This window comes from Rhodobacter lacus (assembly GCF_042683065.1).
In the GTDB taxonomy this organism is placed as follows: Bacteria; Pseudomonadota; Alphaproteobacteria; order Rhodobacterales; family Rhodobacteraceae; genus Rhodobacter; species Rhodobacter lacus.
In genome coordinates this window covers 200,909-424,907 of the sequence record NZ_JBHUIX010000011.1, presented here as the reverse complement: position 1 = coordinate 424,907, position 223,999 = coordinate 200,909, and the positions used below count along the sequence as shown (strand labels likewise).

Annotated in this window: 208 protein-coding genes, 2 tRNA genes and 1 pseudogene (2 of these 211 cut by a window edge); 120 read left to right on the top strand and 91 right to left on the bottom strand. The window is 65.6% G+C overall.

Going from position 1 to position 223,999, the window contains the following annotated elements:
* A protein-coding gene (locus ACFSM0_RS11595; RefSeq protein WP_377390483.1) for an ABC transporter permease crosses the window boundary here: on the bottom strand, positions 1-277 show its 5' portion. Its footprint begins 731 nt before the window's first position; the window shows 277 of its 1,008 coding nt (coding positions 1-277); it begins with the start codon at positions 275-277; its stop codon lies off the left edge, out of view.
* Between the two features lie 269 nt (positions 278-546).
* Between ACFSM0_RS11595 and ACFSM0_RS11590 the strand changes: the two genes are divergently transcribed.
* From ACFSM0_RS11590 to ACFSM0_RS11550, 9 genes are all read left to right on the top strand, one after another.
* Positions 547-2,391, top strand: a complete 1,845-nt coding sequence (locus ACFSM0_RS11590; RefSeq protein ID WP_377390586.1) for an ABC transporter ATP-binding protein — start codon at positions 547-549, stop codon at positions 2,389-2,391.
* Positions 2,392-2,963: 572 nt separating this feature from the next.
* Positions 2,964-3,377 (top strand): MarR family winged helix-turn-helix transcriptional regulator, encoded by a 414-nt coding sequence (locus tag ACFSM0_RS11585; protein ID WP_377390481.1) that lies wholly within the window; start codon positions 2,964-2,966, stop codon positions 3,375-3,377.
* Positions 3,370-5,022 carry an MFS transporter gene (locus tag ACFSM0_RS11580; protein ID WP_377390479.1) on the top strand — a complete coding sequence of 551 codons (1,653 nt, stop codon included), beginning with the start codon at positions 3,370-3,372 and terminating at the stop codon, positions 5,020-5,022. The genes ACFSM0_RS11585 and ACFSM0_RS11580 overlap by 8 nt, the downstream gene beginning before the upstream one ends.
* Positions 5,023-5,079: 57 nt before the next feature.
* Complete coding sequence (locus tag ACFSM0_RS11575; RefSeq protein ID WP_377390477.1) at positions 5,080-6,198, top strand: HlyD family secretion protein; 1,119 nt, start codon at positions 5,080-5,082, stop codon at positions 6,196-6,198.
* Between the two features lie 223 nt (positions 6,199-6,421).
* On the top strand, positions 6,422-7,417 hold the full coding sequence (locus ACFSM0_RS11570; protein WP_377390475.1) for an NAD-dependent epimerase/dehydratase family protein: 996 nt from the start codon (positions 6,422-6,424) through the stop codon (positions 7,415-7,417).
* 107 nt (positions 7,418-7,524) lie between these two features.
* On the top strand, positions 7,525-7,755 hold the full coding sequence (locus tag ACFSM0_RS11565) for a tautomerase family protein (RefSeq protein ID WP_377390473.1): 231 nt from the start codon (positions 7,525-7,527) through the stop codon (positions 7,753-7,755).
* Positions 7,756-8,087: 332 nt separating this feature from the next.
* The gene (locus ACFSM0_RS11560) at positions 8,088-8,510 is read left to right on the top strand and encodes a GtrA family protein (RefSeq protein ID WP_377390471.1); all 423 of its coding nucleotides are present in this window, start codon (positions 8,088-8,090) and stop codon (positions 8,508-8,510) included.
* 1 nt (position 8,511) lies between these two features.
* Complete coding sequence (locus ACFSM0_RS11555; protein WP_377390469.1) at positions 8,512-9,843, top strand: FAD-binding oxidoreductase; 1,332 nt, start codon at positions 8,512-8,514, stop codon at positions 9,841-9,843.
* Positions 9,840-10,577, top strand: a complete 738-nt coding sequence (locus ACFSM0_RS11550; protein ID WP_377390467.1) for an SDR family oxidoreductase — start codon at positions 9,840-9,842, stop codon at positions 10,575-10,577. Before ACFSM0_RS11555 ends, ACFSM0_RS11550 begins: the two co-directional genes overlap by 4 nt.
* Positions 10,578-10,681: 104 nt before the next feature.
* On the opposite strand, the gene ACFSM0_RS11545 is transcribed toward ACFSM0_RS11550, so the two are convergent.
* The 7 genes from ACFSM0_RS11545 to ACFSM0_RS11515 all read right to left on the bottom strand — a co-directional run bounded on the left by ACFSM0_RS11545 (position 10,682) and on the right by ACFSM0_RS11515 (position 18,455).
* The gene (locus ACFSM0_RS11545) at positions 10,682-11,815 is read right to left on the bottom strand and encodes a Gfo/Idh/MocA family protein (RefSeq protein WP_377390465.1); all 1,134 of its coding nucleotides are present in this window, start codon (positions 11,813-11,815) and stop codon (positions 10,682-10,684) included.
* A gap of 10 nt (positions 11,816-11,825) precedes the next feature.
* Positions 11,826-12,878, bottom strand: a complete 1,053-nt coding sequence (locus tag ACFSM0_RS11540; protein ID WP_377390463.1) for a sugar phosphate isomerase/epimerase family protein — start codon at positions 12,876-12,878, stop codon at positions 11,826-11,828.
* Positions 12,875-13,915, bottom strand: coding sequence for a LacI family DNA-binding transcriptional regulator (locus tag ACFSM0_RS11535; RefSeq protein WP_377390461.1), 1,041 nt, complete (start codon positions 13,913-13,915; stop codon positions 12,875-12,877). Before ACFSM0_RS11535 ends, ACFSM0_RS11540 begins: the two co-directional genes overlap by 4 nt.
* A gap of 1 nt (position 13,916) precedes the next feature.
* Positions 13,917-14,915 carry an ABC transporter permease gene (locus tag ACFSM0_RS11530; RefSeq protein ID WP_377390459.1) on the bottom strand — a complete coding sequence of 333 codons (999 nt, stop codon included), beginning with the start codon at positions 14,913-14,915 and terminating at the stop codon, positions 13,917-13,919.
* A gap of 12 nt (positions 14,916-14,927) precedes the next feature.
* Complete coding sequence (locus ACFSM0_RS11525; protein WP_377390457.1) at positions 14,928-15,872, bottom strand: ABC transporter permease; 945 nt, start codon at positions 15,870-15,872, stop codon at positions 14,928-14,930.
* Complete coding sequence (locus ACFSM0_RS11520; RefSeq protein ID WP_377390455.1) at positions 15,872-17,365, bottom strand: sugar ABC transporter ATP-binding protein; 1,494 nt, start codon at positions 17,363-17,365, stop codon at positions 15,872-15,874. The genes ACFSM0_RS11525 and ACFSM0_RS11520 overlap by 1 nt, the downstream gene beginning before the upstream one ends.
* A 64-nt stretch (positions 17,366-17,429) precedes the next feature.
* Positions 17,430-18,455, bottom strand: coding sequence for an ABC transporter substrate-binding protein (locus ACFSM0_RS11515; protein ID WP_377390453.1), 1,026 nt, complete (start codon positions 18,453-18,455; stop codon positions 17,430-17,432).
* Positions 18,456-18,655: 200 nt separating this feature from the next.
* On the opposite strand from ACFSM0_RS11515, the pseudogene ACFSM0_RS11510 reads away from it, so the two are divergent.
* Positions 18,656-18,939, top strand: a pseudogene (locus ACFSM0_RS11510) (transposase); the annotation flags it as partial.
* A 143-nt stretch (positions 18,940-19,082) separates the two neighbouring features.
* Here ACFSM0_RS11510 and ACFSM0_RS11505 read toward each other — a convergent pair.
* On the bottom strand, positions 19,083-19,979 hold the full coding sequence (locus tag ACFSM0_RS11505; RefSeq protein ID WP_377390451.1) for a LysR family transcriptional regulator: 897 nt from the start codon (positions 19,977-19,979) through the stop codon (positions 19,083-19,085).
* 118 nt (positions 19,980-20,097) lie between these two features.
* Here ACFSM0_RS11505 and ACFSM0_RS11500 point away from each other — a divergent pair, with 118 nt between their 5' ends.
* Complete coding sequence (locus tag ACFSM0_RS11500) at positions 20,098-20,616, top strand: phenolic acid decarboxylase (protein WP_377390449.1); 519 nt, start codon at positions 20,098-20,100, stop codon at positions 20,614-20,616.
* Between the two features lie 364 nt (positions 20,617-20,980).
* Here the strand turns inward: ACFSM0_RS11500 and ACFSM0_RS11495 are convergent, their stop codons facing one another.
* From ACFSM0_RS11495 to dmeF, 7 genes are all read right to left on the bottom strand, one after another.
* On the bottom strand, positions 20,981-22,129 hold the full coding sequence (locus tag ACFSM0_RS11495) for a YaiO family outer membrane beta-barrel protein (protein WP_377390447.1): 1,149 nt from the start codon (positions 22,127-22,129) through the stop codon (positions 20,981-20,983).
* 1 nt (position 22,130) lies between these two features.
* Positions 22,131-23,693 carry a glycosyltransferase family 2 protein gene (locus tag ACFSM0_RS11490; protein ID WP_377390445.1) on the bottom strand — a complete coding sequence of 521 codons (1,563 nt, stop codon included), beginning with the start codon at positions 23,691-23,693 and terminating at the stop codon, positions 22,131-22,133.
* On the bottom strand, positions 23,690-24,769 hold the full coding sequence (locus tag ACFSM0_RS11485; protein ID WP_377390443.1) for a HEAT repeat domain-containing protein: 1,080 nt from the start codon (positions 24,767-24,769) through the stop codon (positions 23,690-23,692). Before ACFSM0_RS11485 ends, ACFSM0_RS11490 begins: the two co-directional genes overlap by 4 nt.
* Positions 24,770-24,823: 54 nt before the next feature.
* Positions 24,824-25,960: a response regulator transcription factor gene (locus ACFSM0_RS11480; RefSeq protein ID WP_377390441.1), complete on the bottom strand. Its 1,137-nt coding sequence runs from the start codon at positions 25,958-25,960 to the stop codon at positions 24,824-24,826.
* Positions 25,961-26,133: 173 nt separating this feature from the next.
* Positions 26,134-26,526, bottom strand: a complete 393-nt coding sequence (locus tag ACFSM0_RS11475; RefSeq protein WP_377390439.1) for a response regulator — start codon at positions 26,524-26,526, stop codon at positions 26,134-26,136.
* On the bottom strand, positions 26,466-29,576 hold the full coding sequence (locus tag ACFSM0_RS11470) for a PAS domain S-box protein (protein WP_377390437.1): 3,111 nt from the start codon (positions 29,574-29,576) through the stop codon (positions 26,466-26,468). The genes ACFSM0_RS11475 and ACFSM0_RS11470 overlap by 61 nt, the downstream gene beginning before the upstream one ends.
* 451 nt (positions 29,577-30,027) lie before the next feature.
* Positions 30,028-31,017, bottom strand: coding sequence for a CDF family Co(II)/Ni(II) efflux transporter DmeF (dmeF, locus tag ACFSM0_RS11465; RefSeq protein ID WP_377390435.1), 990 nt, complete (start codon positions 31,015-31,017; stop codon positions 30,028-30,030).
* A gap of 233 nt (positions 31,018-31,250) precedes the next feature.
* On the opposite strand from dmeF, the gene ACFSM0_RS11460 reads away from it, so the two are divergent.
* The 6 genes from ACFSM0_RS11460 (at position 31,251) to ACFSM0_RS11435 (ending at position 38,141) form a co-directional block, all read left to right on the top strand.
* Complete coding sequence (locus tag ACFSM0_RS11460; protein WP_377390433.1) at positions 31,251-31,718, top strand: hypothetical protein; 468 nt, start codon at positions 31,251-31,253, stop codon at positions 31,716-31,718.
* A gap of 327 nt (positions 31,719-32,045) precedes the next feature.
* On the top strand, positions 32,046-32,294 hold the full coding sequence (locus ACFSM0_RS11455; RefSeq protein ID WP_377390431.1) for a hypothetical protein: 249 nt from the start codon (positions 32,046-32,048) through the stop codon (positions 32,292-32,294).
* 113 nt (positions 32,295-32,407) lie between these two features.
* Positions 32,408-34,360, top strand: a complete 1,953-nt coding sequence (locus ACFSM0_RS11450) for an efflux RND transporter periplasmic adaptor subunit (RefSeq protein ID WP_377390429.1) — start codon at positions 32,408-32,410, stop codon at positions 34,358-34,360.
* The gene (locus tag ACFSM0_RS11445) at positions 34,357-37,539 is read left to right on the top strand and encodes an efflux RND transporter permease subunit (protein WP_377390427.1); all 3,183 of its coding nucleotides are present in this window, start codon (positions 34,357-34,359) and stop codon (positions 37,537-37,539) included. Before ACFSM0_RS11450 ends, ACFSM0_RS11445 begins: the two co-directional genes overlap by 4 nt.
* 26 nt (positions 37,540-37,565) lie before the next feature.
* Complete coding sequence (locus tag ACFSM0_RS11440; protein WP_377390425.1) at positions 37,566-37,901, top strand: copper-binding protein; 336 nt, start codon at positions 37,566-37,568, stop codon at positions 37,899-37,901.
* A 63-nt stretch (positions 37,902-37,964) separates the two neighbouring features.
* Complete coding sequence (locus ACFSM0_RS11435; RefSeq protein ID WP_377390423.1) at positions 37,965-38,141, top strand: hypothetical protein; 177 nt, start codon at positions 37,965-37,967, stop codon at positions 38,139-38,141.
* A 356-nt stretch (positions 38,142-38,497) separates the two neighbouring features.
* Here ACFSM0_RS11435 and ACFSM0_RS11430 read toward each other — a convergent pair.
* From ACFSM0_RS11430 to ACFSM0_RS11420, 3 genes are all read right to left on the bottom strand, one after another.
* A tRNA-Arg gene (locus ACFSM0_RS11430) sits at positions 38,498-38,574 on the bottom strand.
* Between the two features lie 93 nt (positions 38,575-38,667).
* Positions 38,668-39,126: a GNAT family N-acetyltransferase gene (locus ACFSM0_RS11425; protein WP_377390421.1), complete on the bottom strand. Its 459-nt coding sequence runs from the start codon at positions 39,124-39,126 to the stop codon at positions 38,668-38,670.
* A gap of 75 nt (positions 39,127-39,201) precedes the next feature.
* Positions 39,202-40,647: a hypothetical protein gene (locus ACFSM0_RS11420; RefSeq protein WP_377390419.1), complete on the bottom strand. Its 1,446-nt coding sequence runs from the start codon at positions 40,645-40,647 to the stop codon at positions 39,202-39,204.
* Between the two features lie 211 nt (positions 40,648-40,858).
* On the opposite strand from ACFSM0_RS11420, the gene ACFSM0_RS11415 reads away from it, so the two are divergent.
* Both ACFSM0_RS11415 and ACFSM0_RS11410 read left to right on the top strand, forming a co-directional pair.
* Positions 40,859-41,365 (top strand): DUF1269 domain-containing protein, encoded by a 507-nt coding sequence (locus ACFSM0_RS11415; protein ID WP_377390417.1) that lies wholly within the window; start codon positions 40,859-40,861, stop codon positions 41,363-41,365.
* A 176-nt stretch (positions 41,366-41,541) separates the two neighbouring features.
* Positions 41,542-43,635 (top strand): mechanosensitive ion channel family protein, encoded by a 2,094-nt coding sequence (locus ACFSM0_RS11410; RefSeq protein WP_377390415.1) that lies wholly within the window; start codon positions 41,542-41,544, stop codon positions 43,633-43,635.
* Positions 43,636-44,050: 415 nt separating this feature from the next.
* Here ACFSM0_RS11410 and ACFSM0_RS11405 read toward each other — a convergent pair whose 3' ends face one another.
* Genes ACFSM0_RS11405 through ACFSM0_RS11390 form a run of 4 tightly spaced genes read right to left on the bottom strand, consistent with a single transcriptional unit; the run spans position 44,051 to position 51,726 of the window.
* Positions 44,051-47,572, bottom strand: a complete 3,522-nt coding sequence (locus tag ACFSM0_RS11405; RefSeq protein ID WP_377390413.1) for a hypothetical protein — start codon at positions 47,570-47,572, stop codon at positions 44,051-44,053.
* Positions 47,569-48,417, bottom strand: coding sequence for a prenyltransferase/squalene oxidase repeat-containing protein (locus tag ACFSM0_RS11400; RefSeq protein WP_377390412.1), 849 nt, complete (start codon positions 48,415-48,417; stop codon positions 47,569-47,571). The genes ACFSM0_RS11405 and ACFSM0_RS11400 overlap by 4 nt, the downstream gene beginning before the upstream one ends.
* Before the next feature lie 5 nt (positions 48,418-48,422).
* Positions 48,423-49,379, bottom strand: a complete 957-nt coding sequence (locus ACFSM0_RS11395; RefSeq protein ID WP_377390410.1) for a hypothetical protein — start codon at positions 49,377-49,379, stop codon at positions 48,423-48,425.
* Between the two features lie 13 nt (positions 49,380-49,392).
* Positions 49,393-51,726, bottom strand: a complete 2,334-nt coding sequence (locus tag ACFSM0_RS11390) for a hypothetical protein (protein WP_377390408.1) — start codon at positions 51,724-51,726, stop codon at positions 49,393-49,395.
* Between the two features lie 537 nt (positions 51,727-52,263).
* Here ACFSM0_RS11390 and ACFSM0_RS11385 point away from each other — a divergent pair.
* Positions 52,264-52,713, top strand: a complete 450-nt coding sequence (locus ACFSM0_RS11385) for a YaiI/YqxD family protein (RefSeq protein ID WP_377390584.1) — start codon at positions 52,264-52,266, stop codon at positions 52,711-52,713.
* A 38-nt stretch (positions 52,714-52,751) separates the two neighbouring features.
* On the opposite strand, the gene ACFSM0_RS11380 is transcribed toward ACFSM0_RS11385, so the two are convergent.
* A complete protein-coding gene (locus ACFSM0_RS11380) occupies positions 52,752-53,654 on the bottom strand; it encodes a LysR family transcriptional regulator (protein WP_377390406.1) in 903 nt (300 codons plus the stop codon).
* A 151-nt stretch (positions 53,655-53,805) separates the two neighbouring features.
* On the opposite strand from ACFSM0_RS11380, the gene ACFSM0_RS11375 reads away from it, so the two are divergent.
* Together ACFSM0_RS11375 and ygiD are read left to right on the top strand one after the other, a co-directional pair.
* Positions 53,806-54,219, top strand: coding sequence for a DoxX family protein (locus tag ACFSM0_RS11375; protein WP_377390404.1), 414 nt, complete (start codon positions 53,806-53,808; stop codon positions 54,217-54,219).
* 89 nt (positions 54,220-54,308) lie between these two features.
* Complete coding sequence (ygiD, locus tag ACFSM0_RS11370) at positions 54,309-55,148, top strand: 4,5-DOPA-extradiol-dioxygenase (RefSeq protein WP_377390402.1); 840 nt, start codon at positions 54,309-54,311, stop codon at positions 55,146-55,148.
* Positions 55,149-55,217: 69 nt separating this feature from the next.
* Here ygiD and rnd read toward each other — a convergent pair whose 3' ends face one another.
* From rnd to purM, 3 genes are all read right to left on the bottom strand, one after another.
* Positions 55,218-56,372, bottom strand: a complete 1,155-nt coding sequence (gene rnd, locus ACFSM0_RS11365; protein ID WP_377390400.1) for a ribonuclease D — start codon at positions 56,370-56,372, stop codon at positions 55,218-55,220.
* 99 nt (positions 56,373-56,471) lie between these two features.
* Complete coding sequence (purN, locus tag ACFSM0_RS11360; protein ID WP_377390398.1) at positions 56,472-57,059, bottom strand: phosphoribosylglycinamide formyltransferase; 588 nt, start codon at positions 57,057-57,059, stop codon at positions 56,472-56,474.
* A complete protein-coding gene (purM, locus tag ACFSM0_RS11355; protein WP_377390397.1) occupies positions 57,056-58,102 on the bottom strand; it encodes a phosphoribosylformylglycinamidine cyclo-ligase in 1,047 nt (348 codons plus the stop codon). Before purM ends, purN begins: the two co-directional genes overlap by 4 nt.
* Positions 58,103-58,250: 148 nt before the next feature.
* Between purM and ACFSM0_RS11350 the strand changes: the two genes are divergently transcribed.
* Positions 58,251-58,326: transfer RNA gene (locus ACFSM0_RS11350), tRNA-Ile, on the top strand.
* Positions 58,327-58,833: 507 nt separating this feature from the next.
* Here the strand turns inward: ACFSM0_RS11350 and ACFSM0_RS11345 are convergent.
* Positions 58,834-61,098 (bottom strand): adenosylcobalamin-dependent ribonucleoside-diphosphate reductase, encoded by a 2,265-nt coding sequence (locus ACFSM0_RS11345; protein ID WP_377390396.1) that lies wholly within the window; start codon positions 61,096-61,098, stop codon positions 58,834-58,836.
* 178 nt (positions 61,099-61,276) lie between these two features.
* On the opposite strand from ACFSM0_RS11345, the gene ACFSM0_RS11340 reads away from it, so the two are divergent.
* Positions 61,277-61,690: a DUF1489 family protein gene (locus ACFSM0_RS11340; RefSeq protein ID WP_377390394.1), complete on the top strand. Its 414-nt coding sequence runs from the start codon at positions 61,277-61,279 to the stop codon at positions 61,688-61,690.
* On the opposite strand, the gene ACFSM0_RS11335 is transcribed toward ACFSM0_RS11340, so the two are convergent.
* From ACFSM0_RS11335 to ACFSM0_RS11320, 4 genes are read right to left on the bottom strand one after another with little or no spacing between them, the layout of a single operon-like run.
* The gene (locus ACFSM0_RS11335; RefSeq protein WP_377390392.1) at positions 61,687-63,780 is read right to left on the bottom strand and encodes a hypothetical protein; all 2,094 of its coding nucleotides are present in this window, start codon (positions 63,778-63,780) and stop codon (positions 61,687-61,689) included. The two genes, ACFSM0_RS11340 and ACFSM0_RS11335, sit on opposite strands and share 4 nt — an antisense overlap.
* Positions 63,777-66,518 (bottom strand): DUF4159 domain-containing protein, encoded by a 2,742-nt coding sequence (locus ACFSM0_RS11330; RefSeq protein WP_377390390.1) that lies wholly within the window; start codon positions 66,516-66,518, stop codon positions 63,777-63,779. Before ACFSM0_RS11330 ends, ACFSM0_RS11335 begins: the two co-directional genes overlap by 4 nt.
* The gene (locus ACFSM0_RS11325; protein WP_377390582.1) at positions 66,515-67,387 is read right to left on the bottom strand and encodes a DUF58 domain-containing protein; all 873 of its coding nucleotides are present in this window, start codon (positions 67,385-67,387) and stop codon (positions 66,515-66,517) included. Before ACFSM0_RS11325 ends, ACFSM0_RS11330 begins: the two co-directional genes overlap by 4 nt.
* Before the next feature lie 32 nt (positions 67,388-67,419).
* On the bottom strand, positions 67,420-68,433 hold the full coding sequence (locus ACFSM0_RS11320; protein WP_377390388.1) for an AAA family ATPase: 1,014 nt from the start codon (positions 68,431-68,433) through the stop codon (positions 67,420-67,422).
* A gap of 70 nt (positions 68,434-68,503) precedes the next feature.
* Here ACFSM0_RS11320 and ACFSM0_RS11315 point away from each other — a divergent pair, with 70 nt between their 5' ends.
* Both ACFSM0_RS11315 and ACFSM0_RS11310 read left to right on the top strand, forming a co-directional pair.
* Positions 68,504-69,091 carry a DUF1285 domain-containing protein gene (locus ACFSM0_RS11315; RefSeq protein WP_377390386.1) on the top strand — a complete coding sequence of 196 codons (588 nt, stop codon included), beginning with the start codon at positions 68,504-68,506 and terminating at the stop codon, positions 69,089-69,091.
* Positions 69,092-69,829, top strand: a complete 738-nt coding sequence (locus tag ACFSM0_RS11310; protein ID WP_377390384.1) for a TIM barrel protein — start codon at positions 69,092-69,094, stop codon at positions 69,827-69,829.
* Positions 69,830-69,860: 31 nt separating this feature from the next.
* On the opposite strand, the gene ACFSM0_RS11305 is transcribed toward ACFSM0_RS11310, so the two are convergent.
* On the bottom strand, positions 69,861-70,460 hold the full coding sequence (locus ACFSM0_RS11305) for a response regulator transcription factor (RefSeq protein WP_377390382.1): 600 nt from the start codon (positions 70,458-70,460) through the stop codon (positions 69,861-69,863).
* Positions 70,457-72,436 (bottom strand): PAS domain S-box protein, encoded by a 1,980-nt coding sequence (locus tag ACFSM0_RS11300; RefSeq protein ID WP_377390380.1) that lies wholly within the window; start codon positions 72,434-72,436, stop codon positions 70,457-70,459. The genes ACFSM0_RS11305 and ACFSM0_RS11300 overlap by 4 nt, the downstream gene beginning before the upstream one ends.
* A 112-nt stretch (positions 72,437-72,548) precedes the next feature.
* Between ACFSM0_RS11300 and ACFSM0_RS11295 the strand changes: the two genes are divergently transcribed.
* From ACFSM0_RS11295 to ACFSM0_RS11260, 8 genes are all read left to right on the top strand, one after another.
* Complete coding sequence (locus ACFSM0_RS11295; RefSeq protein ID WP_377390378.1) at positions 72,549-73,550, top strand: TRAP transporter substrate-binding protein; 1,002 nt, start codon at positions 72,549-72,551, stop codon at positions 73,548-73,550.
* 59 nt (positions 73,551-73,609) lie between these two features.
* The gene (locus tag ACFSM0_RS11290) at positions 73,610-74,293 is read left to right on the top strand and encodes a TRAP transporter small permease (RefSeq protein WP_377390376.1); all 684 of its coding nucleotides are present in this window, start codon (positions 73,610-73,612) and stop codon (positions 74,291-74,293) included.
* Position 74,294: 1 nt separating this feature from the next.
* Positions 74,295-75,617, top strand: a complete 1,323-nt coding sequence (locus tag ACFSM0_RS11285; RefSeq protein WP_377390374.1) for a TRAP transporter large permease — start codon at positions 74,295-74,297, stop codon at positions 75,615-75,617.
* 301 nt (positions 75,618-75,918) lie between these two features.
* Positions 75,919-76,896 carry an NAD(P)H-binding protein gene (locus ACFSM0_RS11280; RefSeq protein WP_377390372.1) on the top strand — a complete coding sequence of 326 codons (978 nt, stop codon included), beginning with the start codon at positions 75,919-75,921 and terminating at the stop codon, positions 76,894-76,896.
* A gap of 93 nt (positions 76,897-76,989) precedes the next feature.
* Complete coding sequence (gene msrB, locus ACFSM0_RS11275; protein ID WP_377390370.1) at positions 76,990-77,466, top strand: peptide-methionine (R)-S-oxide reductase MsrB; 477 nt, start codon at positions 76,990-76,992, stop codon at positions 77,464-77,466.
* A 1-nt stretch (position 77,467) separates the two neighbouring features.
* Positions 77,468-79,306 (top strand): cytochrome c biogenesis protein DipZ, encoded by a 1,839-nt coding sequence (locus tag ACFSM0_RS11270; RefSeq protein ID WP_377390368.1) that lies wholly within the window; start codon positions 77,468-77,470, stop codon positions 79,304-79,306.
* Positions 79,307-79,315: 9 nt separating this feature from the next.
* Positions 79,316-79,984: a peptide-methionine (S)-S-oxide reductase MsrA gene (msrA, locus tag ACFSM0_RS11265; RefSeq protein WP_377390366.1), complete on the top strand. Its 669-nt coding sequence runs from the start codon at positions 79,316-79,318 to the stop codon at positions 79,982-79,984.
* 95 nt (positions 79,985-80,079) lie between these two features.
* Complete coding sequence (locus tag ACFSM0_RS11260; protein ID WP_377390364.1) at positions 80,080-81,543, top strand: cytochrome P450; 1,464 nt, start codon at positions 80,080-80,082, stop codon at positions 81,541-81,543.
* A 3-nt stretch (positions 81,544-81,546) separates the two neighbouring features.
* On the opposite strand, the gene ACFSM0_RS11255 is transcribed toward ACFSM0_RS11260, so the two are convergent.
* Positions 81,547-82,296 carry a Crp/Fnr family transcriptional regulator gene (locus tag ACFSM0_RS11255; protein WP_377390362.1) on the bottom strand — a complete coding sequence of 250 codons (750 nt, stop codon included), beginning with the start codon at positions 82,294-82,296 and terminating at the stop codon, positions 81,547-81,549.
* 184 nt (positions 82,297-82,480) lie between these two features.
* Between ACFSM0_RS11255 and ACFSM0_RS11250 the strand changes: the two genes are divergently transcribed.
* The gene (locus ACFSM0_RS11250; RefSeq protein ID WP_377390580.1) at positions 82,481-83,887 is read left to right on the top strand and encodes a cytochrome P450; all 1,407 of its coding nucleotides are present in this window, start codon (positions 82,481-82,483) and stop codon (positions 83,885-83,887) included.
* On the opposite strand, the gene cydC is transcribed toward ACFSM0_RS11250, so the two are convergent.
* Both cydC and ACFSM0_RS11240 read right to left on the bottom strand, forming a co-directional pair.
* Positions 83,884-85,548 carry a thiol reductant ABC exporter subunit CydC gene (gene cydC, locus ACFSM0_RS11245; protein WP_377390360.1) on the bottom strand — a complete coding sequence of 555 codons (1,665 nt, stop codon included), beginning with the start codon at positions 85,546-85,548 and terminating at the stop codon, positions 83,884-83,886. The genes ACFSM0_RS11250 and cydC overlap by 4 nt on opposite strands.
* Entirely contained in the window at positions 85,545-87,233 is a 1,689-nt protein-coding gene (locus ACFSM0_RS11240; RefSeq protein ID WP_377390358.1) for an ATP-binding cassette domain-containing protein, read from the bottom strand. The genes cydC and ACFSM0_RS11240 overlap by 4 nt, the downstream gene beginning before the upstream one ends.
* A 146-nt stretch (positions 87,234-87,379) precedes the next feature.
* On the opposite strand from ACFSM0_RS11240, the gene ACFSM0_RS11235 reads away from it, so the two are divergent.
* The 6 genes from ACFSM0_RS11235 to ACFSM0_RS11210 all read left to right on the top strand — a co-directional run bounded on the left by ACFSM0_RS11235 (position 87,380) and on the right by ACFSM0_RS11210 (position 92,045).
* Positions 87,380-88,087, top strand: coding sequence for an energy-coupling factor ABC transporter ATP-binding protein (locus ACFSM0_RS11235; RefSeq protein ID WP_377390356.1), 708 nt, complete (start codon positions 87,380-87,382; stop codon positions 88,085-88,087).
* Positions 88,081-88,713: an energy-coupling factor transporter transmembrane component T family protein gene (locus tag ACFSM0_RS11230; RefSeq protein ID WP_377390354.1), complete on the top strand. Its 633-nt coding sequence runs from the start codon at positions 88,081-88,083 to the stop codon at positions 88,711-88,713. Before ACFSM0_RS11235 ends, ACFSM0_RS11230 begins: the two co-directional genes overlap by 7 nt.
* Positions 88,703-89,275, top strand: a complete 573-nt coding sequence (locus ACFSM0_RS11225) for a biotin transporter BioY (protein ID WP_377390352.1) — start codon at positions 88,703-88,705, stop codon at positions 89,273-89,275. The genes ACFSM0_RS11230 and ACFSM0_RS11225 overlap by 11 nt, the downstream gene beginning before the upstream one ends.
* A 180-nt stretch (positions 89,276-89,455) precedes the next feature.
* The gene (locus tag ACFSM0_RS11220; protein ID WP_377390350.1) at positions 89,456-90,259 is read left to right on the top strand and encodes a UDP-2,3-diacylglucosamine diphosphatase; all 804 of its coding nucleotides are present in this window, start codon (positions 89,456-89,458) and stop codon (positions 90,257-90,259) included.
* Positions 90,256-91,374: a ceramide glucosyltransferase gene (locus ACFSM0_RS11215; RefSeq protein ID WP_377390348.1), complete on the top strand. Its 1,119-nt coding sequence runs from the start codon at positions 90,256-90,258 to the stop codon at positions 91,372-91,374. Before ACFSM0_RS11220 ends, ACFSM0_RS11215 begins: the two co-directional genes overlap by 4 nt.
* A complete protein-coding gene (locus tag ACFSM0_RS11210; RefSeq protein ID WP_377390346.1) occupies positions 91,371-92,045 on the top strand; it encodes a glycosyltransferase in 675 nt (224 codons plus the stop codon). The genes ACFSM0_RS11215 and ACFSM0_RS11210 overlap by 4 nt, the downstream gene beginning before the upstream one ends.
* A 2-nt stretch (positions 92,046-92,047) precedes the next feature.
* Here the strand turns inward: ACFSM0_RS11210 and ACFSM0_RS11205 are convergent, their stop codons facing one another.
* The 3 genes from ACFSM0_RS11205 to ACFSM0_RS11195 form a co-directional block, all read right to left on the bottom strand.
* Complete coding sequence (locus ACFSM0_RS11205; RefSeq protein WP_377390344.1) at positions 92,048-93,292, bottom strand: ROK family transcriptional regulator; 1,245 nt, start codon at positions 93,290-93,292, stop codon at positions 92,048-92,050.
* 147 nt (positions 93,293-93,439) lie between these two features.
* Positions 93,440-94,732 (bottom strand): crotonyl-CoA carboxylase/reductase, encoded by a 1,293-nt coding sequence (gene ccrA / locus ACFSM0_RS11200; RefSeq protein ID WP_377390342.1) that lies wholly within the window; start codon positions 94,730-94,732, stop codon positions 93,440-93,442.
* A gap of 172 nt (positions 94,733-94,904) precedes the next feature.
* Entirely contained in the window at positions 94,905-95,195 is a 291-nt protein-coding gene (locus ACFSM0_RS11195; RefSeq protein ID WP_377390340.1) for a hypothetical protein, read from the bottom strand.
* Positions 95,196-95,470: 275 nt separating this feature from the next.
* On the opposite strand from ACFSM0_RS11195, the gene ACFSM0_RS11190 reads away from it, so the two are divergent.
* The 3 genes from ACFSM0_RS11190 to ACFSM0_RS11180 all read left to right on the top strand — a co-directional run bounded on the left by ACFSM0_RS11190 (position 95,471) and on the right by ACFSM0_RS11180 (position 99,413).
* Complete coding sequence (locus tag ACFSM0_RS11190) at positions 95,471-97,456, top strand: methylmalonyl-CoA mutase family protein (RefSeq protein ID WP_377390338.1); 1,986 nt, start codon at positions 95,471-95,473, stop codon at positions 97,454-97,456.
* Between the two features lie 106 nt (positions 97,457-97,562).
* A complete protein-coding gene (locus ACFSM0_RS11185) occupies positions 97,563-99,107 on the top strand; it encodes an ATP-dependent DNA helicase (RefSeq protein ID WP_377390336.1) in 1,545 nt (514 codons plus the stop codon).
* Positions 99,108-99,176: 69 nt separating this feature from the next.
* Positions 99,177-99,413, top strand: a complete 237-nt coding sequence (locus ACFSM0_RS11180) for an Lrp/AsnC ligand binding domain-containing protein (RefSeq protein WP_377390334.1) — start codon at positions 99,177-99,179, stop codon at positions 99,411-99,413.
* 10 nt (positions 99,414-99,423) lie between these two features.
* Here the strand turns inward: ACFSM0_RS11180 and ACFSM0_RS11175 are convergent, their stop codons facing one another.
* From ACFSM0_RS11175 to ACFSM0_RS11120, 12 genes are all read right to left on the bottom strand, one after another.
* Entirely contained in the window at positions 99,424-100,185 is a 762-nt protein-coding gene (locus tag ACFSM0_RS11175; protein ID WP_377390332.1) for a TIGR02186 family protein, read from the bottom strand.
* Positions 100,182-101,102, bottom strand: coding sequence for a sulfite exporter TauE/SafE family protein (locus tag ACFSM0_RS11170; RefSeq protein ID WP_377390330.1), 921 nt, complete (start codon positions 101,100-101,102; stop codon positions 100,182-100,184). Before ACFSM0_RS11170 ends, ACFSM0_RS11175 begins: the two co-directional genes overlap by 4 nt.
* 72 nt (positions 101,103-101,174) lie before the next feature.
* The gene (locus tag ACFSM0_RS11165) at positions 101,175-101,975 is read right to left on the bottom strand and encodes a purine-nucleoside phosphorylase (RefSeq protein WP_377390328.1); all 801 of its coding nucleotides are present in this window, start codon (positions 101,973-101,975) and stop codon (positions 101,175-101,177) included.
* Positions 101,959-102,927 (bottom strand): ABC transporter permease, encoded by a 969-nt coding sequence (locus ACFSM0_RS11160; protein WP_377390326.1) that lies wholly within the window; start codon positions 102,925-102,927, stop codon positions 101,959-101,961. The genes ACFSM0_RS11165 and ACFSM0_RS11160 overlap by 17 nt, the downstream gene beginning before the upstream one ends.
* Positions 102,927-104,015, bottom strand: a complete 1,089-nt coding sequence (locus ACFSM0_RS11155) for an ABC transporter permease (protein ID WP_097068451.1) — start codon at positions 104,013-104,015, stop codon at positions 102,927-102,929. The genes ACFSM0_RS11160 and ACFSM0_RS11155 overlap by 1 nt, the downstream gene beginning before the upstream one ends.
* Complete coding sequence (locus tag ACFSM0_RS11150; RefSeq protein WP_377390578.1) at positions 104,015-105,565, bottom strand: ABC transporter ATP-binding protein; 1,551 nt, start codon at positions 105,563-105,565, stop codon at positions 104,015-104,017. Before ACFSM0_RS11150 ends, ACFSM0_RS11155 begins: the two co-directional genes overlap by 1 nt.
* Positions 105,566-105,615: 50 nt before the next feature.
* Positions 105,616-106,605, bottom strand: coding sequence for a BMP family lipoprotein (locus tag ACFSM0_RS11145; protein ID WP_377390323.1), 990 nt, complete (start codon positions 106,603-106,605; stop codon positions 105,616-105,618).
* A gap of 154 nt (positions 106,606-106,759) precedes the next feature.
* Positions 106,760-107,170 (bottom strand): GNAT family N-acetyltransferase, encoded by a 411-nt coding sequence (locus ACFSM0_RS11140; protein WP_377390321.1) that lies wholly within the window; start codon positions 107,168-107,170, stop codon positions 106,760-106,762.
* The gene (tsaB, locus tag ACFSM0_RS11135) at positions 107,170-107,784 is read right to left on the bottom strand and encodes a tRNA (adenosine(37)-N6)-threonylcarbamoyltransferase complex dimerization subunit type 1 TsaB (RefSeq protein ID WP_377390319.1); all 615 of its coding nucleotides are present in this window, start codon (positions 107,782-107,784) and stop codon (positions 107,170-107,172) included. Before tsaB ends, ACFSM0_RS11140 begins: the two co-directional genes overlap by 1 nt.
* Positions 107,774-108,340 carry a NifU family protein gene (locus ACFSM0_RS11130; RefSeq protein ID WP_377390317.1) on the bottom strand — a complete coding sequence of 189 codons (567 nt, stop codon included), beginning with the start codon at positions 108,338-108,340 and terminating at the stop codon, positions 107,774-107,776. Before ACFSM0_RS11130 ends, tsaB begins: the two co-directional genes overlap by 11 nt.
* A 112-nt stretch (positions 108,341-108,452) precedes the next feature.
* The gene (locus tag ACFSM0_RS11125; RefSeq protein ID WP_377390315.1) at positions 108,453-108,908 is read right to left on the bottom strand and encodes a universal stress protein; all 456 of its coding nucleotides are present in this window, start codon (positions 108,906-108,908) and stop codon (positions 108,453-108,455) included.
* Positions 108,909-109,001: 93 nt separating this feature from the next.
* Positions 109,002-109,868 (bottom strand): branched-chain amino acid aminotransferase, encoded by an 867-nt coding sequence (locus ACFSM0_RS11120; protein ID WP_377390313.1) that lies wholly within the window; start codon positions 109,866-109,868, stop codon positions 109,002-109,004.
* Between the two features lie 167 nt (positions 109,869-110,035).
* Between ACFSM0_RS11120 and ACFSM0_RS11115 the strand changes: the two genes are divergently transcribed.
* From ACFSM0_RS11115 to ACFSM0_RS11105, 3 genes are all read left to right on the top strand, one after another.
* Positions 110,036-110,944: an NAD-dependent epimerase/dehydratase family protein gene (locus ACFSM0_RS11115; RefSeq protein ID WP_377390311.1), complete on the top strand. Its 909-nt coding sequence runs from the start codon at positions 110,036-110,038 to the stop codon at positions 110,942-110,944.
* A 4-nt stretch (positions 110,945-110,948) separates the two neighbouring features.
* Entirely contained in the window at positions 110,949-111,560 is a 612-nt protein-coding gene (locus ACFSM0_RS11110; protein ID WP_377390309.1) for a sugar transferase, read from the top strand.
* 252 nt (positions 111,561-111,812) lie between these two features.
* Positions 111,813-113,687 carry a polysaccharide biosynthesis protein gene (locus ACFSM0_RS11105; protein WP_377390307.1) on the top strand — a complete coding sequence of 625 codons (1,875 nt, stop codon included), beginning with the start codon at positions 111,813-111,815 and terminating at the stop codon, positions 113,685-113,687.
* Here the strand turns inward: ACFSM0_RS11105 and truA are convergent, their stop codons facing one another.
* Positions 113,688-114,455 (bottom strand): tRNA pseudouridine(38-40) synthase TruA, encoded by a 768-nt coding sequence (gene truA, locus ACFSM0_RS11100; protein WP_377390305.1) that lies wholly within the window; start codon positions 114,453-114,455, stop codon positions 113,688-113,690.
* Between the two features lie 131 nt (positions 114,456-114,586).
* Between truA and ACFSM0_RS11095 the strand changes: the two genes are divergently transcribed.
* Both ACFSM0_RS11095 and ACFSM0_RS11090 read left to right on the top strand, forming a co-directional pair.
* On the top strand, positions 114,587-115,990 hold the full coding sequence (locus ACFSM0_RS11095; RefSeq protein WP_377390303.1) for a YcjX family GTP-binding protein: 1,404 nt from the start codon (positions 114,587-114,589) through the stop codon (positions 115,988-115,990).
* On the top strand, positions 115,987-116,988 hold the full coding sequence (locus tag ACFSM0_RS11090; protein WP_377390301.1) for a YcjF family protein: 1,002 nt from the start codon (positions 115,987-115,989) through the stop codon (positions 116,986-116,988). The genes ACFSM0_RS11095 and ACFSM0_RS11090 overlap by 4 nt, the downstream gene beginning before the upstream one ends.
* Here the strand turns inward: ACFSM0_RS11090 and ACFSM0_RS11085 are convergent.
* The 4 genes from ACFSM0_RS11085 to ruvC all read right to left on the bottom strand — a co-directional run bounded on the left by ACFSM0_RS11085 (position 116,985) and on the right by ruvC (position 119,770).
* Positions 116,985-117,395, bottom strand: a complete 411-nt coding sequence (locus tag ACFSM0_RS11085) for a group III truncated hemoglobin (protein ID WP_377390299.1) — start codon at positions 117,393-117,395, stop codon at positions 116,985-116,987. The two genes, ACFSM0_RS11090 and ACFSM0_RS11085, sit on opposite strands and share 4 nt — an antisense overlap.
* Before the next feature lie 36 nt (positions 117,396-117,431).
* On the bottom strand, positions 117,432-118,478 hold the full coding sequence (ruvB, locus tag ACFSM0_RS11080; protein ID WP_377390297.1) for a Holliday junction branch migration DNA helicase RuvB: 1,047 nt from the start codon (positions 118,476-118,478) through the stop codon (positions 117,432-117,434).
* Between the two features lie 69 nt (positions 118,479-118,547).
* A complete protein-coding gene (gene ruvA / locus ACFSM0_RS11075; protein ID WP_377390295.1) occupies positions 118,548-119,222 on the bottom strand; it encodes a Holliday junction branch migration protein RuvA in 675 nt (224 codons plus the stop codon).
* Positions 119,219-119,770 (bottom strand): crossover junction endodeoxyribonuclease RuvC, encoded by a 552-nt coding sequence (ruvC, locus tag ACFSM0_RS11070; RefSeq protein WP_377390293.1) that lies wholly within the window; start codon positions 119,768-119,770, stop codon positions 119,219-119,221. Before ruvC ends, ruvA begins: the two co-directional genes overlap by 4 nt.
* A 340-nt stretch (positions 119,771-120,110) precedes the next feature.
* On the opposite strand from ruvC, the gene ACFSM0_RS11065 reads away from it, so the two are divergent.
* Positions 120,111-120,299, top strand: coding sequence for a DUF1127 domain-containing protein (locus tag ACFSM0_RS11065; protein WP_097068434.1), 189 nt, complete (start codon positions 120,111-120,113; stop codon positions 120,297-120,299).
* Between the two features lie 82 nt (positions 120,300-120,381).
* Here the strand turns inward: ACFSM0_RS11065 and ACFSM0_RS11060 are convergent, their stop codons facing one another.
* The 3 genes from ACFSM0_RS11060 to ACFSM0_RS11050 all read right to left on the bottom strand — a co-directional run bounded on the left by ACFSM0_RS11060 (position 120,382) and on the right by ACFSM0_RS11050 (position 123,953).
* Positions 120,382-120,729, bottom strand: coding sequence for a hypothetical protein (locus ACFSM0_RS11060; RefSeq protein WP_377390291.1), 348 nt, complete (start codon positions 120,727-120,729; stop codon positions 120,382-120,384).
* 98 nt (positions 120,730-120,827) lie between these two features.
* Positions 120,828-121,700, bottom strand: a complete 873-nt coding sequence (locus tag ACFSM0_RS11055; RefSeq protein ID WP_377390289.1) for a 50S ribosomal protein L11 methyltransferase — start codon at positions 121,698-121,700, stop codon at positions 120,828-120,830.
* Positions 121,701-121,763: 63 nt separating this feature from the next.
* A complete protein-coding gene (locus tag ACFSM0_RS11050; RefSeq protein ID WP_377390287.1) occupies positions 121,764-123,953 on the bottom strand; it encodes a primosomal protein N' in 2,190 nt (729 codons plus the stop codon).
* A gap of 179 nt (positions 123,954-124,132) precedes the next feature.
* Here ACFSM0_RS11050 and fsa point away from each other — a divergent pair, with 179 nt between their 5' ends.
* From fsa to ACFSM0_RS11020, 6 genes are all read left to right on the top strand, one after another.
* The gene (fsa, locus tag ACFSM0_RS11045) at positions 124,133-124,786 is read left to right on the top strand and encodes a fructose-6-phosphate aldolase (RefSeq protein WP_097068430.1); all 654 of its coding nucleotides are present in this window, start codon (positions 124,133-124,135) and stop codon (positions 124,784-124,786) included.
* Positions 124,787-124,913: 127 nt separating this feature from the next.
* Positions 124,914-125,618, top strand: coding sequence for a DUF484 family protein (locus ACFSM0_RS11040; RefSeq protein WP_377390285.1), 705 nt, complete (start codon positions 124,914-124,916; stop codon positions 125,616-125,618).
* 1 nt (position 125,619) lies between these two features.
* Positions 125,620-126,543: a tyrosine recombinase XerC gene (locus ACFSM0_RS11035; RefSeq protein ID WP_377390283.1), complete on the top strand. Its 924-nt coding sequence runs from the start codon at positions 125,620-125,622 to the stop codon at positions 126,541-126,543.
* Between the two features lie 116 nt (positions 126,544-126,659).
* Positions 126,660-127,541, top strand: a complete 882-nt coding sequence (locus tag ACFSM0_RS11030; protein ID WP_377390281.1) for an EF-hand domain-containing protein — start codon at positions 126,660-126,662, stop codon at positions 127,539-127,541.
* A gap of 176 nt (positions 127,542-127,717) precedes the next feature.
* Complete coding sequence (locus ACFSM0_RS11025; RefSeq protein WP_377390279.1) at positions 127,718-128,092, top strand: hypothetical protein; 375 nt, start codon at positions 127,718-127,720, stop codon at positions 128,090-128,092.
* A gap of 61 nt (positions 128,093-128,153) precedes the next feature.
* Positions 128,154-128,852, top strand: coding sequence for a CDP-alcohol phosphatidyltransferase family protein (locus tag ACFSM0_RS11020; protein WP_377390277.1), 699 nt, complete (start codon positions 128,154-128,156; stop codon positions 128,850-128,852).
* Here the strand turns inward: ACFSM0_RS11020 and ACFSM0_RS11015 are convergent.
* The 3 genes from ACFSM0_RS11015 to ACFSM0_RS11005 all read right to left on the bottom strand — a co-directional run bounded on the left by ACFSM0_RS11015 (position 128,849) and on the right by ACFSM0_RS11005 (position 133,031).
* Positions 128,849-129,688 carry an EamA family transporter gene (locus tag ACFSM0_RS11015; protein WP_377390275.1) on the bottom strand — a complete coding sequence of 280 codons (840 nt, stop codon included), beginning with the start codon at positions 129,686-129,688 and terminating at the stop codon, positions 128,849-128,851. The two genes, ACFSM0_RS11020 and ACFSM0_RS11015, sit on opposite strands and share 4 nt — an antisense overlap.
* A gap of 139 nt (positions 129,689-129,827) precedes the next feature.
* Entirely contained in the window at positions 129,828-132,758 is a 2,931-nt protein-coding gene (gene ileS / locus ACFSM0_RS11010; RefSeq protein WP_377390273.1) for an isoleucine--tRNA ligase, read from the bottom strand.
* A 75-nt stretch (positions 132,759-132,833) separates the two neighbouring features.
* Entirely contained in the window at positions 132,834-133,031 is a 198-nt protein-coding gene (locus ACFSM0_RS11005; protein WP_377390271.1) for a hypothetical protein, read from the bottom strand.
* On the opposite strand from ACFSM0_RS11005, the gene glpD reads away from it, so the two are divergent.
* From glpD to ACFSM0_RS10925, 16 genes are all read left to right on the top strand, one after another.
* A complete protein-coding gene (glpD, locus tag ACFSM0_RS11000) occupies positions 133,030-134,586 on the top strand; it encodes a glycerol-3-phosphate dehydrogenase (RefSeq protein ID WP_377390269.1) in 1,557 nt (518 codons plus the stop codon). The genes ACFSM0_RS11005 and glpD overlap by 2 nt on opposite strands.
* 12 nt (positions 134,587-134,598) lie before the next feature.
* Positions 134,599-136,083 carry a glycerol kinase GlpK gene (glpK, locus tag ACFSM0_RS10995; protein WP_377390267.1) on the top strand — a complete coding sequence of 495 codons (1,485 nt, stop codon included), beginning with the start codon at positions 134,599-134,601 and terminating at the stop codon, positions 136,081-136,083.
* Between the two features lie 85 nt (positions 136,084-136,168).
* Complete coding sequence (locus ACFSM0_RS10990; RefSeq protein WP_377390265.1) at positions 136,169-136,819, top strand: hypothetical protein; 651 nt, start codon at positions 136,169-136,171, stop codon at positions 136,817-136,819.
* Positions 136,819-137,220: a tol-pal system-associated acyl-CoA thioesterase gene (ybgC, locus tag ACFSM0_RS10985; RefSeq protein ID WP_377390263.1), complete on the top strand. Its 402-nt coding sequence runs from the start codon at positions 136,819-136,821 to the stop codon at positions 137,218-137,220. Before ACFSM0_RS10990 ends, ybgC begins: the two co-directional genes overlap by 1 nt.
* 111 nt (positions 137,221-137,331) lie before the next feature.
* A complete protein-coding gene (gene tolQ, locus ACFSM0_RS10980) occupies positions 137,332-138,027 on the top strand; it encodes a protein TolQ (RefSeq protein ID WP_377390261.1) in 696 nt (231 codons plus the stop codon).
* Positions 138,028-138,030: 3 nt separating this feature from the next.
* The gene (locus ACFSM0_RS10975; protein ID WP_377390259.1) at positions 138,031-138,516 is read left to right on the top strand and encodes an ExbD/TolR family protein; all 486 of its coding nucleotides are present in this window, start codon (positions 138,031-138,033) and stop codon (positions 138,514-138,516) included.
* Positions 138,517-138,523: 7 nt separating this feature from the next.
* Positions 138,524-139,765, top strand: a complete 1,242-nt coding sequence (locus ACFSM0_RS10970; protein WP_377390257.1) for a cell envelope biogenesis protein TolA — start codon at positions 138,524-138,526, stop codon at positions 139,763-139,765.
* A gap of 98 nt (positions 139,766-139,863) precedes the next feature.
* Positions 139,864-141,177 (top strand): Tol-Pal system beta propeller repeat protein TolB, encoded by a 1,314-nt coding sequence (tolB, locus tag ACFSM0_RS10965; RefSeq protein ID WP_377390256.1) that lies wholly within the window; start codon positions 139,864-139,866, stop codon positions 141,175-141,177.
* 65 nt (positions 141,178-141,242) lie between these two features.
* Positions 141,243-141,761 carry a peptidoglycan-associated lipoprotein Pal gene (gene pal, locus ACFSM0_RS10960; RefSeq protein ID WP_377390254.1) on the top strand — a complete coding sequence of 173 codons (519 nt, stop codon included), beginning with the start codon at positions 141,243-141,245 and terminating at the stop codon, positions 141,759-141,761.
* A 16-nt stretch (positions 141,762-141,777) separates the two neighbouring features.
* Positions 141,778-142,599 carry a tol-pal system protein YbgF gene (gene ybgF / locus ACFSM0_RS10955; protein WP_377390252.1) on the top strand — a complete coding sequence of 274 codons (822 nt, stop codon included), beginning with the start codon at positions 141,778-141,780 and terminating at the stop codon, positions 142,597-142,599.
* Positions 142,596-143,936, top strand: coding sequence for a tRNA lysidine(34) synthetase TilS (tilS, locus tag ACFSM0_RS10950; RefSeq protein ID WP_377390250.1), 1,341 nt, complete (start codon positions 142,596-142,598; stop codon positions 143,934-143,936). Before ybgF ends, tilS begins: the two co-directional genes overlap by 4 nt.
* Before the next feature lie 81 nt (positions 143,937-144,017).
* Positions 144,018-145,919, top strand: a complete 1,902-nt coding sequence (gene ftsH, locus ACFSM0_RS10945; RefSeq protein WP_377390248.1) for an ATP-dependent zinc metalloprotease FtsH — start codon at positions 144,018-144,020, stop codon at positions 145,917-145,919.
* A gap of 184 nt (positions 145,920-146,103) precedes the next feature.
* Positions 146,104-147,771: a formate--tetrahydrofolate ligase gene (locus ACFSM0_RS10940; RefSeq protein WP_377390245.1), complete on the top strand. Its 1,668-nt coding sequence runs from the start codon at positions 146,104-146,106 to the stop codon at positions 147,769-147,771.
* A 78-nt stretch (positions 147,772-147,849) separates the two neighbouring features.
* Complete coding sequence (locus ACFSM0_RS10935; RefSeq protein WP_377390243.1) at positions 147,850-148,149, top strand: chorismate mutase; 300 nt, start codon at positions 147,850-147,852, stop codon at positions 148,147-148,149.
* Positions 148,150-148,162: 13 nt separating this feature from the next.
* Positions 148,163-149,053, top strand: a complete 891-nt coding sequence (folD, locus tag ACFSM0_RS10930) for a bifunctional methylenetetrahydrofolate dehydrogenase/methenyltetrahydrofolate cyclohydrolase FolD (protein WP_377390242.1) — start codon at positions 148,163-148,165, stop codon at positions 149,051-149,053.
* Positions 149,054-149,331: 278 nt separating this feature from the next.
* A complete protein-coding gene (locus ACFSM0_RS10925; protein WP_377390240.1) occupies positions 149,332-150,084 on the top strand; it encodes a LytTR family transcriptional regulator DNA-binding domain-containing protein in 753 nt (250 codons plus the stop codon).
* A gap of 15 nt (positions 150,085-150,099) precedes the next feature.
* Here ACFSM0_RS10925 and ACFSM0_RS10920 read toward each other — a convergent pair whose 3' ends face one another.
* Complete coding sequence (locus ACFSM0_RS10920) at positions 150,100-151,410, bottom strand: ATPase (protein WP_377390238.1); 1,311 nt, start codon at positions 151,408-151,410, stop codon at positions 150,100-150,102.
* A 103-nt stretch (positions 151,411-151,513) separates the two neighbouring features.
* On the opposite strand from ACFSM0_RS10920, the gene ACFSM0_RS10915 reads away from it, so the two are divergent.
* Positions 151,514-153,163, top strand: coding sequence for a hypothetical protein (locus ACFSM0_RS10915; protein ID WP_377390236.1), 1,650 nt, complete (start codon positions 151,514-151,516; stop codon positions 153,161-153,163).
* A gap of 11 nt (positions 153,164-153,174) precedes the next feature.
* On the opposite strand, the gene ACFSM0_RS10910 is transcribed toward ACFSM0_RS10915, so the two are convergent.
* Entirely contained in the window at positions 153,175-154,176 is a 1,002-nt protein-coding gene (locus ACFSM0_RS10910; RefSeq protein ID WP_377390235.1) for a polyprenyl synthetase family protein, read from the bottom strand.
* A gap of 61 nt (positions 154,177-154,237) precedes the next feature.
* On the opposite strand from ACFSM0_RS10910, the gene ACFSM0_RS10905 reads away from it, so the two are divergent.
* The 3 genes from ACFSM0_RS10905 to ACFSM0_RS10895 all read left to right on the top strand — a co-directional run bounded on the left by ACFSM0_RS10905 (position 154,238) and on the right by ACFSM0_RS10895 (position 155,516).
* Positions 154,238-154,450, top strand: a complete 213-nt coding sequence (locus ACFSM0_RS10905; RefSeq protein WP_377390234.1) for a putative signal transducing protein — start codon at positions 154,238-154,240, stop codon at positions 154,448-154,450.
* Positions 154,450-155,211, top strand: a complete 762-nt coding sequence (locus tag ACFSM0_RS10900) for a tRNA1(Val) (adenine(37)-N6)-methyltransferase (RefSeq protein WP_377390233.1) — start codon at positions 154,450-154,452, stop codon at positions 155,209-155,211. Before ACFSM0_RS10905 ends, ACFSM0_RS10900 begins: the two co-directional genes overlap by 1 nt.
* Before the next feature lie 131 nt (positions 155,212-155,342).
* Positions 155,343-155,516, top strand: a complete 174-nt coding sequence (locus tag ACFSM0_RS10895; RefSeq protein ID WP_097068499.1) for a YdcH family protein — start codon at positions 155,343-155,345, stop codon at positions 155,514-155,516.
* Positions 155,517-155,576: 60 nt separating this feature from the next.
* Here the strand turns inward: ACFSM0_RS10895 and yddG are convergent, their stop codons facing one another.
* The 4 genes from yddG to ACFSM0_RS10875 all read right to left on the bottom strand — a co-directional run bounded on the left by yddG (position 155,577) and on the right by ACFSM0_RS10875 (position 159,550).
* A complete protein-coding gene (gene yddG / locus ACFSM0_RS10890) occupies positions 155,577-156,440 on the bottom strand; it encodes an aromatic amino acid exporter YddG (protein ID WP_377390230.1) in 864 nt (287 codons plus the stop codon).
* Between the two features lie 63 nt (positions 156,441-156,503).
* Entirely contained in the window at positions 156,504-157,226 is a 723-nt protein-coding gene (gene phbB, locus ACFSM0_RS10885; RefSeq protein ID WP_377390228.1) for a beta-ketoacyl-ACP reductase, read from the bottom strand.
* 117 nt (positions 157,227-157,343) lie between these two features.
* On the bottom strand, positions 157,344-158,519 hold the full coding sequence (locus ACFSM0_RS10880; protein ID WP_377390226.1) for an acetyl-CoA C-acetyltransferase: 1,176 nt from the start codon (positions 158,517-158,519) through the stop codon (positions 157,344-157,346).
* 188 nt (positions 158,520-158,707) lie between these two features.
* Entirely contained in the window at positions 158,708-159,550 is an 843-nt protein-coding gene (locus ACFSM0_RS10875; RefSeq protein WP_377390224.1) for an EAL domain-containing protein, read from the bottom strand.
* 187 nt (positions 159,551-159,737) lie between these two features.
* Here ACFSM0_RS10875 and ACFSM0_RS10870 point away from each other — a divergent pair, with 187 nt between their 5' ends.
* Positions 159,738-160,973 (top strand): PAS domain-containing protein, encoded by a 1,236-nt coding sequence (locus ACFSM0_RS10870; protein ID WP_377390222.1) that lies wholly within the window; start codon positions 159,738-159,740, stop codon positions 160,971-160,973.
* Positions 160,974-160,982: 9 nt separating this feature from the next.
* Here the strand turns inward: ACFSM0_RS10870 and ACFSM0_RS10865 are convergent, their stop codons facing one another.
* Positions 160,983-161,534, bottom strand: coding sequence for a TlpA family protein disulfide reductase (locus tag ACFSM0_RS10865; protein WP_377390220.1), 552 nt, complete (start codon positions 161,532-161,534; stop codon positions 160,983-160,985).
* Positions 161,535-161,559: 25 nt separating this feature from the next.
* Here ACFSM0_RS10865 and argH point away from each other — a divergent pair, with 25 nt between their 5' ends.
* The 5 genes from argH (at position 161,560) to ACFSM0_RS10840 (ending at position 167,245) form a co-directional block, all read left to right on the top strand.
* Entirely contained in the window at positions 161,560-162,957 is a 1,398-nt protein-coding gene (gene argH / locus ACFSM0_RS10860) for an argininosuccinate lyase (RefSeq protein WP_377390218.1), read from the top strand.
* An 11-nt stretch (positions 162,958-162,968) separates the two neighbouring features.
* A complete protein-coding gene (locus tag ACFSM0_RS10855; protein ID WP_377390216.1) occupies positions 162,969-163,115 on the top strand; it encodes a hypothetical protein in 147 nt (48 codons plus the stop codon).
* 2 nt (positions 163,116-163,117) lie between these two features.
* Positions 163,118-163,330: a hypothetical protein gene (locus ACFSM0_RS10850; protein WP_377390214.1), complete on the top strand. Its 213-nt coding sequence runs from the start codon at positions 163,118-163,120 to the stop codon at positions 163,328-163,330.
* 75 nt (positions 163,331-163,405) lie between these two features.
* Complete coding sequence (gene lysA, locus ACFSM0_RS10845; RefSeq protein ID WP_377390212.1) at positions 163,406-164,671, top strand: diaminopimelate decarboxylase; 1,266 nt, start codon at positions 163,406-163,408, stop codon at positions 164,669-164,671.
* A 27-nt stretch (positions 164,672-164,698) separates the two neighbouring features.
* Complete coding sequence (locus ACFSM0_RS10840; protein WP_377390210.1) at positions 164,699-167,245, top strand: DUF4175 domain-containing protein; 2,547 nt, start codon at positions 164,699-164,701, stop codon at positions 167,243-167,245.
* A gap of 27 nt (positions 167,246-167,272) precedes the next feature.
* Here ACFSM0_RS10840 and ACFSM0_RS10835 read toward each other — a convergent pair whose 3' ends face one another.
* Positions 167,273-168,643 carry a zinc-ribbon domain-containing protein gene (locus ACFSM0_RS10835; protein ID WP_377390208.1) on the bottom strand — a complete coding sequence of 457 codons (1,371 nt, stop codon included), beginning with the start codon at positions 168,641-168,643 and terminating at the stop codon, positions 167,273-167,275.
* A gap of 135 nt (positions 168,644-168,778) precedes the next feature.
* On the opposite strand from ACFSM0_RS10835, the gene ACFSM0_RS10830 reads away from it, so the two are divergent.
* From ACFSM0_RS10830 to ACFSM0_RS10820, 3 genes are read left to right on the top strand one after another with little or no spacing between them, the layout of a single operon-like run.
* Positions 168,779-169,450 carry a cell division ATP-binding protein FtsE gene (locus ACFSM0_RS10830; protein WP_377390206.1) on the top strand — a complete coding sequence of 224 codons (672 nt, stop codon included), beginning with the start codon at positions 168,779-168,781 and terminating at the stop codon, positions 169,448-169,450.
* Positions 169,450-170,340: a cell division protein FtsX gene (locus ACFSM0_RS10825; protein WP_377390204.1), complete on the top strand. Its 891-nt coding sequence runs from the start codon at positions 169,450-169,452 to the stop codon at positions 170,338-170,340. Before ACFSM0_RS10830 ends, ACFSM0_RS10825 begins: the two co-directional genes overlap by 1 nt.
* Positions 170,337-171,071 (top strand): lysophospholipid acyltransferase family protein, encoded by a 735-nt coding sequence (locus tag ACFSM0_RS10820; RefSeq protein WP_377390202.1) that lies wholly within the window; start codon positions 170,337-170,339, stop codon positions 171,069-171,071. The genes ACFSM0_RS10825 and ACFSM0_RS10820 overlap by 4 nt, the downstream gene beginning before the upstream one ends.
* A 30-nt stretch (positions 171,072-171,101) precedes the next feature.
* On the opposite strand, the gene ACFSM0_RS10815 is transcribed toward ACFSM0_RS10820, so the two are convergent.
* Together ACFSM0_RS10815 and ACFSM0_RS10810 are read right to left on the bottom strand one after the other, a co-directional pair.
* Complete coding sequence (locus ACFSM0_RS10815) at positions 171,102-172,064, bottom strand: acetyl-CoA carboxylase carboxyltransferase subunit alpha (protein ID WP_377390200.1); 963 nt, start codon at positions 172,062-172,064, stop codon at positions 171,102-171,104.
* A 226-nt stretch (positions 172,065-172,290) separates the two neighbouring features.
* Complete coding sequence (locus tag ACFSM0_RS10810; RefSeq protein WP_377390198.1) at positions 172,291-173,247, bottom strand: L-malyl-CoA/beta-methylmalyl-CoA lyase; 957 nt, start codon at positions 173,245-173,247, stop codon at positions 172,291-172,293.
* A gap of 280 nt (positions 173,248-173,527) precedes the next feature.
* On the opposite strand from ACFSM0_RS10810, the gene dgcN reads away from it, so the two are divergent.
* From dgcN to ACFSM0_RS10795, 3 genes are all read left to right on the top strand, one after another.
* Entirely contained in the window at positions 173,528-174,529 is a 1,002-nt protein-coding gene (gene dgcN / locus ACFSM0_RS10805) for an N-acetyltransferase DgcN (RefSeq protein WP_377390576.1), read from the top strand.
* A 63-nt stretch (positions 174,530-174,592) separates the two neighbouring features.
* Positions 174,593-175,555 (top strand): N-acetyl-D-Glu racemase DgcA, encoded by a 963-nt coding sequence (gene dgcA / locus ACFSM0_RS10800; protein WP_377390196.1) that lies wholly within the window; start codon positions 174,593-174,595, stop codon positions 175,553-175,555.
* Positions 175,556-175,568: 13 nt separating this feature from the next.
* On the top strand, positions 175,569-176,429 hold the full coding sequence (locus ACFSM0_RS10795) for a D-amino-acid transaminase (RefSeq protein ID WP_377390194.1): 861 nt from the start codon (positions 175,569-175,571) through the stop codon (positions 176,427-176,429).
* Positions 176,430-176,487: 58 nt separating this feature from the next.
* Here ACFSM0_RS10795 and ACFSM0_RS10790 read toward each other — a convergent pair whose 3' ends face one another.
* From ACFSM0_RS10790 to ACFSM0_RS10780, 3 genes are all read right to left on the bottom strand, one after another.
* A complete protein-coding gene (locus ACFSM0_RS10790; RefSeq protein ID WP_377390192.1) occupies positions 176,488-176,940 on the bottom strand; it encodes a hypothetical protein in 453 nt (150 codons plus the stop codon).
* Positions 176,941-177,123: 183 nt separating this feature from the next.
* Positions 177,124-178,977 (bottom strand): calcium-binding protein, encoded by a 1,854-nt coding sequence (locus ACFSM0_RS10785; protein ID WP_377390190.1) that lies wholly within the window; start codon positions 178,975-178,977, stop codon positions 177,124-177,126.
* Positions 178,978-179,123: 146 nt separating this feature from the next.
* A complete protein-coding gene (locus ACFSM0_RS10780; protein WP_377390188.1) occupies positions 179,124-179,879 on the bottom strand; it encodes an N-formylglutamate amidohydrolase in 756 nt (251 codons plus the stop codon).
* 133 nt (positions 179,880-180,012) lie between these two features.
* On the opposite strand from ACFSM0_RS10780, the gene pyk reads away from it, so the two are divergent.
* The 8 genes from pyk (at position 180,013) to ACFSM0_RS10740 (ending at position 188,436) form a co-directional block, all read left to right on the top strand.
* Positions 180,013-181,458, top strand: a complete 1,446-nt coding sequence (pyk, locus tag ACFSM0_RS10775) for a pyruvate kinase (RefSeq protein WP_377390186.1) — start codon at positions 180,013-180,015, stop codon at positions 181,456-181,458.
* 55 nt (positions 181,459-181,513) lie between these two features.
* Positions 181,514-181,744, top strand: a complete 231-nt coding sequence (locus ACFSM0_RS10770; protein ID WP_377390184.1) for a hypothetical protein — start codon at positions 181,514-181,516, stop codon at positions 181,742-181,744.
* A gap of 153 nt (positions 181,745-181,897) precedes the next feature.
* A complete protein-coding gene (gene rpmI / locus ACFSM0_RS10765) occupies positions 181,898-182,098 on the top strand; it encodes a 50S ribosomal protein L35 (protein ID WP_097068479.1) in 201 nt (66 codons plus the stop codon).
* A gap of 16 nt (positions 182,099-182,114) precedes the next feature.
* The gene (gene rplT, locus ACFSM0_RS10760) at positions 182,115-182,480 is read left to right on the top strand and encodes a 50S ribosomal protein L20 (RefSeq protein WP_377390182.1); all 366 of its coding nucleotides are present in this window, start codon (positions 182,115-182,117) and stop codon (positions 182,478-182,480) included.
* 123 nt (positions 182,481-182,603) lie between these two features.
* A complete protein-coding gene (pheS, locus tag ACFSM0_RS10755; protein ID WP_377390180.1) occupies positions 182,604-183,686 on the top strand; it encodes a phenylalanine--tRNA ligase subunit alpha in 1,083 nt (360 codons plus the stop codon).
* Positions 183,683-184,318, top strand: coding sequence for a hypothetical protein (locus ACFSM0_RS10750; RefSeq protein WP_377390178.1), 636 nt, complete (start codon positions 183,683-183,685; stop codon positions 184,316-184,318). Before pheS ends, ACFSM0_RS10750 begins: the two co-directional genes overlap by 4 nt.
* Positions 184,315-186,735: a phenylalanine--tRNA ligase subunit beta gene (gene pheT / locus ACFSM0_RS10745; protein ID WP_377390176.1), complete on the top strand. Its 2,421-nt coding sequence runs from the start codon at positions 184,315-184,317 to the stop codon at positions 186,733-186,735. Before ACFSM0_RS10750 ends, pheT begins: the two co-directional genes overlap by 4 nt.
* A gap of 87 nt (positions 186,736-186,822) precedes the next feature.
* Entirely contained in the window at positions 186,823-188,436 is a 1,614-nt protein-coding gene (locus ACFSM0_RS10740; RefSeq protein ID WP_377390175.1) for a GMC family oxidoreductase, read from the top strand.
* A 4-nt stretch (positions 188,437-188,440) separates the two neighbouring features.
* Here the strand turns inward: ACFSM0_RS10740 and ACFSM0_RS10735 are convergent, their stop codons facing one another.
* The 3 genes from ACFSM0_RS10735 to ACFSM0_RS10725 all read right to left on the bottom strand — a co-directional run bounded on the left by ACFSM0_RS10735 (position 188,441) and on the right by ACFSM0_RS10725 (position 190,537).
* Positions 188,441-189,169, bottom strand: a complete 729-nt coding sequence (locus ACFSM0_RS10735) for a rhomboid family intramembrane serine protease (protein ID WP_377390173.1) — start codon at positions 189,167-189,169, stop codon at positions 188,441-188,443.
* 42 nt (positions 189,170-189,211) lie between these two features.
* Positions 189,212-189,631 (bottom strand): META domain-containing protein, encoded by a 420-nt coding sequence (locus ACFSM0_RS10730; protein ID WP_377390171.1) that lies wholly within the window; start codon positions 189,629-189,631, stop codon positions 189,212-189,214.
* A gap of 69 nt (positions 189,632-189,700) precedes the next feature.
* Positions 189,701-190,537, bottom strand: a complete 837-nt coding sequence (locus ACFSM0_RS10725; RefSeq protein ID WP_377390169.1) for a MerR family transcriptional regulator — start codon at positions 190,535-190,537, stop codon at positions 189,701-189,703.
* 113 nt (positions 190,538-190,650) lie between these two features.
* Between ACFSM0_RS10725 and ACFSM0_RS10720 the strand changes: the two genes are divergently transcribed.
* From ACFSM0_RS10720 to ACFSM0_RS10705, 4 genes are all read left to right on the top strand, one after another.
* A complete protein-coding gene (locus ACFSM0_RS10720; RefSeq protein WP_377390167.1) occupies positions 190,651-191,934 on the top strand; it encodes a 4-aminobutyrate--2-oxoglutarate transaminase in 1,284 nt (427 codons plus the stop codon).
* Positions 191,935-191,937: 3 nt separating this feature from the next.
* Positions 191,938-192,402 (top strand): Lrp/AsnC family transcriptional regulator, encoded by a 465-nt coding sequence (locus ACFSM0_RS10715; RefSeq protein WP_377390165.1) that lies wholly within the window; start codon positions 191,938-191,940, stop codon positions 192,400-192,402.
* 151 nt (positions 192,403-192,553) lie between these two features.
* Positions 192,554-193,207, top strand: a complete 654-nt coding sequence (locus ACFSM0_RS10710) for a GcrA family cell cycle regulator (RefSeq protein ID WP_377390163.1) — start codon at positions 192,554-192,556, stop codon at positions 193,205-193,207.
* 104 nt (positions 193,208-193,311) lie between these two features.
* Complete coding sequence (locus ACFSM0_RS10705) at positions 193,312-193,455, top strand: hypothetical protein (RefSeq protein WP_377390162.1); 144 nt, start codon at positions 193,312-193,314, stop codon at positions 193,453-193,455.
* 67 nt (positions 193,456-193,522) lie between these two features.
* Here the strand turns inward: ACFSM0_RS10705 and ACFSM0_RS10700 are convergent, their stop codons facing one another.
* Complete coding sequence (locus ACFSM0_RS10700) at positions 193,523-194,800, bottom strand: OmpP1/FadL family transporter (protein WP_377390160.1); 1,278 nt, start codon at positions 194,798-194,800, stop codon at positions 193,523-193,525.
* A 204-nt stretch (positions 194,801-195,004) separates the two neighbouring features.
* Between ACFSM0_RS10700 and rimO the strand changes: the two genes are divergently transcribed.
* Together rimO and ACFSM0_RS10690 are read left to right on the top strand one after the other, a co-directional pair.
* Complete coding sequence (rimO, locus tag ACFSM0_RS10695) at positions 195,005-196,399, top strand: 30S ribosomal protein S12 methylthiotransferase RimO (RefSeq protein ID WP_377390158.1); 1,395 nt, start codon at positions 195,005-195,007, stop codon at positions 196,397-196,399.
* A 179-nt stretch (positions 196,400-196,578) separates the two neighbouring features.
* Positions 196,579-196,785, top strand: coding sequence for a cold-shock protein (locus ACFSM0_RS10690; protein ID WP_377390156.1), 207 nt, complete (start codon positions 196,579-196,581; stop codon positions 196,783-196,785).
* A gap of 73 nt (positions 196,786-196,858) precedes the next feature.
* Here ACFSM0_RS10690 and ACFSM0_RS10685 read toward each other — a convergent pair whose 3' ends face one another.
* On the bottom strand, positions 196,859-197,620 hold the full coding sequence (locus tag ACFSM0_RS10685; RefSeq protein ID WP_377390154.1) for a zinc ribbon domain-containing protein: 762 nt from the start codon (positions 197,618-197,620) through the stop codon (positions 196,859-196,861).
* Positions 197,621-197,742: 122 nt separating this feature from the next.
* Between ACFSM0_RS10685 and ettA the strand changes: the two genes are divergently transcribed.
* The 8 genes from ettA to ACFSM0_RS10645 all read left to right on the top strand — a co-directional run bounded on the left by ettA (position 197,743) and on the right by ACFSM0_RS10645 (position 204,346).
* Positions 197,743-199,398 (top strand): energy-dependent translational throttle protein EttA, encoded by a 1,656-nt coding sequence (gene ettA, locus ACFSM0_RS10680; protein ID WP_377390152.1) that lies wholly within the window; start codon positions 197,743-197,745, stop codon positions 199,396-199,398.
* 4 nt (positions 199,399-199,402) lie between these two features.
* Positions 199,403-200,206, top strand: coding sequence for a DUF3800 domain-containing protein (locus tag ACFSM0_RS10675; protein ID WP_377390150.1), 804 nt, complete (start codon positions 199,403-199,405; stop codon positions 200,204-200,206).
* A gap of 118 nt (positions 200,207-200,324) precedes the next feature.
* Positions 200,325-200,651 carry a divalent-cation tolerance protein CutA gene (gene cutA, locus ACFSM0_RS10670; RefSeq protein ID WP_377390148.1) on the top strand — a complete coding sequence of 109 codons (327 nt, stop codon included), beginning with the start codon at positions 200,325-200,327 and terminating at the stop codon, positions 200,649-200,651.
* A 272-nt stretch (positions 200,652-200,923) separates the two neighbouring features.
* Positions 200,924-201,298, top strand: a complete 375-nt coding sequence (gene rplS / locus ACFSM0_RS10665; protein WP_377390146.1) for a 50S ribosomal protein L19 — start codon at positions 200,924-200,926, stop codon at positions 201,296-201,298.
* Between the two features lie 11 nt (positions 201,299-201,309).
* Positions 201,310-201,531: a 50S ribosomal protein L31 gene (rpmE, locus tag ACFSM0_RS10660; protein ID WP_097070985.1), complete on the top strand. Its 222-nt coding sequence runs from the start codon at positions 201,310-201,312 to the stop codon at positions 201,529-201,531.
* A gap of 381 nt (positions 201,532-201,912) precedes the next feature.
* Entirely contained in the window at positions 201,913-202,623 is a 711-nt protein-coding gene (locus tag ACFSM0_RS10655; protein WP_377390144.1) for an acylneuraminate cytidylyltransferase family protein, read from the top strand.
* Positions 202,620-203,405: an SDR family NAD(P)-dependent oxidoreductase gene (locus ACFSM0_RS10650; RefSeq protein WP_377390142.1), complete on the top strand. Its 786-nt coding sequence runs from the start codon at positions 202,620-202,622 to the stop codon at positions 203,403-203,405. The genes ACFSM0_RS10655 and ACFSM0_RS10650 overlap by 4 nt, the downstream gene beginning before the upstream one ends.
* Complete coding sequence (locus ACFSM0_RS10645) at positions 203,399-204,346, top strand: Gfo/Idh/MocA family protein (RefSeq protein ID WP_377390140.1); 948 nt, start codon at positions 203,399-203,401, stop codon at positions 204,344-204,346. The genes ACFSM0_RS10650 and ACFSM0_RS10645 overlap by 7 nt, the downstream gene beginning before the upstream one ends.
* On the opposite strand, the gene ACFSM0_RS10640 is transcribed toward ACFSM0_RS10645, so the two are convergent.
* The 5 genes from ACFSM0_RS10640 to ACFSM0_RS10620 form a co-directional block, all read right to left on the bottom strand.
* Positions 204,347-205,660 carry a 3-deoxy-D-manno-octulosonic acid transferase gene (locus ACFSM0_RS10640; protein ID WP_377390138.1) on the bottom strand — a complete coding sequence of 438 codons (1,314 nt, stop codon included), beginning with the start codon at positions 205,658-205,660 and terminating at the stop codon, positions 204,347-204,349.
* The gene (locus tag ACFSM0_RS10635) at positions 205,651-206,922 is read right to left on the bottom strand and encodes a 3-deoxy-D-manno-octulosonic acid transferase (protein ID WP_377390136.1); all 1,272 of its coding nucleotides are present in this window, start codon (positions 206,920-206,922) and stop codon (positions 205,651-205,653) included. The genes ACFSM0_RS10640 and ACFSM0_RS10635 overlap by 10 nt, the downstream gene beginning before the upstream one ends.
* Entirely contained in the window at positions 206,915-208,048 is a 1,134-nt protein-coding gene (neuC, locus tag ACFSM0_RS10630) for a UDP-N-acetylglucosamine 2-epimerase (RefSeq protein ID WP_377390134.1), read from the bottom strand. Before neuC ends, ACFSM0_RS10635 begins: the two co-directional genes overlap by 8 nt.
* An 87-nt stretch (positions 208,049-208,135) precedes the next feature.
* A complete protein-coding gene (locus tag ACFSM0_RS10625) occupies positions 208,136-209,164 on the bottom strand; it encodes an N-acetylneuraminate synthase family protein (protein ID WP_377390132.1) in 1,029 nt (342 codons plus the stop codon).
* Positions 209,161-210,060, bottom strand: a complete 900-nt coding sequence (locus ACFSM0_RS10620; protein WP_377390130.1) for a lysophospholipid acyltransferase family protein — start codon at positions 210,058-210,060, stop codon at positions 209,161-209,163. Before ACFSM0_RS10620 ends, ACFSM0_RS10625 begins: the two co-directional genes overlap by 4 nt.
* Positions 210,061-210,219: 159 nt before the next feature.
* Between ACFSM0_RS10620 and ACFSM0_RS10615 the strand changes: the two genes are divergently transcribed.
* A complete protein-coding gene (locus ACFSM0_RS10615; protein ID WP_377390128.1) occupies positions 210,220-210,777 on the top strand; it encodes a DJ-1/PfpI family protein in 558 nt (185 codons plus the stop codon).
* 25 nt (positions 210,778-210,802) lie between these two features.
* On the top strand, positions 210,803-211,171 hold the full coding sequence (locus ACFSM0_RS10610; RefSeq protein WP_377390126.1) for a ribbon-helix-helix domain-containing protein: 369 nt from the start codon (positions 210,803-210,805) through the stop codon (positions 211,169-211,171).
* A 4-nt stretch (positions 211,172-211,175) separates the two neighbouring features.
* Here ACFSM0_RS10610 and ACFSM0_RS10605 read toward each other — a convergent pair whose 3' ends face one another.
* Positions 211,176-212,138 carry an L-threonylcarbamoyladenylate synthase gene (locus tag ACFSM0_RS10605; RefSeq protein WP_377390124.1) on the bottom strand — a complete coding sequence of 321 codons (963 nt, stop codon included), beginning with the start codon at positions 212,136-212,138 and terminating at the stop codon, positions 211,176-211,178.
* A gap of 127 nt (positions 212,139-212,265) precedes the next feature.
* Here ACFSM0_RS10605 and ACFSM0_RS10600 point away from each other — a divergent pair, with 127 nt between their 5' ends.
* The 3 genes from ACFSM0_RS10600 (at position 212,266) to ACFSM0_RS10590 (ending at position 215,768) form a co-directional block, all read left to right on the top strand.
* A complete protein-coding gene (locus ACFSM0_RS10600; protein WP_377390122.1) occupies positions 212,266-213,948 on the top strand; it encodes an acyl-CoA dehydrogenase in 1,683 nt (560 codons plus the stop codon).
* Positions 213,945-214,979 (top strand): MBL fold metallo-hydrolase, encoded by a 1,035-nt coding sequence (locus tag ACFSM0_RS10595; RefSeq protein ID WP_377390120.1) that lies wholly within the window; start codon positions 213,945-213,947, stop codon positions 214,977-214,979. Before ACFSM0_RS10600 ends, ACFSM0_RS10595 begins: the two co-directional genes overlap by 4 nt.
* Positions 214,980-215,132: 153 nt before the next feature.
* Positions 215,133-215,768 (top strand): hypothetical protein, encoded by a 636-nt coding sequence (locus tag ACFSM0_RS10590; RefSeq protein ID WP_377390118.1) that lies wholly within the window; start codon positions 215,133-215,135, stop codon positions 215,766-215,768.
* Between the two features lie 33 nt (positions 215,769-215,801).
* Here the strand turns inward: ACFSM0_RS10590 and ACFSM0_RS10585 are convergent, their stop codons facing one another.
* Together ACFSM0_RS10585 and ACFSM0_RS10580 are read right to left on the bottom strand one after the other, a co-directional pair.
* A complete protein-coding gene (locus tag ACFSM0_RS10585; protein WP_377390116.1) occupies positions 215,802-216,143 on the bottom strand; it encodes an AzlD domain-containing protein in 342 nt (113 codons plus the stop codon).
* On the bottom strand, positions 216,140-216,859 hold the full coding sequence (locus tag ACFSM0_RS10580; RefSeq protein WP_377390114.1) for an AzlC family ABC transporter permease: 720 nt from the start codon (positions 216,857-216,859) through the stop codon (positions 216,140-216,142). Before ACFSM0_RS10580 ends, ACFSM0_RS10585 begins: the two co-directional genes overlap by 4 nt.
* An 86-nt stretch (positions 216,860-216,945) precedes the next feature.
* Here ACFSM0_RS10580 and mobA point away from each other — a divergent pair, with 86 nt between their 5' ends.
* Together mobA and ACFSM0_RS10570 are read left to right on the top strand one after the other, a co-directional pair.
* Complete coding sequence (gene mobA, locus ACFSM0_RS10575; protein ID WP_377390112.1) at positions 216,946-217,533, top strand: molybdenum cofactor guanylyltransferase MobA; 588 nt, start codon at positions 216,946-216,948, stop codon at positions 217,531-217,533.
* A complete protein-coding gene (locus ACFSM0_RS10570) occupies positions 217,530-218,114 on the top strand; it encodes a GNAT family N-acetyltransferase (RefSeq protein WP_377390110.1) in 585 nt (194 codons plus the stop codon). The genes mobA and ACFSM0_RS10570 overlap by 4 nt, the downstream gene beginning before the upstream one ends.
* A 95-nt stretch (positions 218,115-218,209) precedes the next feature.
* Here the strand turns inward: ACFSM0_RS10570 and ACFSM0_RS10565 are convergent, their stop codons facing one another.
* Positions 218,210-219,250 carry a hypothetical protein gene (locus ACFSM0_RS10565; protein ID WP_377390108.1) on the bottom strand — a complete coding sequence of 347 codons (1,041 nt, stop codon included), beginning with the start codon at positions 219,248-219,250 and terminating at the stop codon, positions 218,210-218,212.
* A gap of 31 nt (positions 219,251-219,281) precedes the next feature.
* Positions 219,282-219,752, bottom strand: a complete 471-nt coding sequence (gene greA, locus ACFSM0_RS10560; RefSeq protein ID WP_377390106.1) for a transcription elongation factor GreA — start codon at positions 219,750-219,752, stop codon at positions 219,282-219,284.
* Positions 219,753-219,997: 245 nt separating this feature from the next.
* On the opposite strand from greA, the gene ACFSM0_RS10555 reads away from it, so the two are divergent.
* The 3 genes from ACFSM0_RS10555 to ACFSM0_RS10545 all read left to right on the top strand — a co-directional run.
* Entirely contained in the window at positions 219,998-221,644 is a 1,647-nt protein-coding gene (locus tag ACFSM0_RS10555) for an electron transfer flavoprotein-ubiquinone oxidoreductase (RefSeq protein WP_377390104.1), read from the top strand.
* Between the two features lie 109 nt (positions 221,645-221,753).
* Positions 221,754-223,499: a tetratricopeptide repeat protein gene (locus tag ACFSM0_RS10550; protein ID WP_377390102.1), complete on the top strand. Its 1,746-nt coding sequence runs from the start codon at positions 221,754-221,756 to the stop codon at positions 223,497-223,499.
* Positions 223,486-223,999, top strand: partial view of a 4-(cytidine 5'-diphospho)-2-C-methyl-D-erythritol kinase gene (locus ACFSM0_RS10545; RefSeq protein ID WP_377390100.1) — the 5' portion only. It continues 353 nt past the right edge of the window; only the first 514 of its 867 coding nucleotides appear in the window; its start codon is at positions 223,486-223,488; its stop codon lies beyond the right edge, outside the window. Before ACFSM0_RS10550 ends, ACFSM0_RS10545 begins: the two co-directional genes overlap by 14 nt.

Genomic DNA, 223,999 nt, shown 5'->3' with positions numbered 1-223,999 from the left:
GGCCGCCCTCAACCATCTGCGTGTCGAACAGCGTGTCGAGCACGTGCAGCGGTTCGACCCAGAAGAACTGCTTGAGCCACATGAGGTAGCGCATCCAGAGTGGGTCTCCGAGACCGAGCGCCTCGCGCATCTGCGCCTTGACGTCTTCGGGGATCGTCAGCGGCAATTGCGCCATCGGGTCGCCCGGCGCGAGCCCCAGCAGCATGAAGATGACCAGGCTGATCAGCAGCAGGGTCGGGATTGCGATGAGCAATCGTCTGATCGTGTAGTGAAGCATTTCTTCTCCGAAGGCGCCTCGATCGGACCGGTTGCAAAGCGCCGCAAGGCAGAGCCTGACGGCGCGGTTTCCCGGGGTCGCATCGGGGGCGCGTTCTGATTTCCCTGTCGTCTTATTATGTAATTTATCTTGCAAGTTCGCATCACGGAAGTCAAGATGTAACAAAACATACTAAACGCGTCCGGGCGGGAAATATGGGGCAACCGACTTTTGGCCGCCCCGTTCGGCCGGGACAGGGAGCCCAGATGTTCGACCAACCAGAGCCCTCAATGCCCGAGCAGCCGCTGATCTCGATCCGCCACCTCCAGATCGGCTTTCCGACTCATGCCGGGGAAATCCTTGGCGTGAAGGATGTCAGCTTTGACATCGCGCCGGGGGAATGCGTCTGCGTGGTCGGGGAATCCGGCTCCGGGAAATCCGTCTCCTCGCTGTCGTTGATGCGACTTGTGGAATTTGGCGGCGGGCGGATCCTTGGCGGCAACATGCTGTTTCGGCGTGCCAATGGCGAAATCAGCGATCTCGCCACGATTGACATGAAGAGCATGCGCAAGATCCGCGGCAACGAGATCGGTATGATCTTTCAGGAACCGATGACCGCGTTGAACCCGGTGTTCACGATCGGGCGTCAGTTGGTGGAGGCGATCCGCACGCATACCGATCTTTCGTCCGCGGCCGCCTCTGCGCGCGCGCTCGATTTGCTGCGCCAGATGCAACTCAGCGAGCCAGAGCGGCGAATGAAACAGTATCCGCATGAGCTTTCGGGCGGGATGCGCCAGCGTGTGGTGATTGCGATGGCGATGGCCTGCGAGCCGCGGCTCTTGATCTGCGACGAGCCGACGACGGCGCTTGATGTCACGATTCAGGCCGAGATTCTGGCGCTGATCGACCGCCTTAAACGCGAACATGGCACTGCGGTGATGTTTATCACGCATGACATGTCGGTGGTGGCGCAGATCGCCGACCGCGTGGTGGTGATGTATCGCGGCGAAAAGGTCGATGAGGGCCCGGTACAACAGATCTTCGCGGCGCCCCGGCACCCCTATACCAAAGCACTGCTCGCGGCGGTGCCGCGACTTGGCGAGATGCGCGGAAAGACCGCCCCCGAGCCGATGCCGGGGATCGAATATGGCGCCACCGAGGGCGCCACCGAGACACCGGTTCCCGCCCGTGCGCGCGACCAAGCGCCGGCGGTCGCACGCAAGGTGCTGCTTGATGTGAAGCACCTCACCACCCGCTTCCCGATGAAGAAGGGACTGACCCGCAAGACGGTGGCGAATGTTCATGCGGTTGAGGATGTGAGCTTTACCCTCAATGCCGGAGAGACGCTCAGCATCGTTGGCGAATCCGGCTGCGGCAAATCCACCTGCGGACGCTCGATTCTGCGGTTGGTCGAGCCGACGTCGGGGCAGGTCTGGCTGGGGGGGCGCGATGTGCTGATGCAGACCACGCCGGAACTGCATGAGATGCGGCGCAGCATGCAGATGATCTTTCAGGACCCCTATGCGAGCCTCAATCCGCAGCTCAAGCTGTTTGATCAGGTGGCCGAACCGCTGCGCAATTACGGCGTGCTTTCGGGGGCGGCGCTGCAGGCACGGGTCGAGGCGTTGTTCGAGCGCGCGCGCCTGCCCGCAGCCTTTGCTGGGCGTTATCCGCATGAGCTTTCTGGCGGCCAGCGCCAGCGGGTGGCAATCGCGCGGGCCCTGGCGCTCGACCCCAAGCTGATCATTGCCGATGAAGCGGTCTCGGCGCTTGACGTGTCGGTGCAGGCGCAGGTGTTGAACTTGCTGATGGAGTTACAGGAAGATCTCGGGATCGCCTTCCTGTTCATCAGCCATGACATGTCGGTCGTGGAGCGGATTAGCCACCGCGTTGCGGTGATGTATCTCGGCCGTATCGTCGAAATTGGCACGCGCGCCGAGATCTTCGAGAACCCGAGCCATCCCTACACCAAAGCGCTACTCGGGGCGGTGCCGATTGCAGACCCCGCACGGCGCTCGATTGGGGAGGCGCGTCACTATCTCCCGTTGCGCACGCCGATCCATCCGGTCGGGGCAGATGTGCCGATGTCGTCTTATGACGAGATCTCGCCGGGGCATCTGGTGTTGCGCAGCTAGGCGCGTGCCCGCCTTTGGCGCACCATGAGTTTGCCCAAGGCGGCGCAAACTTCTCTCCCGCGTAACCGCCCCCGGCGCGCGGTTTGAACGTGCGCTTGACGCGAGCGTTCTGCGCCGGTGCCCCGACCGCCCGTCAGTGGTGACGATCCCAGGATTCCGGGGCCATCTCCGTTGCCCGAGGCTGGCGCATTCTCCGCGCGGGATTATGCACAACAGCGTTGCTGCGAACTTCGGCCATAGTCCGGGCGCCTTCTTCCCAGCCCGCGCCCGGCATCCGCCGCCCTCTCCAGCCGGTTCCGCGCTGCCGCATATGCTTCGCAAAAGACTTTTACCGCCGCGTCGTCCAGCAAACGATACTTGCGCGCGTGCAAAGCCCCGCCGCGCGGCCGGATCACATACGAGAGAGCATGGCTGCACTGCGCGCATCCGCTCTTGCCGGCGCCGTGTCTCCCTCTATTTATGAGCACGAATATAATTAGTGCGCTACACAAATAGCGCGAAGACGGTACCGCCCCCTGATGCATGAGCCCACACATAAACCGAGCGCGGACTTCCTTGAGGCGCTGACTCGGTTGAGCCGCAAACTGCGCACCGCGTTCAACGCGCGGCTGCTCGAACATGGGCTCACCTATCCGCGCGGCCGCGCCCTTTTGCGCCTCGCGCAGCGGCCGGGCATGACACAGAGCGAGCTTGCCTGCGAACTTGAACTGGAAAAGCCCACGCTCGTGCGAATGCTGGACCGCATGGCCGAGATCGACCTGATCCGCCGCGAGCCCGACCCGAACGACCGGCGCGCGAATATCATTGTGCTGACCGATCACGGCAGGGTTCAGGCGCAGCTGGTCCAGAGGTTGGGGGCTGATCTGCGTAAGGATTTCTTTGCCTGTACCGATATAGAGTCCCTGCGCGCGGCGGTTGAGCTGATGGAAGCCGTGTCCGAGCGGATCGACCGGCAATCGAACGAGGGACGGGATCATCATGCCTGAGGCCGAGGCCAAGACCGCTCCGGCTGTGGCGCCGGACCAGCCTCCGGCGGCGGCACCCACCGGGTTGCTGAAACCGCCGCTTCTGGCGCTGTGCTACATGGGCACCTCGGTCATCATCGCCCTGACCCAGGGCCTCGGCATGAGCCTGATCTCGGCCAACGCCACCCAGATCTCCGGGGTGCTCGGAGCGACCAGCCAGGAGATGACCTGGCTGCTTGCCGCCTATCTCGCCCCGACCGCAAGCCTCACCCTCATGGTGTTCAAGCTCCGTGCCCAATACGGGCTGCGCAACTTTGCCGAAGTCGCGATCGCGGTGTTCGTGGCCGTGGCGGCGCTGCAACTGTTCTTTGCCGATACGCTGCAGTCGGCGCTGGTTTTGCGCTTTCTTGCCGGCGTCACCGCTGCGCCGCTCTCTTCGCTCGCCTTCCTCTACATGATGGACCCTCTGGCGCCCAAGCTGCGCCTGAGCCTGGGGGTGAGCGTGGCGCTCACCGCGCTGTTCATATCCACCCCCGTGGCCGGGCTGCTCTCGCCGATCCTGCTTGAGACGGGCAGCATGACCACAACCTACTTGCTGGAGATGGGGCTGGGCATGATCTGCTTCGGGCTCATCTACATGCTGCCATTGCCCTCGCCCCCGCGCGAAAAGGTGCTGCACTGGGTGGATCTCGTCTCCTATGGTTTCATCGCGACGGGGCTCGGCTCGCTGGCCGTGGTCGGCTATCTTGGCGTCAGCTATTGGTGGGTGGAAACGCCCTGGCTCGGCTGGGTGCTGGCGGGCGGCCTCCTCTGCGGCCTGATCAGCGTGCTGATGGAGCTCAACCGCAAGAATCCGTTCATCGACGTCCGCTGGCTGACATCGCCGGAAATGCTGCATTTCGCCGGTGTTCTTTTGCTGTTTCGCCTGATCCTTTCGGAGCAGAGCGCCGGCGCGGTCGGCTTCTTCCGGGCGATGGGGCTGCAGACAGAGCAGCTTTCGGGCTTCTACCTGGTGGTGTTGCTGTCGATGATCGTGGCCGGGGCCACCTCTGCGGTGATCATGCGGCCGGATCGCCACGCGCTGCTGCAGGGGATTGCGCTTGTCCTGCTCGCCATCGGCTCGATGATGTGTGCCAATGTCACCGTTCTGACCCGACCGGAACAGCTCTATGCCAGTCAGATCCTGATCGGCTTTTCCAGCGGGCTCTATCTGCCGCCGACCATGGCCAACGGGCTGATCGTCACGTTCCGCCGCGGCGCGCACAACTTGCTGAGCTTCGTGATCGTGTTCCTGACCACCCAGAGGATCGGGGCGATCATTGGCGCGGCGCTGTTCAACAGCCTCGTCACGCTGCGCGAGCAATACCATTCCCACGCGATCGTGCAGCGCCTGTCCTCGGTCGATCCGCTGGTGAGCGAGCGCCTGTCGCAATATGCGGGGCAGCTGCGTTCGACCATCACCGACCCCATCATCCGCTCTGCCGAGGGCGTCTCGCTTCTGGGCACGGCCGCAACCCGCCAGGCCAATGCGCTCGCCTATGGCGACGCCTTCTTCGTCTCGGGCTGCCTTGCCCTGGTGGCGCTCGCCGCGCTGCTGTTTCAAGAAGGCCGGAAGCGCTACAAAGCGCGCCGGCAGGCCGCCGTCGCAGCCCCGACCCCGGCCTGATCCTCCGCCAGCCCCCCGTTCCAACCCGCCCCCCCACCTGCTTCGCGAGTGCGTCAGATGTTCCAGTTCTTCCGTTCCCCCACGAATTATGTCGCGACCCTTGCCGGCATCGGAGGGGTGGTTCTTGTGCTCTTCGCCTTCGGGCTGCCGCCGTTCACCAGCGCGGCCCAGACCACCAATGACGCCTATGTGCGCGGCAAGGTGACCTTCCTCAGCCCGCAGATCGCCGGGCTCATCGACGCGGTTCCGGCGCAAGATTACCAGCGCGTCAAGAAGGGCGATCTGCTGGTCAAGATCGATGACCGGATCTTTCGCCAGAAGGTCGCGCAGGCGCAGGCCTCGCTTGAGGCCGCGCAGGCCTCGCTCGCCAACAACGCGCAAGATCGCGTGTCCGACGAGGCCACTCTCGCCTCGGCCCGGGCCAAGTACGACATCGCCAAGCAGGATCTCGCAACCCAGAAGGCCGCCTCGGAGCGGTTCTCCGCGCTGTTCGTGAAGGGCGTGGTCACCAAGACGACCGCCGACGATGCCCAGGTCGCCTATCTCGCGGCCCAGACATCGGAACAGTCGGCCGCGGCGGCGCTGAAGGTCGCCGAGCAGGATCTGGCCTCGAACGGAATCGAAAAACAGTCCTTGCTGGCGGCGGTCGACGGCGCGCAGGCGGCGCTGCGTCTGGCCGAGATCGACCTCGAGAATACCCGCATCACCGCACCCGAGGACGGCACCCTCGGCGAGGTTGCCGCCCGGGTCGGCCAATATGTCTCCGCGGGGACGCAGATCGGCACGCTGGTGCCGGATATCCGCTGGGTTTCTGCAGCCTTCAAGGAGACCCAGATCGCGGGGATGACCATCGGCCAGAAGGCCACCTTCACCGTTGACGCGCTCGACAATGTCGAACTGCATGGCACGATCGAGTGGTTCTCCCCGGCCACGGGCTCGGAATTTGCCGTTCTGAAATCCGACAATGCGACCGGGAACTTCACCAAGATCACCCAGCGCCTGCCGGTGCGAATCCGCATCGACCCGGATCAGCCGCTGGCTGGCCGTCTGGTTCCGGGCATGTCGGTCGTGGTGCGGATCGACACGGCCGGCCCCTCGTCTGTGAGCGCGGCGGAACTGCCCGCAAACACGATCAGCTTCGCGCCGATCTCCTCTGCGGCGGCGGCGACCCGGTGAGCACCGGCACCGGGGGGGGGAGCCTTCTGGTGCCCTGCGCTTTGGGGGGGGCATGCAGCTCGCCCCACGATGGGGTGTTCCGCGCCCCGCGCCCTCCCGCCATGGGCGTCGCGCAACGCCGCCATGCATGCATTGCGCCCGCCCGAATGCGGATTAGATGGGAGCGATAGCGCTATCGCCAAGCCATTGACTCGCCTGAGCGATATCCATTCACGAGGATACCATGCCCGCAATCGCCAACAATAAATTCGTCATCGTCGGGGGCGCGAGCCTGCTTGGCTCGAATATCGCGCGCCAGTTACTCTGCGCGGGGGCGGGCACGGTGGTCTTGCTCGACAACCTCTCTCTGGGCAGCCCCCATGCCATTGAGGATATGCTCGCCGATCCGCGCTGCACCTTTGTGCGCGGCGACATGCTGCGCCTCAACGAATTGCTTGACGCGTTCAAGGGCACGGCCGGGGTGTTCAACGTCGCGGGTTTCCTTGGCGGGCCGCTTCTGGCCAACCCCTGGATGGGGCTCGACGTGAACGTGCGCGGCTTCCAGAACGTTCTTGAGGCGGCGCGTGTGCAAGGCGTCGAAAAGGTGATTTTCAGCTCTTCGATGGGCGTTTATGGGCGCATCACCGCGCAGCCCTGCACCGAGGATGCGCCGTTTGACTGGAACGGCCTTGGCACCGGCCTTGCGCTTTATTCCGGCACCAAAATCGTGGGCGAGGGGCTGTGTCAGCATTATCACACGCAATACGGCCTCGGTTATGCGGCGCTGCGCTACTCGAACCTTTACGGCGAGAACCAGCACCGGCGCGCGATTGATGCCACCCGCATCGTCAATGCCTGGGAACGCATCCGGGCAGGAGAGCCGCCGGTGATCGAGGGCGATGGCACCAACGTCGCCGATTTCATCTATATCGGGGATGCCGCACGCGCCAACCTTGCCGCGATGGAGGCACATGAAAACGGCGCCTACAATATCACGAGCGGTGTCGATACCCCCTTCAACACGCTGATCGCGGCGCTGCTGAAAGCCTGCGGTTCGGATCTTGTGCCGCAGTACAGGGCCGATGCGGCGCGGATCGCCAACCCGGTCGTGACGCGCATTGGCGCCAGCAATGACAAGGCGCGCCGCGAGCTTGGCTGGGTGCCCGAAGTCGATATCGAGGAGGGGATGCGGCGCCTCGTGGCGTGGCTCGACAGGGAGCGCGCCACGGGCCGGATCTGACCTCGACCAAGGGGCCGCCGAACGCCCCTCGGGCGGTGCGACGGCCATCAACACGCCTGCGACGCCCCCGGCACCGCAGGCCAAACATGGACAAAACAGGAAAAACCATGCCGCATATCACCGTTAAACTCGCCACCGGGCGCACGGAGGACCAAAAGCACGACCTTGCCAAGCACCTTGCCGAAGCGCTGATGAACACGCTCGGGACTTCGGAAGACGCGATTTCGGTGGCCATCGAGGATGTGCCGCAGGCGGAGTGGTTCACGCAGGTCTACGACCCCGAGATCGCTCCGAACCTCGATCATCTTTACAAAAAACCGGGCTACAAACGCCCCTGAGGCGCCGCGGAGGGGCGCGGCGCGGGCGACCTTCCGCGCCCCTCACCAAGACGCGTGGCGGGAAACCGCGTTCCATAGGGAGAGATCCCTTGGCAGGCCGATCCGAACGGTCGTCGGGCTCCTCACACCGGGCGGGGCGATCTGAAAAGGGGCTGCGCCAAGGTCTTGCCGCGCAGGCGGGGCCTTTGGGGCCGCGCGTTCGCGCAATATGCGCCGTCACTTCGAGGCCGCCAAATCCGCGCAAAAGCACCTGCAACCGTGACATAGCCCGTCAAGGCACGTATTTGCGGTGCTTGCGGGGCCTCTTCCCGCACCATGCCGGGAGCCCCTCTTTGACCTTGTCGACGCTCGTGCTGCGCTACGCCGCCTTTGCGATGATCGCGACCCTGATCAACCTCGGGGCGCAGCGGGGCGTGCTACTCGTGGGGCAGGGCCCGGTCGGCTTGATCTGCGCGCTCGCCGTGGGAACGCTGGCCGGGCTTGTGGTGAAATACCTGCTCGACAAGCACTGGATCTTCGATGATCGCGCCACTTCACTGCGGGAGCACGGGCAGAAATTTTCACTTTACACGATGATGGGCCTCGTCACGACGGCCCTCTTTTGGGGCATGGAAGCGGGGTTCTGGGCGATCTGGCGCACCGAGGCGATGCGCGAGACCGGTGCCGTGATTGGCCTCGCGATAGGCTATGTGGTGAAGTACAATCTGGACCGACGCTTTGTCTTCAATCGCTCCAGCCTGCGGGAAACGGCCTGAAATGAGAACCGAACTTCAAGGTTGGGGGCGCTTTCCGACCCATCACTCCCACCTTGAGGCGCCACGCTCCGAAGACGAGATCCGCCGCAGTCTTGGCGCGGGGCGGGGCGTGGTGGCGCGGGGCAATGGCCGCTCCTATGGTGACAGCGCGCTCGGGCGCGTGGCCACGCTCTCGACCCGTCATTTCAACCGGATGATCGCCTTCGACCCGGAAACGGGGATCTTGATCCTTGAGGCAGGCGCGCTTCTGGGCGATGTGATCGCGGCGTTTCTGCCGCGGGGCTGGTTTCCGCTGGTCACGCCCGGCACCCGGCATGTGACGATCGGCGGCATGATTGCCTCCGATGTGCATGGCAAGAACCACCACAAGGATGGCGCGATGCGGGCCTCGGTGGCCTGGCTTGACCTGATGACCGCCGATGGCGCGGTGCTGCGATGCGCGCCAACCGAAAACGAGACCCTGTTTGATCTGACCTGCGGCGGGATGGGGTTGACGGGGGTGATCTTGCGCGCCGCGATCCGGCTGCGCCGTGTGGAAAGCGCCTGGATCGAGCAGCGCATGCTTCCGGCGGCGACCCTCGCGCAGGCGATCGCGATTTTCGAGGCGAACCACGAGGCGACCTATTCTGTCGCGTGGATTGATTGCTTGGCCAGCGGGCGCGCGCTTGGCCGTTCGCTGGTGATGCTCGGAGAACACGCCCGCCCGCAAGCGCTGCGCGATGACTATGCACTGCGCCCGCTCGACTGGCCGCGCAAACGCAAGCTGACGGTGCCGCTGGATTTCCCGTCCTGGGCGCTCAACCGCGTGACCTTGCGCGCCTTCAACGCGCTTTACTATCGCAAGGGGCTTGCCGCCGAAGGCCGCAGCATCGTTGACTGGGACAGCTATTTCTATCCGCTCGATGCGATCAACAACTGGAACCGGATCTACGGCGCCAAGGGCTTTGCGCAATATCAATGCGTGCTGCCGCTGGCCGCCTCCGAGGCGGGGCTGACCGAGTTGCTCGCAACCATCGCCGCCGCCGGAACCGGCTCCTTCCTTGCCGTGCTGAAACGCTTTGGCGCGCAGGAGAGCGCGTTTTCCTTCCCGATGGAGGGCTACACGCTCGCGCTCGATTTCCCGGTGCGCCGCAGCACGTTTGCGCTTCTGGACCGGCTCGATGCGATCACCCTTGCCCATGGCGGGCGCTTTTATCTTGCCAAGGATTCGCGCATGGAGGCGGCCACGCTGCACGCGGCCGATCCGCGCGCGGCACAATTTGCCGAATGGCGGCGCAGCCATGGCTGTGCGGCGGCGCTGCGCTCCCAGCAATCCGAAAGGTTGGATCTTTGACGAAAGCTCCCGTTCTCATTCTCGGTGCCCGGTCCGATATTGGTCTTGCCACTGCGCATGCCTTTGCTGCCGCGGGGCATCCCATCCAGCTTGCCGCGCGCCGTGCCGACACTCTGGAGCCCGACCGCGCCGATATTGCCCTGCGCTACAATGTCGAGGTGAGCACGCATGCCTTTGACGTGCTCGACACCGCGGGCCATGCCGCCTTTCTCGATGCGCTGCCCGCCCTGCCAGCGGTGGCCGTGATCGCCGTTGGCCTGATGACAGCGCAATCGGAAAACGAGCGCGACATGGAGCAGAGCGCGCTTGTGCTGCGCTCCAATTTCGAAGGGCCCGCGCTGATCATGGCGGCTTTGGCGAACCGGATGGCGGCGCGCGGTTCGGGCACGCTGGTGGGGATCTCGTCGGTGGCGGGCCTGCGCGGACGGGCCACGAATTATGTTTACGGCTCCGCCAAGGCGGGGTTCACCGCCTTTTTGTCAGGGTTGCGCAACCGTCTGGCCGGAAAGGGGGTGCATGTCGTCACCGTTCTGCCGGGCTTTGTGAACACCAAGATGACCGAGGGCATGGACCTTCCGGCGGCACTGACGGCGGAGCCCAAGGAGGTGGGCTTGGCCATCGTCAAGGCCGTCGCGACCGGGCGCAACGTGATCTATGTGCGGCCCGTCTGGCGCATGATCATGGCGGTCATCCGCGCGATCCCCGAGCCGATCTTCAAGAAAATGTCGCTCTGAGAGCGCTGGACACGGAGAGCCTTCGCCTCTTTGGCATTAAGGCTCCCGGGGCAGATCATGCCTGTGGCGGGTCAGGCCTGTGTGCCTGACCCTTTGGGGCCCGATCATGGCCGCAGCGGCACCCAGACCGCGCCCGCCTGCGCGGAAGTGAGGCAAGCCTCGACAAAGCGCAGCCCCGCCACGCCCTCGGGCGCGCCGGGCACAAGGGCGCCCTCGGTCTGGCCCGAAATGGCGCGGGCCGCATCGCGGTAAAGGTTGGCAAAGGCCTCCAGATAGCCTTCGGGATGCGCGGCGGGCACACGGCTGCCCGCAACGGCGGCTCCCGTCGCCCCGGCCCCATTGCGCCGCAGCATCTGCCGTGCCTCTCCGAGCCGGGTGAACCAAAGCTCTTCCGGGGCCTCCTGGCGCCATTCCAGCCCGCCCTTGTCGCCATAGACGCGCAGCGAAAGGTTGTTGCCATTGCCCGGCAACACCTGACTGGCGAGGATGGAGCCCTTGGCCCCCCCGGCATAGCGCATCAGGATCGCGGCATCATCATCAACGCGGCGGCCCTCCACAAAGGCGCTGAGTTCGGCAAGGAGTTCGTCCGGCTCGAGCCCGGTCACAAAAGCCGCGAGGTTGTAGGCATGGGTGCCCACATCCCCGATCGCCCCGCCAGCCCCCGCCTTTTTCGGATCGGTGCGCCAGACGGCCCCTTCCGCGCCGGTGCGCTCCACCGGGGCGGCAAGCCAGTCTTGCAGATATTCCGCCTCGACGCGCCGCAGCGTGCCGATCTCGCCCGCTGCAACCATCTCGCGCATCTGCCGGATCATCGGATAGCCGGTGTAGGTATGCGTCAGGAAGAACTGCTTTCCGCTTGCCTGCACGAGCGCGGCGAGTTCTTCGGCCTCTTCGAGCGTCACCGTCATCGGCTTTTCGCAGATCACATGCAGCCCCGCTTCCAGCGCCGCTTTCGCCACCGGAAAATGCAGGAAATTCGGCGTGACGATTGCCACCGCCTCGATGCCATCGGCGCGGGCAGCCTCGGCGGCCAGCATGTCGAGATAGCTGTCATAGGCGCGCTCGGGCGCAATGCCCAGCGTGGCTGCAAAGCGGCGCCCGCGTGCGGGCTCGGCATCAAGCGCCCCCGCCACCAGTTCGAAAGCGTCGTCGATGCGCATCGCAATGCGGTGCACCGCGCCGATGAAGGCCGTTTCACCGCCGCCGACCATGCCAATACGGATACGGGATTTGCTCATGGTCATGTCCTCAGTTCAGGCCCAGAAGGCGCCGGTTCGCGGCCTGATCAACGCCGCTTTGCGCAAAATCGTCAAACGCATGTTCGGTCACGCGAATGATGTGATCGCGGATGAAGGCCGCCCCCTCTGCCGCGCCCTGCTCGGGATGCTTGAGCGCGCATTCCCACTCCAGCACCGCCCAGCCATCGAAATCGTATTGCGCGAGCTTCGAGAAGATCGCCTTGAAATCGACCGAGCCATCGCCGAGCGAGCGGAACCGGCCGGGGCGGTCGACCCAGCCCTGATAGCCGCCGTAAACGCCCGAGCGCCCCGAGACCTGAAGCTCGGCATCCTTCACATGGAAGGCGCGGATGCGGTCGTGGTAGATGTCGATGAATTGCAGGTAATCGAGCGCCTGCAGCACGAAATGCGACGGGTCATAAAGGATGTTGGCGCGGGGGTGATCGCCCGTCGCCGCCAAAAACCGCTCGAACGTCACCCCGTCGTGCAGATCCTCGCCGGGATGGAGCTCGAAGCACAGATCCACCCCCGCCGCGTCAAAGGCATCAAGGATCGGGGTCCAGCGCCGGGCCAGCTCCTCGAAGGCGGTCTCGACAAGGCCCGCAGGCCGTTGCGGCCAAGGGTAGATATAGGGCCACGCCAATGCGCCGGAAAAACTCGCATGCGCGGACAGCCCGAGGTTTTTCGAGGCCTGCGCAGCAAGCTTGAGCTGTGCGCTCGCCCAAGCGGTGCGGGCTGCCGGATTGCCGCGCAGATGCGCGGGCGCAAAGCCGTCAAAGAGCGTGTCATAGGCCGGATGCACGGCAACGAGCTGGCCTTGCAGATGGGTCGAGAGCTCGGTGATTGCGAGCCCCTTCTCGGCCAGCCGCCCCGTCAGCTCATCGGCATAGCCCTGCGATTGCGCCGCCAGCTCCAGATCGAAAAGGCCTGCCGTGGTCGGCAGTTGCAGCCCCTTGTAGCCAAGACCGGCGGCCCAGTCCGCGAGCCCGTCGAGGCTGTCAAACGGGGCGCTCGTCCCTATGAATTGCGCCAAAAACAGGCCCGGTCCCTTGAGCGTTTTCATCTGTGTCCCCTTTCCTGCCGAGGATGTGTCCGCCCCAAGGGGCGGGTGGAGTTGCGCACGATCAACTCGGTCGGAAACACCCGGTCGGTTGGCGTGACAACGCCGGAAAGCCGCTCGATCATCATCGTCATGGCGGCAAAGCCGATGTCGCGGCGCGGTTGATGGATGGTGGTCAGCGCCGGGTCGACCATCGAGGCAATCAGCGTATCGTCGAACCCGACCACCGAGATGTCTTCGGGCACCCGCAGGCCGCGCTGGCGCAAGGCGGTGATCGCGCCAATCGCCATCTGGTCAGAGGCGGCAAAGATCGCGCTGAACGTGCCGCCGCGCGCGATCAGATCCGCGACCAGATCATGCCCCGCGCCAAGGCTGAAGTCGCCTGCCAGCACAAGACCGGGATCATCGCCGATTCCGGCGGCGGCAAGGGCGGCGCGATAGCCCTCCAGGCGGGCCTCGCCGAGGTATTCGTCCAGCGGCCCGGCAATATGGCAGATCTGCCGATGCCCGAGCGCGATCAGATGCTCCACCGCCGCGCGCGCGGCCGCCACATTGTCCACCTTGACGGTGGGCACGTCGATGGTGCGGATCGCTTCTGAGGCCACGACAATCGGCGGCAAGCGGGCGGGATCTTCGCCAAACCTGTCGGGCAACCGACCGATCATCAGGATCAGGCCATCGGCATGGCGCTCGCGCACCGCCTCGATGTAATGGCTGATGCGTTCGTCATCATCGCGGGCATCGCCCATCAGCACCTTGTAGCCCGCGTCAAAGGCCGCCTCTTCGACGCCCTTGTAAACATCCAGATAGAACGGGTTGGAGATGTCGCGCACGAGCAAGATCACGGTCTGGCTGGATTGGCGCCGCAACACCCGCGCACGATCATTGGGCACGAAACCAAGCGCCTCGACGGCCTCCATCACTTTTTGCCGGGTATCCTCGCGCACCTTGTCGGGATGCGCCAATGTGCGCGACACGGTCGCGGTCGAGACCCCGGCGCGCTGCGCCACATCGCGGATGTTTGGAGCGGCGCCCGCCACCTCAGACCCTCGGTGCCTGTTGGCGGCCATACATGGCGAGCAAAACCAGAAGCGTGGCGCCAAAGATGAATTGCCGCCCCCAGACCTCCAGATGCAGCGTTGTGAGCAGGCTTTGCAACAGCACGAGCGCAATCGCCCCCGCCACGGTGCCGATGTACCCGCCGCTGCCGCCCGCAAGCGACGTGCCGCCGATCACCACCGCGATGATCGAGGGCAGCATGTATTGATCCCCGACACTGATGAAGGAGTTGCCGGTGTAGCCGATCACCATCACCCCGGTCAGCCCGGCAAGCGCCCCCGAGAGGCCGAACACCAAAATCCGCACCGCCCGGACCGGCAGCCCGACAAGCCCGGCGGCCCGCTCATTCGCGCCGATGGCATAGATCGCGAAGCCAAGCGCGCTGCGCTTGAGCAAGATCACCATGGCAAGGCAAAGCGCCAGCCAGGCGAACAGCACCCCCGGCAGGCCAAACAGCGCAGGCTGGTTGATGAACTGCATCAGCGCGGGCGCGGCATTGCCCGAGGGGATGCCTTGCGAAAACACCACCAGCCCGCCCTGCACCACGGCCATCATGCCAAGCGTCATCACGATGGGCGGGATGCGGATCAGGGTCACGCCGATCCCGTTCACGCAGCCAAAGAGAAAGGTGACGGCAATCGCCGCGAGGATCGCGGGCAGGATCGCGGCATCGACGCCGTTCATCACATTGCCCGCCACCACCGCCCCGAACGAGATCAGCGCGCCGATCGAAAGGTCGATCCCCGCGCCACCGGCGAGGATCACAAGGTTCTGCCCCGCGGCGGCAATGCCCAGCAGGGCCGCGACCGTCAAAAGCCGCACGATCTGATCGCCGCGCGCGAATCCGGGGGACAAAAGCTCGCCAAGGCCGAGCATCACCGCGATCGCCACCAGCGCAAGCGTGAGCGGATCGCGCAGGAGTGCAACCGCCCGGCCTGCCGGGGAGGGGGCCGCCGTGTCAGAGGTCATACCATTGCTCATCTTGCACTCTCCTTACCGGCGCGCCAGAACCACACCGCCCGCCAGGGCGGCCAGAACGATCAGCCCCTGCACCAGCGTTTGATATTCATAGGGCAGCCCGGCGAAGTAGATGACGTTGCCGATCATGCCCAGAAGCAGGGCGCCCAGCATCGAGCCGATGGCCCCGCCAACTCCGCCCGAAAGCAGCGTGCCGCCGAGAGCCACCGCCGAGATCGACCCCATGCCGAGGCTTTGCCCCATCAGCGGGTCGCCCGTCGCGGTTTCTCCGGTCAGGCAGAGCGCGGCAAGCCCGGCAAAAACCGCGCTGAGCAAAAAGGCCTTGATGCGGATCCGGTTCAGCGCGAGCCCGCTCTGGAACGCGCCGCTGCGGTTTCCGCCAACCGCCTTGAGCCAGCTCTGGAACGGGCGGCGGGCCAGAAGCACCACAAAGAGCGTTGCGAGGATCAAGATCACCAGCACCGTCGGCACACCGAGAACATGGCCGCCATAGGTGCTCCAGTAGGCCTCGGGCACCTCAAGGCCGGCCTGCGGCAGCACCCAAAGCGCAAGCGCCGAAAAGATGATGCCGGTGCCGAAGGTTGTCACCATCGGCTGCAGCCGCACAAGCGCGATCAGGATGCCGTTCACCATGCCGCACAGAAGGGCCGTGCCCAGCCCGGCAAGCAGCCCCGCCGCAATCGCGCCGTGGCCGCCGCCAAGCGCGGCCATCACGCTCACCACCACCACATTGACCAGAGCCGCGATGGCGCCGACCGAAAGGTCGATGTCTCCGCCGAGGATCACATAGGTCTGCCCGATCGCGACCAGCACAAGCGGCAGGAAGGTCGTGAGGTTGGATTGCAGCACCGAAGGGTCAAAAAAGCCCGGTTGCACCAGCCCGTTGATCACGATCAGCAGGATCAGCGTTGCGGCGGCCAGAAGCCAGGCGGGGCGTTCTCGTGTCAGCAGATCACGCATCACGTCTCTCCGAAAGCGGCACGGGTGAGATGGAAGGAATCGAGCGTGGCGCCCGAGAGTTCGGTGACGACCGCGCCGCCGTTGAACACGGCGATCCGGTCGCAATTGTCCAGCAGTTCGGCTTCTTCCGAAGCATAGAGGATGATCCCCACCCCCTGATCCGCGAGCTCCCTGATCAGCGCGAACAGATCGGCTTTCGCGCCGAGGTCGATCCCCTTCGTCGGATCGTCGAGCAGGAGCAGGCGGGGTTGCGTGGCAAGCCAGCGGGCGATGAACACCTTTTGCTGGTTGCCCCCAGAAAGCGTGTTGATGCTGTCTGACAGGCGGGCGTATTTCGTTTTGAGGCTCGCGGCTTCTGCGGTGAGGCGCGGGGCAAGCACGCGGGGCGAAAGCCAGAGCTTGCGCTCGCGCATCACCAGCGCGGCGAGCAGGTTTTCATAGATCGAGCGGCCCTGCAGCACCGAATCCGAGACGCGGTCGCCAGAGACATAGCCCATGCCCTGCGCCATCGCATGCGCCGGGCGGCGCAAGCGGCAGGGCGAGCCGTTGAGGCGCAGCGTGCCCCCGCGCAGCGGCGAAATCCCGAACAGCCCGCGCAGGAGCGCCGACTGGCCTTGCCCCTGCAAACCGCCAAGCCCCAGAATTTCGCCGGGCGCGAGGCGCAGCGAGACGTTGTGGAACCGGTCTCCGGTGGCGTTGTCGAGCTCGAACAGGGGGGCAGAGAGGGGGGCGGTGCGCTGGCGCTTTTGCGGGCGGTGAATGTCTCCCACCATCATCCGCACGACCTCTTCCTGCGTTGTTTCCGCCACCGGCATCTGTGCCACGGTCTCGCCGTTGCGCATCACCGTGATCCGGTCGCACAATGCGAATACCTCGGCCAGACGGTGCGAGATGAAGACGGTCGAGAGACCCTCGGCGCGCTTTTCGCGCAGAAAATCGAAGAACACCGCAACTTGGCGGCTGTCGAGCGCGGCGGTCGCCTCGTCCATGATCACGATCCGCGGTTCCTTGGCATAGACCTTCAGGATCTCGACGATCTGCCGCTCGCCGGGTTGCAGCTCGCTCACCCGGGCCTCGGGGCGCAGCCCCGGACCGATGGCCGCGCCGAATCGCGCGATCAGGGCGAGGGTCTTTTGCCGCATCAGCTTGCGGTCAATCGCGCCCGTCGCCGTGCGCGGCTCGCGGCCAAGGAAGATATTTGCCTCGACCGAGAGTTGCGGGATCAGGCTGAGTTCCTGATAAAAGAGCGCAACACCGGCCTCTTCCGCCGCGCGGGGCGAGGCAAAGCTGACCGGTTGGCCATCAATCGAAAGAAGGCCGGAGCTGGGCGCATGGGTGCCGGCGATGATCTTCGACAAGGTGCTCTTGCCGCAGCCATTCGCGCCCAGAAGGGCATGGATCTCGCCTCGGGCAACACTGAGCCGCCCGCCGGTCAGCGCCCTGACCGCGCCGAATGTCTTGGTGAGGTCTTGCGCCTCGATGGCCGGTTTCATGACATGCCCCGGTTGGTGTCCGGATACCCGCCCCCTCAGGCGCGGGGACCCGGAACGTGTTGGTTCACTTGAAGAAAGCGGACGCGTCTTCCGGCGACAGCGTGGCCGTCACCGACCAGTAGCCCGGCTTGCCTTCGGCCTCGGCGAGTTTTTCCGTCAGGTTCTCGTTCGACACGAACGGGATCGGCAGATAGATCGCATTGCCGTAGGTGCCGCCGAAGATGCCGTCCTTGAACTCTTTGCCCTGAAGCTTCAGCACCGCCACGTTGAGCGCGCTCGCCATCACGCCGGGCGGGTTCACCGAGGCGCCCGAGGTCAGCCCCTCGTCATTCCAGACCGTCATGAAGTCCTTGCGGATCTCGCCGGTGGCGGCGATGTCATTTTTCTTGCCTGCGGCCATGATCGCGCGCCAGGCGCCCGCGGCCATGCCGTCTTGCACCCAGACGCCTTGCAGGTCGGGGTAGGTGGCCAGGAGGTTTTGCATCACCTGTTGCCCCTGCGCCTGATCCCAGTTCGCATTGGCCTCGTTGAGCACCTTGATGTCAGGGTAATCGGCGAACACCTCTTTGTAGCCCGCAACCCGCATCTCGTTGGCCGGGTGCCCGGCGACGCCGTTGATGGCGACGATATTGCCCTTGCCATGCAGCGTCTCGGCGAGCCATTTGGCCGATTGCATCGCCCATTCCTTGTGGTCGATCCCCACATAAATCGCATCTTTCGACGAGACCTCGGCATCGGTGGCAATCACCAGAATGCCCTTCGCCTTGGCTTGCGCGAAGATCGGGTTGAAGGCGGTCGGGCTGTTGGCATTGATGATGATCGCATCGACGCCCTGATTGACGAAGTTGCGCACCTGACCGATCTGGCCCTGCGCATCAACATTGGCGCTTTGCACCACCACCTCGACCGTGGTGCCGGCATCGGCCCATGCGGCCGCGGCGGCTTGCGCCTCTTCGATCATCTGGGTGCGCCATTCGCTGCCAACCCAACCGTTCGAAAGACCGATCTTGAACGTATCGGCGCTGACCGTGGTGGCCAGCGTCGTCAAAGCGGTCGCGGTCACCGCCGCGACGAACCATTTCGATTGCATTCTTCCTCCTTTTGCCCGGCCTTGCCGGGTCCTCGACGAAATCAACCGGGCCTTGCGCGCTGAACCGTCTCCCCCGAACGGTGTGGTGCCCTCCGACTGGATCAGGTCACCACTTTCAGACTCACGCAAAGCACCCTCATTCGATGCCAGCAGCGTGATGTAATCGGTTACATTTGTCAATTCCACAATGCGCGTCGCCGGGTGCACGGACGGTCTGGTTCGATTGCAAGATGACGTGGGAGGCCAAGCGGACCGGCCAACGGGGCCGTCAGCAAGCGGGGGCGCAGCCGCGATCCAGAACGGTCTGTCAATAAAGGCGCCGGTCGCCATGGCGTTCAGGCAAACGACACGCTTTGTCGAGAGCCTGCGGCGGTTGGTTGGCCTCTCCTAGCGGGGCCGGACTTCAGCGCGCTATCCCGGCGCCAGAAGACGCCGTTAACGCCCCAATCGTGGCGCCAAGGGGCCGCTGCACTTGCGGATCGAGGGCATCGCCGACTTTGCGCCGAGACCAGGATGCATGGCCTGAAGCTGTTGGCCAACGCCTGATGGTGCAGAACCCGACCGCCAAGGCGTCTCACTTCAGGTTCGTGTCGCCGTCATGAACGGCTTCACCGCGCCCTGCCGTGGTCAGGCCGGTGCCGGTTGAGGCTCAGAATCGTGCCGCGCTTGCAGCAAAGCGGCCAGCTCCGCAATGATGCCATCGTCCTCAGCGCCGCGACCAAGCTTCAGCCCAAAGGAGGTCGGGCGCGTCGCGCCGCGTGCAAGCGGGATCGGTTGCAACCGCCCCGCCTCAAGATCGGCGCGAATTTGGCCGGCCGGCAACCAGCCATAGCACAGACCGCGCCGCACCGCGCCGATTGCGGATTCGACCGTGTTCATGCGCCAAACCCGTCCGCGCCCCTGCCGCCCGCCCGGAGCGTCGATGCCGCGGATTTCCACGCAGGGATGGCGCGCCAGCGCTGCCGGACCTGGCGCCGGCCCGGCCGCCACCAGCGGATGATCCGCCGCAGCCACGGCAACCATATGGACCTCTCCCACCAGGTTGATATCGGGTGCGCCCGGGTCTGCGATCAGGATCGCAAGCTCGAAATCCTCGGGGTCGGCTTCCAGCACCGTCAGCCGCACGGTCTCTGTCAGATGAATCTCGGTGTCGGGGAAGCGCTGCACAAAATCCTCAAGCGCCGAAAACAGGCGTCCGCGCGGAAACAAGGTATCGACGAGCAACCGGATCTGCTCCCGCCCCCCCTGCGCAATCGTGTGACCCTGCCGTTCAATCCGCGCCAGATCATCGATCAGCGGCACAGCCTCCGAAAGCAGCATCGCCCCGGCAGGCGTGAGCACGGCGCGCCGCCCGCGCAGCTCCAGCAGATCGACGCCAAGCGCATCTTGCAACCGCGCAATCGCATAGCTGACCGAGGACTGGCTGCGATGGAGCCGCTGCGCCGCGGCCGCAAAGCTGCCCTCCTCGACCACGGTTCTCAGCACGGTCCATTGTTCAAGTGTTGACCGGGGCACTGGGGCCATCTGCACCTCTGCTGTCTCTATTTATCTGATTTATAGATCATGATGATCAGAAATGGAAACTTGTTGATCTAATTTTCAAAGGTATGTCTAGACCCAGAGAAACCCGAAAGGACATCCCATGTCGGACCTGTTTGAATCCACCAAGCCTGAAGAACTGACCAGCTTCGTCGGCAAACATCTGATCTACACCTATGACAACGGCTGGCAGTACGAGCTCTATGTAAAAAACGCCCGCACCATCGACTATCGGATCCATTCCGGGATGGTTGGCGGCCGCTGGGTGCGCGACCAAGAGGTTCATATCGTCCGGCTCGCGCCCGACGTTTTCAAAATCTCCTGGGATGAGCCGACCGGCACCGCGGTAAGCGTGGCCGTCAATCTGACCAGCCGGCAGCTGCACGGGGTCATCTTCTTCCCCGCCTGGATTGGCGAGACCCCCGAAAAGACCGTCTGTTTCCAAAACGAGCATCTCGACGAAATGAGGGCCTATCGCGATGCGGGCCCGACCTATCCGAGACTCGTGATCGACGAGTTCGCCACCGTCACCTTTGTGGAAGACTGCGGCGCCGATGACGAGACAGTGGTTGCTTGCGCGCCGTCCGAGTTGCCCGCCGGCTACGCCGCGCGCCGCAACTGACGCGCTCGAGCTTCCGCTCTGCACAAGAAGACGTCGTCGCGGGGCGCAATCCCGCGGCGACTCATGCCTGCTCATGCAAGCAAGCTCCCGCTCTGGATTCACAAGATGAATCCCCCAAGGATTTTGTGCAGCAGAGCCAAACTCCCTCGGGGCCAGGATCTGAAGGCGGCGGTATGATCAACCGGCAAGCTTGGCACCGCTGCAAATCTGCCCGGGGAAAGAGGGGCAACCTCAGTTTTCGGTCCATCACCCCCCCCGGCGCATCGCCTCGGGGAACGGGTCACATGGCTCACGTCGCCGTGGAAATTATCCGCCTGCCGGGTTCCGCTTTGGCTGGACCTCAACGGGCCATTGCGGCGAGGTGCTAAAAGCGCTTCGTCAGTCCGATCGCGAGAGTATTGCGGTCATAGGCGTCACGCGTCTCGCGTGCCAGTGTGGCGCGCAGGGTCAGGCTGTCGTCGATGTCATAGGACAGACCTGCAAACCACCCCTGCGCGCGGATCACGTTGGTGCGGTCGATCTCGGGCGCATAGGCATATCCGACGACGCCGCGCAGACGGTCGTTGATCTGCCCTTCGAGCCTGACGAGCGCACCGTTGTAGCGGGTGCCGGCCTCGCCCTTGCCATGCAGCCAGTCGACCGAGACGGCCAATGCGTCATCGTAAAGCACGAGCCGCGGGCCAATCCGGGTCGTCAGCACTTTCCCCTCGACACCGCTTTCCTGCTTCGCCTCGAAATTGACCCAGAGCGCGGCGGGCAGGCTGTCTTCGTGCCACAACCGGACGTTGCCCCCAAGTGCGAAGGTCCGCTTGGGCAGAAAATCGGCGTCCGGGGCGGCGCCGATCAGCCCGTAAACCGTCAGCCGTGGCGAGAACGCATGGGTCAGCCGGACCAGAACCTGAGTGTCGTCGAGCGCGCCGCGATCGGCATGGCGCAGCGTGCCCGAGATCGCCGTTCCCTGCCCGAAAGCGTAGGACAGCGTCGTGATCGCCTCGTGCCAAGGATGCCGTCCGGCGCTGAGATCATGATATTCGCCCCCCAGATCAAGGCGCCATCGCAAAGGCGGCGGGGCATCCAGACGGGCGCGCAATGCCAGCGCCTCGGCGCTGTCGGGTTGGGCGGCGAGCACGATATTGACCAGATCCGAAGCGCCCGCGCGATTCGCGTTGCGAAAGGCGATTTGCGCAAGGCCGAGCCGGGCGTCCTGATAGTCGGGCGCAAGCCGCAGCGCGGCCTCAAAAGCGGTGCGGGCTGCATCCGGCTGATCCAGCGCCAGCCGCGAATAGCCCAGCAGCACCAGCGCATCGGCATTGCGCGGCTCGCGGCGCAAAACGGCCTCGAAGAGTTGCGCGGCGGTTGCGTGATCTTGCGCCGCGCGCGCGGCGACGGCGCGCTCGTAAAGCGGTTGCTCGGCCTGCGCCGCGCCCGCAACGCAAAGGCTCAGGCAAATCGCCATCAGACTCGCGGCCACCGGATGCAGGCGGCGAAAACCTATTCGGGACAGACTGCGCATGCTACCTCCCAATCTCGTGCTCCTCCGGGGTCGGGATGGCGTAGAGTGTCGCGCCCCCCCGCCCCGCCGCATAGCCAACGACGCCGACCGTGGCGCCGGGCCCGGCATCTGCGGGGGCGCGCATCGCGCCGCGCCGCTGCATCTCTCCCCAGCCATGGGTGCCGCGCAGAAACTCCCAAAGCCCCCGGATCCGCCACAGGCTGTTGAGCTGACGGTAGCCGAAATTCTCGATCACCGCGACAAGGCCGATCATGATCAGCCCCGCCACGCCCGGCGTGCGCTTGAGCTCGATCTCCTCGAGGATCAGGGCGCAGACACTGTAAAAAACTCCGAGCATCACGAACAAGCCGAAGAAGGCGAGCAGGAACGCCCCGTCGAGCGCCCCGGAGAGATAAAAGAGCGGCAGGAACAGATAGCCCGCAAGCTCGGCGACGGGCGCGATCACATCGACAAGCAGGTTGTGCGTCAGCCCCAGCATCCCGAACCGGCCATAGCGCGGATTGCCGATCATCCGGGCATTGGCGAGCAGCACCTGCATCGCGCCGCGTTGCCAGCGCCGACGCTGGGTGCTGAGCGTGCGCAGATCCTCCGGGGCCTCGGTCCAGCACACCGGCTCGGGGAGGTAGCGCATCTCGTAGGGGCGTTTGTTGTCGTGCAGATGGCGGTGCAGCCGCACGATGAAATCGTAATCCTCGCCATGCGAGCCCTTGGCAAAACCGCCGATTTCGAGTGCCAGATCGCGCCGAAAGAGCCCGAAAGCGCCGGAGATGATCGACAGCATCCTCCAGTGGCTCCACGCCAGCCGGGTCACCAGAAACGCCCGGATATATTCAAGGTTTTGCACCGAAGGCAGGAATTTGCGTGGCAGGCCGACGGTAACGATCTGGCCGTTCTCGACGGTGCAGCCGTTGAGAACCCGCACCGTTCCCCCCACCGCCGCCATGCCGTCGGGGTTCTCCATGAACGGGCGCACGGTCTGCAAAAGCGAATCCGCTTCCAGCAGCGAATCCGCATCGACAACGCAAAACAGCGGGTTGCGCGACAGGTTGATGCCGGCATTGATCGCATCTGATTTCGAGCCGCCATTGTGCTTGTCGATGACCAGAAGGCCGGGCCAGGCGGGGCTTGCATAAAGCCCGCGCAGCGCCGCATGTGGCAGCGCCAGCTCATGCGCGCGCACCACCGGGCTCAGCGCGAAAGCGGCGATCAACCGCTCCAGCGTTGCATCGCGCGAGCCGTCGTTGACAACAACGATCTCCAGATCGGGATATTGCAAAAACAGCATCGAGCGGACGTTGTCGACGATCGTCGCTTCTTCATTGTAGGCGGGCACAAGAACGCTCACCGGCATCGCGACATCGGAGATCAGCACCTCCCATGTTGCGTCGCGGTCCTCGGCGCGCGAATGGCGCAACAGCTCGCTCAGCGCCGCGGGGAGTTGCAGGACGCTGATCACATTGATCAAGACGCCGATCCCCAGAATGACGAGCGAGACCCCCTCGATCACGCCGCGATGCGTTTGCAGGAGGTTGGAAAGATCAGCCCAAAGCACTTCCACAATCATCCCGCCACCGCCATTTCCGCCAGGACCTGGCTTGCGATTTCGCCCTCCGGGCCGTCGCGGCGGGCGATGGCGCGCAGCGCCACCAGCCCTTTGCCGCCCGTGCGCCCAAGCGCCTCGGCGGCGCGAAAGCGCACACCCCAGGCGGCATCGTTCAGCGCCATGACCAGCGCGGGCAGCGCGATCTCGTCTTGCAACTCGCCCAACGCCTCGGCCGCACGGATCCGCACCTCGACCGCCTTGTCGCGCAAAAGCGCCGCAAGCTCGGGCACCGCGACCGGATCTCCGATCCGCCCGAGGGCCGTGGCGGCGGCGGCACGCAAAGGCGCATCGCGCTCGCGCAAAAGCCCGCGCAACACCGTGGTCGAGCCAAGCGCGCCGATCGTGCCGATGGCCATGATCGCGGCGCGGCGCACATGGCGGCGCGCGGTTTCATCCGCACCGTCCGGCACCGTGGTGGCGAGGTCGTGCAGGACCGGCAGCGCCGTCTCGCCAAAACGGCCCAGCACATCGGCAAGCATCAGCGTGTTGGTCTGCGTGGTCTTTGCGAGCGCGCGCAACACGTCTGAACAGTCGATCTCGCCGTGCCGGGCAAGGCCCCGCAATGCCGTGATCTGCAGATAGGGATCAGGGTCGCGCGCCGCGGCGAAAAGAATATCCCGGCTGCGATCATCCGGGTAATAGCCAATCAGCAACAGCGCCTTGCGGCGCGATGCCCGCCCTCCCTGTGCCGCTTCAAGCGCCAGATGCGGGTAGAGGCCGAGATGCGTGACGAGGGCGATGATCTGATCGACATAGCTGCCGCGCACGGTGCGGATCATCTCCAGCGCGACATCAAGCAGGATCGGAAAGTCCTTTTTCGCGAGCTTTGGCAGGCATTCGGGCGGCAGATCCACGGGGCTTTGCAGCACCGTATGCATCAGCGCGGAGAGCTCGCGCGCCCGCACCTGACGCCGCCGCTCGCGCCGGGTGGAGCGCGCGCGCGCCGCCACCAGAACGGCAAAGATCGCGATTGCGCCGAGCGCCAGCACGAGCGAGATCTTCCAGATCAGAAGCAGAAGATTTTCCTCGGAAATCATTGGTTTTCCTCAATACCGGTGCGCCAGCCTGCCCGTTCCGGGGGCCGCCCCGCCCTATGCAGCATCCGCGGCCCGCGCTTCGAGAAGCCGCACACAGCGCACGATCATCTCCTGCGGATTGAAGGGTTTGACGACATAATCGGTTGCGCCGAGCGCCAATCCGGCCAGCACGTCGCGCTCCTGTCGGCGCGCGGAGAGCATCACCACCGGCAGAGCGTTCAGCGCCGCATCGGCGCGAATTTCCTGCAAGACCGTGGTGCCGTCGAGCCGCGGCAGCATCCGGTCGAGGATTACCAGGTTCGGCGCATCGGCCCGGATCGCCGCAAGCGCGCTCATTCCGTCGCCAAACACCTCGACAGAATACCCCGCACTGACGAATTTGCGTGACAGCAGATCGCTGATGGCCGGATCGTCATCGACGATAAAGACCTTCTTTGCGATGCGATTGAGCCGCTCGCGAAGGCGCGTTCGCACCTCTTCGGCGTTGATCGGCTTGACGATGTAATCGACCGCACCGGCGGTGAGCGCGCGGATCACCGCTTCGGACTGATCGCTTGCGGTGATCATCACCGTGCGCACCGTGCGCAACGCCCGCATCACCGAAATCCGCTCCTGCAGCTTCAGCCCTGTCATCGCGCCGGGCATCTGGTCATCGAGCAAGAGCAGGTCGGGGCAGGTCTCGCACATCATCGCAAGCGCGGTCTCTGCGTCTTCGGCCATGGCGATCTCGGCCGCACCCTCCAGCAGCACAGCAAGCGCTGCGCGGACCTGTGCATCGTCATCGACGATCAGCACTCGAGGCAGACGGCCGGGCGCCGCTTTGGCAAGCGGGAGGTCGGGCGCGGGTGCCGCCTCGGCCCCGGAGACGCCCGCAGGCGCGGTCTGGGGCGCGGAGCCGGCAGCGCGGCAGACCGCGATCAGCGCGCCCAGAAGCGGCAGGATTTGCGCATCGCCGCCCGCATCGATCGCCTCTTCAAGGGCGCGCCCGGCGGTGCTGATCTCGGGGAGCCCGTAGGTTGCACCATTTCCCGCCAGTTTGTGCGCGCGGGCGCGCAGATCCTCGCGCAGCGCGGCATCGGGCGGGGTTGAACGCCCCGCGACGCTCTCGAAATGCTGCAACTCTCCAGAAAGATGGAGAAGGTAGCCCTGGCGCAACCTGTCCAGAAACGCGGCTTCGGCACTTGCCGGCATGATCTTTACCCTCTCTCCGAACATCGGAGATACTTGAACCAACCGATCCTTCGGGGCACGCGCCATCCAACATGGCGTCCGCGCCGTCTCTTCCCCGAAGTTGTTCCTCCATCTTCCAATACGATCCTTTAGATCGCATAAAAATTATCTGTAGGATTTTTAACGCCTTTTCATCAACTGGCCTGCGCGGCCTGCCACAGCCCCACGACCCGATCCGACAGTGTCATCGGATCGAAGGGCTTGGCAATCACGCCAACCGCGCCGAGGTCGAAATAGCCCTGCTGCTGATGCGGCTGCACCTTGGCGGTCATGAAGACCACCGGCACCGTGCGCGCCAGCGGGTTGATGCGCAGGGCCTTCAGCGTTTCCGGGCCGTCGATGCCGGGCATCATCACATCCATCAGCACGATCTGCGGCGCGAACGCATCAAAATTATCAAGCGCGGCTTGGCCGTTGTCGCAATGCATCACCTCGAAGCCGCCCAGATCCTCAAGCGCCATCACCGTCATGAAGGCGATTTGCGCATCATCTTCGACCAGCATGATTTTGTTGAGTCCATCGGGCATTTCTCGCACTCCTTTGTGAGCGGACAGGGTGGGGGAAAATCAAGGAAGAAGGTCGTGCCCTTCCCGGCTTCGGTTTCAAAATCGATAGTTGCATCCATCGCTTCGAGGATTGAGCGGGTGATGGAGAGGCCGAGCCCCGAGCCTTCGGCCTGACGCGAGGTGGAGCCATCGGCCTGAGCGAACTTGCCAAAGATCCGGGAGCGGAACGCCTCGGGAATGCCGGGGCCGAAGTCCTGCACCGAGATCCGTGTTCCGCCATCGGCGCGCGGGGTCGCGGCAACGATGATCCGCCCGTCGCGCGGTGAGAATTTGGTGGCATTGGCAATCACGTTGACCAGCGCCTGGGTGAAGCGGTCAGGGTCGACCAGCAGCGGCACGGAGCCCTGCTCCGGCAGGTCGGTCTCGATCTGCACCCCCCATTTGTCGGCGGCGGGCTGCTGCACCTCGGCAATCTTGCGGATCAGCGCCCCCGCATCGACCACTTCCAGATGATAGTCGATCTTGCCCTGGCTGATCCGTTGCAGGTCGAGAATGTCGTTGACGAGCCGTGAGAGCCGTTCACAGCTTTGATGGGAATTATCGACCAACATCAGTTCTTTGGGGGTGGCCCGATCGGCGAATTTCGCCCGCAGGAGCGCCAGAGAGCCCTGGATTGCGGTCAGCGGTGTGCGCAACTCGTGATTGACGGTGGAGATGAATTCATTTTGCAGCCGCTCGATCTCGCGTTGCTGGGTAATATCGAGAATCTGCGCGATGAAATAAGCCATCCGACCGCTTTCGTCGCGCGCGGCGGAGGCGGTCAGATGCACCCAGACCACCGAGCCGTCCTTGCGCAGATACCGTTTCTCGATCGCGTAATGGTCGATGCTGCCCTCGATCAGGTGCTGCAATTGCACCAGATCGCGCGCCACCGCCTCGGGATGGGTGACATCGATGAACCGGAGCGCGGTCAGTTCTTCCTCGCTGTAGCCGAGCAGCCGGCACATCGCGTCGTTGACTTTGACAAAGCGCCCCTCGAGGTCAATCAGCGACATGGCGATCGGCGCATGGTCAATCGCCATGCGCAGCCGCTCCTCGCTGGCCTGAAGCGCAGCCTGCGCGGCCTTGAGCCCGGTGATGTCGATCTTGATGCCGATGAAGCGCAGCGGCCGGCCGCAGGGATCGCGCTCGGTCACTCGCCCCACCGAACGCAACCAGACCCAGCGCCCGTCAGTGTGACGCACCCGATATTCGCGGATCGAGGCGGGGAGAACGCCATAAAAACAGGCCTGGTCGATCGCATGCACCATGTCGCGGTCATCGGGGTGGAGCCGTTCCTCCCACACCTTGCGCGGGTCCTCCGTCGAATCCGGCGTGAGGCCGTGCATCTCGTACCAGATATCCGACACCACCGCCTTGCCGGTGGTCAGATCGACGTCGAACACGCCGATATGGGCTGCGCTGAGGGCGGTTGACCAGCGCTCCTCTGCCTCTGCAAGCGCCGCGCGCATCGCCTGCGCCTCGGAGACATCGCGCACCATGCAGATGTAGTTGATCCCCGCAACCAGCCTGACGCGGCTGATCGACAGCTCGACCGAGATCGTGCTGCCATCGCCCCGCCGCGCCTTGACCTCATGGGTCTTGTCGCGCCCCCGCGCAAGCAGCGTGCCGATATCCGTGCCCGGTTCGATGATGTCGGGAAACAGCCGATCAATGCGTTGCTCAAGCAGATCCTCTTGAGGATAACGGAAGATCCGCGCACAGCTCGGGTTGAGCGAGGTGATCCGGCCCGAACTGTCCACCGTGAGCAACCCGTCGAAGATGTTGTCGACAATCGCTTGCGCCTGGGCTTCGCTTTCCAAAAGCGCATGGGCGCGGATTCGGAAGGCACGGGCCAGCGCGCCAATTTCGTCGCGCCGCGCAACCGGCAGGTTCTCGGGGATGCTGTGGCCGGTGGCCTGAGCGATCGCCTCTGTCATCGCATTGAGCGGGCGCATGAAGCGCCGCGCCAGATAGAACGAGGCCAGAAGGCTCAGCGCCAGCAGCGACACGCCAAAAAGCAGGCTCGCCTGCAGGGTTTGCCGCGCCGGCGCAAGGAAGGTCTTGTTCGGCATCCGGCTGACGATGCCGATGAAGGCCGCGGGGTTCTCCGGGGCGATCTGCAGCCGCACGAAATAGGCGATCTCGCGCTCATTGGAGAACACTTTCTCGTCCGCGCTGGACGCGAGGATCTCTTCCAGGAAGGGCGGCGGCGGGCGGGTGTAGCTGGCCGATTTTTGCATCGGGGTCACCACCGAGGATCTGCTGCGCTCGATATAGTCACCGACATTGTCGAGCACGACGACATCCTCCTCGGGCAGGATCGCGCGCAATTCCCGGCGCAGCAACCGCTCGGCATCGGCATTGATCACGACCATCCCGGCGAATGCGCCGTCCTCGGAGAAGACCGCGGTGACGGCCCGCACCGTGGGCACCAGCTCCGCCTCGACCGCCCCATTTTCGCGGTTGTAGGTCACCTCCGAAAGGTAGATCTCGCCGGGGGCCAGCTTGGCGCCCGCGGCGAAATAGGGCTCCTCGGATTTGTCTTGCAACGCGACCTCGGCGACGCGGCGTGGCCCCTCGGGCGTGTTGTTGACACGCACCCGTTCCCACCCTTCGGGGCCGATGAAGCGCAGCTGGGTGTAGTTGGACCGTGTCGCGAGCACCGATTCGAATATCATCCCGAGCTGGGGCGCGAGCGGATCGAGCGCAGGCAGATCGGGCACGCCGCCATGCGGCTTGCCATGCGTGCGCACCATGCCCTTCACCTGCGGCGTCGCGGCCAGCAATTGCACATCGCTGCGCATCTGATTGAAAACGGTATTGAAGCGCTCTGCCAAAAGCCGCGTCTCGCCGGCAAGCTGGGTCACCGCGCGCTCGCGCGCCAAGGTCGCAATGCGGAAATAGAGCCCTGCCGAGATCGCCACCGCGCTGCAGAACACTGCCCCCAGCGTCAGCAGGACAATCCGGTTTTTCAGCGACCACAGAAACCTGGTCTCGCGCTGGGTCTTCTCTGGTGCACTCTCGACCATCCAGCCACCTCGCCCGTTCCAACGACTGCAGCCGGGAAATCAGGATGCCCGCAGAACCTTGCCGAAGCTTTAACAAGGATAGCCATGCCCCACAGAGGAGCGATGCCGCTTTGGTTTTTTACGGCAGAGCCGCTCTCCGAGAGCGGCGTCCGGATCTGCACCGGGGGGCAGGTCCGGCGCGCTTCCCCATCAACATCGTCTTGCTCGCCGCGGCACTCGGCGATTGCAGCCACTCACCGCTCGCGCGGAAAGCGCCACTTTGCTCAGGAAGCGGTTGGTCGTATGTCCGTGGAAAAGCCCCGATGCTCCGCGCGTTGAGAGGCGCATCATCTTGCAAAGCTTTCCGGGGCGGGCGAGCCGGGCCGGGTGTCTCAAAGCGCCTCAATCCCGAGGCCGCCGATCTCCCTGCGGCAGGCGGCATGGCTTGAACCGAAAGCCCTGAACGCCGCCTTTAAGCGCGTTCAGCGGTGCGATGGCCATGCCCCGGCTCTGCGCGCGGGTTCACCTCGATTGTCACATGGGCAAGTTCATGGATGTCGCCAAGCCGGGCGCGATAGGCCGCGGCGGGCTCGGGGGTGCCCGTGCGCAGCGCAATAATCGCCCCATACTGGCCCGGCCCGAGAAGCCAGATATGCAGATCGGTGATTTCCGCCACCGGGGCGAGCGCGGCGCGGATCTCCCCGGGAAGCTCGGCGTCAGCGGGCAGGCGATCCACCAGCACGCCACCGGCCTGTTGCATCAACCCCCAGGACCAGCGCGCGATCACCAACGCCCCGACCACACCGATGACCGGATCGAGCCAGACCCAGCCGCCGATCCGCCCGGCAATCAGCGCGACGATCGCCATCACCGAGGTCAGCGCATCGGCCAGCACATGCAGATAAGCGGCACGCAGATTGTTGTCATGCGCATGAGAATGGTCGTGGTGGCCCCCCTCGTGGCCGTGATCATGCCCCTCGTGCAACAGCAGCGCCGAACCGAGATTGACGATCAACCCGATCACCGCAACGAGCGTGGCCTGCGTAAAATCAATCTCGACCGGATTGAGCAAGCGCCACAGGCTTTCCGCGCCGATCAGAAGCGACACCACCGCCAGCACCACGGCGCTGGCAAAGCCCGCCAGATCGCCCACCTTGCCGGTGCCAAAGCTGAACGCCGGATCATGAGCATGGGCGCGCGCATAGCCGTAGGACAATGCCGTGATCATCAAGGCCGCCGCATGAGTGGACATGTGCCAGCCATCCGCCATCAGCGCCATCGAGCCAAAAGCCGTGCCCGCCGCGATTTCAGCCACCATCATCGCGGCGGTGATGCCGATCACCGCCCAGGTGCGCCGGGCATTGCGGTCATGGTCCGCCCCAAGGAAAACATGCGCATGCGGCCCGTCCATCGCTGCCGAGCGGGCTTCGGGGGGGTGGGAATGGTGCGCGTGGTCGTGCATGGACACCTCGATCTCAAATGGACATCTCGCGCGGGGCCTTGCCTGCGGGCGGGGACTGTCGGGACGTTTTGACCTTCCGATCGTTTGAGGGGGCAGGCCTCAAGGCGCTCCCCCAGCGCGACCACTCCGTCCTGTCTATCATACAACTTGACAACTTAAACTGTTTTTATCAACTATTCAGCACCCAGCGACAAGCGCGGCAATTCTCTCCTGATCATGCAAGAGGTTTGCCGATGTCTGATCCCAAGGGCTGCGCGTGCCGCCACATCGAGCGTGCCAAGGCACCGGCCTGTGATGACCTGTCCGGGCAGGTGTTGCAGATCTTGCGGTTGCAGATCCAAAGCCAGATCCTGCCGCAGCGGCGCGGCTGGCAACGCGGGTTGCGGCTTGCTTCGGCGCTTTGGGGGGCGGAGAAGGGGCCGCAGGTTTTTGCGGCGATTGCGGCGATGCTTGATGAAATGGGCCGGGCGCGGCAATCGATCTTTCGCATTTCCAATCCTGATTGCCCCGGCTGTGCCGCCACGATGACAGCGCATGAAACGCTCATCGTGCAATGCTTTCGGCTTCTCCAGTCCGGCGCGCAGGACAAGGCCAAGCGCTGCGCCTTCTTGTTGTGCGAGGCCAACCCCTGCGCGGTGTTTCTGGCGATGACGGAGCGGTTGGTGACGCTTGTTCCCGCCGCCTCCTCTGAGCCGCGCTGAACGCCATGCCCCGCCGGCCCCCACACAATTCGCGCCATCTCGCAAAACGCCCGCCCGCCTCGCGGGATTGTCATTGCGAAGCGCGCGCAAAACCGCATTCCGAGACTTGCCTTTTTGCCCAGCCTCCGGCTCACTGAGCACATGAGAGGGTGGCTCCACAGCTTTTTCCTGTCCTGTGTCGGGCAAGGACGCTTTGGCCTGCGCATGATTGCGTGGGCCCTTGTTCTTGTCATCGCGGCGCAATCCCTGCCGTTGAAGGCTTTTTCCACCGCGACAGGCGATCAAGATGCTGTGGGTGCCCATGCGCCTGCGGGGGCGCATCATCACATGATGACGGATCTCGGCGCCGCGTCAAAAACCGCAAAAGACACATCCTCCACGCTCCCTTCCACGCATGAAGATCACGAATTTTCGGGGTGCAGCGGAACGGTTTGCTGTGCCGGATACTGCGCAATTGCGGTTTTGATCCGCGACAGCCGCGAGATCCTTGCGGTGCGCTTCCCTGTGGAGCGCGCGAAGATCACGGTCTCTCTCGCCCCGTCCACGCCTGAACATCCTCCACGCCTGACGGCCTGACCCGCGCGGGGCCTGATCCGGGCAACGCGCTGACAGGAAGACGGCCCCGTTCCCCCAATCGGTTCGGGCCGATCCGGTCGCATTGCGACCTCTGACAGGCACAAGAGGCATTCATGCAAGGACGTTATCTGGCGCTCGCCGTATTGGCTTTGGGCGCGGGGCTGGGCGCAGGAGTTGCGCTGGAGCGGCTCTATCTTGCCGTTCCGGCGCGCGCGGCGGAGACCGGGCCGAAGATCCTTTACTGGGTCGCCCCGATGGACCCGAATTTTCGCCGCGACGGCCCGGGGAAATCGCCCATGGGGATGGATCTGATCCCCGTTTACGAGGGCAGCGAACCGGCGCAGGACCCGGCGGTGGTGCAGCTTGACGCTGCCGAGATCAACGCCATCGGGGTGCGCACGGCGCTTGCAACGCGCGACGAGATCGCGGCGCAAATCCGCACCGTGGGCTTTGCCGATTGGGACGGGCATCGCACCGTTCACGTTCACACCCGTGTGGAGGGCTGGATCGAACGGATGGAGGTGCGCGCCATCGGAGACCGGGTGAAAAAGGGGGATCTGCTCTTTGAGCTGTTTTCGCCCGAGGTGGGTGCCGCCACAGCCGAGCTTGTCCGCGCGATCGAAGATGAACCGGGCGCCAGCATCGTTGACATTGCCAAGAACCGACTGCGCAGCATCGGCCTTCAAGATCAGCAGATCGAGCGCATCGCCCGCACCCGGCAGGCGGAACGCAATATTGCCGTCTACGCCCCGCAAGACGGAATCGTGGTGGCACTTGAGGCGGCGGAGGGGATGTATCTCAAACCCGATGTGCGCGCGCTGACCTTGACCGACCCGGGCAAGATCTGGGTGCTTGCCGATGTGTTTGAGCGCGATCTTGGCCGTCTGAGCACCGGAATGCGCGCGCAGGCCCGTTTCGACCCTCTGCCCGGACGGGTGTTTTCGGGCAAAATCGACTATATCTACCCCGAACTGGATCGCCAGACCCGCACGCTTCCCGTGCGCCTCGTCTTCGAGAATGCCGAGGGGCAGCTCAGGCCGGGCATGTTCAGTTCTGTCACGCTCGAAAGCACGGATCGGCATTTCGCAGTCACGGTGCCCTCCGAGGCGCTGATCCGAACCGGGCGCGCCGAACGGGTGATCCTTAAAACCGCCGCGGGGCAGTTTCGCCCCCGGCTCGTCACCACCGGCTTGCGCGACGGGTTCGGTGCGGGGGGGCGCACCGAAGTGCTGCAAGGACTTGCGCCGGGTGATGAGGTTGTGGCGTCGGCGCAGTTCCTGATCGACAGCGAAAGCGTGTTGAGCGCCGGGTTGATGCGCATGGCGCCGACAGAGGCCGCGCCCGTGGCCGCAAGGGGCAAAGTGGTCTCGCTTGATAAAGGCGCGCGCCGCGTGGTGCTGGACCATGCGCCGGTCGCAGATCTTGATTGGCCCGCGATGCAAACGGGTTTTGCCGTCGCAGGCGATGTGGCCCTTGATGGGGTCGCCCCCGGGGATGCGGTTGCGGTCTCGCTCCATCGCGGGGCGGACGGGCAGTTGTGGATCGGCAGCCTCACCGGCGATGACGGAATCGCCGCCACCGGGCACGGGATCGCAACGGGTGTCACGGCCGATGGGCGGCTTTCCGTTTCGCATGAGCCGATCCCGGAGCTTGGCTGGGGCGCGATGACAATGGACATGGCGGTGATCGGCCTCGACCCTGCAACGGTTCCGCTGAACACGCCGCTTGCCTTTGATCTGGCGCGCGATGACGCGGGGATGTTCGCCATCGTTGCGGTCCGCCCCGAGACGGCGGCAGCCGCGCCGCCCCCGCCCCCCGCGCCCCCCCGCCGGATCGAGGCCATCGGCAAGATTGAGCGGGTCGACCCGCAAACCCGCATGGCCCGGATCAGCCATGGTCCGATGCGCGCCATCGGCATGCCGGGGATGACGATGGATTTCCCGCTTGCCGAGGGGCTGGACGCTGCGCAACTGCCCATCGGTCAGCCCCTGCATCTCGATTTCGCGCAGCGGGCCGACATGTCGCTGGAACTCGTTCACGTTGAACAAACGGAGGGCGAACAATGATTGGCTCCGTCATCCGCTGGTCCATCGCCAACCGCTTCATCGTGATCCTTTTCGCGCTGGTGCTTGGCGCTGCCGGGGTCTGGGCGCTGCGCAGCACGCCCGTCGATGCGATCCCCGACCTTTCGGAAGTTCAGGTGATTGTGCGCACCCCTTACCCGGGGCAGGCGCCGCAGGTGATCGAGGATCAGATCACCTATCCGCTCTCCACCGCCATGCTCGCGGTGCCGGGCGCCGTCGATGTGCGCGGCTTCTCCTTCTTTGGGGACAGCTATGTCTATATCGTGTTCAAGGAGGGCACCGATCTTTACTGGGCGCGCTCGCGGGTGCTGGAATATCTTGGCCAGATCACCTCGCGCCTCCCCGAAGGGGTCTCGCCCGAACTTGGCCCGGATGCGACCGGCGTTGGCTGGATCTATCAATATGCCTTGATCGACCGCACCGGCACACATGACATCGCCGAACTCAGATCCCTGCAGGATTGGTGGCTGAAATACGAGTTGCAAACCATCGATGGCGTGTCGGAAGTGGCCACCATCGGCGGCATGGTGCGGCAGTATCAGGTGGTCGTGGATCCAGACAAGTTACGCGCCTACGGGCTGACGCTCGCACAGGTGCGCAGCGCGATTCAGGCCGCCAACCAGGAAACCGGCGGCAGCGTCATCGAGATGGGCGAGGCCGAATACATGGTCCGCGCGACGGGCTATGTGCAGGGGCTCGACGATCTGGCAAAGGCGCCGCTGCGGGCCAATGACCGAGGGGCGGCGCTCACCCTTGGCGATGTCGCGGAATTGCGCATGGGCCCCGAGATGCGGCGTGGGGTGGGCGAGTTCGACGGGCTTGGCGATGCCGCGGGCGGCGTGGTGATCATGCGCTGGGGCGGCAATGCGCTCGCCACGATCCGCGCCGTCGAGGCGCGGCTCGATGAATTGCGCCCCTCGCTGCCGGAAGGCGTCGAGATCGTCACAACCTATGATCGCTCCGGGGTCATCGAACGCGCCATCGACAATCTCAAGCACAAGCTGACCGAGGAGTTCATCGTGGTGGTGCTGGTGTGCGCGGCCTTCCTTTTGCACATGCGCTCCTCTTTGGTGATCGTTTTGTCGCTGCCGCTCGGGATCGCTGCGGCGCTTCTGGTGATGCGGCTGCAGGGGGTGAATGCCAATATCATGTCGCTCGGCGGGATCGCCATCGCCATCGGCGCAATGGTCGATGCGGCGATCGTGATGATCGAAGCCATGCACCGACGGCTTGAGCAGGAAAAGCTCACCTCCGAGAACCGCTGGCGGATCGTGGCCGAGACCTGCTCCGAAGTCGGCCCGGCGCTGTTTTACTCGCTTGCGATTATCGCCGTGAGCTTCCTGCCGGTTTTCGTGCTCGAAAGCCAGGAGGGGCGGATGTTCAAGCCGCTCGCCTTCACCAAGACCTATTCGATGGCCGCGGCCTGTCTCCTCTCGATCACGCTGGTGCCGGTCTTGATGGGCTGGTTCGTGCGCGGGCGCATCCGCCCCGAAAACAGCAACCCGCTCAATCGGCTTTGCATCTGGGCCTATCGCCCGTTTCTGGATGCTGCCGTGGCGTGGCCCTGGGCCACGTCAGCTTTGGCGATCGCGCTCGTTGCCTCCATGGCCTGGCCGGTCCAGCACATCGGCACCGAGTTCATGCCAGAACTGAAGGAGGGCGATTTCCTGTACATGCCTTCGCTTTACCCCGGTGTTTCCATCGGCAAGGCGCGCGAGGTGCTGCAACAGACCGACCGCCTGATCCGCACGGTTCCAGAGGTCAAAACCGTGCATGGCAAACTTGGCCGGGCCGAAACGGCAACCGATCCGGCGCCGCTGACGATGATCGAAACGACAATCCAGTTGAAACCTGAAGAAGACTGGCGCCCCGGGATGACGATGGAAAAGATCCGCGACGAGCTTGACCGGATCGTGCAAGTGCCCGGCGTGACCAATGTCTGGATTCAGCCGATCAAGAACCGCATCGACATGCTCGCCACAGGCATCAAGACCCCGGTGGGCGTCAAGATCACCGGGGCGGATCTGTCCGTGATCGAGCAGATCGGCATCAAGATCGAGCGGATCGTCGGCGCGGTTCCGGGCACGGCGTCAGCCTATGCCGAGCGCCCCGTTGGAGGGCGATATGTGCAGGTCGACGTGGATCGGGAGGCCGCAGCGCGATACGGGCTGTCGGTCAGTGCGGTGCAGGAGGTGGTGCAAACCGCGATCGGCGGCATGCAGGTCTCCGAAAGCATCGAGGGGCTTGAGCGGTATCCGATCAACCTGCGTTATCCGCAGGACTGGCGCAACAGCCCCGAGGCGCTGCGCGACCTGCCGATTGTCACCGCTGCAGGCGCGCAGGTGCCTCTTGGTGCCGTTTCCAAAATCTCCGTGGTGGACGGGCCGGGGATGATCCGCTCGGAAAATGCCCGCCGCACCGGGTTTGTCTTTATTGACATTGCCGGGCGCGATCTGGGCCGTTTCGTGGCAGAGGCGCGCGCAAGCGTGGACCGGGAGCTGACCCTGCCGCCGGGCTATTCCATCACCTGGTCGGGCCAGTATGAATATATCGAGCGCGTCCGCGACCGGCTTGTGCTGGTGGCCCCGGCCACGTTGCTGACGATCACTCTGATGCTGTTCATGGCGTTCCGGCGCATGACCGAGGTGGCGATCATCCTTGCCGCGCTGCCGGTCGCCTTGTCAGGGGGCGTCTGGCTGATCTGGTATCTGGGCTTTGATCTTTCTGTCGCGGTTCTTGTGGGGTTCATCGCCCTTGCGGGGGTGGCGGTCGAGACCGCCATCGTGATGCTGCTCTATCTGAACCTGTCTTGGGAAAAACGCATCGCCCGCGCGCGGAAAAGCGGCACCATGCTCACCAGCGGAGACCTGGAGGATGCGGTTTTCGAGGGGGCGCTTCTGCGCGTGCGCCCAAAGGTGATGACCGTGGCCACGATCTTTGCCGGCCTGATCCCGATCATGCATGGCAGCGCGACCGGCTCCGAGATCATGAGCCGCATCGCCGCGCCAATGATCGGGGGCATGGCCAGCGCCACACTGCTGACGCTTCTCGTCATCCCAGCGCTTTTCGTGATCTGGAAGCGGATCACGCTGGCGCACACCAACCAGACCCTTTTGCCCGTTTCACCCTGTGCCGAGGCGGCCTCCGCCCCGGCGCTCTGACCCACACGCATCCCATGGAGTTCCACATGCGTAAGATCCTTATTGCCACGCTTCTGTCCTTCGGCTTCGCCCCGGTCGCTCTGGCGCAGATGGACCATTCTGCGATGGACCATTCCGCGATGCCGATGGCCACACAGATGGTTCATGTCGAAGCCACGCTGAATGCCATCGGCGAAGGCACGATCAATGTCAGCCATGGCCCGATCAAGGAGATCGGCTGGCCCGCCATGACGATGGATATGCCGCTGATGCAGGGCGTCAGCCTGCCGGAAAATGTCAAACCCGGCGACCAGATCCTGCTGATGCTGAGCCCGGACGCGGATGGCATGTATGGCGTGAGCGGTGTTGCCGCGCTCAACTAAGCACCGCCATCGCACCTCCAACCGTCCCCCGCGCAAGCAAATGGCCGCGGGGGACAAAACCGGATGTCCGCCGTCGATGGCGGGCATGTCGTCTCCGGCAAAGCGCCTGGTCATCTCCACGTTCTGCGCCGCTCTGACACGCGCAACGAACGTGGCTTCGATGCCGTGCGCAACATCATGCGGGCCCACCTGATGCAGATCTGGCCGCTCGCGGCGGCGGCAATGGCAGAGGCGCCGTGATCAGATCGCGGCGTTGCGGCAAATCCGCGGCCCTGCCGATGATCATGGCGGAAACCGGCGCTGATCAGAGCACGATTCTTGCGGTGCTTTCGGCGCATGGCGTGACGTGGTTGCGGGGTGAGGCGCATGCGAAACGCTCGCATTATCCTTCTCTGCGCGCCGCGATGGCCCCGCTTTGGCAGGACGTGGTCCGCCGGTCGCGACACCACCGGCCCGCGCGGCAGGCACGCTGCAAATCTTCTTTGAAAACAGATGCCTGGCGCCCCGGTGCAGGCGCCGGGCACACATCTCATCACAGGGGGCATGAAACGCGCCAGATCGCGCAAGCCTATGCCCCACGGGCATTCAAGAGAGTTTGGCGACCCCGCCAGGACTTGAACCCGGAACCTAGCGCTTAGAAGGCGCTTGCTCTATCCAGTTGAGCTACGGGGCCGTGCCGCTGTTGATAACGGTTCGCAAAACCGCCCGCAACCGCCCGCTCTTGCCGCCGCGCCGGTTTTGCCTGGTGATCAGCCGGGCGCCCGTCTCAAAGATTGCGGGTGAGAAAAACCGACATCGGATCGGGGCGATAGCCCTCGAACGGCGGGCAGGGGGCAAAGCCCGCAGCCAGATAAAGCGCCCGCGCCGGGGCAAAACTGTCTTGCGCGCCGGTCTCGAGGCTGAGCCGCGCAAACCCCAGTCGCTGCCCCTCCGCCAGCAGATGCGCGAGCATCGCTTGCGCAAGTCCGCGACCGCGCGCTTCGGAGAGCACATGCATCGACTTGATCTCGGCGTGGGTCGCGTCGATCCGCTTGAGCGCGCCCATGCCGAGCGCCGCCCCGCTGTCACGCAGCACGTAAAACCAGATCCCCGGCGCGGCAAGGGCCGAGGCCGGCAGCATATGGATGGATTCGGGCGGGGTGTCGGCATGCATCGCCGCAGTGTGGCGCTGGTGCAGGAGGGCGAGATCCTCCTGCACCGGGTGTTCGAGGGTGATCGCGATCATCTCTGCCTCTGGCTCGGTTTGCGCGATCATCGCCGCGCGCGGGCAGAAAGAAAAGACCCGCGCGCGCCCGTGCCCTCAATTCAGCACATCGCCAATCATCGTGCCGTTCACTTTCGGAAGCCCGTCCGGTCCCGGTTCAATCTCCCAGATGAGCCCGCCATTGCCATCGGGGCGCGCGAGCGCCTTCATCGCGCCCAGCAGCACCAGCGCCGGGGTCAGCTGCTCGGGATTTGGTGCGGTGCCGAATGCGGCAAGCACCTTGTCCATGCCGGTCATGGTCGCTTTCCCCTGCACCTGCTCGGGCAGGCTTCCGGCGGAGAGCGATTGCCGGAAGGCGCCTTGAAGGCCGAACAGATATTCCGGGCCGGTGATCCGGCTTGGCGCCACTGATACCGACAGCCGCCCCCCGGGAACGAGCTGCGCGAGCGCGTCCTCCCCGGGTGTCTTGCCGGCGCCATAATCGCTCAAAGCGGCCTTGAAAAACCCCATCGGATCATAGCCCTCAAGGCCAAGATCAAGGTAGATGTCTTGCGGCAGCAACGGCTTTGCCCAAGCGGGAGAGATCTCTTCGGGCAGGCTCAAGCCCTCGACATCGAGCAGATAATGCATCTGCGCCGCCGCCCCCGTTCCGGCAAGCGAAAGCGCCGCGCCCGCCCGCGCCGCGCGGGCCGGGCCCTGCGGCAGGGCCAGCATGGGGGCGGTGATCTCGGTGGAGGTGGTGACTTTTTCGAAAAACGGCATGGCAGCGGCGGCATTCTGCGCAAGCTGGCGCGCATCCATTTGTGCGCCGCCTTTGGGCAGTGACAGAAGTGGCAGGATCTCCGCCCAGCGCAGCCCTTCGATCCGGGTTTCGCTCTGGCTGGGCCCGGTCGTGGCCGCCACCATCACAACGCCCTCCTCCTGCGGAAATGCCATCTCTTGCGTTGTCGCCTCGGTGCCGGAGCGGATCGTCACATCAAGCCCGGCGCCGCGCGCCAAGGCACGGCCATCGGCCCGGTAACGGCTGATCGTGGTTGGTGCGGCGGGGGAACGCGGATCGGATGCGGGCATAGTGGCGCTTTGCACCATCTCGAGGCTGTCAAACGCCGTTTGCCAGGACCGCAGGAACCCGAGCGTTTCATCATAAAGCGCGGAGACGGCATAGCCTTTGAGCGTATAATCAATGCTCGCCGACGCGGTGGTGAGAGCAATCCGTCCGCGCAGATCTTGCGGCGCGGCTGTCACCTGCCACTGCCCGCCCTCCATTGGCGTGAGATCCACCTGCCAGGGCGTCATGGTCGCAAGGATCGCGCGCTCGGGGGGGGGCGCGCCCGCGACCCGATCCGGGGCGATTGTCACGATATAGTGGTTGAATGCCGGGGTCACCACAACCGCCGGGCTCTGGAGCCCGAAAGCCTGCGTCAGCTTGCCCTGAAGCGCCACCGCTCCGGGCCCGCTTGCATGGGGATGGTGCGCCCACCAGAAGCCCCAGGCCAGCACCCCCGCAAGGGCCGTCCCCGTCAGCAAAACCTTGCCATACATGTTCGAAACTCCCGCTGAAAATACCGACGTGATGGTGCGGCAGCGGGAGAGGGCTGTCCATCGCGCAAACTGGCGCGGGCAGCCGGCCCTCACCCGAGCGTGATCACCATGCGGGGGAACCCTGATCGGGGCTCAGGACTTGAAAGAGCAGACCCTGCGCGCCCCAACCGGTGAGTTGGAGGCTGCAGGATAGACCCGAAAGGAGAAGACGATGTCTGAACTGCTCGTGATCGGCTATGATGATGCCGAAACCGCCGAGGCGGCGCGCAAGAAGCTCTTCGAACTCTCGAAAGATTATTACGCCGATGTCGGCGATGCCGTGGTCGCCGTGGCGGATGCTGACGGCAAGGTGCATCTGCGCCAGATGGTGAACCCGTGGGCGCTTGGCGCGATGTCGGGCTCGTTCTGGGGGCTTTTGATCGGGGTGATCTTCCTCAACCCGCTGTTTGGGCTGGTGCTGGGCGGGGCCGCGGGGGCAGCGGCGGGCGCGCTCACCGATTACGGTATCCGCGACGATTTCATGAAGGATATCGCCTCGACCCTCGCGCCCGGGCGTGCCGCGCTCTTCATGCTGGCGCGCAATGTCACCTCGGACCGGGTGATCACCCATCTGGCCGACTTCGGCGGCACGGTGCTGCGCACCAATCTCTCTTCGACCGATGAGGCGAAGCTGCGCGAGATCTTCGTGCAGGCGCGCAAGATCAACGAGCACGCCTGAGCGTCAGAGCCTTCATCAAAAATTCGCGCCGGGGCAAAGCCTCGGCGTGCCCGTCTGTGGCTCAAGGAGACCCCATGCCCCCACCGCAGCCCCGCTCCGCATCTTTGCCACTCAGCCTTGACCCGCGCGCGGCAGCATCGGCGCGCCGCGTGCACGAAAGGGGGAAACGTTCTGGAATGTGGGTTTGGGGGGGCGTGCTGCTCGGGCTCCTGCTCGCCTGTTTTGCGTCCGTGCCCGCGGGGGGGGCGCAAACCGCTCCGCTGTCCGCGGCGCCCCCTGGAGCCAGCGCCCCCGAGGCGTCAACCTTGCAAGGCGCGGGCGCTGCGGCCCCCCCTGCGACCAGCGCGCCCGCCGCAGAGGCCGGCGAGCCGCTCCTTGTGAGCCGGGTGCTCGACCTCGGCACCGGGCTTGCTGCCGAGACCCGTGCGCAACTCCGCGCGCTGGAGCGTGAGGGCGCGCGGCTCTTCAGCCCTGACTATCTCGACACTTTGATCTCGGCGCTGGCCGCAGCAGATCTGGGACTTCTGGCGCTGAATATCCTTGTCACTGTGGGCACGGCGCTTGGCCTCTCGGCGCTCATCGCGCCGCTGCGCCGCAGGCCGCTGGCCAACAGCGGAACGCTGGCGCAGATCGGCGGCACGCTCAGTGCAACGCTCTTGCGCCTGCTGACGATTGCAATCGCCTGGGCGGTGGGGCTGGGGCTGGCCAGCCAGCTCTCTGCCCTGACCGGCCAGCTCTTCGTGTTGCAAACGCTCTATCTCTCCGCTTTCGCGGTGTTTGGTCTTGCGCGGGTGGCGCTTGCCATTGTCGCAAGCCCGGAGGCCGAAAGCGGGCGCAGCCTCTCTTGGGTCGATCCCGATCTGCAAAGCACGATCTATCGCGCCGCGCTGATCCCGCTTGGCATTGTCACGCAGGGGATGCTCTTCGTGCTGCCCGCCCTGCGCGAGATTGCGGGGCTTGGCGTGGTGCGCCCGACACGGGTGTTGATTGCCACCGCAGCGCTGCTTGCCGCGTTTTGGGGAATCCGGCAGGTTTTGCGCCGTATCGCCACCTGCCGCCGCGCCGATCCCCCCACGATCGACCGCAACGCGTTGCTGGCGAGCCATCCGGGGCTCTGGGTCTGGCCCACCGCTGCCGCCTGCCTCTATGCTTGGCTCGTCACCATCACCATGCCCGCGCTCGCCGGGCAGATCGTGCTGGCGGGGCTCGGGGGCACGGCTGCGGCGCTGATGTTGAGCGCGGCGGCGCTGCGGCTCTATGCGCAAAGCGGGCTGCGGAACAGCCCCGGTGCGGCCGCATCGACTTTCAACCTGGATCCAGACCGGTTCACACCGTTGCGGATGGCCGGTGCGGGGCTGGGCGCGGGGGCGCTCTTGCTGCTTGCAGCCTTGGCGCTTCTTGCCGGTTGGGGGGTGATTGATCCCGTGGCGCTTGTCGCAACCGGGGTGGTGCAAAGCGGGCTCTTGCGCATCCTCTCGGCGGGGCTTGTGCTTGGCGCGGCCTGGGGACTCTGGCTCGGACTGTCGACCTTTTTCGACCGCTGGCTCGTGGCCGCTCTTCCGGGGCGGCGCGAATACAACCGCCGCCGCACGCTTCTGCGGCTCTTCCGCAATGCCTTTGGCCTCACCGTGGCCGTGATCGCGATCATGCTCGCGCTCGCGCAGCTCGGGCTCGACGTGGCGCCGCTGCTCGCCGGGGCGGGGGTGGTTGGCATTGCCGTCGGCTTTGGCGCGCAAAAGCTGGTGCAAGACATCATCACCGGCATTTTCATTCAGATCGAGAATGCGGTGAACGAGGGCGATGTGGTCGAGGTGGCGGGGCTTTCGGGCGGGGTCGAACGGGTTTCGATCCGGTCGATCCGGTTGCGCGCGCTTGATGGCACGCTTCATGTCGTACCCTTCTCGGCGGTCACCACGGTTTCCAACATGACACGCGATTTCTCGGCCCATGTGGCGAGTTTCTCGCTTGCCCCGGAGGCGGATGTGGCGGCGGTGCGCGCCGCGATCCTCGACGCCTGGGAGGCCTTGAAGGCGAGCGATCTCGGCCCCGATCTGCGCGGCGACATCGAGGTGCAGGGGATCACCGGGATGACGGAGGGCTTTTACAGCTTCGGCGCGGTGATCCGAACCGCGCCCGCCGCGCAATGGGCGGTCGGGCGGCGCTTCACCCAGCTTGCGCGCGAAAGCCTTGCCGCGCGCGGCATCCAGAGCCCGCCCGCGCCGCGGCGAATGCTGTTTCGCCCCGATGCGATGGAGGAGGGGGAGGCCTGAGCGGGTCTTCCCTGACCCCTGGGCGTGTTTTGAGCCGAGCGGATCTGAATGCGATGATGCCTTTGCGCGGTTTCGGCCGTTTGCGCCCCTGGCCGCGGCCGGCCTCACCAGATGATCTGATGTCGCGGCGCGACGCTTGATGCCGGGGCCACAGGCGATCGACCGGCTTCGCGGCACGACGGGTGAGCCCCGTCGGGGCGGATGCCCGGGGGGCGGGGCGCGAGGGGCGGGGGCTACCGCCCCGGGAATTGGCGTCTTGTGGAACTCCCGCCCGATGAACAGGCTTTGATGAACAGGCTTTCCCGCATGCGGTCTTCCCCGCATTCCGGAGGGTCGGCCCCGGCCAATCTCATGCCTGCCGCGACCGGGGCTGCCGCGGAAGAGGCCGCCCCCCCCCGGTCAACTCAGAAGCCGGTCATGAGGCGTCGTCATCAAGATGGATCTCCGCGATCGCCACACCGAGCGAGCCCCAGCACGACAGGAAGCTCAGCACCCCCAGGATCGCCGCCGGGATAAAATAGGCCCCCTTGTTGAACGCCGGAATCGCCAGGAAGCGCAGGGTTTGCCCCGGCACGAGGTTGAGAATCCCGCGGCTGAATGCGAGCTTGTTGCGCGTCGTCTGCTCCTGATTGGCGAAATGCACCGAGAGCATGATCAGATTGGCCACCCCCCATGCCGTCAACGTCAGCTCGGAGGTATAGATCTTCGCCTCGCCGGTGATCCATTTCTGGTAATGCAGCGCGACCCCGCGGCCCGGACCACACAGGAGTTGGCAGATCCAGATCGTCACGCCGAACCCCGGATCGCCGGGGCGGCAGTTCGGCGCGCCCGCGAGCGGCGAGAGCGCCCAGGGCATGGTGAAGATCGTGCTGAGCAGCCGCGCTGCCACGGGAACGATTCCGGCCTCGCCGAGCCCTGTCCCCGTCGCACTGGCCATTGCAGAGCTCGGATCGAGCAGCGAGCGGAACGCCATGACGACGCAATACCCGGTCAGGAAATTTTCCCGCCATTCCGGTGTCCAGCCCCCGGCGTCTGTCGCCGTCAGCGCTTTTGCCTGGCCCATCCCCAGGCGTTGCCGCAGCATCTCCACGGTAAAGCTCGCCTCGAAGGCCGCCAGCTGTTCCGCGTTCCAGGGCGCGCGGCCAAGAATGAGCTTGCTCGTGATCGTCATCGGAATGGCCGCGATCCAGGCCACGATATCGATCGGCGTGAGGGTCAGCCGGTCGCCGGTGAAGAGTTGATAGAGCTGCGACAGGATCGGGATCTCCCATTCCTGAAACAACGCCAGCTTGACCAGCTTGATCAGATCCTCGACCAAATCGAAGAGCGACAGGACAATGCCTTCGGCCGCATCAAGCGCGAAGAGCGCGGCCGCTTCCAGCGCTTTCACGAGGCCGCTCAGCAACAGTTGCGCCGCGCGCCCGGGCTCGTTGCCGATGTTGTTGAAATAGCCGAAAGCCTCATCGAGGGCTTGCTTGCCGTCGCCGAACTGGAAGTTGTCGGAGAAGGATTTCATCCGCCCGAACAGATCCTGCAGCGGATCGGTCAGCGCGGTGCTTGCGCGCAGAATAGCCGTGCCGTCGGATTTGACGGTGACCTGGTTCTCGTTCTCGCGAAAGGCGTTGAGAAAGATGTTGTGATCGGAGGCGTGCTGCGATTCCTCGCTCGGCTCCTCCTGACCGAAATAGGCGCCCATCGTCGGGTCGCCCTGCCGGTTCAGATCGAGGATCAGCGTGTTGACGATGCTGTCGAGCTCGCTCTTGAGATACTCGAACCCTTCCTCGACGCGGTCGCGCAGCGCATGGACCGCATCGGCGGCAAAATCCAACGTCACGCCGACCGTATGCTTGATCCCGTCGGCGGTGCGCTCGAAATCCTTGAAATTGAACAGGAAGGCGAGCCATTCGAACAATTGCTCAAGCTTCACCTTGAGCCAGTTCCAGACCCCTTCGATGAAATCGAGCGCCTGCTGGGCGAATTTTATCACCGCCTGAAACACTTGGCCCGCGATCTTGAACAGCACATTCGCGACCCCGTCGATGATCGTCACGACGATCTTTTCGAGGCCGTTGACGAGCCATTTGACCCCATCGCGGATCCCGCGCCAGACCGAACCCCAGTCGATCCCCAGAAACGAGCCGTCCCGCGCCATCAGCGCGGTATGCGCGCCCCGGAACGCGGCAACATCGTTGCTGTCGAGGCTGCGATAGATCGGCACGCCAGAGGCGAAGTCGATTTCCCACGACACCGTTCCCAGGGAGCGGAAATCCGCCTGAAGGCTGTGCCTGGCCGCGTAGGGCGAGGCGAACTTGTACTGGATCGCCTGGGCCGTTTCGTCCGACTGGGCGATCAACATCGACTGCCGGGTGATCTCTGCGATGCTTTCGGCCACCTGGTCGCGGTTTTCGGTATCGGCGGGCAGCAGCAGGGTTCCGGCGCTGTCGGTGGCGCTCAGCACATCCTCCTTCGTGGTCTGCGCCATCTTCGCCTGCAGCTGGGCGTTTGGCTGCACGACGATCGGTTGACCAACCGCGGTCGTGGGGGTCGAGATCAGCAGGGTCGCCCCCGCCAACGCATTGGCGCGCTGCAAGATGACGACCTTGCCGGTCGCGTCGGTCTTGAGATTGACCGGATCGACGAGGCTCGAGCGATAGGCCTTCCCGTTGACCCAAAGCGTGTTGAGAAAGGCCGCGTTGATGCTGATATTCGCGTCAAAAATCGGTGCCCCCTGATCGTCGACGACGAAGATCTCGGTCGAATGAGTGGGCACGGAAACCAGCTTGTCCTCGGCTTTCGGCAGATCCAGCACTTCGGAGAACCATTGCTCGGTATCGGGCGCCTGCCAGAACCGGAAGATCTCGTTGTCATCGGTGACCGAATAGGCTTCGGAGTAGCCGTTGGCATTGCGCCCGACCGAGACGATCCGGTTTTCCATGTCACAGGCGATCGGAAAGATGACCCGCCAGCCCTGCAGCTGGCCTGCGGCATTGGTGACCTGGCGCGTATAGGTCAGATCGCCCGTCTCGTTGAGCGCGAACACCTCGATCAGCCCGTCGCGGCGCAGGTTGGCCGTCAGCCGACCGAGCCGGCCGCTCTGGCCCGGATCAACCTGCACCCAATCTTCGAACTGGATGCCGCCCGTGGAGTATTTGCGCTGCTTCTTGACCCAGAGCAGACCGCTGTCGCGATCCACTGCGAAGATGTTCAGCAGATTGTTGGAATCTGCGATCGCCGCGATATGCGAGGCCTTCCTGTTGAGCTTGCGCATATGCGAGGTGCGGAAGCTGTCCTCGGCGAACAGAACCTCGTCCTCCATGTCGATCGCAAACAGCGCCGATTGCACCGGGTTGTTGGCGGCCATGGCGATGTCCTTGACCACCGCGTCCTTGCCGTCCGGGCCGATCACCGGCGCCCAGACCGGACCGCCCCATTTGTCGGTGAGCGGGTCGTAGTAATTGGTGCACAGCCGCCCGTCAGAGAGCCGCACGTTGATGTAGATCCGCCCCGTCACGCCACGCACCCCGAGAAAGCGGCGGATCACCTCATCTTGCGGGCCGCTGTTGCGCTGGCCGTAACCGCCGGATTGGTAGGTCGCGAGCGTGAGCTTGCTTTCGCTGTTGAGCCCGAAGATCGAAGGCGTGTTGGAGCGCCCGCCCGCGGTATCGAAAAAATAGAGTTGGCTGGCGCGGATCCCCAGATCGGCCTGCTCGTAGGGCGCCTTCGTCGCATCGTTGCGCCGGTAGCGATAAACTTGGCCGGTGGTGCCGACGCTGTAGATGTCGAGCACGCCGGCGGCGTTCAGATAAGTCTGGATTTCCGTGCCCGAAGAGACAGGCTGAAGCGGCATGAAGGTTTGCATGTAATTCGTGCTGACACGCAGTGTCGGGGTCGCACCGACCGGCGCGGCCTCGCGCGCCGCGGAGGAAAAGAAGGTCATTCTGGTCTCCCTTGTTTGAAAGCGCAGGCGTTGGAGTGCATGAGAGAGGGCGGCGGGGCGCGGCGGCGCGCCTGTTGCAGCACCGGCGCACGCCAGACCGGTTGCCCGTGGTCGTTGCAGTAAAGCGGTTTGTCGGGCGCGAGCGCCGCGCTTCCCAGCAATGGTGCGAGCCAGCTCAGCACCGGGTCCAGCGCCCTGGCCCCCTGGGCGGCAGCGCGGCGCACGGCAAACCACAGTTCGGACACATGGGCATAATAAGGGGCGAGCCGCCGGGCGAAGAGCGCAGGATCAAAGGCGCCGGCGGCCGCGGCACAAAGTGATGCGCTCGCCCCGCGCGCCACCGGATGCGCGTCAAGGCCGAGACGGCAGGCCAGCGCCAGCACGTTGGCATTCACCGCGAGGTCGACCGGATTGTCCCGCCCGCGTTCGATCAGCCAGGTGCGCACCGCCCCGCCGCGCACCCACGGCGGGGCGGTGCCCGGCACAAACAGGCAAGCGGCCGGCGCGATCACGGCCTCGAATGCCGCGCGCGCCCGATCCGCGCTGCGCCGCTGGCCGTGCAAGAGCGCGAGCCAGGCCAGCGCCGTATCGTCGGCATCGGGTGGCAGGCCTCGCACCAGCATCGGCCCCCGCCCCTGTGGCGGATAGAAGGCGAAAGCGCCCGGATGGCGGGCATCCTCGCAGCTTTCGATGAAGTCGAGCGCGCGTTCCAGCGCCGCGCGATGCGCCGCCGGGTCGAGGCAGAGCGCCACGCTCGCCGTGACAAAGCAGGTCTCGTCCACCATCCCCGCCACTTCCGAGGGAAAGGCACCGGCGGCGGATTGGCGGGTCAGGACATCGCGCATGAGCGTTACGCCTGGCTGCGCGTCGCGCAGGTGACCGAGAGCGCCAGCCCCTGTCGTCCAAGCGTCAGCCCGATCAGCCCGTGCCAGGGGATGCCGCCGGGGAGGGGGGCGCTCAGCGCGCTGTAACGCGTCATCGGCCAACCGCGGCGCCGGCCAAACGCCAGCAGGCTCTCGCGCGCCTGCGCCGCCGGGCCCAGCAGTGCGTCGCAATGCACATACCAGGTCAGGGCCTCGGCCATCTCGTCGCGGCCCCAGGAAATGCTGAGCCCCTGATCATGGGTCGGCAGGACCGGGCGCAGGCTCTGGTCGCGCAGATCGGTCAAAAGTTGCAGCGCGTCGCGCGCCAGCGGCGGCAAGCCCAGATCGGCCAGCAGCAGCGCCAGAGCGTCGCGCGCCAGCGGTGCGATCGCGGCATAGATCTCGACCTGGCCCCGGGCCGGGTCCAGTCCGAGCAGCACCGGGTTGAACGCGCGCACGGCCGGCAACCGGCGCGACAAGAGCGCCGAAGGCGCCGCATATCCGGCGGGCAGTTCAAGATAGAGTTTGCGCTGCAGCCCGGTGGCGCCGGGGCGCAGCCCGATCCAGCCACCGAAGCGGGCGCCGCGGGCATTCTGCGCGGCGCTCACATGATCACGCAGCGCGCGCTGGGCGGGGTGCAGATCCTGCACTGCCGCGATTGCGCGCTGCCTGCGCTCCGCCCCAGAGACCCCGGGATCAGGGTCGAGCGTGGCGCGGACCTGCTCCTCTCCTGCGGCGGTCCAGAGCAGCTGGAACTCTACCGGATCGCCGATCGCAGAGAGGTTGCTGTCCTGCGCTTCGGGGCTGGCACAGAGCGCGCGCAGCGCGCGCTCCCACAAATCGGCCGGGACATCGGCTCCGCTTGCCGCCCGACACGCCCGCGAGAGCGCGTCGGGCGGCGCGGCAAAACCGACCGGCGTGGCGGCAAAGAGACCCACGACCATGGCTGTGCTGCCGTTATCGGGCGGCGATGCGGGCGGCCTGCAACACGCCCGGAGGATCGCTTGCCACCGGCGGAAGGTGGATCTGCAGCTTGTTCGTCACCTCAAGCTGCCCCGTTCCCTTGCGGGTGCCGTCCTTGAGCACATAATCGGCATTGTAATAGAACACGATGTTCTGCGCGCTGCGCAGCCGGTAGAGCGTGTAGTAGAGCGGCAGCGATTTGACGATCATGTTTTCGGCAGGCTGTATCATGTTGTAGGCAATCAGGTTGACCGCCTGCAAGGGGAGCAGCCTTGCGCCCGCCCGCGAGGTTGGTTGCTCACCATGCACCGATCGCATCAGCGTGAAGCTCTGCTGTGCATCGGTGTGCAGATCCGCGAGGACAGCGCCGGTTTCATTGGCGAATTGCAGGATGTTCAGCGAGACCTGCTTGACCACGGACCAGTCGATTTGGTCGGTGAAAATCTCCACGCTGTAGACCTCTTCGGTATCCTTGAGGATCAGCGCGCGGCGGCTGTAGGGCACTTTCACATTCGCCAGCGTTGCAATGTTGCCATCGCCGTAGATCACCTGTCCGTTGAGATCGAAAAAGGCCGTCTGCGGATCGGGTTGCGACTGGAACACCCAGGTGGGCGAGGTCGAGAGCCCGGGTTGATGCTCCGGCACCCAGCCGTCCCAGTTGTAGTTCGGCGGCACGCCCTCTGACGGGTTCTGGTTGTCGTAATAGGCGCCGTTGATATCCAGTTCCATGAAACCGGTGCCACCTTTCATCGCCAGCGCCCGGAACGAAAAACTCGTCAGATATTTCTGCGGTGTGAGCACGAAAACAGTATCGGCATTATCCGATCCGAATTGAACATCGGGTTGCACGGTGATCACATCGCCGGATGTGAGCTGATAGCGCAGTCGATAATTATAATCGTTCGCGATCGGAACATTGTAGGTTGAGGAAAAGATGATTTCCGTGTCGTTTTCCGTCATCTCCTTGGTTTGAAGTTTTGGCTCCTGGCCCTCGGGGGGCGTTTCAAAGAAGTCGATAAAAAGCGTCTTGACAGCATATTGAGAGCCATCGTCGAACGGGATTCCGGAGCCGATAAAAGATACATTTCGGATACCGAGACGGTTGGGGCGGAACGTGACCCTTGTTGCGGCATCCGTGATCCATTCAGAGGTATAAGGAGGGGCGCCACCAACAAAATTTACGGTGTAGCGATAGGCATATTCCGGGTCGAATTCTCCGCCGCCGGGGGCGCGATAGCTGACCGAGCTGGTGCCGCCCTCGCCAAGGCTCAGTTTGAAGCTGTTGTCGGTGGTGCGGGTGGGGTAGCGGACCTCGACCTCGACATCCTCGAAAACGACGACACCCGCATCGTTGCTCGGATCGCCGGCCAGTTCGAAGATCACCACGAGTTCGCGGTTGTCGACTTCGTGATAGAGTTTTTCCCAGCTCTCCGCGCTGAACCGCGGCAGGAACCGGGACACCGGTGTGCTCCATTCGATGATCGTATCTTCGGAATAGGTCAGGAAAATGTCGCTCACGACCGAGATCGGATTCTCATTGCCGGTGGCTTGGCGCTGCGCGGTCTCGATCGCGGATGCAACCTGCGTTTCCAGCACGCTCCAGGCCCAATCGCGCACCATCTGCACCAGTTCGGGGCTTCCGCCCACGCCCGGCGTGACCTTGACGTCCCCCGCCCCGGAGGATTTCAGGTTCTGCTTCACCTCGACCAGAATCTGTTGCGACTTGCCCCAGGTGTCCTTCTTGCTCTCATAGGTGCGCTCGTAATCGATCGCCACTGACGCGGTGTATTTCACCTCCGCCCTGGCGCCCAGAAGCTGCGTCAGAACACCCATCGAATAGCTGACCGAGAACGGGGAGAGCGCGCCCGTGCCGGTGAAGGCGCCGACGAAGCTATTGAGCGCCGCCTCTGTCTCCAGCTCGATCTGGAACCGCGCGACATTGGAGCCGAACAGCGATGGCGAAACGCAGATCTGCTGCCCCTCGGTCTTGTCGCCGACCGGCAGATCGAAATCGAAGAACACGTCCCCGCTGGTCCAGATGAACTGGCCCCAGGAGGTAATTTCCGGGATCTGCGCCTGCGCCGCCTTCTTGGCCTCTTCCGGCGCAAAAAGCTCCACTTCAAAAGTGCAAATTCCGGCTATTCCTCCCTGATTGTCGATATATTTCGTGAGATTGAATGCGGGCTGGCCGTTGTCAATGCATAGCCGGGGCACCGGAACCAGATACCACAGCCCCTTGTTTTCCCGGTCCTGAAAAACGGTCACTTGTAACTGAATACCAAAGCTGTCCGTGTAGTCGACTTGTCGCGCGGTAGTCACGTCAAACATGATGTCGTCCTCGCTCAACTTAGGGATGAATTTCTCCACACCAACTCAACGCAAATGCTACACCCTTCGAAATAAATTTACAGCGTGAAATGAGGCGCGCGTAACGCGCTTGCAAATATGGACTATTTTCGAGTCAACCCAAAGTTGCATAATTTTTTTCCGATTCGTCCCCGTCGCCCGAATGGTGAACATGCCGCCCGAAGCGCGGTCAGATCCGAGCCGAAGCTCCGTCAAAACCGGCCCGATGGCTGGCATCCGAAGCGCGCAGATGCCTCTGCGGGGCGTTTCCGGGGCCATTGTCGTGCAAAGCGGTTTTGGAGCGGAGGGCCGATGCACCCTTTCAGAGTGCGGCAGGCGTGAAGCGCTGCAGCCAAGAACCTCTCGGGGCGCCGCCGCTTGCCGGTCTTTGCGCCATGCCGGACCGCGTCGCGCGCAGCCGGGCGCGCACAAACTCGGGGATTGATGGCGGCCTGCGCGGGGCCTTGCCCCCGGCGCTTGGGCGGGGCAAAGTCCCCGCGGCCACGGGAGGGGCGAATGATGGTGATCTATGTCGATGCCGATGCCTGCCCGGTGAAGGCCGAGATCGAGCGTGTCGGCACCCGCCACGGGGTGCGGATGGTCTTGGTTTCAAACGGCGGCATCCGCCCCTCTGCGCATCCGCTGATTGAAACAGTGATCGTGCCCGCAGGCCCCGACGAGGCGGACAAATGGATCGCCGAGCGCGCGGGGCCGGGGGACGTGGTGGTGAGTGGGGATATTCCGCTCGCGGCAAAATGCGTCGCGGCAGGGGCGCAGGTGCTCAAGCCCGACGGCACGGAACTCACCGCGCAAAACATTGGAACGGTGTTGGCGATGCGGGATCTGATGGCAGATCTGCGCGCCGCCGATCCGTTTTTGCAGGGGCGGGGGCGCAGCTTTTCGAAGGCGGATCGCTCTGCCTTTCTCGATGCGCTTGAGCGCGCATTGCGGCGGGCGGTGCGCGGCTGAGGCCGGGTCTGGCGGCCCGAAAGAGCCCGGTAGGCCCCTCAGAGGATGTCAGCCTTGCGCAAATCCTCGGCGGCGAAGTCGATCAGCGCACGCACCTTGTGCGGCAGCGCCCGCCCCTCCAGCCAGATCGCCGAGAGCGGACCGCTTTCGCCGCGATGATCTGCCAGAACCTGCACCAGCCGTCCGGTTGCAAGCGCATCCCCAAGGGCAAAGCGCGGCACATTGGCGAGACCCAGCCCATGTTCGGCCAAAGCCACCGCGGCCCGCGCCGAATTGACCTGATAGCGCCCGGAGATATCGACCGGCTCGGGCGCCTGCGCCCCCGGCGGCGAAAACTCCCAGCGCCGCGGCCGCCGCCGGTTGGTGTCGACGATGCATTCATGCCGCGCCAGATCGGCCAGCGACACCGGACGCCCGGCCCGTGCCAGATAGTCCGGGCTCGCGACGATCAGGCTCTGGAACACACCAAACTTGCGGGTCTTGAGCGAGAGCATCTCCGACCGCCCGATGCGAAAGGCGACATCAATCCCCTCGCTCGCCAGATCGACAAAGCGATCGTCGAGCCGCAGATCGACCGTGAGCTGCGGCGCGGTGGCGGCAAAGCGCTCCAGCATGCCCGCCACCCAGATCTCGCCGAACGTGACCGGCGCCGACACCCGCACAAGGCCGGAAAAGCCGCGCGAGCCTTCGGCAACCTCGGCCAGCATCGCATCCAGCTCATCCAGAAGCGCGGGCGCGCGCGCGAACAGATCCGCCCCGGCAGGGCTCAGCCCCACCCGCCGCGTGGTGCGTTGAAACAGCCGCACACCAAGCCGTGCCTCCAGCTCTGCAACATATTTCGAGGTGAGCCGGTTCGACACCCCGAGCTGCTCTGCCGCTCCGGTGAACGAACCCGCCTGAGCGGTTGCCACAAAGGCGCGCAGTTCCTCGACAAGATCCATGGGGGGCTCCATTGAGAACAAATAGGCGAAAGTCAGTGAACAACTTCGCCGTTTCATGGAGAGACATCAAGGCCTAGATATAGTCCATCGAAGCGCTGCGGCGCGACACAGATCCCGGCGCCCCCCGCGCCCACCGAATGGAGACACGACCATGAACACCACCGACATCACCGCCCTCCTGCTGCGCATTGGCAGCGGCGTCCTGTTTCTCGCGCACGGCCTGATGAAGGTCTTTACCTTCACCATCCCCGGCACCGTCGCCTATTTTGAAAGCCTCGGGCTGCCCGGCGCCTTCGCTTATCTGACGATCCTTGCCGAGCTTGGCGGCGGCCTCGTGCTGCTCTCGGGCATCGCCACCCGCCTCGTTTCGATCCCGCTGGTTCTGGTGCTGCTCGGCGCAACCTGGGTGCACTCGGGCAATGGCTGGACCTTCTCGAACGCCAATGGCGGCTGGGAATTCCCGCTGTTCTGGGCGCTTGTGCAGGTGACGATCGGCATCCTCGGCGCTGGCGCCTACCGGGTGCGCGTCCCGGTGCTGCAACGGGCTCTGGGCGCCTTCGCCTGAGCCTTGCCCCAAACTGCGGGCCGACGACTGCCGGCCCGCCCCCTGTTCCGGCGGCCCCTCCGGGCCGCGTCGTTTTTGGAGATCGCGTCATGAGCACTGCCCAGAAGCTGCAACGGCTGGCCGACAGCCTCCCCCCTTCAGACCGGATGCCGCTGGTCTTTCTTGGCCACGGCTCACCGATGAACGCTCTTGAAGACACGCCCTATTCGCGCGCATGGACCAAGCTCGGCAAAAGCCTGCCGCGACCGCAGGCCATTCTCGTGGTATCGGCGCATTGGATGACCCATGGCACCACGCTCGTCGATGTGTCGGCGCTGCCGCGCACGATCCACGATTTCTACGGCTTCCCGCAACCGCTCTACGAGATGAAATACCCCGCGCATGGGGCGCCGGAACTGGCCCGTGAGGTGGTGAGCCTGCTTGCCTCCCACCACGCCGAGGAAGATGACCGCTGGGGGCTCGACCACGGCGCATGGACGGTGTTGAACTTCCTCTACCCGGAGGCCGATGTGCCGGTGTTCCAGGTCTCGATCGACATGACGCGCGATCTGCCCGAGCATCTCGAGATCGGCCGCACGCTCTCTGCCCTGCGCGACCGCGGCGTGTTGATCCTTGGCTCTGGCAACGTGGTGCACAACCTGCGCGCCATGCGCATGGGCGGGCGGCCGCAAGATTTTGCCGTTGAGTTCGACACGCTCTTTGCGGACCGGCTTGAGGCGCGCGACTTTGGCAAGCTCAGTGATCGCGCGGGCCTCGGGCGTCTGCTCACCATGGCGCATCCCTCGATCGACCACTATCTGCCCGCCCTGACGATTGCGGGGGCCTCGGATGCGCGTGACGAGCTGACCTTCATGACCGACCGGATCGACCTTGGCTCGGTCGCGATGCGCTCTTTCGTGTTCCATGGCTCGAAGACCGCGGCGGCCTGAACCGCTGCCCGAAACGCAAAACGCCCGGGGCTTATCCCGGGCGTTTTTGATTGTACTGCCGCACGGGCGTCAGAGCGTGACCACCTGCACCGAGCCGCCCGCGGCTGTCAGCGCAATTTCCCCCCGCGCGAGGCGCAGCGCATCATTGCCGAAAACATCAAGCCGCCAGCCCGAGAGGGCGGCGACATCGCGTTTTCCGGCGGCGATGCGGTCAAGATCAGAGGCCGTGGCGATGAGTTTTGCCGCAACGCCCGCCTGTTCCGATTTTGCCTTCAGGAGCACGCGCAGCAGATCGGCAAGCGCGGAATTGACCTGAAGCTGGGCATCTTCATCGGGCGGGCGCGGAAAATCTTCCGGCTTCGCCTCAAGCCCGGCCTTGACCGCGGCGATGATCCCTTCGGCAATCTCGCCACGGCGCGCCTCGCGCAGCAGCAGCCGGGATTTGCCAAGCTCTTCCAGCGTCGTGGGTTTGGTCGAGGCCAGTTCCAGCAGCGCATCATCCTTGAAGATGCGCGAGCGCGGTATGTTGCGGGCCTGCGCAAAGCCCTCGCGGAACCGCGCGAGTTCGCGCACCACCGCCATGAACCGGCCCGAATTGGTGCGCGTTTTCACCCGCATCCAGGCCTCTTCGGGGCGGTTGATATAGGTCTCGGGGTTGAGAAGGATCGCCTCCTCCTCCTCGACCCAGCTTTCGCGCCCGGACTTTTTCAGCTCTTTCGAGAGGAATTCATAGATCACCCGCAGATGGGTCACATCGGCAATCGCGTAGTTTTTTTGCGCATCGGTGAGCGGGCGGCGCGACCAGTCGGTGAAGCGCGAGGTTTTGTCGAGCGCTTGCCGTGCGATCTTTTTTACCAGCGTCTCGTAGCCGACCTGCTCACCAAAGCCGCACACCATCGCCGCGACCTGCGTGTCAAACAACGGCACCGGGAACACATTTGCCTCGGTGAAGAAAATCTCGAGATCCTGGCGCGCGGCGTGGAACACCTTGACCGTCGCCTCATGGCGGAACAGGTCATAAAGCGGCTCGAGCGAGAGCCCCTCGGAGAGCGGGTCAACCAGCACCGCCTCGCCCTCCTTGCCCGGAAGCGCCATCTGCACCAGGCAGAGCTTCGACCAATAGGTGCGCTCACGCAGGAATTCGGTGTCGACCGTCACATAAGGGGTGGTTTTCGCTCGGGCGCAGAACTCGGCCAGGGCTTCGGTGGAGGTAATCGTCTGCATGGCACCTTCCTGCTTCACGGGGTCATCCCGCCACTACTTTTCCTTTAGGCGCTCAACGGCGCGAAGAAAAGCACGGATTTGAGGCGGGCCGGGGCGGGATCAGAGGTCGAGCCGGGTCCGGGTTCCCGCGACGAAGCGGCGCAGCACCGCAGGATAGAGCCTGTGCTCCTGCACCAGAACCCGCGCGGCAAGGCTCTCGGCGCTGTCGTCCGGCGCGACCGGCACGCGCGCCTGACCGAGGATCGGCCCGTCATCGAGCACCGGCGTCACCTCATGCACCGTGCATCCCGCTTCCGGGTCGCCCGCCTCCAGCGCGCGCTGATGGGTGTGCAGCCCCGGGTATTTGGGCAGCAGGGAAGGGTGGATGTTGAGCATCCGCCCCTCGAAGCGCCGCACGAAATCCGGCGTCAGCACCCGCATGAAGCCCGCGAGGCAAACCACATCGGGCGCGGCGGCAAGAAGCGGTTTCAAAAGCTCCGCCTCAAAGGCGGCGCGATCCTTGCCGAAAAGGCGGTGATCGATCACCGCCGTGGGCACACCCAGGCGCCCGGCATGCGCGATCCCGGCGGCGCTCGGGTCGTTGGAGGCCACAAGAACCGGCGCGGCATAGCCCAGCGTCTGCATGTCCTCGACAAGGCGCAGCATGTTCGAGCCGCCCCCCGAAATGAGGATGGCTATGCGTTTCACAGCAGGCTGCCCCGATAGGAGACGCCCGCCCCCTCGGTTACGGTGCCGATCACGGTTACGGTCTCGCCCTCCGCTTCAAGCAGCGCCTTGAGCGCCTCGGCGCGGGTCGGGTCGACCACGCAAATCATGCCGATGCCGCAGTTGAAGGTTTTGAGAAGCTCGGCCTCTTCCATCGCGGCGGTCTCGGCGAGCCAGCGGAACACCCCCGGAAGCGCCCAGGAGGAAAGGTCGATCGTTGCGCCCAGCCCCTCGGGGAGCACGCGCGGCAGGTTTTCAGTGAGGCCCCCGCCGGTGATATGGGCGAGCGCATGAAGCCCGCCCGCGCGCACGGCGGCCAGCGCCTGTGTCACATAAAGCCGGGTCGGGGCGAGGAGCGCGGCGCCAAGGCTGCCCTCGCAGAAAGGCGAAGGCGCGTCCCAGCCAAGCCCCGAAAGCGCAACCACCTTGCGCACGAAGCTGTAGCCGTTCGAATGCACGCCGTTCGAGGCGAGGCCAAGGAGCACATCACCCGCCGCCACACCCGCGGGCAGATCTGCGCCCCGTTCCATCGCGCCCACGGCAAAGCCCGCAAGGTCGAAGTCGTCCTTGGCATACATGCCGGGCATCTCGGCGGTTTCCCCGCCAATCAGCGCGCAGCCCGATTGTGCGCAGCCCTCGGCAATGCCCTCGATGATCCGCGCCGCCTGATCGACATCAAGCTTGCCGGTGGCGAAATAGTCGAGAAACAGGAGCGGCTCCGCGCCCTGACACACGAGGTCGTTCACGCACATCGCCACAAGGTCGATGCCGATCGTGTCAACATTGCCGGTGTCGATGGCGATGCGCAGCTTGGTGCCCACGCCATCGGTGGCGGCGACGAGGATCGGGTCCGAGTAGCCCGCGGCCTTGAGATCGAAGAGCGCGCCAAAGCCGCCAAGGCCAGACATCGTGCCCGCCCGGGTCGTGCGTTTCGCCGCCGGTTTGATGCGTTCGACAAGCGCATTGCCCGCGTCGATATCGACCCCGGCTTGCGAATAGGTCAGGCCGTTCTTGCGCTCGCTCATCGGTCACTCCTCGGGGTCGGTCGCGGGGGATTCGTCGCGCGAAGCCGTAGCGCAAAGGAACCTTCCCCGCAACGCCTTGCCGCGCCCAAGCCGATGGCCCGAAGCTTGACCGGAGGGGGCTTCGCCCTTATGGCTTTGGGCACTCTGGGGGCCTGTAGCTCAATGGTCAGAGCAGGGCGCTCATAACGCCTTGGTTGGGGGTTCGAGTCCCTCCGGGCCTACCAGAGGCGCAAAAAGGTCTTGAGAAGACTTGGCTTTTTGCCGTTTTTATCAAGGTTCATGGGCGACACAGCATTCCCGCCTTGTTCCGACCCCATCACGAGTCGGCGCCGGTCTGCGGCGCGGGTGTCGTGCTCGGCCTCTGCAAGGGTCTGATGGCCGCCCCTCGCCATGATCGCATGCGCGGATTCCGCGATGGCCGTAAGGCGCTATTCGCGCAGGCCGTGGGCGGGCTTTTCGATGCCGGCAGCGCGGGCCGCCTCGCGGATCATGTTGCCGCGGCCTTTGACCGGCCACACCCGGCCATTGGCCTCGCGAAACGTGAAACCACCAGCGCGGCAGACCTGCGCGTCCTTAACGCCTTCGCGCTCGGCAGCGCAGCTGGCAGCATGGGCTCGCAGTGGGTTTGCCCACGGCCCCAGCCAGCACCGGGGGGCCGGCCAAAATGACATTGTGAGCCGGTCAGGTCACGTCGCCTGACCCGCCACACATCAGTTAAATCTCGGTCAGGATCAGCCGCACTTCGAATGACCGCAATCGGCGCATGTCATGCAGCCCTCGACCTTGCGCATCGCGTAGCTGCCGCAGGAGGGGCAGGCCTGACCGCGCGGGGGCGCGCCGACGGCCATTGCCTCGGCGCGCGGGTCGGCTTTCAGCCCCATGCCTTCGCCGGCAATGAACCCGATTGCGATCAGATGCCGCTCGATCACTCCGCCGATCGCGGCGAGGATCGAGGGAATGTATTGCCCCTGAATCCAGGCGCCTCCCCGCGGGTCGAACACGGCCTTCAGTTCCTCGACCACAAAGCTCACGTCGCCGCCGCGCCGGAACACCGCCGAGATCATCCGCGTCAGCGCAACGGTCCAGGCGTAATGCTCCATGTTCTTCGAGTTGATGAACACCTCGAAGGGGCGCCGGTGGCCGGCCTGCACGATATCGTTCACGGTGATATAGATCGCATGTTCCGAGCCCGGCCACTTGAGCTTGTATGTCGCGCCTTCGAGGGCCGCGGGGCGGTCCAGCGGTTCGGTGAGGTAAACCACCTCGGCGCCGGAATCGGCCTCGGGCGCTTTTTCGGAACTTTCCGAAACCGTGAGAACAGAGCCCGTGACATCATTCGGGCGGTAGGTGGTGCAGCCCTTGCAGCCGGTCTCATAGGCCGCCAGGTAGACATCCTTGAACGCATCAAAGGAGATGTCGACCGGGCAGTTGATCGTTTTCGAAATGCTCGAATCGATCCACTTCTGGGCGGCGGCCTGCATCTTCACATGGTCCATCGGCGCGAGCGTCTGGGCATTGACGAAATGATCGGGCAGCGGAGCATCGCCCTTCATCTCGCGCCACATCCGCACCGCGTAATCGACCACCTCTTCCTCGGTGCGCGAGCCGTCTTTTTGCAGCACTTTGCGGGTATAGGCATAGGCGAAGACCGGCTCGATGCCGGAGGACACGTTGCCGGCGTAAAGCGAAATCGTGCCGGTGGGGGCGATCGAGGTCAGAAGCGCATTGCGGATGCCGTGCCGGGCGATCACCGCGCGCACATCGTCATCCATCTGCATCATATTGCCCGAGGCGAGATATTTCTCGGCATCAAAAAGCGGGAAGGCGCCCTTTTCCCGCGCGAGATCGGCGGAGGCGAGGTAGGCGGCGCGCGCAATCGCCTTCATCCAGGCCTCGGTTTGCGCGGCGGCCTCGTCCGTGCCATAGCGCAGCCCGAGCATCAAGAGCGCATCGGCGAGGCCGGTCACGCCAAGCCCGATGCGGCGCTTGTTCGCGGCCTCTTCGGCCTGTTGCGGCAGCGGGAAGCGCGAGGCATCGACGACATTGTCCATCATCCGCACCGCCGTGCGCACAAGCTCATCGAGCGCGTCCAGATCGAGCGCGGCCGCCTCGGAGAAGGGGGCGCTCACCAGCTTTGCCAAGTTGATCGAGCCAAGGAGGCAGGCGCCGTAGGGCGGCAGGGGCTGCTCGCCGCAGGGGTTGGTGGCGCAGATCTGCTCAAGGTAATTGAGGTTGTTCATCGCGTTGATGCGGTCGATGAAGATCACGCCCGGCTCGGCAAAATCATAGGTTGCCCGCATGATCTTGTTCCACAGATCGCGCGCATGGATCGTATGATAGACGGTGCCGCCGAATTTCAGCTCCCACGGGCCGTCCGCTTTGACGGCCTCCATGAACGCATCGGTGATCAGCACCGAAAGGTTGAACATCCGCAGCCGCGCCGAGTCCTGCTTGGCGGTGATGAAGGCCTCGATGTCGGGGTGGTCGCAGCGCATCGTTGCCATCATCGCGCCGCGGCGCGAGCCCGCCGACATGATCGTGCGGCACATCGCATCCCAGACATCCATGAAGGAAAGCGGGCCAGAGGCATCCGCCGCCACCCCCTTCACCGCCGCGCCGCGCGGGCGGATGGTGGAGAAGTCATAGCCGATGCCGCCGCCTTGCTGCATTGTCAGCGCGGCCTCTTTCAGCATGTCGAAGATGCCCGCCATCGAATCGGGGATCGTGCCCATGACAAAGCAGTTGAACAGCGTCACCGTGCGCCCGGTGCCCGCGCCCGCCAAAATCCGCCCGGCGGGCAGAAACTTGAAGTCTTCCAGCGCGCGGTAAAAGCGGGGCTCCCAAGCCGCCGGATCGGCCTCCACCGAGGCCAGATCGCGCGCCACCCGCCGCCAGCTATCCTCCACCGTGGCATCCACGGGCGTGCCATCGGCGTCTTTCAGGCGGTATTTCATGTCCCAGATCTGTTCGGCGATCGGGGCGGAGAAACGGGTCATCTTGTCCTCGGTATGTCTGGGCGGTCAGAGCGGGCGGTCGCAAAAGGAGACGCCCCGGAACATCTGGTGCAACCGGGGCGAGCACCCACCATACAGCGTATGGCGGGCAGAGGCCAGACGGAAAGCCCGGTTGCCGCCCCGGGCCGGGCGGCCTAGATCAGGGGCGAAGGGGGCTGCGATGATTCACCTGCTCAAACTTTGCGTTGGCGCCGAGAGCGTCGAGGATCTGCTGGACTGGCAAAGGGCGCATTATGGCGCCGGGCCTGCGCGCCATATCACGCGGATGTGGCCCAAACGCGCCGAAGAGGTGCTGGATGGCGGCTCGCTCTACTGGGTAATCAAGGGCGTGATTCTGGCGCGCCAGAAGGTGATCGACCTTGCGCCGGTGATGGGGGCGGATGGGATCTCGCGCTGCGCCTTGGTGCTGGACGGGGAGATCATTCGCACCGAGGCGATGCCGCGTCGGCCGTTTCAGGGCTGGCGCTACTTTTCCGCGGCAGACGCGCCCCGCGATTTGCCCGCAGGACAGGCCGCCGAGCCCGCGCTGCCGCTCGATCTGCAGTCCGCCCTTTCCGAAATCGGCCTGCGTTAGGCTTGGCGTGCGCGCCGCCCCTCGATCCGCCAAGCGGCGAGGGTGAGCGCGGCGGCAATCAAAAGCCAGGCCCAGCCCGGCATCAGATCCCCGCGGCGAATGCCGGTGACCTCTTCCGCGCCGCGCGGTGTGATGCCGATCCAGCCGCGCCCGGCGGCGGGTTTGCCCGGCCGAACTTTCCGCACGGAGGGAATGCCGTTTTCGAGCGCGGTGTCGGCGCCCCCCGAACTGGCGAGCGCCACCGCGAGCGGCGCGGCGGATGCGACCGGATCTTCAAACTCCCTCGGGCTCGCGGGGCCAAGCGCCACCACCCGCTCGAGATCGTCCTGTTTCAGCCGGTAGAGGCCCTCGGAGGGCGCCTGCCAGCTCGTGGCAAACCGGCCCGGCTCTATCTCCGAAAGGGAAAGCTCGGTGGTGGAGCCATCCGGCAGCGTGACCGTGAGCGGGCCGACGCTTTCTTTCATCGTGCGGCGCGTCACCGTAAAGCCCTGCGTGCCGGGCGTGATCTCGACCTGCAACGCCTCTTCCTCCAGATCGGGCTCCTTCATTGCCCAATGCGCGATCCGGCGCAAAAGTTCGAGTTGCGGCCCGCCGCCCTCAAAACCGCGATCCCAAAGCCAGGCGTGATCCGAGCCCAGAAGCGCCACCCGCCCCTTGCCGGCGCGCGAGAGCACCAAAAGCGGCGCACCCTCCGCCCCGGTCATCACCACTTCGCCGGTTGCGCCCGAAAGCTCGATCTGGCGCAGCCAGCGGCCCCAATGCTCCGCCCCCGGATCGCCCGAGACAGGGGGGGCGCCTTCGAGCCCGGCAGTCACCGGATGGCGCAGGCCAAGCGCGGTCGGGCGCGGCAGATAGGGTTCGGACAGCACCCGCCCGGTGGGCCGCGCGGGCAAGATCTCGCCCAGCGGCGTCTGCCAGAGGCTCTGCACCGTGGCAAATTCCGGCCCGGCAGAAACCAGCACCGCGCCGCCGCGCTCCACATAGGCGCGGATATTTTCGAAATAGGCGGCCGGCAGGATGCCGCGCGCGGCGTAACGGTCGAAGATGATCAGGTCGAACTGGTCGATCTTGTCGAGAAACAGCTCCTGCGTCGGGAAGGCGATCAGCGAGAGTTCGGTCACCGGCACGCCGTCGTGCTTCTCGGTCGGGCGCAGGATGGTGAAATGAACGAGGTCGACCCCCGCGTCGGATTTGAGCAGGTTGCGCCATGTGCGCTCGCCCGCATGCGGTTGGCCGGAAACCAGCAAGACGCGCAGCCGGTCGCGCACGCCATTGATCTGCACCGCCGCGCTGTTGTTGCGCGCGGTCAGCTCGCCCGGCGTGGGGGCGAGGGTAAATTGCACCACGTTCTGCCCGCCGTGTTCCAGCGTCAGCGGCAATTCGAGATCCTGCCCGACGGTGACGGTGTAGCTTTTCGCCGCGGCGCCATCGATGGCGATGGAGAGCTGCGCGAATTGCCCCACCGAGGCCGGGACGGCGCCGCTGTCTTCGACCCTGAGCCGGATCGCGGTCTCTTCGCCAATGATGCCAAAGGCGGGGGCCGTCTCGATCACGAGGCGGCGGTCCCAGTCCGTTGCATGGCCGGTGCGCAAAAGCTGCAGCGGCGCGGGCAGTGCCGGGAGCGCCTCTGGGTCATGGATCTGCCCGTCCGAGACCACGAGCACGCCCGCCACCCGCCCGCGCGGCTCGGCGGCGAGCGCTTCGGTCAATGCCGCGCCAAGCTGGGTGCCGCCGTTCCCCGGGGCATCCGGCAGGGTGACGCGGCGCAGCTCGGTCTCGGGGAGCGCGTCGATCTGTGCCGCAAGGCGGGCCACCGCCGCATCGGTCTGCGCGGCGCGGTCGGACAGGCTTTGCGAGGCGGTGCGGTCCTCAAGCAGCAGCACGATATCGGAAAGCGGGCGGGTCTCTTCGCTCTGGAGCGCGGGTTGGCACAGCGCGGCAAGCAGCACCGCAGCCGCAAGGCCGCGCAAGGCCCAGCCCTTCAGCCCGCGCCAGAGCGCAAAGGCCACAAGACCGAGGGCAAGTGCGCCCATGGCGGCCAATAAGGGCCACGGCAGGAGCGGCGCAAAAGTAAGGGTTCCCGCGGTCATTGGCCGAGCCTTTCCAACAGGGCAGGGACATGGACCTGATCGGATTTGTAATTGCCCGTCAGCACATACATCACCAGATTGACGCCGAAGCGCCAAGAAATCTCGCGCTGCCGCTCGCCCGCCGAGCCGCGCCCGACCGGCAGCATCGGCTGGCCCGTCTCATCCACCGCCCAGGCCGCGGCCCAGTCGTTGCCGCCGATCACCACCGGGCTCACCCCGTCGTTGAGGTTGCGAAACGGCATGCCCTCGGCCTGCTCGGCATCGGGGGGCGCCGCCTCCACCCAGATCGGGCCATCGTAGCGACCGGGCATGGTTTGCAGCAGATAAAAGGTGCGGGTGAGCACATGATCCGCGGGCAAGGGCTCCAGCGGCGGGATGTCGAGCGGTGCTGCCAGCGCCTGCAGCCGCTGCCCGGCGCCGGTGGCGGTGCCAAGCCCGGCCAGATCGGCGTCGCGGGTGTCAAAAAGGATCAGGCCACCGCCCCTCAGAAAGCGGTTGAGCTTTGCATAGCCCTCTGGCGAGGGCATCGGCGCGCTCTCCGTGACCGGCCAGTAGATCAGCGTGAAGAGCGCAAGATCGTCCCGCAAAAGGTCAATCGCCATCGGCGGGGAGGGCTCGACCGTGGTGCGCCGGGTCAGCACCCGGGTGAGCCCGTCGAGCCCGGCCCGCGAGGTCGCGTCGATCTGCGCATCGCCCGAGGGCATATAGGCAAGCACCACATTCTCTGCGGCGGTGACCGCGCGGGCCGGGTCCATCGGGCTTTCCTCGGCGCGCAGATCCATTGGCGCGGCGGCGAGCGTGAGGGCCACAAGCGCCAGCGCGCGTGCGCCCCGCAACCGGCCCGAAAGGGCAAGGGTGGCGAGCAGATCGAGCAGCAGGGCCACCAGTGCCGCCGCCAGAAGCGGGCCTGCAAGCGGTGTGGCGCGCGGCGCGCTCTCGCCTTCAAGCGTTATCCCGTCAGGCCAGCGCGCCACCGAGAGCTGGCGTCCGGGCGCGAGCGCGTTGAGGGCAAGCATGCGATCCTCGCTGCGGTAAAGGCCCGGCGAGAGGCCGGGGCCGGGCGGGCCTTCGGCGAGCTTCTCGCCCGGCACACCGGCGGCGGCCTCGGCAGGGCTCAGCGCGCCGAAACCGTCCAGCCGCTTCACCGGCGTGAAGATCTGCCCGGCCAGATCTTCGGCCGAGGGCGCAGCGGGGCGCGCCAGCACCGAGAGCCGTTCGAGCATCTGCGGGAACAGCCCCGAAAGCGGCAGGTTGGACCATTCGGCATTCGCCGTCACGTGAAAGAGCACGATCTGCCCCTGACCAAAGGCGGCGCGGGTCACGAGCGGTGTGCCGTCCGCCAGAGCCGCGATGGTATGGGCGGCGAGATCCGGCCCCGGTTCGGCCATCACCTGCTCGCGCACCGTCACCTCATCGGGGACCGCAAGCCCGGCAAAGGGCGAGCCATCGGGAAAAGGCGCGATGCGGCGCGGTTCGCCCCAGCTCATCGCGCCCCCCACCGAGCGCCCGCCCTGACGCAGGGGCACAGGCAAGAGCATGTCTCCCGCGGTTTCGGCTGCAGCAAGGCGCGGGCCGGCAAAACGGATCAAGAGCCCGCCCTCTTCGAGCCACTCGGCGAGCCGGTCCGCCTCGGCCACGGCGCCGATATCGGCGAGGATGATCACATCGGGCTTGGCCGCAAGCGCATCCGAAAGCGTCGCCTCGATCAGATCGGCGCTCGGTGCGAGCGCCTGGTGCAGGTAATGGGTGGGGGCCAGAAGTTCGAGCCCCTCGCGCGCGCTGGAGGGAGAGATCAGCGCCACCTTGCGGCGCTTTTGCGCATCATCGGTGAGGCTGACGGCGCCGGCCGAGCGCAGCCCGGCAAGCTCGAAACGGGTGATGCGGTTGCGCAATTCGGGCGGCAGATCGAAGCGGATCGGGGCTGTGGCGGTGGCCTCAAGGCTGACGATCTCGCGCGCAAGCTCGCGCTCGCGCCCCGCCGGATCGAGCCCGAAGGCGACCGCATCGAGGGTGCGGGAAACGGGGGCCGAGGCCTGCACCGGGAGCACGAGCCCGGTGCCGTCGACCGCCGCCGTGCCAAGGGCAAGCACCGGGGCGGCGGGTTGCCAGACGCTCACGGGGCCGCGGTCGGTCACCGCCCGTTGCAACGCGGCGCGGCTCGCGCGGTCGAGCCCGTCGGAGAGCCAGAGCGTTTCAAACCGCCCGGCGGGCAGGATTTGCGCGGGCATGAGATCGACCGCGGGTTCCCATGGCTCCGGCTTGACCCCGGGAAGGGTGGCGCGAATGTCCTCGGCGCGGGAAAACGGTGGCGGCGCGGGCGGCGGATCGGAAAGATTGATCAGCGCCACCGGGCGGCCTGCCGCCTCCGCCGCGCTCAGGGCGCGGGTGATCCGTTCGATCCGGCGCGACCAGCCCGGCGCCGAGGCCCAGCTTCCATCTTCAAGGATCACAAGCGGGCCATTTTGCGCCGCGGAGATCGGCTCAGGGTTCAGCACCGGCCCCGCAAAGCCGATGATTGCCGCGGCAAGCGCGAGCATGCGCAGCAGCAACAGCCACCACGGCGTGCGCTCGGCTTGGCTCGCCTCGTCTTTCAGCCCGAGCAGCAGCACAACGCCGGGAAAGCGGCGGCGCACCGGCGCAGGTGGCACCGCCCGGAGCAAGAGCCACAGCAGCGGCAAAGCGAGAAGTGCAAGCAATAGCCATGGCGCGGTGAAGCCGACGGGGCCAAGACCTGTCATCGCCAGCCCCCCGAAAGCGCGCCATGCAGCCACAGAAGCGCCCCCTGCGCAGGCGCCCCGGTATGGTGGGTCGAAAACGCCCAGCCCGCCTCGGCGGAGAGCCGCGCAAGCTGCGCGCGCCGGTCTGACAGGCGTGCACGATAGCTTGCGCGCAGCCCCGCGGCCTCGCGGGTTTCAAAGTGCACCCCGCCCGCCATCGAGGTGAAGATGGTGCGCCCGTCGAAGGGAAAGTCTTCCTCGGCGGGGTCGAGCACCTGCAACAGCGCGCCGCGAATCCCGCGTTCGGCAGCCCCGCGCAGCACCGTCTCCAAGGCGCCCACCTCACCCAAAAAGTCCGAGAGCAGCACCACCTCTGCCTGCGGCGCTACGGCGGACAGATCCGGCGTGCCGTAATCGGCGGCCCCTGTCTCGGCGCCAAGCGCCTCTGCCAGGGTCAGAAGCTGCGCCCGTCCGGGGCGTGGCGGCACCAGCGCGGTTGCCAGCCCGACGCGCTCGCCCGCGCGCAACGCCGAAATGGCCAGCGCAAGGGCCAGAAGCCGGGCGCGATCGCGTTTTTCGGGCCGGGCCGCGCGCCCGGAGGCGGCGCCGGTAAAGCGCATCGCGGCGGAGGGATCGACCCAGAGATGGAGCGATTGTGCGTTTTGCATCTCGCGTTCGCGCACGAATTGCGTGTCGGAGCGCGCGGAGCGGCGCCAGTCGACAAAGCGGGCGGCATCGCCGGAATGGGCGGGGCGATACTGCCAGAATTCTTCCCCCGCCCCGGCGCGGCGCCGACCGTGGCTGCCCATTTGCACCGTGCTTGCCAGATGTTCGGCGGCAATCAACAGCGCCGGAAGCGCCGCCGCGTCCGCTTCGGCGGCGCGGCGCATTTCACGCGCCGCCGCGTCTTGCAGGGGATCGCTCACGCAGCCTGCTCGGCCGCGGCGCCGAGCACCTCGGTCACGACCCGGGCGATGATTTCCGAGAGGGTTTCGCCACGGGCGCGGGCGGCGAAGGTCAGCGCCATGCGGTGCGAGAGCACCGGGCGCGCAAGCGCTGCGACATCGGCCACCGAAGGCGCAAGGCGCCCGTTCAGCAGCGCGCGGGCGCGCACGGTGAGCATCAGCGCTTGCGCCGCGCGTGGCCCCGGCCCCCAGGCGAGGCTCTCGCGGGCGATGGCGCGGGCCTCCGGCTCGCCCGGGCGACAGGCGCGCACGAGATCAAGGATCGCCTCGATCACCGCATCGCCCACCGGCATCCGCCGCACCAAAGCCTGCGCGGCGATCAACTCTTCGGCGGAAAACACCCGCAGCGCGGCGGCACTCTCTACCCCGGTCGTGGCCAGCAGAATATCGCGCTCGGTGGTGCGGGTCGGGTAATCGACATCGACCTGCACGAGAAAGCGGTCAAGCTGCGCCTCGGGCAGCGGATAGGTGCCCTCTTGCTCAATCGGGTTTTGCGTCGCCAGCACGTGGAACGGGGGGCCGAGCGGGCGGTGCTGGCCTGCCACCGTCACCTCGCGCTCCTGCATCGCCTGCAACAGCGCAGATTGCGTGCGCGGGCTCGCGCGGTTGATCTCATCGGCCATCAGAAGCTGGCAAAAGATCGGCCCCTCAAGGAAGCGGAAGGCGCGCGTGCCATCGGCGGCGGTTTCCAGCACCTCGGAGCCCAGAATATCGGCGGGCATCAGATCGGGCGTGAACTGGATGCGCGCGGGGGCAAGGCCCATCACCGTGGCGAGCGTGTCGACCAGCATCGTCTTGCCCAGCCCCGGCAGGCCGACCAGCAGCGCATGCCCGCCCGAGAGCATCGCCGCGAGCGTCAGCTCCACCACCCGCTCCTGGCCGATGAACCGGCGGTTCACCGAGGCGCGCGCTTCGCCGAGCTTCGCGCCGAGCCGGTCGATTTCACTGACGAGGGTTTCGGTCTCACTCATGACAGGGCTCCGGTTGCGGGGTAGGATCACCTCAACATGTAACCGCAGCCAAACCAACCGCAAAGAGCCGATGACCGAACCAGAGACGAGACACACAAGCGTGAAGCCCGCCGTGAGCGCCGAAGGGTTGGCCGCCGCGGCACAAAAGGCGGGGGCCAAGGGGCCGCCGCCCGTGCATCTGTGGAACCCGCCCTTTTGCGGCGATCTCGACATCGAGATCCGCGCCGATGGCACATGGTTTTACCTTGGCACGCCGATCGGGCGGGAGGCGCTGGTGCGGCTCTTCGCCTCCATCCTGAAGCTGGAGGAGGGGAAGTATTTTCTTGTAACGCCGGTCGAAAAAGTGGGAATCCGGGTGGCGGATGCGCCCTTTATCGCGGTGGATTGCACGGCCTCGGAGGGGGATCTCACCTTCCTGACGAATGTCGGGGATCGTGTCACCGCGGGGCCCGAACATCCGATCCGGGTGCAATTTGCCGCCGATGGCGAGCCCCGGCCCTATGTGCATGTGCGCCGCGGGCTTGAGGCGCGGATCGACCGCAAGACGTTTTACCGGCTTGTCGATCTGGCGCAGCCGGGGCCCCATGCGGGGGCAGAGTGGCTCGGGCTGAGCTCGCAGGGCATGTTCTTTCCGATCACGCCGATGGCGGATCTCTGAATGCGGCTGGCGGCGGATCTGTCCAGGCTGTTTCTCGAACTGCCCGAGCCCGCGCGGTTTTCGGCGGCGCAGGCGGCGGGGTTTTCGGGGGTGTCGCTGCCGTCCCCTTACGAGGGGCCGGTGCAGGAGCTGCGCGACCGGCTGGTGATGAACGGGCTTTCCTTCGCCGCGATGCAGGCGCCGCCGCCCAATTACACAGGCGCCGCGCCCGGCTATGCGGCCACGCCGGGCGGGGAAGATCGGTTCGCGCGCGATCTCAAGCGCATGGCGCGTTACGCCGATGTGCTCAAGCCCGCTGTTGTCGAGATCCGTGCCGGGCCGGAGGGGGATCTGGCGCCGCTGGTCGCCAATTTGCGCCAGGCCTGCGCCGCGGCGCCAAAGCGGAGCTATGCGATTGCGCCTTACGCCGCGGGCGACTTTTTGACCGGTTATGATCAGGTGGCCGAGGTCCTGGCCTCTGTCAATGCCCCCAATCTTGGTCTTGTGCTCGACACCTGTGAAGCGGTGGCGCTGGGCGCAGCACCTTTGGCGCTTTGGGAGCGGTTCGCGCCGCAGATCCGGTTGATCCGCCTTGCCGCAGCGCCGGACCGGGGCATGCCGGGCGCTGACGGCCTTGATCTCAAAGCCTTTTTCAAGCGGCTGTCAAAAGACAAGTTCAAGGGCTGGGTCAGCGCCGATTTCGTGCCAAAGCTGACCACCTCAGCGGAGCTTGGCTGGATCGCGTTGGCCGGAAAATAGGTATTTCTGTATTTATCGAAATTTCGGCAAATCAGGAAATCATCCGGGCCAGATCGGCAATGTTGCGTGCGCCCATTTTCGCGAGCACGCGCGAGCGATGCACCTCGACCGTGCGCATCGCGATCCCGAGACTGTCGGCGATCTGCTTGTTCATCAGCCCTTCGAGCATCAGCGCCATCACCTCCGCCTCGCGCGCCGAAAGGCTCGCCCGCCGCGCCGCCACCGCCTCGCGCACCTGCGCCTCGGCAAGCCGTCCGGCATGGGCCGCCATGGCAGAGAGCGCAATGTCGACGATATGATTGTCGTTGAAGGGTTTTTCGACAAAGTCGAATGCGCCCGATTTCAGCGATTGCACGGCAAGCGGCACATCGGCATGGCCGGTCAAAAAGATCACCGGCGGCACCAGCGCTTGCCCGGGAAGCGCCTGCAAGGCATCGAGAAGCTGCGGGCCGGACATCCCCTCCATCCGCACATCGAGGATCAGGCAGCCGCAATCGGCGAGCGGCCAGGCGGCCAGCATCGCCTCTCCCGAGGGCCAGACCCGCGCCGCGATGCCGCGTGAGGCAAAGAGAAAGGCAAGGCTGTCGCGCAGGCTTTCCTCATCGTCGACGATATGCACCGTGTCGCTCATGGCAGGCCTCCTTCAGGATGAATGGGCAGGGTGAAGGAGAAGATCGTGCCGCCGCCGGGGCGGGGGCGGTGCACGAGCCGGCCGTGATGCAATTCGACGATCGAGCGGCAGATGTTGAGCCCCATCCCCATGCCCTCCGATTTGGTCGAGGTGAAGGGATCAAAGAGGCTTGCGGCCACCGCATCCGAGATGCCCGGGCCGCGGTCCATCACCTCAAGCGTCACAACATTGTCGACACGGGCCATCCGCACGGTCAGGTCATTGCCCGCCCGCGGCCCCTCGGCCATCGCTTCGATGCCGTTGCGGATGAGGTTCACGAGCACCTGCTCGATCAAGATCCGGTCCGCGCTCACCGGAGGGATTCGCCCTTCCAGAAGGCTCGCGAGCTTCACCCGGTTCTCGCGCGCCTGCGCCGCCATCAGCGCCATCGCCTCGGCGAGCACTTCGGGCAGATCGAGCGGGCCAAGCTGGGGCGTGCGCTTTTTCACGAAATCCTGCACCCGGCGGATGATCAGCCCGGCGCGGCGCGCCTGTGCGGCCATCTTTTCAAACGCCTGCCGCAGCATCCCCATGTCCGGCTCGGGCTGATCAAAGAGATTGAGCCCGCCCGCGGCATAGGAGGCAATTGCGGCCAAGGGTTGGTTCAGCTCATGCGCCAGGGTCGAGGCCATCTCGCCCAATGTCACCAGCCGCCCGGTGCGGGCAAGGCTCTCGTCTTGCGCGCGCGCGCGCCGGGCCGCGCCCTTCGCCTCGGTGATGTCGATCGTTGAGCCCATCCAGCCGCGATGCTGGCCGGAGGCGTCGATCAGCGGCGCCTCGAACACCTGCACCTCGATCTCGGTGCCATCCGCGCGGCGGAAGCGGGTTTCAAATGCCTGCGGCACCGCGGGGCCCTCGGCCAGCTGGCGCTGGCGGGCAAGCGTTTCCTCAAGCGTGTCGGGCGCCCAATAGGGCATCGGCGTGCCGCGCCCGACAAGATCTTCCGCGCTCAGCCCCACGAGTTTGCAAAAGGCCGCGTTGACGTAAAGGATCCGCCCGCGCAGATCCTTCGCCCGCATTCCGACGGTGAGGCTTTCTTCCATCGCGCGGCGAAACGCCATTTCGGCATTGAGCCGGTCTTCCGCCTTGCGCCGCCGTGTGGCGTTGCGGTGGAGAGCCGCGAGCGCGAGGATTGCAAACACCGAGAGCGCGGCAATTGCCGCCAAGAGCGCCGTTGCGCCAAAGATCGGCGGCGCGTCATAGGCCATGATTTCGAGCGTGGTGCCTGCCAGCGGCGGGTCGAAGCTGATGCCGTGGCGCGGCGCGCGCTCCGCCACCGGGCGGCGGGCGCGCTCGACAAGCACGCCGGAGGCATCGGTGATGCGCACGCCATATTGCTCGGCGATCCACCACGGGATGTGGCGCTCGAACATGATCGGCAGCGAAAGCGTGGCGACGACCACGCCGCCCTCCGCCGAGATCCGCTGCGCCATCGCAACCACGCCCCCCGTCACCGGGCCATAGACGGGCCGTGCCGTCACCGCACCTGCGGCAAGGAGTTGCCGTGCCAGTGCCTGCTCGCCCGCGCCGGTGCTGTCAGGGATGGCCGACACCATCCGGCCTTCGGCGTCGAACCAGCGAATGCCCAGCGTCTCGGGGTTGGTGGCCACATGAAGCCGCGCCCGCGCCGCCAGCACGTCGGGGGCGGCCCCGGCGGCCGCGTCAAGCGCAAGCCGGACCAGTTGATCTTCATCGACCGACATCTGGAAATGCAACGTCTGCTCGACCCAGAGCGCATCGGTGGCAAGCTTCGCGCGCGCTCGCGTTGCATCGGCCTGCGCGACGAAGAACACGAGCGTGCCGACCAGGCCGACGAGCGCAACAATGGCCACAAGCGGGATCAACGCCAGCACATCGACCCGGCGCGGGCCGAGCATCTCGGCCACGCTCCAGCTTTCCGGCCCTTCGGCCGCGTCGGTTGTGATCTTTCGTGCCATGCCCGCTTCTTAGCACGGCGCAGCATTGCGGAAAGCCGCAATAGCGCCACGCAAGATTATTGCGCAATAAGGCGCCGTCCGCCGAGGAGAGCGGATTTCGGAGGAGAATCACATGCTGACCCGTCGTTTTCTCGGCGCCCTTGCTGGCGCCACCGCCCTGAGCCTTGCGCTTGCCGTTCCGGCCATGGCCGAGCCGATCGTGATCAAGTTCAGCCACGTTGTTGCCCCCGACACGCCCAAGGGCAAGGGCGCGGCAAAATTCGAAGAGCTGGCAGAGCTTTACACCAATGGCGCGGTGGATGTGGAAGTCTACCCCAACAGCCAGCTTTACAAGGACAAGGAAGAGCTGGAGGCGCTGCAACTGGGCGCGGTGCAGATGCTTGCGCCCTCGCTTGCCAAATTCGGCCCGCTCGGCGTGCAGGATTTCGAAGTGTTCGACCTGCCCTACATCTTCCCGAGCTATGATGCGCTCCACAAGGTGACCGAGGGCGAGGTGGGCAAGATGCTCATGGCCAAGCTTGAGCCGAAGGGCATCACCGGGCTCGCCTTCTGGGACAACGGTTTCAAGATCATGTCGGCCAACAGCCCGCTGATCGCCCCGGATGATTTCCTTGGCCTGAAAATGCGCATCCAGTCTTCGAAAGTGCTCGAGGCCGAGATGAACGCGCTTGGCGCCGTGCCGCAGGTGATGGCCTTCTCCGAGGTTTATCAGGCGCTGCAAACGGGCGTTGTCGACGGCACCGAGAACCCGCCTTCGAACATGTATACCCAGAAGATGAACGAGGTGCAGAAATACGCCACCGTCTCGAACCACGGCTATCTGGGCTATGCGGTGATCGTGAACAAGCAGTTCTGGGACGGGCTGCCCGCCGATGTGCGCGAAGGGCTCGAAAAGGCGATGGCGGAGGCCACGGTTTACGCCAACGGTATCGCCAAGGAAGAGAATGACAAGGCGCTTGAGGCCATGAAGGCCACCGGCACCACCGAGTTCCACGAGATGACCGAGGAAGAACGCGCCGCCTGGATGGAAGCGCTGGCCCCGGTGCATGAGGAAATGGCGGGCCGGATCGGCGCCGAAACCATCGCCGCGGTGAAGGCCGCGACGGCGGAATAACGTTCCGGGGCGGCCCGCGCGGCCGCCCCTTCCTTTCATCCTGCCAGACGGGGGCCGCCATGCTGCGCATCCTCGACCGGGCCGAAGAAGTCCTGATCGCCACGCTCATCGCAACGGCGACGGTGCTGATCTTCGCCTCGGTCACCCATCGTTTCGCCCTGGGGTTCGTTGCCGATTTTGTCGGCTTCTTCCGGGGCCACGGTATGCCCGGCGCTGCCGCCGCGGCGAAAAACGCCTATCTGTCGCTGCGCTCGATCAATCTGGTCTGGGCGCAGGAACTGACGATCATCCTGTTCGTCTGGATGGCAAAATTTGGCGCGGCCTATGGTGTGCGCACCGGCATCCATGTCGGCATCGACGTGCTGATCAACCGGCTTGAGGCCCCCAAGCGGCGGTTTTTCATCCTGTTCGGCCTCGCCGCAGGCGCGCTGTTCACCGGCATCATCGCGGTGCTGGGCGCGAATTTCGTGCATCACATGTATAACGCCTCCTCGATCTCGCCCGATCTCGAACTGCCGATGTGGCTGGTTTACCTCGCGATCCCGATGGGCTCGGCGCTGATGTGTTTTCGCTTCCTGCAGGTGGCGGTGAGTTTCGCCCGCACCGGCGAGTTGCCGCATCACGACCACGGCCATGTCGATGGCGTCGACACCGAGGACGAGGGGATCGACGATCTGGGCGAGGTGTTCCTGCATTCGCCGCTGACGCCCCGCGACCTTGTCGAAAAAGAGAAGGACAAGTGAGATGAGCGCTCTGATTATCTTCGGGCTGCTTGTCGCCCTGATGCTGACCGGCATGCCGATCTCGATCTCGCTCGGCCTGACGGTGCTGACCTTCCTGTTCACCATGACCGAGGTGCCCATCGACACGGTGGCGCTGAAGCTCTTCACCGGCATCGAGAAATTCGAGATCATGGCGATCCCGTTCTTCATTCTGGCGGGGAACTTCCTCACCCATGGCGGGGTGGCGAAGCGGATGATCAATTTTGCCACCGCAATGGTGGGGCACTGGCACGGGGGCCTTGGTCTGGCCGGCGTGATCGCCTGCGCGCTCTTTGCGGCCGTTTCCGGCTCTTCGCCCGCAACGGTGGTGGCGATCGGCTCGGTGATCCTGCCCGCGATGGTGGCGCAGGGCTTTCCCAAGCAGTTCGGCGCCGGGGTGATCACCACCTCGGGCGCGCTCGGCATCCTCATTCCGCCCTCGATCGTGATGGTGATGTATGCCGTCGCCACCTCGGGGATGCTGGTCGAGGGGCCGAATGGGGAGGTGGTCGACGCCGCCTCTGTGGGCGAACTCTTCATTGCCGGCGTTGTGCCGGGGATGATGCTGGCCGGCTTCCTCGCCTTCACCACCTGGTATCGGGCGCGCAAGAACAACTATCCGCGCCTCGCCAAAGCGAGCTTCCGCGCGCGCTGGACGGCGTTTCGCGAGGCGATCTGGGGGCTTTTGCTGATCATCGTGGTGATCGGCGGGATCTATGCGGGCATCTTCACGCCGACCGAGGCGGCGGCGATGTCGGCGGTTTATGCCTTCGTGATCTCGGTCTTCGTCTACAAGGATCTCACCTTGCGCGACGTGCCAAGGGTTCTGCTCGCTTCAGCCAACATGTCGGCGATGCTGCTTTACATCATCACCAACGCGGTCCTGTTCTCCTTCCTGATGACGCATGAGGGCATTCCGCAGGCGCTCGGCACCTGGATGGTGGATGCGGGGCTGAGCTGGTGGATGTTCCTGATCATCGTCAACGTGCTCTTGCTTGCCGCCGGGAACTTCATGGAGCCCTCGTCGATCGTGCTGATCATGGCACCGATCCTGTTTCCGGTGGCGGTGCGGCTCGGCATCGATCCGGTGCATTTCGGCATCATGATCGTGGTCAATATGGAGGTGGGAATGTGCCACCCGCCAGTGGGGCTGAACCTCTATGTAGCGAGCGGCATCACCAAGATGGGGATCACCGAGCTCACGGTGGCGGTCTGGCCGTGGCTGCTGACGATGCTCGCCTTCCTCGTGCTGATCACCTATGTGCCCGCGATCACCCTGACACTGCCGCATCTGATCGGCATGTAACGACCCGCGCCGCGCAGAGGATCGAACGCCGCGCCCGGGCTCCGGGCGCGGCGTTTTCGTTTCGCTTGGCGAAGGCAAAGCCACCCGGCGGGGGCAAGCCCCCCGCCCCCCTCTTCGACTTTGTGAAAATATCCTGGGGGGTCCGGGGGGCAACGCCCCCCGGCGGGTCGCTTCGGCTTTGCCGAAGCGAAACTCCCCACGTCAAAACTCGCCCCGCCAAAACCCGCGCCCGCTGCGCCGAAATGGACCGTTTCGCCCCGCGTCAAGGCTGTTAAGGTGGCGCCGTTTCGGAGGACGTCAGATGAGCCCGCACATTTCCCCCATGCGCTACCGCACCCTGCTTCTGGGCGGCACCGGCACGATTGGCCGGGCCACCGCCCGCGCCCTGATCGAGGCCGGGCATGGCGTGACCGCGCTGGTGCGCCCGGGCACGGACCCGGCGCTTTTGCCCGGCTGCACCCTGGTTGAGGGGGATGTGACGCAGCAGGGCCTTGTGGAGGATCTTCTGCGCAAGACCCCCCATGCGGCGATTGTCTCCTGCCTCGCAAGCCGCACCGGGGAGCCTGCCGACGCCTGGGCGATCGACCACCGCGCCCATTCGCTCGCCCTTGAGGCGGCGCTCGAAACCCGGGTGCAGCGATTCGTGCTTTTGTCGGCGATCTGCGTGCAAAAACCCCATCTCGCCTTCCAGAAAGCGAAAATCGCGTTTGAATCGCAGCTCCGCGCGTCGCCGCTGCACTGGTCAATCGTGCGCCCCACCGCCTTTTTCAAATCGCTCTCGGGGCAGGTGCCGCGTGTGCAGGCGGGCAAGCCCTTCCTCGTTTTTGGGGATGGCACCCGCACCGCCTGCAAGCCGATCTCGGATGCCGATCTTGGCCGCTTCATCGCCGCGTGCCTGACCGACCCCGCGAAAGAGCGCAAGATCCTGCCCATCGGCGGGCCGGGGCCGGCGATCACACCGCTCGATCAGGCGGCGATGCTCGAACGCCTGACCGGCAAGCCCGTGAAAATCAAGCATGTGCCCTTTGCGCTGATGGAGGGCATTGTCGGCGTGCTCTCCACGCTGGGGCGCGTTTCGCCCAAGCTCAAGGCGAAGGCCGAACTGGCCAAGATCGGGCGCTATTACGCCACCGAGAGCATGTTGTTGTGGAACCCCGAAACGCGCGCCTATGACGCCGATGCCACGCCCGAATTCGGCACCGACCGGCTTGAGGATCATTACGCCGCGATGCTGCGCGGCGAGGTGGGCGATGATCGCGGCGCGCATGCGATCTTTTGATCTCACGCGTTGGTGCGCCAAAGTGACGTGACAGCTTGTCGCGGGATGCTACCTTCGTAAAACCGCCTTTCCGGCGGCCGAGCGGAGGACAAAATGCAAAGGCGCCAGTTTCTGATGACCTCCTGCCTTGCCGCGCTGTGCGGCAAAGCGGGTCTTGCCCGGGCCGAAGAGGCTTTCGCGGTCATGCATAGCGATGCCGAATGGCAAAAGCTTCTGACCCCCGATCAATATGCGATCCTGCGCAAGCACGGCACGGAATACCCGTTTACCAGCGCGCTCCTGAACGAGCATCGCAGCGGAACATTTGCCTGCGCGGCCTGTGACAACCCTCTTTTCGCCTCGGGGACAAAATACGAAAGCGGCACCGGCTGGCCAAGCTTCTGGCAGCCGATCTCCGAGACCGCCGTGGGCGAAACAACGGACCGCTCGATGGGGATGACCCGCACCGAGGTGCATTGCGCGCGCTGTGGCGGGCATCTGGGCCATGTGTTCGAGGATGGGCCGCAGCCGACCGGGTTGCGCTACTGCATGAACGGCGTGGCCATGACCTTCCATCCGGCGGATGCCTGAGATGACGCTCGCCCTTCTTGCCTTTCTCGGTGGCGTGCTGACGATCCTGAGCCCCTGCATCCTGCCGGTGCTGCCCTTCGTGTTCGCCCGTGCCGGGCAACCGTTCTGGCGCGGTGCGGCCCCGATGCTTGCCGGCATGGCGCTGGCCTTTGCGGCGGTGGCCACGCTCGCGGCAATCGGCGGCGGATGGGCGGTTGCGGCGAACCAATGGGGGCGCTGGGCGGCTTTGGCCCTGCTGGCGGCCTTTGGGCTGATGCTCCTGTTTCCCGCTCTGTCGGACCGTTTTACCCGGCCTGTTGTGGCCTTGGGCAACCGGCTCTCGAGCGGGGCAGAAGCCCAACCCTCGGTGGCCGGATCGGCGCTTCTCGGGGGGGCGACGGGGCTTTTATGGGCGCCCTGCGCCGGGCCCATTCTCGGCCTCATCCTGACAGGCGCGGCGCTCAACGGGGCAAGCCTTGCGACTTCGGCGCTGCTTCTCGCCTATGCGCTCGGGGCCGCCACCGCGCTGGCGGTCGCCGCCTTTGCCGGGGGGAAGGTTTTTGCGCTCCTCAAACGGGGTCTGGGCTGGGGCGAGGGGGTACGGCGCGCGCTGGGCGTGGCCGTGCTGCTGGGGGTGGGCGCGATTGCGACGGGGCTTGATACGGGGGTTCTGACCCGGCTCTCGCTTGCCTCGACAAACCGGCTTGAGGCCGGGTTGATCGATACGTTGCAGGCGGAGCAGACCGCATCTGTCGTGATGCCCGAGGCGGGCGGGGCGATGATGATGCAGGGCGGCCCGGCGATGACAGGCCCCGCCATGACCGGTGGCCCCGCCATGACCGGTGGCCCGGCCATGATGATGGCTGCCGATCCGGCGATGACGGCGCCCGCCGCGGCGCTCCCCGTCGAGGGGCAGATGCCCTCGCTTGCGGGCGCGGTGCAATGGCTCAACTCTGAACCGCTCACGGCGGAAGACCTGCGCGGCAAGGTCGTGCTGATCGACTTCTGGACCTATTCCTGCATCAATTGCCTGCGCGCCTTGCCCTATGTGAAGGCTTGGGCCGAGGCTTACGGGCCGCAGGGGCTGGTGGTGATTGGCGTGCATGCGCCGGAATTCGCGTTTGAAAAGAACCCGCGCAATGTGGCGCGCGCGGTGGCGGATCTTGGCATCCCTTACCCCGTCGCGCTCGACAATGACTATGCGATCTGGCGCGCATTCCAAAACCGCTTCTGGCCCGCGCATTACTTCATCGATGCCGAGGGGCGCATTCGTCATCACCATTTTGGCGAAGGGGGCTACGCAGAATCCGAACAGGTGATCCAGCAATTGCTGGCTGAGGCGGGGCTGAGCAAGGTGGCACGGCCCCCGGCGGAAGTCACGGCCACGGGGGTTTCTGCCGCCGCAGATATGGCCGATGTGCTCTCGCCTGAAACCTACCTTGGTCATGCCCGCGCCGCGAACAATTTCAACGACGGGGGGTTGGTGGCGGATCTCCCCCACGACTATGCCGCGCCAGATGACCTGCGGCTCAACGAATGGGGGCTGGGCGGGCGCTGGAGTGTCGGTCCCGAAGCGTCAGAGCTTGTGGGCGACGACGGCGCGATCCGGTTTCGCTTCCATGCCCGCGATCTGCACCTTGTGCTTGCGCCCGGGGAAGCGCCCGTCCCCTTCACGGTGACGATCGACGGCAAGCCACCCGGGGAGGATGCGGGGCTGGATGTCGATGCGGCGGGCAAGGGCAGCGTCACCACCGAGCGGCTTTATCAACTCTACCGCGCCAAGGGGGAGGTTGGAGAGCATCTGTTCGAGATCCGCTTTCAAGCCCCCGGCGTGCAAGCTTTTGCCTTCACCTTCGGATAGGAGAGTCCCATGAAACGCCTGATCCTTGCGCTCGCGCTGAGCCTCCTGCCCGGCTTGGCGCCCGCCGAAGAGGGCCGCGAGATCCCGGCCTATGCGAGCCACATTGCCGAGACCGGGCCGCAGACGGCGGTTTTTGCGGGCGGCTGTTTTTGGGGCGTTCAAGGCGTGTTTCAGCACACCAAGGGGGTGATTTCTGCCACCTCGGGCTATGCGGGCGGCGCGGCGGGCACGGCGCAATATGAGCGGGTGAGCCGCGGCGATACCGGCCATGCCGAGGCGGTTCAGGTCATCTATGATCCGGCGCAGGTAAGCTATGGCGATCTGATGCGGATCTTTTTCTCGGTTGCGCATGATCCGACCGAGCTGAACCGGCAGGGGCCGGACGTGGGCCCGCAATACCGCTCGCTGATCGTGCCACAAACGGCGCAGCAGGAAAAAGCCGCGCGCAGCTATATTGGCGAACTGAACCGCGCCCGGGTCTTTCCGGCGGCGATCGTGACCCAGATCGAGGAAGACGCGCCCTTTTACCCGGCCGAGGCTTACCACCAGAACTTCCTCGCCCGGCATCCGATGCATCCCTACATCGTTCAGGAAGACCTGCCGAAGATCGACGCGCTCAAGCGCCTCTTTCCCGCGGCGTTCCGTGCCGATCCCGTGCTCTTGCCGCTAACGAACTGAGCGGAAAACCGATTTGCGCGCGGGGTTTGACTATGGTCAACTTCGCGCGGCACGGTTTGTGCCACAAGGGCGCGAGAGTGAAGGCGAGAGGACCGATGGAACCCGCAACCGAGAGCCGCGCCCCCCAATGCCCGTTTGCGCATCGCCGCCCGGTGAAGCCTCCACCGCGCCCTGAAAAGGTGGGGCCGAGAGAGTTCTTGCGCCTTGTGCGGCTCGATATTCTGGCGGTGCAACCGCAGCGGCTGTTTCGGGCTTGGATGGCGGAGTTCCGCTCGCCCTTCTTTACCTCCTATCTCTGCAACGACCCCGACCTTGTCGACCTCGTGCTGACAAGGCGGCCCCGTGATTTTCCCAAATCGCTGCGGCTCTTCGAAGGGCTGACCCCGCTGCTGGGTCATTCGATCTTCATCACCAACGGGCCGGAATGGGAGCGCCAGCGCCGCATCATCGACCCCGCTTTTGACGGCGGGCGCACCAAGGAGGTGATCCCGGCGATGTGGGATGCCGCCGCCTCGATGGTGGAGCGGATGCGCCCCTTTGCCGATGGTCGCCCGCTCGATGTGGAAGGGCAGGCGAGCCATGCCGCGCTTGATGTGATCTTCCGCACGCTGTTCTCGATCCCGGTCGAGCATGCGACGGCGAATGCGGTCTTTGATGCCTTCCGCGCGCATCAGGCCTCGCGCCCGATGGTGAACACCGGCACCCTTTTCAGCCTGCCGCGCTGGCTGCCCAAGCTGCGCTTTGGCGCCACCACGAAAACGGCCAGGCAGATCCGCGGGTTCATCTCGAGCCTGGTCGAGGCGCGCGCGGCAGAGATCGCGGCGGGCACCGCGCCCGATGACCTCGCCACCCGGATCATGACCACGCCCGACCCGGTCGACGGCAAATGTTTCAGCCCCGGCGAAATGGTTGATCAGGTCGGCATCTTCCTCCTTGCGGGCCATGAAACGGGGGCGGCAGCGCTTGCCTGGTCGCTCTATCTGATGGCGCTTTTCCCCGAATGGCAGGAAAAGCTGGCCGCCGAGGCGCTCGAGGTGATCGACGCCGAGAAAATCTATGCCTCCTCGGTGCCGCGCCTCAAGCTTGCCCGCGCGGTGTTCCGCGAATCGATGCGGCTTTACCCGCCGGTGCCGATGTATCTGCGCGAGACCGTGCAGGAGGAAGAGTTCCGCGGCCGCAAGGTGGCGAAAGGCTCGCTCATCGTCGTCAGCCCCTGGCACCTGCACCGCCATGAACGGATCTGGAAAGACCCCGACGATTTCGACCCGACCCGCTGGGACACGCCCGAGGGGCGCGAAAGCTCGCGGCTGTCTTATATTCCGTTCTCCGCCGGGCCGCGGGTCTGCCCCGGGGCAGGATTTGCGATGGCGGAGGGGCCGCTTCTGCTCGCCATGATGCTGCGCAGCTACCGGGTGGAATTGGTCGAAGGGCGCGAGCCGATGCCGGTGGCGCAACTCACCGTGCGCGGGCGTGACGGGATCTGGCTCAAGCTCACCCCCCGCGAAGGCGTGGCGCCGGTGCACTCGAGCGCGAAGGTGGCGGAGATGGAAGAGGCCTGAGAGTCAGCGCAGCCGCTGCACGATCTTGCCGATTTCGGCGCGCTCGGTGGCGGAGGTGAGGTCTTCTTCCGGGGGGCGCATCCAGACCTCCCGGCCCTGAAAACCAAAATCTCCGTCTTCCTCAAGCCGTTTGATCAGCCGCGACATGGTCTCGCGCTGCACCCCGATCAGATCGGCAAGGTCGGAGCGCGTCATCGGCAATTGCATCCGCATCATGCCGTCTTCAAAGCCGCCATGGCGGGCCATCAGCCATTTGAGAAGCTGCGCCAGCCGGTCCTTGTTCGAGGTGGTGGCAGCGGCGATGATCCGGGCATGGCTGCGGTCGATCTCGGCCACCGCGCGCACCATCAGCCGTTCCAGAATGGCCGGGTGGTTGCGCACCAGTTTCTCGGCGCTCATGCGGGTGACAGTGCAGACCCGCGAGGGCATCAGCGCCCGCGCCTCTGTCTGGTGCTCGCTGCGGCTCAGGAACGAGCGAAAGCCGATGATCTCGCCCGGATAGGCGAGCCGCATCAGTGTCGAGGAGCCATCCGGGTTGTGGCTGCGCAGCGCGATGAGCCCCTTGGAGACGCACAGCACGGCGTGGTTGCGGCTGCCCTGTTCAAACACCACCTCTCCCGCCGCCACTTCGCGGCGCGAGAAGCTGCCGTTCAGCTGCTGCACGGATCCAAGCCCGACCGGATGCCAGAGGCTCTTTTCATAGAAGATGCACCGCCCGCAGGGATGGTTGGGCAGTTCGGAGATCTCGGCCATGGCGCGCCTGTGCGATACGTGTATTCTACATATAACGCATTCGACGATCCGCGCGACTGCGACGCATGGTATCAGCCGGGCGGCCCCGCGGGGCAGGCCAGAAGCCTGTGAGATCCGTCATTTACAGCCGCAAGGGCGCAGATTAGAGGCGGACGGAGGCTCTGAAAGGAACGACACAGTGACGATGACGGACGAGACCGCCCACTCCGCGCATTCCTGCCCGGTCTCGCCCCCGCCGAAACCCGCGGCGCGGCAAGGCAAGGTCTCGCTGTGGCAGTATTTGCGGCTGTTCCAGCGCGATATTCTCTCCGCCCAGCCCGCGCATCTTTATCGCGCCTGGATGGCAGAGATGCGCACGCCCTTCTTCCGCTCCTTTCTGTGCAACGAGCCCGAACTCGTGCACCGGGTGCTGCGCGGCTCGGCGCATGACTTTCCAAAATCCGAGCGCATCCGCATGGGGTTGAAGCCGCTTTTGCGCGAGAGTGTCTTCATCACCAATGGCGCAACATGGGAGCATCAGCGCCGCATCATCGACCCGGCCTTCGAGGGCGGGCGGCTGCGCGAGGTGTTCCCGGCGATGTGGCAAAGCGGGGTGGCCGCGGTGAAGCGGCTAGAGTCGGCGGCCGATGGCACGCCGCACGAGATCGAGGCGGAAACGAGCCACGTGGCGATGGATGTGATCTTTCGCACCATGTTCTCGATGCCGATCGAACATGAGATCGCGCAGGCGGCCTTTGATGGCTTTCGCGCGCATCAGGCGGCGCATCCGGTGGCAAACCTCTCCGCCATTCTGCCGTTCCCGAAATGGTTCCCGAGCTTTCATTCCAGGAAGACCCGCGAGACGGCCGCGGCGATCCGCGCGTTGATTGGCCAGCTCGCCCAGATGCGTGCCGACGAGATTGCCGCGGGCACCGCGCCCGATGACCTCGCCACCAAGATCATGACCACGCCCGACCCGGAAACCGGCGCGGTGTTCGATACCGCCGAGATGGTCGATCAGGTGGCGATCTTCTTTCTGGCCGGGCATGAAACCTCGGCGGCGGCGCTCGCATGGTCGCTCTACCTGCTCGCCACGCATCCCGAATGGCAGGAGAAACTTGCGACCGAGGCGCAGGAAATCCTGACAGACGCGGAGCCGTCGTTTCAGGTGATGAGCCGGCTCAAGCTCGCGCGCGCGGTCTTCCGTGAGGCGATGCGGCTTTATCCGCCGGTGCCGATGTTCGTGCGCGAAGCCGCCTGCCCGATGACGTTCCGGGGGCGCCGCGTGCCGAAAGGGGCGCAGATCATCGTCTCGCCGTGGCATCTCCACCGCCATGAGCGGATCTGGGAGAACCCCGACGCTTTCGAACCCGGGCGTTGGGAGACCGAAAACGGCAAGGCCGGGTTGCGCGAGGCTTTCGTGCCGTTCTCCGAAGGGCCAAGGGTCTGCCCCGGGGCCGCCTTTGCCATGGCCGAGGGGCCGCTTCTGCTTTCGATGTTCCTGCGCGCGTTCCGTTTTGCGCCGGTTGAGGGCGCCGTGCCGATGCCGGTGGCGCATCTGACGGTGCGCTCCGACCACGGCATCCGGCTGAAGATCACGCCGCGCGGTTAAACCGAAATCGTCAGGCTGCGGTCGGCCAGGGCGGCATCGGCATGGCGGTGGCTGACAAAGATGATCCCGGCCTCGGGCAGAAGCTTTCGGAGCCCCGTCAGCGTGCCATGCGCGGTTGCGGCATCAAGCCCCTCTGTCGGCTCATCCAGCATCAGGATCGGGGGGCGGCGCAGCGCCGCGCGGGCAAGGGCGAGCCGTTTGGCCTGCCCGCCCGAAAGGCCCGAGCCCTGCGGGCCAAGGAGCGTTTGCAGCCCCTCGCGCGCGTGCAAAACGCCCGCCAGATGCACCGCCTCCAGCGCCTGCCACATCCGCGCTTCATCGCCCGCGCGTTCGGGCGGGAGGGCGAGGGCAAGGTTTTCCGCAATCGTGCCCGACATCAGCGCCGAGCGTTGCGGCACCAGCGTGAGTTTGGCGCGCAGCCGATCCTCGGGCCAGTCGGTGAGCGGCGCGCCCGAGAGCAGGATCTCGCCCGAGGTCGGGGTGATAAGCCCCGCAAGCGTGGACAGCAGCGTTGATTTTCCGGCGCCCGAGGGGCCGGTGATCAAAAGCGTCTCGCCCGGCGCGAGGGTGAAGGAGAGCGGGCCATAGCTTGCCCGCGCCGCGCCGGGGCGGCGGTGGACAAGGGCGCGGGTTTCCAGAAGCGGCGCCCCCGCGCGCGGAGCGGGCGCAGCTTTCGGCGTGGGCCGCGCGGGCGTGTCGACGAGCGTCAGCACGCGCTGGGCCGCGCCCTGCATCCGGCCCCATTCGGCAAGGCCGCGGCGCAGGGTGGTGAGCGTTTCCGCAAGCGCCAGCGCCACGAAAAAGCCGATTGCCGCCTCGGCGGGGCTGATTTCTCCGGCTTCCGCGGCAAGGCCCCCCATCAGGAGCGCGGCGGTGGCCGCAAGCCCCGAAGCGAGCGCAAGCGCCGCACCGGACCAGAGGTCGATCACATCGAGGCGCTGATGCGCGGCCTCTTCGGCGCGCACGGCATCAAGCGCGCCATCGGTTTGCCGCTCAAGCGCGCCCGCGACGGCGAGATCTGCGCGGTTGCGCATCAGATCGAGGCTCGCGGCGCGGATCGCCTGCAGGCTCGCCTCGGCGGCGGCGGCGGGGGCATGGGCGGTGAGCGCGGTGAGTGTCAGGATGGCGATGCCACCGAGCGCATAGATCGCAAGCACGGCAAGAGCGGTGCCGGGGGTCACAAGGAACCAGAGCGCCACGAAGGCCGCGGCCTGGGTGGCGCAGGCGGCAAGGAAGGGCAGCACGAGGCGCAGCATCAGCCCGTCGAGCGCGTCGATATCGGCGGTGAGGCGGTTGAGCGCTTCGGCGCCGCGCAACCGGGCCTGCACCTCATGCGGCAGCCGTGTGATTCCGGCGTGAACGGCGCCGCGCAGGCGGGCAAGCGCGCGCAAGGTGGCGTCATGGCTCAGCATCCGTTCGCCATAGCGAGCGGCGGCGCGGCCGAGGGCGAGGAACCGCACCCCCGCCGAGGGGCGGAAGAAATCAAAGGCGATGCCGACCCCGGCGATGCCGGCCGCCGCCGAGGCGGTGACGAACCAGCCCGAGAGGCCGAGCAGGGCCGCCCCCATCACCATCACGAGGATCGAGAGCACGAGACCGCGGAAAAAGGCCATGCGCTCGGTTTCGGAAATCAGCCGGGCAACGGCGAGCAGCGCTTTCATGCCAGACCTCCCGGCTCAAGGGTAATCACCCGGTCGCAAGCGGCGATGACGGTCGGGTCATGGCTGGCGATAAGGAGCGCCGCGCCCTTCGCGCGCAGCGCCATCAACCCGGCCATCACCGCCTCTGCGGTCTCGGCATCAAGGTCGGCGGTGGGTTCATCGGCCAGAATCAGGCTGGCGCGGGCATGGTGGGCGCGTGCCAGCATCAGCCGGCGCGCCTCGCCCCCCGAAACGCCGCCGCCGATATCACCGAGCGGCGTGGCAAGCCCCTCGGGCAGCGCGGCGATGATATCTTCGGCCCGCGCGGCCTTGAGCGCGGCGGCCAGATCCCCCGCGCGGCCCAGCGTGATCGCCTCTGCGAGCGGCGCGGCAATGAATTGCGGCGCTTGCGGCAGCCAGCCCATCGCAGCGCGGATCGCATCGGCGCTTTCGTCATCGAGCGCGGTCTCGCCCCAGCGGATCTCTCCGGCATCGGGGCGGATAAGACCGGCAAGCGCCGCGAGAAGCGTGGTTTTTCCGGCGCCCGAAGGGCCGGAAAGCGCCACCGCCTCGCCCGGCGCAATGGCGCCGTCGGCAAAGCGGATCGGCGCGGCCCCGGGGGCGGGGCGCAGGTTCAAGCCCTCCCATGCGAGCGCGGCGGGGGCCGGCGCAGGGGCGGGCGTGCCATAGCCAAGCAACGTTCCCTCGCGCGCGAGCACCTCTTTTGCGGCGGCGAGTTCGGTGGCCACCGCCAGCGCCGCGGCCCGGTCATGCCAGGCGGCAGAGAGATCGCGCATCGGCTGGAATACGGTCGGGGCGATCATCAACAGGAAGATCCCGGCCTCTGCGTTCAGCGGCGCCCCCCAGGAGCCCCAGGGGATCTCGCCCAGCAGGTTGAAGCCAACGTAAATCGCCACCAGCGCCACGCCGAGCGCGGAAAACAGCTCCAGCACGGTCGAGGAGAGGAACGCCACGGCCAGCACTTTCATCGTGCGCGCGCGCAACCGCTCAAAAACATCGGCAAGATCGGTGCCCGCTCGCGTTTCGGCGCCGATCAGCCGCAGGTCGGTGACAGCGGCAATGCGGTCGACGAGGGCGCCATTGAGCGTGCCGATCTGCACCATCTGCCGTTCGGAGGCCTCCTGCGCGGCAATCCCGATCAGCGCCATGAAGATCGGAATCAGCGGCAGCGCGATCAGGAAGATCAGCACCGCGATCCAGCTGAACGGCAGCGTGATGGCGATCAGCGCGAGCGGCACGATTCTTGAGCGCATCATCGCCGGGCTGTAGCGCGCGGCAAAGGGGCCGAGCAGGGCGAGCTTTTCCCCCGCGAGCGCCGCGAGTTCGGCGGGGGTGAGGCCGGAGGCGCGGGCATCGAGCCGGGCCGCCGCGCGCAAAAGCGCCTGGCGCTCGGTGGCGACGAGCCGGGTCGAGGCGCGGCTGGCGAGCCCCTGCGCGGCGGCATCGAGCAGCGCGCGCAGCGCCATCAGCGCCAAAAAGCCCGCCGAGGCCTCCCAGATCGGGAGCAGCACCGGGGGTTCGAGCAGCCCGCCGATGGCCAGCGCGACAAGGGCCGCCTGCGCGGCCCAAAGCAGTTCGGAGACAGCGGCGAGCAGGCCCGCCAGACGCAAGCGCCCCGCCACCGGGGCGACAAGGCGGGCCAGTTCGGCCTTGGCGGAAGAGGTGGAAGAATCGGTCTTGGTCATGCGGTCAGAAAGGCAGGGCGCGCGGGCGCGCAATGGCAATTGCGAAACCGGGAGAGCCCCGGCCCCGGCAAGCTCTATCACCCTCTCGCGTCAACCGCCACCACGCAGCGGTTGACGTAACGACCGGCACAGGGCAAGGCAACACGATGACCAAAGGGATCGAGATCAACAATGTCGCGCTGGCGCGCGAGGGACAGCCGGTGTTTGCCGCGCTGAGCTTGCGGCTTGCCGAGCGGCGCATCGGTGTGGTGGGGCGCAACGGTGCCGGGAAGTCTTCGCTCATTCGGCTGCTGGCCGGGCTGATGGCGCCGCAGGCGGGGCAGGTGCGGGTTGAGGGGGTCGATGTTGTGCGTGACCGGCGCGCGGCCCTCCACACGGTTGGAATCCTGTTCCAAAACCCTGATCACCAGATCATTTTTCCGGTGGTGATCGAAGAAATCGCCTTCGGGCTTGAGCAGATGGGTCTGCCGCGGGCCGAGGCGCGGGCGCGGGCGCAACAGGTTCTGGAGCGCCACGGGCGCGCGGACTGGGCCGAGCGGCTCTGCCATACGCTCTCGCAGGGGCAGCGCCAGCTTCTGTGCCTGATGGCGGTGCTGGCAATGCAACCGCGCTGGATCTTTTTTGACGAGCCATTCGCGAGCCTCGATCTGCCCACCACGCTCGCCGTCGAGGCGCGCATTGCGGCGCTGGATCAAAATGTCGTGCTTGTCACCCATGACCCGGCCCGGGTCGCCGGTTTCGACCGCATTTTGTGGCTCGAAGCCGGGGAGGTGGTGGCCGATGGCGCGCCCGATGAGGTGCTGCCGCGCTACCGCGCCGCGATGGAAGCGCTGGCGAAAGATCTCGCATGCTGAGCCTTGCGCTCCCCCGCCGCAGCTGGGCGCATCGGCTTCCGGCGAGCGCCAAATTCGCCACGCTGGCGCTGCTGATGGTGGCGCTGATGCAAATCGGCGCGCTCGCGGGCCAGATAGCGGGCTTTGCGCTCGCGCTGGCGCTCACGCTCAGCCTTGGCCTTACCGCCGCGCGCATCGCCCTGCGGGCGCTCCGCCCGATTGTCTGGATCGTTGCGGTGATCTTGCTGTGGCAGCTCTGGTTGGGGGAGCTGCGCCAGGGCATCACCTTTGCGATCCGGGTTGTGACCATGGTGGCGCTGGCGAATTTCGTCACCCTCACCACGCCGCTGCCGGAGATCATCGCCTTGGTCGAGCGGCTCGCGGCGCCTCTGGCGCGGATCGGCATCGCGCCCCGGCTCCCGGCGCTTGCGGTGGGGCTGGTCTTGCGGTTCATCCCCGAGGTGCGGGCGCGCTATGCCGTGATCGGCGAGGCATGGCGGGCGCGCTCTGCCCGTCGCCCCGGCACGCGGATTATCGCGCCGCTGGCCTTTTCGCTGCTTGACGACGCGGACCATTTGGCCGAAGCCCTCAAGGCCCGGGGCGGCATTGCCCCTTTGCCGATAGGGAGTGAGCGGCATGGAACGTAACCTGACACTGATTGTTCTGTTTTCGGCGCTGATCGTCGTGCTCGGGCTTGTGCCCGCGATCCCGCTTGGATTTGGTGTGCCGATCACCATGCAATCGCTTGGCGTGATGCTTGCCGGGGCCGTTCTGGGCAGCTGGCGCGGCGCGCTGGCGGTGCTTTTGGTGCAGTTTCTCGTGGCGCTCGGGCTGCCGGTGCTTGCGGGCGGGCGGGGCGGGCTTGGCGTCTTTGTGGGCCCGACCGCGGGCTTCCTGATCGGCTGGCTTCCGGCGGCCTTTGTCACCGGTCTTGTGGTCGAGCGCATCCGCGCCCTGCCGGTGGCCATCGGCGCCGGGATCGGTGCGGCGCTCGGCGGCATCGTTGTGCTTTATGCGCTCGGGATCGGCGGCTTCTGGCTTTTCAAGAATGCTGCGTTGCAGCCCGGCGACACGCCGATGAGCCTTTGGGCGGCAACGCTGATCATGGCGCCCTTCATCCCCGGAGACATGGTGAAGGTGGTGCTGGCAGGTCTTATTGCCCGCACGATCGCGCGCTACCGCCCCTCGGCCTTGATCGCGCGCAGCTGAGCTGCCCCCGCGACAATCTGGCAAAACTGCTTGGTTGTCGCGCAACACACGGGAATGTGGCCCATTTTCTGCACTTGACAGGGCGTTTGGTGGCGCCCTGTCATGAAAATTTCGTGTCCTCGTAACCGAAGCGTCTTCCCCCGCGTTCATGGCGTAGATGCGCCAACACCGGGGGCTATGATGTTCGACACCACACTTTCCACGCCACGTCGCCGCGTTCGGAGCCTGTTCCTCTCCGATCTCCATATGGGGGCGCGCGGGTGCCGGGCGGACGATATTCTGGAATTTCTCAATTCTGTGGATGCCGAGACGATTTATCTCGTCGGCGATATCCTCGACATCTGGCATCCGGGCAAGGTGCATTGGGGGCCAAAGCAGGATGCGATCTGGGAGGAACTCACGCGCCGTCAGGCCGAGGGCACCCGCGTTGTCTATCTGCCCGGCAACCACGATGCCGCGCTGCGCGAAGGCGGCGGTGGTCGGCTCGATCGGTTCGAATGCACCGACAGTCTGACCCATGTGGCGGCCGATGGCACGCGCTACCTCGTGATCCATGGCGATCAATGCGATGCACGGATCTTCCGCTTCCATCTGATGACCCGGATCGGCTCGCGCGGCGATGCGGCCTTGCGGGCCGTTGATGCCTGGCTGCGCCGCCTGCGCCCCTCGATGGAGCGCGGCCTCTTTGAACTCCTGATCTCCGGGGTGAACCAGTTGATGATGGTGGGCAACGGCTTCGAAAAGCGGCTCGCGGCGCTCGCCCGGACGCAAGGCCATGATGGCGTGATCTGCGGTCACTTCCACAAGGCTGCGCTGCGCCGGATCGAGGGGAGCATCATCTATGCAAACTGCGGCGACTGGATGGACAGCCGGACCGCGCTGATCGAAGGCTTTGACGGCGCCCTCAAGCTGATCGAATGGCAGGCGCAAGCGGTGGCGGCTCCGGTCGCGCCGCAGCCCGCGTTGGCCGGGGTGGCGCAATGATCGCTGCCGTCCTTGCCGCCTTTGCCTTGCTTGCCCTTGCCCTCCATCTTGCCTCCGCTGCGCTGACGGCGTGGCGCTACCGTCGCCCGACACCGCGGATTCTGCCGGCCCCCCCGCCGATGGTCACGCTGCTGCGCCCGGTCTGCGGCCTTGATACCCATGATGCCGAAACGCTCGGCTCCAGCTTTCGCCTCAGCTATCCGCGGCTCGAGATCCTTTTTTGCGCCGCGCATGAGGATGACCCGGCGGTGGCGCTGCTGCGTCGGCTGATCGCCGCGAACCCCGGCGTGAACGCCCGCGTGCTGGTGGGCGAGGACCGGATCACCGCGAACCCCAAGCTCAACAACCTCGAAAAGGGGTGGCAGGCAGCCAAGGGCGATTTCGTGGCGATGACCGATGCAAACCTGCTGCTTCCGCCTGATTATATCGAGCAATTGCTGGCCGCCTTCCGCCCGGATACCGGGCTTGTCACCTCGCCGCCCATCGGTGTGCGCGGCGAAGGGCTTGCGGCGGCGCTCGAATGCGCTTTTCTCAACGGTTTTCAGGCGCGCTGGCAGCTTGCGGCCGACAGCCTTGGCCTTGGCTTTGCGCAGGGCAAAACGCTGATGTGGCGCCGCGAGGTGCTGGAGCGCGCAGGCGGGCTGGTGAGCCTTGGGCGCGATCTGGCCGAAGATGTGGCCTCGACCAAACGCGTGCGCGCGCAGGGCCTCAAGGTGCGCCTCACCCGTCAGGCTTTCACGCAGCCGGTCGGGCCGCGCAGCCTTGGCGCGGTCTGGGCGCGGCAATTGCGCTGGGCGCGGGTGCGGCGCGACGGGTTCGCGGGGCTTTTTGCCGCCGAGATCCTGCTGGGGCCCTTTGTGCCGCTGGTGGCGCTCGTGCCCGCCTGCGGATGGGTGACGGCACCGCTCGCGCTGCCCTTCCTCGGGCTTTGGTATGGGGCGGAGCTTGGGCTGATGCGCTTTGCCGGCTGGCCGGCGAAACGGGAAGACATCATCGCAATGGTGCTGCGCGATCTGCTGCTTGCGCCCCTCTGGGTGCAGACATGGCGTGCGCGCGGCTTCGAGTGGCGCGGCACGGCGATGGCGCCGGGCACCGCACAGGAGGTGAAGGCATGAGAGGGCTGAGCTGCATCATTCCCGCCTATAACGAGGCGCCACGGATCGAGGCTGTGCTGAATTCGGTGGTGGGGCATCCGCTGATTGACGAGGTGATCGTCGTCGATGACGGCTCGCGCGATGGCACTGCCGAGATCGCTGCGCGCGTGCAAGGTGTGCGGCTGATCCGCCTGCCGCAAAACCGCGGCAAGAGCTGGGCGGTGGCGGAGGGGGTGGCCGCAGCCGAGCATGAGCTGATCTTGCTGCTCGACAGCGATCTTCTGGGGCTTGCGCCGGAATCGCTCGCGGCGCTGATCTTCCCGGTGCGGGAGGGCCGTGCCGATGTCACGATTTCGCTGCGCGGCAATGCGCCCTTGCTGTGGCGCCTGATCGGGCTTGATTACATCTCCGGTGAGAGGGTGCTGCCGCGCGCATTGATCGGCGCGCCCGAGGCCCTTCGCGCGCTGCCGCGTTTCGGGCTTGAGATGCACCTGAACCGGCGCATGATCGCGGCGCGCGCGCGGATCATGGTGGTGCTCTGGCCACAGGTGGCGAGCCCGTGGAAAGGCACGAAGCGCGGGCGCTGGGCAGGCATCAAGGCCGATGTGGCGATGCTCGCCGACATGTTCCGCACCGTATCGCTTCCCGCGGCAATGGCGCAGATCTGGGCAATGCGCGGGTTGCGCGCCTGATCTCAGCTGCGCCCCGTGTCTCGGGGCGGATCGGGCAGCGCGCCGAATTCGACAAGGAACTTGGCCGAAAGCGGCAAGCTCGCCGCGCCAAGCGCGCGCGCCTGCGGCCCGGCGGTGCCCGCGATGAGTGTGGGCCGGGTCATGCCGGACAGCGGGAGGCGGTCGAGTTCGGCTTCGATCCCGGCAATCAGCCGCGCGCGGAGGGATTCGGGCATCCAGCCATCCACCACCATCGCCTGCAGATCGCACAAAGCCCCGGCGGATGCGCCCACATGCGCAAGGGCGCGGGCCGCCTTGGCAAGCCATGGCCCGATGATCTCTTCCTCAAGCTGCCAATCTGGCGCCGCTTCCCACAGAAAGCCGCCATCGCGCCCGCGGGCGGCAAGCTGCTGCTCAAGCGCCGAGAGCGAGGCGAGGTCGACCAGCTGGCGCGTGCCCCCGCGCCCGTCCGGCACGGGCATCGAGGCCAGCGCCCCGGCATTGCCGCTTTGCCCGGCGAACATCGAGCCCGAAAGCACGAGCCCGCCGCCGACGAAGAAGCCAAGAAACACATAAACAAAATTTCGCGGCAGCGGGTTGGTGCCAAAGATCAGCTCGGCATTGCAGGCGGCAGAGGCATCGTTTTCCAAAAGCACCGGCCAAGGCAGATCCGCGGCAAGCTCGGCGCGGATATCGCGCGTGCCCCAGGCGTCCATGGCGCCCGGTTGCAGCCCAAGGCTCTCTGCCCAGTCCCAAAGCTGGAACGGCAGGCCGATGCCCAGCCCCTGAATCCGGCTTTTGAGCGCTTCCGGGAGCGGGCGGGTCAGCTCCATCGCGGCGCTGCGGGCAAAGTTCAAAACGCCATCGGGGCTGGGGTGATCGTGGCGCATCATCTGCGCGGCCCGCGTGTTGCCGAGAAAATCGATCAACACCATCTCGGTGCGCCGGCGCCCGACCTTGAGGCCGAGAAACAGCGCCCCCTCCGCCTCAAGCGACATCGGCACCGTGGGCTGCCCGACCTTGCCCCGCACCGGCTCCTCGCGCCGCAAGAGCCCGGCCGCCTCCAGCCCGCGCATGATCACCGAAACGGTCTGCGCCGAAAGCCCGGTCAGCCGGGCAATCTCCGATTTCGCCAAGGCGCCATGGCGGCGGATCAGCGACAGAACCAGCCGTTCGTTATGCGCGCGCATCGCAGAGTGATCGGCGCCGATCTTTCCCGATGGCGCGGGTGACTCGCGTCCGGTATCGTCTTTAGACGTTGCTTGCACGTCATCCTCCTGCGGCTTGGCGCAGAATGGCGCGCCCGCCCGGAAGGGTCAAGAAATAATTAATTATCCGTGATTTAAGGCGCGTCGCCAAAGCGGCGCGGCAGGCAAGGCCGACCTGCGACGAGGGCGCAGATCGGCTGTTCTGCGTCAGGCCTTCGGGCCGGCCTCGAGCGCATCTTCAAATGTGCGCAGCCCGGTCGTCGGCGCCTGCACCAGCACCGCCATGTTCCCCGGTTTGTGCTTGTTGCGCAGCATTTTGGTATGTGCCTGCGGGATCTCCGCCCAAGGAAAAACCTCGGACATGCAGGGGTCAATCCGGCGCTCAAGCATCATCCGGTTCGCCGCCGCGGCTTGCTTGAGATGCGCGAAGTGGCTGCCTTGCAGGCGCTTTTGATGCATCCACATGTAGCGCACGTCGAAGGTGCAGTTGAACCCCGAGGTGCCGGCGCAAATCACCACCATGCCGCCCTTTTTGCACACGAGCGAGGACACCGGGAAGGTGGACTCGCCCGGATGCTCGAACACCATGTCGACGTTCACGCCCTTGCCGGTGATGTCCCAGATCGCCTTGCCGAACTTGCGCGCCTCTTTCAGCCAGACATTGTATTCGTCCGAGTTCACCTTGGGCAGTTGCCCCCAGCAGTTGAAGTCCTTGCGGTTGATCACCCCTTTGGCGCCCAGCCCCATCACGAACTCGCGCTTGTCCTCGTCGGAAATCACGCCGATCGCATTGGCCCCTGCGGCGTTGATCAGCTGGATGGCGAAGCTGCCAAGGCCCCCCGAGGCGCCCCAGACCAGCACATTTTGCCCCGGTTGCAGATCATGCGGCGCATGGCCGAACAGCATCCGGTAGGCGGTGGCGAGCGTCAGCGTGTAGCAGGCACTTTCTTCCCAGGTCAGATGACGCGGGCGGCGCATCAATTGCTGCGCCTGCACACGGGTGAATTGCGCAAACGAGCCGTCATGCGTCTCGTAGCCCCAGATCCGCTGGCTGGGCGAAAACATCGGGTCGCCGCCGTTGCATTCCTCGTCGTCGCCGTCATCCTGGTTGCAGTGGATCACGACCTCGTCGCCCACTTTCCAGGTTTTCACCTTGTCGCCGACTTTCCAGACGATGCCCGAGGCATCGGAGCCCGCGATGTGATAGGGCTGCTTGTGGCCGTCAAACGGGCTCACCGGCACGCCGAGCCCGGCCCAGATGCCGTTGTAGTTGACGCCCGCGGCCATCACCAGAACCAGCACCTCGTGACTGTCGATCTCCCAGGTGGGCACCACCTCGACCTGAAAGCTCTGCTCGGGTTCGCCGTGCCGCTCGCGCCGGATCGCCCATGCGTACATGTTCTTGGGCACATAACCGAGCGGCGGCATCTCGCCGATTTCGTAGAGGTCTTTCTCGGGCGCGTTGTAAGGCGCAATGCCGGTGTTCTGATCGAGGGCCATCAGCGTCTCCTAGGTTTCGCCGCGCCGCAGAATCGGACGGCGTCGAGAAGGAATTAAAGCTGAGGGCGCAACAATGCAATGCCCAACGTGACGTTTTTGTAATTTTATGACCGTGAGATTTTCTGCATCTGAAAATTCAGGTGGCCACGCGCGGCGTGACCACCTGATGCGCTCAGTTGTAGGTGAAGGTGCTGATCTCGCAGATGTTGACGTTGTTCTTCACAAGCTCGTCGCCGTCTTCGAACACTGCCTTGAAATCGAATTTGCAGTAGCCGGAGGCATCGTCGAAATCGATCGTCACCGAGGAGCCGGAAGGCAGAACGTCATTGCCGAGGATGTCCTCTTCCCAGCTGCCCGAGCCGGTGTTCGAGCCGTAAAACCGAACCATCGTGAAGCCCGTCTGATTGACGATCCGCACTCTGCGGTCGAGCGCCGAGGCTGGCGCAGCCAGAGAAACGATCATGGCAGCGACTGTTGCTCCCAGCAGGAATCTTCTGGACAGCATGTATTCCCCCTTTTGAATTTTTACATTTACGAGACGACACAATCTTGCCGTCACGCCACAATGACACGTTCGTGAACGGCGGCAAAGCGTCTCTTGGGGGGAAAGATTGCGCCCGCATCGATTCCGCTCGTGCCGCGGCGCAGCGAATTGACAGCGACACATTCTTTCGCGTATCTGCATTTTTGAAGCAACAATCTTGCGAAGACCAGAATCGCCCGATGCCGGAGGCCGAGATGACCGACACGACGAAGACCGCACCTGCTGCCCGCCGCGACAAGCCGTGGCTGTTCCGCACCTATGCCGGGCATTCGACGGCAGAAAAATCCAACGCGCTCTACCGGATGAACCTCGCCAAAGGGCAAACCGGGCTCTCGGTTGCCTTCGACCTGCCGACCCAGACCGGCTATGACAGCGATCATGTGCTCGCACGGGGGGAGGTGGGCAAGGTGGGCGTGCCGGTCTGCCATCTGGGCGACATGCGCGCGCTTTTTGACCAGATCCCGCTGGAGCAGATGAACACTTCGATGACGATCAACGCGCCCGCGCCGTGGTTGCTTGCGCTTTATATCGCGGTGGCGGAAGAGCAGGGGGCGGATGTCTCGAAGCTGCAAGGCACGGTGCAAAACGACCTTGTGAAGGAATATCTGAGCCGCGGCACCTATATTTGCCCGCCGAAGCCCTCGCTCACGATGATCACAGATGTTGCCGCCTATACCCGCGAACATCTGCCGAAATGGAACCCGATGAACGTTTGCTCCTACCACCTGCAGGAGGCGGGGGCGACGCCGGAGCAGGAGCTTGCGTTCGCGCTGGCCACGGCCATCGCGGTGCTCGACGATCTGAAAACCAAGGTTCCGGCCGAGAGCTTCCCCGAGATGGTGGGGCGGATCTCGTTCTTCGTGAACGCAGGCATCCGCTTTGTCACCGAGATGTGCAAGATGCGCGCCTTCACCGAGCTTTGGGACGAGATCTGCCGCGCGCGCTACGGGATCGAAGAGGAGAAATACCGCCGTTTCCGCTATGGGGTGCAGGTGAACTCGCTCGGTCTGACCGAGCAACAGCCGGAAAACAACGTCTACCGCATTCTCATCGAGATGCTGGCGGTGACGCTTTCGAGGAACGCGCGCGCCCGCGCGGTGCAACTGCCTGCATGGAACGAGGCGCTTGGCCTGCCGCGGCCCTGGGATCAGCAATGGTCGCTCCGCATGCAGCAGATCATGGCCTATGAGACCGATCTTCTCGAATATGGCGATCTCTTTGATGGCAACCCGGCGGTGACGGCAAAGGTCGAGGCCCTGAAGGAGGGCGCGCGCCAAGAGCTCGCCACGATCGACACGATGGGGGGGGCGATTGCGGCCATCGACTACATGAAGGAGCGGCTTGTCGACTCCCATGCCGCGCGCATCGGCGGCATCGAGATGGGCGAGACCACGATTGTCGGCGTGAACCGCTGGACCGAGGCCGAGCCCTCGCCGCTTCTGGGCTCGGACGGCGGCATCATGACCGTTGATCCGAAGGTTGAGGAAGATCAGATCGCCCGGCTTGAGGCGTGGCGCGCGGCGCGCGACAAAGCGGCGGTTCAGGCTGCACTTGAGGCGTTGCGCGCAGATGCGGCTGCCGGGCGCAACATCATGCCCGCCTCGATCGCCGCCGCAAAGGCGGGCGCGACGACGGGGGAATGGGCCGGCGTGATGCGCCGCGTGCATGGCGAATACCGCGGCCCCACCGGCGTTTCGCGCGCGCCGTCAAACCGGACCGACGGGCTGGATGATATTCGCGCCGCGGTCGATGCCGTCTCCTCGCGCCTTGGGCGGCGCCTGAAGTTTGTTGTTGGCAAGCCCGGGCTGGACGGGCACAGCAACGGGGCCGAACAGATCGCCTTTCGCGCCCGCGACTGCGGCATGGACATCAGCTACGAGGGCATCCGCCTCACCCCCGAGCAGATCGTTGCGCAGGCGCTTGACGAGGGCGCGCATGTGGTGGGCCTCTCGATCCTCTCGGGCTCGCATCTGCCGCTCATCGCCGAGGTGATGGAGCGGATGCGCGCGGCGGGGCTTTCCGAGGTGCCGGTGGTGGTGGGCGGTATCATCCCCGACGAGGATGCCGCGAAACTCAAGTCTTTTGGCGTTGCGCAGGTCTATACGCCGAAGGATTTCGAGCTGAACCGGATCATGATGGATATCGTGGCGCTTGCCACTCCGAGCGAGGCGGCGGCCTGACCCGGCGCGGCGGGGGGCTGTCTGCCCCCCGCACCCCCCGAGGATATTTGTGGCAAGATGAATGGAGCGCCTTCCGGTCCCCCGGCACGCCCTGTAAGGTCGCGCCATGACAGTGCCCGCCACACTCACATTCTCCGAGGATCAGGCCGAGGCCTGGGATGCCGTTGCCGCTGCGCTGGAGGCGGCGGGGGTTGATCTTCTCGATGGCACGCTGATGCCCGACGGCGGCGCGGCGCGGGTGATGGCGGTGATCGGCAAGGCGGGCTCGGGCAAGACGCTGCTTCTGGCCCAGCTTTACAAGGCGCTTGCCGAGGCGGGGGTGGAGATCGTCTCGGGGGATTGGGAGGGCAAGCGGCGCAAGGAGCGGCGCACGCTCGCGATCCTTGCGCCCACCAACAAGGCGGCCTCGGTGCTGCGCTCGCGCGGCGTGCCGGCAACGACGATCCACCGCATTCTCTATACGCCGGTTTATCATGAGGAATATGAGCGCATCGCCGAGTGGCTGGCGGGGCAGGGGGAGCGGCCCGACCTTGAGCTTCTGAAGATCGACGGGCTTTCCGATCTTGCGCTCGACCGGGCGAAAGCGTTTTACGAGACCAATGCCTCGATCCCCGGGGCGCTGGCTGCGGCGGGGCTTCGGGGCTCTGACTTCATCTCCGGCTGGAAGCGGCGCGACGATCCGCTCGACATCGGCTTTGTCGACGAGGCCTCGATGCTCGACGAACGCCAGTTCGACGACCTGAAAGAGATCTTCCCGACGCTGGTGCTTTTTGGCGATCCGGCCCAGCTTGCGCCGGTGAACCAGTCTGGCCACATGTCGTTTGAGCGGCTGCCCGAGGCGTCGGTCCATGCGCTCCACCGCATTCACCGGCAGGCCGATGACAACCCGATCCTCGATCTGGCGCATGCGCTCGCCGATGACAGCCTCGATTTCTACACGTTCGAGCGGATGGTGGCAGAGGCGGCGGCGCGTGACGCCCGCGTGGTGCGCGCCGAGCGGGTGCAAAGCGATCTGATGGCGCGCTCGCCGGTGCTGGTGTGGCGCAACGCCACCCGCATCCGCCTCATTCAGGCGTTTCGCGCGGCCCACGGCGCGCCCGCCGATGCGCTTTTGCCCGGTGAGCCGCTCATCTGCGACGGGATCGAACTGCCGCTCAAGCACCGCAAGAAGCGCATCGACCTTGAGGCGCGCGGGCTGATCAAGGGCGCGCAGGTGATCTACCTTGGCCCCGGCAAGAAGCCCGGCTTTTCGCGCCTGCATGTGATCGGGGCGGAAGATCCGCGCCTTTCGGCGGCCTCGATCGTCAAGATCGAGATGCCCGACGAGGAAGAACCCTTCATCCCCTTTGCGGCGCGGATGGGGGCCACGTTCCTGCATGGCGCGGCGGTGACGATCCACAAGGCGCAAGGGTCGCAATGGCCCGATGTGCAGGTGTTTGCCCCCGACATCTATGCCGCCTTCCGCACCGGGCGCAGCGAGGCGGGGATTCCGCTCTGGAAGCGGCTCGCCTATGTGGCGATCACGCGCGCCGAGCACCGTCTGATGTGGGTGACGCAGGCGCGGCTGGCGCGCCCCTCGGCGCCGCTTGGGATCGAGGATTTGCCCACCGGCGCGGCGACATTGAAGCTTGAGGCCGAAGAGCAGGAGTGAGCCCGCGCGGTTCGGCCTTCCCCTTTCCGTCGCGCTTGCCTAATCTTGCCCCAACCAAGGAGAGGCCCGATGCGTTGCGTTTTCGTTCAGTTCCGTTGCCAGCCCGGCAAGACCTATGCCGTGGCCGATGCCATTTATGACCGCGAAGTGGTGAGCGAGCTCTATTCCACCTCGGGCGATTTCGACCTGATGGCGAAGGTCTATGTGCCCGACGAGGAAGATGTCGGCCATTGGCTGAACCAGAACCTCTTTGATATCGAGGGGATCAGCCGCACCCTGACGACGATGACCTTCAAGGCGTTCTGAGCGGGGCGTTTTAACGCCGGATCAGCCGGAACAGCGCCGAGGCCGCCCAGCCCGCAAAGATCGCCAGCGCCAGCGAGAGCGCGCCGTAAAGCGCGGGCTTTTCGCGCGAGAGCGTATAGACGAGCCGTTCAAGGCCGACCCGGCGCACCCGGATCCGGCTCTCGGCGCGGTCGATCAGCGTGCCGGCGCGCAAAAGGAAGATCCGCGCCTTGTAATCGCCCTCGATCAGATTTGCGGGCAGGTCGAAATCGGCCCGGAAAAGCGTGTCCTGCACCAGTTTGACCCGGCTCATCTTGAGCTGATAGGCGCCCTGCTCGGAGCGGATCCGCATCAGCGCCTCGGCATAGGGGCGGGTGTCATGCTCTCCGAGCGGCCCGGCAAAGCTCTGCATCGCGAGCGGCAGCGAGATCCGCTCAAGCGCGTCGAGGGTGGGCGGCAGGATCTTTTCCAAAGGTGCGGAGGCGGCCACGGCGTAATAGCTCGGCGCCTCCGGCACGACGATCTTGCCGGTATTGACCCAGATCCCGACTTCGCGCGATTTGCGCCGCACGGTAACGCGCTGGAGCGGGCCTTCCAGCGTGACGATGACGGAAAGCCGCCCCTCGGGTTCGGGCGCATCGCGTTTGATCGCGCCGTAAATCAGCACTGTCGAGCCGTCAAAAGAGGCAGTGAGCCCGATGTCCTCGGCGCTGAGACCGGCCACCACCTTTTCCGCTGCGGCGGGAAGGGCGAGCCAGAGCAGGGCAAGGAGCGTGGCGAGAACGCGGATCATCGCACGCTCCCTGTCGACAGGCTGTAGAGCTCGCCCGGGGGAAGCAGCAGATCGAGCCCAAGCTTCACGCCGACCGCCAGCACTAGAAGCGCAAGCAGGATGCGCAGCTGTTCCGCCTTCAGGCGCGCGCCAAGTTGCGAGCCGATCTGCGCGCCGATCACCCCGCCGAGGATCAACAAAAGCGCCAGCATCGCATCGACCGACTGGTTGGTGATCGCATGCAGCATCGTCGTGAAGGCGGAGACGATCAGGATCTGAAAGAGCGAGGTGCCGATCACCACCTTGGTCGGCATGCCGAGCAGGTAAATCATCGCGGGCACCATGATGAAGCCGCCGCCCACCCCCATGATCGCGGCGAGGACGCCCACCGCCATGCCGACGAGAAGGGGGGGGATCACCGAGATATAGAGCCCGGAGGTGCGAAACTTCACCTTGAGCGGGAGCTTGTGGATCAGCCCGTGATTGCGCGCCTTGGGCCGGGGCAGGTCCGTGCGGCGGGTGCGGCGCAGCGCGCGCACCGATTCCTGCAACATCAAAAGCCCGACGGAGCCAAGAAAGACGACATAGGAGAGCTGCACCACAAGGTCGAGCTGGCCAAGCCGGGTCAGGTAGTTGAAGAGCACGATGCCGAGGCCCGAGCCGACAAGGCCCCCCGCCTGCAACACGAGCCCCATGGGCACATCCACGGCCTTGCGCTTGAACTGCGCGAGCACGCCCGTCACCGAGGAGGCCACCACCTGATTGGCGCCGGTCGCCACGGCGACGGCGGGCGGGATGCCGATGAAAAAGAGCAGCGGCGTGATCAGAAAGCCGCCGCCCACGCCAAAAAGGCCCGACAAAAGGCCCACGAGCCCGCCAAGGCCCAGCAGCAAAAAGATGTTCACCGAGATTTCGGCGATGGGAAGATAGATCTGCATGGCGATGCTTCGGCTTTGCTCTTGCAGCATGACGCGCAAGCGCCAGCGTAGCAAGAGCGGCTTGCCGCCGGGTTAAGCGGTTTTCAGCATCCGCCGCAGGATGTGTTCGAATTTTTTCGCGCCGAGCGGCGCCATCGCCTTGGTTTGCGCGTGGCTGATCTGTTCATCGGCCATTCCCGCGCCCATGTTGGTGATGACAGAAACGGCGGCGACGCGCAGGCCAAGGAACCGCGCGAGGATCACCTCGGGCACGGTCGACATGCCGACCGCATCGGCGCCAAGCACCCTGGCGGCGCGGATTTCGGCAGGCGTCTCGAACGAGGGGCCGGAGAACCAGCAATAGACCCCTTCGGGAAGCGCGATCCCCTCGGCTGCCGCCGCCGCCTTCAGTGCAGCGCGCAGGTTCGGGTCATGGGCTTGCGTCATCGGCACGAAGCGCGCGTCGGTCGGTTCGCCAATCAGCGGATTGGTGCCGGCAAAAGCGATGTGATCGGAGAGCAGCATCACATCGCCCGGGCCAATATCGGGGCGCAGGCTTCCGGCCGCATTGGTGAGCAAGAGGCTCTCGCAGCCCAGATCGCGCAGCACTTCAAGCGGCAGGCGCATCGCGGCCGGATCGCCGTGTTCGTAGTAATGCACCCGCCCCCCGAAAACGGCGACGCGCACGCCCTCAAGCATGCCGATCACGAGTTTCGGATTGTGCCCGGATACGCCCGCCTGCGGAAAGCCCGGCAAATCGGCATAGGGGATCGCCACGCCCTCGATGCCGTCGGCCAGATGGCCGAGCCCCGAGCCGAGAATGAGCCCGAAGCGCGGTGGTTCCGCGCCGGCGCGGGTGCGGATGAGGGCGGCGAGCTCAGCGCTCTTTGACATAGGGTTGGCCTCCGGCACGGGGGGGGATCGCGCGCCCGACAAAGCCCGCCAGCACGATCACGGTGAGAATATAGGGCAGCGCATCGAGCGCAGGCACCGGGATCTTCATGTGCAGCGTGCCCTCGATCACATCGGGGCGCAGCGCAATCGCCTGCAGGAAGCCAAAGAGCATGGTGGCCCAGAGCGCCTGCCAGGGCCGCCATTTGGCAAAGATGAGGGCGGCAAGCGCAATATAACCGCGCCCCGCCGTCATCTCCCGGCCAAAGCCTGCCTGCAGCGAGGTGGCCATATAGGCCCCGGCGATGCCGCACAGAACGCCCGTCAGCATCACGGCGGTATAGCGCAGCCGGATCACCGAGACCCCGGCGGTATCGACCGATTCCGGGTTCTCGCCCACGGCACGGAGCCTCAGCCCGAAGCGGGTGCGGTAGAGCAGCCACCAGGTCAGCGGCACGCACAGAAGGGCGATGTAAACGAGGATCGAATGGCCCGAGAGCACCTTGGCATAAAACGGGCCAAAGCCCGGCACGGCTGCCAGCGTTTCGACCCCGGGAAGCTGGATCGGGGAAAACCGCGCCGCGCCGGAAAGCGGCGGGGTGCGCCCGCCTTGGCCAAAGAGCGTCTGCGCGATCAGCACGGTCGCGCCGGAGGCAACGAAATTGAGCGCCACGCCGGAAATGAGCTGATTGCCGCGGAAGGTGATCGAGGCGAGCCCGTGCACGCCAGCAAAAAGGAGCGAGGCAAAGATGCCCGCGCCAAGCCCGATCCAGGCCGAGCCGGTGGTGGCGGCAACCGCCCCCGAGGCCATCGCCGCCATCAGCATCTTGCCCTCGAGCCCGATGTCGAAAATGCCCGCGCGCTCGGAAAAGAGCCCGGCGAGGCAGGCCAGCAGCAGGGGCGTGCCGAGCCGCAGGGTGGAGCCCAGAACTTCGATCAGCGTTGCATAATCCATCACGCGGCCCCCCGGGCTGTGCGGAAGAAGGGGGTGAGCATCATCCGCACCATCGTGTCGAGCGCGCCGGTGAAGAGGATCACAAGCCCCTGCACCAAAAGCCGCAGCTCAATGGGAATGGTGGTCCAGAGCCCCATTTCCGCCCCGCCCTGATAGAGAAAGCCGAAGAGAAGCGCGGCCAGAAACACGCCAAACGGATGGTTGCGCCCCATCAGCGCGACGGCGATGCCGATGAAGCCCGCCCCTTCCGAGGCGTTCTGCACCAGCCGCTCACTCTCCCCCATCACGTTGTTGATTGCCATCAGCCCCGCGAGCCCGCCCGAGATCAGCATCGAGAGCATGATCACCTTGGTGGGGGAGATCCCGGCATAAACCGCAGCACTTTCAGATTTGCCGAAGGCGCGGATCTCGTAGCCGAGCCTTGTGCGCCACAAAAGCGCCCAGACCGCAAAGCAGGCAGCAATGGCCACGAAAAAGCTCACATTCGCGGGCACCTTGTTCGAGAAAATGAGCGAAAGCCCCGGAATCTCCCCAAAGTTCGGGAGCTTCGCGCCAACCGGGAAGCGTGCCGAGGCCGGGTCCATCTGCCCGATCGGGCGCAGCACCTCAACCAGCATGTAAACAATGAGCGCCGCACCGATATAGTTGAACATGATCGTGGTGATGACGATATGCGAGCCGCGCTTCGCCTGCAGCCAGGCCGGAATCGCCGCCCAGGCGGCACCGAAAAGCGCGGCCCCCACGCTTGCCGCCAAAAGCGCAATCGACCAGTGCGGCCAAGGCAGGGCAAGGCAGACCAGGGCCACGCCCAGCCCGCCCAGTTGCGCCTGCCCCTCGCCGCCGATGTTGAACTGCCCGGCGTGATAGGCGACCGTTACCGCGAGCCCGGTGAAGATGAACGAGGTGGTGTAATAGAGCGTATAGCCCCAGCCGTAAGGGGAGCCGAGCGCGCCATCGACCATCACCGTCACCGCCTCGACCGGATCGCCGCCGATGGCAAGGATCACGAGCGCCGAGATCACCGCGGCCAGCAGAAGCGAAATGAGCGGCACCAGAACGAGGTCGGCCCAGGTTGGGAGTTTTGCCATCACGCGGCCCCTGCTTCGGTCGCGACCCCGGCCATCAGAAGGCCCAGTTCGCGCTCATTGGTCTGATCGGGCAGGCGCTCGCCCATGATCTGCCCGTCGAACATCACCGCGATCCGGTCGGAAAGCGACAGGATCTCCTCCAGCTCGACCGAGACGAGAAGGATTGCCGCGCCCGCATCCCGCAGCTCGACGATGCGGCGGTGGATGAATTCGATCGCGCCGATGTCAACGCCGCGGGTCGGCTGGCCAACGAGCAAAAGCACCGGGTTGCGCTCGATCTCGCGGGCGAGCACGATTTTTTGCTGGTTGCCGCCCGAGAAGCTTTTGGCGGGCAGCTGCGGGTTTGGCGGGCGCACGTCAAAGCGCGCCATCTTGCCCTCGGTGTCGCGGATGATCGCGTCATTATCCATGAAAAGCGCGTTCGCCTGATAGTCGGGCGCACCGTGATAGCCGAAGGCGATGTTCTCCCAAGCCGCAAAGTCGAGAATGAGGCCAAGGTGATGGCGGTCTTCGGGCACATGGGCAATGCCCGCGGCGCGCCGGGTCTGGCCGGTGGCGCCGGGGCCTGAAAGCACCAGATCTTGCCCCAAGAGGCTGACGCGCCCCTCGATCTTGCCGGGCGCAAAGCCGCCCAACACGTCAAGTAGCTCGGACTGACCATTGCCCGCCACACCGGCAATGCCCAGGATCTCGCCTGCGCGGATTTTCAGGCTGACGCCCTTGAGGCGTGCAACGCCCGCGCCATCCGTCGCCCGCAGGTTCTCGACGTCGAGCACCGTTGCGCCGGGTTGCGGGGCCGCCTTGGGCACATGCAGCAGCACCTTGCGCCCCACCATCAGCTCCGCCAATGCCTCGGGCGAGGTTTCGGAGGTGGTGACCGTGGCCACCATCTCCCCGCGCCGCATGACGCTTACCCTGTCGGTGATCTCCATGATCTCGCGCAGCTTGTGGGTGATCAGGATGATCGTTTTGCCCTGCGCCTTCAGCCCGCGCAGAATGCGGAACAGGTGGTCCGCCTCGTCGGGGGTGAGCACGCCGGTCGGCTCGTCGAGAATGAGGATATCCGCCTGCCGGTAAAGCGCCTTCAAGATCTCGACCCGTTGCTGATGGCCGACCGAAAGCGCCTCGATCACCGCCTCGGGGTCCACCTCAAGCTCGTATTCCTGGGCGAGATGGGCGAGCGTCTTGCGTGCCTTGGCGAGCGAGGGGCGCAAAAGCGCGCCCTCTTCGGCGCCGAGAATGACATTCTCGAGCACGGTGAAATTCTGCACCAGCTTGAAATGCTGGAACACCATGCCGATGCCTGCGCGGATCGCGGCCTGACTGTCGGTGATGGTGGTGGGGCGGCCGTTGATGAAGATCTCGCCCGCATCGGCGCGGTAAAAGCCGTAAAGGATCGACATCAGCGTCGACTTGCCCGCGCCATTCTCGCCGATGATGCCATGGATCGTGCCGGGCATCACCCGGATCGAGATGTCCTTGTTCGCCTGCACCGGCCCGAAGGCCTTGGAAATGCCGCGCAATTCGATGGCCGGCGCCCCGGCCTGCATGTTTGAAGGGGCGGCAGTTGCCTGCCGCCCCGAAGCCTTGCCCAGAGTCATCATTCCACCGGGCAGGTGTTGTCCGCCATGTAATCATGCACCGCGATCTCGCCCGCCTTGATCTTTTCGGCGGCGGCATCGACCGCGGCTTTCATCTCCGGGGTGATCAGATCGGCGTTATATTCGTCGAGCGCATAGCCCACGCCCTCATCCTTGAGCCCCGAGACAACGAGGCCGGTCTCAAGCGCCGGGCCATCCTTGAACGCCTCATAGACCGACAGATCAACGCGCTTGACCATCGAGGTCAGCATATGGCCCGGGTGCATGTAGTTTTGGTTGCTGTCGACGCCGATGCCGAGAATGCCCTCGTCGGCGACGGTTTGCAGGATGCCAAGCCCGGTCGAGCCCGCCGCTGCATAGATCACATCGGCGCCCTGCGCGATTTGCGCCTTGGTGAGTTCGGAGCCTTTCACCGGGTCGTTCCACGCGGCGGGGGTGGTGCCGGTCATGTTCATCACCACTTTCGCCTCGGGGTTCACGGCCTTCACGCCCTGCGCATAGCCGCATTCAAACTTGCGGATAAGCGGGATGTCCATGCCGCCGACAAAGCCGACGGTGCCGGTTTTCGAGGCCATCGCGGCCATCATGCCGACAAGATAGGAGCCTTGTTCCTCCTGAAACACGACCGAGCGGACGTTGGGCTGATCGACCACCATGTCGATGATGACGAATTTGGTGTCCGGGTAATCCGGCGCCACGGTGTTGAGCACATCGCCAAAGGCAAAGCCGGTCATCACGATCGGGTTCGCGCCCGATTCGGCAAAGCGGCGCAGCGCCTGTTCGCGCTGGGCCTCGGATTGCATCTCAAGCTGCTTGTAGCTGCCGCCGGTTTCCGCCACCCATTTCTCGGCGCCATTGAAGGCCGCCTCGTTGAAAGATTTGTCGAACTTGCCGCCGAGGTCGAAGATCAGCGCGGGGTCGGCCGCGGCGGCGCCCGCGCAAAGCGCCAGGGTGGCGACCGCGCCCAGAAGCTGTTTCATCATCGTCATGGATCTCTCCCGGTCAATGTTATGCATTCCGATGCGGAACGCTCTTGGCGGGCCAAGCCCGCGGACCAGATCGATAGGGCCGCGAAACCGGGAGAGGGTCAAGCGGGATTTTGGCAGACGTATCAGCTTGGGGGGCGGCTTGAGCGGGGGCTGCTCAAAGCGTCAGCACCAGCACGAGCGCATCGTCGGTCGTGCCGTCTGGCGCGTGGTAATAGCGCTTGCGGCGGCCTGCCTCTTGCCATCCCGTTGCCGCATAAAGCGCGCGCGCGGGGCTGTTGCCCGCAGCCACTTCAAGGAAGGCCGTTGCGGCGCCGCGCGCGCGCGCGGCTTGTGCAAATTGCGCCATGAGTCGCGCTGCCTTGCCCTGTCGGCGCGCGCCCGGATCAACGGCAAGGGTCAGCAGTTCGGCCTCATCTGCGATGACCCGACCCAGCAGGAAGCCGCCGGGTTCCGTAAGCAAAAAGCAGGGCGCCGAGGCCAGAAGCTCGGCAAATTCCGCCGCCGACCACGGGCGCGGCGTGGAAAAACAAAGAGCATGCAGCGCGGCCAGCGCCTCCGGCGCCATCAGTCGAGCAGCTTTGGCGGCGCGTCGGAGGGCGGCGCGGCATCGGCGCCACGCAGATAAAGCGGCGCCGGGCGCGGTTGCGCGGTGCCAAGGCGGCGGCGCGCGACGCGGGCGATCGCCACGGCGAGCGGATAGGCGGCCCGCGCTTCCGGGGCCATCACGGGGCTGCCCGCCCCCTCTTCCATCAGGCTTTCCAGCGGCGCAAGCCGTGGCGGCTCGGCGCCGGTTTCCGAAAAACGTTGCGCATAGGCCTCGCCGCGGCGCGCATCAAGGAGCACAGTCACGGGGCGGGGCGTGCCCTCGGCGCGCGCCTCGAAGCTCGAAACGCCAATCGCCGGAATGCCGAGCGACAGGGCGAGCCCCCGCGCGGCGGAGACGGCAATCCGCACGCCGGTGAAATTGCCGGGGCCAATGCCCGCGCCAAGCGCGGCAAGATCGCGCCAGCCGAGCCCGGCGCCGGCGAGCAGGTCTTCCAGAAGCGGCATCAACCGTTCGGCCTGCCCCTTCGCCATCTCTTCGACCCGTTCGGCCAGCACCCGCTCGCCCGCAAGCAAAGCGGCCGCGCAATGCGCGGCCGATGTGTCGAAGGCCAGAATGACGGGCTCAGCCGGCAACGGCGCGCACCTCGCTCACTTCGGGGATATAGTGGCGCAGGAGGTTCTCGATCCCCATCTTCAGCGTATAGGTGGAGGAGGGGCAGCCCGCGCAGGCGCCCTGCATGTGCAGATAGACAATGCCCTTCTCGAAACCGTGGAAGGTGATGTCGCCCCCGTCGCGCGCCACCGCCGGGCGCACGCGCGTGTCGAGCAACTCCTTGATTTGGGAGATGATCGCACCATCCTCGCCGTCATCGGCGCCGCCTTCCGTGTGACCACCGGCCGCCGCGCCCATCAAGACCGGCTGGCCGGATTGATAATGCTCCATGATCGCGCCAAGGATCGCGGGGCGGGCGTGGGCCCAGTCCGTTGCCTCGTCTTTCGTTACGGTGACGAAATCGGCGCCCAAAAACACCGCCTTCACGCCTGCAACCCGGAAGATCCGGCCCGCGAGCGGCGAGACCTGCGCGGCCTCTTCGGTGGTGAAATCGGCGCTGCCTTCGCCCAGCACATCGAGCCCGGGCAGGAATTTCAGCGTGGCGGGGTTCGGGGTGGTCTCGGTCTGGATGAACATCGGCGCCTCCTTGGCTTGGGGCAGATATGCGCGCTCTGACCAATTTCGTCAAGTTTTGGGGGCGAAACCTTTTGCCCCACCCCCCGCGGGGTGCCACGCCGGCAGAGCGGGCTCAGGTGATCGCCTCAAGCCGTTCCTTGGACATGTCGCCCGGCACGATGGTGACCGGAATCGGCAGGTTGCCGGAGTTGCGGCTCATCTGCGTCACGAGCGGGCCGGGCCCGGCTTTCTCGGTGCCCGCGCCCAGCACCAGCACCCCGATCTCGTGGTCTTCATTCACGAGCGCGAGGATTTCAGAGACCGGATCGCCCTCGCGGATCACGAGTTCGGGGTTCACCCCCTGCTTGTCGCGCATCCATTTGGCAAACACCTCGAAATGCGCCTCGATCGCCTCGCGCGCCTCGGCGCGCATGATATCGGCCACCCCGATCCAGTGCTGGAATTCCTCGGGCGAGATGATCGCGAGGATCGTCACCCCCCCATGCGTATGCGCGGCGCGCATCGCCGCATAGCGCATCGCATTGAGGCATTCACGGGTCTGGTCGAGCACGACGAGAAACTTGCGCATACGCACCTCCGGCATTGCCGCCATGATCACCCTCCCGATGCGTTTTGGCAACTGCGGTCCGGGCCCTCCTCGACCCGGGCCGCCGATCCCGGCTCAGAGCCGGTGGCTTGCCGCAAAATCCCAATACAGGCTGCGGATCCGGTCTGTCACCGGGTGGTCGCCATAGGTGACATCGTCAAAGGCGCTCACCGGGGTGACCTTGGCGAAGTTGCCCGAAAGGAACACCTCGTCGGCCTGCCGCACATCCTCGATGGTGAGCACGCATTCGTGCACCTCCATGCCCGCGGCGCGCATGTTGGCCATGTGGCGTGCCCGCGTGATGCCGGAGAGGAAGGTGCCATTGGCGATCGGCGTCATCGCCACGCCGTCTTTCACGATGAACATGTTGGCCGAGGCGGTCTCGGCCACATTGCCCATCGCATCGCACACGAGCGCATTGCCAAAGCCCTTGCGCTTGGCCTCCACCAGCATCCGCGCATTGTTGGGGTAAAGGCAGCCCGCCTTGGCGTTGCAAACGTTGTCGGCCAGAACCGGGCGGCGGAACTGGGTTGTTGTGAGCGTGGTCGCCTTGTCGGCGGGCGGCATCGCCACCTCTTCGAGGCAAAGCGCGAAGCGGGTGGAATCTTCGAGCGGCGAAATGCCAAGCTCGGAGCCGTCAATCGCCCAATACATCGGGCGCACATAAACCGCTGCATCGGGCGCGTATTTGCGCAGACCCTCACGCGCGATCTCGACCATGTCTTCGGCGGAAATCGTCGGCGTGATCATCAGAGCTTGCGCCGAGCGGTTGACGCGCGCGCAATGCAGGTCAAGGTCGGGGATCAGCCCCTCGAAGAGCCGCGCTCCGTCGAACACCGAAGAGCCCTGCCAGAGCCCGTGATCGGCGGCGCGCATAACCGCAATATCGCCCTCGTGCCATTTGCCCTCGAACCATGTGCGGATATTCGTGCCGAATGCCATTTGTCGTCTCCTTTTCGTGGCCGGATGCTAAGCACCCTGTGCCGCAAAGGTCCAGAGCACGGATTGTATCAATTCTGCTGCGGCAGAAGGCGGCGCGTGAGTGGTTGGTGCCGCCTCCGTGAGGTGCTATCGCTGGCGACGATGACCCAACCGGCGAAAGGCGCCCGATGCGCAAGGATCTTCAGATCAGCCCTCCTGCCACGCCCAGGCTGCTCGTGGTCGGCGGCTCGGGGCGGCTCGGGCGGCTGCTGCGCCGGGCCTGGCCGCTGGCGGGGGCGGGCGTGCGCCCGCTCTGGCAGGCGCGCAGCCCAGAGGCTTTCGCGGGGCTCGGCGGGCCAGATCTCGTGTTCGACCCGCTGCGCGACGCCGAAGCCTTTGCAGCAGCCGTGAGCGGTGTGGATGCGGTCTTGATGCTCGCCGCCCCGGTTGCGGGCGATGCGGCGCATCTGGCCACCACCACCGATCTGGCGCGCGCTGCCCTGCGCGCGGCGGCGGGGCGCCCGCTTGTCCTCGCCTCTTCGGCGGCCGTCTACGGCCTTGCGCAGGGGCTTTGCCGGGAGGATGCGCCGGTCGCGCCGGTTTCCGATTACGGGCGCGCCAAGGTGGAGATGGAGGCCGCTGTGGCAAGCGCGCCGGGCGTGGTCGTTGTGCGCATCGGCAATGTGGCGGGCGCGGATGCGCTTCTTGGCCACCCCGCCGCGGCGGCAAGGACGCTCCATGTCTTTGAAGACGGGCGTGCCCCGCGGCGCAGCTACATCGGGCCACAAGCGCTGGTGCGGGCGCTGGCGCGGCTTGTGCGGCTCGCCACCGCCGGGGCCGATCTGCCCGAGGTGATCAACCTTGCGCTGCCCGGCACCGTGGGGATGGAGGCGCTGCTTGAGGCCGATGACCAGCCCTGGCAGGCCGAGCCTGCGCCCGCGACGGCGATTGCACAGGTCGAACTTGATGTGGCACGCGCGCAGCGCCTTGGCCTTGTGCCGGAAGAGGGTGCGACGGCGCGGCGGATCGTCGCAGATTGGCGCGAGCTTGAAACCCTGCGCGCGCGGCAAAGCGATGCCGGGCAGGCAGAGGGGTGACGACATGAGCGTTTCGAAGCGGCTGTTCGACATATGCCTCGCGCTCCTGCTCCTGCTGCCGATCGGGGGGATGGCCGCCACCGTGCTTCTGGTGCTGATGCTCACCCAGCCGCGACCGTGGTTTTATGCTGCGGAGCGGATGAAAACCCCGACCGAGGGGTTCAGGCTCTGGAAGTTTCGCACCATGACGGTGGTGGCCACTGATGCCGGGGTCTCTGGGGGCGACAAGGCGGCCCGGATCACCCCGGCGGGAAAAATGCTCCGGCGCTACCGGCTCGATGAGCTGCCGCAAATATGGAATATTCTGAAAGGGGATATCAGTTTTGTCGGGCCACGCCCGCCGCTGCGGCTTTATGTTGAGCGGTTTCCCGAAATTTATGCGCGCGTGCTGCAAAATCGCCCCGGCGTGACCGGGCTCGCCTCGATCCATTATCATCGCCATGAGGAATGGCTGCTGGCGCGCAGCCGCTCTGCCGCGCAGACAGACCAGATCTATTGCGCGCGCTGCATTCCCGCCAAGGCCCGGCTGGACGGAATTTACGCCGCCCATGCCTCGGTGTGTTTCGACTTGCAGTTGATCGGGCGCACCATCGCCCGGATGCTCGGGCGCACATAGCGAAAGGCGCGCCAGGGCTGATTTTGGCTGCGCAGGCGAAAGTATGCCCATGCGCAAAGGGCGCACGGGGTAAGTAATGGCATACTGTGGCATGAAATCGCTAGTTGTGGTTTTCTGCGCCTGCACATGGTTGACCCGAGTCGTCTGCGGGGTATTGTCGGACAGAAATTAATATAGGGGGACGGACGGGACGTGTTCGTCAAGTCCATCATATCACTGAGCAGGCGCCAGAAAGCAGTTATCCTGCTTGCCATGGATATTCTGCTCGTGGCGGCATCCTACCTGCTGGCGCTGGTGCTTCTGACGATTGACGGACCGCCTCTGCCGGGGGGATTGCGCAGCACTTTGGTGCAATTGCCGGCCCTGCTCGTGACGGCAGGCGGGCTCTCGGTTGCGCTCGGGCTCTCGCGGCGGCGGCTGCGTGATTATCAGGGCAACGCAATCGCACTCTCGGTGCTGCTCGCGGTCGTGCTGGCGGTTGGCTCCTTTGTCCAGGCGCGCGTGGCAGGGCTTGCGCTGCCGGGCGGTGTGTATGTGGTTTTTGGCCTGCTGTGCTTCATCGGCCTCTTTTTGAGCCGTGTCACACTGATCTGGGTGCTCACAGAAATTTATCGGCATTCCCGCAATTTCAAGCGCGTCGCCATTTATGGGGCGGGGCGCACCGGCATGGCGCTCGCGCATGAGTTGCGCAAGAGTGATGATTTTGTGGTCTGTGCCTTTCTCGATGACAACGCGGCCCTGCGCGGCATGACGCTCAACGGGCTGCAGGTCTATCCGGGGGCGCAGGCGGGCAAGGTGGTCGAGCGCTACAAGGTCGACCGCATCATCCTTGCGATGCCATCGCTCTCGATCGACAAACAGACTTTCCTGTCAAAGCGTCTCGAAAAGCTTGGCCTGCAAGTGCAGAGCCTGCCCGCGTTCACGCAATGGCACGGCGGGGCGGAGCTGCGCAAGATGCTCACCCCGGTGGGGCCGGCCGCGCTTTTGAGCCGCGATCCGCTCTGTCAGAACCTTTCCGCGGGGTGCAACGCCTATCGCGACGCCAATGTGATGATCTCTGGTGCGGGCGGGTCCATCGGGCTTGAGCTGTGCCGCCAGATCGTGGCTTGCCGGCCGCGCAAGCTGGTGCTGTTCGAACTCTCCGAGCTTGCGCTTTACAATGCCGATGCCGAATTGCGGGTGCTCGCCGAGGCGGTGGGCGTGGAAATCGTGCCGGTGCTGGGCTCGGTGGCCGATGCCGTGCAGGTGCGCCGGGTGCTGGCCGAGCATGAGATCGAGATCGTGCTCCATGCCGCGGCCTACAAGCATGTGCCCCTCGTCGAGGTCAATCCGCGCGCGGGGCTTGCCAACAACACGCTTGGAACGGCGGTTCTGGCGCGGGCGGCGCGCGATGGCGGGGTGCGCCGCTTCGTGCTTGTGTCTTCCGACAAGGCGGTGCGGCCGGGCAACCTGATGGGCGCCTCCAAACGCTTTGCCGAACTGGTGGTGCAAGATCTCGCGGCGCGTCCGGGCAAGACCCTGTTTTCCATCGTGCGCTTTGGCAATGTGCTTGGCTCTTCGGGCTCCGTGGTGCCGCTGTTTCAGGAGCAGATCGCCCGTGGCGGCCCGGTGACGTTGACCGACGAGAATGTGTCTCGTTACTTCATGACAATTCAGGAGGCTTCGCGCCTCGTGCTGCTGGCAGGCTCTTTCGCCGAGGGGGGCGAGGTGTTTGTGCTCGATATGGGCAAGCCGGTCCGCATCGGCGAGCTTGCGCGCAAGCTGATCGCGGCGGCGGGCTTTACTGTGCGCGATGCCGCGAACCCCGATGGCGATATCGAGATCGTCACCACCGGTCTGCGCCCCGGCGAAAAGCTGCACGAAGAACTGATGGTGCGCCGCGGGGCGACCACGACGGCGCATCCGAAAATTATCTCGGTGCGCGAAGACCACCTGTCCGAGCTGGAAACGGCGGCGGCGCTGCGCGATCTGCGCGATGCGATCGAGCGCGGGTCGGATGCCGATGCGATTGCCGCTGTGGCCTGGGCCGTGCCGGAATATGCGCCCAAGAGCCTGCCCGAGGATGCGCTGCAATGCCAGGTCGTGCGCGCGCGCCGCAAGCGCGACCACGAGGTTCCGGCGGAATAATCAGCCAAACGGATCGGACGGGTAGCCCACGCCCGTCAGGTAAAGCCCCTGCGGCGGCGCCACCGGGCCGCAGGCGCTGCGGTCTTGGGCGGCGAGGGCTGTGGCCACATCTTCAGGGGCCCAGCTTCCGGCCCCCACGCGCTCCAGCGTGCCGATGATCGAGCGCACCTGATTGTGCAGAAAGCTGCGCGCGCGCAACCGGAACCGGTATTCGCGGCCCTGCGGCAAGGCGATCTCTTCGAGCGTGATCTCGTCCAGCGTCTTTACCGGCGATTTCGCCTGACACATGGCCGCGCGGAACGTGGTGAAATCGTGCCGGCCCAGCAGATGCGCGGCGCCCGCCCGCATCGCCTCGGCGTCGAGCGCATTCTGGACCTGCCAGACCTGCCCGCGCTCGAACACGACCGGCGCGCGGCGCGCCACCAGCCGGAACAGGTAGCGCCGCTCGGTGGCCGAAAACCGGGCATGAAAGTCGTCGGCCACCCGCGCGCAAGCCGTAATCGCCACCGGTGCGGGGCGCAAATGGTGGTTGAGCGCCTCGGACAGGCGGAACGGCTCCCAGTCCTTCGCAAGATCTGCATGGGCGACCTGCCCGGTTGCATGCACCCCGGCATCGGTGCGGCCCGCCGCGGCAATCGTGTGTGCGCGCGGCTCAAGGCGTGCAAGGGCCGCCTCAATCGCCCCCTGCACCGAGGGCTGCTCGGCCTGCCTTTGCCAACCGGCAAAGGGGGCCCCGTCATATTCGATCCTGAAGGCATATCTGGGCATGGTCGGGCGATAGCGCGGCGCCGCCCGGCGCGCAATGGCCTTGGCCGGTGCCGCCGCCCCTGCGCTGCTTTCGCCCCTGTGAATCGCAGGGGGCCGCGCCTATCTTGTTACAAAACAGGAAAGGCAGCGCAGTGGGTATCACCGAGATTGCCGATGACATCGGCCGCAGCATCGAGGGGCTTGGCTCCTCGGTTTCCGAAGCCCTGTTCGAGCCGGTGATCCGGCTCGGCGTCACCGGCCTGTCGCGGGCCGGCAAGACCGTTTTCATCACCTCGTTGGTGGCAAACCTGCTCGACCGGGGAAGGATGCCGGCCTTGACGGGGGGCGAGCGTATCCGCGCCGCCTATCTCAAGCCGCAGCCCGATGATACCGTGCCGCGCTTCGATTATGAGGCCTATCTTGCCGATCTGACCGGCCCCGCCCCGCATTGGCCCGAGGGCACGCGCGCGGTCTCGGAGTTGCGGCTGAGTTTCCGCGTTGCCTCGGGCGGGCTTCTGGGCGGGCTGCGCGGGCTGCGCACCGTGCATCTGGATATTGTCGATTACCCGGGCGAGTGGCTTCTCGATCTCGGCCTGATCGAGCAAAGCTTTGACGACTGGTCGACCGGGGTGCTCGACCGGTTGCCGGGGCGGCCCGGCGCGGATGACTTCCTGCGGGTTCTCGACGAGGTGGACCTTTACGCCGCGCTGGAAGAGCCGCGTGCAAAGCAGCTTGCCGAGGCCTTCACCAGGCATCTGCAGGCCGCGCGCGAGGCAGGCTTTTCCGATTGCTCGCCGGGGCGGTTCCTGCTGCCCGGCGAGATGGCGGGCTCGCCCGCGCTCACCTTTGCCCCGGTGCCGCCGGCCCGCTACCCGCGCCATTCGCTTGGCCGGGAGATGGCGCGCCGGTTCGATGCCTACAAGCGCGAGGTGATCAAACCCTTCTTTCAGGACCATTTCTCCCGCATCGACCGGCAGGTGGTGCTGGTCGATGTGCTTGGCGCGATCCACGCCGGGCCCGCCGCGCTTGAAGATCTGCGCCAATCCATGGCGGGCATCCTCTCCGCCTTCCGCCCCGGTGTGCCGGGCCTTTTGCTCACGCTGATGGGGGTGAAAAAGGTCGAAAAGATCCTCTTTGCCGCGACCAAGGCAGACCATTTGCACCACGCCCAGCACGCGCGGCTGACCGCGATCACCGAGGCGCTGTTGCGCGAGGCGAAGGACCGGGCGGATTTTGCAGGCGCGCAGACCATGGCGATGTCGCTTGCGAGCCTGCGCACCACCTCGGAAGACATGATCCCGCATGAGGGTGAGGAGCTTCCGGCGGTGCGCGGTCGGCTCAAGGACGGGCGCTCGGTCGCGCTTTATCCGGGCGATCTGCCCGAAGACCCGGCGCAGCTTCTCGCGCCCGCGCGGGAGGGGGCCGAAAGCTGGCTTGATGCCGATTTCGGGCTGATGAGCTTTGCCCCCGCGCCGGTGGTGCTGCGCCCCGGCGAGGGCCCGCCGCATATCCGGCTCGACCGCGCGGCAGAATTTCTGTTCGGGGACAAGCTATGAGAAAACCGGTCGTATTTGAACTTGATGCGCCGCCGGTCTCTCCGGCGGAGGCGCCGCCCGTTGTCGATATCCCCACGCCCGCAGAGGCGCCGCAGGGCCGCGCAATGCAAATCGCCGCCCGGCTCGCCACCCGCCCCCGCTCACGGCTCACGCGCTTTTTCTGGCAGGCCACCTCGGCGCTTGTGGGCTTTTTCGTCACCATCGCGCTGTGGCAATTCATCGACGGGCTGTTTGCCGCCAACCCGATCCTTGGCTGGGTCGCCTCCGTCTTGGTGGGGGTGTTCCTGTTTGCCGCGTTTCTGGTGACGATGCGCGAGGTCTCGACCTTCGCGCGGCTCGGCCGGCTCGACAAGATCCAGCAGGAGGTGACCGAGGCGGCAGCGCATGACCAGCTCAAGGCGGCGCGGGCGGTGGTGAGCAAGCTGCAAAAGCTCTATGCCGGGCGGCCCGACATGGAATGGTCGCTCTCGAAGCTGAAAGAGCGCGCGCCCGAGCAGCTTGATACGCATACGCTTTTGCTGCTGACCGAGACCGAGCTGATGGCGCCGCTCGATGCCGCGGCGCGCCTTGAGGTGGAGGCGGCGGCGCGCACGGTGGGCACGATCACGGCGATCGTTCCGCTTGCGCTTGCCGATGTGGCAACCGCGCTCATCGCCAATATCCGCATGATCCGCCGCGTGGCGGAAATTTATGGGGGCCGGGCCGGGGCGCTGGGGGCGCTGCGGCTTGCGCGCACGGTGATGACGCATCTGGTGGCAACGGGGGCGGTCGCTGCGGGGGACGATCTGATCGACACGGTCGCGGGCGGCCATGTCGCGGCCAAGCTCTCGCGCCGCTTTGGCGAGGGGATCGTCAATGGCGCGCTCACCGCGCGCGTCGGCATTGCCGCGATGGAAGTCTGCCGACCGATGCCGTTTTCCGCCTTGCCGCGGCCAAAGGTGCGCAGCCTCACCGGGCGCGCGCTCTCGGGTGTGTTCTCGAAAGCGAAGGACGACTAACGCAGGTTCGGCACGGCATCGGGGGGGCGTCCGACATCCTCGACGCCCATCCTCAGCCCCTTGCCGATCCGGTGCGCCAGGGCTGACCATGCCGCGGCGGCCTCGGGCGCAAGTGTCTCGCGCAGCACGGCATCGAACGTGGCAAGCCAGAGCGGGAAATGCCCGCCCGCGACATCGCCCGCGCGGCGGTGCGCGATCATCGGGCTGCCCTCGTAGCCTTTTTGATGCAGGATCGAGCCCTTCCAGAACCGCGCGATCTTGGCTTCATGATGCGCCCAGTCCGTGACATGGGCGGCAAAGATCGGCGCAAGCTCCGGGTGGGCGCGCACACGGGCATAAAAGCGCGCAACGACGCGCTCGATCTCTTCCTCGGTAATGGTGAAGCGGGGGGGCGGCAGGGTGTTCATGGGGGAAATGATACGCCGAAGGCGGCGCGCGTCCAGTCACGCCCCGTCAAAGAGGTCGGATTGGCCCGGTCCTTGCGCATGGGGCGCTTGCGGTGCATCGAGCCCGAGGTGGCGCCAGGCGCGCGCGCCCAGCATGCGCCCGCGCGGGGTGCGCTGCACAAGGCCCTGCTGCAGAAGGTAAGGCTCGATCACCTCTTCGATCGCGTCGCGGCTTTCTGAAAGCGCGGCGGAGAGCGTTTCCACCCCCACCGGGCCACCGCCATAATGCTCTGCCATCAGCCGCAGATAGCGCCGGTCTGCCCCGTCAAGGCCGAGATGGTCGACGCCAAGGCGGGTGAGCGCATTGTCGGCCAGCTTGCGGGTGAGGCGGCCATCGCCCTCGACGAGCGCAAAGTCGACCACGCGGCGCAAAAGCCGCCCGGCAATGCGCGGCGTGCCGCGGGCGCGCTTGGCGATTTCGCGGGTGCCGTCGGGCTCTGCGGGGATGCCAAGCAGGCGCGCGCCGCGGCTCACGATCAGGTCAAGCTCGTCCTCGGTGTAGAACTGCAGCCGCGTCGGGATGCCGAAGCGGTCGCGCAGCGGCGTGGTGAGCAGGCCAAGGCGCGTGGTGGCGCCCACCAGCGTGAAGGGTTGCAACTCAATCCTCACCGTGCGCGCCGCCGGGCCCTCGCCGATCACGAGGTCGAGCTCGAAATCCTCCATCGCGGGGTAAAGCACCTCTTCCACCGCCGGGTTCATGCGGTGGATCTCGTCGATGAAGAGCACATCGCGCGATTCAAGATTGGTGAGGATCGCGGCAAGGTCGCCCGCCTTGGCCAGCACCGGGCCCGAGGTCATCTTGAAATTGACGCCAAGTTCGCGCGCCATGATCTGCGCGAGCGTGGTCTTGCCCAAGCCCGGCGGGCCATGAAACAGCGTGTGGTCCATCGCCTGACCGCGCATCTTCGCGCTTTCGATGAAGACGCGCAGGTTTGCCCGCGCCTCGGCTTGCCCGATAAAGTCTTCGAGCACCTGCGGGCGCAGCGCGCGGTCGGCATCCTCGGGGAGGCGGTCGGGGCGAAGGGTCGGGTCGGGGTCGGTCATCGTCTGCTTTCAGGGTCCGTGGGGGCGCTGCCCCCACACCCCCGGGATATTTGGGGCAAGATGAAAAGGCTAGTCCTTTGGCGCCAGCAGGCGCAGCGCGGTGCGGATCAGCTTGGCGGTATCGGTGGCGGCGGGGTCATCTGCGGCGCGTGCAACGGCGCTGGCGGCATCTGCCGGCGTGTAGCCGAGGTTGGTGAGCGCAGAGAGCGCCTCGGCGGTGAAGTTGGTCTTTGGCGCGGGGGCCGGGCGTTTGGCGGGTTTGGCGGCGGGTTTTTCCGGCGCGTCACCCCCGTCATCGGCGGGGCCGGTGTCGATGGTCAGCGCGCCGCCCATCGCCATCACGCTTGGCGCCTTGTCCTTCAACTCCATCACCACGCGCTGCGCGAGTTTGGGGCCAACACCGGGGGCGGCCTTGATCGCCGCCCAGTCGCCAAGGGCAAGCGCGCGGCTCACCCCCTCGGGGCCAAGCGTGCCGAGAATGGCAAGCGCGGCCTTGGCGCCGATCCCTTGGACCGAGGTGAGCAGCAGGTGCCATTCCTTCTCGATCAGGCTGGGGAAGCCGAAGAGCTGCAGCAGATCCTCGCGCACCACAAGCTCGGTATAGAGCGCGCAGGCCTCGCCCACGGGCGGCAGGTTGGAGGCCGTGCGGGGGGAGACATGCACGATATAGCCCACGCCGCGCACGTCTATCAGCACATGATCCATGGCCCGGTGCAAGATCACCCCGGCAATGCGCCCGATCATCCGCGCAGCCTCCGAATGCGCGCCTGCCCGGCGGTGATGTCGAGCGCGGCACGCCCGAGCATCGCCGCGCCGGTGCGGCGCGCGGATTGCAGGTGATGCGCATGGCAGATCGCAATGGCGAGCGCATCCGCCGCATCGGGGCTGTCAAACACCACGCCGGGGAGCTGATGGCGCACCATATGCTGCACCTGCCCTTTCTCGGCATGGCCAACGCCGACCACCGCCTTTTTTACCGCATTGGGCGCATATTCACCGATCTCCAGCCCCGCCTGCGCGGGCACCAGCAGCGCGATGCCGCGCGCTTGCCCGAGCTTGAGCGTGGCAACGGCGTCCTTGTTCACAAAGGTCTGCTCTACCGCCGCCGCCTCGGGGCGATGGGCGGCAATCACCTCCGTGAGCCCGGCATGGAGGGCAACCAGACGCCGCGCGAGATCCGTGCCCTCGGAATGCAGCGTGCCATTGGCGATGTGGCGCAGCCGTGGCCCCTCCATCTCGATCACGCCCCAGCCGAGGTTGCGCAACCCCGGATCGATTCCGATCACCCGCATCTGCCCGCCCTCTTTTGTGTGGCATTTTACCCACGGTTAGCACAAAAGAGGAACATCGCAAAGGCCAAAGCCACCGGCATGCGTTAAGGCTGATCGCCACCTGAGCCGGGAGATCCGCCCGAACGGCGTGTTTCGGGGGGAGGGCGGGCATCAAAATGACGGAAATGCCATGCATTTTGACGAAGCCGAGTCGGGCCCGTTAACTTCCTGAGAGGCCATGCAAAAACTGCATGGCGGGGCTGATCTGGCGGATGTTGTGTTCTTCTGAAGCCTCATCTAGATGCGGATTCATGGGCTGGTTGCCCAAGAAATTTGCACTTTATGAAAAAGGAAACGCGACATGTCCGCCCTCGACAGCTACCGCTTTTCTGCCCGGAATGCGCGGGCGGGTCTTTTCAACCGTGTCCTCGAGACGTTCGTGGTGTGGAACGAGGCGCGGCTGACCCGCCGTGCGCTCGAACAACTCAGCGACCGTGAGCTCAATGACATCGGTCTGAGCCGTTTCGACATCGACCGTATCGGCCGCTGAAACGCAAGGGCCGCGCCCGGCCCGAAGGCAGAAAAGACAAAAGGCCGCGCTTCGAGCGCGGCCTTTGTGCTTTGGGCTTGGCTTAGTAGAGCAGGGTGCGCAGCTCGGCCGCGATCCAGCGGGTTGGCGCGTCGGCCTGCATCGCCCAGCCGCCCACGCGGTCGAGCGCGCTTCCGGCCTGCAACTCGGCCACGCGCCGGTCATAGGTTTCGGTGCCGATCTGCGCGAGCAATGCGCCTTTGAAGAGCAGCGCCCCCACCAGCATCAGCGCCAGCGCCCGAACCGGCAGCGTGCGCCGTTCCCGCGGGCGACGGGCGTCAAAATAGCTGCGCCCGAGGGAGCCTTCGGCCTCAAAGGCGCCGCCCGCGGCGTGAATCGTGTCGATCCGCTCAAGGCGGTCGGCAAACGTGGTTCTTCCGGTATCACTCATGACCAGGCTCCACAGTCGCAAGATCGCCAGCCAAACTGGCTAACGAAGACTTAACAAATATGGCGCAAGTTTCGGTTTTTTGCGAGCGCGGCCTGCGCTTACTGGTTCCGCCTCAGAACCAGTGTCGTCCAGTCGCCGTGTTCGTTGCGCATATGCGGGGCAAAGCCCTGCGCAATATAGGCGGCCTGCACCTCATCGGCCTGTTCGTTGAGGATCCCGGAAAGGATCACATGCCCCGATTCGGCACAAAAGCGGGCCATGTCGGGGGCGAGCGCGATCAGCGGTGCCTTCAGGATATTGGCAAAAATGAGGTCAAAGGGCGCGGCCTCTTGCAGCATCGGATGGGCAAAGCCCGCGGCTTCGAGGCAGATCACCCGGCCTTCGAGCCCGTTTGTCACCACATTGGCGGCGGCGGTCTGGACTGCCACCGGGTCAATATCGGAGGCGAGCACCCGCTCGGGCCAGAGCTTGGCCGCCGCCATCGCCAGCACCGCAGTGCCGCAGCCAATATCCGCCACATTCCGCGCCCGCACGCCACCCGCTTCGAGCTGGTCGAGCGCGGTGAGGCAGCCGAGCGTGGTGCCATGGTGGCCGGTGCCAAAGGCCATCGCAGCATCAATGCGCAGCGCGATCGCCTCTGCGGGCACCTTGTCGGCATCGTGGCTGCCATGCACGAAGAACCGCCCCGCGACCACGGGGGCGAGCTCGCGCTTCACATGGGCGACCCAGTCTGTTTCGGGGAGTTCGGAGACGGTGAACCCGGTGCCCCCGAAGGCCACGGCGAGAATGTCGAGCACCACGTCGTTCGGGCGCTCGAGGAAATAGGCGCCAACCTCGTAATTGCCTGACCCGTCCTCGATCTCGAACACACCTACGCCATAGGGCGCGGGATCAAGCTCTTCCACCCGCTCGGCCAGATCTTCGGCAAGCTCGCGTTCGGGCAGGACGGCGAAGGCGGTGAAGGTGGTCATGGCGGGCTCCGTTGCTTTTGCCCCCAATGGCGCGAAAGCGGGGCCGGGTCAACTGTAGCGGCTTTACAGGAAGCTTTGCGGGTCGATGTCGATGGCCAGCTTGACGCCGGTGGGGAATTTCACCCCCCGCAGCCAGCCGCGGATCGCGCCTTGCAGGGGCGCGCTTTTCTCGGCCTTGATCAGGAGCCGCACCCGATGACGGCCGCGCACCCGGGCGATGGGCGCGGGGGCGGGGCCAAAGAGCTGCGCGCCGATGCGCGTGAGCGGGGCGGCATTGCGCGCGAGCTGGTTGCCAAGCTCGAAGAGCGGCGCGACCTCGGGGCCTGAGAGGATGATCCCCGCCATGCGGCCATAGGGAGGCACACCGACCGCCTTGCGCCCCGCGGCTTCTGCGCGCCAGAACGCCTCCTCGTCGCCATCAAGGATGGCGCGGATCACCGGGTGCTCGGGCTGACAGGTTTGCAAGAGCGCAAGGCCCGGCTTGTCGGCGCGCCCGGCGCGCCCCGCCACCTGCCGCATCAGTTGAAAGGTGCGCTCGGCAGCGCGCAGATCCGAGCCTTGCAGGCCAAGATCGGCGTCGATCACCCCCACAAGGGTCAAAAGCGGGAAGTTGTGCCCCTTCGCCACGATCTGCGTGCCGATGATGATATCGGCCCCGCCGCCGGCGATGCTTTCCACCGCCTCTTTCAGCGCGCGCGCCGAGCCGAAAAGGTCGGAGGAGAGCACCGCGGTCCGCGCTGTGGGGAAGCGCTCGGCCACCTCTTCGGCGAGCCGCTCGACGCCGGGGCCGACCGGGGCGAGCTTGCCCTCCACCCCGCAAGAGGGGCAGGCGGTGGGGATTGGCTTCGTCTCGCCGCATTGGTGGCAAACGAGGCGCTTCAAAAACCGGTGCTCCACCATGCGCGCATCGCAATGATCGCAGCCGATCTGATGACCGCAGGCCCGGCAGATGGTGACGGGCGCATAGCCGCGGCGGTTCAAGAACAGCATCGCCTGTTCGCCGCGCGAAAGCGTGGCCTGCACCGCGCCCACAAGCGAGGGCGAGATCCAGTGCACCGATTCGATGCGTTCCTCGCGCATGTCGATCGCGCGCATCTCGGGAAGGTCGGCGGTGCCAAAGCGGCTTAGCAGATCAAGGCGGCGATATTTGCCGGCCTCGGCATTGGCCCAGCTTTCGAGCGAGGGCGTGGCGGAGGCCAGCACCACCTGCGCACCGGCAAGCGAGGCGCGCAGCACCGCCATGTCGCGGGCATTGTAAAGCGCGCCTTCTTCCTGCTTGTAGGAACTGTCGTGCTCCTCATCGACCACGATCAGCCCGAGGTCTCGATAGGGCAGAAACAGCGCCGAGCGCGCCCCCACCACCATCTGCGCGCCGCCCTCGGCCACCATGCGCCAGAGCCTGCGCCGCTCGGCCTGGGTCGCGCCCGAATGCCACTCGCCCGGCCGCGCCCCGAACCGCGCCTCGACCCGCGCGAGGAATTCGGAGGTGAGCGCGATCTCGGGCAAAAGCACCAGAGCCTGCTGGCCCTTGGCAAGGCATTCCGCCACCGCCTCGAGATAGACCTCGGTCTTGCCCGAACCGGTAACGCCCTTGAGAAGCGTGACGCCAAATTGCCCGAGCCCGGCGCGCAACGCCGCCGCCGCCGCCGCCTGATCCTCGGACAGCGCCTTGCCCGGCAAATGCGGGTCAAGCCGCGGATAGGGCAGGTCGCGCGGCTGCTCTGCCTCGATCACCGCGCCCTGTGCCACGAGCCCTTTCACCACCTGCGGCGTGACGCCAGCAAGCTGGGCCAGTTCCATCAGATAAAACCCCGCGCCCCCATGCTCGCGCAAGACTGCAAGCACCTTCTCGCGCGCCTCGGTCATCCGTGCGGGCGCGCCCGCGCCCAGCCGGTAGATCTTGCGCGCGCCCGGCGGCTCGAAAAGCCCCGGGGTGCGGGTGGCCAGCCTGAGCACGCCGGGCCGCGAGGTCATCGTGTAATCGGCCATGCGGATCAGGAACTGCTGCAATTCCTCCCGCATCGGCGGCACATCGAGCACGCGCGCGACCGGGCGCAGCTTATCGGCCGCAAACCGCCCGTCCCCCGGCCCCCAGACCACGCCAACCACGCGGCGCGGCCCAAGCGGCACCTCGACAAAGGCGCCCGGAAAACACCCGCCCTCGGGGGCAAGGTAATCGAGCGGCTTGCCCACCGGCTCGGAGGTCATCACCGAGACCCGCGACCCCTGCGGATAATACCCCGGCTCAGCCATGCGCGCCTCCGCGCCCCGTCGCCCCTTCGACTTTGCGCAAATATCCTCGGGGGGGGCGGCCGCAAGGCCGGGGGGGGCAGACAGCCCCCCCTTTCCCCGGCCCGAAGCTGTCGATCCGCTCTCGCATCCCGCGCCCGTTTGCGCTAAATCCCCGCGAGAGAGAGCGCAGGAGGCCCGCCATGAAATTCTTCGTCGATACCGCCGATGTTGCCGCCATCAAGGAGCTTGCCGATCTCGGCATGGTCGATGGTGTCACCACCAACCCGTCGCTGATCCTGAAATCGGGCCGCGACATTCTCGAGGTGACGAAGGAGATCTGCGAGATGATCCCCGGCCCGGTCTCGGCGGAGGTGGTCGCCACCGAAGCGCCCGAGATGATCGCCGAGGGGCTGAAACTGGCCAAGATCGCCTCCAACATCGCCATCAAGGTGCCGCTGACCTGGGCCGGCCTCACCGCTTGCAAGGCTTTCGCATCCGAAGGCCATATGGTCAACGTCACTCTGTGCTTCTCCGCCGCGCAGGCGATCCTTGCCGCCAAGGCAGGTGCGACCTTCATCTCGCCGTTCCTCGGCCGTCTCGACGACATCAATCTCGATGGCGTGCAGCTGATCGACGACATCCGCACGATCTACGACAATTACGATTTCAAGACCGAGATCCTCGCCGCCTCGATCCGCTCGGTCAACCACATCACCGAAGTGGCCAAGATCGGCGCCGATGTGATCACCGCGCCGCCCTCGGTGATCAAGGCGATGGCGAGCCATCCGCTCACCGACAAGGGGCTCGACCAGTTCCTGAAAGACTGGGCGAAAACCGGCCAGAAAATCGTCTGAACTGGCGCGAGATCGTGAACAGACCCGCCTTTCGGGGCGGGTCTTCGCATATTTGACCGAAATTTAACCTGCAATTAACTAGAATCTGTGTCAATTTGCACAGTAACCCGCTGACCACGAGGACGGCATGAGCGACACGGCATTTGCACCCGAACTCCGCACCAAGATCATCAACGACCCCGATGTGATCCTCGAGGATCGCGACCTGATGCGGGCTCTGATCTCGGCCAATGAACGCGCCATGGGCGCCAATATCGTCGATCTGCGCGGCGTGGCGATGGAGCGGCTCGAACGCCGTCTCGACCGCCTCGAAGACACGCATCGCTCGGTGATCGCGGCCGCCTATGAAAACCTTGCCGGCACCAACCAGATCCACCGCGCGGTGCTGCGCATGCTCGACCCGATCGAGTTCGAGACGTTCCTGAAGAACCTCGCCACCGAGGTGGCCGACATCCTGCGTGTCGACAGTGTCAAACTCGTGCTCGAGACCGAGCAGGAGGGCGAAGAGGTCGCGCTGCGGCGCCTTGGCAATGTGCTTTGCGTCGCCGAGCCGGGGTTCATCTCGGAATACATGCGCTCGGGCAAGGGCTCGCAACTGCGCCCGGTGGTGCTGCGCCAGACCCTGCCGCAATCGGAAGCGATCTATGGCGAGGCCTCGACCTGGGTGCGCTCGGAAGCGCTGATGCGGCTCGATCTTGGCGAAGGCCGTCTGCCGGGCATGCTGGTGATGGGCGCGGAAGATCCGCACCAGTTCAAACCCTCGCAGGGCACGGACCTTCTGGCCTTCTTTGCGGGCGTGTTCGAGCGCGCGATGCGGCGCTGGCTGGCCTGACATGGGCATCGGATTTTCGCCCGCCGCGGGCATGGCGCTCGGGCGCTGGCTTGAGCACATGCGCGCGCTCAAGGGGGCCTCACCGCATACGCTGACCGCGTACCGCAACGATGTGAGCGGCTTTCTCGGCTTTCTGCATCTGCACCATGGCGAGAGCCTCGGCATGGCGCGTCTGGCAGAGCTTACCCCCGCCGACATGCGCGCCTGGATGGCCTATGAGCGCAACCGTGGCCTTTCGGGCCGCTCGCTCGCCCGGGCGCTCTCGGCGGTGAAAAGCTTCATGCGCTGGCTGGGCGAACGCGAGGGGTTTGATGCGACCCATGTGCTTTCGACCCGCGCGCCCAAATATCAGCGCAACCTGCCCCGCCCCCTGGCCGAAGACGCCGCGCAGGCGGTGATCGAGCAGGTCGAGCTGCAGGCGAACGAGCCTTGGGTGGCCGCGCGCGACGCGGCGGTGATGACGCTCCTTTACGGTTGCGGGCTGCGGATCTCCGAAGCGCTCAGCCTCAAGGGCGAAGATGTACCGCTGCCCGAAGTGCTGCGCATCCGCGGCAAGGGCGACAAGGAGCGGATGGTGCCGGTGCTGCCTGCCGCGCGTGACGCGATGGAGGAATACCTGCGCCTTTGCCCCTTCGTGCCCGCGCCTTGGGAGCCGGTGTTCCGCGGCAGCCGCGGCGGCGCGCTCAACCCGCGCATCGTTGCCAAGTCGATGGAACGGGCACGGCTTGCGCTGGGCCTGCCGGCCTCGGCCACGCCGCATGCCTTGCGCCACAGCTTTGCCACGCATCTGTTGTCTGCGGGGGGCGATTTGCGCGCGATCCAGGAGCTTCTGGGCCATGCCAGCCTTGCCACCACGCAGGTTTACACGGCAGTCGACTCGGCCCGACTCATGGAGGTCTATCAGGCGGCCCATCCGCGCGCCTGATCGCATAACCCAATAAAATCAGGTCTTTTTCAAACCAAGGTTTAGGGCCTGGGTAAGGAGTCGTTCATCAGACCCGACGAGCCTCACGGCACGTTGTCATCCAGAAAGGATCTCTGATGAACGTCTCCTCTCTCTCTTCGGTGTCGAGCTATTCCAGCAGCACCGCGCTCTCGTTGTTGCAACAACAAACCTCCAGCAGCAGCGCAACACAAAGCTCCGGCACCCAAACGAAAGGCAGCGGGTCGCCGCCGCCGCCGCCACCATCGCCCCCGGCCTCCAGCTCGGGCGGTGTGGATTCTCAATCCCTGTTCGAGGCCCTTGCCTCGAACGACGACGCCGATGGGGATGGCCTGCTCTCCGAAGCCGAGATCAGCGCCAGCCCGGTGGCAGACCTGCTGTCGAGCCAATTCTCGACGATCGACAGCGATGGCGATGGTCTGCTGAACCAGACCGAGCTTGACGCGGCAGAAGTCGCAAGCCGGTCCGGTGGAACGAGCGAGGCGCAGGGCTCGCGGCCCCCGCCGCCGCCCGGCCCGCCGCCGTCTGGCTCCGCGGAAGCTTCGGAGGAAGACATCACCTCGTTGTTCGAAGTGCTTTCGGCCAACGATGATAGCGACGGGGATGGTCTGCTTTCCGAAACGGAAATCGCAGCCAGCCCTGTGGCCGAGTTGCTGTCGAGCCAGTTTGCGACCATCGACAGCGATGGCGATGGCCTGCTGAACGAAACCGAGCTTGACGCGGCAGAAGCCGCGAGCCGGTCTCAGGGCGCGGGCGGCGCCCAGGGGGCGATGCCGCCGCCCCCCTCCGGCCCGCCGCCGGGTGCTGAAGGCACAGAACGTGCCAGCGGTCTTTCGTCGAGCGGCAGCGAGACCGCGGCGCAATCCCTCTATGAGTCGCTCTTCAATGCGCTGACGGTTGAGGATGACTCGCGCCCCAGCGTCCCTCTTGAGCGCGATCTGGCAAACCAGTTTGTGTCGCTGCTCAAGGAAATTGCCTGAGGCAGGAAGCTTGAGGGGTCGGGCCGGGGTGTTTGCCCCGGCCCGACGTCTTTTGGCCCGGGCAAAAAGACGTCGGAAAATCTGAGATAATTGCGCGCTATCAAGGCGGTGGGCGGTAAGTTCGTGTTCACCCCCGCAGTGGCAAAGTCGCGGCAACCGTCATCAAGGGGGTAAGAATGATGGACCTGCCGCAGCTTTCGGGGCTGGGGGCGCAAAACGCTGCGCCGCTTGTGCCGAATGCGCCCGCCAACGCGGTGCCCTCCGCGCGCGCGGAAAGTTTCGAGAAGATGCTCGCGCCTTCGGGCGGAGCGGAGATGCAGGCGCTGGTGCTCGCCATTGCGACCGTTGAGCCCGGCTCTGGCGTGGAGCCTGCCGAAGCGCCCCGGCCGGGCGAAGAGACCGCCACCGCAATAGCGCCCGCTGAGGCACAGATCTCTTTGACCGAGTCGCTGTTTTCGGCGCTCCATGGTCCGGGCGGGAGCGCACGCGACACCATGTCCGGGGGGGCTTTGGCGCAGCAATACAAGGCGCTGCTCAACGGAATCCGCTGATTGTCCGCGCCCCGGTCCGCTCTGCCTTGCGCGCTCCGGGGGTTTGCGGCAGGAAGGGCGCATGGACATTCGTATCAAGGCGCTCTCGGTTCACCTTTTTACCGCCACGGGCGCGGTGCTCTCGATGCTGGCGATGCTGGCGGCCGTGGAAGAAAAGTGGTCGCTGATGTTCTTGTGGCTCGTCGTGGCGCTGGTCGTCGACGGGATCGACGGCCCGCTCGCACGGAGGTATCAGGTCAAGGTCAATTGCCCGACCTATGACGGCGTGTTGATGGACCTGATCATCGACTATCTGACCTATGTGTTCATCCCGGCCTATGCGCTCTTCAAATCCGGTCTGCTTCCGGGCTGGACCGGCTGGCTCGCAATCATCGCCATCACCTATCTGAGCGTGGTCTATTTTGCCGATACGCGGATGAAGACGAAAGACTGGTCCTTCTCCGGCTTCCCGGCGTGCTGGAACATGGTGGTGCTTGTCCTCTTTGCGGTCAGCCCGGGCTATTGGGTGACGCTGGCCGTTGTCCTGGCGCTTGCGGTGGCAATGTTCTTTCCGCTCAAGTTCATCCATCCCACGCGCACAAAGCGCTGGCGCCCGCTTTCGCTGACGGTGGCGCTGTTGTGGACCGTGTTCGCGGCCTGGGCGGCCTGGGTGAATTTTGAGGAAGGAAGCTGGGCCCATTGGGGGCTGGTGGTGACCTCGATCTATCTGCTCGGCGCGGGCATCGCGCAGCAGATCGTTCCTGTCCGGCGCCCCGCCTAAAGCCGCGTCAGCACCACGCCCGCCACGATCAGCACCGCTGCAATTGCCTTTGAACGGGTCATCCGCTCGCCAAAGGCGAGCCAGCCGATCAGCACGGCAAAGAGGATCGCCGTCTCCCGCGTGGCGGCAACAAGCGCAATCGGCGCCTTGGTCATCGCCCAGATCGAAATCGCATAGGCGCCATAAGAGGCCGCTGCCCCAAGCCCCGCCATGCCCCAGTCGCGCGCGGGCGAGAGCGTCAAAAAGCCTTTCGGGCGGCGCAGGGTCATGGTGAGGCCAAAGAGAAGCCCGCCCCCGACCATCAGCCAGCCCACATAGCCCGCCGCATCGCCTGCCACCCGCGCGCCAAGCCCGTCGGTGAGCGTATAGGTGGCGGTGGCGCAGGCCGAGCCGAAGGCATAGGGCAAGAGCCTCCGGCTCTCGCCATCGGTAAAAACGCCCCGCGCCATGAACAGGATGCCGAGCCCGAGCACGCCGATGCCGAGATAGCCGAGCGGGCGCACCACATCGAGCGCCAGAAACGCCGTGACGATGGCCACAAGCATCGGCGCGGTGCCGCGCGCAATCGGATAGACCCGGCTCAAATCGCCCTGCTCATAGGCATGGGCGAGAAAATACTTGTAGGCGAAATGCACGAGGCAGGCGGCGGCCACCCATTTCCAGGCCGCGGGCTCGGGCAGGGGCCGGGCCAGCGCGATGGCGAGCCCCACCGCGGCCTCCATCAGGCTCAGCATCACCATGGCGCGGATTTTTGAGCCGCCAAAGCGCAAAAGCGCATTCCACAGGGCATGGAGGAAGGCGGCCGCGAGCACCGCGAGGAAGATGGAAAGGCTCATCGCGGGGGGATCTCGCTGTCATGGCGCTGCCATATCGCTAGCCCTTCGGTGCGGGCGCGGCAAGGGGCCGGCGCGATCTTCCGGGGCCAAGGAAAAGGGCGCCCGCAGGCGCCCTCAGGGTGTGACACTATGGGCGGGCTCAGCCCAGCACGTCGTTGCAGCGCTGGCAGGTCTGCGCATGGGCATGGCTGCCCACATCGGGCAGGATCTTCCAGCAGCGCTCGCATTTCTCGCCCGTCGCGGTCTCGAACACCACGGCCACGCCCGGCACCTCGGGCAGGCGGAAGGCCTCCGAGGGCGCGGGGTCAGTGGTGAGCGTGAGATCGGAGGTGATGCAGATATCGGCGAAATCGACCGATTTCAGCGCCGCCTCAAGGCCCGCATCCTCGACATGCACGACCGGGGCCGCCTCAAGGCTCGCGCCGATCACCTTGGCGGTGCGCTGCACTTCGAGCGCTGCGGTCACGGCGCGCCGTGCACGGCGGATGCCCTCCCATTTCGCCGCGAGTTCCGGCGCACGCCAAGCGGCGGGCGTCTCGGCGAAATCTTCGAGGTGAACGGAGTTCTCCTCGCCCGGGAAGCGCGAGAGCCAGACATCTTCCATCGTGAAGGGCAGCATCGGCGCAAGCCATTTCGTCAGCCGGTGGAACAGGAGGTCCAGCACCGTGCGCGCGGCGCGGCGGCGCAGGCTTTCCGGCCCGTCGCAATAAAGCGCATCCTTGCGGATGTCGAAATAGAAGGCCGAAAGGTCCACCGTGCAGAAGGTGAAAAGGCTCTGGAACACGCCCTGGAAGTCATAGGCGGTGTAGCCCGCGCGCACCGTCTCATCAAGTTCGGCAAGGCGGTGCAGCACCCAGCGTTCGAGCTCCGGCATCGCCTCGGGGGCGAGAGCCTCGGCCTCGCTGTAGCCCGCCAGCGCGCCGAGCATGAAGCGCAGCGTGTTGCGCAAACGGCGGTAGCTGTCGGCGGTGCCCTTGAGGATCTCTTTGCCGATGCGCAGATCGACCGTGTAATCCGATTGCGCCACCCACAGCCGCAGGATGTCCGCCCCGTATTCCTTGATCACATCGGCGGGCGCCACGGTGTTGCCGAGCGATTTGGACATTTTCATGCCCTTCTCGTCGAGCGTGAAGCCATGCGTCAGCACGCCCCGATAGGGCGCGCGGCCCTTGGTGGCGCAGGCCTGCAGCATCGAGGAATGGAACCAGCCGCGGTGCTGGTCGGTGCCCTCAAGGTAAAGGTCAGCAATGCCGTCCTTGGTGCCGTCGGGGCGGTCGCGCAGCACGAAAGCATGGGTCGAGCCACTATCGAACCACACGTCGAGCACGTCGAAAACCTGGGTGTAATCGTCCGGGTTGACGATATTGCCGAGCATCTTCTCCTTGAAGCCCGGCGTATACCAGACATCCGCGCCGTCCGTCTCGAACGCGGCGGAGATACGGGCGTTGACCTCTGCGTTGCGCAAAAGGAAATCCGGGTCGGTCGGCTGCGCGCCCTTTTTGGTAAAGCAGGTGAGCGGCACGCCCCAGGCGCGCTGGCGGCTCAGCACCCAGTCCGGCCGCGCCTCGATCATCGAGTAAAGCCGGTTGCGCCCGGTCGGGGGCGTCCATTGCACGAGCGTGTCGATCGAGGTCAGCGCGCGGGTGCGGATCGTGTCGCCATAGCTGCCCATGCCATCGTCGAGCTTCACGTCGATGGCGGCAAACCATTGCGGCGTGTTGCGGTAGATCAAGGGCGCCTTGGAGCGCCAGGAATGCGGGTAGGAGTGCTTGAGCTTGCCCTTGGCCAGAAGCGCGCCTTGCGCATGCAGCGCCTTGATGTTGGACACATTGGCCGGGCCATCCTTGCCATCGGCCTCTATGATCGCCTGCCCGCCGAAAACGGGAAGCGAGGCGCGGTAGCAGCCGTCTGGCTCGACGTTGTAGGTCATGGCCAAGCCGAACTTGAGGCCAAGCTGATAGTCGTCGTCGCCGTGGCTCGGCGCGGTATGGACAAAGCCCGTGCCTGCATCGTCGGTGACGTGATCGCCCGGCAGCATTGGGACCGGTTCGTCCCATTCGCCATTGCCACCCTCGATCCCAGCATAGGGGTGATAAAGCTTTAGGCCTTCGAACTCCGAGGTCGCAACCTCGCGCAGCCGGGTCCAGTTTTCGACTTTTGCAGCGATCTTCACGCTCTCTGCAAGGTTATCAGCGAGCACCAGCGCTTCGTTAACCCTTGCACTGGAGTTCTCTGCCACAGAATTGACGAAGTAAAGCCCATAGGTGATGCCCGGGCCGTAAGCGACGGCGCGGTTTTGCGGGATCGTCCAGGGCGTCGTCGTCCAGATCACGATAGAGGCATCCTCCAGCGCAATCGGTAAATTCATTGAGGGCTTCACATCACCGCTTGCGATTTTGAACCGCACCCAGATCGTGTGGCTGGTGTGGTCGTGATATTCGACCTCGGCCTCGGCGAGCGCGGTCTTTTCCACCGGCGACCACATCACCGGCTTTGAGCCCTGATACAGGCTGCCGTTCATCAGCAGCTTCATGAACTCCTCGGCGATCACCGCCTCGGAGTGGTAATCCATCGTCAGATAGGGCTTTTCCCATTTGCCGGTGACGCCAAGGCGCTTGAACTCCTCGCGCTGGATGTCGATCCAGCCCTCGGCAAAGCGGCGGCACTCCTGCCGGAAGGCGACGGTGTCGACATCGTCCTTGTTGAGCCCCTTGGCGCGATATTGCTCCTCGATCTTCCATTCGATCGGCAGGCCGTGGCAATCCCAGCCCGGCACATAGCGGCTGTCATGCCCCATCATCTGCTGGGAGCGAACAATGAAATCTTTCAGGATCTTGTTGAGCGCATGGCCGATGTGCAGGTGGCCGTTGGCGTAGGGCGGGCCGTCATGCAGCACGAAGGAGGGGCGGCCCTCCTTTTCGCGCAGCCGGTCATAGATGCCGATCCGGGCCCAGCGTTCGAGCCATTCCGGTTCGCGCTTGGGCAGGTTTGCCCGCATCGGGAACTCGGTCTCGGGCAGAAAGACGGTCTCGCGGTAATCGACGGAAGTTTCGGGCGTGTCGGCGCTCATCTCATATCCATTCAGGCTGGAGGGGGCGCCAATGCGCCCGGGGCTGGCTCATGTGGTCCCGGCAACCCTGACGCGTCAGAGCGCCGGGCCGGTAATTCGATGTATGAAGCAAAGCCCGGTCATGGCGGCCTTATAGGCTTGGGCGCAGGGCCGGGCAAGCGCGAAGGCGCGCGGGGTCGCGATGATGCCGCGGCGCGGAAATTTGACCGCGCGCGGCTTGCCAATCGCCGCCAAAGCGCCATGATCGCGCCAAGGCATCAGGGAGAGACGCATGGCGGAACCGGAACGGGTCGATCTGTTCGTGATCGGCGGCGGGGTGAACGGATGCGGCATTGCGCGCGATGCCGCGGGGCGCGGGCTCACGGTGCGGCTCGCCGAACAGGGGGATCTGGCGCAGGGCACCTCCTCGGCCTCCTCCAAGCTCTTTCATGGCGGGCTGCGCTACCTTGAATATTTCGAGTTCAAGCTGGTGCGCGAGGCTTTGGCGGAGCGCGAGGCCCTGCTCAAGGCGATGCCGCATATCGCCTTTCCAATGCGCTTCGTGCTGCCCTATGACCCGAAGATGCGGTTTGAGAAGACCACGCCGACAAGCCGCCTTCTGGGCCTTGTGGCGCCGTGGTGGAAGGGGCGGCGCCCGGCGTGGCTTATTCGGCTCGGGCTTTTTCTTTATGACCATCTTGGCGGCAAGAGCAGCCTTGATGGCACGAAGCGGCTGGACCTCACCAAGGGCAAGACCCGCTGGGGGCTCAAGCCCGGGTTCCGCAAGGGCTGGGAATATTCGGATGGCTGGGTGGATGATGCGCGCCTTGTTGTGTTGAATGCCCGCGATGCGGCGGCGCGCGGCGCCGAGGTGCTGACCCGCACGAAGGTGGTGGGGGCCGCGCGCGTGGGCGATCATTGGGAGATCCGCACTGAGGGCCCGGAGGGGCCCGCCACGCATCACGCCCGCGCGCTCGTCAATGCGGCCGGGCCCTGGGTGGACCAGGTGCTCTCGGGCGCGGTTCAGGGCCACTCTCCGGCCAGGGTGCGCCTCGTGCGCGGCTCCCATATTGTTACAAAGCGGCTCTTTGCACATGATCGGGCGCTCTTTTTGCAGGGCCGCGACGGGCGGATCATCTTTCTTTTGCCGTTCGAGCAGGAGTTTACGCTGATCGGCACCACCGAGGCCGCGCAAGAGGCAAGCCCCGAAAAGGCGCAGTGCACCGAGGCCGAGCGCGACTATCTGATCGCCTTCGCCAATGAATATCTGGAGCAGCCGATCGCGGCGGACGATGTGGTCTGGAGCTTTGCCGGGGTGCGCCCGCTTTACGACGACGGGTCCACATCCGCCACTGCCGCATCGCGCGAATATGTGTTCCATCTGGATGCGGAGGGGGCGCCGCTCCTCAATGTCTACGGTGGCAAGATCACCACCTATCGGCGCCTGTCCGAGGCGGCGGTGGACAAGCTCGCGCCCTATTTTCCGGGCCTGAAGCCCGGATGGACCGCAGGCGTGCCGCTGCCGGGCGGGGATTTCGGCTATGGCGCGCGCGCGCTCACCGAGCGGCTGCGGATCCGCTATCCGTTCCTTGGCGAGGCGCGGGCCTTGCGGATGGCGCATGCCTACGGCACCGAGGCCTTCGATATTCTGGGCGATGTGCGCCGCGCGCCGGAGCTTGGGCGCGATTTTGGCGGCGGGCTGACAGAGGCGGAACTGCGCTGGCTCAGGACGCGGGAATGGGCGCAAACCGCCGAGGACGTGCTGTGGCGGCGCAGCAAGCTGGGGCTGCGGCTGCGCGCGGAAGAAGTTGCCGCGCTTGCGGCATTCATGGCGCAGGAGGCGCCCTAACGGGGGGACGACATGAGCTATATTCTGGCGCTTGATCAGGGCACCACTTCGACGCGGGCGATCATCTTTGATGGCGATCTGCGGGTGGTTTCTGTCGCGCAGGAAGAGTTTCCGCAACTCTACCCGGCGTCGGGCTGGGTGGAGCATGACCCCGAAGAGATCTGGCGCACGGTGCTGACGACGGTCCAGACCGCACTTGGCACCGCCGGTCTCGACGCGAAAGACATCGCCGCGCTTGGCATCACCAACCAGCGCGAGACCACGGTGGTCTGGGATCGGGTCACGGGCGTGCCCATCCACAACGCCATTGTCTGGCAGGACCGGCGCACCGCGCCCGCCTGTGCGGCGCTGCATGCGGCAGGCCATGAGGCGATGATTGCCGCCCGCACGGGGCTTTTGCTCGACCCCTATTTTTCCGGCACCAAGCTGGCGTGGCTGCTCGAAAACGTGCCCGGTGCTGCCGAGCGCGCGCTGCGCGGCGATCTCGCCTTTGGCACGATCGACAGCTACCTGATCTGGCAGCTTACCGGTGGCAAGGTGCATGCGACCGATGCCACCAATGCGGCCCGCACGCTCCTTTATGATATCGGCAGGAACGCTTGGGATGCCGAGATCTGCGCCCTGCTCAATGTGCCGATGGGGCTCCTTCCCGAGGTGAAGGATTGCGCCGATGATTACGGGGTGACGGACCCGGCGCTGTTTGGCGCCGAAATCCCGATCCTTGGCGTGGCGGGGGATCAGCAGGCGGCAACCGTCGGGCAGGCCTGTTTTACCCCCGGCATGATGAAATCGACCTATGGCACCGGCTGCTTTGCGCTTTTGAACACCGGGGCAGAGCGGGTCGCCTCGCAAAATCGCCTGCTCACCACCATCGCCTATCGGCTCGATGGCCAGACGACTTACGCGCTGGAGGGCTCGATCTTCATTGCCGGGGCCGTGGTGCAATGGCTGCGCGACGGGCTCAAGGTGATCGCTCAGGCGGCGGAAACGCAGGGCCTTGCCGAGGCGGCGGACCCGGCGCAGGGGCTGGTGCTGGTGCCTGCCTTCACCGGGCTCGGTGCGCCCTACTGGAACCCCGATTGCCGTGGCGCGGTCTTCGGGCTCACGCGCAACTCCGGCCCCGCCGAATTTGCCCGCGCTGCGCTTGAAAGCGTGGGGCTGCAAACACGCGACCTTCTGGAGGCGATGCGGGCCGACTGGGGCTCGGCCGCCGAGGGGGTCTTGCGCGTCGACGGCGGCATGGCGGCGAGCGACTGGACGATGCAGTTTCTGGCCGACATTCTGGGCGCCCCGGTGGACCGCCCGGTCGTGACCGAGACAACGGCGCTGGGCGCTGCCTATCTGGCCGGGCTCAAGGCCGGGATCTGCCCGCCGCCCGATCAGTTTGCCGCGCGCTGGGCGCTGGAGCGGCGCTTCACGCCTGCGTTGCCCCGCGCCGAGCGCAACGCCAAATATGCCCGCTGGCAGCGCGCCGTGCAGGCGGCGATGGCGGTCTGACGGGGCTCTGGCCGAGCGGTCTGAACGCATCGGTTTGCGAAGCCCGGCCCGATGCCATAGGGTCGGGGGATCACAGGGGGATCGGATGACGGAACGGAAGGACATGACGGGGCCCGAGGCGGTCGCGGCCCTCTTCACCGGCGCGGATGGCCATTATCTCTGCGCCCGCTGGGGCCGGCCCATCGTGCCGATTGTTTTTGGTGTCGATGCGGCGACGCTCGCCACGGTGAAGGGCGCGATCGAGGCGGTGGCCGTGATGGCGGGCGCGCGGATGGCCGAGACCGACATGGAGATCGGCGCCAACCTGATGGTGTTCTTTTTCCGCGACTGGCAGGAACTTCTTGAGGTGCCCAACCTCGACCAGATGATCGACGGGCTGCAAGATGTTGTGGCCCGGCTCGACGATGCGGGCGCGCGGCAATACCGCACCTTCCGCTTCGATGCCGAGGGGGCGATCCGGGCCTGCTTTTGCTTCCTCCGCATGGACCCGGCGCTGGACGAAGTGCCCGCCGACACGATTGCGCTCAATCTCGCGGTGCAGATGATCCTGACCTGGGGCGAGAAGGCCTTTGCCGCCCGCGCGCCCCTTGCGCAGGCACGCGGCCTTGCCGTGGTGCGCCCCGATGTGGCGGCGGTGATCCGCGCCGCCTATGACCCGGTGATGCCTGCGGTGGCGCGCGATCCGAGCCATGCCTTGCGTCTGGCGGCGCGCGTTGCCGCAATGGGAGAAGCCTGATGCGCCATGACTTCCCGATCCGCGTTTACTACGAGGATACCGACCTCGCGGGCATCGTCTATTACGCGAATTACCTCAAGTTCATCGAGCGGGGCCGCTCGGAATGGGTGCGCGATCTCGGCGTCGATCAGGTCGCACTCAAACGTGATCAGGGGCTCGTATTCGCGGTGCGCCGCGTTGAGGCGGATTACCTGAAGCCCGCGAAATTCGACGACGAGCTGACCGTGACGACAGAGCTTGTGGCTGAAACCGGTGCCCGTTTCATTGTGGAACAAGGGGTTTGGCGGGGCGGCGAGAAACTTTTTGCGGCGACCGTCACCATCGTCTGCCTGACCGAAGCCGGCGCGGCGGCGCGCCTTCCGGCCGAAGTTCGCCGCAAACTGGCCCCGCCCTTGCACTGAAGGGGCGGGCGCGCTCCGAAATGACGGAGAAGTTATGGCGCCCCCCCTCAATATGCGGTAGAATCACTGCTAAAGAGGCCCGAAACGCGGCCCGTATGAGAGCAGTGACACATGGATCAGCAAACCCTTGCGATGGCGCAGGAGATGGATTTCTCCTTGCTCGCACTTTTTGTGCGTGCCTCGCTGACCGTCAAACTCGTGATGATCGTTCTTATCATGGCCAGTTTCTGGTCCTGGGCGACGATCTTTCGCAAATATATCTCCTTTCGCGCCGCAAGGCTCGAAGCGGATGCCTTTGACCGCGCCTTCTGGTCGGGCGAGCCGCTCGATGAGTTGTTTGACCAGATCGGGCCTGCGCCCGATGGCGCGAGCCAGCGCATCTTTGCCGCCGGCATGCTCGAATGGCGCCGCAGTCACCGCCATGACGGCGAGTTGATCGCCGGCGCGCAGGCGCGGATCGAGCGCTCGATGGATGTGGCGATCGCGAAAGAGGGCGAGGCGCTGAACTCTGGCCTTTCCTTCCTTGCGACGGTCGGCTCGACCGCACCTTTCATCGGCCTTTTCGGTACGGTCTGGGGGATCAAGGTTGCCTTCGAGGAAATCGCGATCTCGCAAAACACCTCGCTTGCGGTTGTGGCGCCCGGCATTTCCGAGGCGCTCGTTGCCACGGCCATCGGCCTCATCGCCGCCATTCCGGCGGTTGTCGCCTATAACAAGCTCTCGTCGGATGCCGACAAGATCACCTCGGGCTACGAGGCTTTTGCCGACGAATTCTCCACCATCCTCTCGCGCCAACTGGACGCGTAAGCGATGGGCGCGGGGGTGATGAAACGCGGCGGGGGTGGATCGCGGCGCCGCCGCGGTGGCAAGGGCAAACATGCCGCCATGGCCGAGATCAACGTCACGCCGATGGTCGACGTGATGCTGGTGCTCTTGATCATCTTCATGGTGGCGGCGCCGATGATGACGGTGGGCGTTCCGCTTGAGCTGCCGAAAACCGCGGCCAAGGCGGTGCCGACCGAGCAGGAAGAGCCGCTTGCGGTTTCGCTGCAGGTCGATGGCAAGGTCTCCTTGATGAACACCGAAGTGCCCGAGGGCGAACTTGTCGACCGGCTCAAGGCGATTGCCGGCGAACGCGACAGCACCAAGGTCTATCTGCGCGCCGATGGCGGCATCGAATATGCCCGCGTGGTGCAGGTGATGGGCGCGCTCAATGCGGGCGGCTTCAATGACATCATCCTTGTCACCGACCCGGGCGGGCCGTCGCTGACGGGCAACACGCCAGCAGGGAACTGAGCGCATCATGCGCATGGATCGGGCGGAAAAGATCGGCACGGGGGTCTCGGCGGCGCTGCATGCCGCGGTGATCCTGTGGGCGCTCATCGGCACATGGCTGTTTCCGCCCACCCCCACCGAACCGGTGGAGGTGAAGCCCGCGGGCATGATTTCCGAAGCCGAGTTTGCCGCTCTTCAGGCCGCCGCGCCGAAGGCGGGCGAAGCGCCGCCCGAACAGCCCGAAGTGCCCGCCGAAGAGGCGCCCGCGCCCGAGGAGCCGACCCCCGAGGCCGTGCCGGAAACGCCGGTGCCGCCGGAAAAACCCGCTGCGCCGCCAGAGGCCGAAGCGGTGCCCGACATGAGCGATCTGACCGAGCCCACGCCACCCGCCGAGGTGACGGAAGTGCCGCCCTCGATGATGCCGCCGGTCGAAGAGCCGCAAGATACCGATGCGCCCGAGTTCTCCCCCCGGCCGCGCCCGAAACCCGCGATGCGGGTGGCGCCGACGCCCTCGGAAGCGCCCGCCCCGGATGCGAAAGTCTCCGATACCGCCGTGGCCGAGACGAAACCCGAGGAGACCGCCGAGCCCGAAAAGCCGGTCGAGGAGCCGAAGGAAGAGGCGGCGCCCCCCGAGGCGACCACCGAGATCGTGACGGAAGCCACCGAGACCGAGGAAAAGCCGACGACCTCGGCGCCGAAATCCTCGCCCCGGCCGCGCACCAAGCCGACCCCGCCCAAGCCCGAAGCGCCCAAACCGGATGCGCCGAAACCGGCCACGCCTTCCGAGAGCGCGACGGCAGCGGCCACGCCCGCCAAACCGGGCAAGCCCGCCAAACCCGCGGCCGCGAAGCCGACCTCTTCGGATGCGGTGGCCGATGCGCTTGCCGAGGCGATGTCCGAGGACAGTGGCACCGGCACCGGCGGGCTTGGCATTGCCAAGAACGGCCCGCCCGTGACGGCAGGCGAGAAAGAAGCGCTGATTGTCGATGTGAAGGCGTGCTGGAACGTGGGCGCGCTCTCTTCGGAGGCGATGCGCACCTCGGTGACGGTGCGGGTCGACATGCAGGAAAATGGCCATCCGGTCAGCTCGTCGATCAAGATGACGGGCTACACAGGAGGCTCCGAGGCCGCGGCCCGGCAGGCGTTTGAGGCGGCGCGCCGCGCGATCATCCGCTGCGGCTCGGACGGCTTCCCGCTGCCGACAGAAAAATTTGGCTGGTGGCAGCAGATCGAGATCGTTTTCGATCCGTCGAAGATGCGGATGAAATGACACGCTCCCGGGCCAAAGCGGGCGCCTCAGGCGCTTGTGATGAACCGCGGGGGCGAACACAGGGTAGACAGGGGCGAAAGCCCGACGAGGTGGGGAACATGGTGCGTTACATACTGGCCGCGATTGCGGCCCTGATGATGACGGCAGGACTGGCAGCGGCGCAGCAAGGCCCGCTGCATATCGAGATTGACGAGGGGGTGATCGAGCCGCTGCCCTATGCGCTTCCGACATTTGTCGATGAGGGCGCGGGCGGGCTGACCTCGGATATCACACGGGTGATCGCGGCGGACCTCTCGGGGACCGGCCTTTTCCGCGAGATCCCGGAAAGCGCGCATATCCAGCGCTTTGCCAGTTTTGATACCGCCGTGAGCTATCCTGATTGGCAGGCGATCAACGCGCAGGCGCTGATCACCGGCTCGGTGGGATTGTCGGGCGGCAAGGTGGTGGTGAAATTCCGCCTCTTTGACATTTACTCCGGCGCGCAGCTGGGCGACGGCCAGCAACTTGCCGCGAGCCCGCAAAGCTGGCGCCGCCTCGCGCACAAGGTGGCGGATGTGATCTATGCGCGCATCACCGGCGAGAGCGGTTACTTTGACAGCCGGGTCGTGTTCGTCTCCGAATCCGGGCCCAAAGACAAACGGCAAAAGCGCCTTGCCGTCATGGATTACGATGGCGCCAACATCAGCTATCTGACCGACAGCTCGACCATCGTGCTTGCGCCGCGCTTTGCGCCGCAGGGCGACCGTATCCTTTTCACCACGTTCGAGACCGGCTTCCCGCGCATCAAGATGATGAATGTCGGCAATGCCTCCGGCCAGCTTCTGCCGGAAACCCCCGGCACGATGACCTTCTCGCCGCGGTTTTCGCGCGATGGCGGCTCGGTGGTCTATTCGCTCGAACAAAACGGCAATACCGACCTTTACCGGATGTCGGTCTCGGGCGGCGGCGGCGAGCGGCTGACCAACTCCCCCGCAATCGAAACCGCGCCCGATTTCAGCCCCGACGGCTCGCGCGTGGTGTTTGAAAGCGACCGCTCCGGCACGCAGCAGATCTATGTGATGCCCGCAAGCGGCGGCGAGCCGGTGCGGATTTCGTTTGGCGAGGGCCGCTACGGCACGCCGGTCTGGTCGCCGCGCGGGGATCTGATCGCCTTCACCAAACAGGCGGGCGGGCGTTTCTTCATTGGTGTGATGCGCACCGATGGCTCGGAAGAGCGGCTGCTTACGGCGTCTTTCCTCGATGAAGGCCCGACCTGGTCGCCGAACGGCCGGGTGATCATGTTCACCCGCGAAAGCCCCGGCGCCTCGGGCGGCGCAAAACTCTTCACGGTGGATATCTCCGGGCGCAACCTGAAGGCCATCGAGGGCGTTGGGGGAGCGTCGGATCCGAGTTGGGGCCCGCTTCTGCCCTGATTCCCAACCCACCACAAAGCTGATATTGTGCCCCGAACGGGCAAACGAACCAAAGGCGGTAACTCATGCATCTTGTCACCAAAGCGGCTCTGGGCCTTGCGCTGATCGCGCTGGCAGCTTGCAACAATCCTTCCAAGAATGGCGCGAATGGCGTGGTCGATCCGGGCGGCGCCTTCGGCGAAGGCGCGATCAGCCAAGGCTCGATCAATGACCCGAACTCGCCCGCCTATTTCTCGGCCACCGTGGGCGATACGGTCAACTTCCTCGTCGATCAGTCGACGCTTTCGGATCAGGCCCGCACCACGCTGTCCGGGCAGGCGCAATGGCTCAACGCGCATCCGAACTATGCCGCGATCGTCGAAGGCCATGCCGACGAACAGGGCACCCGCGAATACAACCTCGCGCTGGGCGCGCGCCGGGCGAGCGCGGTGCAGGAATATCTGATCTCGCAAGGGGTGTCCGGGTCGCGCCTGCGCACCGTTTCCTATGGCAAGGAGCGCCCGCTCGCGGTCTGTTCGAGCGAGGATTGCTACTTCAAGAACCGCCGCGCGGTCACCGTGATCTCGCTCGGCGCGGGGAGCTGAGGCGATGCGGCGGGGGATGCGACAGACCGCAACGGCGGTGATGCTTGCGCTGGCGATGTCCATGCCCGCCGGTGCTGAAACGCTGGCCGACATCCGCGCGGAACTTGCGCAGTTGTCAGGGCAGATGCAAAGCCTGCGCGCCGAGCTTGTGGCTTCGGGCGCGCAGGGGATGCAGGCGGCGGGCGGGGCCTCGGCGCTGCAGCGCATGGATGCGATGGAGGCGGAGCTGACCCGCCTCACGTCGCGCACCGAGGCGCTGTCGAACCGCATTGAGCAGGTGGTGAAAGACGGCACGAACCGCGTTGGTGATCTGGAGTTCCGCATCTGCGAAATGGAGCAGGGCTGCGACCCGGCAACGGTCGGGCAGTCCCAACCTCTGGGCGGCGCGGCCACCCCGAGCCAATCCGTCACCGCGCCTGCCCCCAATGCCGTTGGCACGGGGGCGGGAAATCTGGCCATGAACGAACAAGCGGACTTTGATCGAGCCAAGGGGGTGCTCGATCAAGGTGACTTTCGCGCCGCTGCGGACCTCTTTAAGACCTTTACCGAGACCTACCCGGGTGGCCCCCTGACCGGGGATGCCGCCTATCTGCGCGGCGACGCGCTGAACAAGGCGGGCGATGTGCCCAATGCCGCGCGCGCCTGGCTCGATGCCTTCTCGGCGGCGCCCGAGGGGCCGCGGGCCGCGGACAATCTGCTGGAGCTCGGCAAGGCGCTGGGCGCGCTTGGCCAGAAGACCGAGGCCTGCGCGACCCTTGCGGAAGTGCCCGCGCGGTTCCCGAGTTCGGGGGCGGCGGGGCAAGTCAGCGCAGCGCAGGCTGCGCTCGCCTGCCGGTGAGCGAAGAGGAACCCGAGGCGCTGCGCGCGGCCTTGGAGGCGGGGACCATCCCTCCAGAGGATGGCGCGCTCTTCTGGGCGGCGCAGGCGGCGCTGAACCTGTATCTGCCGGATCTCGGGCCGGGGCGGATCGGTGTCGCCGTTTCCGGCGGATCGGATTCGATGGCGACGCTCGCCCTGCTCTCGAAGCTCTCCCGAGTTGCGGCGGTGACGGTCGATCACGGGCTGCGCCCGGAAGCCGCGTCGGAGGCGGCTTTTGTGGCGCGCTTTTGTGCCGAGCGCGGCATTCCCCATACGTTGCTGAGCTGGGACGGGGCGCGCGCAGAGGGCAATCTGATGGATGCCGCGCGGCGGGCGCGGCTCAAGCTGATTGGCGCCTGGGCGCGTGGGCGCGGCATTCGCGCCGTGGCGCTTGGCCATACGGCAGATGATCAGGCGGAAACGTTCCTGATGCGGCTTGCGCGCGAGGCCGGGCTTGAGGGGCTCTCGGGCATGCGCGAGACCTTCGAGGAGGAAGACGTGCTCTGGCTGCGGCCGTTTCTGGGGCAAAGCCGCGCCGAGTTGCGTGGCTATCTGACCCGCCATGGCATCGACTGGATCGAGGACCCCTCGAACCAGAACCCGCGCTTTGAGCGGGTGCGGGCACGCGCCGCGCTCGCGGCGCTGGCCCCCCTCGGGATCAGCGCCGACAAGATCACCGCGGTGGTTGGCCATCTGGCAATGGCAGAGCAGGCGGTGGGCCTGTCGTTGCAGCGGCTGGTGGCCGATCACCTGCGTGAAGAGGCGGGCGATCTGGTGATTGATGCGCTCGCGTTTCGCAACCGTTTTGACCCGGAAACCGCGCGCCGGTTGATCAATGTGGCACTCGCCTGGGTTTCGGGGGCGGAGTATCCGCCCCGTGCGGTGAAAGTGCTCGATTTCCTGACCCATTGGCGCACGCGGCGCGACAGCACATTGCACGGCTGCCGCCTCACCGTCACCGATGATGCGCTGCGCATCACCCGCGAGGCGGCGGCGGTGGCCACGCTCCGGGTGCCGGTCGGACAGATCTGGGATCGCTGGGCGCTGACCGGCCCCGAGACGCTGGGCACCGAGACCTTGGGCCCCGAAACGCGGGAGCCCGAGGCGCAAGGCCTTGAGATCGCGGCCTTGGGCGAGGCCGGGTTGAAACAGGTCAAAGACTGGCGCGCAGCGGGCCTGCCGCGTGCGTCGCTTTTGGCCGCGCCGGGCATCTGGCGGGGCGAAACCCTCGTTGCGGCCCCGCTTGCCGGGCTGGAAAACGGCTGGAAGGCGCGGATTGTGCGCGGCAGTTTCGCGAATGCGCTAATCAGGCGTTGAACCTCGGCACTTAATCCCTATTTTCACTGACAACGGCATCGCCCCCGGGGGCGGTGCCCTGTCTTTCTTTGGAGGTATCTCTTGGGCAACCTGCGCAACCTCGCCTTCTGGGCCCTGCTGTTTGTGCTCATTCTGGTGCTGTTCAACCTGCTCGGCAATGGCCAGGGCCCGCTCAATGCGCGGCAAGTGTCCTATTCCGATTTCATCGCCGCCGTCGACAAGGGCGAGGTGAAGCAGGCGCAGCTCGATGGCGAAGACGTGCGCTATCAGGATGGGGACGGCAACAATTTCTCCACCGTCAAACCGCAATCTGACGAGATCGCCGAGCATCTGATCTCAAAGGGCGTGGCGGTGAACGTGGTCAAGCAGGAGCAATCCGGCCTGATGTCGATCCTTGGCGTCTGGCTGCCCTTCCTGATCATGATCGGGCTGTGGTTCTTCTTCATGAACCGCATGCAGGGCGGCGGAAAGGGCGGCGCGATGGGCTTTGGCAAGTCCAAGGCGAAGCTGTTGACCGAAAAGCACGGTCGCGTGACCTTTGACGACGTGGCCGGCATCGACGAGGCCAAGGAAGAGCTTGAGGAAATCGTTGAATTTCTGCGCAATCCGCAGAAATTCTCGCGCCTCGGCGGCAAGATCCCGAAAGGCGCACTGCTCGTCGGCCCCCCCGGAACCGGTAAAACCCTGCTGGCGCGCGCCATCGCGGGCGAGGCGGGCGTGCCCTTCTTCACCATCTCGGGCTCCGATTTTGTCGAGATGTTCGTCGGCGTCGGCGCCTCGCGCGTGCGCGACATGTTCGATCAGGCGAAGAAGAACGCGCCCTGCATCGTGTTTATCGACGAGATCGACGCCGTGGGCCGCGCGCGCGGCGTGGGCATCGGCGGCGGCAATGACGAGCGCGAGCAGACGCTGAACCAGCTCCTTGTCGAGATGGACGGGTTCGAGGCGAATGAAGGCATCATCATCATTGCCGCCACCAACCGCAAGGACGTGCTCGATCCCGCCCTTTTGCGCCCGGGCCGCTTTGACCGGCAGATCCATGTGCCGAACCCCGACATCAAGGGCCGCGAAAAGATCCTTTCTGTGCATGCCAACAAGATCCCGCGCGGGCCGGATGTTGACCTGCGCGTGATTGCGCGCGGCACGCCGGGCTTTTCCGGGGCGGATCTTGCCAACCTCGTCAACGAGGCGGCGCTGATGGCCGCCCGCGTGGGCCGCCGCTTCGTCACCATGGAAGACTTCGAAAATGCGAAGGACAAGGTGATGATGGGCGTCGAGCGCCGCTCGATGGTGCTGACCCCCGAGCAAAAGGAGATGACCGCCTATCATGAGGCCGGTCACGCCGTGGTCGGGCTCAAGCTTCCCAAATGTGACCCGGTCTACAAGGCGACGATCATCCCGCGCGGTCAGGCGCTCGGCATGGTGGTCAGCCTGCCCGAGATGGACAAGCTCAACTACCACAAGGACGAGGCCAAGCAGAAGATCGCCATGACCATGGCGGGCAAGGCTGCCGAGATCCTGAAATGGGGTGAGGAGCATGTCTCGAACGGCCCGGCGGGCGACATCATGCAGGCTTCGGCAATTGCGCGGGCGATGGTGATGCGCTGGGGCATGTCCGACAAGGTCGGCAACATCGACTATTCGGAAGCGCATGAGGGTTATCAGGGCAACACCGGCGGCTTCTCGGTTTCGACCAAGACCAAGGAGTTGATCGAGGACGAGGTGCGCGGCCTGATCGAGCAGGGCTATCAGGAGGCGCGCCGGATCATCGAGGAAAACCGCCAGGAATGGGAGCGTCTGGCACAGGGGCTTCTGGAGTTCGAAACCCTCACCGGCGACGAGATCCGCAAGGTGATGGCGGGCGAACCGCTTGGCTCGGATGACGACGAGCCCCGCCCCTCGGGCAGCCTGCCCACGGTGACGGCGCTGCCGCGCACCAAGCCCGCCAACAAGCCCGGCATCGCGCCCGAGCAGGGCGCCTGAGGCCAAAATTGCCACGAAATGCGTTGAAAGCCGGGATTCGTCCCGGCTTTCCTATTTGCGCTGGCGTATTCTCGCCAAGGGGGGTCGCAATCGCGCCGCGCCGGGGGTAGGGCTCCGCGATACTGTCCCTGATGTCGCAGGCATCAGGGTCGCAGCCACAGCATCGGGTGAGGAGACCCAAACGATGAAATCCGATATCGAGATTGCCCGCGCCGCGCCCCGCCGTCCGATGGCCGAAATCGGCGCGAAGCTCGGCATTCCCGAGGACGCGCTGATCCCCTACGGCCGCGACAAGGCGAAGGTGGATGCAGAATTTATCAAGACCCTTGAGCCGCGCACCGAGGGCAAGCTCATCCTCGTCACTGCGGTGAACCCGACGCCTGCGGGCGAAGGCAAGACCACGACCACGGTGGGGCTGGGGGATGCGCTGTCCCATATTGGCAAGCGCGCGGCGATCTGCATTCGCGAGGCCTCGCTTGGCCCCAACTTCGGCATGAAGGGGGGGGCGGCTGGCGGCGGGCTGTCGCAGATCGTGCCGATGGATGACATGAACCTGCATTTCACCGGCGATTTTCATGCCATTACCGCGGCGCATAACCTGCTTGCCGCGATGATCGACAACCATATCTATTGGGGTAATCCGCTCGGCATCGACACCCGCCGCGTGGTCTGGCGGCGCGTGCTTGACATGAACGACCGTGCGCTACGCGATGTTGTGGTGGGCCTTGGCGGCCCCTCCAACGGCTTTCCGCGCCAGACCGGGTTTGACATCACCGTTGCCTCCGAGGTGATGGCCTGCCTGTGCCTCGCCCGCGATCTTGCGGACCTGCAGGCCCGCCTTGGCCGGATCGTGGTCGGATACAATTTCGAGCGGCAGGCCGTGACGTGCGCAGATCTCAAGGCCGATGGCGCAATGGTGGTGCTGCTGCGCGAGGCGATGCAGCCGAATCTTGTGCAAACGATCGAACACACCCCCGCCTTTGTGCATGGGGGGCCCTTTGCCAATATCGCGCATGGCTGCAACTCGGTGATCGCGACGCGCACCGCGCTGCGTCTGGCCGATTATGTGGTGACAGAAGCGGGCTTTGGTGCGGACCTTGGCGCCGAAAAATTCTTCGACATCAAATGCCGCAAGGCGGGGCTCACGCCTGCGGCGGCGGTGCTGGTGGCGACGGTGCGGGCGCTGAAGATGAACGGCGGCGTTGCCCGCGCCGATCTCGGCCATGAGAATGTGGCGGCGGTCACTGCGGGCTGCGCCAACCTCGGGCGTCATATCGCCAACCTTGGCCGGTTCGGGGTGCCCGTGGTGGTGGCGATCAATCACTTCGATGCCGATACCGCGGCCGAGATTGCCGCCGTGCAGGCCTATGTGGCGGCACAGGGCTGCGAGGCGGTGCTGTGCCATCACTGGGCGCAAGGCGGCGCCGGGGCGGCGGCGCTGGCCGAGAAGGTTGTGGCCCTGACCGAGCGGCCGAGCGCCTTTGCGCCGCTTTACCCCGCGGCGATGGGGCTTTTTGAGAAGATCGAGACGATCGCGACGAAAATCTACCATGCCGGCGAGGTTGTGGCGGGGCCCGAGATCCGCGCGCAACTCAGGGCCTGGGAAGAGGCGGGATACAGAGATCTGCCGATCTGCATGGCGAAGACGCAATATTCGTTTTCCACCGATCCGGCACTGCGCGGCGCGCCCGAGGGCCATGTGGTGCCGGTGCGGGAGGTGCGGCTGAGCGCGGGGGCGGGGTTTGTCGTGGCGATCTGCGGTGAGATCATGACGATGCCGGGGCTGCCGCGGGTGCCTGCGGCAGAGACGATCAGGCTGGATGCCACAGGGGCGATAGAGGGGTTGTTCTGAGCCGGGCCGGGCGGCACCGGGGTTGAGAAGCGACGCACAAGGTGCGATAGGGGCAAGGCGAAACAGCGGAACATGTCGATGAAAGAGCCTTCTGAAATCCCTTCGATGGCCGCTCTGCGCGCCGAGATCGACGCGCTTGATGCGCAGATCGTGACGCTTCTGGCCGACCGCGCGCGTCTGATCGACCGCGCCGCCCAGCTCAAGCCCGGTGAGGGGCTGCCCGCGCGCATTGAGGCGCGGGTTGAGGAAGTCGTGCGCAACGCGATGCGCGAAGCCGAAGCGCGCGGGCTCGACCCGGCGCTGATCGAGACGATCTGGCGGCTTATCGTGGAGTGGTCGATTGCCCGCGAGGAGCGGGTTCTGGGCAAGGAAGACTGACAGGGAGTTCGGTGTGAGCGCGAAACGGATTGACGGAAAGGCCTTTGCGGCTGATGTGCGGGCGCAGGTCGCGACCCATGTGGCGCGGCTGAAAGAGGAGAACGGGCTCACCCCCGGCCTCGCGGTGGTGCTGGTGGGCGAAGACCCGGCGAGCCAGGTTTATGTGAAGAACAAGGGCATCCAGACCCGCGAAGTCGGGATGAACTCCTTCGAGCACAAGCTCGATGCCGCCACCTCCGAGGCGGATCTCCTGGCGCTGATTGCGCGGCTCAATGCCGACCCCACCGTGCATGGCATCCTCGTGCAGCTGCCGCTGCCGGGGCATCTCGACAGTGATCTGGTGATCAACGCGATCGACCCCGCCAAGGATGTCGATGGCTTCCATATCTCGAACGTCGGGCTGCTCGGCACCGGGCAAAAGGCGATGGTGCCCTGCACGCCCTTGGGCTGCCTGATGATGCTGCGCGACCATCTGGGTTCGCTCTCCGGGCTCGACGCGGTGGTGGTGGGGCGCTCCAACATTGTTGGCAAGCCGATGGCACAGCTCTTGCTGGCCGAAAGCTGCACCGTGACGATTGCGCATTCGCGCACGAAGAACCTCGCCGAGGTCTGCAAACGCGCCGATATTCTCGTGGCCGCCGTTGGCCGCCCCGAAATGATTCCGGGCGACTGGGTGAAGCCGGGCGCAACGGTGATTGATGTCGGCATCAACCGCATTGAGCGCGATGGCAAGACCAAGCTTGTGGGCGACGTCGATTTTGCCTCTGCCGTCGAAGTGGCCGGGGCGATCACGCCGGTGCCGGGTGGCGTTGGACCGATGACGATTGCCTGCCTTCTGGCCAACACGCTCACCGCGTGCTGCCGTGCGCATGGGCTTGCGGAACCCGAGGGGCTGACCGCCTGACCCCCTGACGCACCAAAACAGGCCGCACGGGCGGCATTCCCGGCCCGTGCGTGCGCCCCCCCCGAGGCATCTTGACCATTGCGTCAAGCAATTCTGCGAGCTAACGACCAAAGGCAAGGTGCAATTTGGGAGTGCGCGGCATCACACGCCGCGGTTCGGTGTCGGTGGATAAGTTCGTTCGATCATATATTCGGGCAATAATGTTGCCGATTGTGCCAATTGCATTGGCATTGATTTCGATTCTTGGCGTGATCGGGGCGCCGTTTGGAACCGGCGGATTGAGCCTCTTCACGCGTGTCCTGTTGTGGCCTTTGCTGGTGGCCGCCGGGATCGTTGTCGGTACCGCGTTCCGGGTGCTGGTGCGCGACTACTTTGGCATTCGTCGCTATCGCTCGGAAGTGCCGCTGCTCGCGGCTCTGTCTGCGGTGGCCCTGGCGCCGTTTTATCACGGGCTTGCCGTGATCGTGGACAAGCCGCTGCTGGTCGTGCCCGGGATGGTGGAGATTGCGATCAATATCTTTGTGGTGTCCATGGTGTTTTCGACCCTGCGCCATCTGCTCGGAGATCACTTCGTGCCGGTCTTGCCGGAGCCGTGGCAGCGCGCGGGGATGAGCGCATCCGATGTTGATGGATCTGCGCTCGCGCTCGGCACTGGCGCGCGCGGAGCCGCCTTGCCGGGGCAGGATGCGGCGGTCGCGCCCGAGGTGCGCTTGCTGACGCGGCTGGCGCCCGAGGTGCGCGGGCGCCTGATCCGGCTTGAGGTGAAGGATCACTACGTGCGGGTTGTGACCTCTGCGGGCAGCGAGAGCCTGCTGATGCGGTTGGCCGATGCCATCGTCGAGACCGAGGGCGTTGCGGGCTTGCAGGTGCATCGCTCGCATTGGGTCGCCCGGCAGGCGATCAGCGGACTGCAGCGCGAGCGCGGCAAGTGCACGCTGGTGCTGCAAGACGGCAGCCGGATTCCGGTGGCGCGCAGCCATCTGCCGAAGGTGCAGGCGCTTGACTTGCCCGAGATCGCCGACGCGCTTTGACGCCGGGGGCCCGGCTCAGTGCTGGATTTCTTCTTCGCGCACGAACATGTTCGCCCAGGCGCGGTCGATCAGCTCGGGGCTCATCTGATAGGGAATGCCCTCGAAATCACAGATCGCCATCATCTGGTCGATCAGGAACACCGGCTGGTAGTTCGCATAGATATTGCCGATGGTCGGGTATTTCACTTTCAGCAGATGCACGAGCGCCTTTTCGTTCAGGGGCATGCCGCGCTTCTTGGCCACGAGCGAAAAGATCTTGAGGTAATCTGACTGGCTCGGCCCGTCGATCTTGATCTTGAAGAAGATCCGCCGCAGCGCCGCCTTGTCGAAGATCTGGTTCGGGTGGAAGTTGGTCGAAAAGATCACCAGCGTGTCGAAGGGCACTTCGAATTTTTCGCCCGATTGCAGCGCGAGGATGTCGCGGCTTTCCTCAAGCGGCACGATCCAGCGGTTGACAAGCTTTTGCGGCGGCTCGGCCTGACGGCCAAGGTCGTCGACGATGAAGACGCCGCCGGAGGATTTCATCTGCAAGGGCGCGGTATAGGTGCGCGCGGTCGGATTGTAGGTGAGATCGAGCATGTCGAGCGACAGTTCGCCCCCCGTGATCACGGTCGGGCGGTCGCAATAGACATAGCGCTGGTCAAACCGGTTCGCGTTCTTGCGCAGGCTGGTCGGGTCATCCTCGGCTTCGGGGACGGCATTGTGCACGATCGGATCGTAGACGGTGATCACCTGACCGGCATAGGCGACCGCGCGCGGCACATAGATACGATCGCCGATGGCGTCTCGAATGCCGTTTGAAATCGAGGATTTGCCGTTGCCGGGCGGGCCATACATCAGGATCGAGCGCCCCGAAGAGACCGCCGGGCCAAGCTGGTCGATCAGCATCGGCGGCAACACCAGATGGCCCATCGCATGGGTCAGTTGCGGCCGGGTGAGCTGGATGTTGCGGATCGACTGGCGCTTCATCTGCGCCGAATATTCCGAGAGCGGCACCGGAACGGCGCCGTAATATTCGGACTGGGCCAGCGCATCGAGTGCGCGCGCCTTGCCGCCATCGGTCAATTGATAGCCCATCTCGCCGCCCGAGTTCGCATGCAGCGTGCCGGTCGCCTCAATCAGCTTCTGGGTGCGGCCAAGGTCGATCAGCTCCTGCGTCAGCGTGAGCGGCAAGGAGATGATGCGGGAGAGTTGCGAGGCAGTATCGGCATTGGTGCGGAAGATCGACTTGAGAAGAATGTCGCGCAACAGCACGGTCGAGAGGCCGGTCTCGGCGAGGCTGCGCGGGACTGGCGGAGCCAGAACGTTCTGGGCAATCATATTCATGGAAAGTCTCTCGGCCCTGGGCTGTGGTGTCGCAACGGGATTCACAGGGCAAAGCTGCCCGTCTATTGTGGCCAAAAATGGGAAAATATGCGAAGAGGCAGGGATGTCGGGCCAAAATGATGCGACAAATGCGGCAGCTCTTGGCCTTGGCATGGCGGCCTTTGCGCTCCTGCTCGCGCTGATCCCGTTCTGGCCCGGGGCGGTGGTGATCGCCCAGCACGAAGGCGATGCGCTGCATCTGGCCGATCTGGTCGGGCGCATGGCCACGGCGGGGCAGATGCCGCATCGCGATTTCATGACACCGATCGGGATCGGCGCGCTCTGGCCGGTGGCCGCCTTTGCCCGGCTCGGGTTCGGGCTTGGCCATGCCTTCCTTGCGGCACAGGCGGTCTTTGCGGCGCTTCTTTTCGGGCCGATCTGGCGTGTCGCGGTGTCGCGCTTTGCGGGGGGGCTTGCCTGGCTCTATGCCGCCTATGTGCTGATCCTCTGCCTTGCGCTCGTGCATGGCGAGACGCTGCCGGCCAACTCGCTGGCGATGCATTACAATCGCTGGTGCTGGGCGCTCGCTTATGTGGCGGTGCCGTTGGCGCTGCTTGCCCCGCGCGGGCCGCGCCGCCCGGGGCGTGACGGCGCGTTGATCGGCACGATGCTGGCGCTGATGGCTGTGATCAAGGTCACCTATTTCGTGGCTTTCGCACCGGTTGTCATCGTGGCGCTGCTGGCCCGGCGCGAGCTGCGCGCGCTCACCGTCGCGTTTTTCACCGGCCTCGCCATTGCGCTTGCGTTGACGGCACTGCTCGGGGCCGATTTCTGGGCGGGCTATCTGCGCGATCTTCTGGCCGTCGCCGCATCGAAGGAGCGCTCGGCGCCGGGCGTGAGCCTTGGCACCTTGCTGATGGCGCCACGCTACATTTGCGGCACGGCTCTTCTGCTCGCCGTGGTGATCTTCCTGCGTCAATCCGGTGCCAAAGCCGAAGGTCTGGGGCTTTTCGCCTGCGCGCCCGCCTTTGTCTATGTCACCTATCAGAACTTCGGCAATGATCCGCAATGGCTGCTGCTGCTCGGCCTTTTTGCGCTGATGCTGCGCCCCGCCGCGGCGCTGACAAACGGCTTTGGCTGGCGGCTGCGGGATGCGCTTCTGGTGAGCGGGGCGGGGGCGCTGATCCTTGCGGCGGGGCCGGCACTCAACCTCGCTTTGAGCCCGGTGCGGCAGGCGCTGGCGGATCTCGAGGGCACGGTCGCCTATTTTCCCGCGCGCCCGCAAGATGCCGATCTGCGCGTTCATGCCCGGCGGGTGCTTCGGGTCACACAGACCGTGGCGGCGGATGGCCCGGGCCAGCCCTATGCCGCGTTCGGCGCGGCGCTGCCGGCGCGGGTCGGGCAATTTATGCTCAATGGCGAAACGCTGCCCGAATGTGAACTGGCCACCGGCTATGCCGCATGGCTGGAGACCATGGCGCAGGAGCTGAAGGCCGCGGGCTATGCGGGCTCTCGGGTTTTGCTCGCGGATATCTTTTCCGGGCTCTGGCTCTTTGGGCCGTTCCCGCCGATCACCGGCGCGGCGCCGTGGTATTATAGCGGCAGCCCGGGGCTTGCGCAGGCCGATCATGTGCTCGTGCCGCTCTGCGCGGCCTCAAAACCGCAGCGGGCAGAGTTTTTGAAAGCGGCGGAGGGCGCGGGCTGGACATGGGTGGAGGAGCTGCGCACCCCCACCTTCATCTTGCTCAAACCGGTGCCGCCGACGGGCCGCTGAGGGCCCGTGCGTCAGCGCACGCGCTCGACGACGAAATCGGCCAGATCGTCGAGCATGTCGCGCAGCGGGTGCGCGGGCAGCGCCTTGAGCGCGGCGCGCGCGGTTTCGGTCCAGCCGATCGCATCGCGCCGGGTCGCTTCCAGCGTGCCATATTTCGCCATCAGCGCGAGCGCGTGCTCAAGGTCGCCCTCGCGCTGGTCGCCCTTCTCGATCACGCGTTTCCAGAACGCGCGCTCTTCCTCATCGGCCTGCGCGACCGCCTTGATCACCGGCATCGTCAGCTTGCGCTCGCGGAAGTCGTCGCCGACGTTCTTGCCGGTTTCCGCCGCAGTGCCACCGTAATCGAGAAGGTCATCGACCATCTGGAAGGCGATGCCAAGCGCATCGCCGTAATCGTAAAGCGCCTTCACCTCGGCGGCGCCCGCCTCGGCGATCACGCCGCCCACTTCGGTGGCCGCCGAGAACAGCGCCGCGGTTTTGCCGCGGATCACCCGCAGATAGATATCTTCCGTGGTGCCAAGGTTTTGCGCGGCGGTCAGTTGCAGCACCTCGCCCTCGGCGATCACCGCAGAGGCATTGGCGAGGATCTCGAGCACCCGCATCTTGCCGGTCTCGGTCATCAACTGGAACGAGCGGGCAAAGAGATAGTCGCCCACGAGCACGGAGGATTTGTTGTCCCACAACAGGTTCGCGGTGGGGCGGCCGCGGCGCTGGCCGCTTTCATCCACCACGTCATCGTGGAGCAGCGTGGCGGTGTGGATGAACTCGACCGTGGCAGCAAGATGCACGTGATAGGGGCCCTCGTAGCCCATCACCCGCGCGGCGGCGAGCGTCAGCATCGGCCGCAGCCGCTTGCCACCCGCCTCGATCAGATGCGCCGTGACCTCCGGGATGCGGGGGGCATGTTCCGAGCTCATCCGCTCCCGAATGAGCGCGTTCACGGCGGCCATGTCATCAGAGAGCGCCTGCGCAAGGCGCTCATGAGGCTTCGTGGCCTTGTTGTCGAGGCTCATCGGTCTTCCTTCCCAAATCTCCGGCTCGACAAGCGGCGAGTGCTCCCCTTAAGTCGAGTGCATGAAAGAGCTTCTGCGCACCACGGACCCGGTGAAACTCGCCCTGGCAACGGCCCTTCTTGAGGGCGAGGATATAACGGTGTTTGAACTCGACGTCCACATGAGCATTCTCGATGGCAGCCTCGGCATATTGCCGCGCAGATTGATGGTCGCGGATGCGGATTGGTTCATGGCGCAGGCGATTTTGCGCGACAATGATCTGGCGGAGGGGTGATGTTTGCACCCGAAGACTGCAGCGAGGATCGGTTTCTGGATGGCCGGTTGCGGGTGTTGCAGCCGCGGGCGGGCTATCGCGCGGCGATGGACCCGGTGCTTTTGGCCGCCGCTTGCGATGCGCGCCCCGGTCAGGCGGTGCTGGAGCTGGGCTGCGGCGCCGGGGTGGCGAGCCTTTGCCTTGGCGCGCGGGTGACGGGCCTGCGGCTCGCCGGGCTTGAGGTTCAGCCCGCCTATGCGGATCTTGCGCGGCGCAATGCGGCTGCGAACGGGATCGCGCTCGAAGTCTTTGAGGGGGATCTGGCGCAGATGCCCGGCCCGCTCCGGGGCATGAGCTTTGACCATGTCATTGCCAACCCGCCCTATTTCGCCCCCGCCTCGGGCACGGCTGCCGCCGATCCGGGCCGCGAGCGGGCGCAGCGCGAGGCCACGCCGCTTTGCGACTGGGTGCGGGCGGGCTACCGGCGGCTTGCGCCCGGTGGCTGGCTGACGATGATCCAGAACGCCGACCGGCTGGCCGAGGCGCTGAGCGCGCTGAGCCTGGGCGGCGGCTCGATCAGCATCTTGCCGATTGCGCCCCGCAGCGCTCGCGCGGCGGGGCGAATCGTCTTGCGCGCGCGCAAGGGGGGCAAGGGGCGGCTCCAGCTTCTCGCCCCCTTCGTGCTGCACGCAAAAGCGGCACATGGCGGCGATGCCGAGGATCTGACAGAGGCGGCGCAGGCCATCTTGCGCAGTGGCGCGGCCCTGTCGCTCGCGCCCTGAGGCCGCGGCGAAGCGGTGGCAATAATTCCCACACCATGAAGGCATATTATCGCCTGTGATCACGACAAAAGCGTGACAAAGCGCAAAAAACGTGGTGCACTTCTCTTACCGAGACAAGAGAGGAGACTGCCATGTCCGTGGGTTCGCATATCGCTGAACTTCGCAAAAAACATGAGGCTCTGTCGGAGGAGGTCGAAGTTGCGCTGCGCACTCCGAGCTTCAACGATCTGCAGATTTCGGAGATGAAAAAGCAGAAATTGCGGCTCAAGGAACAAATCGCCAAGCTTGAGGGTGCGGCGGTCTAACGGCAGCATTGACCGGGCGCCCCCGGTCAAGCGTGAGAAGCGTTTGGGCCTTGCGTGGTCCTAGCCGGACCGGCTGCCAAGAGCGGCCAGAAAGGCCCCCGCGGCGATCATCGCGGCGGCGAGTACCAGAACCGGACTTGCCGCCGCCTTCCCCGCAGCGATCATCACCACCGTCGAGAGCAAGGGCGCCGCATAAGAGGCCGTGCCGAGCATCTGGATATCGCCGCGTTTGACCCCCAGATCCCAGGTGTAGAAGGCCAGCCCCACCGGGCCGAGGCCAAGCGCGATCACCGCGCCCCAGCCCAGCGCAGAGGCGGGCCAGACCGTCTCTTCGAGCGCGACATGCGCGAGGCCCGAGAGCGCGGCGGTGAGCAGGCAGTACACGGCCACGGCGGCAGTGGGCACAGAGCCCAGACGGCGCGAGATCAGCGAATAGCTTGACCATGTCAGCGCGCACAGAAGCGCAAGCCCATAACCCGGCAGCGCGGTCGCCGAGGCGGCGATGCCGCCGCGCGCCACGATCAGCGCCGCCCCGGCAAAGGCCACGAGCGCGCCAAGGATGTGAAGCCGCTTGAGCGTCTCGCCCGGCAAAAGCCCCGAGAAGACGACAATCAGCAGGGGCCAGAGATAGGCAATGAGGCTGGCCTCGGCGGGAGGCGCAAGGCGCAGCGCCGAGAAATAGAGGAAATGGTAGCCAAACAGCCCTGCCGTGCCGAAGGCATAGACCTTCCATGAGATCTGGCGCAGCACCGCGAAGCCATCGGTTGTTGCCAGCCAGACAAGCCCGATGGCGCCCCCAAGCGCAAAGCAGAGCGCATTGAGCTGCAAGGGCGGCACCGGCGCCGTGCCCACCGTGAAAAGCGCCAGAAGCGCCCAGAGCGCTACCGCAGAAAAACCGATCACCGTGGCCTGAGTGCGCGACATATGCCCCCCGAAAGCAAAGAGGCCCGCAAGATGCGGGCCTCTTGTCGGTTTGCCAAGGGCAAATCAGGTCAGATACTGGCCGCCGTTGATGGTGAAGGTCGCCCCGGTGATGAACCCCGCCTGATCGGAGGCAAGAAAGACCACAGTGCGGGCGATCTCGTCGGGCTCGCCAAGCCGGCCGACCGGGATCGTGGCGATGATCGATTCGCGCACCTTTTCCGGCACCGCCATCACCATCTCGGTGGCGATATAGCCCGGGCAGATCGCGTTCACGGTGATGCCCGAGCGCGCGCCCTCTTGCGCAAGCGCCTTGGTGAAGCCGATGTCGCCCGCCTTGGCGGCGGAATAGTTCACCTGACCGAACTGGCCCTTTTGACCGTTGATCGAGGAGATGTTGATGATCCGGCCAAACTTGCGCTCCCGCATCGCATTCCAGAGCGGATGCGTCATGTTGAAGATGCCGTTCAGGTTGGTGCCGATCACCTGATCCCATTGCTCGCGGCTCATCTTGTGGAACGGCGCGTCGCGGGTGATGCCCGCATTGTTCACGAGCACGTCGATCGGGCCGAGCTCGTCTTCGATCTGGCGGATGCCGTCTTCGCAGGCGGTGTAATCCGCCACCGACCATTTCATCGTCTTGATGCCGGTCACATGGGTGAACTCGCGCGCCGCTTCGTCATTGCCGGCGTAGTTCGCAACGACCGTGTAGCCCGCCTCTTTCAACGCCATCGAAATGGCGGCGCCAATCCCGCGCGTGCCGCCGGTCACGAGTGCAATTCTGGACATGATTCCTCCTGATCAAATCTCCCTTTGAAATGCTGTTACCGAAAAGATTAACGGCGCGCAACAATGTTGCGCGCCGCTTTTTCGCATTTGCAGAAAAATAATGTCGCAGGCGAGGGGTCAGAGCCCTTCGAGGCACATGGCAACGCCCATGCCGCCGCCGATGCAGAGCGTGGCGAGGCCCTTTTTCGCACCCGAACGTTTCATTTCGAAGACAAGGGTGTTGAGGATGCGGCAGCCCGAGGCGCCGATCGGGTGGCCGATGGCGATGGCGCCGCCGTTGACGTTCACTTTCGCCGTATCCCAGCCCATGTCCTTGTTGACCGCGCAGGCCTGCGCGGCAAAGGCCTCGTTCGCCTCGATCAGGTCGAGATCGGCGGCGGTCCAGCCCGCTTTCTCCAGCGCCTTGCGCGAGGCCGGGATCGGCCCGCAGCCCATGATCGAGGGGTCAAGCCCCGCGGTGGCCCAAGAGGCGATCCGCGCCATCGGCGTCAGACCGCGCTTGGCCGCGGCTTCTTCGGTCATCAGAAGCACCACGGCGGCGCCATCGTTGATGCCCGAAGCGTTGCCGGCGGTGACGGTGCCATCCTTGATGAAGGCGGGGCGCAGTTTCTGCAGCGATTCGAGCGTGGCGCCGTGGCGGATGTATTCATCGGCATCGACGACAATGTCCCCCTTGCGGGTGCTGATCGTGAAGGGCACGATCTCGTCGGCGAATTTGCCCGCCTTTTGCGCCGCTTCGGCCTTGTTCTGGGAGGCGAGCGCAAAGGCATCCTGCATGTCGCGCGAGATCTCCCATTGCGCGGCGACATTCTCGGCGGTCTGGCCCATGTGATAGCCGTTGAAGGCGTCCCAAAGCCCGTCCTTGATCATCGAATCGATCATCTTCATGTCGCCCATCTTGGTGCCCGCGCGCAGATGCGCGACATGGGGGCTCAGCGACATGCTCTCCTGACCGCCGGCCACAACGATGTCGGCATCGCCAAGCTGGATGTGCTGGGCGCCCAGCGCCACCGTGCGCAGGCCCGAGCCGCAGACCTGGTTGATGCCCCAGGCGGCCGATTCGATCGGCAGGCCGGCCTTGATATGCGCCTGACGCGCCGGGTTCTGGCCTTGCCCCGCGCTCAACACTTGCCCCAGAATCGTTTCCGACACCTCGGCCTTGTCGATGCCCGCGCGCGCCACCACGGCCTCGATCACCGCCGCGCCCAGATCATGCGCGGGCGTGTTCGCGAAAGCGCCGTTGAAACTGCCCACGGCGGTGCGCGCCGCCGAGACGATGACGACATTGGTCATGAAATCCCCTCCTCACAGGATTGCGGGCGCCAGAAGGCGCCCTCTTGCCGCTGTGCAGCATGCCCGAAGACAGGGGGAGGTCAAGCAGATTTGAGAAGATTGGAGAGCCTGCGCGCAATTTTCTTGCGCGCGTGTCTGCGGCGCATAACTGCCACGCGGGCCATTCGCTCGGCCCGTCTCGCCCCGGTTCAGGCGCGCGCGCGGTTCGCTTCGGGCACTTTCCACGGCGGCATGATCGTCGGCGCGCCGAAGTAGAAGCCCTGCATGCAATCGACGCCAGCATTGGCCAGCCAGGCGGCATCTTCGGCGTTTTCCACCGCTTCGGCAACGGTGAACATCTCGAAATGCCGGGCAATGGACATCAGCGCCTGAGTGAGCACCTGATTGTCGCGGTTTTGCGCAATGCCGGTGATGAACTGACCGTCGATCTTGAGGATGTCGAAGTAAAATTCGCGCAGGTAGCGGAAGGAGGTATAGCCCGCGCCGAAATCATCGAGCGCGAAGGCCACGCCCTTGAGCTGCATGTCCTGCATGAAAACCGAGACCAGTTCGGGCATCGCCATCGCCGAGCTTTCGGTCACTTCGAGAATCAGGCGCTCCGCCACGGAACTGTTCATCGCGAGGCCGCGTTGCAGGGTGCGGCTCCATTCGGGGTAGCCGATCGAGCGCGCCGACATGTTGACCGAGAGCCGGAGCGTCGGGTCTTCGGCAAGCGACATCAGGCCCATTTCGAGGGTCAGGCAGTCGATCTTGCGGCCAAGCTCGGTGGTTTCGATCGTGTCGATAAAGTCTTTCGCGGGGATCACGCGCCCGTTGTCGTCGAGCACGCGGATCAGACCTTCGTAGAACGCGGGTCTTTCGGGGTGCCGGGTCTGCACGATCGGCTGGAAGGCCAAAACCACATCACGCCGCTCGATCGCGGCCGCGACCATCGACAGAATGTCACGATCCCGCTGGGAGACCGCAAAGTTGAGCGGGCTCGCATCCGAGAGCGCAATCGGGTCATGCAGCGAGTCGGGGCGCTTGGACATCATCCACTCCTTCCATATCCCGGGCAGAATGACGGAGCTGGGCTAAGAAGTGATTAAGGGCCAAAGGGTTCAGCCGGACTGGTTAATCGCAAAAGTTGCATGGGAGGTGTGGATATAAACGGCTCAGTAACGGCGCTGCTTTAGAACAGGTTGAGTTAACCATTGCCTCAGGACGCCTCAGGACGCCATGACCAGTCAAACCGATCTTTCCCGCATGCAAGAGGGAGAAGCCCTTTTCGGCTTCGACGAGCTGTTCTATTCGCGCACAGACAAGCGCGGCATCATATTGGCCGGGAACGAAGTCTTTCGGCGGGTGTCCGGCTTTCCATGGGAAAAGCTCCTTGGAGCGCCGCACAAGGTTGTGCGCCATCCCGATACCCCCCGCGGCGTATTCCGAATCCTGTGGAGCGCGCTTGGCGCGGGCCATCCGATGGGCGCCTATGTGAAGAACCGCTGTGCGAACGGCGATCACTACTGGGTGTTTGCGGTTCTGATGCCGATTGACGAGGGGTTTCTGTCGGTGCGGCTGCGGCCCTCGACGCCGCTTTTCGAGCGCATGCGCGATATTTACACGCGTATCTCGGCACGTGATCGCGCCGAAAACACCGACCCGGAGCTGTGCGCGAACGAGCTGCGGGCGATTGCCGCGACCGAAGGCTTTTCGAGCTACACGAGCTTTATGGCGTTTGCCCTCGGGCAGGAGCTTGCCGCGCGCGACAAGAAACTCGGCCGTCCCGCCGACCCGCGCACATCCCGCCTGATCGATATGAACAAGGCGCTCGAGCAGGTCACGCAAGAGCAGATGAAGCTTCTGCGCAGCTTTGAGGCGCTGCAATCCATTCCCAACAACATGCGCATCGTCGCCTCCCGGCTTGAGCCCTCGGGGGGGCCGGTCTCTGCGATTTCAGAGAATTACAAAGCCTCGTCGATGGTGATCTCGGAGCGGCTGCGCAGCTTTGTGGCCGGGCGCGACAACCTGTGCGACCGGGTCTCCCGGCAGGCGGCGCGGGCGCTGTTCCTGATGGGGTCAAACCGCGTGCTCTCGGAAATGAACGAGAATTTCGCCGAGGCCCATGCGGTGAACGGGATCGACTGGGATCACGAACGCGCGCTGCTGCGCAGGCTGGAAGACAACACCCGCCGTGCCACGCGCGATGCGATGGAGCAGGCGGTGAGCCATGCGGACGGGCTCAGCCGCTCAAGCGCGGAGATTCGGCGCCAGATGCTGGGGCTCGATACGATCCGGGTTTTGGGCCGTGTCGAATGCGGGCGGATGCGCGAGACAAGCGGCGGGCTTTCCGCCACCATCGACCAGCTCGACATCTTCCATGACGACATCAAGAAGCGTCTTGAATCGATCATGCGCCTCTCGGAGGAAATCGGCTCCTCGATGAACTCTTTCCTGCGCGGCGACCGGACCTGAGCCCCGGCCTTACCGCCCCTCGGCGCGCAAGGCGGCGATCACCGCCTTCGCCTCCGGGCTCGACCAGTTGGCCGGGCCCATGAGCTGTGCGACCACCTGACCGTCACGGTCGATCAGGATCGTTGCGGGCAGGCCAACAAGGCCGAAGGCCCGCGCCAGCCGCTCGGTCGAATCGATGAACCGCGGCAGGTGCGTCACGCCCGCCCGCGCAAAGAAATTCGCGACCTTTTCGGGCGTGTCACGCCCGCTTGCCGCCACAGTCAAAACGGCAAAATCCGGGCCCGCCTCCGCCGCGGCCAAGGCGTCGATATCGGGCATTTCCTTGCGGCAGGGGGCGCACCACGTGGCCCAGAGATTGAGCAGCACCACCTTGCCGCGATAATCCATCAGGCTGTGGCTTTTTCCGGCCTCGTCGGTGAAGGGCAAGGTGGGGGTGGGCAGCGGCGCGCTGAACACCGCAAGCTTTTTCATCTCGCCCGTGCGCAGCGGGGCCAGATCGGCCGCGGCCGCGATATTTGCGCTTAGCGCAAGCGCCGTATAAAGGACGATCAACCGCAGCATGTTGCCTCCGACGAAGGGCCAGATCATGACCGACGACACGAAATCCTCGAACGCCATGTGGGGCGGGCGCTTCGCCGCCGGTCCGGACGCGATCATGGAGGCGATCAACGCTTCGATCTCGTTCGACAAGCGGCTCTACGCGCAGGATATCCGCGGCAGCCGGGCCCATGCGGCGATGCTCGCCGCCACAGGCATCCTCAGCAATAAAGACGCCGAAGCGATCGGGGAAGGCCTTCTCACGGTCTTGTCAGAGATCGAGGCCGGGGATTTCCCGTTTTCGACCGCGCTTGAGGATATTCACATGAATGTCGAGGCGCGGCTGAAAGAGATCATCGGCGAGCCTGCGGGGCGGCTTCATACGGCGCGGAGCCGCAATGATCAGGTGGCGACCGATTTCCGCCTTTGGGTGCGCGATCAGGCCGATGCCGCCATCGAGTCGCTCACCGCGCTGATGAAGGTGCTTGTTGCGCAGGCCGAGAAGGGCGCGGGCTGGGTGATGCCGGGCTTTACCCATTTGCAGACCGCGCAACCGGTGACTTTTGGCCATCACATGATGGCTTATGTCGAGATGTTCGCCCGTGACCGCTCGCGCTTTGCAGATGCCCGCAAGCGGATGAACGAATGCCCGCTTGGCGCCGCCGCCCTTGCGGGCACCGGCTTTGCCATCGACCGGCACATGACAGCCGAGGCGCTGGGCTTTGACCGCCCCGCCGCCAACAGCCTTGATGCCGTCTCGGACCGGGATTTCGCGCTTGAATTCCTTTCCGCCTCCGCGATCTGCGCGGTGCACCTGAGCCGGATGGCGGAAGAGCTGGTGATCTGGTCCTCGGCACAGTTCCGTTTCGTGTCGATGTCGGACAAATGGTCGACCGGCTCGTCCATCATGCCGCAAAAACGCAACCCCGATGCGGCGGAGCTGATCCGCGCAAAAATCGGTCGCGTGCTCGGCGCGGCGGTGGCGCTCTTCACCGTGATGAAGGGGCTGCCGCTCGCCTATTCCAAGGACATGCAGGAAGACAAGGAACAGGTCTTTGATGCCGCCGATACGCTGATGCTGGCGCTGGCGGCGATGACCGGGATGATTGCCGATCTGACGGTGAACACCGAAAAGCTTGAGGCGGCGGCGGCCAACGGGTTCTCCACCGCGACCGATCTGGCCGACTGGCTGGTGCGCGAGGCGGGGCTGCCGTTCCGCGATGCCCACCATGTGACCGGCACGCTCGTGGCACTTGCCGAGAAAAAGGGCTGCGATCTGCCCGACCTGAGCCTGACGGAGATGCAAACGGTGCATCCGGCGCTCAATCAGAGCGTCTATGCCGTGCTCGGGGTTCACAACTCGGTCGCGTCGCGGCAATCTTACGGCGGCACCGCCCCCGATCAGGTCCGCGCACAGGTGGCGCGCTGGAAGGGGCTTCTCGGCTGAACGGAGCTTTCATGCGCATCCTCATCGCCACGACCCTTCTGGCCTGCCTTGCCGCGTGCGGCGTTGATGGGCCGCCGCAGCCGCCCGGGCCGGGCAAAACGCCGCCCGGGCTCAGCCTGAGCGGCGAGGTGACCCTCGGTATCGGCGGGAACCTCTGACCATGCCGCCGCGCCTGAGACTGTTTGCTCTCCTTGTCTGCGCGGCGCTTGCGGCCTGTTCGAGCCCGCGCGCCCATGTGCATGCCGACCGCGCGGGCAAGCTGCATCCCTCGGCCTCCACCGGCCTCGGCCCGGTGCGGGTGGGCGTGAGCGGCGCGGGCCATGGCTATGTGGGCACACATCTTGGCTGGCTCGGTCTTTCGAAGGGATTCTGAGCCCAAACCCTCACCGCGCCTTTCCTTGGCCCCCCCGAAGCGCTAGGAAACGCGAAACGGGTCGAGAGGGGCGCAATGGATCACTTTCTCTACAAGGGCGGCGTGCTGCATGCCGAGGACGTGGCAATCCCCGAGATTGCCGCCGCCGTGGGCACGCCTTTCTATGTTTACTCCGCGGCCACGCTGACGCGGCATTTCCGGCTTTTTGACGAGGCGCTCGAAGGCACCGACCATCTCGTCTGTTTTGCCATCAAGTCAAATTCGAACCTCGCCGTACTCAAGCTTCTGGGCAATCTCGGCGCCGGGATGGATGTGGTGTCGGGGGGCGAATACCGCCGCGCCAAGGCCGCAGGCGTGCCGGGCGAGCGGATCGTGTTCTCCGGTGTGGGCAAGACCCGCGAGGAGATTACCCTCGCGCTCACCGGCGGCATCCGGCAATTCAACGTCGAGAGCGAGCCGGAGCTGCGCGCAATCTCGGAGATTGCCACCGCGCTCGGGGTCACGGCGCCGATTGCGCTGCGCGTGAACCCCGATGTCGATGCGAAAACGCATGAGAAAATCGCCACCGGAAAATCGGAAAACAAGTTCGGCATCCCGATTGCCAAGGCCCGCGCCGTCTATGCCGAAGCGGCGAAGCTGCCGGGGATCGAGGTGATCGGCGTCGATGTGCATATCGGCAGCCAGCTCACCGATCTTGCGCCTTTTGAGGCGGCCTTCACCAAGGTGCGCGAGCTGACGCAGGCGCTGCGCGAAGATGGTCATGACATTCGCCGGCTCGACCTTGGCGGGGGCTTGGGCATTCCCTACACCCGCTCAAACGATGCGCCGCCGCTGCCCACCGATTACGGCGCGATGATCAAACGCGTGCTGGGCGATCTCGGCTGCGAACTCGAGATCGAGCCGGGGCGGCTGATTTCCGGCAATGCCGGGCTGATGATCTCCTCGGTGATTTACCTCAAGGAAGGCGAGGGGCGCAATTTCCTCATCCTCGATGCGGCGATGAACGATCTGGTGCGGCCGGCCATGTATGGCGCGCATCATGACATCGTGCCGGTGATCGAGGCGCAGCCGGGCACCGAGCCCGCGCCTTTTGACGTGGTCGGCCCGGTTTGTGAAACCGGCGACACTTTCGCGAAGGGGCGCGAGATGACGCCGCTTTCCTCAGGCGATCTGGTCGCGTTCCGCTCGGCGGGGGCTTACGGGGCGGTGATGTCGTCGGAATACAATTCCCGCCCGCTCATTCCCGAGGTTCTGGTCGAGGGGGATCACTTCGCTGTCATCCGGCAAAGACCGAGCTTTGAGGAAATGCTCGGGCGCGATAGCATTCCGGTGTGGCTCTGAGCTTTTCCCGGAGCCCGGAAAGGTGAGATGACGCCGCCGCCGCCCCTGCCGGGCGACCCGCTCGCCCCTCTGGCCCGGCCGATCAGGCTGACGCGGGCCGTTCTGGTGCTGGAGCGGCTGTTGCGCGCCTTCTGGCCGCTTCTGACGTTTCTGGCTTTCTGTTTTGCGGCGCTTTCCTTCGGGATCTGGTCGTGGATCGCGCCGGAGCACCGGGGGCTTGCGGGCGGGGCGGTGATTTTTGGCCTTATCGTGCTTGGCGCGCCGGGGCTGCGGCGGTTCCGCTGGCCCTCGCGCGCGGAGGCGATTGCGCGCCTCGATGCCACGCTGCCGGGCCGCCCGCTCGCGGCGCTGACTGACGGGCTTGCGCTGGGCGCCAACGACCCGGCGAGCCGGGCCCTCTGGGCGGTGCATCTGGGGCGCATGGCCGCCGCCGCGCGCGCGGCCCAAGCGCCCGCGCCCGACCCTGATCTTGCCCCGCGCGATCCGTTTGCGCTGCGGCTCTCGGCCTTGACCGCCGTGGCCTTGGCGCTTGTTTTCGGCACGCCCACGGCGATTTTTGCGCCCGCCACGCAAAGCGGCGCGCCCTTCCGTGCCGAGGCGGCGATGGGCCCCGCATGGGAAGGCTGGGCCGAACCGCCGCGCTATACCGGCCGCCCGGGGCTTTATCTCAACGGGGTGGAGGGCGATCTGCTCACCTTGCCCGAGGGCACGCGGCTTGCGTTTCGCTTTTATGGGGCGCCCGGGGCCGTGCCGTTTTCCGAAAGCGTGTCGAGCCCCGCCGCCCCGCCCCTCGATGCGGCCTCCGAGACCGCAGGCACAGAGGTGCAGAGCCGCGATTTCACGGCGGTGCGCTCCGGGGTCATCGAGCTTGGCGGGCCGATGGGGCGGCGCTTTGCGGTGATGGTTGCGCCCGATGAAACGCCCGAGGTCGATCTGCCCGCGCTTGCCGAACGGCGCGCCGATGGCAAGATGGCCCAGCCCTTTCATGCCGCCGATGATTATGGCGTGGTGCGCGGCCATGCGACGATCTCGCTCGATCTCGCCGCGATTGACCGCCGCTTCGGCCTCGCGGTCGACCCCGAGCCGCGCGAGAATCTGGTCTTTGATCTGCCGCTGCCGATCTCCGGCTCGCGGGCCGATTTTTCCGAGATGCTCGTTGAGGATGTCTCCGAGCATGCCTGGGCGAACCTGCCGGTCAAGCTGACGCTTGAGGTCGAGGACGGGCGCGGACAGATCGGCCAGAGTGCGACCGAAAGCTTTGATCTGCCGGGGCGGCGGTTCTTTGACCCGCGCGCTGCGGCCTTGATCGAGTTGCGCCGGGACATCTTGTGGTCGCGTGCGAATGCGGCGCGCTCGGCGCAAATTCTGCGCGCGATCCTCAACCGCCCGGAGGATACTTTCCCCGCGCAGCCGATGGTGGAGGTGCTTCACGGCGTCGTCGAGCAGCTCGACGCCGCGACGGTCACACCCGAGGCACGCGATGCGGTCGCCGGAATATTGTGGCAGATGGCGGAGATCCTTGAGGATGGCGGGCTTGCCGATGCGCTTGAGGCAATGCAGCAGGCGCAGGAACGGCTGAGCGAGGCGATCCGCAATGGCGCCTCGAAGGACGAGATCGCCAAGCTGATGGCCGAGCTGAAGGAAGCGACCGACCGGTACATCGAGATGCTGGCGGAGCGCGCACAGCAAGAGGAACAGGGGCCGCAATTTGGCCAGCAGCAACCCAGCCAGCACATCACCGGAGACCAGATTCAGGCGCTGATGGACCAGATCCAGAAGCTGATGGAAGAGGGCCGGATGGCCGAGGCGCAAGAACTCCTCGACCAGCTCGCGCGGATGATGGCGAACATGAAGGTCACGCAGGGCGAGGGGGGTTCCGGCAGTGGCCCCGGCGGCCAGACCATGCAGGATCTGGGCGAGACGTTGCGCGACCAGCAACAGCTTTCCGACGATGCCTTCCGGCAGATGCAGCGCCCGCCGGGCGGTGGTGGCGCCCCGGGCGCGGACCCGCAGGCCGGAGAGGGGGCGCAAGGCGCGCCCGGCGCGGATCTGGCCGGGCGGCAGCGCGCCTTGCGGCGCGAACTTGAGCGGCAAAAGGGCTTGATGCCGCGTCTTGGGGGCGAGGCGGCAGAGGCCGGGCGAGAGGCGCTTGACGAGGCGGGCCGCGCGATGGAAGGCGCGGAAGAGGCGCTGCGCGGGGGCGATATTGGCCGGGCGATCGACGGGCAAGCGGATGCGATCGAGGCGCTGCGGGAGGGGATGCGCCAGCTGGGCGAGGCTTTCGCGGGCGAAAACGGCGCAAACCAGCGTGGTGCGGGTGATCTTGGTCAGCAGCGCGGCGGCGATGCCATGGGCGGGCAGGGCACGCGGATGCTGCCGCGCGATCCGCTCGGGCGCGCGACCGGCGAAGGCAGCCAGATCGGCACCGAGGGCGACATGCTGCAGGGCGAAGATGTGTATCGCCGCGCCCGTGACCTGCTGGAGGAAATCCGGCGTCGCAGCGCCGAGCGCAGCCGCCCGGAGGTCGAGCGCGATTACCTGCGCCGGTTGCTGGACAGCTTCGGGTCGCGCTGACCGGCGCCCCCGATCAATCCGTGCGGCTCAATTGGACGGCGCCTGTCCGAGCGTTGCGATCACCTGTTTCAAGCTGTCGTCGAGCCAGATCCGGGCGCTGTCCGCAAGGCTGACATAGCGCGCAAGCGCCGGTTGCAGGCTCGGCACGGTCTCGGCGAGGCGGGGTGCGAAGACATAAAGCGCCAGCAGCCCCGCAGCGATCACCACCACGAGCGCAAAGCCAAAGCGGAACCCGGCGCCACCGGTGGTGCGGGCCTGCCGCGCGCCAAGGGCAGCGGGGTCGCGCCCGCGATCGCCGCTTGCGCGCAAGGTGGAATTGATCTCCTCGATGTCGGGCAGACGCTGGCGCCGCGCCGCGCGGGAGGCCGCCGCAGGCTCTTCCGTTTCGGGCGCACCGGGATCGTCGTCCTCCTCGGCATCGTTGAGATCACTGAAATCGGGAACCGGGCGGGGCGGGCGCAGCGGCTCTTGCGCAGGCACGCGGAGCGCGGTGCGCGCGGGCGTCGGCGCCTTTGCGACCTCGGCCACGCCGGGGCCGGGCGCGCTGTTCGGGACAGGCGCGGGGGCCGCGACCGGCGCAGGGGGAGCCACAGGCGCAGGGGCCGCGGGCGGCGTTACCGGCGCGCGCGCGGGCCGGGCCGGCTCTAGGTTCATCTCATCTTGGGTTTCGAGGCGCTGGCCCTCTGCCTGACGGGCCGCGGCTTCGCGCTCGGCCTCTTCGCGCAAGATCGCGAGCAGGTTTTCATCAATCGCGCGGCGCGGCACCACACCCACACGCGGCGCCGGGCCCAGATCCGGCTCTGCGCGCGGCGGCTCATGACGGCGCGGAACGGCGGGGCGGGGGGCAGCAGCGCTCGGCTCCGAGGGGGACGGAGCCGCAGGCAGCTCCTCGGCATCATAGGGCGAAGACAGCGCCTCAAGCGCGGGCTCTTCGGTTGGCGCAGGGCTCTCTTGCTGCATCAGCGCCGCGATCGAGGCATCGGTCTCGGCGGGGGGCTCCGGCGTCAGCTCCGGCTCTGGCTCGGGCTCGGGGGCCGCGCGCTGTTCGGGCTCCGGCTCCGGCTCGGGCGTCGGATCGGTTTCGCGGGCCGGTTCGGGCTCTTGCGGAGCGCTCTGGTGTTGCGGCGCGTCCTCCTTGGGCGTGTCGTCCCAGTCGAGCGCGGTCGGCGGCGCGGGAAGGTCGTAATCTTCCTCGTATTCCTCAGCGGGCGGCACAGGCGCTGCAATCGCAGCCTCCGGCGCGGCCTCCGCCTCTGCCGCCGCGGCAGCGATCATTTCGGCGCTGGGCTGGAACCAGGTTTGGCCGCAGCCGGAGCATTGCACATCACGCCCGGAGGCCGGAATGACCGAGTCATCGACCTCATATTGCGCCCCGCATCTCGGGCAGATCAGCCGCATGGTTCGTTCGCCTCGCCCTGCCGTTGCCATTCTGGCATTTTCTCTACATATGTTGTAGCAAGCCCGTTAACAAACTCCAAGCGTTTGAGTGGATTGCAGGTCGCCCGGAATACCGGGGGCAAAGGAGAAGTGGGCGTGATCGAGTTTCAGGATGTCGCCGTGGGCTATGGCGGGAGCGAGCTGCTGGCGGAGATATCGCTCAAGCTCGTGCCCGGGTCGTTTCATTTTCTCACGGGGCCCTCGGGCGCGGGCAAGACCACCTTCCTCAAGCTGTGCTATGCGGAGCTTCTGCCCGCGGCCGGGTTTCTGGGCCTTTACGGGCAAGATGCGCGCCTGATGACCCGCGACGATATCGCGCAGATCCGTCAGCGCATTGGCGTCGTGCATCAGGATTGCCAGTTTCTCGATCATCTCTCGGTGGCGGAAAATGTGGCGCTGCCGCTGACGGTTGCGGGCAAGCCGATCGACGGGCAGGCGCTTGCCGAGCTTCTGGCCTGGGTCGGGCTGAAGGCGCAGATGGATGCGCTGCCCGCCCAGCTCTCGGGCGGGGAACGGCAGCGCGCGGCGCTGGCGCGCGCGGTGATCATGTCGCCCGAGGTGATCCTTGCCGATGAGCCGACCGGCAACCTCGACTGGGAGATGTCGCTGCGGCTCCTGTCGCTTCTTGTGCAGCTCAACAAGATGGGCAAGACGGTGCTGATTGCGACCCATGATCTGAACCTGATCCGGCAGGCAAAGGCGCAGGTCTCGGCGCGGGTGCTGCGGATCGCGCACCGCAGGCTGCAACTGGCAGGGGCCGATCTGTGATGTTCTTCAACATTTTGCGCCGGGAGCGCTCGACCTTCGACCGGATCGTGCCGCCCACCGGGTTCACCGCCAACCTCACCGTGCTCACTGCCGCCGCAATGGCATTTCTCGCGGTGTTCGCCCTCGCGCTTTCGCTCGCCTCGGGGCGGCTTGCGGATCGCTGGTCCGAGGCGCTGGCGCGCTCGGCAACGATCCGTATCTCGGCGCCGCCCGAGCAGATCGAGGCGCAGTTGCGCGCCGTGCTTGATGCGCTTTCCACCACGCCGGGGATCGAGGAGTATCGCCCGCTTGATGACGGCGAGATGCGCAAGCTGCTCAATCCGTGGTTTGGCCCTGACCTGCCCGTTGAAACGCTGCCGCTTCCGAAATTGGTGGAGCTGACCGAAACCGCGCAAGGGATCGACGCCGAAGGCCTGCGGCTGCGGCTTGCCGCCGAGGCTCCCGGCGCGGTGCTTGACGATCACACGCGCTGGCGCCGCCCGCTGGTGGCTGCCGCCGAGAAGCTGCGGCTTCTGGGCTGGCTCTCGCTCGTGCTGATCGGCGGCGCGATGGCGGGGATGATCACGCTTGCCGCGCAGGCAGCCCTTGCCGCGAACGGGCAGGTGATCCGCACGCTCCGCCTTGTCGGGGCAAAGGATGGCTTCATCGCCGGGGCCTTTGTGCGCCGCTTCACCCAGCGCGGCTTTGCGGGCGCCATGATCGGCACCGGCTTCGGGATGGGGGCCGTGGCGCTTTTGCCCTCGGCCGATCAGGCGGGCGGCTTTCTGACCGGGCTCGGCTTTGCCGGTGCGGGCTGGCTCTGGCCGCTTGCGCTGCCGCCCCTTGCCGCGGTAGTGGCCTTTGTCGCCACCCGCGCCGCCGCGCTGCGCATGCTCAGAGGGATTCGATGATGATCGTTTGGCAGTATCTGCGCTCTCTCGTCTTCATCGCGCAGATGTATGTGATGTTGATGGTCTTCGCGGTGATCGGGCTGCCCTATGCGCTGATCGGCGGGCGCCGGGCCGCGATCCATGTGTGCCGGGGCTATTGCCTGTGGGTGCGGGTCTCGGCGCGCTGGCTGGTGGGGCTGAAAAGCGAGGTGCGGGGGGCCGTGCCCGATGGCGATGTGCTGATTGCCGCCAAGCACCAGAGCTTTTTTGACATTCTGATCATCTATTCGGCGATCCCGCGCGGCAAGTTCATCATGAAAAAGGAACTGGTCTGGACCCCCTTCGTGGGCTGGTATGCCTGGCTGATCGGCTGCATCCCGGTGGATCGCGGCAAGCGCGGCGCGGCGATCAAGGGGATGCTGGCGCAGGCAAAGGATTCGCGCTTTGCGGGCGGGCAGCTGGTGATTTTTGCGCAGGGCACGCGCGTCGCGGCAGGGGCGAAAAAGCCCTACAAGATCGGCGCTGGCGCGCTTTACACCGACCTCGGCCTCGCCTGTGTGCCGGCGGCAACGAATGTGGGCGTGTTCTGGCCGCGCCATGGCATCTTGCGCAAACCGGGCCTTGCCGTTGTGGAGTTTCTGCCCGCAATCGCGCCCGGTCGCGAGATCGGCGATTTCATGAAAACGATCGAGGTGGATGTGGAAACCGCCTCGGACCGTTTGATGGCCGAGGCGGGCTTCGTTCCCAAATGACGGGCAGGTCGAAATAACGGGCGGGGTGGCTCAGGCCGCCAGCCCCTTCGATCCCATTTCGATATATTTCTTGCGGCGGTCCGAAATCAGCCCGGCGCGCTTCTTGCCGCAAAGCTCATCGAGCATCTTGCCGATTTCCGTGCCCACCGCAGCAATCGTGGCCGCACGGTCGCGCTGCGCCCCGCCTTTCGGCTCGCCGATGATGCGGTCGATCACGCCCAGCTTTTTGAGATCCTGAGCGGTGAGGCGCAAGGCTTCTGCGGCCTCGCGCATCTTTTCGGCATCCTTCCACAGGATCGAGGCGCAGCCCTCCGGCGAGATCACCGAATAGATCGAGTGTTCCAGCATGGCGATGCGGTTGGCCGTGGCAAAGGCGACCGCGCCGCCCGAGCCGCCCTCGCCGATGACCACCGAAATCAGCGGCACGCCGAGGGTGAGGCATTTCTCGGTCGAGCGGGCGATGGCTTCCGCCTGGCCACGCTCTTCCGCGCCCTTGCCGGGATAGGCGCCGGGGGTGTCGACAAGGGTGATGACGGGCAGGTTGAACCGGTCCGCCATATCCATCAGCCGGATCGCCTTGCGGTAGCCCTCGGGCCGGGCCATGCCGAAGTTGTGGGTGATGCGCGAGGCGGTGTCATGCCCCTTTTCGTGGCCGATCACCATCACCGGGCGGTCGTCAAAGCGGGCGAGCCCGCCCATCACCGCATGGTCATCGGCAAAGTTGCGGTCCCCCGCGAGCGGCGTGTATTCGGTGAAAAGCGCGTCGATGTAATCGCGGCAATGCGGCCGGTCGGGGTGGCGCGCGACCTGGCATTTGCGCCAGGGCGTGAGATCCTTGTAGAGATCCGTGAGAAGCTGCGCCGCCTTCTTGTCGAGCGCGGCGGCCTCCTTCTCCACATCCATCTCGGGGTTGGCCCGCGCCATCGCGCGCAATTCCTCCGCCTTGCCCTCGATTTCGGCCAGCGGTTTTTCGAACTCGAGATAGGTGGTCATCAGCCCCTCCGTGACGTGATCGCCGTCTATATGACCGCGGCGAAGGGGATTTGCAACTGACGCAGGGGGAAGGGGCGGGGCTGGGCCGAGGCCTGCGTCAATCCGCTTCAACCGAAACGCCCCGGCCGACGGACCGGGGCGTTCCTGTTCCCTCATGCAGCCGGGCCTCCCCTCCCTGCCGCTCCGGGATCCATACGATTCGTGTCACGAATCGTTTTTAACACGCCTAAGCTTTAATCATTTCAGACTGTCTGACAATAACTTCCGCTTGCCGGATCGAGGCAATATCGACGAGCCGGCCCTTGTAAACCGTGGCGCCGGCCCCTTCGGCCTTGGCCTTCTCCATCGCGGCGAGAATCTCGCGCGCTTCGGCCACGGCCGCCTCCGACGGTGTGAAGACCTCGTTGGCAAGCGTCACCTGTTTCGGGTGGATCGCCCATTTGCCCACCATGCCAAGCGTGGCGGAGCGCAGCGCTTGCGCGCGGAAGCCCTCATCGTCGGAAAAGTCGCCAAAGGGCCCGTCCACCGGCAGAATGCCATGGGTGCGGCAGGCGGCGACGATGGCCGTTTGCGCCCAATGCCACGGGTCGGACCAGTATTTCGCGCCGTCGCGCAGCATGTAGTAGTTTTCCTGCGTGCCGCCGATGCCGGTGGTCGCCATCCCCATCGAGGCGGCAAAGTCTGCCGCGCCAAGGCTCATCGCCTGCAGCCGGGGCGACGCGGCGGCGATCTCTTCGACATGGGCGATGCCGGCGGCAGATTCGATGATCACCTCAAGCGAGATCCGCTTCTTGCGCCCCTTTGCCGCCTCAATGGCGCTCACCAGCGCATCAACGGCGTAAACATCGGCGGCGCAGCCCACTTTCGGGATCATGATCTGGTCGATCCGCTCCGAGCCCTCTTCGAGCAGCTCGACCACATCACGATACCAATAGGGCGTATCGAGCCCGTTGATCCGCACCGAGAGATATTTGCTGCCCCAGTCGATATTATGCGACGCTTCAATGATATTGCGCCGCGCCGCGGGCTTGTCGTCGGGGGCGACCGAGTCCTCAAGATCGAGGTTGATCACATCCGCCGCCGAGGCCGCCATCTTCTCGAAGATCGCCGGGCGCGAGCCGGGGCCAAAGAGCTGGCAGCGGTTCGGACGGGCGGGGGCGGCGGGCTGGACGCGGAAGCTCATATATTCCCTCGGCAAGTATGTTTCATCGCAGATTGCGTTTCCGATATAATGTTGCGCGAAGGATTTCAAGGCTATTTTGCAGGTGCAGAATCGTGCGCCTGGTGTGGCGATGAATTTTGCGGCGGCGTGAAAACTCGCACGATCCTGCGGCAAAATCGGTCAATTGCGCAAGAAAGCACTCCATTTCGCCGGTGATGCGCGTATCATTCCAAGGAAATTTGATGCAAGCCGGGGCATTTCTTGGCGAAACTTCTCTCTGGTGCGCGAGGCTCCCATGTCGCTGATCGAAACTCCCTATCTGCTCTTTCTGGGCGACGCGCCCGACCAGCTCGCCGCGAAAGTTGCGCAAGGCATCAAGGACTGGCGCCCCGAATTCGCGCTTGGCCAGTTCCGCATGGAGGGCTGCAAGGCCGATCTCGGCCTCGCCGACATGAGCCTTGCCGAGGCGAAGGCCGCGGGCTGCAAGACGCTGGTGATCGGCGTGGCGAACCGCGGCGGCATCATCTCGCCCGCGTGGAAAAAAGTTCTGGTGGCCGCACTCGAAGAAGGGTTCGACCTCGCCTCGGGCCTGCACAACCTGCTGCGCGAGGAGGCTGATCTTGTCGCCGTGGCCGAAGCCTGCGGGCGCAAGCTGCATGACGTGCGCGTGCCCACGGTCGATTACCCGATCGCCAATGGCGTGAAGCGCAAGGGCAAGCGGATGCTCGCCGTTGGCACCGATTGTTCGGTCGGCAAGATGTATACTGCGCTCTGCGTCGAAAAAGAGATGCGCGCGCGCGGCATGGCGGCCGATTTCCGCGCCACCGGGCAAACCGGCATCCTGATCACCGGCAATGGCGTGCCGCTGGATGCGGTGATCGCCGATTTCATGGCGGGCGCGGTCGAATGGCTCACGCCCGACAATGACGCCGATCACTGGGATCTGATCGAAGGGCAGGGGAGCCTGTTCCATGTCAGCTATTCCGGCGTGACGATGGCGCTTGTCCATGGTGGCCAACCCGATGCGCTGGTGCTCTGCCATGAGCCGACGCGGGCGCATATGCGCGGCCTGCCGGGCTACAGCCTGCCCGCGCTTGATGCGCTGCGCGATCTGGCGCTGCAGATCGCCAAGGTCGCCAACCCCGAATGCAAGGTTGTCGGCATCTCGATCAACACGCAAAACATGCCCGAAGCCGAGGCGAAAGCCTATATCGCCAAGGTCGAGGCGGAGATGGGCCTGCCCACCACCGACCCGTTCCGGTTCGGGGCGGAGAAGCTGGTGGACGCGCTCGCCGCGATCTGAGAGCTTCAGGCAGATCTGGCGCGGCCCCCCATGGGCGGGGCCGCCCGCAAGAAAGGGCAGAGCATGATTTCCGTCACGGCTGACACGTTCAAACTGGCCGAAGTTTTCACCATATCGCGCGGCTCGCGCACCGAGGCCAAGGTGCTCACGGTGCGGATCACCCGCGGCGGTGTCACCGGCTGGGGCGAATGCGTCCCCTATGCGCGCTACGGCGAGAGCCTGGAGAGTGTCACCGCTCAGATCGAGTCGGTGCCAGCGGGCATCACCCGCGCCGGGCTTTATGCGGCGCTGCCGCCGGGGGCCGCCCGCAATGCGGTTGATTGCGCGCTCTGGGATCTGGAGGCGAAGACCGCGGGCAAGCGGGCCTGGCAAATTGCGGGCCTGCCCGCGCCCCGGCCCGAAACCACCTGCTACACGCTTTCGCTGGCCGAACCGGAGGCGATGAAAGCCTCGGCGGCGCGCAATGCGCATCGCCCGATCTTGAAGATCAAGCTGGGCACCCCCGATGACATGGCCCGGCTGGAGGCGGTGCGCGCAGGCGCGCCGAAGGCCAAGATCGTGGTCGATGCGAATGAGGGCTGGACGGCGGAGATTTACACCGAGCTTGCGCCGCATCTGAAGCGGCTTGGCGTGGCGATGGTCGAGCAGCCGCTGCCCGCGATTGACGACGAGGCGCTGATCGGTCTCGTGCGCCCGGTGCCGGTTTGCGCGGATGAAAGCTGCCATGACCGCGCGAGCCTCGCGCATCTGCGCGGCAAATACGACATCGTGAACATCAAGCTCGACAAGACCGGCGGGCTGACCGAGGCGCTTGCGCTGCGCGCGCAGGCGCTGGCCGAGGGCTATGGCGTGATGGTGGGCTGCATGGTCGGCTCAAGCCTCGCGATGGCGCCCGCCACGTTGGTGGCGCAGGGTGCGGCCTATGTCGATCTTGACGGGCCGCTCCTGCTGGCGCAAGACCGCGAGAACCCGCTGCAATATGCCGATGGCATGGTTTATCCCCCCGAGCCGGCGCTCTGGGGCTGATGAGGAGATCGAGATGAGCCGGATCGTTTACCTGAATGGCGACTACATGCCCGAGGAAGAGGCGAAGGTTTCGATCTTCGACCGCGGCTTCGTGATGGGTGATGCAGTCTATGAAGTGACCTCGGTCCTTGACGGCAAGATCCTTGAATTTGAAGGCCACATGGCCCGGCTTGAGCGCTCGCTGAGCGAATTGCAGATGGTTTGCCCCCTCACCCGTGAGGACTGGCTGGCGATCCACCACGAGTTGGTGACGCGCAACGAGCTCGTTGACGGGATGATCTATCTGCAGGTGAGCCGCGGCAATGCGGGCGACCGTGACTTCCACTTCCCGCCGGCGGGCACGCCGCCCACGGTGGTGCTTTACACGCAGTCGAAACCGGGCCTTGCCGACGATCCGAAGGCGAAAGTGGGGATCAAGGTGATCTCGATCCCGGATCTGCGCTGGCACCGCCGCGACATCAAGACCGTGCAACTGCTCTACCCGTCGATGGCGAAGATGGCCGCAGAGGCCGCGGGCAAGCACGATGCGTGGTTTGTGGAAGATGGCTTCGTGACCGAGGGCTCGTCCAACAACGTCTATATCGTCAAGGGTAGCAAGATCATCACCCGTCAGCTTTCGCATGACATCTTGCACGGCATCACCCGCGCCTCGCTGCTGAAATACGCCGCCGAGGCGCAGATGGAGATCGAGGAACGCCCCTTCACCATTGCCGAGGCGCAAGCGGCGGATGAGGCCTTTTTCACCTCGGCCTCGGCCTTCGTGATGCCGGTGGTGGAAGTGGATGGCGCCGCGGTGGGCACCGGCAAACCCGGCCCCGTGGCGACCCGGCTGCGCGAGATCTATCTCGAAGAGAGCCTCAAGCGCACGGTCTGAGCCGTCGCAACCTGATCTTCAAAGCCCCGGTCATGTGCCGGGGCTTTTGCTTTTGAGGTCAGGCCGCCTTGGCCGGGCGAAAGCGGATCGCGCCCGGGGCAAGGCTTTGCGCGCGCGTGGCCTCGATGATCAGCGCGGGCGTGCCATCAAGCGAGACCTGCGCATCCGGGCCGATCTGTTCGATATGCAGGTCTTCGGGGCGCGGCAGCGGGCCCTCAATCGCCAGCTCGATCACATCGCCCGCGCAAAAACCGGTGATCCGCGGCAGCGTCGCGCCAAGGTGCGGCGGCGCCGGTTCGGCAAGCAGGCGCGCAAGCTGCGCCATTACGGCGGCATCGGCATCCGGTTCGGGCCTCTCAAGAGATGCCACCGGCGCGCCGGAACCGGGGGCCGTTTGCGGCGCCGGTTCAGCCGTTTTCTCCCGTTTCCGCTCCGTTTTGGGTTCGGCCCGCACCTCGGCCCAAAGCACCAGCCCGACCGCAAAACTCAAAGCAATGAAAAGCGCAAGCATCCGCTGATCCCTTTTTGCGCACGGTGCCGGGCCGCGCGCCAAGACACAAGCTGGTTCCGGGTGTCCCGTCCGGGCATTGTCGCCGGAGGGGCGTCAACCCTTGCCCTGGCGCAAGATTGGCATGCGGCGCGGGCAAAGGAAAACCCCCGGGCTCATGCCCGGGGGCAATGCGTTGGGGCCAGATCAGGCCGCGGCGGTGGTGCGCAGCGTGATCGAGGTGAGCGGCAGGTCTGCCGGCAGCACGCCGTCGATCACCATCAGCCCCGCGCCATCGAGGCTGATCAGGGTGCTGTCGGTGCCATAGAGCGCGGTGGTGATGGTTCCGGTGGCGGCGGTGGTCACCACCTCGATCCCGTCTTGCTTGGCGTTGAAATCGGTCACATGGACCGGATCGAGGCCGGTATTGTCGGTGGAAACAACAAAGCTGTCTTCACCGAGCCCGCCGGTGAGGATGTCGCCATCCATCCCCGAGAGCGTATCGGCGCCGTAGCCGCCATCCAGCACCGAGACCGACCCCGTGGTGCCGGTCTCGACCGCCACCAGAAGGTCGTCACCGCCCCCGCCCAAAAGCGTGTCGGCCAAGCCGCCCGAGAGGATCACGTCGGCGCCATAGCCACCATCGAGCAGGTTGGTGCCCTCGGTGTCGATCAGCGTATCCCAGCCATCGCCACCGATCAGCGTGTCGTCGCCCGCGCCACCATCAAGCGAATCACCCTCGGTGCCACCGTCGAGACGGTCATTGCCCGCGCCGCCCACGAGCATGTCGAACCCGGCCGCGCCGGTGAGCGTGTCATCGCCGTCTTCGCCCGAGAGGCTGTCGTCGCCCGAGCCGCCGTCGAGCACGTCATTGCCCGCCCCGCCCAGAAGCAGGTCATTGCCGGCATCGCCCGCAAGCGCGTCCGCCTCGGTGCCGCCCGCAAGGCTGTCATCGCCGTCGCCGCCCGAGAGCTGGTCTGTGCCGGCACCGCCCAGGAGCGCATCATCGCCCGCATCGCCCGAGAGCGTATCGGCCCCGTCGCCCCCCGAGAGGTAGTCGTTCTCCGTGCCGCCAAGGAGGCTGTCATCGCCCGCGCCGCCGTCGATGCTGTCAATGCCCGCATCGCCCGAGAGGGTGTCGTCCCCGTCGCCGCCATAAAGCGTGTCGAGGCCGTCGCCGCCGGAGATCTCATCCGCTCCGGTGCCGCCAGAGAGCAGATCCTGCCCCGCAAGCCCGGTGATCGTGTCATCGCCCCCCAGCCCGTCGAAGGTATCGTCAAGATCGGTGCCACTCATGTTATCCGCAGCGTCGGTGCCATCCTCGGTCTCGCCCGGAACGCGGGCATAAACATAAACCCCCTCGTCGAAATCATCGGCGGTGAGGGCGACATTGCCGTCAAGCTCCGCCGCCGTTGCCCCTTCGAAATAGGCCACCTGTTCACCACCGAGCGAGAGCGCAACGCCATTGTCATCCTCGACGAGCGAGAATTCGGTGCCCTCGGTGTAACTTTCCACAGAGACCAGAACCGCCTCTCCACCCTCGGTCGTGTCGGCACCGGCGTTGTAATCGGTCACCGTCACCGGGTCATCGCCCGTGCTCCAGCGCAGCGAATAGGCATCGTCACCATCGCCACCGGTCATCGTGTCGCCGTTGTCGCCCATCAGCACGTCATCATTGCCGCCGCCTTCAAGCAGGTCGGGGGCCGCACCCTCGCCATCGGCATCGACGGCATAAAGCGTGTCGCCGCCGTAACCGCCATTGAGCGTATCGGCGCCGGTATCGTCAAAAAGTGTATCCGCGCCGAGGTTGCCGCGCAGCACGTCATTGCCCGCGCCGCCAACCACAGTGTCGTTGCCATGACCGGCGTCGATGTAATCATCGTCGTCGGTGCCCGCGATGCTCTCGTCCGCGTCAGTGCCCCAGATTGCATCGCTCGGCACTTCGGGGGTCTGGCCGCCGCCGCCGCCCGTGTCATTGTCGTCGTGATCATCGTCGTCACTGACCATAACGATACCGGCCAGAAGGATCGGAAACAGAGACATCAGAATGACACTGCCCATATCGGACTCCGTTAATAAAAGTTTAACGGCACGTTACGCCTTTGGGCGCAAATGTGGCAAGGGCCGGGTAAACTACTTGGCTAAAATGAAAAAATGCGGAAACAATAGGTCAAAAGCGACACGATTGTTTTGCCTTTGGCGGGGGCTCAGAGCGGGCAGCGTGCCAGAACGGCGGTGAGGATCGGGGCGAGGCGCGCGGCCCAGATGCGCTGTCCCGATTCGTCCGCGATCAGATCTTGCCGCAGTTCGATCAGCACATTGGGCCGACCGGGGCGCCGACCGGGGCGCAAGGCGTGACGATCGACACTATCCCCCGCAAGATGCCCCGAGTAAGGCTCGTTGTCACCCACGCAGATGCCCGCCTCCGCGAGCGCGGCAATCAACGGCAGCGCAAGGCGGCTGTCGAGATGGGAATGCAGCACGCCCACTTCCCAAGGCCGCGGGGCACGGCCGCGCAACTGCGGCGTGAAGGAATGGATCGCGCAAAGCACCCGGTCGGCGCGCGCTGCCGCAAGCGCTTCCAGCGCCTCATGATAGGGGCGGTGCAGGCGGGCGAGCCGCTCCTCCACCCCGGCATCCGAAATGCCCCGGTTTGCCGGGATCACCGTCCCGTCGTAGAGCTGCATCACGAGAGTCGGGTCATCCTCGCCGCGGTTCGGGTCGATCACGAGGCGGGAGAAATTCGACCAGATCACCGGCGCCGCGAGATGTTCGGCCAGGCAGCGCCCGAGCCCCAGCGCGCCGATGTCATAGGCGATGTGGCGCCCCATCTCTGCCGCAGGCAGCCCCAGATCTCCTCCCGCCACCCAGTCGGGCACCCGGTTGGTCGCGTGATCCACGGTGACAAGCCAGCGCGAGGGACGATTTTCGGTGATTTGATGAAAGGGAGCAGGCGCGGTCATGGTTTCTTCGTCATTGTGTTTCACAACAGATTTACGCCCGCCGGTGCCTGAGTGCCAGTTGCCCTGTGCGACTTTTTGCGCCATAGATAGCCCCGGCCCGCGAAATGATTTAACCCTGAACAATCGAGGACGCATGAGACGCCTTCGCAACGTCAAGATCGTGGCCACGCTCGGCCCCGCATCCGCTGACTACAAGACCATCCGCGCATTGTTCGAGGCAGGCGCGGACGTTTTCCGCCTCAACATGAGCCATGGCAGCCACGATGAGCATCGGGCGCGCTACGACATCATCCGCCAGATCGAGGCCGATACCGGCCGCCCGGTGGCGGTGCTTGCCGACCTTCAGGGGCCGAAGCTGCGCGTGGGCACCTTTGCCGCCGTCGCTGCCGAGCTTGAAGAGGGGCAGATGTTCCGCCTCGATCTCGACCCGACCGAGGGCGACAGCCACCGCGTTTGCCTGCCGCATCCCGAGATCTTCGCCGCGCTCGAAGAGGGCGCCCGGCTTTTGGTCAATGACGGCAAGATCCGCCTCAAGGTGATCGACTGCGGCCCCGATTTCGCCAATTGCGAGGTGATGGTGGGCGGCACGATCTCCAACCGCAAGGGCGTGAACGTGCCCGACGTGGTGCTGCCGCTCGCCGCGCTTTCGGAAAAGGACCGGGTCGATCTGGAATTCGCCTGCGAGCTCGGGGCCGACTGGCTGGCGCTGAGCTTCGTGCAGCGCGCCGAAGACGTGATCGAGGCGAAGACATTGGCCAAGGGCCGCGCTCAGGTGCTTTCGAAAATCGAGAAACCCGCCGCCGAACGCGCCTTTGACGAGATCCTCAAGGTCTCCGATGGCATCATGGTTGCGCGCGGCGATCTTGGCGTCGAACTCCCGGTCGAGGCGGTGCCGCCGATCCAGAAGCGGCTCATCCGCAAATGCCGCGCGGCGGCCAAGCCGGTGATCGTGGCAACGCAGATGCTCGAAAGCATGATCGAGAGCCCGATGCCCACCCGCGCCGAAGTCTCTGACGTGGCGACCGCAATCTACGAGGGCACCGATGCGATCATGCTCTCGGCGGAATCCGCCGCGGGGCGCTACCCGGTCGAGGCGGTGCAGACGATGAACGCCGTGGCGAAATCGGTCGAGAGCGATCTGACCTTCCGCGACATCATCGAGGCGAGCCGCTCCGCAGTGCGCCAGACCGTGACGGACGGGATCGTGGCGGCAGCGCGTGAAATCGCCGAAACCACCGATGTTTCGGCGATCTGCTGCTACACGCAATCGGGCAAGACCGTCGGGCTCGTGTGCCGCGAGCGCCCGCGGGTGCCGATCATCGCGCTGTCGCCGATCACCCAGACGCTGCGCAAGCTTTGCCTCAACTGGGGCGTGCATGCGGTGCGCTGCGACGAGGTGAGCCGGTTCAAGGAAGCGGTGGTCAATGCCGCCCGCGCCGCGCGCGACTATGGTTTTGCCGATGAGAGCCATCAGATCATCGTCATCGCAGGCGTGCCCTTCAACGTGCAGGGCACCACGAACATTCTGCGCGTGGCGCCCTGCGACGAGCGGTTGATCTACCGCACGGACCCGGAGTAACCTGCCCCGATAAGGCCCGATAAGGCCCGATAAGGATCTTGGGGGGGGGGGCGCCATGCTGGATGCCGATATCTACCTTGTTCTCGGCATTATCGTGTCGGCCTTCGCGATCCCCGGCGTGCTCTCTGCTTTTGCCGAGAGCCGCCCGCCGCGCTCTGCCGCTGTTGCGGTTCTCGTGGGCGGCGGGTTGATTCTCTACGCCTTTGCAACGCGCCCGGGCGGCTACACGCCCGCGCAGATCCCCGAAGCCTTCACCCGGGTTCTGGCCGAGATTCTCGGCCGCTGAGAGCGGCGCCCGGATCGGGCCCCGGATTAAGGCCGGAGATCCATTTTCCCTTGCCAAACCGCCGCGCCCGGTCTAAACGCGCCCACCTACCCCGCACGGCCGGCCACGAGTGGCATGCCGAGTCGTGCGTTCACTCTCGAAAAGGAGATGAAAATGCCCAAGATGAAGACCAAATCGGCCGCCAAAAAGCGGTTCAAATTCACGGCGACCGGCAAGGTCATCGCCGGCCCGGCGGGCAAACGCCACGGCATGATCAAGCGCACGACCAAGTTCATCCGCGACAGCGCGGGCACGATGATCCTGTCCGATGCGGACGCGAAGATCGTCAAAAAATACATGCCCTACAACCGCTGATCTGGAGGCCTGAAACATGTCCCGCGTCAAATCCGGCAAGGTTACTCACGCCTCGCACAAGAAAGTCCTGAAGAAGGCGAAAGGCTACTACTCGGCCCGCTCGCGCAACTTCCGCACCGCCACTCAGGCTGTCGACAAGGCGAACCAATACGCCACCCGCGACCGTAAACAGCGCAAACGCAACTTCCGCGCGCTGTGGATCCAGCGCATCAACGCGGCTGTCCGCGCCTGCGATCTGGAAATGACCTATTCGCGCTTCATCAACGGTCTGGCGCTCGCCGGGATCGAGGTGGACCGCAAGGTTCTGGCCGATCTCGCGATCGCCGAGCCCGAAGCTTTTGCGGCCATCGTCGAAAAGGCGAAGGCTGCCGCGGCTGCGTAATTTCCCGCTTTCGGGAACTCGAACCCCCGCGCGGCACCCGCCGTCGCGGGGGTTTTGCTTTCATCCGCTTGAATTCGGGGCCGGGCGCGGTATGAACAGCCCAGCCCACCAAGGAGAGACTTCATGACCGCGCTCGATGTGCTCAAGGCGAAATATCTCGAAGGCATCGGTGCCGCTTCCGACGAGGCGGGGCTGGAAGAGCTGCGCCTTGCCGCGCTGGGCAAGAAGGGCGAGATCAGCCTGAAAATGCGCGAGCTCGGCAAGATGAGCCCGGAAGAGCGCACCACCACCGGCGCTGCATTGAACCGCCTGAAAGACGAGATCGACGCGGCGCTGCGCGCCAAAAAAGAGGCGCTGGCCGATGCCGCGCTCGATGCGCGGCTGAAATCGGAATGGCTCGATGTCACGCTGCCGGGCCGCCCGCGCCGTCAGGGCACGATCCACCCCGTGTCTCAGGTGATGGACGAGGTGACGGCGATCTTTGCCGATATGGGCTTTGCCGTGGCTGAAGGCCCGCAGGTGGAGAGCGACTGGTATAACTTCGACGCGCTCAACATCGCCCCCGAGCACCCCGCCCGGCAAGAGCATGACACATTCTTCATGGCGCGCGACCCCGCCGACCCGCGCCCGCCCCATGTGCTGCGCACCCACACCTCGCCGGTGCAAATCCGCGCGATGCAGGAGCGCGGCGCGCCCATTCGCGTGATCGCGCCGGGCCGGGTCTACCGGATGGACATGGACCAGACCCATGCGCCGATGTTCCACCAGGTCGAGGGCATGGCGATTGGCAAGGATATCTCGATGGCGAACCTGAAATGGGTGCTCGAGGAATTCTGCAAGACCTTCTTTGAGGTGCCCTCGGTCGAGCTGCGCTTCCGCGCCAGCCACTTCCCCTTCACCGAACCCTCCGCCGAGGTGGATATCCGCTGCTCGTGGGAAGGCGGGCAGTTGAAGATCGGCGAGGGCAATTCGTGGCTCGAAATTCTCGGCTCGGGCATGATGCAACCCAAGGTGCTCGCCGCAGGCGGGATCGACCCGAACGAATGGCAAGGCTTTGCCTTTGGCATGGGCATCGACCGGATCGCGATGCTGAAATACGGCATCCCCGACCTGCGCGCGTTCTTCGAGAGCGATTTGCGGTGGTTGAAACACTACGGGTTTGCGCCGCTCGATCTGCCGACGGTGTTCGGGGGGTTGAGTAAGTGAAAGGGCTGGTCTGGGGGCAATTGTATTCACTATTGCTGGTAACACTTGTGATCGTCAGCGGAGCAAACCAGCTCGTGAATTGGGAGAAATTGCTGGATTCCCTCTCGAATATAGGGGACTTCCTTGTCGGTGTTGCTGCACTTGGAGCAATTGTTGCCTATCCGTGGCAAAAGCAGAAGGATAGAGATGTGCAGGTCGACGAGGAAAGACGGACTATCTTGCGCTCCTTCCTTACTGCAAGCGAGAATTACTTCGTTGATTTGGGACGACTTGCAAAAGCTGTAGAATATAAGCAGCCAAAGGATACATTTGATGCTCTGAACGCAGCGAAGGCAGAGTTAAGTCTATTCGTTGCCGGAGATAGCCTTCACGCATGCATGAGGTTGCAGCAGGCCCTGATCGCCTATCACAGTGCAGTTAAATCCTATCTGGAGACGCTAAATTCTTCGGAAACTGTCAAGGCTGCCAATAAGGCAACCAGAGACCATACTTACGAAGTCGCAAAAGAAGCACTGCTAGAAGCGCTCTTAGTCTCCAGAAAAAGTCTTCTTCATGAAGAGCCAATTGGCAAAGAGCAAGAGGCCTTGGCCTTGCTTTACAAGTTGCCTGCTCGCACGAAAGGGAAAAAATGAAATTCACCCTCTCCTGGCTGAAAGACCATCTCGCAACCGAGGCCTCGGTCGAAGAGATCGCCGATGCGCTGACCGACCTTGGCCTTGAGGTTGAAGAGGTGGTGAACCCGGGCGCCAAGCTTGCCCCCTTCACCATCGCCAAGGTGCTGCATGCCGAAAAACACCCCGATGCCGACAAGCTCCGGGTGTGCAAGGTGCTCACCGACGAGGGCGAGAAGGTCATCGTTTGCGGCGCGCCGAATGCGCGGGCGGGCATCACCGTTGTGCTCGCCAAACCCGGCGATTATGTGCCCGGCATCGACACCACCCTGGGCGTGGGCAAGATCCGCGGCGTCGAGAGCCATGGCATGATGTGCTCCGAGCGCGAGCTGGAGCTTTCTGACGAGCATAACGGCATCATCGAGCTGCCCGAAGACAGCCTGAATTCGGAAGTGGGCTGCAAATTCATCGACTGGCTGGCGGAAAACCGCCCCGAGGCGGTGGACCCGATGATCCATATCAAGATCACACCGAACCGCCCCGATGCTCTGGGCGTGCGCGGCGTGGCGCGCGACCTTGCCGCGCGCGGCCTTGGCACGCTGAAGCCGCTCGCCATCGAGCCGGTGCCGGGTGGCTTTGCCAGCCCGATCAAGGTGGCGATTGACGCGGGGCTCAAGGACAAGGGCTGCCCGCATTTCACCGGCCGGCTGATCCGCGGCGTGAAGAACGGGCCGAGCCCGGCCTGGCTGCAAGCCCGGCTCATCGCCATCGGCCTGCGCCCGATCTCGACGCTCGTCGACATCACCAACTATTTCACCTATGACCTGAACCGCCCGCTCCATGTGTTTGACGCGGCGAAGGTGACAGGCGATCTGCGCATCGTCCCGGCGGCGGGGGGCGAGGAGCTTTTGGCGCTGGACGGCAAGACCTATACGCTCCGCCCCGGCCAGATGGTGATTTGCGACGACGCGGGCCCCGAGAGCCTTGCGGGCGTGATGGGGGGCGAGCTTTCGGGCTGCACCGAGGCGACCACCGATGTCTTCCTTGAAAGCGCCTATTGGGACCCGATCACCATCGCCGCCACGGGCCGCGCGCTCAAAATCACCTCGGATGCGCGCTACCGCTTCGAGCGCGGCGTGGACCCGGAGTTCACCCTGCCCGGGCTGGAGCTGGCCACGCAGATGGTGCTTGACCTGTGCGGCGGCGAGGCCTCGGAGGTGGTGAGCGATGGCGCCGCGCTTGAGACGCGCCGCGCCTACAAGCTTGACCCGGCGCGGGTGATCTCGCTCGTCGGCATGGAGATCCCCGAGGCCACGCAACGCGCCACGCTGGAGGCGCTTGGCTTCACGTTCGAGGGGAACATGGTCAGCCCGCCAAGCTGGCGCCCCGATGTGCTGGGCGAGGCCGATCTGGTGGAAGAGGTGGCGCGCATCGCCTCGCTCACCAAGCTTGAGGGCAAGCCCATGGCGCGGGAGACGACCGGCGTGCCCGGCCCGATCCTGACGCCGTTGCAGGTGCGCGAAAAGACCGTGCGGCGCACGATTGCCGCGCTCGGCTACAACGAATGCGTGACCTACAGCTTCATCGACGCGGCCTCGGCCACGATCTTTGGCGGCGGGCAGGAGGCGACGCGGCTCGAAAACCCGATTTCCTCGGAAATGACGCATCTGCGCCCCGACCTGCTGCCGGGGCTTTTGCAGGCCGCGGCGCGCAATCAGGCGCGCGGCTTTGCCGATCTCGCGCTCTTCGAGGTGGGCCCCGCCTTCAGCGGCGGCGAGCCGGGCGATCAACTCCTTCAGGCGGCGGGCCTGCTTGTGGGGGCTGCCGCCCCGCGCGACCCCTGGGGCTCGCGCCGCCCGGTCGATCTGTATGACGCCAAGGCCGATGCCGAGGCGGTGTTGTCGGCCATCGGCGCGCCCGCGCGTGCGCAGATCACCCGCAAGGTGGCGGCGTGGTTCCATCCGGGCCGGTCGGGCACCATTGCGCTTGGGCCGAATGTGCTGGCAAGCTTTGGCGAGCTGCACCCGAAAGTGCTGCGCGAGATGGGGGTGAAGGGGCCTGCGGTCGCCTTCACGATCCAGATCGCCGCCGTGCCCTTCCCGAAGGTGAAAACGCCGACCCGTCCGGCGCTTGCGCTTTCTGGCCTGCATGCGGTTGAGCGCGATTTCGCCTTTGTCGTCGACAGCCATGTCGAGGCGATCACCGCGGTCAATGCCGCCTATGGCGCCGACAAGGCGCTGATCGATCACGTCTCGGTCTTTGACCAGTTCACCGGCGCCAAGGCGGAAGAGCAGATGGGCGCGGGCAAAAAGTCGATCGCGCTGTCGATCCGGCTGCAGCCGCGCGACAAGACGCTGACCGATGCCGAGATCGAGGCGGTGGCGCAAAAGGTGGTCGACAAGGTCACCAAGGCGACCGGCGGCGCGCAGCGCAAGTGAGCAAAAAACCTTGCGGCAGGTGACGCAGGTCACGCTTCGCAACGGGCAAAAACAGGGTAGGCTCTCTCCCATCCGGGGGGGAGCCTGATGATTTTTGACTATGTGATTTTGGGCGGAGGTTCGGCGGGCGCGGTTTTGGCCGCACGGCTGAGCGAGGAGGCCGAGGTGCGCGTGTGCCTTGTCGAGGCGGGGAACGCGGCAACAGATATTCTCGTGCGCGCGCCCGCGCTCGTGGCGGCGCTGGTGCCGGGGTATTTGCGCGCGCATAACTGGGCGCTGCAGACCGTGCCGCAGCCGGGGCTGAACGGGCGGCGGGGCTTTCAGCCGCGGGGCAGGGGGCTGGGCGGCTCTTCCGCCATCAATGCGATGCTCTATGTGCGCGGCCACCCCTCCGATTATGACCATTGGGCCGCGATGGGGGCTGTGGGCTGGGACTGGGCCTCTTGCCTGCCGTGGTTTTTGCGCGCCGAGCGCAACATGCGCGGCGCCTCGGACCTGCATGGGGCGACAGGGCCCCTGCAGGTGGGCGACCAACGGCGCCCCCGCAAGATCTCCCGCGCCTTCATCGAGGCCTGCGCCGCGGTGCACTGCCCCGAGAACGATGATTTCAACGGGCCGGTGCAGGAGGGGGCGGGGCTCTATCAGGTCACGCAATTCTGGGACGGGCCGAAAAAGGGCGAGCGCTGCTCGGCTGCGGCCGCCTATCTGCATCCGGTGACGGGGCGGCCGAACCTCACCGTGCTGACCGGTTGCCGCGCCGAGAAGGTGCTGATCGCGGGCGGTCGCGCGATCGGGGCCGAGGTGCGGCGGGGCGGCGAGAAACTGCGCCTTGAGGCGCGGGCCGAGGTGATCCTGTCGGCAGGCGCCTTTGGCTCGCCGCAGCTGCTGATGCTGTCGGGCATCGGCCCCGGCGCGCATCTGCGCGAGCGCGGTATTGCGGTGGTGCATGATCTGCCCGGCGTGGGGCGGAACCTGCACGACCATCTCGATTACATCCTCTCCTACACCTCGCCGCGGCGCGATGTTGTGGGGCTCAATCCGCGCGGGCTGATGCGGCTGGCGCGCGCGGCGGGCGGCTGGCGCAGGCATGGCGAAGGGCTTTTTGCCTCGCCGATGGCGGAGGGCGGGGCCTTCCTGCGCTCTTCCCCCGAGATCGAGATCCCGGATTTGCAGATCCATTTTGTCACCGGGATCGTCGATCAGCACATGCGCAAGCTGCATATTTCCGATGGCTGGTCGGCGCATATCTGCGCGCTGCGCCCCCGGTCGCGCGGCAGCCTGCGCCTCGCCTCCCAAAACCCGCGCCGCGCCCCGTTGATCGACCCGGCCTTTCTGGCCGATCCGCGCGACGAAGAGGTGATGCTGCGCGCTGCGCGGCTTTTGGAACAGATCGTGACCGCGGCCCCGCTGGCGCCGTGGCGGGGCAGGCGGCTCTACCCGCATGATGGCTCGGAGCGTGCGATCATGGCCGATATTCGCGCCCGCGCCGATACGGTTTATCACCCCGTGGGCACCTGCCGGATGGGGACGGATGCGGGGGCGGTCGTCGATCCGTCTCTGAAAGTGCATGGGGTGGCGGGGCTGCGCGTGGTCGATGCCTCGGTGATGCCGCAGGTGGTGGGCGGCAACACCAATGCGCCGACGATCATGATTGCCGAGCGCGCCGCCGATTTCATCCGCCGGGCGCGCAAGGGGGCGTGAGCCCTCAGCGCTTCCGGCGCCGTACCACCGGCACCGTGGTGGCGACATAATCAATCGAGGGGTGCGGCGGCTGGCCTTGCGTGTCGCGCCAGAACGCCGGGCCGCCGCGCGCAAGGAACAGCGGCAGCACCATCGCGAGCCCCGCCAGAAAGCCGCCGATATGGGCGATATAGGCCACGCCATCGCTTGACGCGCCGAGGCTGTTGAGAAGCTGCAGCCCGAACCAGAAGCCAAGCACGATCCAGGCGCGGATCGTGAAGATCTTGTAGACGATGATCAGGATCACCAGAATGTCGACGCGCGCGCGCGGAAACATCAGCAGATACCCGCCCATCACCGCGGCAATCGCCCCCGAGGCGCCGACCATCGGCACCGGGCTCCACGGATCAAGCGCGATCTGTGCCCCCGCCGCGGCGAGACCGCCCGCGAGGTAAAAGAGCAAAAACCCGAGCGGGCCGAGCTGATCTTCGAGGTTGTCGCCAAACACCCATAAAAACAGCATGTTGCCGCCGATATGCATGAGCCCTGCATGCAGGAACATATAGGTAAAGAGCCCATGCAGGTAAAAGCCATGCGTTACCGCATCGGGGTAAAGTGCCCCCCAGGCCCAGAGGCCGCGCATCTGCCCGCCCCAGTCCGCGGTCAACAGATAGACGAGGCAATTGAGGGCAATCAGCGTCCAGGTGACCCAGGGCGTGCGGTTTGAGGGGTTGTGGTCGCGGATCGGGAACATGGGGCGAGCCTTTCCGAAACCGGCGAGGCCGTCAAGCCGGGCCTATTTATGCGCCCGGAGCAGCGGCTGGTTCTCCATGTCGGTGAACTCGAGCACTTCCCCCGAAAGCCGCAGCCCCTTGGCGCGGCCGATGGTGGAGTGAAAGGCGCGTTCCACCACCATCGTGGCGGGGTCGCACATCATTCGCGTGCCCGCGAGCCCGCCGACATGGAGCAGGTTCTCGCGCATCTCGACCGGAGCCGAGAAGCGGTTGCAGCCCGAGCGGCCCGCGATCCGGCCCGGCTCGGGGGCTTCGATCGTCACCTCAACCCCCGCGGGCACCGCGGTGCCGTCGATCTCGGTCACATGCCACTCCACCGCATGATCGAGCAGGTTGAGCGGGTCAGTGGTGGGCTTTGCGCCCTCCTCCTTGCATCCGGCAAGGGCAAGTGCGGCACAAAAGGTCATCAGGATCGGGCGCATGGGCACTCCTTTTCGGGCAGAGTGGCGGGGGCAGGGGCGTATCGCAAGGGCCTCACGCAAAGGTGTGGCTCAGAAGGTGGGGGGCGTGTTGACCCAGATCACCACGGTGCGCCCGTCGGCGGCATTGGCCCAGGCATGGGGCCGACGGCTTTCAAAATAGATGCTGTCGCCGGGGCCAAGCTCATGCACTTCGACCCCGTCGAGGGTGAGCCGGAAGCGCCCCTCCAGCACGGTGATGAATTCCTCGCCGTCATGGCCGTAACCGCCTTCGGAGGCCGCGCCGGGGGCGAGGATGAAGCGGTGGCAATCCATCTGCCGTCGCCCTTCGGCAAGCACTTCGATGCGCACCCCCGCCACCGGCATCGGCCAGGTGCGGGCCTGGCCCGCCCGCACGACGGGTTGGCCGATTTCGTCCTGCCCGGAAAGGCGCGATACGGTGGTGCCGTAATATTGCGCGAGATCGGCAAGCGTCTTGAAGCTCACCCCCGCGCCGGTGCGCTCAAGCGTGGAGAGGGCAGAGGCGGAGACACCAAGGTTTTGCGCCACCGCTTCAAGCGTTTCGCTGCGGCTTTGGCGCAATTGGCGCAGCGCATGGCCAAGCGGTTCATTGATGATTTCGGCCGGGGCGGGGGCGGTGCTCTCGGCCTCAAGCGTGGCGCGGATTGCCGCCGGATTGAGCCCCGCCGCCCGGCGCAGATATGCGATGCGCTGAAGCTGGGCGACATCCGCTTCTGAATAGAGCCTTTGCCCCGACGCGCGGCGCTGCGGCGCGATCAGGCCCTGCGTTTCCCACAACCGCAGCGTGGACGGGGCAACGCCCGCCGCGCGGGCCGCCTCCGTCACCCGGAACATCGGCGCGGCCTCGGAGCCAGGGTCTTGGGGCGTATCTGCGGGTGAGTCGGTCATCATTTCAGCCATACGCGCAGAAGATGGCGGGGGCCACGCCGATTGCCAAGAATTTTCTTGCAGAAAAAATGCAAAGTAAGGATAGGATGGGGCATCTCGAATCGGAGCCCCCCATGACCGTGCAAACTTCCCCCGACCTCAGCCGCCGCCGCATTGACGCCATTGCCAAGGGCGTGGGCATGACGACGCAGATCTACGCCGAACGCGCTGAAAACGCCGAGATCTGGGACAAGAACGGCACCCGCTATATCGACTTTGCCGCCGGGATCGCGGTGGTCAACACCGGGCACCGCCACCCGAAAGTGATCGAGGCGGTGAAGCGCCAGCTCGACGCGTTCACCCATACCTGCCATCAGGTCGTGCCCTACGAGAATTACATCGCCCTCGCCGAACGGCTCAACGCCGCCGTGCCGGGCGATTTTGCGAAAAAGACGATCTTTGCCACCACCGGCGCCGAAGCCGTTGAAAACGCGGTGAAGATCGCGCGCCATTACACCGGCCGCGCGGGCATCGTTGCCTTTGCCGGCGGGTTCCATGGCCGCACCTTCATGGGCATGACGCTCACCGGCAAGGTCGCCCCCTACAAGACCGGCTTTGGCCCGATGATGAACGATGTCTGGCACCTGCCCTTCCCCTGCCCGCTGCATGGGGTGAGCGGCGAGGATGCGGTGGCCGCGCTTGAGCGCCTTTTCAAGGCCGATATCGAGCCCACGCGCGTGGCCGCGATCATCGTCGAGCCGGTGCAGGGGGAGGGGGGCTTCTACCCGGTGCCCGAAGGGTTCATGCAAAAGCTGCGCGAAATCTGCGACAAGACCGGCATCGTGCTGATTGCCGATGAGGTGCAGACCGGCTTTGCCCGCACCGGCAAGCTGTTCGCGATGCAGCACCATGGCGTTGCCGCCGATCTCGTGACGATGGCGAAGGGCCTTGGCGGTGGTTTCCCGATCTCGGCAGTGACCGGCAAGGCGGACATCATGGACAGCCCCGGCCCCGGCGGGCTTGGCGGCACCTATGCGGGCGCGCCGATTGCCGTTGCCGCCGCGCATGCCGTTCTCGACGTGATCGAGGAAGAAGCGCTTTGCGCGCGCGCCGAGCGCCTTGGCGGGCGGCTCAAGCAGCGCCTTGCCTCCCTGCGTGATGCGGTGCCGGAAATCATCGACATCCGCGGCCCCGGCTTCATGAACGCGGTCGAGTTCAACGTCGCCGGCACCGAGACGCCGAACCCCGAGTTCACCAACCGGGTGCGCGAGGCGGCGCTTGAGCGCGGGCTGATCCTGCTCACCTGTGGCGTTTATGGCAATGTGATCCGCTTCCTCGCGCCGCTCACCATCCCGGATGCGGTCTTTGAGGAAGCGCTCGACATCCTTGAGGCCTCGATCCTCGCGGCGAAGGGCTGAGCCATGTGGGGCGAGGCCTCGGGAACGGACCGGCTCGACGAGACGGATGGGCGGTTGATTGCCGCCCTGCGCCGCGATGGCCGCGCCGCGGTCTCGGACCTTGCCGCGCAGCTCGGCCTGTCGCGCGCCACCGTGCGCGCCCGGATCGAGCGGCTCACCGCGCGCGGCGAGATTGCGGGCTTCACGGTGCTCACCCGCTCCGACATCGCCTCGGCGCCGGTGCGCGGCATGATGCTGCTCACCGTCGACGGGCGCGCCACCGAGCGGGTGATCGCGCGCCTGCTCGGCCTGCCTCCGGTGCAGGCGGTGCATACCACGAACGGGCAATGGGATCTGATCGCCGAGATCGGGGCGCGCTCGCTCTCCGAACTGGATGAGACGATTGCCCAGATCCGCCGCCTTGAGGGCGTGAACCGTACCGAGACCAACCTGCAACTCTCGTCGCGCCGGCCTGCGGCGCGGTTCTGAGCCGCCGCCCCGGTGCGGCGCGCCTTTGCAACGCGGCGGGCCTTGAAATCCCACCGCGTTGCTTGTATCTCGGCACGTCCCGGCTAAAATGGGGCAAAGTCGCTCGTGGGGCGACAGGCGAACCCGCAAGGGCCAAAGCGAAGGTGTGTCGATGTCCTGGACCGATGAACGTGTCGAGCTTCTCAAAAAGATGTGGACCGAGGGGCAATCGGCAAGTCAGATCGCCAAGGAACTTGGCGGTGTGACCCGCAATGCGGTGATCGGCAAGGTGCACCGTCTGGGCCTTTCCAACCGTGTCGAAGGGGCGCCTGCAGCGGCCACTGCCGCGCCTGCCGCCAGCCCGGCGCCGAGCGCCCGGCCCGCCGTTGAGCCGACCCCGGCGGCCCCGACGGCTGCGCCCGCAGCGGCGAGCGCGCCGCGCCCTGAGCCCGAACCCGAGCCGGAGCTGGAACCCGTTGTGCGGCCCGCGGCGGCGGCCCCTCGCCCCACGCCCGCGCCGCAACCCGCCGCGCCCGCGATGCGCAAGACCGGCATCGTGCCCGCGGGCCAGCCGTTGCCGCCGCAGCCCTCGCTCAACGAGATCAGCCCCGAGACGCTCGCCTCGGTGCGCGAGGTGGAAAAACGCGCCCGCAAGATCTCGCTGATGGAACTGACCGAGCGCACCTGCAAATGGCCGATCGGCGACCCGGCGACGGATCATTTCTATTTCTGCGGTCTGCCGAGCCAGCCCGGCAAACCCTATTGCGAGGCGCATGTCTCGGTGGCGTTCCAGCCGATGAGCGCGCGCCGCGACCGCCGCCGCTGAGCAGGTGTGCGCGGAGCAGATCCCGGCCCGGCGGGATGCAACGTCGGGCGCAGGTCTGTTTATCATGGCATTGAGCCAGCCAAGCGCATCGGAGCCAGGCCACCGTGCAAAAGCTGTTGCAGGCGCTCAGGCAAGTTGTGCGGACCCATTGGGAGAGCTACGGCACGCTCAATGAACCGCGCCCCTATCTGATCGGCATTGCCGTCGCGGCCGGTTTCCTGCTCTTTGCCCGGTTGATCTTCGGCTGACCCTCCACCGGAGCCTTGTCCCGGGGCGCAAGCCTTCGCCCCGACACAGCTTCTCCCAAGCGCGCTCTCAGAACCTCCGGCTCCAGCCGATCGAGGCGGAAATCTGGTGCATCTCCAATTTGATCGTGCTCGCAGGGGTGCTGGCGGGCGTGCGCTCATAGCCGCTGACGCTGTTCGAGGCCACATAGCTCAGCGCAAAATCAAGCCGGTCGCGGTCATTGAGCCGCCGCGTGCCGCCCAGGCTGAAATGATCCTCCACCACGCCCGGCGCAAAGACGTTGAACATCGCATCGTCCGAGCGGACCGGGTTGGAGGCATGGGCATAGCCCGCGCGCCAGGTCATATCGGGGGATTGCTGCCACTCCGCACCGATGCGGACCACTTCCACATCGCGCCAGCCAAAGCCCGGCCCGCCCGCGCTGCCCAAAGGCAAAAGCCCGAGCGTGGTCGAGGTGTTTCCGACCGCGGGCACGTCGCTGTAAAAGATCTTCTGGTAATCGGCGAGCAGCGTGACCGCAGGACTTGCACGGAAGGCCACGCCAACAGCCACCGCGGCGGGAATGTCGAATTCACCGCCATTCTCGAACAGGCCCGCATACTCCTCGAACTTGCTCATGTTGAACTTGCTCTGCCCGGTAAGGCCAAGCGTAAGCTCTGGGCTGAGATCATATTGCACCCCGGCGCGCAGCCCGACCCCCCAGGAAAGCTCATGCTTGCCGCTTGTCATATGGGCGGGGTCGCTCGAATAGCCCGCAAACGAACCGATCCCGCGCGCGGCGAAACTTTGTACCGCCAGCGTTGGCGCGATCCCCCAGCTCAACGGCCCGGCCTTTTTGGCATAGGTGCCGGAAACGAAAAGCTGGGTGAGGTCCACCCCCGCCTTTCCGGCGCAGAAAATGCCGCTGAAGGGGCCGCAATTGGCATTGGCCATATTGGGATAGGAGGTGTTCATCCCGCCGTTGCCATAAACCGCGAGGTTGAGCACCGCCCCGTTTGCGAGCGGGTGGTTATAGGCGAAATTCGGGATCGCAAAGAGATCATGGCCGCTTTTCACCGTGGTATTGGCGGGCAGCATCGCCGTGGCGCCGGTCGTGAACTCCCGGCTCGGGGCGAAGAGTTCGAGCCCGAAGCTCACCTCATGCCCGATCGTGGCGACCGAGGCCGGGTTGATCGCCGCCGACATCGCATCTTGGGAAAAGGCAACGCCGGTCCCGGCAAGGCCGCGCTGGGCCGTGCCATAGCCGAGCGCGAAATACCCCTCGGTGGCGCTCGCGGATAGGGGCGGCGCGGCGGTCAGGCACACCACGACCATGCCCGCGATGCGGGGTCTTGAAAATGCACTCATTACATCCTCCCTCGGGACCGGATCTCGGTGCACGCTTCTCCCGAGCGCGCAGCCGCCATGGCCCGCTTGCGCAAGGCGCCGCAAAAGTAGCAATTCCGTGCCGTAAATCATATATGTAATTTAAATAGACTAATGGGCGGGCAGGGGGGCCGGGGGCAATCTCGGCGCTTCCCGCCGCCCCCCAAGCCAGTGTATAGCGCTCCCATGAGCCAGAATCCGCCCGACCTCCGCCCCGATCTTGCGCCACAGGCGCGCTTTTCCGATGCGCCCCGTCCGGGCCAGCCGATGATCGGCATGGTGTCGCTGGGCTGCCCCAAGGCCTTGGTGGACAGCGAGCGCATTCTGACCCGGCTGCGCGCCGAGGGCTATGCGATTTCGCCCTCCTATCAGGGGGCGGAAGCGGTGATCGTGAACACCTGCGGGTTTCTCGACAGTGCCAAGGCGGAAAGCCTTGAGGCAATCGGCGAGGCGCTGGCGGAAAACGGCAAGGTGATCGTGACGGGCTGCCTTGGTGCCGAGCCCGCGTTCATCACCGGGGTGCATCCCAAGGTGTTGGCCGTGACCGGGCCCGAGCAATACGAGCAGGTGCTCGATGCCGTGCATCTGGCGGTGCCGCCAAAGCCCGACCCGTTCGTTGACCTGCTTCCGCCGACCGGGGTGAAGCTGACGCCGCGCCATTTCAGCTATCTGAAAATCTCCGAAGGCTGCAACCACGCCTGCAAGTTCTGCATCATCCCCGACATGCGCGGCAAGCTGGTGAGCCGGCCCGCCCATGCGGTGCTGCGCGAGGCGGAAAAGCTTCTGGATGCCGGCGTGCGCGAGCTTTTGGTGATTTCGCAAGATACCTCCGCCTACGGCCTTGATCGCCGCCATGAGGCAAGCCCGTGGCAGGGGGGCGAGGTGCGCGCCCATATCACAGATCTTGCGCGCGAACTCGGACGTCTGGCGCAGCCCTCGGGCGCCTGGGTGCGGCTCCATTACGTCTACCCCTACCCGCATGTGCGCGAGCTCGTTCCGCTGATGGCGGATGGCCTGGTGCTGCCCTATCTCGACATCCCGTTCCAGCACGCCCACCCGGAAACGCTCAAGCGCATGGCGCGCCCCGCCGCGAGCGCCAAAACGCTCGACGAGATCGCCGCCTGGCGGGCCGATTGCCCGGAGATCGTGCTGCGCTCCACCTTCATCGTTGGCTATCCCGGCGAGACGGAGGAAGAGTTCCAGTATCTGCTCGACTGGATGGAGGAGGCGCAGCTCGACCGGGTTGGCTGCTTCCAGTATGAAAACGTCAAGGGCGCGCGCTCGAACGACCTGCCGGGCCATATCGCGCCCGAGCTGAAGCAGGAGCGCTGGGAGCGCTTCATGCAGACGGCGCAGGCGATTTCCGAGGCGAAGCTGGCAGAAAAGGTCGGCACGCTGCAACAGGTGCTCGTTGATGCGATCGACGCCGAGGGCGCCACGTGCCGCACCCGCGCCGATGCCCCCGAGATCGACGGAAATCTGTTTATTGACGAGGGCTTCGAGGGGCTTTCCGTCGGCGATATGGTGACGGTCGAGGTCGAAGAGGCCTCTGACTATGACCTTTGGGGGCGGATCATCTGATCCCCCCGCGCCATAATGTCTCGCGCAATTATCTTGCTTTTCATCGCATTTGGCGGCATATCGGGGCGCGCAACGCGCTAGCTCGACGACCTGCTTCCTTTCGGCTTCAGTTCTCGATCGTGACGTGACTGAGCCGGGCCGCCGCAATCTCGCGGGCGGCATGACAAAGGAGAAAACGGATGGCCAACGGCACCGTGAAATGGTTCAACCAAACCAAAGGCTTCGGCTTCATCGCCCCGGAATCCGGTGGCAAGGACGTGTTCGTCCACATCTCGGCGGTGGAACGCGCCGGCCTGCGTGGCCTCAATGACGGCCAAGCGGTGACCTTCGATCTCGAAAAAGGCCGCGACGGCCGCGAATCGGCGATCAACCTCGCCCTCGCCTGAGATCTTCGGGTCCATTGGAATTTGAAGCGCGGCCTCCCCGGGGCCGCGTTTTTCTTTGGTCGAGTGGCTGCCCTCAGAGGTAGCCTTCGGTGTCGATATGCACCACCGTGCCGCAATGCTTGCAATGCACCGCATCGGCATCATGCAGCTTGAGCCCGCAGGTCGGGCATTCGCTGCGCACCTTGGGCGGGCGAAACAGCACCTGCGCGAGCCGCAAGAACAGCGTGACGCCAAAGATCATCACCGCAACCGACAGCAGCCGCCCCGAAGTGCCCTGCAACGTAATGTCACCAAAGCCCGTTGTCGTCAGCGTGGTGACGGTGAAGTAAAGCGCATCGGCATAATTCTGGATCTGCGGATTGGCGGGAAACTGGGTGGCATAGATCAGCCCGGTCATCACGAAGAGAAAGACGGCCAAGTTGATCGTGGCGAGGATCACCTCTTCGTTGCGGTAAAACAGCGCGAAGTCTTGCCGGAGCCGCGAGAGCATCTGATAGGCGTGGAGCAGCCTGAGCGTGCGCAGCACCCGCAAAAAGCCAAAGCTCTCCCCGGCGATAGGGGCAAGGAAGGATACCAGCGCCACCAGATCGGCCCAGGTGGAGAACCGCGCCCAGAACAGCCATTTGCGCGGCTCAATGGCAAAGCGCGCCAGAAAGTCGGCCACGATCACCACGCCGATCACCGCGTCGATGGCTTCGATCAGCGGCGTATGCGCAAAGAAGGAGGTGGCGATGACGAACAGGATCGTCACGAGGTCAAAGCCCAAAAGCGCGTAGCGGAACGCCTGCGCGCGTTTCGAGCGGCCAAGGTAGAGCTGGTTCAGGGTCTTGCGCATCCGCACCTCCGAAAACAGGCTAAAACAGCCTTGCCGCCTTGCCAACTGCGCCCTTCCGCCCCTTCCCCCGCGCGCCCATTTCCCCTATCTAGCCTCCAAACCCCCATTCCAAAGGTGCGCGCATGGCTTCCTATCAATATGTCTACCACATGGATGGCGTCTCCAAGACCTATCCGGGTGGCAAGAAATGCTTCGAAAACATCCGCCTCAACTTCCTGCCCGGGGTGAAGATCGGGGTTGTGGGGGTCAACGGCGCCGGCAAATCGACGCTTTTGCGCATCATGGCCGGGATCGACAAGGATTTCACCGGCGAGGCCTGGGCGGCAAAAGGGGCGAAAGTGGGCTACCTGCCGCAGGAGCCGCAGCTCGACGAGGCCCTGAGCGTGCGCGAAAACGTCATGCTTGGCGTGGCCGAGAAAACCGCAAAGCTCGCGCGTTACAATGAACTCGCGATGAACTACTCGGACGAGACCGCCGAGGAAATGGCGAGCCTGCAAGACGAGATCGATTCCGAGAACCTCTGGGATCTCGACAGCCAGATCGACGTGGCGATGGAAGCGCTGCGCTGCCCGGCAGACGATGCCAATGTGGCCACCCTTTCGGGCGGGGAGCGGCGCCGGGTGGCGCTGTGCAAGCTGCTCCTTGAAGCGCCCGACATGCTGCTTCTGGACGAACCGACCAACCACCTTGACGCCGAAACCATCGCCTGGCTGCAAAAGCACCTGATCGACTACAAGGGCACGATCCTGATCGTCACCCACGACCGCTACTTCCTCGACGACATCACCGGCTGGATCCTCGAACTCGACCGGGGCCGCGGCATCCCCTATGAGGGCAATTATTCGGCCTGGCTTGAGCAAAAGGCCAAGCGCCTCGAGCAGGAAAGCCGCGAGGACAAGGCCAAGCAAAAGGTGCTGGCGAAGGAACTCGAATGGATCCGCGCCGGTGCCAAGGCGCGTCAGGCCAAGTCGAAAGCCCGGATCCAGGCCTATGAGAAAATGGCCGACCAGTCCGAGCGCGACCGGATCTCGACCGCGCAGATCATCATCCCGAACGGGCCGCGCCTTGGTGGCAAGGTGATCGAGGTCGAGGGGCTGGCCAAGCATTATGCCGACCGCCAGCTCATCGAAGGGCTCGATTTCACCATCCCGCCGGGCGCGATTGTTGGCGTGATCGGCCCGAACGGCGCCGGGAAATCGACGCTCTTTCGCATGATCACCGGGCAAGAGAGCCCCGATGCGGGCGCGATCACGCTGGGCGACACGGTGAAGCTGGCCTATGTCGACCAGTCGCGCGACGCGCTTGATGCGAACAAGACCGTCTGGGAAGAGATTTCCGGCGGGGCGGAGATGATCGAGCTTGGCGATGCGCAGGTGAACTCGCGCGCTTACTGTGGTGCTTTCAACTTCAAGGGCGGCGATCAGCAGAAGAAGGTGGGCCTGCTCTCGGGCGGGGAGCGCAACCGCGTGCATATGGCGAAGCTGCTGAAATCAGGCGGCAACGTGCTGCTCCTCGACGAACCGACGAACGACCTTGACGTGGAAACGCTGCAGGCGCTTGAAGCCGCGATCGAAGATTTCGCGGGCTGCGCGATCATCATCAGCCACGACCGCTTCTTCCTTGACCGGCTCTGCACCCATATCCTCGCGTTCGAGGGCGAGGCGCATGTGGAATTTTTCGAGGGCAACTTCGAGGATTACGAAGAAGACAAGATCCGCCGCCTCGGCCCGGATGCGGTGGAGCCCAAGCGCGTGAAGTACAAGAAGTTCTCGCGGTAAGGGCTTGGATGAGTATTTCGTCTATATTGATGAGGCGGGAGACGAAGGCTTTGGCAAGCTTCGGTCTTCAAACTCCGGGGGGCAATCAAACTGGTTGCTCCTCGGGGCAGCGGTCGTTTCGAAGGAAAACGACCGCTTATTGCCAAGATGGCGTGACGATATCATGGCGATGTTCCCCCAAAAGGGGCGCCGTGATCTGCACTTCAAGAATTTGAAGCATGAACAAAAGGTTGCGGCCTGCCGACATTTGTCTGGGAAGCCGGTCGGTGCATGCGTGATTTGTTCGGACAAGACGACGATTCCCGATCTGAGCCCCGAAGCTCTGGCCGTCTACAAGTCAAGGGGGCATCTCTATAATTATCTAGTACGCCTGCTATTGGAACGTGTCTCGCTCGCCTGTGTCGAGCGGAGTGAAAGATCCGGGCGGAAATGCAAGGTGCATGTGACGTTTTCAAAGCGCGGCGGGACTGATTACGCCGTAATGCGTGACTACCTTTATCTCATGCGGGACGGGCGAGAAAAACTCCCCCCGGCGCGGTCTATCCGCTGGGATGTTCTCAATCCTGAAGACATCAAGGTTGAAGACCATGCGAACAGGGCTGGCCTTCAAATCGCCGACCTGATCACCAGCGCGACCTACGCGGGGCTTGAGCTAAACCCTTATGGCGATACTGAGCCTCGCTACGCGGCGCTTCTTTCGCGACGCTATCTCAGGACGCCGCGTATCAAGGGAACGGGAATTACGATCATTCCGAAAGCATCATTGACCAAACCCGAAGTGCGGTCACTGTTCGATATCCTGATATGAAGTGCGGGCCCCTGGATCCTGTGTCACGCCGCTCAGGACGCTGCTGCCGGATGGCAACTCGGATTTGCTCCAGCGCTTGCCCGCAACATTAATATAGTATCACAAAAGCTAACTTTCAATGTCTCCTTCCGCCATGACCCTCACCCGCATCCACACCACGCTCCCCGATGCCGCCTCGGCGCGCGCCCTTGCCGAGGCGCTGCTTCACGCCCGGCTCATAGCCTGCGCCCATATCGCGCCGCCTGGAACCTCGCTTTACACTTGGAACGGCGCGCAGGAGGCGAGCGCCGAGGTGATGCTCTGGCTGAAAACCACGCCCGCACGGGCTGCAGAGGCTGTGGCCGAGATCGAGCGGCTGCATCCCTATGACTGCCCGATGATCCTGACCGATAGGGTCGCGGCAAATCCCGCTTACCTCGCCTGGGCGGAAGCGCAGACCCGATAAAGCGCTCCCCGGCGCGGTTGGGGCACAAACCCTCTTGATCGGGCGTGGCTTTCGCCGTATTCCGCGCGGGTCCGGACCGGAATCGGCCCTCGGACCCTTACCCTGTTGCCTGTGGCCACCTGCTTCGGTGGCCGCGTGAGGGCCTCAGGGAAGGTTGGCAAAAGACGATCTGATCCTCCGGCGGGCGCCTGATGGCGGACCCGGGCGAAGACCGGAGCTCTCGGGCGGCATCACCTTTGCGGAACAAACCGCAAGCAACGAAAGGACATGCGATGAATCTGATCGCACAACTCGAGGCGGAACAGATCGCCGCGCTCGGCAAGACGATCCCGGATTTCAAGGCTGGCGACACTGTGCGCGTCGGCTACAAGGTGACCGAAGGCACGCGCTCGCGGGTGCAGATGTATGAAGGCGTGTGCATCGCGCGCAAGGGTGGCGCGACCATCGCCGCCTCCTTCACCGTGCGCAAGATCTCGTTCGGCGAAGGCGTGGAACGCGTGTTCCCGCTCTACTCGACCAACATCGACAGCATCGAAGTGGTGCGTCGTGGTCGTGTCCGCCGCGCGAAGCTCTACTACCTGCGCGCCCGCCGTGGCAAATCGGCCCGGATCGCCGAAGTCACCAACTACAAGCCCAAAGCCGAGTAAGGAGCGGATCGATGAAAGCCGATACCCATCCCAAATATCACTTCATCACCGTCAAGATGACCGATGGCAGCGAGTATCAGACCCGCTCCACCTGGGGCAAGGAAGGCGACGTGATGGCGCTCGACATCGACCCGCTCGCGCACCCGGCCTGGACCGGCGGCTCGGCCAAGCTGATGGACACCGGCGGGCGTGTGTCGAAGTTCAAGAACAAATACGCTGGCCTCGGCTTCTGAGCCTGAGCACAGCAGCGGATGTGAGAGGGGCGCCATTGGCGCCCCTTTTCGCTTCGGCAGGCCGAAGCGACCCGCCGGGGGGCGTTGCCCCCCGGACCCCCTAGGATATTTGCACAAAGTCGAAGATCAGCGGGGCCATGGCATTCGGGCCGCCACCTTTGCACGACGGGGGGCCGGCCTGAGGATCGACGGGGACGGCTGGTGCTTTGCCCGGCGGTGCAGGCTCTGGGGCGAGGTTGCGGCGGAGCGCGCGGGTGGGGCGGGCGCTCCTGCCCGAGCCGATCATCAAGACGTGTTGGCGCCCCACTCTTCCTTCGGCGCGCGCCCCGTCCTATAAAGCCGCAACTGCCCGCAGGCCCCCGCCACAAGATGGAGTTGCAGATGATCCTTGGCCATATCGGCGCCCGCAAGGGCTCGAAAGGGGTTCCGGGCAAGAACTTTCGGCCGCTGTGCGGCACGCCGCTGATCGACTGGTCGCTTGATCAGCTTTTTGCCTGCCCTGCCATCGATGCGGTTGTCGTCTCGACCGATGACGCGCGCATTTATGAGCATGCCGTTGCCAGGGGCGCTCTCGAGATCGGGCTTCGGCCTGCGCATCTTGCCACCGATGCCGCGCCCAAATGGGGGGTGTGGCAGCATGCGCTTGCGGCGGCGGAGGCCAGGCTCGGGGCTGCGGTTGATGTCTTTGTCGATCTTGATTGCACCGCGCCGCTGCGTCTGCCCGAAGATCTGGCCGGGGCCATCGCGCTTTTTCAGGCGCAAAAGCCCGACATGGTGATGAGCGTCTGCGAGGCGCGCAAGAACCCTTACTTCAACCTTGTGGAAGCCGACGAGACCGGGGCGCTCCATGTCTCCAAGCCGCTGCCCGGGGGCGTCTGGTCGCGTCAGGCGGCGCCGAAGGTCTGGGAGCATGCCGCCTCCACCTATGTGCTTGACGCCGCCTATCTGCGGCGCGCCCAAGCCATTTACGAGGGCCGGGTGATCCCCTTCGAGATGCCGCCCGAACGCTGTCTCGATATCGACAGCCCGTTCGATTTCAAACTTGTCGAGATGCTCATGAGCGAGCGTCTGAACCCGGAGAGCGCCCAATGAGCCTGACCGACCGCACCATTTTCATCACCGGCTCGGGCGGTGTGCTCGGCTCCACCTATGTGCGCCGGATGCTCGCCGAGGGCGCGCGCGTTGTGGCGACCGACCTGCCCGGCCACCGCGCCGAGGCGCTGCAGGCGGCCCATGAGGGCAACGCGAACTTCCGCTTTTACACGCTCGATGTGGGCGAGGAAGCGCAGGTCGAAGAGATTTTTCAGCGCGTGATCACGGATGGCTGGGAGCCGAACGTCGTGCTCAACAATGCCGCGATCACCGGCGAGATGCTGATGGGGGCCGGCAAGAGCTTCCCCGATTTTTGCGACACGACCGTTGCCGATTTCGAGCGCACGCTCCACACCAACCTCACCGGCGCTTTCATGATCGCGCGGCAGATGGATCGTGACATCGTGGGCCGTTACCCGGCCACGCTGATCAACGTCGCCTCGATGTATGCGCTCAATGGCGCGCATCACCCGATCTATGACGGCATGCCGTTCAAGAACTTCTCGGCTTATGGCGTCAGCAAGGCCGGCATTCACGGCCTTACCGTCTGGCTTGCGGGCTATTGGGCGCCGCGCAAGGCCACCGTCAACACCATTGCGCCGGGCGCCGTTTTCAACGGCCATTCGGACGAGTTCCAGCGCCGCGTGGGCGAGCTGATCATGGCGGGGCGGATGGCCAAGCCCGACGAGATCGCCGATGCGATGCTGTTTTTGTGCTCGGCGCAGGCGGGCTATATCACCGGGCAGTTGCTCAACGTCGATGGTGGGTTCTCCGCATGGTGAGCCCCCATGTTGCGGTGATTGGTGCGGGCTCGATCGGGCGGCGCCATGCGGGCAACCTTGCCGAGCTTGGCGCCAAAGTGGCCCATATCGGCTGGCGTGACTTCGACGCCGCAGCCTTTGCGGCGCGGCGCGATCTTGATGCCGTTGTCATCGCCACCGCAACGCAGATCCGGCTGGATCTGATCGCGCTGTGCGCGCGCATGGGGCTGCCGTTTTACGTGGAAAAACCGCTCACATGGAGCCGTGCGGAGCTGGACGCGATCCATGAGGCGGCCGCGCCGGTGGCAGAGCGCTCCATGGTCGGCTTCATGATGCGCTACCACCCGGTGATGCGTGCGCTGGCCGCCGAAGATCTCTCTGACATCTACGCCTTCAGCTTCGAGATCGGCCATGATGTGCGCCAGTGGCGGCCCAATTGGCGCTTTGGCGACAGCTATGCCGCGCGGCCCGAGGGGGGCGGCGTGCTGCTTGACCTGTCGCATGAGCTCGACATGGCGCAGATGCTGTTTCCCGGCCTTGCCTTGCGGGCGGTGGACAGCCTCGGCCATGCGGAATTTCCGGGTGTCGATTTTGCCACCACGCTGCAACTCGCAACCCCCGGCGGGGCGATTGGCACGGTGAGCATGGATTACCTCTCGCCGGTGTTCCTTCGCCGCGCCCGGTTGCGGGGCCTTTCGCGCAATATCGAGATTGATTTCCTCGTGCCCTCCTTGCGCTTTGTCACCCCCGAGGGGGCGCAGACCCAGGCCTTTCCGTTTGAGCGCAATGAGATGTTTCTTGCGGCGATGACGGATTTTCTGACGCTCGTGCGCACCGGGGAGGGGGCGGAGATCACCGCCCATGCGCCGCGCCTTGCCAAGACGCTCGCAACCGACCGGCTGGTGGCCGAGGCTTGGGAGCGGCGCGCGTTTCAGGGCCATGTCGCGCTCGATATGGGGTGATCAGCGCGGCGCCCGCGCCAGCGCGCCCGGCAGCGCAGCAAAAAAGCGCTCAACGCCGCCTGCGTGCTCGGCAAAGAACGCCTCGATCTGCGCGGGGCTTGGCAAATCGGGGCTGGCCAGCGCGGTGGCGAGGTCTTCGGCCGTGGTCAGGCGGCGCGCAACGCCTGCGGCTTCCGCTTCGAGGAACGGGTATTCGATCGGCCAGATCACCGGCCCGGTGAAAACAGGTTTGCCCATTGCCAGCGGCTCGATGATGTTATGCGCGCCCTTGGGCGTGAAGCCGCTGCCAACAACCACGAGATCCGCCATCGCGAGGTAGAAATACATCTCCCCCAAGCTGTCGCCCAGCAGCACCTCGGGGAGTGTGGCGGGGGCGCTGAAGGCGGTGTGCTCATCGAGCGTTGCGGGCAGGTCTGTGGAGCGGCGCATCCGTGAGAATCCCGCCTCGGCGATCAGCTCCGCGCAGATGCCAAAGCGCTCGGGCTTGCGCGGCACGTAAAGGAAGAACGGCGTTTCGGCGGTGCTGCGCAGCCGCGTCATCACCTCAAGATAGGTCGCATCCTCGCCCTCGACGGTGCTGACAAAGGCAATGACGCGCCGCCCCTCCAGCCCGAGCGCGCGCCGGGCGTGCTGGCCTGCGGTGCGCAGGGCAGGGGGGATCGGCTGCTCAAAGCGCAGCTCTCCGGTGATGGCGATATTTGCCACGCCCACCGAGGCGAAGCGCTCCGCCTGCAGCGACGATTTCACGAAGGCCCCGGCAAACTGGCGGATCACCTCTTGCCGCAACCGCAGGCCACGCCCGTCGCGCGCCATCGCGCGGGAGGGATATTGCGCGTTGCACATGAACAGCGGCACGCCCGCCGCGCGAGAGGCGGCCACCATCCGCGGCCAGATCTCGATCTCCATCACAAGGCCGAGCTTGGGGCGAAACGCCTTGAAGAAACCGCGGTAAGCCCATTGCGTTTCAAACGGCACCCAGACCACGTGAACCCTGCCCTGCGCGCGCTCGGGCGCAAAAACGGCTTCTGCCTCGCGCCGCCCGGCGGGGGTGAAACAGGTGATCACGAGCCGCTCGCCGCGCGCCAGAAAGGCGCGCCCGAGCGGCACGGCAGAGCGGAGCTCGCCCAAGGAGACGGCATGGACCCAGATCGCGCCCTGCACGCGCGCGTTATAGCGGCCAAAGCGCTCGGCCAGATGCGCTCCGTAGACGGCATCCTTGCGGGCGCGGCGGCGGAGATAGGCGAGGATGAAGGGCAGGCCAAGCGTCCAGAGCGCGGACCAGAGGCCAAGGAAAAGGCGCAGCTTCAACGGCATGGTCCGGCCTCCATCACGGCAGTGAGGCGCGCGGCAAGATCTGCGACCCGCGTTTGTGCCGAGCCAACGAGGGTGCGCGCGCGCGCGGCCATTTCTGCCGCCTCTGCGGGGGGCGGCATCGCGGCGGCGAGCCCGCCGAGTGCCACCGGGCGCGCCGCGCCTGCGGCATCGAGCGCGGCGTAATCGGCGCGGAAATTGCCCGTGTCGGGGCCGTGCAGCACCGGGCAGCCAAGCTGCACCGCCTCCCAGGGGTTGTGCCCGCCGATGGCATCGCGAAAGCCGCCGCCGATCAGCGCGATCTCTGCGAGCCGATACCAGAGCCCCATTTCGCCCAGAGTATCGGCGAGGAAGACCCGCGTATCCGCTGCGGGCAATTCCCCTTTTGAGCGCTGCGCGCAGGGAAGCCCGCGCGCGGCAAGATCGGCAGCGATCTCCCCGCGGCGCTCCACAAAGCGCGGCGCGAGGATCAGAAGGGTCTCGGCGGGCGCGGTTTCCAGCGCGGCGAGCGCTTCGGCCTCGTCGCCCGGGTGGCTTGAGGCCGCAAGCCAGATCCGGCGCCCGGCCAGCCGGGCTTGCAGCCGGGCCAGCTCTGCGCCATCGGCTCCCAGGGGCGGCCCTGCGGGTTTGAGCGAGCCCGAAACGGTGACGTTTTCTGCCCCGAGCGCGGCCAGATGCCGGGCCGTGGCGGCGTCTTGCGCATCGGTCAGGGCCAATTGCCTCAGGGCGGCGCGGTAAACGGGGGCGAGGCGGCGGCGCTTTTTGTAGCTGTGCGCGTTCATCCGCGCATTCACGAGGGCCTGTGGCACCCCTGCCTTGGCGGCGCTGAACATGGCACCGGGCCAAAGGTCTTGCTCTGACCAGATCGCAAGGTCGGGCCGCCAATGGTCGAGAAACCGCGCCCAGTAAGGCGCGATGTCGAGCGGCAGGAACTGGTGGCGCGTGGTTGCGCCCATGTCGCGGGCAAAGACTTCGGCCGATCCCCGCGTCGAGGAGGTGACGAGAAAGGCCAGATCCGGCGCGCGCGTCTCAAGCGCGGCAATGAGCCCGCGCAGCGCCATGGTCTCGCCAAGCCCCACCGCATGCAGCCAGACCAGCCGCCCCGCAGGGCGCGGCAGGCCGGGCTCGCCCAGCTTTTCGCGCCAGCGCCCGGGGATTTCGCGCCCCTGCTCCAGGCGTCGTTGCAAAAGCACCGGCGCGAGCGGCGCCAGAAGTCGGCTTGCCGCCAGATAGGCGGCGCCGAGCGCCCGCCCCGTGTCAGCCATGATCGGCAAAGGTCTTTTGCAGACCCGCAGTCCAGAACGCCGGATCGCGCAGCGTTTCCAGGAAAAGTTCCGCCGCGCGCCCGGTGCCGAACGCGGTGTGGGACGGGTAGCGCTTGCCCCATTCGTCGCTCAGAAAGCGCGTGATCGCGGTGCGGTCCGAGGCCGGGGCCTTGCAGATCGAGGGCGCCTCGGCGCGGTTGGTTTGCCGCGTGCCCACATCGAGCGAGGGCACGCCAAGGAAGGGCGCTTCGCGCACCCCCGCCGAGGAATTGCCGATCATGCAGGCGGCGTGTTTCATCAGCTCGGAGAAATGCGCGAACCGCATTGAGGGGATCAGGCGGAACCGCGCGCGGGGAAGCTTTTGCAGCTCGGCGAAAATCGCCTCCGAGCCGGGGTCGTTGTTGGGGGCGATCACCACGAAATTGCGCCCGCTCGCCTCAAGCGCGCCAAAGAGCCCCTGCGCCTGCGCCCCCATCGTTGCAACTTCGGAGGTGACCGGGTGGAAGGTGACGATGCCGTAATCGGCAAAGGGGATCTGGTAGCGCTCAAGCACCGCCTCGAGCGTGACGCCCGAGGGACCGGCATGGAAATCAAGCTCGGGCGAGCCGATCACATGGACATTCGCATCGGGTTCGCCAAGGCCCATCACGCGCCGCTTGGCCTCGTCCGACGATACGAAGTGATGCGTGGAGAGCTTAGTGTTGCAGTGGCGGAACATCTCGTCGATCGTGCCCGAGACCTCGCCCCCCTCGATATGCGCGGAGCGGACATAGTTCATGGCACAGACGAGCGCGCAGGCCAGCGCCTCGACCCGGTCGCCGTGGATCACCACCAGATCGGGGCGATGCTCGATGACGAAATCGGAAAAGCCCGCAACGGTCTTGGCAAGGATCGTGTCTTGCGGGTCGCCGATGCGCTGGTTGAGGAATTCGTGCACCGCGACGCCCTGCATCCGGCCCACCTCTATTTTTGTCAGCCCGTAGAGCGAGAGCATATGCATGCCGGTGACAAAAAAGGAGACGCGGAAGCCCGCGTCCCGCGCCGCGATGGCCAGCGGTTCGAGCTTGCCGAAATCGGCACGGGTGCCGGTGACGAACAGGATCGAACGGGGCATGGGCTGGGTCATCGGGGCGCTTTCTGAACGGGTCTGGGGCGCAGGAATAAACGTCCTGCGCCGCCAAGAAAAGGGCAAGAAGCCTTGGGCCCTGCGCCCTCAGGCGAGGTCAGACCATTTGAGCTGGGTGTTGCGGGTCACTGCGCGGGTCAGGCGCTTGCCCACCACCTTGTCGAAATCATAGCCCGCGATCTCGCCCGAGCCGGGGCGGCGCGCCCAGATATCGGCCTCGGTGATCACATGGCCCGCGGGCAGATCGGCATCGGCCACCACCGAGGCGCGGGCGAAGCGGTAGACCGGCTCCTCGGCGGCGGTGCGCGCCTTCGGGTTGTTCGCGGCGATCCAGATCTCGCGCGAGCGGTCGATCAGGAAGCGCAGCTCCGCCGGGTCCATCGAGTTGATGATGTCGGGGCCGATCCGGTAGCGGCTGTCGGTGTAATGCCGCTCGAGGATGCAGGCGCCAAGCGCCACGGAGGCGAGCGCCATCTCCGGCCCGATCGAATGGTCCGAAAAGCCCACCGGCACCCCCGGAAAGGCCTTTTGCAGTTCGCTCACACCCTTGAGCGAGACGATCTCGGGCGGCGAGGGGTAAAGGTTGGTGCATTCCAGAAGTGCAAATTCGACACCCGAGCCCTGCAAGATCTCGACACTGGCGCGGATGGTCTCGATTGTCTGCATGCCGGTTGAAAGGATCACCGGCTTGCCCTTCTTCGCGATGTGGCGAATGAGCGGCAGGTTGTCGGCCTCACCCGAGCCGATCTTGTAGCCCACCACGCCGATCTCTTCGAGAAACTCGGCCGCCGCGCGCGAGAACGGCGTCGAGAGATAGATCATGCCAAGGCTCTCGGTGTAGCGCTTGAGCTCCACCTCGTCGTCTTGGGAGAGCGCGCAACGCGCCATCACCTCCCAGATCGAGACATCGGCATTGGGCGGAAAGATCTGCTTGGCCTCATCGGTCATCTCGTCTTCGAGAATGTGGGTCTGATGCTTGACGCATTCGCAGCCCGAGGCGGCGGCGAGGCGGACCATCTCCTTGGCGACATCGAGCGAGCCGCCATGGTTGATGCCGATTTCGGCGATCACCAGCGGCGGATGGTCGGGGCCGATCGAGCGGGAACCGAGTTTCATGCCTCTTTACTCCTTGCTGCACGCTGTGCGCGCTGTTTTTCGGTGCCCCAGCGGTCGTGGATCCAGAGCCATTGATCGGGGAAGCGGCGCACCTGCGCCTCCAGTCGCCGTGTCATCTCTCGCGTCATCTCTGCCGCCGTCGAATGCGCGATCGGCGTTTCGAAATGAACCTCGTGGTGGATGCCATCTTCGCAGCGGTGGCAAAAGACCGGCAACAGAAGCGCGCCGGTTTTCAGCGAAATCTCCGCCGGGAAGGGCGAGGTTGGCGCGGGATGGCCAAAAAACTCCACATCGCCATAGCGCGTGGCGCGCACGTCAAAGAGCATCGCCGCCACGCCGCCCTTTTGCACATGGCGCACAAAGGCCATCACGCCGCGCCGCCCCTGATCGAAGCCCGGCCCGGTCAGGCTTTCCATCGTGGTCTTGTAATGCGCGTTGAAATAGGGGTTCTTGGCCGGGCGGTAGAGCGCCGCCACCGGGTATCCCATGTTATGGATCGCAACGCGCAGGGTCTCGTAATTGCCCAGATGACCCGAGACCACCATCACCCCGCGCCCCTCGGCGAGCGCGGCCTTGAAATCGGCAAGCCCCGGCCCGTCGATGCGGCAATGGCGCAGCACCTCGGAGAGCTCTTCCTTCGAGTAGTTCTCGATGGTGGTCTTGCCGAAATTTATCGCCACGCGGCGCGCAAGCGCGCGCGCCTCGGCCCGCGGCATCTGCGGAAAGATCAGCTGCAGGTTCTTCACGCCCTTGGTGATGAAGCCCGCGAGGGGCGCGATCACATAGCCGGTGAGCCAGCCAAAGATGCGCACCCGCGCGCGGTAGGGCACGCGCTTGACCGCGCCGATCATCAGCCTGAGGAAGGCGTCCTCGATCCTGTCCTTGTTCAGCGCCATATTGGCCAGATCCCTTCTCCGGTCCTGCCTTCTCTTCGGCGGCGCCCCGCGCGATGTCAAGCGCTCGCGCCCGGCCGAACGTAGTATCGGGCTACCACCACTTCCACGCCCGGTTGCGGCAGGCTGGGGCTTCGACCATGGCAAGAGGGAGGATGCAAGATGGCGAAGATCCTGATGATTACCGGTGATTTCACGGAAGATTACGAGACGATGGTGCCGTTTCAGACGCTTTTGGCGGTGGGCCACAGCGTTGACGCGGTCTGCCCCGGCAAGACGGCGGGCGAAACGGTGAAAACCGCGATTCACGATTTCGAGGGGGACCAGACCTATTCGGAAAAGCCCGGGCACAACTTCGCTTTGAATGCGGATTTCGACGCGGTGGCCGTCGAGAGCTACGATGCGCTGGTGATCCCGGGCGGGCGGGCGCCGGAATATTTGCGCCTCAACCCCACGGTGATCGCGATGGTGCAGCATTTCTTTGAGGCGGAAAAACCGGTGGCGGCGATCTGCCATGGCGCGCAGCTTCTGGCCGCCGCCGGGGTGCTTTCGGGGCGAACCTGCTCGGCCTATCCGGCCTGTTCCTATGAGGTCACGGCCGCCGGGGGCGCTTATGCGGAAATTGCGGTGACAGATGCGGTGACCGATGGCAATCTGGTGACTGCGCCCGCCTGGCCCGCGCATCCCGCGTGGCTCAAGCAGTTCATGGCGCTCCTTTGACATCAACGGGAAGGGAGGCCCCGCGATGTGCGAACTGTTTATCAAGGCCGATGCGGGGCAGTGGCAAAGCCATACCCACAGCCTGCGCATCGACGGGGTCGCCACCTCGATCCGAATCGAGGACCATTTCTGGGAGACATTGGCCGAGATCGGCCTGCGCGACGGCATGAGCACGGCGCAGCTGATCACGCGGCTCTGGCACGAGGCGCGCGCAGCCGATCATGATCCGGGGAATTTTACCTCGTTTCTGCGGGTCTGTTGCGCGCGCTATCATGCGCTGATCGCGGCGGGAGAAATCTCGCCCGACCGGCGCGTGCCGATTGCCGCCCATCCCGCCCGCGAGATCCTCGCGCGGGAGGAGGCGGGGCGGGGCCGGTTTCAGCGCATGAACTGAAGCCTCAGCCGCGCGGCGCTGCGGCACGGCGCAGCCGGTCGTTGATCGCCCGGCCAAGGCCCTTTTCCGGGATCGGCGCGACAGCGATGGTCGGGGCCTTGCGCGCGGTGGCGAGCCTGTCGGCCAGCCGCAGCGTGGCAAAAAGCGCGGCGGCGGCGGCAACAAGATCCCCGGAGGCCGAGAGGCTGAGGTCGGCCTCCGGGCCGCCGGGGCCAAAGCCTACGAACACCTCACCGGGGCGCTTTTCGGTGGCCTCAAGGCGCACCGCGGCGCCGGGGGCGTAATGCGAGCTGAGCTGGCCGGGGGCATTGGGTTTGTGCGCATTGCCGCCGCTTGCGAGCGGCGCGCCAAGCGCCTCTTCGAGCGCCTCGACGGGCAGCCCGCCGGGGCGCAACAGGGTTGGTGGGTCAAGGCTCAGGATCGTCGATTCCACCCCCACCGGGCAGGCGCCGCCATCAAGCACCGCGGCGATGCGCCCGGAAAGCCCCTCCATCACATGATCCGCCGCGGTCGGGCTGACCTTGCCCGAGGGATTGGCCGACGGGGCGGCAAGCGGGCCGCCAAAGCTGGCAAGCAGCGCGCGGGCAAGCGGATGGGCGGGCAGGCGCAGCGCCACCGTGTCGAGCCCCGCGGTGACGAGATCGGCGATCCCGGCGCCGGGGCGAAGCGGCAGCACCAGCGTGAGCGGCCCGGGCCAGAAGGCGTCCGCCAGCGCGCGCGCCTGCGGCGTGAAGAGGGCCACCTGTTCGGCCATCGCAAGGTCGGCCACATGCACGATCAGCGGGTTGAAATGTGGCCGCCCCTTGGCAGCAAAGATCCCCGCCACGGCGGCGCCATTGCGGGCATCGCCCCCAAGCCCGTAAACCGTCTCGGTCGGAAAGGCGACGAGCCCCCCTGCGCGCAACAGCTCTGCCGCCCGCGCGAGCCCCGCGGCATCGCCGCCCAGACGTTCGGTCATTTTCTGCATGGACCCTTTGTGACGCTGCGTTGCGCTAGACGGGGTTTGCCCTTGCGTTACCCTGCCTTCAACTTCCCGACATAAGCGCGTGGCGGAGCTTTGCCAAGCGCGAGACGAGTGCACCAAGGAGACCGTCATGGCCTATCGCTCCCCCGTTGCCGAAATCCGCTTCATTCTCGACAAGGTGGTGCCGCTTGCGCCGGTGACCGAAACGGAGCGCTTTGCCGAGGCGACGGGCGAGACGGTGGAGGCGGTGCTGACCGAGGCGGGGCGGCTTTGCGATGAGGTCATGGCGCCGCTCCTGCGCGCGGGCGACCTGCATCCCGCCAAGCTCGAAAACGGGGTCGTGCGGTCGTCACCGGGCTTCAAGGAGGCTTATGCGCAAATCGCCGAAGGGCATTGGGTCGCCGTGGCGGCAGACCCGGACTATGGCGGCATGGGCCTGCCGCAAACGCTTTGCGTGGCGATCAACGACATGATGTCCGGCGCAAACCTTGCGCTGCAACTGAACCCGCTGCTCACGCAGGGCCAGATCGAGGCGCTGGAGCATCACGCCTCCGAAGAGATCAAGGCGCTTTACATCCCGAAGCTGATTGCGGGCACCTGGTCGGGCACGATGAACCTGACCGAACCGCAGGCCGGCTCGGATGTGGGGGCTTTGCGCACCAAGGCCGAGCCGCAGGGCGATGGCACCTATGCGATCACCGGGCAGAAGATCTTCATCTCCTGGGGTGATTCTGATCTGACGGAGAACATCTGCCATCTGGTGCTCGCGCGGCTGCCCGATGCGGCGCCCGGCACCAAGGGGATCTCGCTGTTCATGGTGCCCAAGCGCCTCCCCGATGCGGCGGGCAATCCGGGCGTGGCCAACAGCCTCAAGGTGGTTTCGCTCGAACACAAGATGGGTCTGCATGGCTCGCCCACCTGCGTGATGAGCTTCGAAGGCGCGACCGGCTGGATGGTGGGAGAGCCGAACAAGGGCATGGCGGCGATGTTCACGATGATGAACAACGCCCGTCTTGCCGTGGGCGTGCAGGGCATCGGCATCGCCGAGGGCGCCTATCAAAAGGCGCTCGCCTACGCGCAGGAGCGGGTGCAGTTTGCGCCGATCATCGCGCATGCCGATGTGCGCCGGATGCTGGCCGAGATGCGCGCCGAGATCTTTGCCGCGCGCGCGATTGCGCTTGCCTGTGCCGTTGCGCTCGACATGGGGCGGGCGACCGGCGCGGCGGAGTGGCAGGCCCGCGCGGCGCTCCTGACGCCGATTGCCAAGGCCTATGGCACCGATGTCGGCATTCATGTCGCCGATCAGGGCATTCAGGTGCATGGCGGAATGGGCTTTGTGGAGGAAACCGGCGCCGCGCAATATCTGCGCGATGTGCGCGTGACGGCGATCTATGAGGGCACGAACGGCATTCAGGCGATGGATCTCGTGGGCCGCAAGATGATGGACGAGGGGCGCGCCGCGTTTCGGCTGCTGCAGGAGGTCGAAGATGCCGCCAAGGCGGCGCGAGAGGCGCTGCCTGATCTTGCCGAAGCCGTCTGGCAGGCGGCCGAGACCCTGCGCGAGGCGACCGAGGCGCTGATTGCGCAGGGCACGCAGGACCGGTTTGCCGGTGCCGTGCCGTATCTGCGCGCCTTTGCGCGGGTGCTCGGGGCGCATTTCCACCTGCAGGCGGCTTTGGCCGAGAGCGCTCGGGCGAAGCTCGCGGCTATCTACATCCGCCGCATCCTGCCACAGGCGGAGGCAGATCTTGCCGCGGCGCGGGCGGGGGCGGTTGACCTTTTCGCGCTTTCGCCCGATGACCTCGGAGCATGAAGACAAAGCACGGCCTGCGCTACCCGTTTGAGATCCCCCCCGCCTTTGGCGAGACGCTGGAGGTTGCCGAAGGCATCCTGTGGTTGCGCTTGCCGCTGCCGATGGCGCTTGACCATGTCAACGCCTATGCGCTTGACGAGGGCAAGAGCTGGACGCTCGTCGACCCCGGCATCGACAGCGCGGCCTGCCGCGCGGCGCTGACAAAGGCGCTCGAAGGGCCGCTTGCGGGCAAGCCGGTGGGGCGGGTGATCGTCACCCATTATCACCCTGACCATATCGGCCTTGCCGGCTGGTTGCAGGAGCGGGGTGCGGAGCTTTGGACCACCCGCACGAGCTGGCTGTTCGCGCGCATGCTCTGCCTTGATGTGCAGGCGCTGCCGGTTCCCGAAACGCTGGCGTTCTGGCGGGCCGCGGGGATGGACCCGGTGTTGCAGGAGTTCCGCGCCACCGAACGCCCGTTCAACTTTGCCGATTGCGTGCACCCGCTGCCGCTCGGTTTCCGCAATATCGTCGAGGGCGACGTGATCCGCGCCGCCGGGCGCAGCTGGCGGGTGCGGATCGGGCAGGGCCATGCGCCCGACCATGCAACGCTCTGGAGCGCAGAAGACGGCTTGATCCTTGGCGGCGATCAGCTTCTGCCCTCGATTTCTGCCAATCTTGGCGTTTATGCCACCGAGCCGCTTGCCGATCCGGTGGCGGACTGGCTTGCAAGCTGCCGCGCCTTTCAACCTTTTGCCGAGGACGATCAGCTTGTTCTGCCGGGCCACAAGGCGCCGTTTTACGGCCTCCCGCTCCGGCTGCGGCAGATGATCGAGAACCATGAGGGCGCGCTCGAGCGGCTGCGCGCGCGGCTTTCCGAGCGCCCGCATACGGCGGTCGACTGCTTCCCGGTGCTGTTCAAGCGAGAAATCGGCATGTCGGAATACGGGCTCGCTCTGGTCGAGGCCGTGGCGCATCTCAACCATCTCTATCTGCGTGGCGAGGTAGTGCGCGAAATGCGCGAGGGCTGCTGGTTCTGGTCGCTGCGCTGAGCGCGCAACCGAGCGTTGCCCAGAAAGAACAACCGGGCCGAAAAACGCAGCTTCCCGCGCGTGAAGAGTGTTCTTTTTCTGTCGTCCGTGCTTCACGCAATGCGGGCAAGGTGGCGACACTTTGGGGACTAAACGACATAGGGGGTCCGGCAGATGCGCCGACTTTTCATCTGCCTGGCCGCGCTGGGCATGCTTTCTGGCTGTGCCGGTCAATCCGTCTGGGCGACCGATGAGGCGGTCAAGGCGGCGGCGGTGCATACCGGCAATCCGCCCTCGGTGACGCTGCTCACGGTGATCGGCACAACGACCGGCGGCGGCGGCCATTCGGCGCTGATGATCGACGGCTCGCAGCGCGTGATCTTTGATCCGGCGGGCACCTGGTATCATCCGACGGTGCCGGAGCGGAACGATGTCGATTACGGCATCACCGATCAGATGTACAAGTTCTACATGGATTACCACGCCCGCGAGACCTGGTTCGTGCGTGAGCAAACGCTGCGGGTCTCGCCGGAAACGGCCGAGGCGCTGCTGGCGCGGGTGCAGTCGAACGGCGCGGTGGCCAAGATGATGTGCGCCAACCAGACCGCTGCGGTGCTGCGCTCGGTGCCGGGCTTTGAGAGCATGCCCGCCACCTTCTCGCCGATCAAGCTTTCCAAGGCGTTCGGCCAACTGCCGGGGGTTGTCACCAAGGATCACTATGACAACGACCCCGATGACAATTCGGGCGTGCTGATGATTCAGGCCGAAAAGGCGAATTACGGCACCGTCATCGGCAAGGTGACGAACTGAGCCGCGTCGAGCCGGGGGACGGTCTCTCCCGGCTCACCCCACCAGCCAAAGCGCAAGGTAAAGCGTGCTGAGCCCGCCCAGGATCGCATAAAGCGTGTTGCGGCTCAAAAGCCCCACGCCCAGCGTGGCGGCGGCGGCCAGAAGCCGCGCCGGATCGGGGCTGCCCCCTGTTGCCGCGGGCCAGAGCACCAGCGGCGCCACAAGGCCGGGCAGCACCGCGACGGCGGTGTAGCGCAGATAGCGCAGCGCCCATTCCGGCAGGGGTTTGTTGCCAAACAGCCCGAGGAAGGAATAGCGCAGGAAAAACGTGCCGATGCCGAGCGCGAGGATGATCAGCCACAGCGTCGGGCGGCCATAGAAGTCGGCGGTGCTCATGTCCTCTCCTTGCGCCGCGCGAGAAAGATCTCGGTTTGCGCGCCCGCCACCATCGCGATCATGGCGGCAAGAATGAGCCCGGTGCCTGCGGGCAGAAAGGCGAGCACGAGCGCCATCACGATTGAGACCGTCGCGGCAACGAGATGCGGGATCGAGCGCAAAAGCGGCGCGATCATCGCCAGAAAGGTCACCGGCACGGCAAAATCGAGCGCGAAGGCGGGGGGGATCGACTTTCCGAGCAAAGCGCCCGCGAGCGTGGAGACATACCAGAGCGGGCAGATCGGCGTGCAGGCGCCCGCGTAATAGGCTAGCTTGGTGGCAAGGCTTTGCTTTGGCGCGATGCGGTAATCGGCATCGGCAAGCGCAAACACCTGATCGACCATGAAATAAGCGACAAGAGCGCGTTTCCAGGAGGGCGCGGGGCCGAGATGAGGCGCCAGTGCCGCCGAATACATCGCCATGCGCAGGTTCACCGCGAGCGCGGCAAGGATCACCATCACCGTGCTCGCATGGTCATTCATCAACTGCACCGCGGTGAATTGCGAGGCGCCCGCGATCACCAGCACCGAAAAGCCCATCACCTCGACGAGATTCAGCCCGGCCTCGTTCCCGGCAACGCCAAACAGCATGCCGAAAGGGGCGATCACGAGGATGAACGGCAGGCCCTGTCGGGCGCCGCGCCAATATGCGGCAGAGGGGGAGGAGGTTTCGGACATGGGGGGGCTTGCTCGGGACGGTGGGATGGGCGAGTTGTAGTGGCCGGAATTCCGCGCGCCAAGCGGGCGATTGTATCGGGGGCAATATGGACGTGGCAGGGCTGATCCTTGCGGGCGGGCAGGGGCGGCGGATGGGCGCCGAGAAGGCGCTTGTGCGCCTCGCCGGGCGCCCGCTCGTGGCGCATGTGGCCGCGCGGCTCGCGCCACAGGTCTCGGCGCTGGCGCTTTCGGCCAATGGCGATCCGGCGCGGTTTGCCGCGCTTGGCGTGCCGGTCCTTGCCGATCCGCAGGGCGAGCAGGAGTGCGGGCCGATGGTCGGCGTGCGCGCCGGGCTGCGCTGGGCCGCGGCCAAGGGGGCTGCGGCGCTCGTGAGCGTGGCGGTTGACACGCCGTTTCTGCCCACGGATCTGGTGGCACGGTTCACAATGGCCGGGCGCGGCGGGGCGGCGCATGCGCAAAGCCATGGGCGCGGTCATTACACCGCCGCGCTCTGGCCTGTGGCGGATCTCCCCCGGCTGGACGCGCTGTTCGCGGCGGGGGAGCGGCGGATGCGGCCCTATCTTGCCGGGGCGGTGGTGGTTGGCTTTGACGGCACGCCCGACCCTTTTGCCAATCTCAACAGCCCCGACGACCTCGCCGCGGCCGAGGCCTGTCTGGCGGGGCGCACGCAATGAATGTGGTGTTGCGCCATGGGCTTGAGCCCGCGCAGCGCCGTCAGGCGGCGCGGCTCTACTGGCGCGCCTTTGGCGGCAAGCTGGGTCGCGTGATCGGCCCGGAGCCAAAAGCGCTCGCCTATATCGAGCGGGTGATCGACCCGCGCCATGTGATCGCGGCAAGCGATGACGGGGGGCGGGTGCTTGGCGTGATCGGCTTTCGCACGCGCGATGGCTCGTTCGTGGCGGGCACGCGCGCGGATCTGGTGGCCGTTTACGGCAGCTTTGGCGCGTTCTGGCGACGGCTTGCATTGTCGGTGCTGGCGCAGGATCTGCCAATCGAGATGGTTTCGGTGGATGGGTTGGCGGTGGCGGAGCGCGCTCGCGGGCTGGGGCTTGGGGCGGCGCTGATGCGGGCCTTGTGCGACGAGGCGGCGCGGCAGGGCTATGCGGGCGTGCGCCTTGATGTGGTGGGCGAAAATCTCCGCGCCCGCGCGCTTTATGACCGGCTCGGCTTTGCCGTCACGGGGCGGGCGGATCGCTGGCTGACGGCGGTGATGTTTGGCTATCGCACGGTTTTGGCGATGGAGCGGCGCTGGTAGGCTTTCGCCTCGGCAGGCCGAGGCGACCCGCCGGGGGGCTTTGCCCCCCGGACCCCCCGAAGTGGGGCGATGCGCTCAAACAGGCGCTGGTGCGTTCAGTCGAACGTGCCGGTCACGCGCCCGAGCAGCATGAAGGCGCGCGCGGTCCGGGTGTCGGCGAGCTCGGCGACATCCTGATCGGTGGCATTTTGCTCGAAGTCGGTGAAGGTGCGGTCGAACTGGCGCAGGAAATGATGCGCCGCATCGCGAAAGATCGTGTCGGTGCGCATCCGCCCCGCCGTCAGCGCGAGCGAGGAGCGGTCTCGCACGCCGCCGAGCGCGGCGATCTCGCGCCCGCGTTCGCCCTTGGCAAAGCGGCGCCACAGCTCCGGCCGCGCGCGGTCGGGCTTCAGATCATCCATGTAGATGCCGTCTTGCGCGAGCAGGTTCAGCACATCTTGCGCGGCGCGCAGAAGCTTGGCCATCGTGCGGTCCTCCAGCGCGCGGCGCAGCGCGCGGAAGCCTTCCTTGTCTTCGGCATTGTCGGGAAATTGCATCGCGCGGATGAAATCGGCCACCGAGACCGGCTCTGCGAGCTCTTCGGCGGGGGTTCCGAGGGCCAGCGCGGGCTGGTCATCCGCCACCGGTGCCGGGCGCGGCGCCACGAGTGCCGCCTTGCGATCAGCCGAGGGCTGCACCACGCCATGATCGCGCCGCGAGGAAAAGGTGGCGAGCGCCGTTTCCGCCTGACGCGCGGCAATCGCCACCTCGTCGAGTTTTTTCTCGAGCGCCTGACCCGCGCCGGAGCGCATCTGGCTCTGGTTCGCAAAAGCCACGCGCATCGCCTCCAGCGAGGTCTTGAGCGCCTGCGCCTCGGCGCGCATCTCGCGCGCGGTGCGTGCCATGATCGTGGCCATCCAGATCATCACCACCGGCAGCACAATGCCGACCACGGTCATCACCACCGAGGCTGCGGAGAACCCGCCTGCGCCTTCCGCGCCCGGCACAAACCACCAGAACGCGCCGACGAGCCCGAGCCAGGCGAGGCTCAGCGCAAGAGCCCCCCATTCGCCGCGCCCGCGCGCGGCGATTCGAGGCACCGGCCGCAGCGCCGCACCCGGATCGGAAAGGTTGGATTCCGCGTTGGGCTCGCCCATTCTCGCCCGCTTTCGTGACTGCCCGTTTGCCTCAGATATAGCGCACCGAGAGGATTTCGTAACTGCGCTGTCCGCCCGGCGTGCGCACTTCGACGCTGTCGCCCTCGTCCTTGCCGATCAAGGCCCGCGCGAGCGGCGATTTGATGTTCAAAAGGCCACGCTCGAGATCGGCCTCATATTCGCCGACGATCTGGTAGGTGCGCTCTTCCTCGGTTTCCTCGTCCACCAGCGTCACGGTGGCGCCAAACTTGACCGAGCCCGAGAGCTTCACGGTGTCAATCACCTCGGCGCGCCCGAGGATCGCCTCGAGTTCCTTGATCCGGCCCTCGACAAAGCTCTGCTTTTCGCGCGCGGCGTGGTATTCGGCATTCTCGGACAGATCGCCATGCTCGCGGGCCTCGGCGATCGCCTTGATCACGGCGGGGCGTTCCACCGTTTTCAGCGTCTTGAGTTCCCCGTCGAGCACATCATACCCGGCGCGAGTCATCGGTATCTTTTCCATGGAGGCCCTTGCCCTGTTTTGACTGGCTCGTTTGGTCGTTCAGAGAGGTAAATCCGCCAAGCGGCCCCGGTGTCAAGGGTCGGGGACGTTTTTCGGCATTGCTTCGCCGTTTCGGAGCCTGCAGCGTGTCGCTGCATTTGCGAAAGAATATTACTCTGCAGCGCTGCGTTACAATTGCTTCGTGTGCACAGCTAGTTTACCACAAGCGCGGTGCACGCGAGAACCGAAGGCGAAGGGAACCCGAGATGGCCGAGATCGAACGCGAGTCGATGGAATACGATGTTGTGATCGTGGGGGCCGGTCCTTCGGGCCTTTCTGCGGCGATCCGGCTCAAGCAGATCGACCCTGATCTGACCGTCGTGGTGCTGGAAAAAGGCTCCGAAGTGGGGGCGCATATTCTCTCGGGCGCTGTGCTCGATCCGCGTGGTCTCGATGCGCTGATCCCGGACTGGAAGGCGAAAGGCGCGCCGGTCACCACCGCGGTGAAGGAAGACAATTTCTACCTGCTTTCGGCGGCCGGCAAGATCTCGATCCCGCATTGGCCAATGCCGAAGCTGATGTCGAATCACGGCAATTACATCGTCTCGATGGGCAATGTCTGCCGCTGGCTCGCCGAGCAGGCCGAGGCGATGGGCGTGGAAATCTTCCCCGGCATGGCCTGTTCTGAGCTTGTCTGGGACGGCAACCGGGTGGCCGGTGTGGTGGCGGGCGAGATGGGTCTTGCCGCCGATGGCACGCCGGGGCCGAACTATGAACCCGGCATGGAACTGCGCGGCAAATATGTCTTCCTCTCGGAAGGGGTGCGCGGCTCGCTGTCGAAACAGGTGATCGAGAAGTTCGATCTTTCCGCCGGCAAATGCCCGCAGAAATTCGGCCTCGGGATGAAAGAAATCTGGGAGATCGACCCGAAGAAGCACAAGCTGGGCTCGGTCACGCATACGATGGGCTGGCCGCTCGACCATAATGCCGGTGGCGGGTCGTTCATCTATCATATTGAAAACAATCAGGTCTATATTGGCTTCGTGGTCCACCTGAACTACGAGAACCCCTATCTCTACCCCTATATGGAGTTCCAGCGCTTCAAGCATCACCCGGTGGTGGCGCAGCTCCTTGAGGGCGGCAAGCGCGTGGCCTACGGGGCGCGGGCAATAGCGGAAGGGGGATGGCAGTCGATCCCGAAACTGACCGCGCCGGGCGTGGCGCTGCTGGGCTGCTCGGCGGGCCTGGTCAACGTGCCGCGCATCAAGGGCAACCACAATGCGATGCTTTCGGGCATCGCGGCGGCCAATGCCGCGGCGGCGGCAATCAAGGCCGGGCGTGCGGGCGACGAGCTGACCGAATATGAGGCCGATCTGCGCTCTGGCCCGATCGCGAAAGACCTCAAGCCGGTGCGCAACGTCAAGCCGATCTGGTCGTGGTGGGGGATCTGGGCCTCGATGGCGCTCGGCGGGCTCGACATGTGGACCAACTCGCTCTTCGGCTTTTCCTTCTTCGGCACGCTCAAGCACAAGAAGACCGATGCCGCCCATACCGGGCTGGCGGCGAAATTCGCGCCGATCGACTACCCCAAACCCGATGGCAAACTCAGCTTTGACCGGCTGACCAATGTGAGCTTCTCCTTCACCAACCACGAGGAAAGCCAGCCCTGCCATCTGCGGCTGAAAGACCCTTCGGTGCCGATTGCGGTCAACCTCGCCAAATATGCCGAGCCTGCGCAGCGCTATTGCCCGGCAGGCGTCTATGAGGTTCTGGGCGAGGGGGCGGAGGCGAAGTTCCAGATCAACTTCCAGAACTGCGTCCACTGCAAGACCTGCGACATCAAGGACCCGTCGCAGAACATCACCTGGACCACGCCGCAGGGCGGCGACGGGCCGAATTACCCCAATATGTGAGTCTTTTATCTCACATCGACGTGTTGCGGGGGGAGCCAAGGCTCCCCCCGATTGCACTGGCCGCCCGGGGCCGCTACCCTCGGACGACCCGACGACAAGGACCCTTTCCGTGCCCTTCGCTCCCAAGCTGTTTCCCGTGCTGCGCCTGTTCCCCGCCTCTGCCGCTGCCTGCGCCCTTGTGGCCGGGGTGCTGACGCTCGCGCCCCCCGCGCAGGCGCAAGAGGATGGCGGGGCCTATCTGGCGGGCCGCGCGGCCCTTCTGGACAATGATTTCGCGGCGGCTTCGGTCTATTACGACCGTCTTCTGCAGAGCTTTGGTGGCGATAAGCAGGTGCAGGAAGGGGCGATCTTCGCCCATGTCGCGCAAGGCGAGATCGACGCGGCGCGCAAGCTCGCGCAGGCGATCATTGCCGCCTCTGACGGCAAGCCAACGCAGGTTGCGGTGCTGGTGGCGCTTGCCGAAACCGCCCAGGAGGGCCGGTTTGACGACGGGCTGAAACTGCTCGATGGCGGCGCCGATGCCGGGCAGCTTGTGGGCGGGCTCTACCGCGCCTGGGCGCTGATGGGCGCGGGGCAGGTGTCCGAGGCGATGCAGGCCTTCGACACGGTGGCCAAGATCGACGGCCTGCAGGGCTTCGCGGGCTATCACCGCGCGCTCGCGCTCGCGCTCGTGGGCGATTACGAGGGGGCCGAGGCGATCTTCTCGGGGGCGAATGCGAGCCTTTACAACGGCACCCGGCGCGGCGTGCTGGCGCATCTGGAGATCCTCTCGCAGCTCGAACGCAACGACGATGCGCTCAAGCTGCTCGACGAGAGCTTTGGCGCCAAGCTCGATGCGGAACTGGCCGGGCTCAAGGTCCGGCTGGAAGCGGGCGAGACGCTGCCTTTCACCGCCATTGGCTCGGCGCGCGACGGGGTGGCGGAACTCTACTTCTCCGTGGCGCAGGCGCTCAATGCCGATTCCGTGGCGGGCTTCTCGCTTTTGCATGCGCGGCTTGCGCTCTGGCTGCGGCCCGATCATGGCGATGCGGCGCTCCTGACCGGGGTGATCCTCGAGAATGTGCAGCAATATGACCTCGCGATTGCCGCCTATGAACTGGTGCGCCCCGAGAACCCCGCTTTCGCCGCCGCACAGCTCGGCCGGGCCGAGGCGATGGTGGCGGCAGACCGCTCCGATGCTGCAATCGAGGTGCTGGAACAGCTGAGCCAGAGCGCGCCCGGCGAGATTGGCGTCTGGTCGTCGCTTGGCGATAACCTGCGCCGCACCGAACGCTATGCCGAAGCCGCCAAGGCCTATGACAAGGCGATCGCGCTGGCGGGCACGCCCAAGCCCTCGGATTGGGGGCTGTGGTATGCCCGCGCCATCGCGCAGGAGCGCTCCGGCCAGTGGCCGGAGGCGGAAAAGGGCTTCCGCAAGGCGCTTGAGCTGAACCCCGGCCAGCCCGCGGTGCTCAACTACCTCGGCTATTCCTACGTTGAAAAACGCGAGAACCTGAAAGAAGCGCTGGAGATGATCCAGCAGGCCGTGGCGAGCCGCCCGGATGACGGATACATCACCGACAGCCTTGGCTGGGCCTATTATCGCCTTGGCCGGTATGAGGAGGCCGTTGCGCAAATGGAGCGCGCGGTTGAGCTCAAGCCTACCGATGCGCTCCTCAACGACCATCTGGGGGATGTCTATTGGGCCGTCGGGCGCAAGCGTGAGGCGGAGTTCCAGTGGCATCGGGCGCTCAATTTTGGCCCGGCGCCGGATCTCGATCTCGACCGGGTGCGCCGCAAGCTTGAGGCCGGGCTCGATGTTGTGCTGAAAGAAGAGGGGGCGGCCCCGCTCCGGTCTGATCATGCCGGAAATTGAGGTTTTTGCCCCCGCCAAGGTGAATCTGGCGCTGCATGTCACGGGCCAGCGCGCCGATGGATACCACCTGCTCGACAGCCTCGTGGCCTTTGCGCCTGCGGGAGACCGGCTGCGCTTTGCGCCTGCCGAGGCAATGGTGCTCAAGGTCTCCGGGCCGGAAGCGCGGGGGGTGCCCGAGGGGCCGGAAAACCTCGTGCTCAAGGCGGCGGCGCTTTACGGCCCCGGCCCCGCGGCGGCGATCCATCTCGACAAATGCCTCCCCGCAGCTTCGGGGATCGGGGGCGGTTCCTCGGATGCAGCGGCGGCTTTGCGGGCCATGGCGCGGCTGCGCGCCGTGCCGCTGGCGACGGGCCCTGCGGTGGTCAACCTCGGGGCGGATGTGCCGATGTGCCTTGATCCGCGCCCCGCGCGCACGCGCGGCATCGGCGAAGAGCTGACCCCGGTCAGGCTGCCGCCGCTGCCCGCGGTGCTGGTCAATCCGCGCGTCGAGGTGGCCACGC

Bases quoted from the DNA above. Each gene is read 5' to 3' on its own strand.
- ACFSM0_RS11540 (WP_377390463.1), bottom strand. From the start codon at position 12,878: ATGAAAACGCTCAAGGGACCGGGCCTGTTTTTGGCGCAATTCATAGGG.
- ACFSM0_RS10825 (WP_377390204.1), top strand. From the start codon at position 169,450: ATGTTCTTCAACATTTTGCGCCGGGAGCGCTCGACCTTCGACCGGATC.
- ACFSM0_RS10605 (WP_377390124.1), bottom strand. From the start codon at position 212,138: ATGCAGAAAATGACCGAACGTCTGGGCGGCGATGCCGCGGGGCTCGCG.
- ACFSM0_RS11065 (WP_097068434.1), top strand. From the start codon at position 120,111: ATGTCCGCCCTCGACAGCTACCGCTTTTCTGCCCGGAATGCGCGGGCG.
- ACFSM0_RS11285 (WP_377390374.1), top strand. From the start codon at position 74,295: ATGAGCGCTCTGATTATCTTCGGGCTGCTTGTCGCCCTGATGCTGACC.
- ACFSM0_RS11385 (WP_377390584.1), top strand. From the start codon at position 52,264: ATGGTGATCTATGTCGATGCCGATGCCTGCCCGGTGAAGGCCGAGATC.
- pheT (WP_377390176.1), top strand. From the start codon at position 184,315: ATGAAATTCACCCTCTCCTGGCTGAAAGACCATCTCGCAACCGAGGCC.
- ACFSM0_RS11335 (WP_377390392.1), bottom strand. From the start codon at position 63,780: ATGACCGCGGGAACCCTTACTTTTGCGCCGCTCCTGCCGTGGCCCTTA.
- ACFSM0_RS11230 (WP_377390354.1), top strand. From the start codon at position 88,081: ATGCTGAGCCTTGCGCTCCCCCGCCGCAGCTGGGCGCATCGGCTTCCG.
- ACFSM0_RS10650 (WP_377390142.1), top strand. From the start codon at position 202,620: ATGAGCCTGACCGACCGCACCATTTTCATCACCGGCTCGGGCGGTGTG.
- ACFSM0_RS10920 (WP_377390238.1), bottom strand. From the start codon at position 151,410: ATGAATATGATTGCCCAGAACGTTCTGGCTCCGCCAGTCCCGCGCAGC.
- ACFSM0_RS11190 (WP_377390338.1), top strand. From the start codon at position 95,471: ATGACCGACACGACGAAGACCGCACCTGCTGCCCGCCGCGACAAGCCG.
- ACFSM0_RS11085 (WP_377390299.1), bottom strand. From the start codon at position 117,395: ATGAACACCCTGCCGCCCCCCCGCTTCACCATTACCGAGGAAGAGATC.
- yddG (WP_377390230.1), bottom strand. From the start codon at position 156,440: ATGTCGCGCACTCAGGCCACGGTGATCGGTTTTTCTGCGGTAGCGCTC.
- ACFSM0_RS11320 (WP_377390388.1), bottom strand. From the start codon at position 68,433: ATGAGTGAGACCGAAACCCTCGTCAGTGAAATCGACCGGCTCGGCGCG.
- ACFSM0_RS11300 (WP_377390380.1), bottom strand. From the start codon at position 72,436: ATGGCACGAAAGATCACAACCGACGCGGCCGAAGGGCCGGAAAGCTGG.
- ACFSM0_RS11020 (WP_377390277.1), top strand. From the start codon at position 128,154: ATGGACATTCGTATCAAGGCGCTCTCGGTTCACCTTTTTACCGCCACG.
- ACFSM0_RS11150 (WP_377390578.1), bottom strand. From the start codon at position 105,565: ATGCAGGCCGGGGCGCCGGCCATCGAATTGCGCGGCATTTCCAAGGCC.
- greA (WP_377390106.1), bottom strand. From the start codon at position 219,752: ATGGAAAAGATACCGATGACTCGCGCCGGGTATGATGTGCTCGACGGG.
- ACFSM0_RS10725 (WP_377390169.1), bottom strand. From the start codon at position 190,537: ATGACCGACTCACCCGCAGATACGCCCCAAGACCCTGGCTCCGAGGCC.
- glpD (WP_377390269.1), top strand. From the start codon at position 133,030: ATGGCGGAACCGGAACGGGTCGATCTGTTCGTGATCGGCGGCGGGGTG.
- pal (WP_377390254.1), top strand. From the start codon at position 141,243: ATGCATCTTGTCACCAAAGCGGCTCTGGGCCTTGCGCTGATCGCGCTG.
- ACFSM0_RS11235 (WP_377390356.1), top strand. From the start codon at position 87,380: ATGACCAAAGGGATCGAGATCAACAATGTCGCGCTGGCGCGCGAGGGA.
- ACFSM0_RS10645 (WP_377390140.1), top strand. From the start codon at position 203,399: ATGGTGAGCCCCCATGTTGCGGTGATTGGTGCGGGCTCGATCGGGCGG.
- pyk (WP_377390186.1), top strand. From the start codon at position 180,013: ATGAGACGCCTTCGCAACGTCAAGATCGTGGCCACGCTCGGCCCCGCA.
- ACFSM0_RS11505 (WP_377390451.1), bottom strand. From the start codon at position 19,979: ATGGCCCCAGTGCCCCGGTCAACACTTGAACAATGGACCGTGCTGAGA.
- ACFSM0_RS10565 (WP_377390108.1), bottom strand. From the start codon at position 219,250: ATGGGCGAGCCCAACGCGGAATCCAACCTTTCCGATCCGGGTGCGGCG.
- ACFSM0_RS11160 (WP_377390326.1), bottom strand. From the start codon at position 102,927: ATGGATTATGCAACGCTGATCGAAGTTCTGGGCTCCACCCTGCGGCTC.
- dgcA (WP_377390196.1), top strand. From the start codon at position 174,593: ATGATTTCCGTCACGGCTGACACGTTCAAACTGGCCGAAGTTTTCACC.
- ACFSM0_RS11475 (WP_377390439.1), bottom strand. From the start codon at position 26,526: ATGCCCGATGGACTCAACAAAATCATGCTGGTCGAAGATGATGCGCAA.
- ACFSM0_RS11530 (WP_377390459.1), bottom strand. From the start codon at position 14,915: ATGAGCAATGGTATGACCTCTGACACGGCGGCCCCCTCCCCGGCAGGC.
- ACFSM0_RS10880 (WP_377390226.1), bottom strand. From the start codon at position 158,519: ATGACCAATGTCGTCATCGTCTCGGCGGCGCGCACCGCCGTGGGCAGT.
- ACFSM0_RS11015 (WP_377390275.1), bottom strand. From the start codon at position 129,688: ATGAGCCTTTCCATCTTCCTCGCGGTGCTCGCGGCCGCCTTCCTCCAT.
- ACFSM0_RS11500 (WP_377390449.1), top strand. From the start codon at position 20,098: ATGTCGGACCTGTTTGAATCCACCAAGCCTGAAGAACTGACCAGCTTC.
- ACFSM0_RS10810 (WP_377390198.1), bottom strand. From the start codon at position 173,247: ATGAGCTTCCGCGTCCAGCCCGCCGCCCCCGCCCGTCCGAACCGCTGC.
- ACFSM0_RS11525 (WP_377390457.1), bottom strand. From the start codon at position 15,872: ATGCGTGATCTGCTGACACGAGAACGCCCCGCCTGGCTTCTGGCCGCC.
- lysA (WP_377390212.1), top strand. From the start codon at position 163,406: ATGGATCACTTTCTCTACAAGGGCGGCGTGCTGCATGCCGAGGACGTG.
- ACFSM0_RS11055 (WP_377390289.1), bottom strand. From the start codon at position 121,700: ATGACCACCTTCACCGCCTTCGCCGTCCTGCCCGAACGCGAGCTTGCC.
- ACFSM0_RS11255 (WP_377390362.1), bottom strand. From the start codon at position 82,296: ATGGCCGAGATCTCCGAACTGCCCAACCATCCCTGCGGGCGGTGCATC.
- ACFSM0_RS10790 (WP_377390192.1), bottom strand. From the start codon at position 176,940: ATGCTTGCGCTTTTCATTGCTTTGAGTTTTGCGGTCGGGCTGGTGCTT.
- ACFSM0_RS10655 (WP_377390144.1), top strand. From the start codon at position 201,913: ATGATCCTTGGCCATATCGGCGCCCGCAAGGGCTCGAAAGGGGTTCCG.
- ACFSM0_RS11390 (WP_377390408.1), bottom strand. From the start codon at position 51,726: ATGTTTGACGTGACTACCGCGCGACAAGTCGACTACACGGACAGCTTT.
- ACFSM0_RS10625 (WP_377390132.1), bottom strand. From the start codon at position 209,164: ATGAAACTCGGTTCCCGCTCGATCGGCCCCGACCATCCGCCGCTGGTG.
- ACFSM0_RS11330 (WP_377390390.1), bottom strand. From the start codon at position 66,518: ATGACAGGTCTTGGCCCCGTCGGCTTCACCGCGCCATGGCTATTGCTT.
- ACFSM0_RS10555 (WP_377390104.1), top strand. From the start codon at position 219,998: ATGGCCGAGATCGAACGCGAGTCGATGGAATACGATGTTGTGATCGTG.
- ACFSM0_RS11485 (WP_377390443.1), bottom strand. From the start codon at position 24,769: ATGATTTCCGAGGAAAATCTTCTGCTTCTGATCTGGAAGATCTCGCTC.
- dmeF (WP_377390435.1), bottom strand. From the start codon at position 31,017: ATGCACGACCACGCGCACCATTCCCACCCCCCCGAAGCCCGCTCGGCA.
- ACFSM0_RS10740 (WP_377390175.1), top strand. From the start codon at position 186,823: ATGATTTTTGACTATGTGATTTTGGGCGGAGGTTCGGCGGGCGCGGTT.
- ACFSM0_RS11050 (WP_377390287.1), bottom strand. From the start codon at position 123,953: ATGGCTGAGCCGGGGTATTATCCGCAGGGGTCGCGGGTCTCGGTGATG.
- ACFSM0_RS11480 (WP_377390441.1), bottom strand. From the start codon at position 25,960: ATGCCGGCAAGTGCCGAAGCCGCGTTTCTGGACAGGTTGCGCCAGGGC.
- ACFSM0_RS10855 (WP_377390216.1), top strand. From the start codon at position 162,969: ATGCGCATCCTCATCGCCACGACCCTTCTGGCCTGCCTTGCCGCGTGC.
- ACFSM0_RS11125 (WP_377390315.1), bottom strand. From the start codon at position 108,908: ATGCGCAAGTTTCTCGTCGTGCTCGACCAGACCCGTGAATGCCTCAAT.
- ACFSM0_RS11395 (WP_377390410.1), bottom strand. From the start codon at position 49,379: ATGGTCGTGGGTCTCTTTGCCGCCACGCCGGTCGGTTTTGCCGCGCCG.
- ACFSM0_RS11090 (WP_377390301.1), top strand. From the start codon at position 115,987: ATGAGAAAACCGGTCGTATTTGAACTTGATGCGCCGCCGGTCTCTCCG.
- ACFSM0_RS11380 (WP_377390406.1), bottom strand. From the start codon at position 53,654: ATGGATCTTGTCGAGGAACTGCGCGCCTTTGTGGCAACCGCTCAGGCG.
- ACFSM0_RS11305 (WP_377390382.1), bottom strand. From the start codon at position 70,460: ATGAGCGACACGGTGCATATCGTCGACGATGAGGAAAGCCTGCGCGAC.
- tolQ (WP_377390261.1), top strand. From the start codon at position 137,332: ATGGATCAGCAAACCCTTGCGATGGCGCAGGAGATGGATTTCTCCTTG.
- ACFSM0_RS11145 (WP_377390323.1), bottom strand. From the start codon at position 106,605: ATGACGATGATGAAACAGCTTCTGGGCGCGGTCGCCACCCTGGCGCTT.
- ACFSM0_RS10735 (WP_377390173.1), bottom strand. From the start codon at position 189,169: ATGTTCCCGATCCGCGACCACAACCCCTCAAACCGCACGCCCTGGGTC.
- ACFSM0_RS10815 (WP_377390200.1), bottom strand. From the start codon at position 172,064: ATGACCACCTATCTCGAGTTCGAAAAACCGCTGGCCGAAATCGAGGGC.
- ACFSM0_RS10635 (WP_377390136.1), bottom strand. From the start codon at position 206,922: ATGGCTGACACGGGGCGGGCGCTCGGCGCCGCCTATCTGGCGGCAAGC.
- ACFSM0_RS10710 (WP_377390163.1), top strand. From the start codon at position 192,554: ATGTCCTGGACCGATGAACGTGTCGAGCTTCTCAAAAAGATGTGGACC.
- ACFSM0_RS10620 (WP_377390130.1), bottom strand. From the start codon at position 210,060: ATGGCGCTGAACAAGGACAGGATCGAGGACGCCTTCCTCAGGCTGATG.
- ACFSM0_RS11450 (WP_377390429.1), top strand. From the start codon at position 32,408: ATGCAAGGACGTTATCTGGCGCTCGCCGTATTGGCTTTGGGCGCGGGG.
- ACFSM0_RS10580 (WP_377390114.1), bottom strand. From the start codon at position 216,859: ATGTCCGAAACCTCCTCCCCCTCTGCCGCATATTGGCGCGGCGCCCGA.
- ACFSM0_RS11345 (WP_377390396.1), bottom strand. From the start codon at position 61,098: ATGACCCGTTTCTCCGCCCCGATCGCCGAACAGATCTGGGACATGAAA.
- fsa (WP_097068430.1), top strand. From the start codon at position 124,133: ATGAAATTCTTCGTCGATACCGCCGATGTTGCCGCCATCAAGGAGCTT.
- ileS (WP_377390273.1), bottom strand. From the start codon at position 132,758: ATGAGCGCCGACACGCCCGAAACTTCCGTCGATTACCGCGAGACCGTC.
- rimO (WP_377390158.1), top strand. From the start codon at position 195,005: ATGAGCCAGAATCCGCCCGACCTCCGCCCCGATCTTGCGCCACAGGCG.
- ACFSM0_RS11325 (WP_377390582.1), bottom strand. From the start codon at position 67,387: ATGCGCCGCGCCGCCGAAGCGGACGCGGCGGCGCTTCCGGCGCTGTTG.
- ACFSM0_RS11195 (WP_377390340.1), bottom strand. From the start codon at position 95,195: ATGATCGTTTCTCTGGCTGCGCCAGCCTCGGCGCTCGACCGCAGAGTG.
- glpK (WP_377390267.1), top strand. From the start codon at position 134,599: ATGAGCTATATTCTGGCGCTTGATCAGGGCACCACTTCGACGCGGGCG.
- ACFSM0_RS10840 (WP_377390210.1), top strand. From the start codon at position 164,699: ATGACGCCGCCGCCGCCCCTGCCGGGCGACCCGCTCGCCCCTCTGGCC.
- ACFSM0_RS11130 (WP_377390317.1), bottom strand. From the start codon at position 108,340: ATGTTCATCCAGACCGAGACCACCCCGAACCCCGCCACGCTGAAATTC.
- ACFSM0_RS11495 (WP_377390447.1), bottom strand. From the start codon at position 22,129: ATGCGCAGTCTGTCCCGAATAGGTTTTCGCCGCCTGCATCCGGTGGCC.
- ACFSM0_RS10910 (WP_377390235.1), bottom strand. From the start codon at position 154,176: ATGAGCCTCGACAACAAGGCCACGAAGCCTCATGAGCGCCTTGCGCAG.
- rpmE (WP_097070985.1), top strand. From the start codon at position 201,310: ATGAAAGCCGATACCCATCCCAAATATCACTTCATCACCGTCAAGATG.
- ACFSM0_RS10700 (WP_377390160.1), bottom strand. From the start codon at position 194,800: ATGAGTGCATTTTCAAGACCCCGCATCGCGGGCATGGTCGTGGTGTGC.
- ACFSM0_RS11260 (WP_377390364.1), top strand. From the start codon at position 80,080: ATGGAACCCGCAACCGAGAGCCGCGCCCCCCAATGCCCGTTTGCGCAT.
- ACFSM0_RS10730 (WP_377390171.1), bottom strand. From the start codon at position 189,631: ATGCGCCCGATCCTGATGACCTTTTGTGCCGCACTTGCCCTTGCCGGA.
- ACFSM0_RS10640 (WP_377390138.1), bottom strand. From the start codon at position 205,660: ATGCCGTTGAAGCTGCGCCTTTTCCTTGGCCTCTGGTCCGCGCTCTGG.
- ACFSM0_RS11290 (WP_377390376.1), top strand. From the start codon at position 73,610: ATGCTGCGCATCCTCGACCGGGCCGAAGAAGTCCTGATCGCCACGCTC.
- ACFSM0_RS11445 (WP_377390427.1), top strand. From the start codon at position 34,357: ATGATTGGCTCCGTCATCCGCTGGTCCATCGCCAACCGCTTCATCGTG.
- ACFSM0_RS11170 (WP_377390330.1), bottom strand. From the start codon at position 101,102: ATGCAGATCTATCTTCCCATCGCCGAAATCTCGGTGAACATCTTTTTG.
- ACFSM0_RS11030 (WP_377390281.1), top strand. From the start codon at position 126,660: ATGAACGTCTCCTCTCTCTCTTCGGTGTCGAGCTATTCCAGCAGCACC.
- ACFSM0_RS11420 (WP_377390419.1), bottom strand. From the start codon at position 40,647: ATGTATGGCAAGGTTTTGCTGACGGGGACGGCCCTTGCGGGGGTGCTG.
- truA (WP_377390305.1), bottom strand. From the start codon at position 114,455: ATGCCCAGATATGCCTTCAGGATCGAATATGACGGGGCCCCCTTTGCC.
- ACFSM0_RS10690 (WP_377390156.1), top strand. From the start codon at position 196,579: ATGGCCAACGGCACCGTGAAATGGTTCAACCAAACCAAAGGCTTCGGC.
- msrB (WP_377390370.1), top strand. From the start codon at position 76,990: ATGCAAAGGCGCCAGTTTCTGATGACCTCCTGCCTTGCCGCGCTGTGC.
- ybgC (WP_377390263.1), top strand. From the start codon at position 136,819: ATGCGCCATGACTTCCCGATCCGCGTTTACTACGAGGATACCGACCTC.
- ACFSM0_RS10870 (WP_377390222.1), top strand. From the start codon at position 159,738: ATGACCAGTCAAACCGATCTTTCCCGCATGCAAGAGGGAGAAGCCCTT.
- ACFSM0_RS11175 (WP_377390332.1), bottom strand. From the start codon at position 100,185: ATGATCCGCGTTCTCGCCACGCTCCTTGCCCTGCTCTGGCTCGCCCTT.
- ACFSM0_RS11440 (WP_377390425.1), top strand. From the start codon at position 37,566: ATGCGTAAGATCCTTATTGCCACGCTTCTGTCCTTCGGCTTCGCCCCG.
- tolB (WP_377390256.1), top strand. From the start codon at position 139,864: ATGGTGCGTTACATACTGGCCGCGATTGCGGCCCTGATGATGACGGCA.
- ACFSM0_RS10820 (WP_377390202.1), top strand. From the start codon at position 170,337: ATGATGATCGTTTGGCAGTATCTGCGCTCTCTCGTCTTCATCGCGCAG.
- ACFSM0_RS11515 (WP_377390453.1), bottom strand. From the start codon at position 18,455: ATGCAATCGAAATGGTTCGTCGCGGCGGTGACCGCGACCGCTTTGACG.
- ACFSM0_RS11295 (WP_377390378.1), top strand. From the start codon at position 72,549: ATGCTGACCCGTCGTTTTCTCGGCGCCCTTGCTGGCGCCACCGCCCTG.
- ruvA (WP_377390295.1), bottom strand. From the start codon at position 119,222: ATGATCGGGCGCATTGCCGGGGTGATCTTGCACCGGGCCATGGATCAT.
- ACFSM0_RS10600 (WP_377390122.1), top strand. From the start codon at position 212,266: ATGGCCTATCGCTCCCCCGTTGCCGAAATCCGCTTCATTCTCGACAAG.
- ACFSM0_RS10795 (WP_377390194.1), top strand. From the start codon at position 175,569: ATGAGCCGGATCGTTTACCTGAATGGCGACTACATGCCCGAGGAAGAG.
- phbB (WP_377390228.1), bottom strand. From the start codon at position 157,226: ATGTCCAGAATTGCACTCGTGACCGGCGGCACGCGCGGGATTGGCGCC.
- ACFSM0_RS10780 (WP_377390188.1), bottom strand. From the start codon at position 179,879: ATGACCGCGCCTGCTCCCTTTCATCAAATCACCGAAAATCGTCCCTCG.
- ACFSM0_RS11315 (WP_377390386.1), top strand. From the start codon at position 68,504: ATGACCGAACCAGAGACGAGACACACAAGCGTGAAGCCCGCCGTGAGC.
- ACFSM0_RS10595 (WP_377390120.1), top strand. From the start codon at position 213,945: ATGAAGACAAAGCACGGCCTGCGCTACCCGTTTGAGATCCCCCCCGCC.
- ACFSM0_RS10905 (WP_377390234.1), top strand. From the start codon at position 154,238: ATGAAAGAGCTTCTGCGCACCACGGACCCGGTGAAACTCGCCCTGGCA.
- ACFSM0_RS10865 (WP_377390220.1), bottom strand. From the start codon at position 161,534: ATGCTGCGGTTGATCGTCCTTTATACGGCGCTTGCGCTAAGCGCAAAT.
- argH (WP_377390218.1), top strand. From the start codon at position 161,560: ATGACCGACGACACGAAATCCTCGAACGCCATGTGGGGCGGGCGCTTC.
- ACFSM0_RS11415 (WP_377390417.1), top strand. From the start codon at position 40,859: ATGTCTGAACTGCTCGTGATCGGCTATGATGATGCCGAAACCGCCGAG.
- ACFSM0_RS11120 (WP_377390313.1), bottom strand. From the start codon at position 109,868: ATGGCATTCGGCACGAATATCCGCACATGGTTCGAGGGCAAATGGCAC.
- ACFSM0_RS11115 (WP_377390311.1), top strand. From the start codon at position 110,036: ATGCGCAAGGATCTTCAGATCAGCCCTCCTGCCACGCCCAGGCTGCTC.
- ACFSM0_RS11220 (WP_377390350.1), top strand. From the start codon at position 89,456: ATGTTCGACACCACACTTTCCACGCCACGTCGCCGCGTTCGGAGCCTG.
- cydC (WP_377390360.1), bottom strand. From the start codon at position 85,548: ATGAAAGCGCTGCTCGCCGTTGCCCGGCTGATTTCCGAAACCGAGCGC.
- ACFSM0_RS11425 (WP_377390421.1), bottom strand. From the start codon at position 39,126: ATGATCGCGATCACCCTCGAACACCCGGTGCAGGAGGATCTCGCCCTC.
- rnd (WP_377390400.1), bottom strand. From the start codon at position 56,372: ATGCAGACGATTACCTCCACCGAAGCCCTGGCCGAGTTCTGCGCCCGA.
- ACFSM0_RS11565 (WP_377390473.1), top strand. From the start codon at position 7,525: ATGCCGCATATCACCGTTAAACTCGCCACCGGGCGCACGGAGGACCAA.
- ACFSM0_RS10590 (WP_377390118.1), top strand. From the start codon at position 215,133: ATGCGCCGACTTTTCATCTGCCTGGCCGCGCTGGGCATGCTTTCTGGC.
- ACFSM0_RS10895 (WP_097068499.1), top strand. From the start codon at position 155,343: ATGTCCGTGGGTTCGCATATCGCTGAACTTCGCAAAAAACATGAGGCT.
- rplS (WP_377390146.1), top strand. From the start codon at position 200,924: ATGAATCTGATCGCACAACTCGAGGCGGAACAGATCGCCGCGCTCGGC.
- ACFSM0_RS11400 (WP_377390412.1), bottom strand. From the start codon at position 48,417: ATGCGCGATGTCCTGACCCGCCAATCCGCCGCCGGTGCCTTTCCCTCG.
- ACFSM0_RS11210 (WP_377390346.1), top strand. From the start codon at position 91,371: ATGAGAGGGCTGAGCTGCATCATTCCCGCCTATAACGAGGCGCCACGG.
- cutA (WP_377390148.1), top strand. From the start codon at position 200,325: ATGTCTCCTTCCGCCATGACCCTCACCCGCATCCACACCACGCTCCCC.
- ACFSM0_RS11575 (WP_377390477.1), top strand. From the start codon at position 5,080: ATGTTCCAGTTCTTCCGTTCCCCCACGAATTATGTCGCGACCCTTGCC.
- ruvC (WP_377390293.1), bottom strand. From the start codon at position 119,770: ATGCGGGTGATCGGAATCGATCCGGGGTTGCGCAACCTCGGCTGGGGC.
- ACFSM0_RS10940 (WP_377390245.1), top strand. From the start codon at position 146,104: ATGAAATCCGATATCGAGATTGCCCGCGCCGCGCCCCGCCGTCCGATG.
- rplT (WP_377390182.1), top strand. From the start codon at position 182,115: ATGTCCCGCGTCAAATCCGGCAAGGTTACTCACGCCTCGCACAAGAAA.
- ACFSM0_RS10785 (WP_377390190.1), bottom strand. From the start codon at position 178,977: ATGGGCAGTGTCATTCTGATGTCTCTGTTTCCGATCCTTCTGGCCGGT.
- ACFSM0_RS11185 (WP_377390336.1), top strand. From the start codon at position 97,563: ATGACAGTGCCCGCCACACTCACATTCTCCGAGGATCAGGCCGAGGCC.
- ACFSM0_RS11180 (WP_377390334.1), top strand. From the start codon at position 99,177: ATGCGTTGCGTTTTCGTTCAGTTCCGTTGCCAGCCCGGCAAGACCTAT.
- ACFSM0_RS10875 (WP_377390224.1), bottom strand. From the start codon at position 159,550: ATGTCCAAGCGCCCCGACTCGCTGCATGACCCGATTGCGCTCTCGGAT.
- ACFSM0_RS11590 (WP_377390586.1), top strand. From the start codon at position 547: ATGCCCGAGCAGCCGCTGATCTCGATCCGCCACCTCCAGATCGGCTTT.
- ACFSM0_RS11225 (WP_377390352.1), top strand. From the start codon at position 88,703: ATGGAACGTAACCTGACACTGATTGTTCTGTTTTCGGCGCTGATCGTC.
- ACFSM0_RS11110 (WP_377390309.1), top strand. From the start codon at position 110,949: ATGAGCGTTTCGAAGCGGCTGTTCGACATATGCCTCGCGCTCCTGCTC.
- ettA (WP_377390152.1), top strand. From the start codon at position 197,743: ATGGCTTCCTATCAATATGTCTACCACATGGATGGCGTCTCCAAGACC.
- pheS (WP_377390180.1), top strand. From the start codon at position 182,604: ATGACCGCGCTCGATGTGCTCAAGGCGAAATATCTCGAAGGCATCGGT.
- ACFSM0_RS10850 (WP_377390214.1), top strand. From the start codon at position 163,118: ATGCCGCCGCGCCTGAGACTGTTTGCTCTCCTTGTCTGCGCGGCGCTT.
- ACFSM0_RS11215 (WP_377390348.1), top strand. From the start codon at position 90,256: ATGATCGCTGCCGTCCTTGCCGCCTTTGCCTTGCTTGCCCTTGCCCTC.
- ACFSM0_RS11405 (WP_377390413.1), bottom strand. From the start codon at position 47,572: ATGACCTTCTTTTCCTCCGCGGCGCGCGAGGCCGCGCCGGTCGGTGCG.
- ACFSM0_RS11155 (WP_097068451.1), bottom strand. From the start codon at position 104,015: ATGGCAAAACTCCCAACCTGGGCCGACCTCGTTCTGGTGCCGCTCATT.
- ACFSM0_RS11060 (WP_377390291.1), bottom strand. From the start codon at position 120,729: ATGAGTGATACCGGAAGAACCACGTTTGCCGACCGCCTTGAGCGGATC.
- ybgF (WP_377390252.1), top strand. From the start codon at position 141,778: ATGCGACAGACCGCAACGGCGGTGATGCTTGCGCTGGCGATGTCCATG.
- ACFSM0_RS10615 (WP_377390128.1), top strand. From the start codon at position 210,220: ATGGCGAAGATCCTGATGATTACCGGTGATTTCACGGAAGATTACGAG.
- ACFSM0_RS11460 (WP_377390433.1), top strand. From the start codon at position 31,251: ATGTCTGATCCCAAGGGCTGCGCGTGCCGCCACATCGAGCGTGCCAAG.
- ACFSM0_RS11105 (WP_377390307.1), top strand. From the start codon at position 111,813: ATGGATATTCTGCTCGTGGCGGCATCCTACCTGCTGGCGCTGGTGCTT.
- ACFSM0_RS11375 (WP_377390404.1), top strand. From the start codon at position 53,806: ATGAACACCACCGACATCACCGCCCTCCTGCTGCGCATTGGCAGCGGC.
- purM (WP_377390397.1), bottom strand. From the start codon at position 58,102: ATGAGCGAGCGCAAGAACGGCCTGACCTATTCGCAAGCCGGGGTCGAT.
- msrA (WP_377390366.1), top strand. From the start codon at position 79,316: ATGAAACGCCTGATCCTTGCGCTCGCGCTGAGCCTCCTGCCCGGCTTG.
- ACFSM0_RS11580 (WP_377390479.1), top strand. From the start codon at position 3,370: ATGCCTGAGGCCGAGGCCAAGACCGCTCCGGCTGTGGCGCCGGACCAG.
- ACFSM0_RS10900 (WP_377390233.1), top strand. From the start codon at position 154,450: ATGTTTGCACCCGAAGACTGCAGCGAGGATCGGTTTCTGGATGGCCGG.
- ACFSM0_RS11545 (WP_377390465.1), bottom strand. From the start codon at position 11,815: ATGAGCAAATCCCGTATCCGTATTGGCATGGTCGGCGGCGGTGAAACG.
- ACFSM0_RS10720 (WP_377390167.1), top strand. From the start codon at position 190,651: ATGACCGTGCAAACTTCCCCCGACCTCAGCCGCCGCCGCATTGACGCC.
- neuC (WP_377390134.1), bottom strand. From the start codon at position 208,048: ATGACCCAGCCCATGCCCCGTTCGATCCTGTTCGTCACCGGCACCCGT.
- ACFSM0_RS11570 (WP_377390475.1), top strand. From the start codon at position 6,422: ATGCCCGCAATCGCCAACAATAAATTCGTCATCGTCGGGGGCGCGAGC.
- ACFSM0_RS11340 (WP_377390394.1), top strand. From the start codon at position 61,277: ATGATTCACCTGCTCAAACTTTGCGTTGGCGCCGAGAGCGTCGAGGAT.
- ccrA (WP_377390342.1), bottom strand. From the start codon at position 94,732: ATGGCCCTCGATCAGAACACCGGCATTGCGCCTTACAACGCGCCCGAG.
- ACFSM0_RS11310 (WP_377390384.1), top strand. From the start codon at position 69,092: ATGCGGCTGGCGGCGGATCTGTCCAGGCTGTTTCTCGAACTGCCCGAG.
- ACFSM0_RS10570 (WP_377390110.1), top strand. From the start codon at position 217,530: ATGAATGTGGTGTTGCGCCATGGGCTTGAGCCCGCGCAGCGCCGTCAG.
- ACFSM0_RS11025 (WP_377390279.1), top strand. From the start codon at position 127,718: ATGATGGACCTGCCGCAGCTTTCGGGGCTGGGGGCGCAAAACGCTGCG.
- ACFSM0_RS10975 (WP_377390259.1), top strand. From the start codon at position 138,031: ATGGGCGCGGGGGTGATGAAACGCGGCGGGGGTGGATCGCGGCGCCGC.
- ACFSM0_RS11455 (WP_377390431.1), top strand. From the start codon at position 32,046: ATGATGACGGATCTCGGCGCCGCGTCAAAAACCGCAAAAGACACATCC.
- ACFSM0_RS11250 (WP_377390580.1), top strand. From the start codon at position 82,481: ATGACGGACGAGACCGCCCACTCCGCGCATTCCTGCCCGGTCTCGCCC.
- ACFSM0_RS11555 (WP_377390469.1), top strand. From the start codon at position 8,512: ATGAGAACCGAACTTCAAGGTTGGGGGCGCTTTCCGACCCATCACTCC.
- ygiD (WP_377390402.1), top strand. From the start codon at position 54,309: ATGAGCACTGCCCAGAAGCTGCAACGGCTGGCCGACAGCCTCCCCCCT.
- ACFSM0_RS11270 (WP_377390368.1), top strand. From the start codon at position 77,468: ATGACGCTCGCCCTTCTTGCCTTTCTCGGTGGCGTGCTGACGATCCTG.
- rpmI (WP_097068479.1), top strand. From the start codon at position 181,898: ATGCCCAAGATGAAGACCAAATCGGCCGCCAAAAAGCGGTTCAAATTC.
- ACFSM0_RS10935 (WP_377390243.1), top strand. From the start codon at position 147,850: ATGAAAGAGCCTTCTGAAATCCCTTCGATGGCCGCTCTGCGCGCCGAG.
- mobA (WP_377390112.1), top strand. From the start codon at position 216,946: ATGGACGTGGCAGGGCTGATCCTTGCGGGCGGGCAGGGGCGGCGGATG.
- ACFSM0_RS10915 (WP_377390236.1), top strand. From the start codon at position 151,514: ATGTCGGGCCAAAATGATGCGACAAATGCGGCAGCTCTTGGCCTTGGC.
- ACFSM0_RS10585 (WP_377390116.1), bottom strand. From the start codon at position 216,143: ATGAGCACCGCCGACTTCTATGGCCGCCCGACGCTGTGGCTGATCATC.
- ruvB (WP_377390297.1), bottom strand. From the start codon at position 118,478: ATGACCGACCCCGACCCGACCCTTCGCCCCGACCGCCTCCCCGAGGAT.
- ACFSM0_RS11470 (WP_377390437.1), bottom strand. From the start codon at position 29,576: ATGGTCGAGAGTGCACCAGAGAAGACCCAGCGCGAGACCAGGTTTCTG.
- ACFSM0_RS11490 (WP_377390445.1), bottom strand. From the start codon at position 23,693: ATGATTGTGGAAGTGCTTTGGGCTGATCTTTCCAACCTCCTGCAAACG.
- ACFSM0_RS11435 (WP_377390423.1), top strand. From the start codon at position 37,965: ATGTCCGCCGTCGATGGCGGGCATGTCGTCTCCGGCAAAGCGCCTGGT.
- ACFSM0_RS11035 (WP_377390283.1), top strand. From the start codon at position 125,620: ATGGGCATCGGATTTTCGCCCGCCGCGGGCATGGCGCTCGGGCGCTGG.
- ACFSM0_RS10610 (WP_377390126.1), top strand. From the start codon at position 210,803: ATGTGCGAACTGTTTATCAAGGCCGATGCGGGGCAGTGGCAAAGCCAT.
- ACFSM0_RS11005 (WP_377390271.1), bottom strand. From the start codon at position 133,031: ATGCGTCTCTCCCTGATGCCTTGGCGCGATCATGGCGCTTTGGCGGCG.
- ACFSM0_RS11240 (WP_377390358.1), bottom strand. From the start codon at position 87,233: ATGACCAAGACCGATTCTTCCACCTCTTCCGCCAAGGCCGAACTGGCC.
- ACFSM0_RS11040 (WP_377390285.1), top strand. From the start codon at position 124,914: ATGAGCGACACGGCATTTGCACCCGAACTCCGCACCAAGATCATCAAC.
- ACFSM0_RS11280 (WP_377390372.1), top strand. From the start codon at position 75,919: ATGAGCCCGCACATTTCCCCCATGCGCTACCGCACCCTGCTTCTGGGC.
- ACFSM0_RS10990 (WP_377390265.1), top strand. From the start codon at position 136,169: ATGACGGAACGGAAGGACATGACGGGGCCCGAGGCGGTCGCGGCCCTC.
- ACFSM0_RS10835 (WP_377390208.1), bottom strand. From the start codon at position 168,643: ATGCGGCTGATCTGCCCGAGATGCGGGGCGCAATATGAGGTCGATGAC.
- ACFSM0_RS10685 (WP_377390154.1), bottom strand. From the start codon at position 197,620: ATGCGCAAGACCCTGAACCAGCTCTACCTTGGCCGCTCGAAACGCGCG.
- ACFSM0_RS10770 (WP_377390184.1), top strand. From the start codon at position 181,514: ATGCTGGATGCCGATATCTACCTTGTTCTCGGCATTATCGTGTCGGCC.
- ACFSM0_RS10715 (WP_377390165.1), top strand. From the start codon at position 191,938: ATGTGGGGCGAGGCCTCGGGAACGGACCGGCTCGACGAGACGGATGGG.
- ACFSM0_RS11520 (WP_377390455.1), bottom strand. From the start codon at position 17,365: ATGAAACCGGCCATCGAGGCGCAAGACCTCACCAAGACATTCGGCGCG.
- ACFSM0_RS10970 (WP_377390257.1), top strand. From the start codon at position 138,524: ATGCGCATGGATCGGGCGGAAAAGATCGGCACGGGGGTCTCGGCGGCG.
- ACFSM0_RS11140 (WP_377390321.1), bottom strand. From the start codon at position 107,170: ATGGCGCCGGAGGCGCTGGCCGCGCTGCATGCTCTTTGTTTTTCCACG.
- ACFSM0_RS11165 (WP_377390328.1), bottom strand. From the start codon at position 101,975: ATGTCAAAGAGCGCTGAGCTCGCCGCCCTCATCCGCACCCGCGCCGGC.
- ACFSM0_RS11410 (WP_377390415.1), top strand. From the start codon at position 41,542: ATGTGGGTTTGGGGGGGCGTGCTGCTCGGGCTCCTGCTCGCCTGTTTT.